At 68.8% G+C, this 221746-nt stretch carries 216 protein-coding genes, 2 tRNA genes and 1 pseudogene (2 of these 219 cut by a window edge); 147 read left to right on the top strand and 72 right to left on the bottom strand.

Features of this window, described 5'->3' with window-relative positions; all coding sequences use genetic code 11:
• The 7 genes in view from UC35_RS09920 to UC35_RS09890 are tightly spaced (at most 21 nt apart) and all read left to right on the top strand, a layout consistent with a single transcriptional unit that may run on beyond the window.
• A protein-coding gene (locus UC35_RS09920) for a 2-aminoethylphosphonate--pyruvate transaminase (RefSeq protein WP_061498722.1) crosses the window boundary here: on the top strand, positions 1–729 show its 3' portion. Its footprint begins 396 nt before the window's first position; only the last 729 of its 1125 coding nucleotides appear in the window; its start codon lies beyond the left edge, outside the window; its stop codon occupies positions 727–729.
• A gap of 21 nt (positions 730–750) precedes the next feature.
• Positions 751–2115, top strand: coding sequence for a glutamine synthetase family protein (locus UC35_RS09915; protein ID WP_061498719.1), 1365 nt, complete (start codon positions 751–753; stop codon positions 2113–2115).
• A 15-nt stretch (positions 2116–2130) separates the two neighbouring features.
• On the top strand, positions 2131–2637 hold the full coding sequence (locus UC35_RS09910; RefSeq protein WP_061498716.1) for a GNAT family N-acetyltransferase: 507 nt from the start codon (positions 2131–2133) through the stop codon (positions 2635–2637).
• Positions 2634–3767, top strand: a complete 1134-nt coding sequence (locus UC35_RS09905; protein ID WP_061498713.1) for an iron-containing alcohol dehydrogenase — start codon at positions 2634–2636, stop codon at positions 3765–3767. Before UC35_RS09910 ends, UC35_RS09905 begins: the two co-directional genes overlap by 4 nt.
• Position 3768: 1 nt before the next feature.
• On the top strand, positions 3769–4554 hold the full coding sequence (locus UC35_RS09900) for a gamma-glutamyl-gamma-aminobutyrate hydrolase family protein (protein ID WP_227820516.1): 786 nt from the start codon (positions 3769–3771) through the stop codon (positions 4552–4554).
• Positions 4551–5924, top strand: a complete 1374-nt coding sequence (locus UC35_RS09895) for an aldehyde dehydrogenase family protein (RefSeq protein WP_061498710.1) — start codon at positions 4551–4553, stop codon at positions 5922–5924. Before UC35_RS09900 ends, UC35_RS09895 begins: the two co-directional genes overlap by 4 nt.
• A complete protein-coding gene (locus tag UC35_RS09890; protein ID WP_061498708.1) occupies positions 5921–6589 on the top strand; it encodes an HAD family hydrolase in 669 nt (222 codons plus the stop codon). The genes UC35_RS09895 and UC35_RS09890 overlap by 4 nt, the downstream gene beginning before the upstream one ends.
• 18 nt (positions 6590–6607) lie before the next feature.
• Here the strand turns inward: UC35_RS09890 and UC35_RS09885 are convergent, their stop codons facing one another.
• Together UC35_RS09885 and UC35_RS09880 are read right to left on the bottom strand one after the other, a co-directional pair.
• Positions 6608–7165: a YbhB/YbcL family Raf kinase inhibitor-like protein gene (locus UC35_RS09885; RefSeq protein ID WP_082792991.1), complete on the bottom strand. Its 558-nt coding sequence runs from the start codon at positions 7163–7165 to the stop codon at positions 6608–6610.
• Between the two features lie 103 nt (positions 7166–7268).
• Positions 7269–10172: a DNA topoisomerase III gene (locus UC35_RS09880; RefSeq protein WP_061498706.1), complete on the bottom strand. Its 2904-nt coding sequence runs from the start codon at positions 10170–10172 to the stop codon at positions 7269–7271.
• 75 nt (positions 10173–10247) lie between these two features.
• Between UC35_RS09880 and UC35_RS09875 the strand changes: the two genes are divergently transcribed.
• The 4 genes from UC35_RS09875 to UC35_RS09860 are packed head-to-tail and all read left to right on the top strand — an operon-like array spanning position 10248 to position 12887.
• Entirely contained in the window at positions 10248–10769 is a 522-nt protein-coding gene (locus tag UC35_RS09875; protein WP_061498703.1) for an SET domain-containing protein, read from the top strand.
• Positions 10766–11533, top strand: coding sequence for a biotin--[acetyl-CoA-carboxylase] ligase (locus tag UC35_RS09870; protein WP_061498700.1), 768 nt, complete (start codon positions 10766–10768; stop codon positions 11531–11533). Before UC35_RS09875 ends, UC35_RS09870 begins: the two co-directional genes overlap by 4 nt.
• 6 nt (positions 11534–11539) lie before the next feature.
• Positions 11540–12196 (top strand): hypothetical protein, encoded by a 657-nt coding sequence (locus tag UC35_RS09865; protein ID WP_061498697.1) that lies wholly within the window; start codon positions 11540–11542, stop codon positions 12194–12196.
• A gap of 25 nt (positions 12197–12221) precedes the next feature.
• Positions 12222–12887: a glutathione S-transferase family protein gene (locus UC35_RS09860; protein WP_061498694.1), complete on the top strand. Its 666-nt coding sequence runs from the start codon at positions 12222–12224 to the stop codon at positions 12885–12887.
• A gap of 3 nt (positions 12888–12890) precedes the next feature.
• On the opposite strand, the gene UC35_RS09855 is transcribed toward UC35_RS09860, so the two are convergent.
• The 3 genes from UC35_RS09855 to UC35_RS09845 all read right to left on the bottom strand — a co-directional run bounded on the left by UC35_RS09855 (position 12891) and on the right by UC35_RS09845 (position 15722).
• Positions 12891–14366: a sensor histidine kinase gene (locus UC35_RS09855; RefSeq protein WP_061498691.1), complete on the bottom strand. Its 1476-nt coding sequence runs from the start codon at positions 14364–14366 to the stop codon at positions 12891–12893.
• A gap of 58 nt (positions 14367–14424) precedes the next feature.
• Complete coding sequence (locus tag UC35_RS09850) at positions 14425–15099, bottom strand: response regulator transcription factor (RefSeq protein ID WP_061498687.1); 675 nt, start codon at positions 15097–15099, stop codon at positions 14425–14427.
• Between the two features lie 122 nt (positions 15100–15221).
• A complete protein-coding gene (locus tag UC35_RS09845) occupies positions 15222–15722 on the bottom strand; it encodes a MarR family winged helix-turn-helix transcriptional regulator (protein WP_061498684.1) in 501 nt (166 codons plus the stop codon).
• A 144-nt stretch (positions 15723–15866) separates the two neighbouring features.
• Here UC35_RS09845 and recA point away from each other — a divergent pair, with 144 nt between their 5' ends.
• From recA to UC35_RS09830, 3 genes are all read left to right on the top strand, one after another.
• On the top strand, positions 15867–16931 hold the full coding sequence (gene recA, locus UC35_RS09840; protein ID WP_061498681.1) for a recombinase RecA: 1065 nt from the start codon (positions 15867–15869) through the stop codon (positions 16929–16931).
• A 5-nt stretch (positions 16932–16936) separates the two neighbouring features.
• A complete protein-coding gene (gene recX / locus UC35_RS09835; protein WP_061503772.1) occupies positions 16937–17389 on the top strand; it encodes a recombination regulator RecX in 453 nt (150 codons plus the stop codon).
• 76 nt (positions 17390–17465) lie between these two features.
• Positions 17466–18263, top strand: coding sequence for an alpha/beta fold hydrolase (locus tag UC35_RS09830; protein WP_227820515.1), 798 nt, complete (start codon positions 17466–17468; stop codon positions 18261–18263).
• On the opposite strand, the gene argC is transcribed toward UC35_RS09830, so the two are convergent.
• Positions 18264–19184: an N-acetyl-gamma-glutamyl-phosphate reductase gene (gene argC, locus UC35_RS09825; protein ID WP_061498676.1), complete on the bottom strand. Its 921-nt coding sequence runs from the start codon at positions 19182–19184 to the stop codon at positions 18264–18266.
• A gap of 163 nt (positions 19185–19347) precedes the next feature.
• Here argC and sucC point away from each other — a divergent pair, with 163 nt between their 5' ends.
• The 20 genes from sucC to UC35_RS09725 all read left to right on the top strand — a co-directional run bounded on the left by sucC (position 19348) and on the right by UC35_RS09725 (position 44450).
• Positions 19348–20514 carry an ADP-forming succinate--CoA ligase subunit beta gene (gene sucC, locus UC35_RS09820; protein ID WP_061498674.1) on the top strand — a complete coding sequence of 389 codons (1167 nt, stop codon included), beginning with the start codon at positions 19348–19350 and terminating at the stop codon, positions 20512–20514.
• Positions 20515–20523: 9 nt separating this feature from the next.
• On the top strand, positions 20524–21417 hold the full coding sequence (sucD, locus tag UC35_RS09815) for a succinate--CoA ligase subunit alpha (RefSeq protein WP_061498671.1): 894 nt from the start codon (positions 20524–20526) through the stop codon (positions 21415–21417).
• A gap of 128 nt (positions 21418–21545) precedes the next feature.
• Positions 21546–22232, top strand: coding sequence for a TerC family protein (locus UC35_RS09810; protein ID WP_061498668.1), 687 nt, complete (start codon positions 21546–21548; stop codon positions 22230–22232).
• A 264-nt stretch (positions 22233–22496) separates the two neighbouring features.
• Positions 22497–25184 carry a CHASE2 domain-containing serine/threonine-protein kinase gene (locus UC35_RS09805; RefSeq protein WP_227820514.1) on the top strand — a complete coding sequence of 896 codons (2688 nt, stop codon included), beginning with the start codon at positions 22497–22499 and terminating at the stop codon, positions 25182–25184.
• A gap of 11 nt (positions 25185–25195) precedes the next feature.
• Positions 25196–25981 (top strand): Stp1/IreP family PP2C-type Ser/Thr phosphatase, encoded by a 786-nt coding sequence (locus UC35_RS09800; protein ID WP_061498665.1) that lies wholly within the window; start codon positions 25196–25198, stop codon positions 25979–25981.
• A gap of 50 nt (positions 25982–26031) precedes the next feature.
• Entirely contained in the window at positions 26032–26703 is a 672-nt protein-coding gene (locus tag UC35_RS09795; protein ID WP_061498662.1) for an FHA domain-containing protein, read from the top strand.
• A 53-nt stretch (positions 26704–26756) separates the two neighbouring features.
• Positions 26757–29003, top strand: a complete 2247-nt coding sequence (locus UC35_RS09790) for a CHASE2 domain-containing protein (RefSeq protein ID WP_061498659.1) — start codon at positions 26757–26759, stop codon at positions 29001–29003.
• A gap of 28 nt (positions 29004–29031) precedes the next feature.
• Positions 29032–29823, top strand: coding sequence for an MBL fold metallo-hydrolase (locus UC35_RS09785; protein WP_061498656.1), 792 nt, complete (start codon positions 29032–29034; stop codon positions 29821–29823).
• Positions 29824–29838: 15 nt separating this feature from the next.
• Positions 29839–32250: a GspE/PulE family protein gene (locus tag UC35_RS09780; RefSeq protein WP_061498653.1), complete on the top strand. Its 2412-nt coding sequence runs from the start codon at positions 29839–29841 to the stop codon at positions 32248–32250.
• Between the two features lie 162 nt (positions 32251–32412).
• Positions 32413–32889 (top strand): pilin, encoded by a 477-nt coding sequence (locus UC35_RS09775; protein WP_061498650.1) that lies wholly within the window; start codon positions 32413–32415, stop codon positions 32887–32889.
• A gap of 93 nt (positions 32890–32982) precedes the next feature.
• Positions 32983–34170 carry a glycosyltransferase family 2 protein gene (locus UC35_RS09770; RefSeq protein WP_061498647.1) on the top strand — a complete coding sequence of 396 codons (1188 nt, stop codon included), beginning with the start codon at positions 32983–32985 and terminating at the stop codon, positions 34168–34170.
• The gene (locus tag UC35_RS09765) at positions 34167–34997 is read left to right on the top strand and encodes a hypothetical protein (RefSeq protein WP_061498644.1); all 831 of its coding nucleotides are present in this window, start codon (positions 34167–34169) and stop codon (positions 34995–34997) included. The genes UC35_RS09770 and UC35_RS09765 overlap by 4 nt, the downstream gene beginning before the upstream one ends.
• A gap of 8 nt (positions 34998–35005) precedes the next feature.
• Positions 35006–36181, top strand: a complete 1176-nt coding sequence (locus UC35_RS09760) for a hypothetical protein (RefSeq protein WP_145979392.1) — start codon at positions 35006–35008, stop codon at positions 36179–36181.
• A complete protein-coding gene (locus UC35_RS09755) occupies positions 36178–37530 on the top strand; it encodes a glycosyltransferase family 4 protein (RefSeq protein ID WP_061498637.1) in 1353 nt (450 codons plus the stop codon). The genes UC35_RS09760 and UC35_RS09755 overlap by 4 nt, the downstream gene beginning before the upstream one ends.
• Positions 37527–38678, top strand: coding sequence for a glycosyltransferase (locus tag UC35_RS09750; protein ID WP_061498634.1), 1152 nt, complete (start codon positions 37527–37529; stop codon positions 38676–38678). The genes UC35_RS09755 and UC35_RS09750 overlap by 4 nt, the downstream gene beginning before the upstream one ends.
• A 16-nt stretch (positions 38679–38694) precedes the next feature.
• Positions 38695–39372, top strand: coding sequence for a class I SAM-dependent methyltransferase (locus UC35_RS09745; protein WP_061498631.1), 678 nt, complete (start codon positions 38695–38697; stop codon positions 39370–39372).
• Positions 39369–40322, top strand: coding sequence for a glycosyltransferase family 2 protein (locus UC35_RS09740; protein ID WP_061498628.1), 954 nt, complete (start codon positions 39369–39371; stop codon positions 40320–40322). Before UC35_RS09745 ends, UC35_RS09740 begins: the two co-directional genes overlap by 4 nt.
• 17 nt (positions 40323–40339) lie before the next feature.
• Positions 40340–41914, top strand: a complete 1575-nt coding sequence (locus tag UC35_RS09735) for a lipopolysaccharide biosynthesis protein (RefSeq protein WP_082792985.1) — start codon at positions 40340–40342, stop codon at positions 41912–41914.
• A 95-nt stretch (positions 41915–42009) separates the two neighbouring features.
• On the top strand, positions 42010–42582 hold the full coding sequence (locus tag UC35_RS09730; RefSeq protein WP_158513881.1) for a class I SAM-dependent methyltransferase: 573 nt from the start codon (positions 42010–42012) through the stop codon (positions 42580–42582).
• Positions 42546–44450 carry a glycosyltransferase family 2 protein gene (locus UC35_RS09725; protein WP_158513880.1) on the top strand — a complete coding sequence of 635 codons (1905 nt, stop codon included), beginning with the start codon at positions 42546–42548 and terminating at the stop codon, positions 44448–44450. Before UC35_RS09730 ends, UC35_RS09725 begins: the two co-directional genes overlap by 37 nt.
• Here the strand turns inward: UC35_RS09725 and UC35_RS09720 are convergent.
• Positions 44423–45679, bottom strand: coding sequence for a glycosyltransferase family 4 protein (locus UC35_RS09720; protein ID WP_061498616.1), 1257 nt, complete (start codon positions 45677–45679; stop codon positions 44423–44425). The genes UC35_RS09725 and UC35_RS09720 overlap by 28 nt on opposite strands.
• Before the next feature lie 78 nt (positions 45680–45757).
• Here UC35_RS09720 and UC35_RS09715 point away from each other — a divergent pair, with 78 nt between their 5' ends.
• Together UC35_RS09715 and UC35_RS09710 are read left to right on the top strand one after the other, a co-directional pair.
• On the top strand, positions 45758–46966 hold the full coding sequence (locus tag UC35_RS09715) for a glycosyltransferase (protein WP_061498613.1): 1209 nt from the start codon (positions 45758–45760) through the stop codon (positions 46964–46966).
• 17 nt (positions 46967–46983) lie between these two features.
• Positions 46984–48624, top strand: a complete 1641-nt coding sequence (locus UC35_RS09710; protein WP_061498608.1) for a PglL family O-oligosaccharyltransferase — start codon at positions 46984–46986, stop codon at positions 48622–48624.
• On the opposite strand, the gene moaC is transcribed toward UC35_RS09710, so the two are convergent.
• Complete coding sequence (gene moaC, locus UC35_RS09705) at positions 48614–49090, bottom strand: cyclic pyranopterin monophosphate synthase MoaC (protein WP_061498606.1); 477 nt, start codon at positions 49088–49090, stop codon at positions 48614–48616. The genes UC35_RS09710 and moaC overlap by 11 nt on opposite strands.
• 70 nt (positions 49091–49160) lie before the next feature.
• Here moaC and tfpZ point away from each other — a divergent pair, with 70 nt between their 5' ends.
• Complete coding sequence (tfpZ, locus tag UC35_RS09700; protein ID WP_061498603.1) at positions 49161–49919, top strand: TfpX/TfpZ family type IV pilin accessory protein; 759 nt, start codon at positions 49161–49163, stop codon at positions 49917–49919.
• 53 nt (positions 49920–49972) lie between these two features.
• Positions 49973–51406, top strand: a complete 1434-nt coding sequence (locus UC35_RS09695; protein ID WP_082793552.1) for a M48 family metalloprotease — start codon at positions 49973–49975, stop codon at positions 51404–51406.
• On the opposite strand, the gene UC35_RS09690 is transcribed toward UC35_RS09695, so the two are convergent.
• From UC35_RS09690 to UC35_RS09680, 3 genes are read right to left on the bottom strand one after another with little or no spacing between them, the layout of a single operon-like run.
• Entirely contained in the window at positions 51374–51730 is a 357-nt protein-coding gene (locus tag UC35_RS09690) for a phage holin family protein (protein WP_061498601.1), read from the bottom strand. The two genes, UC35_RS09695 and UC35_RS09690, sit on opposite strands and share 33 nt — an antisense overlap.
• Before the next feature lie 42 nt (positions 51731–51772).
• Positions 51773–52222 (bottom strand): hypothetical protein, encoded by a 450-nt coding sequence (locus UC35_RS09685; RefSeq protein WP_061498599.1) that lies wholly within the window; start codon positions 52220–52222, stop codon positions 51773–51775.
• A gap of 35 nt (positions 52223–52257) precedes the next feature.
• Positions 52258–52971, bottom strand: coding sequence for a TerC family protein (locus UC35_RS09680; RefSeq protein WP_061498595.1), 714 nt, complete (start codon positions 52969–52971; stop codon positions 52258–52260).
• 323 nt (positions 52972–53294) lie between these two features.
• Between UC35_RS09680 and UC35_RS09675 the strand changes: the two genes are divergently transcribed.
• Positions 53295–53723 carry a DUF3717 domain-containing protein gene (locus tag UC35_RS09675; RefSeq protein ID WP_061498592.1) on the top strand — a complete coding sequence of 143 codons (429 nt, stop codon included), beginning with the start codon at positions 53295–53297 and terminating at the stop codon, positions 53721–53723.
• On the top strand, positions 53723–54028 hold the full coding sequence (locus UC35_RS09670; RefSeq protein ID WP_061498589.1) for a putative signal transducing protein: 306 nt from the start codon (positions 53723–53725) through the stop codon (positions 54026–54028). The genes UC35_RS09675 and UC35_RS09670 overlap by 1 nt, the downstream gene beginning before the upstream one ends.
• 7 nt (positions 54029–54035) lie before the next feature.
• Here UC35_RS09670 and UC35_RS09665 read toward each other — a convergent pair whose 3' ends face one another.
• Both UC35_RS09665 and purB read right to left on the bottom strand, forming a co-directional pair.
• Entirely contained in the window at positions 54036–54596 is a 561-nt protein-coding gene (locus tag UC35_RS09665; protein ID WP_061498585.1) for a YaeQ family protein, read from the bottom strand.
• 5 nt (positions 54597–54601) lie between these two features.
• The gene (gene purB / locus UC35_RS09660; protein WP_061498581.1) at positions 54602–55981 is read right to left on the bottom strand and encodes an adenylosuccinate lyase; all 1380 of its coding nucleotides are present in this window, start codon (positions 55979–55981) and stop codon (positions 54602–54604) included.
• 130 nt (positions 55982–56111) lie between these two features.
• Between purB and UC35_RS09655 the strand changes: the two genes are divergently transcribed.
• Positions 56112–56729, top strand: coding sequence for a glutathione S-transferase N-terminal domain-containing protein (locus tag UC35_RS09655; RefSeq protein ID WP_061498578.1), 618 nt, complete (start codon positions 56112–56114; stop codon positions 56727–56729).
• Positions 56730–57007: 278 nt separating this feature from the next.
• Here UC35_RS09655 and UC35_RS09650 read toward each other — a convergent pair whose 3' ends face one another.
• A complete protein-coding gene (locus UC35_RS09650) occupies positions 57008–57583 on the bottom strand; it encodes a glutathione peroxidase (protein ID WP_061498572.1) in 576 nt (191 codons plus the stop codon).
• Between the two features lie 82 nt (positions 57584–57665).
• On the opposite strand from UC35_RS09650, the gene UC35_RS09645 reads away from it, so the two are divergent.
• Positions 57666–58523 carry a hypothetical protein gene (locus tag UC35_RS09645; RefSeq protein WP_061498570.1) on the top strand — a complete coding sequence of 286 codons (858 nt, stop codon included), beginning with the start codon at positions 57666–57668 and terminating at the stop codon, positions 58521–58523.
• Positions 58520–58996: a D-glycero-beta-D-manno-heptose 1-phosphate adenylyltransferase gene (gene rfaE2, locus UC35_RS09640; protein ID WP_061498567.1), complete on the top strand. Its 477-nt coding sequence runs from the start codon at positions 58520–58522 to the stop codon at positions 58994–58996. Before UC35_RS09645 ends, rfaE2 begins: the two co-directional genes overlap by 4 nt.
• Positions 58997–59011: 15 nt before the next feature.
• On the opposite strand, the gene UC35_RS09635 is transcribed toward rfaE2, so the two are convergent.
• The 4 genes from UC35_RS09635 to glnE form a co-directional block, all read right to left on the bottom strand.
• On the bottom strand, positions 59012–62128 hold the full coding sequence (locus UC35_RS09635) for an efflux RND transporter permease subunit (RefSeq protein ID WP_061503768.1): 3117 nt from the start codon (positions 62126–62128) through the stop codon (positions 59012–59014).
• Positions 62129–62142: 14 nt separating this feature from the next.
• On the bottom strand, positions 62143–63276 hold the full coding sequence (locus tag UC35_RS09630) for an efflux RND transporter periplasmic adaptor subunit (protein WP_061498564.1): 1134 nt from the start codon (positions 63274–63276) through the stop codon (positions 62143–62145).
• A gap of 17 nt (positions 63277–63293) precedes the next feature.
• Complete coding sequence (locus UC35_RS09625; RefSeq protein WP_061498561.1) at positions 63294–64706, bottom strand: efflux transporter outer membrane subunit; 1413 nt, start codon at positions 64704–64706, stop codon at positions 63294–63296.
• Positions 64707–64839: 133 nt separating this feature from the next.
• Positions 64840–67623, bottom strand: coding sequence for a bifunctional [glutamate--ammonia ligase]-adenylyl-L-tyrosine phosphorylase/[glutamate--ammonia-ligase] adenylyltransferase (gene glnE / locus UC35_RS09620; protein WP_145979390.1), 2784 nt, complete (start codon positions 67621–67623; stop codon positions 64840–64842).
• Positions 67624–67647: 24 nt separating this feature from the next.
• On the opposite strand from glnE, the gene UC35_RS09615 reads away from it, so the two are divergent.
• The 4 genes from UC35_RS09615 to UC35_RS09600 all read left to right on the top strand — a co-directional run bounded on the left by UC35_RS09615 (position 67648) and on the right by UC35_RS09600 (position 75509).
• A complete protein-coding gene (locus UC35_RS09615; RefSeq protein ID WP_061498557.1) occupies positions 67648–71772 on the top strand; it encodes a YhdP family protein in 4125 nt (1374 codons plus the stop codon).
• A gap of 63 nt (positions 71773–71835) precedes the next feature.
• Positions 71836–72642: a carbon-nitrogen hydrolase family protein gene (locus UC35_RS09610; RefSeq protein WP_061498554.1), complete on the top strand. Its 807-nt coding sequence runs from the start codon at positions 71836–71838 to the stop codon at positions 72640–72642.
• Positions 72643–72826: 184 nt separating this feature from the next.
• Positions 72827–74881, top strand: coding sequence for a sensor histidine kinase (locus tag UC35_RS09605; protein ID WP_061498551.1), 2055 nt, complete (start codon positions 72827–72829; stop codon positions 74879–74881).
• A gap of 1 nt (position 74882) precedes the next feature.
• A complete protein-coding gene (locus tag UC35_RS09600) occupies positions 74883–75509 on the top strand; it encodes a response regulator transcription factor (protein ID WP_061498549.1) in 627 nt (208 codons plus the stop codon).
• A 177-nt stretch (positions 75510–75686) separates the two neighbouring features.
• On the opposite strand, the gene UC35_RS24395 is transcribed toward UC35_RS09600, so the two are convergent.
• On the bottom strand, positions 75687–75812 hold the full coding sequence (locus tag UC35_RS24395) for a hypothetical protein (RefSeq protein ID WP_265331338.1): 126 nt from the start codon (positions 75810–75812) through the stop codon (positions 75687–75689).
• Here UC35_RS24395 and UC35_RS09595 point away from each other — a divergent pair.
• Entirely contained in the window at positions 75760–76938 is a 1179-nt protein-coding gene (locus UC35_RS09595; protein WP_227820513.1) for a murein transglycosylase A, read from the top strand. The two genes, UC35_RS24395 and UC35_RS09595, sit on opposite strands and share 53 nt — an antisense overlap.
• Here the strand turns inward: UC35_RS09595 and UC35_RS09590 are convergent.
• Positions 76910–77410, bottom strand: coding sequence for an Lrp/AsnC family transcriptional regulator (locus UC35_RS09590; RefSeq protein ID WP_061498542.1), 501 nt, complete (start codon positions 77408–77410; stop codon positions 76910–76912). The genes UC35_RS09595 and UC35_RS09590 overlap by 29 nt on opposite strands.
• A 116-nt stretch (positions 77411–77526) precedes the next feature.
• Between UC35_RS09590 and UC35_RS09585 the strand changes: the two genes are divergently transcribed.
• The 5 genes from UC35_RS09585 (at position 77527) to UC35_RS09565 (ending at position 86908) form a co-directional block, all read left to right on the top strand.
• Positions 77527–81084, top strand: a complete 3558-nt coding sequence (locus UC35_RS09585) for an indolepyruvate ferredoxin oxidoreductase family protein (protein WP_061498537.1) — start codon at positions 77527–77529, stop codon at positions 81082–81084.
• A 147-nt stretch (positions 81085–81231) separates the two neighbouring features.
• Positions 81232–81552: a preprotein translocase subunit YajC gene (yajC, locus tag UC35_RS09580; protein WP_061498533.1), complete on the top strand. Its 321-nt coding sequence runs from the start codon at positions 81232–81234 to the stop codon at positions 81550–81552.
• A 45-nt stretch (positions 81553–81597) separates the two neighbouring features.
• Complete coding sequence (secD, locus tag UC35_RS09575) at positions 81598–83481, top strand: protein translocase subunit SecD (RefSeq protein ID WP_061498531.1); 1884 nt, start codon at positions 81598–81600, stop codon at positions 83479–83481.
• 6 nt (positions 83482–83487) lie between these two features.
• Positions 83488–84441: a protein translocase subunit SecF gene (gene secF / locus UC35_RS09570; protein ID WP_061498527.1), complete on the top strand. Its 954-nt coding sequence runs from the start codon at positions 83488–83490 to the stop codon at positions 84439–84441.
• A 7-nt stretch (positions 84442–84448) separates the two neighbouring features.
• Positions 84449–86908 (top strand): DUF1631 family protein, encoded by a 2460-nt coding sequence (locus UC35_RS09565; RefSeq protein WP_227820512.1) that lies wholly within the window; start codon positions 84449–84451, stop codon positions 86906–86908.
• 144 nt (positions 86909–87052) lie between these two features.
• Here UC35_RS09565 and UC35_RS09560 read toward each other — a convergent pair whose 3' ends face one another.
• From UC35_RS09560 to UC35_RS09550, 3 genes are all read right to left on the bottom strand, one after another.
• Positions 87053–87535 (bottom strand): DUF494 domain-containing protein, encoded by a 483-nt coding sequence (locus UC35_RS09560; protein ID WP_061498523.1) that lies wholly within the window; start codon positions 87533–87535, stop codon positions 87053–87055.
• Positions 87536–87622: 87 nt separating this feature from the next.
• Positions 87623–88744, bottom strand: coding sequence for a DNA-processing protein DprA (dprA, locus tag UC35_RS09555; protein ID WP_061498521.1), 1122 nt, complete (start codon positions 88742–88744; stop codon positions 87623–87625).
• 6 nt (positions 88745–88750) lie between these two features.
• Complete coding sequence (locus UC35_RS09550) at positions 88751–90010, bottom strand: LysM peptidoglycan-binding domain-containing protein (protein ID WP_082792975.1); 1260 nt, start codon at positions 90008–90010, stop codon at positions 88751–88753.
• Between the two features lie 165 nt (positions 90011–90175).
• Here UC35_RS09550 and def point away from each other — a divergent pair, with 165 nt between their 5' ends.
• The 10 genes from def to UC35_RS09500 all read left to right on the top strand — a co-directional run bounded on the left by def (position 90176) and on the right by UC35_RS09500 (position 100987).
• The gene (def, locus tag UC35_RS09545) at positions 90176–90688 is read left to right on the top strand and encodes a peptide deformylase (protein ID WP_061498518.1); all 513 of its coding nucleotides are present in this window, start codon (positions 90176–90178) and stop codon (positions 90686–90688) included.
• A 35-nt stretch (positions 90689–90723) separates the two neighbouring features.
• Positions 90724–91215 carry a hypothetical protein gene (locus UC35_RS09540; RefSeq protein WP_145979389.1) on the top strand — a complete coding sequence of 164 codons (492 nt, stop codon included), beginning with the start codon at positions 90724–90726 and terminating at the stop codon, positions 91213–91215.
• 18 nt (positions 91216–91233) lie between these two features.
• Positions 91234–92187, top strand: a complete 954-nt coding sequence (gene fmt, locus UC35_RS09535) for a methionyl-tRNA formyltransferase (RefSeq protein WP_061498515.1) — start codon at positions 91234–91236, stop codon at positions 92185–92187.
• Positions 92187–92921, top strand: coding sequence for an AzlC family ABC transporter permease (locus UC35_RS09530; protein WP_061498512.1), 735 nt, complete (start codon positions 92187–92189; stop codon positions 92919–92921). Before fmt ends, UC35_RS09530 begins: the two co-directional genes overlap by 1 nt.
• A 120-nt stretch (positions 92922–93041) precedes the next feature.
• Positions 93042–93383, top strand: coding sequence for an AzlD domain-containing protein (locus UC35_RS09525; protein WP_061498496.1), 342 nt, complete (start codon positions 93042–93044; stop codon positions 93381–93383).
• Positions 93384–93477: 94 nt separating this feature from the next.
• On the top strand, positions 93478–95952 hold the full coding sequence (locus UC35_RS09520) for a DUF6351 family protein (protein ID WP_061498491.1): 2475 nt from the start codon (positions 93478–93480) through the stop codon (positions 95950–95952).
• A 103-nt stretch (positions 95953–96055) separates the two neighbouring features.
• A complete protein-coding gene (locus UC35_RS09515) occupies positions 96056–97252 on the top strand; it encodes a phosphoglycerate kinase (RefSeq protein ID WP_061498489.1) in 1197 nt (398 codons plus the stop codon).
• 46 nt (positions 97253–97298) lie between these two features.
• Positions 97299–98732: a pyruvate kinase gene (gene pyk, locus UC35_RS09510; RefSeq protein ID WP_061498486.1), complete on the top strand. Its 1434-nt coding sequence runs from the start codon at positions 97299–97301 to the stop codon at positions 98730–98732.
• Between the two features lie 131 nt (positions 98733–98863).
• Positions 98864–99928, top strand: a complete 1065-nt coding sequence (gene fba / locus UC35_RS09505) for a class II fructose-bisphosphate aldolase (protein ID WP_061498484.1) — start codon at positions 98864–98866, stop codon at positions 99926–99928.
• 150 nt (positions 99929–100078) lie between these two features.
• The gene (locus UC35_RS09500) at positions 100079–100987 is read left to right on the top strand and encodes a phosphoribosylaminoimidazolesuccinocarboxamide synthase (protein ID WP_061498482.1); all 909 of its coding nucleotides are present in this window, start codon (positions 100079–100081) and stop codon (positions 100985–100987) included.
• A 23-nt stretch (positions 100988–101010) separates the two neighbouring features.
• Here the strand turns inward: UC35_RS09500 and trxA are convergent, their stop codons facing one another.
• Positions 101011–101895 (bottom strand): thioredoxin, encoded by an 885-nt coding sequence (gene trxA / locus UC35_RS09495; protein WP_061498480.1) that lies wholly within the window; start codon positions 101893–101895, stop codon positions 101011–101013.
• A 74-nt stretch (positions 101896–101969) separates the two neighbouring features.
• Between trxA and purE the strand changes: the two genes are divergently transcribed.
• From purE to UC35_RS09475, 4 genes are read left to right on the top strand one after another with little or no spacing between them, the layout of a single operon-like run.
• Complete coding sequence (purE, locus tag UC35_RS09490; protein WP_061498478.1) at positions 101970–102467, top strand: 5-(carboxyamino)imidazole ribonucleotide mutase; 498 nt, start codon at positions 101970–101972, stop codon at positions 102465–102467.
• On the top strand, positions 102464–103657 hold the full coding sequence (locus UC35_RS09485; RefSeq protein ID WP_061498476.1) for a 5-(carboxyamino)imidazole ribonucleotide synthase: 1194 nt from the start codon (positions 102464–102466) through the stop codon (positions 103655–103657). Before purE ends, UC35_RS09485 begins: the two co-directional genes overlap by 4 nt.
• A gap of 17 nt (positions 103658–103674) precedes the next feature.
• Positions 103675–104664, top strand: a complete 990-nt coding sequence (locus tag UC35_RS09480; RefSeq protein ID WP_061498473.1) for an L-threonylcarbamoyladenylate synthase — start codon at positions 103675–103677, stop codon at positions 104662–104664.
• 44 nt (positions 104665–104708) lie between these two features.
• Entirely contained in the window at positions 104709–105662 is a 954-nt protein-coding gene (locus tag UC35_RS09475; RefSeq protein WP_061503763.1) for an SGNH/GDSL hydrolase family protein, read from the top strand.
• A 69-nt stretch (positions 105663–105731) separates the two neighbouring features.
• On the opposite strand, the gene dacB is transcribed toward UC35_RS09475, so the two are convergent.
• A complete protein-coding gene (gene dacB / locus UC35_RS09470) occupies positions 105732–107132 on the bottom strand; it encodes a D-alanyl-D-alanine carboxypeptidase/D-alanyl-D-alanine-endopeptidase (RefSeq protein ID WP_227820511.1) in 1401 nt (466 codons plus the stop codon).
• A gap of 49 nt (positions 107133–107181) precedes the next feature.
• On the opposite strand from dacB, the gene tsaB reads away from it, so the two are divergent.
• The 3 genes from tsaB to UC35_RS09455 are packed head-to-tail and all read left to right on the top strand — an operon-like array spanning position 107182 to position 109111.
• Positions 107182–107877, top strand: coding sequence for a tRNA (adenosine(37)-N6)-threonylcarbamoyltransferase complex dimerization subunit type 1 TsaB (tsaB, locus tag UC35_RS09465; RefSeq protein ID WP_061498467.1), 696 nt, complete (start codon positions 107182–107184; stop codon positions 107875–107877).
• On the top strand, positions 107874–108341 hold the full coding sequence (gene rimI / locus UC35_RS09460; RefSeq protein WP_061498465.1) for a ribosomal protein S18-alanine N-acetyltransferase: 468 nt from the start codon (positions 107874–107876) through the stop codon (positions 108339–108341). The genes tsaB and rimI overlap by 4 nt, the downstream gene beginning before the upstream one ends.
• On the top strand, positions 108338–109111 hold the full coding sequence (locus tag UC35_RS09455) for a uracil-DNA glycosylase (RefSeq protein WP_061498462.1): 774 nt from the start codon (positions 108338–108340) through the stop codon (positions 109109–109111). Before rimI ends, UC35_RS09455 begins: the two co-directional genes overlap by 4 nt.
• A gap of 4 nt (positions 109112–109115) precedes the next feature.
• Here UC35_RS09455 and UC35_RS09450 read toward each other — a convergent pair whose 3' ends face one another.
• Positions 109116–110063, bottom strand: a complete 948-nt coding sequence (locus tag UC35_RS09450; protein ID WP_061498459.1) for a GlcNAc-transferase family protein — start codon at positions 110061–110063, stop codon at positions 109116–109118.
• Positions 110064–110299: 236 nt separating this feature from the next.
• On the opposite strand from UC35_RS09450, the gene UC35_RS24390 reads away from it, so the two are divergent.
• Positions 110300–116032: a beta strand repeat-containing protein gene (locus tag UC35_RS24390; RefSeq protein ID WP_145979388.1), complete on the top strand. Its 5733-nt coding sequence runs from the start codon at positions 110300–110302 to the stop codon at positions 116030–116032.
• Between the two features lie 45 nt (positions 116033–116077).
• On the opposite strand, the gene UC35_RS09440 is transcribed toward UC35_RS24390, so the two are convergent.
• From UC35_RS09440 to purU, 8 genes are all read right to left on the bottom strand, one after another.
• Complete coding sequence (locus tag UC35_RS09440; protein WP_061498450.1) at positions 116078–117571, bottom strand: FAD-linked oxidase C-terminal domain-containing protein; 1494 nt, start codon at positions 117569–117571, stop codon at positions 116078–116080.
• 17 nt (positions 117572–117588) lie between these two features.
• Positions 117589–118659, bottom strand: a complete 1071-nt coding sequence (locus UC35_RS09435; protein ID WP_061498448.1) for an enolase C-terminal domain-like protein — start codon at positions 118657–118659, stop codon at positions 117589–117591.
• 93 nt (positions 118660–118752) lie between these two features.
• A complete protein-coding gene (locus UC35_RS09430; RefSeq protein ID WP_158513879.1) occupies positions 118753–120498 on the bottom strand; it encodes a 7TM diverse intracellular signaling domain-containing protein in 1746 nt (581 codons plus the stop codon).
• Positions 120495–121865, bottom strand: a complete 1371-nt coding sequence (locus tag UC35_RS09425) for an oxygenase MpaB family protein (protein WP_061498443.1) — start codon at positions 121863–121865, stop codon at positions 120495–120497. The genes UC35_RS09430 and UC35_RS09425 overlap by 4 nt, the downstream gene beginning before the upstream one ends.
• Positions 121862–122665 carry a carotenoid biosynthesis protein gene (locus UC35_RS09420; protein WP_061498439.1) on the bottom strand — a complete coding sequence of 268 codons (804 nt, stop codon included), beginning with the start codon at positions 122663–122665 and terminating at the stop codon, positions 121862–121864. Before UC35_RS09420 ends, UC35_RS09425 begins: the two co-directional genes overlap by 4 nt.
• Positions 122666–122723: 58 nt before the next feature.
• The gene (locus UC35_RS09415; protein WP_061498436.1) at positions 122724–123593 is read right to left on the bottom strand and encodes a LysR substrate-binding domain-containing protein; all 870 of its coding nucleotides are present in this window, start codon (positions 123591–123593) and stop codon (positions 122724–122726) included.
• 10 nt (positions 123594–123603) lie between these two features.
• Positions 123604–124227 (bottom strand): glutathione S-transferase family protein, encoded by a 624-nt coding sequence (locus UC35_RS09410; protein WP_061498433.1) that lies wholly within the window; start codon positions 124225–124227, stop codon positions 123604–123606.
• A gap of 113 nt (positions 124228–124340) precedes the next feature.
• Positions 124341–125186: a formyltetrahydrofolate deformylase gene (gene purU, locus UC35_RS09405; protein WP_061498429.1), complete on the bottom strand. Its 846-nt coding sequence runs from the start codon at positions 125184–125186 to the stop codon at positions 124341–124343.
• Positions 125187–125249: 63 nt separating this feature from the next.
• Between purU and UC35_RS09400 the strand changes: the two genes are divergently transcribed.
• From UC35_RS09400 to UC35_RS09390, 3 genes are read left to right on the top strand one after another with little or no spacing between them, the layout of a single operon-like run.
• The gene (locus UC35_RS09400; RefSeq protein WP_061498426.1) at positions 125250–125939 is read left to right on the top strand and encodes a DUF4197 domain-containing protein; all 690 of its coding nucleotides are present in this window, start codon (positions 125250–125252) and stop codon (positions 125937–125939) included.
• A gap of 38 nt (positions 125940–125977) precedes the next feature.
• Positions 125978–127312 (top strand): aminotransferase class III-fold pyridoxal phosphate-dependent enzyme, encoded by a 1335-nt coding sequence (locus UC35_RS09395; RefSeq protein ID WP_061498422.1) that lies wholly within the window; start codon positions 125978–125980, stop codon positions 127310–127312.
• Positions 127305–128024, top strand: coding sequence for a hypothetical protein (locus tag UC35_RS09390; protein WP_061498420.1), 720 nt, complete (start codon positions 127305–127307; stop codon positions 128022–128024). The genes UC35_RS09395 and UC35_RS09390 overlap by 8 nt, the downstream gene beginning before the upstream one ends.
• Here the strand turns inward: UC35_RS09390 and UC35_RS09385 are convergent.
• Complete coding sequence (locus UC35_RS09385) at positions 128008–129099, bottom strand: hypothetical protein (protein ID WP_061498417.1); 1092 nt, start codon at positions 129097–129099, stop codon at positions 128008–128010. The two genes, UC35_RS09390 and UC35_RS09385, sit on opposite strands and share 17 nt — an antisense overlap.
• Positions 129100–129106: 7 nt before the next feature.
• Positions 129107–129838, bottom strand: a complete 732-nt coding sequence (locus tag UC35_RS09380; protein ID WP_061498415.1) for a ChaN family lipoprotein — start codon at positions 129836–129838, stop codon at positions 129107–129109.
• Positions 129839–129871: 33 nt separating this feature from the next.
• Here UC35_RS09380 and UC35_RS09375 point away from each other — a divergent pair, with 33 nt between their 5' ends.
• The 5 genes from UC35_RS09375 (at position 129872) to UC35_RS09355 (ending at position 133611) form a co-directional block, all read left to right on the top strand.
• On the top strand, positions 129872–130936 hold the full coding sequence (locus UC35_RS09375) for an AbrB family transcriptional regulator (RefSeq protein WP_061498413.1): 1065 nt from the start codon (positions 129872–129874) through the stop codon (positions 130934–130936).
• 67 nt (positions 130937–131003) lie between these two features.
• Positions 131004–131360 (top strand): YciI family protein, encoded by a 357-nt coding sequence (locus UC35_RS09370; RefSeq protein WP_061498410.1) that lies wholly within the window; start codon positions 131004–131006, stop codon positions 131358–131360.
• 123 nt (positions 131361–131483) lie between these two features.
• The gene (locus UC35_RS09365; protein WP_061498407.1) at positions 131484–131906 is read left to right on the top strand and encodes a YciI family protein; all 423 of its coding nucleotides are present in this window, start codon (positions 131484–131486) and stop codon (positions 131904–131906) included.
• A 13-nt stretch (positions 131907–131919) separates the two neighbouring features.
• Positions 131920–132330: a VOC family protein gene (locus UC35_RS09360; RefSeq protein ID WP_061498402.1), complete on the top strand. Its 411-nt coding sequence runs from the start codon at positions 131920–131922 to the stop codon at positions 132328–132330.
• Between the two features lie 3 nt (positions 132331–132333).
• On the top strand, positions 132334–133611 hold the full coding sequence (locus UC35_RS09355; RefSeq protein WP_061498399.1) for an RNA polymerase sigma factor: 1278 nt from the start codon (positions 132334–132336) through the stop codon (positions 133609–133611).
• 100 nt (positions 133612–133711) lie between these two features.
• Here the strand turns inward: UC35_RS09355 and UC35_RS09350 are convergent, their stop codons facing one another.
• The 3 genes from UC35_RS09350 to UC35_RS09340 form a co-directional block, all read right to left on the bottom strand.
• The gene (locus UC35_RS09350) at positions 133712–133984 is read right to left on the bottom strand and encodes a DUF3567 domain-containing protein (protein ID WP_061498396.1); all 273 of its coding nucleotides are present in this window, start codon (positions 133982–133984) and stop codon (positions 133712–133714) included.
• A gap of 90 nt (positions 133985–134074) precedes the next feature.
• On the bottom strand, positions 134075–135001 hold the full coding sequence (locus tag UC35_RS09345; protein WP_145979386.1) for a DUF3108 domain-containing protein: 927 nt from the start codon (positions 134999–135001) through the stop codon (positions 134075–134077).
• A 25-nt stretch (positions 135002–135026) separates the two neighbouring features.
• Positions 135027–135809 (bottom strand): IclR family transcriptional regulator, encoded by a 783-nt coding sequence (locus UC35_RS09340; RefSeq protein WP_061498390.1) that lies wholly within the window; start codon positions 135807–135809, stop codon positions 135027–135029.
• Between the two features lie 130 nt (positions 135810–135939).
• Here UC35_RS09340 and UC35_RS09335 point away from each other — a divergent pair, with 130 nt between their 5' ends.
• Positions 135940–136950, top strand: coding sequence for a fumarylacetoacetate hydrolase family protein (locus UC35_RS09335; RefSeq protein ID WP_061503762.1), 1011 nt, complete (start codon positions 135940–135942; stop codon positions 136948–136950).
• 10 nt (positions 136951–136960) lie between these two features.
• On the opposite strand, the gene UC35_RS09330 is transcribed toward UC35_RS09335, so the two are convergent.
• The 7 genes from UC35_RS09330 to UC35_RS09300 all read right to left on the bottom strand — a co-directional run bounded on the left by UC35_RS09330 (position 136961) and on the right by UC35_RS09300 (position 143005).
• Positions 136961–137428, bottom strand: coding sequence for a metallophosphoesterase family protein (locus UC35_RS09330; RefSeq protein ID WP_145979385.1), 468 nt, complete (start codon positions 137426–137428; stop codon positions 136961–136963).
• Positions 137429–137439: 11 nt separating this feature from the next.
• Complete coding sequence (locus UC35_RS09325) at positions 137440–137685, bottom strand: DUF1653 domain-containing protein (RefSeq protein WP_061498387.1); 246 nt, start codon at positions 137683–137685, stop codon at positions 137440–137442.
• Positions 137686–137843: 158 nt separating this feature from the next.
• Positions 137844–138281 (bottom strand): nuclear transport factor 2 family protein, encoded by a 438-nt coding sequence (locus UC35_RS09320; protein ID WP_158513878.1) that lies wholly within the window; start codon positions 138279–138281, stop codon positions 137844–137846.
• Between the two features lie 114 nt (positions 138282–138395).
• A complete protein-coding gene (gene otsA / locus UC35_RS09315; protein WP_061498381.1) occupies positions 138396–139817 on the bottom strand; it encodes an alpha,alpha-trehalose-phosphate synthase (UDP-forming) in 1422 nt (473 codons plus the stop codon).
• A 131-nt stretch (positions 139818–139948) separates the two neighbouring features.
• The gene (locus UC35_RS09310; RefSeq protein WP_082792969.1) at positions 139949–141751 is read right to left on the bottom strand and encodes a glycoside hydrolase family 15 protein; all 1803 of its coding nucleotides are present in this window, start codon (positions 141749–141751) and stop codon (positions 139949–139951) included.
• The gene (otsB, locus tag UC35_RS09305; protein ID WP_145979384.1) at positions 141748–142494 is read right to left on the bottom strand and encodes a trehalose-phosphatase; all 747 of its coding nucleotides are present in this window, start codon (positions 142492–142494) and stop codon (positions 141748–141750) included. Before otsB ends, UC35_RS09310 begins: the two co-directional genes overlap by 4 nt.
• Positions 142495–142591: 97 nt before the next feature.
• Positions 142592–143005, bottom strand: coding sequence for a VOC family protein (locus UC35_RS09300; RefSeq protein WP_061498378.1), 414 nt, complete (start codon positions 143003–143005; stop codon positions 142592–142594).
• 19 nt (positions 143006–143024) lie between these two features.
• Here UC35_RS09300 and UC35_RS09295 point away from each other — a divergent pair, with 19 nt between their 5' ends.
• The 5 genes from UC35_RS09295 (at position 143025) to UC35_RS09275 (ending at position 147619) form a co-directional block, all read left to right on the top strand.
• Complete coding sequence (locus UC35_RS09295) at positions 143025–143819, top strand: enoyl-CoA hydratase/isomerase family protein (RefSeq protein WP_061498377.1); 795 nt, start codon at positions 143025–143027, stop codon at positions 143817–143819.
• 34 nt (positions 143820–143853) lie between these two features.
• Positions 143854–144336: a copper chaperone PCu(A)C gene (locus UC35_RS09290; protein WP_061498374.1), complete on the top strand. Its 483-nt coding sequence runs from the start codon at positions 143854–143856 to the stop codon at positions 144334–144336.
• Positions 144337–144430: 94 nt separating this feature from the next.
• Positions 144431–145207, top strand: coding sequence for a PhaM family polyhydroxyalkanoate granule multifunctional regulatory protein (locus tag UC35_RS09285; RefSeq protein WP_061498371.1), 777 nt, complete (start codon positions 144431–144433; stop codon positions 145205–145207).
• Between the two features lie 10 nt (positions 145208–145217).
• Positions 145218–146483 carry an FIST C-terminal domain-containing protein gene (locus UC35_RS09280; RefSeq protein WP_061498368.1) on the top strand — a complete coding sequence of 422 codons (1266 nt, stop codon included), beginning with the start codon at positions 145218–145220 and terminating at the stop codon, positions 146481–146483.
• Entirely contained in the window at positions 146480–147619 is a 1140-nt protein-coding gene (locus tag UC35_RS09275) for a DUF535 family protein (protein ID WP_061498364.1), read from the top strand. The genes UC35_RS09280 and UC35_RS09275 overlap by 4 nt, the downstream gene beginning before the upstream one ends.
• 13 nt (positions 147620–147632) lie before the next feature.
• Here the strand turns inward: UC35_RS09275 and UC35_RS09270 are convergent, their stop codons facing one another.
• On the bottom strand, positions 147633–148364 hold the full coding sequence (locus UC35_RS09270; protein ID WP_061498361.1) for a helix-turn-helix domain-containing protein: 732 nt from the start codon (positions 148362–148364) through the stop codon (positions 147633–147635).
• Between the two features lie 127 nt (positions 148365–148491).
• Between UC35_RS09270 and UC35_RS23495 the strand changes: the two genes are divergently transcribed.
• Together UC35_RS23495 and UC35_RS09260 are read left to right on the top strand one after the other, a co-directional pair.
• Complete coding sequence (locus UC35_RS23495; protein ID WP_061498358.1) at positions 148492–149274, top strand: hypothetical protein; 783 nt, start codon at positions 148492–148494, stop codon at positions 149272–149274.
• Positions 149275–149288: 14 nt separating this feature from the next.
• Positions 149289–151214: an MFS transporter gene (locus UC35_RS09260; RefSeq protein WP_061498355.1), complete on the top strand. Its 1926-nt coding sequence runs from the start codon at positions 149289–149291 to the stop codon at positions 151212–151214.
• Between the two features lie 13 nt (positions 151215–151227).
• On the opposite strand, the gene UC35_RS09255 is transcribed toward UC35_RS09260, so the two are convergent.
• From UC35_RS09255 to queA, 4 genes are read right to left on the bottom strand one after another with little or no spacing between them, the layout of a single operon-like run.
• The gene (locus UC35_RS09255) at positions 151228–151740 is read right to left on the bottom strand and encodes a hypothetical protein (protein ID WP_061498353.1); all 513 of its coding nucleotides are present in this window, start codon (positions 151738–151740) and stop codon (positions 151228–151230) included.
• 40 nt (positions 151741–151780) lie between these two features.
• Positions 151781–152941, bottom strand: coding sequence for a tRNA guanosine(34) transglycosylase Tgt (gene tgt, locus UC35_RS09250; RefSeq protein WP_061498352.1), 1161 nt, complete (start codon positions 152939–152941; stop codon positions 151781–151783).
• Positions 152935–154017, bottom strand: a complete 1083-nt coding sequence (gene hisC / locus UC35_RS09245; protein ID WP_061498349.1) for a histidinol-phosphate transaminase — start codon at positions 154015–154017, stop codon at positions 152935–152937. The genes tgt and hisC overlap by 7 nt, the downstream gene beginning before the upstream one ends.
• Positions 154018–154027: 10 nt before the next feature.
• Complete coding sequence (queA, locus tag UC35_RS09240) at positions 154028–155053, bottom strand: tRNA preQ1(34) S-adenosylmethionine ribosyltransferase-isomerase QueA (RefSeq protein WP_061498346.1); 1026 nt, start codon at positions 155051–155053, stop codon at positions 154028–154030.
• A 51-nt stretch (positions 155054–155104) separates the two neighbouring features.
• Between queA and recG the strand changes: the two genes are divergently transcribed.
• The 4 genes from recG to ubiA all read left to right on the top strand — a co-directional run bounded on the left by recG (position 155105) and on the right by ubiA (position 160107).
• Positions 155105–157210 carry an ATP-dependent DNA helicase RecG gene (gene recG / locus UC35_RS09235; RefSeq protein ID WP_061498342.1) on the top strand — a complete coding sequence of 702 codons (2106 nt, stop codon included), beginning with the start codon at positions 155105–155107 and terminating at the stop codon, positions 157208–157210.
• A 161-nt stretch (positions 157211–157371) separates the two neighbouring features.
• Positions 157372–158325, top strand: coding sequence for a LysR substrate-binding domain-containing protein (locus tag UC35_RS09230; RefSeq protein ID WP_061498340.1), 954 nt, complete (start codon positions 157372–157374; stop codon positions 158323–158325).
• A 2-nt stretch (positions 158326–158327) separates the two neighbouring features.
• Positions 158328–159242 carry a Dyp-type peroxidase gene (locus UC35_RS09225; RefSeq protein ID WP_061498338.1) on the top strand — a complete coding sequence of 305 codons (915 nt, stop codon included), beginning with the start codon at positions 158328–158330 and terminating at the stop codon, positions 159240–159242.
• A 4-nt stretch (positions 159243–159246) separates the two neighbouring features.
• Complete coding sequence (gene ubiA, locus UC35_RS09220; RefSeq protein ID WP_061498335.1) at positions 159247–160107, top strand: 4-hydroxybenzoate octaprenyltransferase; 861 nt, start codon at positions 159247–159249, stop codon at positions 160105–160107.
• Positions 160108–160128: 21 nt separating this feature from the next.
• On the opposite strand, the gene proC is transcribed toward ubiA, so the two are convergent.
• On the bottom strand, positions 160129–160953 hold the full coding sequence (gene proC / locus UC35_RS09215; RefSeq protein ID WP_061498332.1) for a pyrroline-5-carboxylate reductase: 825 nt from the start codon (positions 160951–160953) through the stop codon (positions 160129–160131).
• A gap of 38 nt (positions 160954–160991) precedes the next feature.
• Here proC and UC35_RS09210 point away from each other — a divergent pair, with 38 nt between their 5' ends.
• The 20 genes from UC35_RS09210 to UC35_RS09115 all read left to right on the top strand — a co-directional run bounded on the left by UC35_RS09210 (position 160992) and on the right by UC35_RS09115 (position 171780).
• The gene (locus UC35_RS09210; protein WP_061498329.1) at positions 160992–162560 is read left to right on the top strand and encodes a glycerol-3-phosphate dehydrogenase/oxidase; all 1569 of its coding nucleotides are present in this window, start codon (positions 160992–160994) and stop codon (positions 162558–162560) included.
• A gap of 195 nt (positions 162561–162755) precedes the next feature.
• Positions 162756–163124 (top strand): 50S ribosomal protein L14, encoded by a 369-nt coding sequence (gene rplN, locus UC35_RS09205; RefSeq protein WP_061498327.1) that lies wholly within the window; start codon positions 162756–162758, stop codon positions 163122–163124.
• A gap of 9 nt (positions 163125–163133) precedes the next feature.
• Positions 163134–163451, top strand: a complete 318-nt coding sequence (rplX, locus tag UC35_RS09200) for a 50S ribosomal protein L24 (RefSeq protein WP_061498324.1) — start codon at positions 163134–163136, stop codon at positions 163449–163451.
• Between the two features lie 2 nt (positions 163452–163453).
• On the top strand, positions 163454–163993 hold the full coding sequence (gene rplE / locus UC35_RS09195; protein WP_061503759.1) for a 50S ribosomal protein L5: 540 nt from the start codon (positions 163454–163456) through the stop codon (positions 163991–163993).
• A gap of 9 nt (positions 163994–164002) precedes the next feature.
• Positions 164003–164308, top strand: a complete 306-nt coding sequence (rpsN, locus tag UC35_RS09190; RefSeq protein ID WP_061498320.1) for a 30S ribosomal protein S14 — start codon at positions 164003–164005, stop codon at positions 164306–164308.
• Between the two features lie 19 nt (positions 164309–164327).
• The gene (gene rpsH / locus UC35_RS09185) at positions 164328–164723 is read left to right on the top strand and encodes a 30S ribosomal protein S8 (protein WP_061498317.1); all 396 of its coding nucleotides are present in this window, start codon (positions 164328–164330) and stop codon (positions 164721–164723) included.
• 14 nt (positions 164724–164737) lie between these two features.
• The gene (rplF, locus tag UC35_RS09180) at positions 164738–165271 is read left to right on the top strand and encodes a 50S ribosomal protein L6 (RefSeq protein WP_061498313.1); all 534 of its coding nucleotides are present in this window, start codon (positions 164738–164740) and stop codon (positions 165269–165271) included.
• A gap of 11 nt (positions 165272–165282) precedes the next feature.
• A complete protein-coding gene (gene rplR, locus UC35_RS09175) occupies positions 165283–165648 on the top strand; it encodes a 50S ribosomal protein L18 (RefSeq protein WP_061498309.1) in 366 nt (121 codons plus the stop codon).
• Positions 165649–165660: 12 nt separating this feature from the next.
• The gene (gene rpsE, locus UC35_RS09170; RefSeq protein ID WP_061498308.1) at positions 165661–166182 is read left to right on the top strand and encodes a 30S ribosomal protein S5; all 522 of its coding nucleotides are present in this window, start codon (positions 165661–165663) and stop codon (positions 166180–166182) included.
• Positions 166183–166196: 14 nt separating this feature from the next.
• Positions 166197–166385: a 50S ribosomal protein L30 gene (rpmD, locus tag UC35_RS09165; RefSeq protein ID WP_061498305.1), complete on the top strand. Its 189-nt coding sequence runs from the start codon at positions 166197–166199 to the stop codon at positions 166383–166385.
• A 2-nt stretch (positions 166386–166387) separates the two neighbouring features.
• Positions 166388–166819, top strand: coding sequence for a 50S ribosomal protein L15 (rplO, locus tag UC35_RS09160; RefSeq protein WP_061498302.1), 432 nt, complete (start codon positions 166388–166390; stop codon positions 166817–166819).
• Between the two features lie 30 nt (positions 166820–166849).
• Positions 166850–168169, top strand: coding sequence for a preprotein translocase subunit SecY (secY, locus tag UC35_RS09155; RefSeq protein WP_061498300.1), 1320 nt, complete (start codon positions 166850–166852; stop codon positions 168167–168169).
• A 4-nt stretch (positions 168170–168173) separates the two neighbouring features.
• Complete coding sequence (infA, locus tag UC35_RS09150) at positions 168174–168392, top strand: translation initiation factor IF-1 (RefSeq protein ID WP_004521905.1); 219 nt, start codon at positions 168174–168176, stop codon at positions 168390–168392.
• Positions 168393–168418: 26 nt separating this feature from the next.
• A complete protein-coding gene (gene rpmJ / locus UC35_RS09145; RefSeq protein WP_011481465.1) occupies positions 168419–168532 on the top strand; it encodes a 50S ribosomal protein L36 in 114 nt (37 codons plus the stop codon).
• 25 nt (positions 168533–168557) lie between these two features.
• Positions 168558–168923 (top strand): 30S ribosomal protein S13, encoded by a 366-nt coding sequence (gene rpsM, locus UC35_RS09140; protein WP_061498297.1) that lies wholly within the window; start codon positions 168558–168560, stop codon positions 168921–168923.
• A gap of 21 nt (positions 168924–168944) precedes the next feature.
• Positions 168945–169349 (top strand): 30S ribosomal protein S11, encoded by a 405-nt coding sequence (gene rpsK / locus UC35_RS09135; protein WP_061498295.1) that lies wholly within the window; start codon positions 168945–168947, stop codon positions 169347–169349.
• Positions 169350–169472: 123 nt separating this feature from the next.
• Positions 169473–170096: a 30S ribosomal protein S4 gene (gene rpsD / locus UC35_RS09130; protein ID WP_061498293.1), complete on the top strand. Its 624-nt coding sequence runs from the start codon at positions 169473–169475 to the stop codon at positions 170094–170096.
• Between the two features lie 131 nt (positions 170097–170227).
• The gene (locus UC35_RS09125; protein ID WP_061498290.1) at positions 170228–171217 is read left to right on the top strand and encodes a DNA-directed RNA polymerase subunit alpha; all 990 of its coding nucleotides are present in this window, start codon (positions 170228–170230) and stop codon (positions 171215–171217) included.
• A gap of 61 nt (positions 171218–171278) precedes the next feature.
• On the top strand, positions 171279–171680 hold the full coding sequence (rplQ, locus tag UC35_RS09120) for a 50S ribosomal protein L17 (RefSeq protein ID WP_061498288.1): 402 nt from the start codon (positions 171279–171281) through the stop codon (positions 171678–171680).
• 23 nt (positions 171681–171703) lie between these two features.
• Positions 171704–171780: transfer RNA gene (locus UC35_RS09115), tRNA-Met, on the top strand.
• Between the two features lie 51 nt (positions 171781–171831).
• On the opposite strand, the gene UC35_RS09110 is transcribed toward UC35_RS09115, so the two are convergent.
• Complete coding sequence (locus tag UC35_RS09110) at positions 171832–172884, bottom strand: hypothetical protein (protein WP_061498285.1); 1053 nt, start codon at positions 172882–172884, stop codon at positions 171832–171834.
• 224 nt (positions 172885–173108) lie between these two features.
• On the opposite strand from UC35_RS09110, the gene UC35_RS09105 reads away from it, so the two are divergent.
• Entirely contained in the window at positions 173109–173762 is a 654-nt protein-coding gene (locus tag UC35_RS09105) for a uracil-DNA glycosylase (protein ID WP_061498281.1), read from the top strand.
• Positions 173763–173954: 192 nt separating this feature from the next.
• Here the strand turns inward: UC35_RS09105 and UC35_RS09100 are convergent, their stop codons facing one another.
• The 6 genes from UC35_RS09100 to UC35_RS09075 are packed head-to-tail and all read right to left on the bottom strand — an operon-like array spanning position 173955 to position 179577.
• On the bottom strand, positions 173955–174470 hold the full coding sequence (locus UC35_RS09100) for a hypothetical protein (protein WP_061498278.1): 516 nt from the start codon (positions 174468–174470) through the stop codon (positions 173955–173957).
• Between the two features lie 26 nt (positions 174471–174496).
• Positions 174497–174898 (bottom strand): cytochrome C oxidase subunit IV family protein, encoded by a 402-nt coding sequence (locus UC35_RS09095; protein WP_061498277.1) that lies wholly within the window; start codon positions 174896–174898, stop codon positions 174497–174499.
• A gap of 9 nt (positions 174899–174907) precedes the next feature.
• Positions 174908–175630: a heme-copper oxidase subunit III family protein gene (locus UC35_RS09090; protein WP_227820510.1), complete on the bottom strand. Its 723-nt coding sequence runs from the start codon at positions 175628–175630 to the stop codon at positions 174908–174910.
• Between the two features lie 15 nt (positions 175631–175645).
• Positions 175646–176341, bottom strand: a complete 696-nt coding sequence (locus UC35_RS09085) for a heme-copper oxidase subunit III (protein ID WP_061498276.1) — start codon at positions 176339–176341, stop codon at positions 175646–175648.
• A gap of 4 nt (positions 176342–176345) precedes the next feature.
• Complete coding sequence (locus UC35_RS09080; protein ID WP_082792967.1) at positions 176346–178202, bottom strand: cbb3-type cytochrome c oxidase subunit I; 1857 nt, start codon at positions 178200–178202, stop codon at positions 176346–176348.
• A 22-nt stretch (positions 178203–178224) separates the two neighbouring features.
• On the bottom strand, positions 178225–179577 hold the full coding sequence (locus tag UC35_RS09075) for a c-type cytochrome (RefSeq protein WP_061498275.1): 1353 nt from the start codon (positions 179575–179577) through the stop codon (positions 178225–178227).
• Positions 179578–180243: 666 nt separating this feature from the next.
• Here UC35_RS09075 and UC35_RS09070 point away from each other — a divergent pair.
• Both UC35_RS09070 and UC35_RS09065 read left to right on the top strand, forming a co-directional pair.
• A tRNA-Arg gene (locus tag UC35_RS09070) sits at positions 180244–180319 on the top strand.
• A gap of 156 nt (positions 180320–180475) precedes the next feature.
• The gene (locus UC35_RS09065) at positions 180476–181291 is read left to right on the top strand and encodes a DUF3014 domain-containing protein (RefSeq protein WP_061498274.1); all 816 of its coding nucleotides are present in this window, start codon (positions 180476–180478) and stop codon (positions 181289–181291) included.
• Positions 181292–181804: 513 nt separating this feature from the next.
• On the opposite strand, the gene UC35_RS22995 is transcribed toward UC35_RS09065, so the two are convergent.
• Positions 181805–182200, bottom strand: coding sequence for a polyhydroxyalkanoate granule-associated phasin (locus UC35_RS22995; protein ID WP_082792962.1), 396 nt, complete (start codon positions 182198–182200; stop codon positions 181805–181807).
• A 158-nt stretch (positions 182201–182358) separates the two neighbouring features.
• Here UC35_RS22995 and UC35_RS22990 point away from each other — a divergent pair, with 158 nt between their 5' ends.
• Both UC35_RS22990 and UC35_RS09060 read left to right on the top strand, forming a co-directional pair.
• On the top strand, positions 182359–182766 hold the full coding sequence (locus UC35_RS22990) for a GFA family protein (RefSeq protein WP_082792960.1): 408 nt from the start codon (positions 182359–182361) through the stop codon (positions 182764–182766).
• A 130-nt stretch (positions 182767–182896) separates the two neighbouring features.
• On the top strand, positions 182897–183793 hold the full coding sequence (locus UC35_RS09060; RefSeq protein WP_061498272.1) for a c-type cytochrome: 897 nt from the start codon (positions 182897–182899) through the stop codon (positions 183791–183793).
• Positions 183794–183845: 52 nt separating this feature from the next.
• Here the strand turns inward: UC35_RS09060 and UC35_RS09055 are convergent, their stop codons facing one another.
• Positions 183846–184388 carry a DUF2946 family protein gene (locus tag UC35_RS09055; RefSeq protein WP_061498270.1) on the bottom strand — a complete coding sequence of 181 codons (543 nt, stop codon included), beginning with the start codon at positions 184386–184388 and terminating at the stop codon, positions 183846–183848.
• Positions 184389–184423: 35 nt separating this feature from the next.
• Positions 184424–185175, bottom strand: a pseudogene (locus UC35_RS09050) (sulfite exporter TauE/SafE family protein).
• Between the two features lie 287 nt (positions 185176–185462).
• Between UC35_RS09050 and UC35_RS09045 the strand changes: the two are divergent.
• The 5 genes from UC35_RS09045 (at position 185463) to UC35_RS09025 (ending at position 189286) form a co-directional block, all read left to right on the top strand.
• Entirely contained in the window at positions 185463–186512 is a 1050-nt protein-coding gene (locus UC35_RS09045) for a hypothetical protein (RefSeq protein ID WP_145979383.1), read from the top strand.
• Positions 186513–186664: 152 nt separating this feature from the next.
• The gene (locus UC35_RS09040) at positions 186665–187705 is read left to right on the top strand and encodes a hypothetical protein (protein ID WP_061498264.1); all 1041 of its coding nucleotides are present in this window, start codon (positions 186665–186667) and stop codon (positions 187703–187705) included.
• A gap of 2 nt (positions 187706–187707) precedes the next feature.
• Entirely contained in the window at positions 187708–188523 is an 816-nt protein-coding gene (locus UC35_RS09035) for a hypothetical protein (RefSeq protein WP_061498262.1), read from the top strand.
• 35 nt (positions 188524–188558) lie between these two features.
• A complete protein-coding gene (locus UC35_RS09030) occupies positions 188559–188756 on the top strand; it encodes a hypothetical protein (RefSeq protein ID WP_061498259.1) in 198 nt (65 codons plus the stop codon).
• Between the two features lie 41 nt (positions 188757–188797).
• Positions 188798–189286, top strand: coding sequence for a hypothetical protein (locus UC35_RS09025; RefSeq protein ID WP_061498256.1), 489 nt, complete (start codon positions 188798–188800; stop codon positions 189284–189286).
• Positions 189287–189304: 18 nt separating this feature from the next.
• Here UC35_RS09025 and UC35_RS09020 read toward each other — a convergent pair whose 3' ends face one another.
• Positions 189305–190942 (bottom strand): GMC family oxidoreductase, encoded by a 1638-nt coding sequence (locus tag UC35_RS09020; RefSeq protein WP_061498253.1) that lies wholly within the window; start codon positions 190940–190942, stop codon positions 189305–189307.
• Positions 190943–191014: 72 nt separating this feature from the next.
• Positions 191015–192553 carry a CoA-acylating methylmalonate-semialdehyde dehydrogenase gene (locus UC35_RS09015; RefSeq protein ID WP_061498250.1) on the bottom strand — a complete coding sequence of 513 codons (1539 nt, stop codon included), beginning with the start codon at positions 192551–192553 and terminating at the stop codon, positions 191015–191017.
• A 99-nt stretch (positions 192554–192652) separates the two neighbouring features.
• Between UC35_RS09015 and UC35_RS09010 the strand changes: the two genes are divergently transcribed.
• The gene (locus tag UC35_RS09010) at positions 192653–193579 is read left to right on the top strand and encodes a LysR family transcriptional regulator (RefSeq protein WP_061503757.1); all 927 of its coding nucleotides are present in this window, start codon (positions 192653–192655) and stop codon (positions 193577–193579) included.
• Here UC35_RS09010 and UC35_RS09005 read toward each other — a convergent pair.
• Together UC35_RS09005 and UC35_RS09000 are read right to left on the bottom strand one after the other, a co-directional pair.
• Positions 193569–195356 (bottom strand): acyclic terpene utilization AtuA family protein, encoded by a 1788-nt coding sequence (locus tag UC35_RS09005; protein ID WP_227820509.1) that lies wholly within the window; start codon positions 195354–195356, stop codon positions 193569–193571. The two genes, UC35_RS09010 and UC35_RS09005, sit on opposite strands and share 11 nt — an antisense overlap.
• The gene (locus tag UC35_RS09000) at positions 195353–196132 is read right to left on the bottom strand and encodes an enoyl-CoA hydratase/isomerase family protein (RefSeq protein WP_061503756.1); all 780 of its coding nucleotides are present in this window, start codon (positions 196130–196132) and stop codon (positions 195353–195355) included. Before UC35_RS09000 ends, UC35_RS09005 begins: the two co-directional genes overlap by 4 nt.
• 83 nt (positions 196133–196215) lie before the next feature.
• On the opposite strand from UC35_RS09000, the gene UC35_RS08995 reads away from it, so the two are divergent.
• Genes UC35_RS08995 through UC35_RS08975 form a run of 5 tightly spaced genes read left to right on the top strand, consistent with a single transcriptional unit; the run spans position 196216 to position 200363 of the window.
• Entirely contained in the window at positions 196216–197334 is a 1119-nt protein-coding gene (locus UC35_RS08995) for an MlaE family ABC transporter permease (protein ID WP_061498245.1), read from the top strand.
• On the top strand, positions 197331–198155 hold the full coding sequence (locus UC35_RS08990) for an ABC transporter ATP-binding protein (protein ID WP_227820508.1): 825 nt from the start codon (positions 197331–197333) through the stop codon (positions 198153–198155). The genes UC35_RS08995 and UC35_RS08990 overlap by 4 nt, the downstream gene beginning before the upstream one ends.
• A gap of 12 nt (positions 198156–198167) precedes the next feature.
• Positions 198168–199109 carry an MlaD family protein gene (locus tag UC35_RS08985; protein WP_061498243.1) on the top strand — a complete coding sequence of 314 codons (942 nt, stop codon included), beginning with the start codon at positions 198168–198170 and terminating at the stop codon, positions 199107–199109.
• Positions 199106–199750, top strand: a complete 645-nt coding sequence (locus UC35_RS08980) for an ABC-type transport auxiliary lipoprotein family protein (RefSeq protein WP_061498241.1) — start codon at positions 199106–199108, stop codon at positions 199748–199750. The genes UC35_RS08985 and UC35_RS08980 overlap by 4 nt, the downstream gene beginning before the upstream one ends.
• A 25-nt stretch (positions 199751–199775) precedes the next feature.
• The gene (locus tag UC35_RS08975; RefSeq protein ID WP_061498238.1) at positions 199776–200363 is read left to right on the top strand and encodes a Crp/Fnr family transcriptional regulator; all 588 of its coding nucleotides are present in this window, start codon (positions 199776–199778) and stop codon (positions 200361–200363) included.
• A gap of 195 nt (positions 200364–200558) precedes the next feature.
• Here the strand turns inward: UC35_RS08975 and UC35_RS08970 are convergent, their stop codons facing one another.
• Complete coding sequence (locus UC35_RS08970) at positions 200559–201062, bottom strand: MaoC family dehydratase (RefSeq protein ID WP_061498236.1); 504 nt, start codon at positions 201060–201062, stop codon at positions 200559–200561.
• The gene (locus tag UC35_RS08965) at positions 201062–201805 is read right to left on the bottom strand and encodes an SDR family oxidoreductase (RefSeq protein ID WP_061498233.1); all 744 of its coding nucleotides are present in this window, start codon (positions 201803–201805) and stop codon (positions 201062–201064) included. The genes UC35_RS08970 and UC35_RS08965 overlap by 1 nt, the downstream gene beginning before the upstream one ends.
• Before the next feature lie 116 nt (positions 201806–201921).
• On the opposite strand from UC35_RS08965, the gene UC35_RS08960 reads away from it, so the two are divergent.
• From UC35_RS08960 to UC35_RS08950, 3 genes are read left to right on the top strand one after another with little or no spacing between them, the layout of a single operon-like run.
• Positions 201922–202605: a dienelactone hydrolase family protein gene (locus tag UC35_RS08960; protein WP_061498230.1), complete on the top strand. Its 684-nt coding sequence runs from the start codon at positions 201922–201924 to the stop codon at positions 202603–202605.
• Entirely contained in the window at positions 202605–203465 is an 861-nt protein-coding gene (locus UC35_RS08955) for an amidohydrolase family protein (RefSeq protein WP_061498228.1), read from the top strand. The genes UC35_RS08960 and UC35_RS08955 overlap by 1 nt, the downstream gene beginning before the upstream one ends.
• The gene (locus UC35_RS08950) at positions 203462–204115 is read left to right on the top strand and encodes a glutathione S-transferase family protein (protein WP_061498223.1); all 654 of its coding nucleotides are present in this window, start codon (positions 203462–203464) and stop codon (positions 204113–204115) included. Before UC35_RS08955 ends, UC35_RS08950 begins: the two co-directional genes overlap by 4 nt.
• On the opposite strand, the gene UC35_RS08945 is transcribed toward UC35_RS08950, so the two are convergent.
• The 3 genes from UC35_RS08945 to hemB form a co-directional block, all read right to left on the bottom strand.
• Positions 204112–204681, bottom strand: a complete 570-nt coding sequence (locus UC35_RS08945) for a DUF1003 domain-containing protein (RefSeq protein WP_061498220.1) — start codon at positions 204679–204681, stop codon at positions 204112–204114. The two genes, UC35_RS08950 and UC35_RS08945, sit on opposite strands and share 4 nt — an antisense overlap.
• Positions 204682–204773: 92 nt before the next feature.
• Positions 204774–205874: a magnesium transporter CorA family protein gene (locus UC35_RS08940; protein ID WP_061498217.1), complete on the bottom strand. Its 1101-nt coding sequence runs from the start codon at positions 205872–205874 to the stop codon at positions 204774–204776.
• Between the two features lie 12 nt (positions 205875–205886).
• Positions 205887–206888, bottom strand: a complete 1002-nt coding sequence (gene hemB, locus UC35_RS08935) for a porphobilinogen synthase (protein WP_061498214.1) — start codon at positions 206886–206888, stop codon at positions 205887–205889.
• A gap of 295 nt (positions 206889–207183) precedes the next feature.
• On the opposite strand from hemB, the gene UC35_RS08930 reads away from it, so the two are divergent.
• The 10 genes from UC35_RS08930 to rpsJ all read left to right on the top strand — a co-directional run bounded on the left by UC35_RS08930 (position 207184) and on the right by rpsJ (position 215850).
• Positions 207184–207606: a CopD family protein gene (locus UC35_RS08930; protein WP_061503754.1), complete on the top strand. Its 423-nt coding sequence runs from the start codon at positions 207184–207186 to the stop codon at positions 207604–207606.
• 10 nt (positions 207607–207616) lie between these two features.
• A complete protein-coding gene (locus tag UC35_RS08925; protein WP_061498211.1) occupies positions 207617–208756 on the top strand; it encodes a VanZ family protein in 1140 nt (379 codons plus the stop codon).
• Positions 208753–209097 (top strand): (2Fe-2S) ferredoxin domain-containing protein, encoded by a 345-nt coding sequence (locus tag UC35_RS08920; protein WP_061498208.1) that lies wholly within the window; start codon positions 208753–208755, stop codon positions 209095–209097. Before UC35_RS08925 ends, UC35_RS08920 begins: the two co-directional genes overlap by 4 nt.
• Entirely contained in the window at positions 209094–209723 is a 630-nt protein-coding gene (locus UC35_RS08915; RefSeq protein ID WP_061498205.1) for an alpha/beta hydrolase, read from the top strand. The genes UC35_RS08920 and UC35_RS08915 overlap by 4 nt, the downstream gene beginning before the upstream one ends.
• Before the next feature lie 20 nt (positions 209724–209743).
• Positions 209744–210901, top strand: coding sequence for a D-alanyl-D-alanine carboxypeptidase family protein (locus tag UC35_RS08910; RefSeq protein ID WP_061498201.1), 1158 nt, complete (start codon positions 209744–209746; stop codon positions 210899–210901).
• A gap of 119 nt (positions 210902–211020) precedes the next feature.
• A complete protein-coding gene (rpsL, locus tag UC35_RS08905) occupies positions 211021–211398 on the top strand; it encodes a 30S ribosomal protein S12 (RefSeq protein ID WP_061498198.1) in 378 nt (125 codons plus the stop codon).
• 144 nt (positions 211399–211542) lie between these two features.
• The gene (gene rpsG / locus UC35_RS08900) at positions 211543–212016 is read left to right on the top strand and encodes a 30S ribosomal protein S7 (RefSeq protein WP_061498195.1); all 474 of its coding nucleotides are present in this window, start codon (positions 211543–211545) and stop codon (positions 212014–212016) included.
• Positions 212017–212089: 73 nt separating this feature from the next.
• On the top strand, positions 212090–214192 hold the full coding sequence (gene fusA / locus UC35_RS08895; RefSeq protein ID WP_061498192.1) for an elongation factor G: 2103 nt from the start codon (positions 212090–212092) through the stop codon (positions 214190–214192).
• Positions 214193–214342: 150 nt separating this feature from the next.
• Positions 214343–215533, top strand: a complete 1191-nt coding sequence (tuf, locus tag UC35_RS08890) for an elongation factor Tu (protein WP_061498189.1) — start codon at positions 214343–214345, stop codon at positions 215531–215533.
• A 2-nt stretch (positions 215534–215535) separates the two neighbouring features.
• Positions 215536–215850, top strand: a complete 315-nt coding sequence (gene rpsJ, locus UC35_RS08885) for a 30S ribosomal protein S10 (RefSeq protein WP_027102403.1) — start codon at positions 215536–215538, stop codon at positions 215848–215850.
• Positions 215851–215912: 62 nt separating this feature from the next.
• On the opposite strand, the gene UC35_RS08880 is transcribed toward rpsJ, so the two are convergent.
• Positions 215913–217913 (bottom strand): M3 family metallopeptidase, encoded by a 2001-nt coding sequence (locus UC35_RS08880; RefSeq protein WP_227820507.1) that lies wholly within the window; start codon positions 217911–217913, stop codon positions 215913–215915.
• A gap of 235 nt (positions 217914–218148) precedes the next feature.
• Between UC35_RS08880 and rplC the strand changes: the two genes are divergently transcribed.
• The 7 genes in view from rplC to rpsC are tightly spaced (at most 15 nt apart) and all read left to right on the top strand, a layout consistent with a single transcriptional unit that may run on beyond the window.
• The gene (gene rplC, locus UC35_RS08875; RefSeq protein ID WP_061498186.1) at positions 218149–218823 is read left to right on the top strand and encodes a 50S ribosomal protein L3; all 675 of its coding nucleotides are present in this window, start codon (positions 218149–218151) and stop codon (positions 218821–218823) included.
• A complete protein-coding gene (gene rplD, locus UC35_RS08870; protein ID WP_061498184.1) occupies positions 218823–219443 on the top strand; it encodes a 50S ribosomal protein L4 in 621 nt (206 codons plus the stop codon). Before rplC ends, rplD begins: the two co-directional genes overlap by 1 nt.
• Entirely contained in the window at positions 219440–219775 is a 336-nt protein-coding gene (gene rplW / locus UC35_RS08865; RefSeq protein ID WP_061498181.1) for a 50S ribosomal protein L23, read from the top strand. Before rplD ends, rplW begins: the two co-directional genes overlap by 4 nt.
• Positions 219776–219777: 2 nt before the next feature.
• On the top strand, positions 219778–220602 hold the full coding sequence (gene rplB / locus UC35_RS08860; RefSeq protein WP_061498179.1) for a 50S ribosomal protein L2: 825 nt from the start codon (positions 219778–219780) through the stop codon (positions 220600–220602).
• A 15-nt stretch (positions 220603–220617) separates the two neighbouring features.
• Entirely contained in the window at positions 220618–220896 is a 279-nt protein-coding gene (rpsS, locus tag UC35_RS08855; RefSeq protein ID WP_013899633.1) for a 30S ribosomal protein S19, read from the top strand.
• Positions 220897–220905: 9 nt separating this feature from the next.
• Positions 220906–221235 carry a 50S ribosomal protein L22 gene (gene rplV, locus UC35_RS08850; protein ID WP_061498177.1) on the top strand — a complete coding sequence of 110 codons (330 nt, stop codon included), beginning with the start codon at positions 220906–220908 and terminating at the stop codon, positions 221233–221235.
• A gap of 13 nt (positions 221236–221248) precedes the next feature.
• Positions 221249–221746, top strand: the 5' portion of a protein-coding gene (gene rpsC / locus UC35_RS08845) for a 30S ribosomal protein S3 (protein WP_061498174.1). Its footprint extends 423 nt past the window's final position; only the first 498 of its 921 coding nucleotides appear in the window; it begins with the start codon at positions 221249–221251; its stop codon lies beyond the right edge, outside the window.

The following is a 221746-nucleotide window of genomic DNA, read 5'->3' as shown; positions in this document are numbered from 1 at the left end:
CATGTGGTGATGATCCACTGCGAAACCGGTGCCGGCGTGTGGAACCCGCTGCCGCAGGTGGCCGAGGTCTGTGCGCGGCACCGGCGTGGACTCATCATCGACGCGATGAGTTCCTTCGGCGCCCTGCCGATCGATGCCCGCGAAATCAGGTTCGACGCGCTGGTCGCCGCCAGCGGCAAGTGCCTGGAAGGCGTGCCGGGCATGGGCTTCGTGTTCATCCGCAAGAAAGTGCTGGACCGCTGCGCCGGCCAGAGCCAGTCGCTCGCCATGGACCTGCACGACCAGCATGTGTACATGGAAAAAACCGGCCAGTGGCGCTTCACCCCGCCCACGCACGTGGTGGTGGCGCTGGCCGAGGCGATCGCGCAGTTCGAGGAGGAAGGCGGTCAGCCGGCCCGGCTGGCGCGCTACACCCGCAACTACCATGCCCTCATCGACGGCATGTCGCGCCTGGGATTCATGCCTTTCCTGGATCCCGGCATCCAGGCGCCCATCATCGTTACCTTCCATGCGCCGGGCGATCCCAGCTACGAGTTCAAGGCCTTCTACCAGGCCGCGCGGAAACACGGGTTCATCCTCTACCCCGGCAAGCTGACACAGATCGAGACTTTTCGCGTAGGCTGTATCGGCGCCATCGGACCGAACGAGATCGAGCAGGCGGTGCACGCGGTGGCGCTGGCACTGGAGGAGATGGGCATCGCCTCCGGCGAGCCCGCGATCAACGGCTAACCCGAGGAGATCGAACACACGATGGCAACGAACACCCAGGTCCATCCGGCGCTCGACGCCATCCGCAAGAGCGGCGCGAGCAAGGTCAAGGTCGCCTGCAGCGACATCGACGGCATCCTGCGCGGCAAGTACCTGCACAAGGACAAGTTCGAGGGCGCGGCCGAGGGCGGCTTCGGTTTCTGCGACGTGGTGTTCGGCTGGGACTCCGGCGACCAGTGCTACGACAACGCCCAGGTGACCGGCTGGCAGCACGGCTTTCCCGATGCGCTGGCGCGGCTGGACCTGGACACGCATCGCCAGGTGCCCTGGGACGGCATGGTCGACTTCTTCCTCGGCGAGTTCGTCAACGCCGACGGCACGCCCTACCCGGTGTGTCCGCGCCAGACCTTGAAGCGCGTGCTGGCACGCGCCGGGAAGCTGGGCTTCCAGGTGATGACCGGCGTCGAGTACGAGTGGTTCAATTTCCGCGAGACGCCGCAGAGCTGGGCCGCCAAGAAGGGGGTCGGCCCCGAGACGCTCACCCCCGGCATGTTCGGCTACTCGCTGCTGCGCGCCAACCAGAACCGCGACTTCTTCAATGCGCTGCTCGACGAGATGCTGGCCTTCCGGGTGCCGATCGAGGGCCTGCACACCGAGACCGGCCCCGGCGTGTACGAGGCGGCGATCGGATTTTCCGAGGCGCTGGAACAGGCCGACCGCGCGGTGCTGTTCAAGACCGGCGCCAAGGAGATCGGCGCGCGCTTCGGCATCATGCCCAGCTTCATGGCCAAGTGGAGCCAGCAGTACCCGGGCTGCAGCGGCCACATCCACCAGAGCCTGTCGGACGGCAAGAGCAACCTGTTCTACGGTGCGGAAACGCCGACCAGGATGAGTCCGCTGTTCGAAAGCTACCTGGCCGGCCAGCTCGCCTGCCTGATGGAATTCGCGCCCATGTTCTGGCCCACCATCAACAGCTACAAGCGGCTGGTCGACGGCTTCTGGGCGCCGGTGAAGCCGACCTGGGGCCTGGACAACCGCACCGCCAGCTTCCGCGTGATCGCCGGCAGCCCCAAGGCCACGCGGCTGGAGACGCGCTGCCCGGGCGCCGACATCAACCCCTACCTGGCGATGGCGGCGGTGGTGGCGGCCGGCCTGCATGGCGTCGAGAAGGGCCTGAAGCTCACCGCCGCGCCGATCACCGGCACCAACCAGGGCGCAGAGAACATCCCGCGCGCGCCGCGCACCCTGATCGAGACCACGCGCATCTTCCGCGATTCGGCAGTCGCGCGCGACTTCCTGGGCGATACCTTCGTCGAGCATTTCGCCGCCACGCGCGAGTGGGAATGGCGCCAGTGGCTGGACGGCGTGACCGACTGGGAACTGAAACGCTACTTCGAAATCATCTAGGGACGCATTCGACACATGGAGATTCGCCGACTGGGCCTGCGCGATGCGGCGGACTACCGCACGCTGCGCCTGCGCTCGTTCATGGAGCACCCGGAAGCCTTCACCACCAGCTACGAGGAGCTGGAGCGGCAGTCGCTGCAGGACACCGAGAAGCGCCTCGCGGCATTGCACATGAAGCTGTGGGGTGCGTTCCGGGACGGCAAGCTGTGCGGCTATGTCGGGCTGGACCGCGAAACGCGCGTCAAGAGCCGCCACAAGGCGACGCTGGTGGGCATGTACGTGGAGCCCGAGTTCAGCGGCCGCGGCACCGGCCGCGCGCTGATCCAGGCGCTGCTGCGCGAGGCGCGCGCGGACGGCATCGAGCTGGTGGTGCTGACCGTCACCGAAGGCGACGGCCCGGCCGCCCGGCTGTACGAACGCTGCGGCTTCCGCTCCTTCGGCGTCGAGCCGCGCGCCATCAAGGTCGGCGGCCGCTACTACGCGAAGAAGCACATGTACATCGAACTCGGGGCCGCATCGTGAGCATCACCCAGTTTGCGTTTCCCACTCCCATCCGTTTCGGCGCCGGCGCGCGCCGGGAAGTCGCCGGGCACCTGCGCCAGCGCGGCTTGGCACGGCCGCTGATCGTCACCGACCGCGCGCTGGCGGCGCTGCCGGTGCTGGCCGAGTTCCGCTCGCACCTGCAGGACCTGGACAGCGCGGTGTACGCCGGCGTGTTCGGCAACCCGACCGCCAGCCAGGTGATGGCCGGCGCCGAGGCCTTCCGCGCCCACCGCGCCGACTGCGTGATCGGCTTCGGCGGCGGCGCGGCGCTGGACGTGGCCAAGGTGGTGGGACTGGCGGCCACGCACCCGGGCCACATCCTCGAGTACGCCTGGGACCACCCCCAGGTGCGCGCGATCGGCCAGGAGCTGCCGTACTTCGTCGCCCTGCCCACCACCTCGGGCACTGGCTCGGAAGTGGGGCGCTCCTCGGTGATCAGCGAGGACGACACCCACCTCAAGCGCATCATCTTCAGCCCCAGGGTGCTGGCCCGGACCGTGTTCGCCGACCCGGAACTGACGCTGGCCCTGCCCGCCGCCGTGACTGCCGCCACCGGCATGGACGCGCTCACCCACAACGTCGAGAGCTACCTGTCGCCCGCCTACCACCCGCTGTGCGACGGCATCGCGCTGGAAGGCACGCGGATCGCCGCCCGTTCGCTGGCGGCGGCCGTGCACGAGCCCGGCAACCTGCAGGCGCGCAGCGACATGATGATGGCCTCGATGATGGGCGCGATCGCCTTCCAGAAGGACCTGGGGGCCGTGCACTCCTGCGCCCACGCGCTGGGCGCGGTGTGCGACCTGCACCACGGCCTGGCCAACGCGCTGATGATCGACACCGTGCTCGACTGGAACCGGCAGGCGGTGCCGGAGAAATTCGACGAGCTCGCGCACGTCTGCCGCGTCGACGGTGGCGGCGAAGCTTTCGTGCCCTGGCTGCGCGCGCTCAAGGCGCGGGTGGGCATCACCGGCCGCCTTAGCGCGCACGGCGTGCGCCGCGAGCAGCTGCCGCGCCTGGTCGAGATCGCGGTGGCCGACATCTGCCACCAGACCAACCCGCGGCCGGTGAGCGTGGCCGATTTCGAGCGGCTGTTCCTCGAGGCGATGTAAGGTGGACCCGCAGCGGCTGAAGATCGGCATCTCGGCGTGCTTCATGCACGCGGACCCGACGCGGGCGCTGTTCACCGGCAAGACCCTGCAGTACGTGGAGCAGTCGATCGCCCACTGGGTGATGTCCACCGGCGCGCTGGCGGTGATGATTCCCAGCCCGAGCGGCGCCACCCGGCGCGGCGACGTCACGCTGGACCATTACGCGCAATGGCTGGACGGCCTGGTGCTGCACGGCGGCGCCGATGTCTCGCCGCTGTCCTACGGCGAGCAGCCACTGCAGGAGCGCTGGGCCGGCGACAAGATCCGCGACGAGTACGAGATCGACCTGGTCGCCGCCTTCGAGCGGCAGGGCAAGCCGGTGTTCGGCGTCTGCCGCGGACTGCAGTTGGTCAACGTCGCCTACGGCGGCACGCTCTACCAGGACATCGCGACGCAGCTGCCCGAGGCCCTGCCGCACCGCGACGCCTCGGTGTACGACCGCAACTTCCACACCGTCGACATCGTGGCCGGCACGCGGCTGGCGCAGCTGTATCCGCAGGACGCGCGCGTCAAGGTCAACAGCATCCACCACCAGGCCATCAAGCGCCTAGCCGAGGGCTTCGAGGTCGAGGCCCTCAGCCACGAAGACGGCCTGATCGAAGCCATCCGTCGCGCCGATCGCGGCAAGCCCTACCTGGCCGCGGTGCAGTGGCACCCCGAGTTCCACCAGCCCGGCGCCGACACGATCGACGATGCGGCGCTGCTGGCGGACTTCCTCGCTGCTGCTGCCGCCGCGCGAAGCCCATGACCTCACTCAGCATCCAGAACCCCGCCACCGGCGAAACGATCGCCGAGTTGCCCGCCGATGACGCCGCCTCGGTGCAGCGCAAGGCCGAGGCCGCGCGCGCCGCGCAGCCGGGCTGGGCCGCCACGCCGCTGGCCGAGCGCCAGGCCTGCATCGCCCGCTTCCGCGAAGCCGTGGTGCGCGAGCTGCCGCGGCTGGCGGAAGTGCTGACGCGCGAAACCGGCAAGCCGATCCGCATGTCGCGCAACGAGCTCAACGGCCTGCTGGGCCGGCTCGATTTCTTCGTCGGCATGGTCGAGCCAGTCACCGCGGTGGAGACGGTGTACGACCAGGACGGGATGATGGAGCGCATCGAGCACCTGCCGCTGGGCGTGGTGGCCAACATCTCGGCCTGGAACTACCCGTGGTTCGTCGGCTGCAACGTGATCGTGCCGGCGCTGCTGACCGGCAACGCGGTGCTGTACAAGCCCTCGGAGTTCGCCACGCTGACCGGCCTGGAGATCGGCCGCCTGCTGCACGAGGCGGGCGTGCCGCGCGAGGTGTTCGTGCCGCTGGTCGGCGGCGGTGCCACCGGCGCGGCACTGCTGGAGCAGCAGATCGACGGCCTGTTCTTCACCGGCTCGCACGCGACCGGCGTGCGCATCGCGCAGGCGCTCGGTGCCCGCCTGGTCAAGCTCCAGCTGGAGCTCGGCGGCAAGGACCCGACCTACGTCTGCGACGACGCCGACGCCAAGGCGGCCGCCGAATCGCTGGCCGACGGCGCCATGTACAACACCGGCCAGAGCTGCTGCTCGGTCGAGCGCATCTACGTGCACGAGAAGATTCACGACGCCTTCCTCGCCCACTTCGTGGCGGCGGTCAAGGGCTTCCGGGTCGGCGATCCGATGCGCGAGGACACTTACATCGGCGCCATCACGCGCGCGCCGCAGCTGCAGGTGCTGGATGCGCAGGTGGCCGACGCAAAGGCCAAGGGCGCGCTGCTGCACACCGGCGGCCACCGGCTGCCCGGCCCGGGCAACTGGTATGCGCCCACCGTCTTCAGCCGCGGGGACCACACGATGGCGCTGATGCGCGAGGAAAGCTTCGGTCCCATCATCGGCATCCAGAAAGTGGCCGGCGACGAGGAGGCGGTGCGGCTGATGAACGACACCCGCTACGGCCTGACGGCGGGCGTGTACACGCCCCACGCCGCGCGCGCCGAGCGGCTGCTGGCGCAGGTCCGGGCGGGCAGCGTCTACTGGAACTGCTGCGACCGCGTCAGCCCGCGGCTGCCCTGGAGCGGCTGCGGCGACTCGGGCCTGGGGCTGACGCTCTCGAGCTACGGCATCGAGACCTTCACCCGCCCGCGCGCCTGGCACCTGCGGCGGCCATGAAGCCGCGCCTGACCCTGTTCGATCTCGACGAGACCTTGCTGGCGGGCGACAGCGACGTGCTGTGGTGCGAGCTGCTGATGGCGCGCGGCCTGCTCAATGCCGCCGACTTCGGGCCACGCAATGCCGACATGGAGACGCGCTACCGCGCCAGCAGCGTGAGCGCACAGGAATTCGCCGGCTTCTACCTCAGTCTGCTCACCGGCCGCACCCCGGCGTCGCTGGAACCGCTGCGCGCGGAGTTCCTGCGCGACTGGGTGGTGCCGCGCATCCCCCCGGCCGCGCTGCGGCTGGTGCAGGCGCACCAGGCGCAGGGCGACCTGGTGGTGATGACCACCGCCACCAACCGCTTCATCACCGAGCTGACCGCGCGGCATTTCGGCATCGAGCACCTGATCGCGATCGAGCCGGAAGTCGCGCAGGGCGCCTTCACCGGCCGCAGCACGGGCACCCTCAACATGCGCGAGGGCAAGGTGGCGCGGCTGCACGACTGGCTGCGCGGGCGCGGCGCGGCGCTGGCCGACTTCCACAGCACCGCCTATAGCGACTCGATGAACGACCTGCCCCTGCTGGAGGCGGTGAACGAAGCCGTGGCGGTCGATCCGGCGCCGCGCCTGGCCGCCATCGCGGCCGCGCGCGGCTGGCGCGTGCTCGGGCTCAGGGCCTAGCGGCCCTGCGGCAGCGAATCACTTCGCCTTCGCCCGCCCGTACTTGGCGGTGAAGCTCGCCTGTCCGATCTTGTTGGCGTTGACCATGAAGCCGGCCAGCGCCGCGCTGGCGTCGGGCGGGATGTCCAGCTTGTCGGTCTTCAACGCGTACACCGTGAAGATGTAGCGGTGCGGCTTGTCGCCTTGCGGCGGGCAGGCGCCGCCCCAGGCGGCGCTGCCGAAATCGGTCTTGACCATGGCCGCGCCCTTGGGCAGCTTGGCGCCGCCGGCGGCGCCGGCATCGGCGGGCAGCTCGGTGGTGTCGGCCGGGATGTTGATCACGTACCAGTGCCACCAGCCGGAGCCGGTGGGCGCGTCGGGGTCGTACACGCTGACCGCGAAGCTCTTGGCGTCCTTGGGTGCGCCGCTCCACTTGAGCGCCGGGGACTTGTTCTCGCCCGCGCAGCCGAAGCCGTTGAACTCGAACTTCTTGTCCATCATCGCGTTCGGCTTGAGGTCCGGGCTTTCCAGCTTCATGGCGGCTTGCGCCAGCGGCGCGGCGGCGATGAGCGCGGCGGCGATCAGGGTGCGGGTCATGGGCATCTCCAACCGGTCGGGGAGAGGATGATGCGCCACGGCCGCGCTTGGGGTCAAGGGCGCGAGCCGGCCGCTTGCGGATCAGCTCGGCCGTTGCGGGCGCTCAGCTCAGATGCTTGCCGACGATGCCGGCCAGTTCGAACATCGTCACCTGGTCCTTGCCGAACACGGGTTTCAGCTTGGCGTCGGCGTTGATGGCGCGCTTGTTGGCGGCGTCCTGCAGGCCGTTCGCCTTGATGTAGTCCCACAGCTTCTTGATGACCTGGGTGCGCGCCACCGGCTCGCTGCCAATCACCGCGGCCAGCGCCGGGCTGGGGGTCAGGCCTGCGGCGGTCTTGCGCGGCGCCTTGGCGGCGGCTTTCCTGGCCGGCGCCGCCTTCTTGGCGGGCGCGGCTCTCTTCGCCGCGGCCTTGGCCGGCGCCGCAGCCGTCTTGCCTGCGGCGGTCTTGCGCGGCGGGAACTTGCTCTGCCGCGGCTCGAACTCGAAGTTCACCTTGCCGGCTTCCTTGTCCCACATCAGGAAGGCCTTGAAGGCCCGGCGCGTGCGCATGGACACGAACTTGTCGAGCAGGTCGGTCTTGCCGGTGGCCAGCAGCTTTTCCATCTGCGCGCGCTCCACCGGCTGCTGCAGGATGATCTTGCCGCTCTTGAAGTCGCAGCTGGGCGTGGCCTGCTGCGGCGTCGGCACCGATTTCTCGCACAGGTAGTTGCTGCCCCACTCGAACACGCGGGCGCCGCACTTGGGGCAGGGCCCGAGCGGCTCCTGGCCGCTGAAGTCGATCACCTCGCCGGTCTCGGCCGGGTTGTCCTCGTTGCCGAAGTCGAACTCCAGCTTCCAGTTCTTGTCCTCCTCGCTGTACTTCAGCGCGATCTCGGCGGTGAAGGGCCAGCCGGCCTTGGAGCGGAAGCCCTCCAGCGGGCCGATCTTCTTGTCCTGCAGGAACTGCTCGACCTCGGCCAGCTCGAACGCGCGCCCGGCCGGGATCTTGGTGAAGGAAAAACCGCAGGGCTCGGCCTTCGGCTTGCCGATGCAGGTGTAACGCCGGTAGTTCTCCTGCACCACGCCGCCGCAGTTGGGGCAGGGCGTGCGCAGGGTCGCGTAGTCGCCCGGCACGCTGTCGCGGTCGTACTCCTTGGCCTTGCGCACGATGTGCTTGGTCATCTCGGCGATCTCGCGCATGAAGGCTTCGCGCGACAGCCGGCCGTGCTCCATCTGGGCCAGCTTGTATTCCCACTCGCCGGTCAGCTCCGGCTTGGACAGCTCCTCGACGCCCAGGCCGCGCAGCAGCGTCATCAGCTGGAAGGCCTTGGCGGTGGGGATCAGCTCGCGGCCTTCGCGCAGCATGTACTTCTCGTTGATCAGGCCTTCGATGATGGCCGCGCGGGTGGCCGGCGTGCCCAGGCCCTTTTCCTGCATGGCCTCGCGCAGCTCGTCGTCCTCGACCATCTTGCCCGCGCCTTCCATCGCGCCGAGCAGCGTCGCTTCGCTGTACCGTGCCGGCGGCCGGGTCTTCAGGCCCTTGGCTTCCACGTGCTCGGCCCGCACCATCTCGCCGGGTTTCACCGGCACCAGCACCTTGCTGTCCTCGCCGGCCTCGCCCGTGTCCGCCTCCTTGCCCCAGATGGCCAGCCAGCCCGGCTTGACTAGCACCCGGCCCTCGGTCTTGAAGCTGTGGCCCACCGCCTGCGAGATGCGGGTGGTGACCATGTATTCGGCGCTCGGGAAGAACACCGACAGGAAACGCTTGACCACCAGGTCGTACAGGCGCTGCTCGGCGTCCGACAGGCCGCTGGGTGCCTGCAGCGTCGGGATGATGGCGAAGTGATCGCTGACCTTGGCGTTGTCGAACACCCGCTTGCTCGGCTTGACGTAGCTGTTGTCGATCGCCTGCTGCGCGAACGGCGCCAGGTGGGGCATGCCGCTGCCGGCCAGCATGCCCATGGTGTCCTTCACCACCGGCAGGTAGTCCTCCGGCAGGTGGCGCGAATCGGTTCGCGGATAGGTCAGCGCCTTGTGCCGCTCGTACAGCGACTGCGCCAGCGCCAGCGTGGTCTTGGCCGAGAAGCCGAAGCGGCCGTTGGCCTCGCGCTGCAGCGAGGTCAGGTCGAACAGGCCGGGCGAGGACTGGGTGGTCGGCTTGGATTCCTCGGTGACCGTGGCGGCCTTGCCGCGCACCGCTGCCGCGATCGCGTGCGCTTCCTTCTCGGTCCAGACGCGGTCGGCCTTCTGCTCGGCGTCCTCCGGGTTCTTTTTCCAGTTCGGGTCGAACCACTTGCCGGCGTACTCGCCCGCCTCGGCCAGGAAGGTGGCGTGGACTTCCCAGTAGTCGCGGCTGACGAACCGGCGGATCTGCTCCTCGCGCTCGACCACCACCGCCAGCGTCGGCGTCTGCACCCGGCCGACGGTGGTGAGGAAGAAGCCGCCGTCGCGCGAGTTGAAGGCGGTCATGGCGCGGGTGCCGTTGATGCCCACCAGCCAGTCGGCTTCCGAGCGCGAGCGCGCCGCGTCCGCCAGGCCTGCCATCTGGCGGTCGGTGCGCAGTTGGTCGAAGCCGTCGCGGATCGCCTGCGGCGTCATCGACTGCAGCCACAGGCGCTTGACCGGCTTGCCCAGCGCCTTGCCGCCGCCGGCGTACTGCTCGATCAGCCGGAAGATGAGTTCGCCCTCACGGCCCGCGTCGCAGGCGTTGACCAGTTCGGCCACGTCCTTGCGCTTGGCGAGCTTGACCACCGCGTTCAGGCGCGACTTGGTCTTGTCCACCGGCTTGAGGTCGAAATACGGCGGGATCACCGGCAGGTGCGCGAAGCTCCACTTGCCGCGCTTGATGTCGAACTGCTCGGGCGCCTGGATCTCCACCAGGTGGCCGACGGCGCTGGTGACGACATAGTTGCCGTTCTCGAAGTAATCGTCGTGCTTGTCGAATTTGCCGGCCACCGGGGTGAGCGCGCGCACGATGTCCTGCGCGACGGACGGCTTCTCGGCGATGATCAGTGTCTTTTGGCTCATACAATCGTCATTCCCTACGCGCGCGTACGCGCACGCGCACGTGTGTGTGTATTCAAGTTAACAGGTTTTTTGGCGATGGCAGAAAAGGCAGTCAACGGTGGGGCCTACGAAGCGGCCCAGGATTCCGACGCACGCAGCGCCGGCCGCCGCATCCAGGTGCGCCGCTCCGGCGTGCACGGCAAGGGCGTGTTCGCCGTGCAGGATCTCGCCGAGGGCGAGTCCATCATCGAATACGTGGGCGAGATCATCACCTGGAAGGAGGCGCAGCGCCGCCACCCGCATGATCCGAACGATCCCAACCACACCTTCTATTTCCACGTCGACGAAAAGCGCGTGATCGACGCCCTGCACGGCGGCAACTCCTCGCGCTGGATCAACCACTCCTGCGATCCGAACTGCGAGGCCGACGAAGAGGACGGGCGAGTATTCATCAAGGCGCTGCGCAACATCAAGGCCGGCGAGGAGCTGAGCTACGACTACGGGCTCATCATCGACGCGCCCTACACCAAGGCGCTCAAGGCCGAGTATCCCTGCTGGTGCGGCAGCGGCAACTGCCGCGGCACCCTGCTCGCGCCCAAGCGCCGATCCCGGCGATGACCTGGAACGGCGGCGCCATCGAAGCGGCGGTCACGCCGCTGCTGCCCGGCTTTGCCGCCGAGCTCGTCGCCGAAATCGACTCCACCAACGCCGAGCTGATGCGCCGCGCGCGCGCCGGCTTCATGGCGCCGACGCTGCTGGCGGCCGAGCGCCAGACGGCGGGCCGCGGGCGGCTCGGGCGCGGCTGGCACAGCGCGGCGGGCGACTCGCTCACCTTCTCGCTCGGCCTGCCGCTGGCGCCGGCCGACTGGTCCGGGCTGTCGCTGGCCGTGGGCGTCGCGCTGGCCGAGGCCCTGCACCCGCGCCTGGCGCTCAAGTGGCCCAATGACCTCTGGTTCGAGGACCGCAAGCTGGGCGGCATCCTGATCGAGACGGCCAGCCTGGCTGCGGCGCAGGCGCCGCGCTATGCCGTGATCGGGGTCGGCCTGAACCTGCGGCCGCCGCCGGGCGAGGGCTTGTCCACGCCGCCGGCCGCACTGGACGAACTGCTGCCGTCGGCCGCGCCGGGCGACATCCTGCTGCGCGTCGCGCGCCCGCTGGTCGAGGCCGTGAAGGCCTTCGAGATCCACGGCTTCGCGCCCTTCCGCAGCCGCTTCAACGCCCGCGATGCACTGCGCGGCCGCGCGGTCGTCCTGAGCGACGGACGCGAGGGCACCGCCGCCGGCGCCGGCGAGTCGGGCGCGCTGCTGGTGCATACTGCGGCCGGCATGGCCAGCGTCTCCAGCGCCGAAGTGAGCGTGCGGCCGGCCGTGAACGGGCCCTGATCCTGCATGCTGCGTCTCACCGTCCTGTTGCTGCTCCTCGCCAATGCGGCCTACTTCGCGTGGTCGCAGGGGTTGCTGTCCGAATGGGGCCTGGCGCCGGTGCAGCAGTCGGAGCCGCAGCGCCTTTTGCAGCAGATCAAGCCGGAGGCGATCCGCATCCTTCCCAGCGACGAAGCCCGGCGCCTCGAGGTGAGCAGCGCCGGCGCGGCGCGTCCGGCCGAATGCCTGCAGGCCAGCCTGCTGACCGAGGTCGAGGCCGCCGGCATCAAGCAGGTGGTCGACGCTTGGCCGGCCGGCAGCTGGAGCCTGGAGCCGGCGGTCGAGCCTGCGCGCTGGATCGTCTACATGGGCAAGTACCCCGATGGCGCGACCGTCGAGCGCAAGAAGGCGGAGCTGCGCTATCTCGGCGTGGCCTTCGAGCCCTTGGCCAACGCCACGCTGGAGCCCGGCCTGTCGCTGGGCGGCTATCCCAGCGAGACGGCGGCCAACCAGCAGTTCGAGGCGCTGGCGCAAAAGGGCGTGCGCACCGCCCGGGTGGTGCAGGAGCGCGCCGAAGCGCGCGGCCAGTCGCTCAGGCTGCCGGCGGTGGACGAGGCGCTGCGCCCGCGGCTGGAGAACCTGGTGCCCGCCCTGAACGGCAAGCCGCTGCGGGCCTGCCGCTGACTTTTGACTCGCCATTGAGCAGACGATGACCCTCAAGCTCTATTTCGGCCCCGGCGCCTGCTCGTTCGTGCCGCACACCATGCTGGAAGCCGCGGGCGCGCCCTTCGAAGCCGTGCTGGTCAAGCTGCACAAGCAGGAAAACCTGGGCCCCGAATACCGCACGCTCAACCCGCGCGGCCAGGTGCCGGTGCTGGTGGACGGCGACGAGGTGATCACGCAGATCCTGGCGATCGTCAGCTACCTGGACGACAAGTTCCCGCAGTGCAACTTCCTGCCGCGCGCAGCGCTGGCCCGCACGCGCGCGCTCGAGACGCTGGCCTGGATGAACAACACCGTGCATCCGACCTTCACGCACGTGTTCATGCCTTACCGCTTCAGCGACGACGCGGCGGCGCAGGCCGCCATCAAGCGCTACAACGCGGCGCTGTACCGGCCGATGCTGGAAGAGATCGAGGCGATGGCGCAGCAGGCGGCGCAGCAAGGCCGCGCCTTCCTGGGCGGCGCCAACTTCGGCCCCATCGACGCCTACGCGCTCACCCTGCTGCGCTGGGGCGGCTTCGCCGGCCACGACCCGGCCGGCTTTCCCGCGCTGTGGGCGCATGTGCAGCGCCTGGCCGAGCTGCCGCCGGTGGCGCGGGCGATGGCGCGCGAGCGCCTGCAGCTGAACGTCTACCAGCCGCCGGCGGCCTGACTCCTAGGACGCCGCCTGGGCCGTCGCTGCAGCGGGCGCGGCGTTGCGCTCGCTCAGGAGAAAGCGCACGGTCACGCGGGTGCCGGGCGGCAGCTGGCCCGGACGGGCGTCATCCAGCACGATCTCGGCGCCGTGCTGGCGGGCGATCTCCAGCACGATCGGCAGCCCGAGCCCGGAGCCGTCGACGTTGGTGCCCAGCGTGCGGTAGAAGGGCTGGAACACCAGTTCGCGTTCGGCCGGCGAGATGCCCGGCCCCGAATCCTCCACCTGCAGCACCAGCGCCCCGCCGAAGGGGTCGGCGAACACGCGGGCCGTGACCACGCCCGGGTTGTCGGCGCTGGAAGGCGTGTAGTTGATGGCGTTGTCCACCAGGTTGGCCACCAGCTCCTTGAGCAGGGTGGGGTTGCCCTGCAGGCGCGCGCCGCCGCCGGGCGTCGGCCCGTCGTAGCCCAGGTCGATGTGACGCGCGAGCGCGCGCTGCAGTGAGTCCTGCACGGCGTCGGTCACGATGCGCGCCAGGTCGCAGGGCTGGAACGCGATCGCCTGGCCGCTGCTTTCGGCGCGTGCCAGCGCCAGCAGTTGGTTCACGGTGTGGGTGGCGCGCATGCTGGAGCGGCCGATCTGCTTGAGCGACAGCTTGAGTTCTTCGGCGTTGGAAGCTTCGCGCTGCGCCAGGTCGGCCTGCATGCGCAGCCCGGCCAGCGGCGTCTTGAGCTGGTGCGCGGCGTCGGCCAGGAAGCGCTTTTGCGTCGCGATCGAATCCTTCAGCCGCGTCAGCAGGTCGTTCACCGAGGACACCAGCGGCGCCACTTCCAGCGGCACCGCCTTGTCGTCCAGCGGGCTGAGGTCGTCGGGCTTGCGCGCGCGGATGCGCTCTTCCAGCTGCGACAGCGGCTTGATGCCGCGCACCAGGGCCAGCCACACCAGCAGCACCGCCAGCGGCAGGATCACGAACTGCGGCAGCATCACGCCCTTGATGATCTCGGTGGCCAGCACCGAGCGCTTCTCGCGCGTTTCCGCCACCTGCACCAGCGAGGGCTGCGGCCCGGCCCCCTCGGGCTTGACCCAGATGTAGGCCACACGCACGTCCAGGCCCCGCATCTCGTCGTTGCGCAGGTGCACCTCGCCCGGCTGCGACGTCTCCTCGTCGGGCGGGCGCGGGAAGTCGCGCTCGCCCGAGAGGAATTCGCCGCGCGGCCCCAGCACCTGGTAGTACACGAGGTCGGAGTCGTCGGCGCGCAGCAGCTCGCGCGCCGGCTGTGGCAGGTTGAAGACCACGCGCTGGTTCTGCACCGTCACCAGCTGCGCCAGCGTCTGCACGTTGTACTCGAGCGCGCGGTCGAAAGGCTTGCCGGCGATGCTCTGCGCCACCAGCCAGGTCAGCGCCAGGCTCACCGGCCACAGCAGCAGCAGCGGCGTCAGCATCCAGTCGAGGATCTCGCCGAAGAGTGACCGCTGCTCGCGCTGGAAGATCTTCATGTCGAATGACTGGCTCGAGGTGTCATCCGCGCGCGGCGCCAGGGCCCCGTGGCCCCGGTCATTGCTGGATCTTCTCCAGGCAGTAGCCCAGGCCGCGCACGGTGGCGATGCGGATCGGCCCCTTCTCGATCTTCTTGCGCAGGCGGTGGATGTACACCTCGATCGCGTTGTTGCTCACTTCCTCGCCCCACTCGCACAGCCGTTCCACCAGCTGGTCCTTGCTCACCAGCCGGCCGGCCCGCTGCAGCAGCACCTCCAGCAGGCCGAGTTCGCGCGCCGACAGCTCCACCATCTTGCCGTCTATGGTGGCCACCCGGCCGGCCTGGTCGTACACCAGCGGCCCGTGCTTGATCGTGCTGCTGGCGCCGCCCATGCCGCGGCGCGTCAGCGCGCGCACCCGCGCTTCCAGTTCCTGCAGGCTGAAGGGCTTGGCCATGTAGTCGTCGGCGCCGTAGTCCAGGCCCTTGACCCGCTCCTCGACGGCGTCGGCGGCGGTGAGGATCAGCACCGGCATGGTGGCGCCGCGGCCGCGCAGCTTCTTGAGCACCTCCAGGCCGTGCATCTTGGGCAGTCCGAGGTCGAGGATCAGCAGGTCGAACTCGTTGTTGGTCATGAGCGCGGCGTCGGCTTCGGTGCCGCTGGCCACATGGTCCACGGCGGCGCCGGAGGCGCGCAGCGAGCGCAGCAGGCCGTCCGCAAGCACCTGGTCGTCTTCGGCAATCAGTATGCGCATGGCTGTTGTCTCCTCGTTGTGAATTCATTGTAGGCGTCGGCTCTGCGCATGAGCCGAACGGCCGCTCCGAAGGCTCACGGCACCGCAGCCCGCAAGGGCGGAGGTTGTCGAAATGAGCCGGCTCAGCGTGTCGCCGCACCCGCGCCCCACGCGCCGGCATAGGCCTCCAGGCCGATGGCCACCACGGTCGCCACCTCCGCGCCCACCTCCTGCCGGAACTCCGCCTCGGCCTGCGCCACCGCGTCCCTGAAGGCCTGCAGCCAGGCCAGCCCGGTGGGCGTGAAGCGCACGATGCGGCCGCGGGCATCGGCCGGGTCCTGCTCGCGCCGCACCAGGCCCCAGGCCTCGCACTGGTCGACCAGGTCGCCCATGGCCTGCTTGCTCATGCCGGCGCGCTGCGCCAGGTCGGTCAGGCGCGAGCCTTCCAGCGCCACATGGCGGGTGATGTGCACGTGCGCGGCGCTCACCTGGGCGCGTGCCGCCAGGTTGGACAGCGCCAGCGGCACTTCGACGTTGTCCGCCATCAGCGCCAGCACCCGCTCGTCGAAGCGTCGCATGGCGTGGCCGAGCAGGCGGCCCAGGTGGGTCAGCCGCCAGCTGTCGTCGGCGTTCGCAGGGGTCATCCGCAGATGGTAAGGCAAACTGACCAAAAATCTTGTTTACTTCCGGCGACCCCGGCCGTTAGAGTGCTGGTCAAGCATCCAGCCTGTAGAAAAAGCCACTGGATGAGACACCAACTTCAACCGGATCAAAAGGAGAAATCGCCGATGGATGCTCAAGTCAAGGGAAGCCGCATCGCCGCCGCCGACAGCGAAAAAGCCAAGGCCCTGCAGGCCGCGCTGGCGCAGATCGAGAAGCAGTTCGGCAAGGGCACGATCATGCGCCTGGGCGAAGGCGAGAAGATCGAGGACATCCAGGTGGTCTCCACCGGCTCGCTCGGGCTGGACATCGCCCTCGGCGTGGGCGGCCTGCCGCGCGGCCGGGTGATCGAGATCTACGGGCCGGAATCCTCGGGCAAGACCACGCTGACGCTGCAGGTCATCGCCGAGATGCAGCGCCAGGCCGGCACCTGCGCTTTTGTCGATGCCGAGCACGCGCTGGACGTGCAGTACGCGCAAAAGCTCGGCGTGAACCTGCCCGACCTGCTGATCTCGCAGCCCGACACCGGCGAGCAGGCGCTGGAGATCGTCGACAGCCTGGTGCGCTCCGGCGCGGTGGACCTGATCGTGGTCGACTCGGTCGCCGCGCTCACCCCCAAGGCCGAGATCGAAGGCGAGATGGGCGACTCGCTGCCCGGCCTGCAGGCGCGCCTGATGAGCCAGGCGCTGCGCAAGCTCACCGCCACGATCAAGAAGACCAACTGCATGGTCATCTTCATCAACCAGATCCGCATGAAGATCGGCGTGATGTTCGGCAGCCCCGAGACCACCACCGGCGGCAACGCGCTGAAGTTCTACGCTTCGGTGCGGCTGGACATCCGCCGCACCGGCACCATCAAGAAGGGCGAGGAAGCCATCGGCAACGAGACCAAGGTCAAGGTGGTGAAGAACAAGGTCTCGCCTCCCTTCAAGACCGCGGAGTTCGACATCCTGTTCGGCGAGGGCATCAGCCGCCACGGCGAAATCATCGACATGGGCGTCAACGCCCGCATCCTGGAGAAGTCCGGCGCCTGGTACGCCTACAACGGCGAGAAGATCGGCCAGGGCCGCGACAACGCCCGCGAGTTCCTGCGCGAGAACCCGGAACTGGCCAGGGAAATCGAGAACAAGGTGCGCGAGTCGCTGGGCATTCCGCTGCTGCCGGCCGACGCTGGCGAAGAAGCTGGCAAGTGAGGCTCGTGGCCCGGCAGCCGCTGTCCCTGAAGGGCCGAGCCCTGCAGCTGCTGAGCCAGCGCGAACACTCCCGGCCGGAACTGGAGCGCAAGCTCGCTGCCCACGAGCAGGAGCCCGGCCAGCTCGAGCGCACCCTGGACGAACTGCAGGCCCGGGGCTTCATCGACCACCAGCGCGTGGCCGAGTCGGTGGTGCATCGCCGCGCCGCCAAGCTCGGCGCGCTGCGCATCCGGCAGGAGCTGCTGGCCAAGGGGCTGGACGCCGACAGCGTCGCCGCCACGATGGCCGACCTGAAGGCGACCGAGCTGCAGCGCGCCCGCGAGGTCTGGCGCCGGAAGTTCGACGCGCCGGGCGCCGACGCCGCCGAACGGGCGCGCCAGGCGCGCTTCCTGGCCGCCCGCGGGTTCAGCGCCGACACCGTGCGCAAGGTGCTGGGCGGCGACCAGGACGAGGCCTGAACGGGGTCCGATCCCGGCTGGCCTGACTTCCTCTGCCGCGCTTGTCGCGCCCGCGGCGCGCACCCACAATGCGCGCGTGCAAGCCCCCATAGCCTTCTATCGCGAGCAGGGCACCGGCCCGGGGGTGGTGTGCCTGCACTCCAACGCCTCCAGTTCCAGCCAATGGCGCGGCCTGATGGAACTGCTGGCGCCGTCGTTCCGCGTGATCGCGGCCGACTCCTACGGTGCGGGCAAGAGCCCGGCCTGGCCTGTCGGTCGCACGCTGGTGCTGCGGGATGAAGTGGACCTGCTGGAGCCGGCATTCGCCGCGGCCGGCGACCCATTCGTGCTCGTCGGCCATTCGTACGGCGCCGGCATCGCGCTGCGCGCCGCGGTCACGCAGCCGCAGCGGGTGCGCGCGCTGGCGCTCTACGAGCCCACGCTGTTCGCCCTGGTGGATGCGCAGCGGCCGCCGCCGAACGACGCCGACGGCATCAAGGCGGCCGTGGCCCGCGCCGGGGAGGCGCTGGACCGCGGCGACGAGGACGCCGCCGCGCGGCACTTCATCGATTTCTGGATGGGCGAGGGCGCGTGGGCCGCCACGCCCGAGGCCCGCAAGCCGCCGATCGCGGCGGCGGTGCGCAATGTGCGCGGCTGGGCGCATGCGCTGGTGAACGAGCCGACGCCGCTGGCGCACCTTGCCGAACTGGACATCCCGGTGTTGCTCATGACCGGCTCGCGGTCGCCGGCTTCGGGGCCGGCCCCGGCGCGGCTGCTGCGCGGCGCGCTGCGCCGCTGCGAGTGGGTGGCGTTCGACGGCCTGGGCCACATGGGCCCGATCACGCATCCGGAGCCTGTCAACGGCGCGATCGCCGCCTTCCTCGCACGGCTCTGATCAGAGCCCCAGCATCAGCTGCAGGTTCTGCACCGCCGCGCCGCTGGCGCCCTTGCCCAGGTTGTCCAGCCGGGCGACCAGCACCGCCTGGCGCACGTCCTCGTTGCCGTAGACGCGCAGTTCCATCCTGTTGGTGTCGTTCAGCGTGGTGGCCTCGATGCGCCCGCCTTCGGTGGGTGCTTCCACCGTGACCCACTCGCTGCCGGCGTAGTGGCTGGCGAGCGCCTGCTGCAGGTCGGCCGCCTTCGGCCGGCCCGGCAGGTCGTCGAGGAACAGCGGCACTTCCACCAGCATGCCCTGGGCGTAGTTGCCGACCGAGGGAACGAAGATCGGCCGCCGCGTCAGCCCGGTGTACTTCAGGATCTCCGGCAGGTGCTTGTGCTTCATGCCCAGACCGTAGACCTCGAAGGGGCCGGCCTCGCCTTTTTCGTAGGCCTCGATCATGGAGCGGCCGCCACCGGTGTAGCCGCTGGTGGCCGGGATCACGAGCGGCAAGTCCTTGGGGATGAAGCCGGCGTCGACGAGCGGGCGGATCAGCGCGATCGCGCCGGTGGAATAGCAGCCCGGGTTGCTCACTCGCTTGGCCTTCGCCACCGCCTCGCGCTGGCCTGGGGCGAGCTCGGGAAAGCCGAACACCCAGCCCTCCGCGACCCGGTGCGCGGTCGACGCATCGATGATGCGCGGGGCCTTGCCGCGCTCGCGCTCGATCGCGTCGACCATGGCGGCCGACTCGCGCGCGGCGTCGTCGTGCAGGCAGAAGATCACCAGGTCGACCGCCGCCATGATGTCGAGCTTGGCGGCCGGGTCCTTGCGGCGCTCGGGCGCGATGCTCACCAGCTCGATCGCGGGCATTTTCTCCAGCCGTTCGCGTATCTGCAGGCCCGTGGTGCCGGCTTCGCCGTCGATGAAAACCCTAGGCATCGTTTGTCCTGTTGAAAACTGCTTTACCTCACTGTAAGGCAAAGATGGAAAATGCTGCGTTGCAGCATGATACATTGCTGCCTGTTTTCCGCCAACTTGGCGCCTGTAGCGCCGGCGTTTCGCGGGGGCACCCACCCTCCCAGCATTCTCGAGAGACACCTCAATGAAGATTCACGAGTACCAAGGCAAGGAAATCTTGCGGCAGTTCGGCGTGCCCGTCCCGCGCGGCATTCCGGCATTCACCGTTCAGGAGGCCGTCGAGGCGGCCCAGAAGCTCGGCGGTCCCATCTGGGTGGTGAAAGCCCAGATCCACGCGGGCGGCCGCGGCAAGGGCGGCGGCGTCAAGGTCGCCAAGAGCGTGGACGACGTCAAGCGCTTGGCCGGCGAAATCCTGGGCATGCAGCTCAAGACGCACCAGACCGGCCCCGAGGGGCAGAAGGTGCGGCGCCTGTACATCGAGGACGGCGCTGACATCCAGAAGGAATACTACGTGTCGGTGGTGACCGACCGCGCCACCCAGAAAGTGGCCTTCATCGCCTCCAGCGAAGGCGGCATGGACATCGAGGAAGTGGCGCACGCCACCCCCGAGAAGATCAAGAAGGTGTTCGTCGACCCGCTCGCCGGCCTGACCGACGCGCAGGCGAAGGAAATCGCCGACGGCATCGGCATCCCGGCCGGCTCGACGGCGCAGGCGGTGGACGTGTTCCAGAAGCTCTATCGCTGCTACATGGACACCGACGCCTCGCTGGTCGAGATCAACCCCCTGAACCGGGACGGCAAGGGCAACATCATCGCCCTGGACGCCAAGTTCAACTTCGACTCCAACGCCCTGTTCCGCCACCCCGAGGTCGTGGCGCTGCGCGACCTCGACGAGGAAGACCCGGCCGAGATCGAAGCCAGCAAGTTCGACCTGGCCTACATCAGCCTGGACGGCAACATCGGCTGCCTGGTCAATGGCGCCGGCCTGGCCATGGCCACCATGGACACCATCAAGCTGTTCGGCGCCGAGCCGGCCAACTTCCTCGACGTCGGCGGGGGCGCCACGCCCGAGAAGGTGACCGAGGCCTTCAAGATCATGCTGAAGAACAAGAAGGTCGAGGCCATCCTGGTCAACATCTTCGGCGGCATCATGAAGTGCGACACCATCGCCACCGGCGTCATCACCGCCTGCAAGGCCGTGAACCTGAACGTCCCGCTCGTCGTGCGCATGAAGGGCACGAACGAGGAACTGGGCAAGAAGATGCTGGCCGAGAGCGGCCTGCCGATCATCAGCGCGGACACGATGGCCGAGGCCGCGCAAAAAGTCGTCGCGGCGGTGAAGAAGGCTTAAGGAACGAACATGTCGATCTACATCAATAAGGACACCAAGGTCATCACCCAGGGCATCACGGGCAAGACCGGCCAGTTCCACACCGAGAAGTGCCAGGAATACGCGAACGGCAAGAACTGCTTCGTCGCCGGCGTCAACCCGAAGAAGGCTGGCGAGTCCATCTTCGACATCCCGATCTACGCGTCGGTGAAGGAAGCCGCCAAGCAGACGGGCGCCACCGTCTCCGTGATCTACGTGCCGCCGGCGGGCGCCGCGGCAGCCATCTGGGAAGCGGTGGAAGCCGACCTCGACCTGGCCATCTGCATCACCGAAGGCATCCCGGTCAAGGACATGCTCGAGGTGCGCAACAAGATGAAGCAGAAGGAGGCCAAGGGCGGCAAGAAGACCCTGCTGCTGGGCCCCAACTGCCCGGGCCTGATCACGCCCGAGGAAATCAAGATCGGCATCATGCCCGGCCACATCCACAAGAAGGGCCGCGTCGGCGTCGTGTCGCGCTCGGGCACGCTGACCTACGAAGCGGTGGCCCAGCTGAGCGAACTCGGCATCGGCCAGTCCAGCGCCGTGGGCATCGGCGGCGACCCGATCAACGGCCTGAAGCACATCGACGTGATGCAGGCCTTCAACGACGACCCGGACACCGACGCCGTCATCATGATCGGCGAGATCGGCGGTCCCGATGAGGCGGATGCCGCCCGCTGGTGCAAGGCCAACATGAAGAAGCCCATCGTCGGCTTCATCGCCGGCGTCACGGCGCCTCCGGGCAAGCGCATGGGCCACGCCGGCGCGCTGATCTCCGGCGGCGCCGACACGGCCGATGCCAAGCTGGCCATCATGGAAGAGTGCGGCTTCAAGGTCACCCGCAACCCGTCCGAGATGGGCAAGCTGCTGAAGGCGCTGCTGTAAGCACTATTACGAAGGGCGCGGAACCGCGCCTGCCGCTAAACTGCGGCCAGCACAAAAGGGAAAGCGCCCGGAACGCGAGGTTTTGGGCGCTTTTTCCATATTCATAACAGAGCTGGAGTCCACGCCGCATGGAAATGCTGCAAACGCCCGATTTTTGGATCGGGCTGCTCAAGATCATCTGGATCAACATCATCCTGTCCGGCGACAACGCCGTGGTGATCGCCATGGCGGCGCGCGCGCTGCCGCCGCACCAGCAGCGCCAGGCCATCCTCTGGGGTTCCGGCGCCGCCGTGGTGCTGCGCATCGTGCTCACGGTGGTGGCGGCCCAGCTGATGGCGCTGCCCTGGCTGCAGATCGTCGGCGGCCTGCTGCTGCTGTGGATCGGGGTGCAACTGCTGGGCGAGGAGGACGACGATGAGGAGGGCGATTCCAAGAGCTATGGTTCGCTCGGCGCCGCCGTGCGCACCATCCTGATCGCCGACCTGGTGATGAGCCTGGACAACGTGATCGCGGTGGCCGCCGCGGCGCAGGGCAGCACCACGCTGCTGATCATCGGCCTGGCGATCAGCATCCCGCTGGTGATCTTCGGCAGCACGCTGATGATCAAGCTGATGGAGCGCTTCCCCATCATCGTGGTGCTGGGCGCCGCCCTGATCGGCTGGGTCGGCGGCGAAACCATCGTCGCCGACGCCATCCTGAAGGACTATGCCGCGGCCAACGGCTGGCTGCACTATGCCGGCGCGGTGGCAGGCGCGCTGTTCGTGGTGGCGGTCGGCAAGGCGCTGCAAGCCCGCGCCCGCGCCCAGACCGCCTGAGCGCTCCGAGCCGCCCCAACAGCCCGACTCAGGCGGCTTGCCCAAGTGGCGCGCGCTGCGCGTTTGCAACGAAAGTTAGCGGTCGGTGACAAAGTCTCTTGTCCGCAACAAGCCCGTCTGTTAACTTCCACGGCCAGCCTGCGTCCCCTGACCGGTGTCGGGGCTGGCATGCGGCGGCGCCGCGACTGGGGCTGAACTGTGGGGGCGGCAGTGGGCAAATCTTCGTCGGCAAAGGGTCGCCGCTTCTGGCGGGCGGACTGGTTCGTGGGCACGATCGTCGTGGCCGCCGTCCTGACCCTCAACCAGAGCACCGACGCAATCAACACCCTCGAGCGCCGCTTTTACGACTTCGGCGTCACCAGCTCGGCGCGACAGCCCTCCGACAAGGTCGCCGTCATCACCATCGACGAGCAGAGCATTGCGAACATCGGCCGCTGGCCGTGGTCACGCGATGTCCATGCCCAGATGATCGACAAGCTGGTGCAGGGCAAGGCCAAGACGGTGGTGGAAACCGTCCTGTTCTTCGAGCCGCAGGTCGATCGCGGCCTCGTTTTCGTGCGCAAGCTGAAGGAGGCGCTCGGCCCTGCAGCCGACCCCGCGCAGAACGAAGGCGTGGCGAGGCTGTTGGAGGAAGCCGAGCAGACCCTCGATGCCGATGCCAAGCTCGCCGCCAGCATCTCGAAAGCAGGCAATGTGCTGCTGCCGGCGCTGTTCGACCTCAGCGAGCCGCAGGGCCGGCCTGACCAGCCGCTCCCCGCTGCCGTCGCCAGGAATGCCCTGCCGGACACAGGCAACTTCTCGGTCGCCGCCAGCCAAGGCCAATACCCGATCGAGCCCTTGGCCAAGGCTGCGGCGGGGGTGGGCCACCTGAACCAGCGCTACGACGGTGACGGCACCGTGCGCCGTGACCCGTTGCTGGTCAACTACTTTGGGCAGGCAGTGCCTTCGCTATCGCTGTTGGCTGTCGCGCACAGCCTGAACCTGCGGCCCACCGACATCAAGCTGAACCCGGGCGAGTCTGTGCAGCTGGGCAAGCTCAAGGTGCGCGCCGACGAGTCGAGCCTGATGCAGGCGCAGTTCTACGCGCTCAAGGACGGCAAGCTGCCCTATGCGCGTGATTCTTTCTATGACGTCCTGTCGGGCAAGATACCGCCGGAAAAGTACGCGGGAAAGATCGTGATCGTCGGCGCCACGGCCAATGGCCTCGGCCAGCTATTCCCGACTCCGGGCTACGCCGGCCTGTCCGCTGCCGACTACATCGCGCACGTGACCTCCAGCGTCCTGAGCGAGCACTTCATCGTCGAGCCCTCCTGGGCCGGCCTGGCCCGCGCGCTCGTGGTGGTCCTGATCGCCGCCTACCTGATCGCAGCCTTGCCGCGGCTCTCCGCAGCCTTGGGCGCGGGTTTGACGGCAACGGTATTCATCTTGCTGCTGGGCACCGAATACGGGATGCTGTCTTCCGCGGCGACCTCGCTGCCGTTGGTCATGCCTGCCACCCTGCTGGTCATCGGCCACCTGGCCCTGACCACCAAGCGCTTCCTCGTGACCGAGGCCGGCAAGCTCAAGTCCGACGAGGAGTCGGCCGAGACCAACCGCATGATGGGCCTGGCGCTGCAAGGCCAGGGCCAGCTGGACATGGCTTTCGACCGCTTTCGCCGGGTGCCCCTGGGCGACGAGCTGATGGCCAACCTGTACAACCTGGCGCTCGACTTCGAGCGCAAGCGCCAGTTCAACAAGGCGCAGGCCGTGTACGAGCACATGGCCGCCTACAACAAGGACTACAAGGACCTGCAGTCCAAGCTCAACCGGGCCAGGAACCTGTCCGAGACGGTGATCCTGGGCGGCGGTGGCGCCCATCCCGGCGGCACCCTGCTGCTGGACGGCGGCGCCGTCGAGAAACCCATGCTCGGGCGCTACCAGGTCGAGAAGGAGCTCGGCAAGGGCGCCATGGGCGTGGTCTACCTCGGCAAGGACCCGAAGATCGGCCGGGTGGTCGCCATCAAGACCATGGCCCTGTCGCAGGAGTTCGAGGGCGAGGAGCTGAACGATGCCCGCGAGCGTTTCTTCCGCGAGGCGGAAACCGCGGGCCGCCTGCAGCATCAGAACATCGTGACCATCTTCGACGCCGGCGAAGAGCACGACCTGGCGTACATCGCGATGGAGTTTCTCAAGGGCCGGGACCTGGTGGAGTACTGCAAGGACGGCCACCTGCTGCCCATCCCCAGGGTGGTGTCCATCGTCGCCCGCGTGGCCGAGGCGCTGGCCTATGCCCACCGGCAGAACGTGGTGCACCGCGACATCAAGCCGGCCAACATCATGTACGAGTTCGACTCCGACACGGTGAAGGTGACCGACTTCGGCATCGCGCGCATCACCGATTCGAGCAAGACCAAGACCGGCCTGGTGCTGGGCACGCCCAGCTTCATGTCGCCGGAGCAGATCGCCGGCAAGAAGGTGGATGGCCGCTCCGACCTGTATTCGCTGGGCGTGATGCTGTTCCAGATGCTGGCGGGTGTGCTGCCGTTCCGCGGCGACTCGATGGCCGAGCTGATGTACAAGATCGCCAACGAGGAGGCCCCGGACATCCGCGTCATCCGCCCGGAAGTCCCGCAGCGGCTGGCCGGCATCGTGGCGGCCGCGCTGGCCAAGCGGCCGGAGGCCCGCTTCCAGAGCGGCGACCAGTTGGCCGCCGACCTGCGCTCGGTGCTGGCGGAGCCGGCCGGCTCGCCGCTGGCGACCGCGGCGGCTCCGGTGCGCGGGGCCGCCACGCCGGCCGAGGCTGACCGGACGGTGCTGATGCCGCGGCCGACCGAGTTGCCGGCCCACGAGCCCACCGTGGTCGGCGCCCGCTATGATGCGATCGCGCCCATGGATGAGGTGGCCGGCGGCTTCGAGAAGACGGCCGTGGTCCGCAATCCGGGCGCAGACGAGAAAAACGACGCGCCGCGCTGACGCGCCTTTCCATGAATTACGAGTTCTGCATTCGCACCGACCCGGGGCTCTCGCGAGAGAACAACGAAGACTCGGTGACGCTCGACGAGCCGGTCCGGCTCGGCATCCTGGCCGACGGCATGGGCGGCTACAACGCCGGCGAGATCGCCAGCGGGATGGCGACCACCTTCATCAAGTCCGAGCTCGGGCGCTGGCTGGCGCAGGCCGGACGCAGCGCCAATTCCCGCGAAGTCCGCCGGGCGATGGAGATCTGCGTCGACAACGCCAACCGGTCGATCTTCAACGCCGCCAATTCCAACCCCCAGTACAGCGGCATGGGAACCACGCTGGTGCTGGGCGTGTTCCAGGACGACCGGCTGATGCTCGGCCACATCGGCGATTCGCGCTGCTACCGGCTGCGCGGCGCGCAGTTCACGCAGATCACCAAGGACCACTCGCTCCTGCAGGAGCAGATCGACGCCGGCCTGATCACGCTGGAGCAGGCGGCCACCTCCGCCAACAAGAATCTGGTGACGCGGGCGCTCGGGGTCGAGGACGCGGTGTTGCTGGAAGTCAACGAACACGTGGTGGAACCCGGGGATATCTACATCATGTGCTCGGATGGGCTGTCGGACATGGTGGATGATGGTGGCATTGCTGCCATCCTGGGCCAGGATGCGCCCCTGGAGCAGAAAGCGGCACTGCTGATCGACGCGGCCAATGCGAACGGGGGCCGGGACAACATCTCGGTGCTGCTGGCGCGGGTCAGCGAGGGGCCCAGGAGGCGCGGGCTGCTGTCGCGCCTGCTGGGGAAGTGAGTTGCCGGTAGTTTGCCGATAATGATGAGTTACACGAACAGGAGCTGGGCATGCCGAAAATGATCGTTTCGATCGACGGTGTTGTCATCAAGGAAGTGCAGTTGACCAAGGACCGGACCACGCTGGGCCGCCGTCCTTACAACGACATCGTCATCGACAACCTGGCGGTAAGCGGCGAGCACGCGGTCCTGCAGATGAGCGGCCAGGAGGTCTACCTCGAGGACCTCAACAGCACCAACGGGACCTACGTCAACGGCAAGGCGGTCAAGAAGCAGTTGCTGCAGAACAACGACACGGTCGAGATCGGCAAGTACAAGATCAAGTTCATCAGCGAGGCGGCCGGGCCCACCTTCGAGAAGACCATGATCCTCAAGGCCGGCGCGGTTCCGCCGCCGGTCGCCAAGCCCGCGACGGCCCCGGCGCCGGCCGGCGCCCCGACCCAGGCCGGCGAACTCGCCGCCCAGACCGCCAGCATCAAGGTGCTGTCCGGCGCCGCCGCCGGCCGCCAGGTGCCGCTGGTCAAGGTCGTCACCACCATCGGCAAGCCCGGCGTGGCCGTGGCGGCGATCACCAAGCGGCCGCACGGATTCGTCGTCGCGCACGTGGAAGGCAGCAACAAGCCCACGCTCAACGGCGCGGCGATCAGCGCCGATCCCGTCACCTTGAAGAACGGCGACATGCTGGAGCTGGCGGGCACGCAGATGCAGTTCGTGCAGGCCTGATCAGGCGCGCGCGGCGCGGGAGACGCCGCTTCACAACGAGGGGGTCGGGGCCGATGGGCTCGCTGTCCAGACACTGGCCGCGCATCGCGGTGACCTTGATTCCGCTGGTGTTCGCCCTGCTGCACGCGACCGGGGCGCTGCACCTGGGCGTGCTGCAGCGCCTGGACGACATCATCTACGACGCCCGGCTGCGCGCCACCATGCCGCGCACGCTCGATGAGCGGATCGTCATCGTCGACATCGACGAAAAAAGCCTGGACGAAATCGGCCACTGGCCCTGGGGGCGCAACCGGGTCGCCGAGATGGTCGACGAGCTGTTCGACCGGCAGCAGGCCTCGGTGCTGGGGTTCGACGTGGTCTTCGCCGAAGCCGACGAGAGCTCGGGCCTCAAGCGCCTGCGCCAGCTCGCGCAGGCCGAGCTGAAGGACCAGCCCGGCTTCGTCGAGCGCCTCAACCAGATGCAGGCCTCGCTCGACTACGACGCGCTGCTCGCCAAGTCGCTGCAGAAGCGGCCGGTGGTCCTGGGCTACTACTTCACCGGCGAGACCCAGGCCAAGGGCGTGCTGCCCGCCCCGGTGATGCGAAGGAGTGAGCTGCAGGGACGCCCGATCCGCTTCATCGGCTGGAGCGGCTACGGCGCCAACATCGAGCAGCTCGCGACACAGGCGCCCATGGCGGGCTTCTTCAACCCGGTGGTCGACAGCGACGGCGTGCTGCGGGCGATCCCGCTGCTTTCCGAATACAAGGGCGAGTACTACGAGGCGCTCTCGCTGGCCATGTACCGCCTGCTGGTCGGGCTGCCCGAGGTCGCGCCGGGCTTTCCGCGCGAGAAGTTCTTCGGCTCGCGCAGCTACGGCGGGCTGGAGAGCGTGCTGCTGCGGCATCCCAAGGGCACCGTCGCCATTCCGGTGGATGACAAGGTGAGCAGCCTGGTGCCGTTCCGCGGCGCCGGCGGCGTGAGCGGCGGCAGCTACCGCTACGTCTCGGCCGCCGACGTGATCGGCCGGCGCCTGCCGCCCGGCAGCCTGAAGGACAAGATCATCCTGGTGGGCACCACTGCCCAGGGCCTGCTCGACCTGCGGGCCACCCCGGTGGGCGAGGCCTACCCTGGCGTCGAAGCGCATGCCAACGTGATTTCCGGCCTGCTGGATGGCAAGGTGCTGTTCCGGCCCGACTACGCGGTGGGCTATGACGCGGTGGTGCTGCTGCTGGCCGGGCTCACGCTCGCCTTCACGCTGCCCCTGCTGTCGGCCACGCGGGCGGTGCTGGCGAGCGCAGCGGTGATCGCGGCGCTGGTCAGCCTGAACGTCTACCTGTACTCGGCCGAGGGACTGGTGCTGCCGCTGGCCGCGGCGCTGGTCATGTGCATCACCGCCTTCGCCCTCAATATGAGCTACGGCTATTTCGTCGAAAGCCGCAGCAAGCGCGAGCTCGCCAACCTGTTCGGCACCTACGTCCCGCCCGAGCTGGTCGACGAGATGGTGAAGGACCCGGAGGCGTACTCGATGAAGGCCGCCAACAAGGAACTCACGGTGATGTTCTGCGACATGCGCGGCTTCACCAAGATGTCCGAGAGGATGGAGCCGACCCAGCTGCAGGAGCTGCTCAACGCCGTCTTCAACCGCCTCACCGACATCATCAGTTCCAACCGCGGCACCATCGACAAGTACATGGGCGACTGCGTGATGGCATTCTGGGGCGCCCCGGTGGACATCCCCCACCACGCGCCACTGGCGGTGAAGGCCGCGATCGAGATGGCCGGCGCGGTGCGCCAGATCAACGAGGAGCACCGGGCCAAGGGCATCCCCGAGATCGGCATCGGCATCGGGCTGAACACCGGCACCATGTGCGTGGGCGACATGGGCTCGGAAAACCGGCGCGCCTATACGGTGATCGGCGATGCGGTCAATCTGGGCTCGCGGCTGGAGGGCCTGTCCAAGGCCTACGGCGTGGAGATCGTGGCCAGCGAGACCACGCGCAAGCAGGCGCCCGACTTCGCCTGGCAGGAGCTGGACCGGGTGCGGGTCAAGGGCAAGGAGCAGGCGGTGGCGATCTACCGGCCGCTGGCGCCGGCCGCCGGCCTCGAGCGGCCGCTGCTGGACGAACTCAAGGCCTGGGGCGCTTTCCTGCGGGCCTACCGCGCCCAGGACTGGGAGCAGAGCGACGTCCTGATGTTGAACCTGCAGCGCATGAACGCCAAAAAATACCTTTACGAGCTGTATTCGGAGCGTGTAGCCTCCATGCGCCTATTGCCATTCGACCCGGAATGGGATGGCGCCACGAACTTCGAAACAAAATGAGGACGGGGATGAGGATGAGGGTGAGCCGATGAAGGTGCGGGTGCTGGGCTGCTCCGGGGCTATTGCCAGGGACTGCCGGACGACGTCTTTCATGATCGACGGCGACCTGCTGGTGGATGCGGGCACGGGCGTGGGCGACCTTTCGTTGGAGGAGATGCGGGGCATCGGCCACGTGCTGCTGACGCATTCGCACCTGGACCACGTGGCGGCGCTGCCGCTGATGGTCGACGCGATCGCCTCCACGCTGACCCGGCCGATCCAGGTCCATGCGCTGGCCGGCACGATCGCGGCGCTCAAGGCCCACGTCTTCAACAACGTGATCTGGCCCGATTTCAGCCGCATCCCCACGCCGCAGGCGCCTTTCATCAGTTTCCACGAAGTCCGCCCGGGCGAGACGCTGGAGATCGCGGGCAAGCGCATCGAGGTGCTGCCGGCGGTGCACACGGTGCCGGCCTGCGGCTACGCCGTCAGCGCCGGCAAGGGCCACTGGATCTTCACCGGCGACACCGAGCGCAACCCGGCGTTCTGGCGCCGCGTCAATCGCATGGACGTGGCGGCCCTGGTGATCGAGACCGCCTTCTCCAACCGCGAGCGCGAGCTGGCGCGGCGCAGCCTGCACCTGTCGCCCAACGTGCTGGCCGAGGAACTCGACTGCATCGACAAGACCAAGCGCTTCCCCATCTACATCATGCACACCAAGCCGGCCGAGACCGAGCTGATCATGGCGGAGATCCAGAAGTTCGACCAGACGCAGCCCTTCGGCCCGAATGTCACGCACGACATCCGCTGGCTGCGGGCCGGCCAGGAGTTCGACCTATGAACGGAGGCTGACCCGATGAGTGCCGTGCTCAAGCCTGCGGACCGCGATTCGCAGGCTTTTTTCGATTCGCAGCAACTGCCGCCCGACAAGCGCGGCGTCACCTTCGAGGCGCTGTTCTTCCGCCAGCTGCAGGTGGTCACCACGCGCATCCACGAGACCGAGAACGTCGAGCAGATCATGCTCGAGTCCAGCCAGGACATCTGCCGGCTGTTCAACGCCGACCGGCTCACGCTGTACACCGTCAACGAGGACCGCAGCGCCATCGTGTCCAAGGTCAAGACCGGCCTGAACGCCAGCAAGGACCTGAAGCTGCCGATCAGCCCGCAAAGCCTGGCCGGCTACGCCGCCTTTTCCCGCCAGATGATCAACTTCGCCGATGTCTACGACGACGAGGCGCTGAAGAAGATCCACCCCAACCTGGCCTTCCTGAAGGAAGTCGACAAGCGCTCGGGCTACCGCACCAAGCAGATGATGGTGGTGCCGATCCTGGACGGCGACACGCTGCACGGCGTGCTGCAGGTGATCAACAACAAGAGCGACCAGCCCTTCGGCGATCTCGAGATCGAAGGCGCGACGCAGGTCTGCCACACGCTGGCGACCGCCATCCGCCAGCGCCTGCGGCGGGCCGAGGACAACCAGCGCCGGCGCGCCACCAAGTACGACGGCCTGGTGGCCGCGGGCGTGATCACGGCCGACGAACTGCAGCAGGCGATCCAGAAGGCGCGCGAGGAAGCGCAGCCGGTCGAGCACGTGCTGATGTCGGCGTATTCGATCCGGCCGGCCCAGATCGGGCCTTCGCTCGCCAAGTACTTCGGCGTGCCCTACGAGCCGTTCAATTCCGGGCGCCTGCGCGCCGACGCGCTGCACGGGCCGCTCAAGCGCGAGTTCATCACCGAGCAGGGCTGGATCCCGCTGGAGGAGTCGCCCGAGGGCCTGGTGATCATGTGCATGGACCCGGAAGCGGTGCGCGGCTCGCGCGTCGTGCCGCAGGTGTTTCCGCGCTTCTCGCGCTTCGCCTACCGGGTGACGACGCAGACCGAGTTCGAGGAAACGCTGGCGCAGATCTGGGGCGCCGAGGAGGCCGGCGCCTCGATCGACGAGTTGCTCGCCGACCTGAGCGTGCCGGCGGACGAGGACGGCAGCGATGACGGCGACGCCGTTTCCGCCGCGGCCGACAACGAGCTGGTCAAGTTCGTCAACAAGGTCATCGTCGACGCCTACGCCCAAAAGGCCTCGGACATCCACATCGAGCCGCTGCCGGGCAAGGCCAAGACCGGCATCCGCTTCCGCATCGACGGCAGCCTGCAGCCTTATATCGAGGTCCCCGCGCATTTCCGCCAGGCGCTGGTCACGCGCCTGAAGATCATGTGCGACTTGGACATCTCGGAAAAGCGCAAGCCCCAGGACGGCAAGATCAAGTTCAAGAAGTTCGGGCCGCTGGACATCGAGCTGCGGGTGGCCACCATCCCCTCGGCCGGCGGCGTCGAGGACGTGGTGATGCGTATCCTCGCCGCCGGTGAGCCGATCCCGCTCGAGAAGCTGGGACTGACGTCGGTGAACAAGGAGCGGCTGGAAAAGACGGTGAGCAAGCCGTACGGCCTGTTCTACGTGTGCGGGCCGACCGGCTCGGGCAAGACGACCACGCTGCACTCGGTGCTGAAGTTCCTCAACACGCCGGAAACCAAGATCTGGACCGCCGAGGATCCGGTGGAAATCACCCAGAAGGGGCTGCGCCAGGTCCAGATCAACAAGAAAGCGGGCATTGACTTCGCGCTGGTGATGCGGGCCTTCCTGCGGGCCGACCCCGACGTCATCATGGTGGGTGAGTCGCGCGACAAGGAAACCGTGTCCATGGGCGTGGAGGCCTCGCTCACCGGCCACCTGGTGTTTTCCACCCTGCACACCAATTCCGCGCCGGAGTCGATCACCCGCCTGCTGGACATGGGCATGGACCCGTTCAACTTTGCCGACGCCCTGCTCGGCATCCTGGCGCAGCGCCTGGCCAAGCGGCTGTGCGACTGCAAGGAGCACTACTTCCCCGAGCAGGACGAGATCAAGACCTTCATTGCCGAGTATGTGGAGGACCTGCGCCAGACTGCGGCCTGGAAGTCCGACTACGCCGGCGAAGCCAAGAAGCTGTATGAGGGCTGGGTCAAGGCCTACGGCGAGGGCGGGCGGCTGCGCCTGTATCGCGCCGTGGGTTGCGAGAAGTGCAGCAAGTCCGGCTACAAGGGCCGCCTGGGCCTGCACGAACTGCTGGTGGCCGACGACGACATCAAGAAATTGATCCAGGAGCGCGCCCGCGTGGCCGAAATCTTCGTGGCGGCGGTGGCCGGCGGCATGCGCACCCTCAAGATGGACGGCATGGAAAAGATCTTGATGGGCCTGACGGACCTGAAACAGGTTCGCTCGGTCTGTATCAAGTAAGACCGGCAAAACGACAAAAATGTCCGGTTTTGGCTCAGCAGTCGCCGTTTTTGACCGGTACACTCATCAGCAAGGTCCAAAAAAGAGCGTTTTGCGTGCCATCGGGGCTGGCACAGGGTTTGCACAACTGCCTCGCTTCTCTCAACAACCTCTGGAGGATTCATGAAGCGTCAACTGCAAAAGGGTTTCACCCTGATCGAACTGATGATCGTGGTCGCGATCATCGGTATTCTGGCCGCGGTGGCCCTGCCGGCTTACCAGGACTACACGGTCCGCGCCAAGAACTCGGAAGTGATCCTGGCCGCCTCCGGTTGCCGCACGTCCATCACCGAAGTGGTCCAGTCGGCCAGCACGCTGCCGACCGCGAACAACTGGGGCTGCGAATCGGCCGCCGCCACGTCGAAGTATGTGGCCAAGATCGAGACCGACGGCACCGGCAAGATCACGGTGACCAGCCAGGGCATCAAGAACAAGGCCGACGGTACGACCGGCGGCGCCGTGACCCTGAAGCCCTTCGCCGACGCGGCCGCCAGCGTTGCTCCGACCGCCGGCGGCACGATTTTCCTGTGGCGCTGCGGCAATACCGGCGACCTCACCACCATCGCTGCGAAGTTCCTGCCCGGCTCCTGCCGCGGCTAATCGCACGGCTTAGCGTATAGGCTACAAAAACGAGCGGCTTGGCCGCTCGTTTTTTCTTGATTCGACCCTTTCTCGGCTCGGGATCCCGCTCCCATGTCACACAGCCCCAACTACCCGGTCGAACTCTCGATCCTCATGCCCTGCCTGAACGAGGCGAGGACCCTGGCGCGCTGCATCGAGGCGGCGCAGCGCTTCATGGCCGAAGCCGGGGTACAGGGCGAAGTCGTCGTCGCGGACAACGGTTCCAGCGACGGGTCGCAGCAGATTGCCGAAGATGCCGGCGCCCGCCTGGTCCATGTGGCCGAGCGCGGCTACGGGGCGGCACTCATCGCCGGGATCGCGCAGGCGCGCGGCCGCTTCGTGGTGATGGGCGACTCCGACGACAGTTACGATTTTTCCAGGCTGTCGGGATTCCTCGAACAGCTTCGCGCCGGCGCCGACCTGGTGATGGGCAACCGGTTCCGCGGCGGCATCGCACCCGGCGCCATGCCGCACCTGCACCGCTACCTGGGCAACCCGGTGCTCAGTTTCGTCGGCCGGCTTTTCTTCCGCACCTCCATCGGCGACTTCCACTGCGGCCTGCGCGGCTTCTCGCGCGAGGCGATCCTGCGCCTGGGGCTGGTGGCGCCCGGCATGGAGTTCGCCAGCGAGATGGTCGCCAAGGCGGCGTTGGCGGGCCTGCGCATCGCGGAAGTGCCGACCACGCTGCGCCCGGACGGGCGCGATCGCCTGCCGCACCTGCGCACCTGGCGCGACGGCTGGCGCCACCTGCGCTTCCTGCTGCTGTTTTGCCCGCGCTGGCTGTTCCTGTATCCGGGGATCGGCCTGCTGATGTCAGGTTTGCTGGGCTTCGGCCTGCTGCTGCACGGGCCGGTCCACCTGGTGTCGCTCGGACTGGACATCCACTCGCTGCTTTACATGGCCGCCGCCACCGTGCTGGGTGCCCAGATGGTGCAGCTGGCGCTGATGACCAAGTGGATGGGCGTGCTGTCGGGCGTGGTGCCGCCGCAGCGCTGGCTGGAGCGGCTGGCGCCCGTCCTGAAGATGGAAATCGGCTTGATCGTCGGCGTGCTGCTGGTGGCCGCCGGCCTGGGCTGGTCGGTGGCGCTGGTGCTGAACTGGAGCGCCGGCGGCTTCGGAGCGCTGGACCCGACCCAGACCATGCGCCGGGCGATCCCGGCGGTCACCCTGATGATCCTCGGCGTGCAAGGGGCGTGCGGCGCCCTCTTCGCCGGCGCATTGCATTCATGTTGGCGATCGCCTAACCGGAACCTGGCATGAGTTCGTTGGAGCGCCGGCTGCCGCGCGAGGCGCTGCGCTGGGAACTGCCGGTGGTGTGCCTCCTGGCCTGGCTCGGCTTCATCGGGATTCCCCTGGCCGAAGGCGCCATCGGCCTGAGCTGGGACGCGCTGAACCACCACATCTACCTGGGTTGGGTCGCGCAGGAGCCGCGCTTCGACCGCGACCTGTTCGCCGCCGGCGGGCAGGCCTACCAGTACCCCTATCTCTACTGGCCGGTCTACAAGATGGCCGTCATGGGGTGGTCGGGCGTCTGGGCCGGCGTGGCACTGGCGAGCCTGCACCTGGTCACCGTGCCGCCGGTCTGGATGCTGGCGCGCCTTTGCATGCCCGGGGCGACCGTTTTCGACGCCCTGATGCGCGCCATGGCGGTGGCGATGGCCTTCATGACGGGGGTCGTGTTGTCGCAGTTCGATTCGACTTCCAACGACCTGATGGCGGCCGCCCCCCTGGTCTGGTGCTTGGCCCTGGCGCTTGTGCCGCTGGATGCGAACCGCCCGTCCTGGTTCACGCCGGCGCGCAGCGTCGCCTTGTCCGGCCTCCTGGCGGGCGCCTCGATCGCCTTCAAGCTGAGTAACGGGCCTTTGGTCCTGGTCGCCATGCCCTTGGCCTGGCTGCTGGCGAGCCCGGGCGCGATCGGCAAGCGGATCCTGCTCGTGGCGCTCGGCTGCGCGATGACCATGCTGGGCTTGTGCCTGGTCTATGCCTCATGGGGGCTCGCGCTCTGGCAGGAGTTCGGCAACCCCATCTATCCCTTTTATGACGGCCACTTCGCTCCCATTCGCGAAGCCGCGGGCTGGAAGAGATGATTCGGTTCGTGCCGGACACCTGGCGTGACGCCTTGCTGCGCCCGCTCGCCATGGCAGCCCCCGACGGCGGGGTCTACATCGAGACCATGGCGCCGGATTTCCGCTTCATGTTCGTGTTGTCGCTGTTGGCGATCTTGCCGGCGCTGCTGCTCCTGAAACGACACCGACCCGAGCTGCCGTTGAGGCCGGTGACCCTGCTCCTGGCCATCACCGCACTGGCCTTCGTCCCCTGGCTGATGACGACGGGCAATGGCCGCTACTTCATGGTCTTTCTGCTGGCGGTCGGTCCGCTGTGCTTGGCGCTGGTCCACCTGATGCCGGCAACGCGGGGCTTTCGCCTAGCGGCGGGCGCCTGCCTGATCGCGGTGCAGGCATTCGCCGTCTACCAGAGCGACTCCATCCGCCAGTGGGGCCTGCTGCCGTGGAAGGAGGCCCCTTACTTCAAGGTCGAACTCCCCGAGGACATGAGGACGCGTCCCGGGACCTACGTCACGATGTCGAGCATCTCCTACGCCCTGATCGCACCGCAGCTTCACCCGGATTCCAGCTGGCTCAGCGTCACCACACTGACGACCGACCGGCACAAGACGGCCGTGGGCCGTCGCGCGCACGTCCTGCTGTCCAAGGCAATGCCCCAGTTGATCGTGCCTGTGATTCCAGAGCATGCCACGGCAGAAAGCTTGCCCGATGGCGAGGCCATTCGCGGGATCAACCTGTTGCTGGAACCGCACGCCCTGGCCGTGGACCAGCCCCCCAATTGCCGGCTGCTGCCTTCGGAAAGCCTGGCATCCTCGCCGGCCTTTCAGCAGGCCAGGGCGACCGGCAATGCGACGGTGGCCGGGTTCTGGGCTTGTCCGCTGCGCTACCCTGTCGCGGTGTCCAGGCCGAAGATATCCCAGACCCGGTTCGACGCCGTATTCCGCAAGGTCGAAACGATTTGCCCGCGATTCTTCCGTCCGGGCGAAGCATCCACCCAAGCAATTCATGGCGGTGAGATGCGCGAATACTTCGAGGCGGACATGAAGGTGTACGTCATGGACGACGAGGTCGTGCTGTACAGGTACAAGCGATCGATCAGCCCGTCGCGAATCGGAACCGTTGCGGAAGTGATGGGCGGAAAAGCCCGCGTCGACTGCAGCAACATTCGCGGGCGATCCGGCCTGCCCTGGGAACGCGAGCTGTGAACCTGCCGTTCCAACGTCTGCTCGTGGACGTCAGCTACACCCGCACCCAACGTGGAAGCACCGGGGTCACCCGGGTCGTTCGGCGCCTCTTGGGGGAGTTCCAGAACGCGGCCATGCACGCAGGATGGACCTGCCAGCCGGTAGCGACGCACAGCAAAGGATTCAGGCTCGCGCAGTCCGGAGGACAGGAGAACCCGAACGCCGGTGTGCAAGAAAGTGTGGCCTCGCAGGTGCTGAGCAGGGTGACGGGTGGCCGGGCGCGCGAACTGGCCACACGCTCGATCCCGCTGCCGCTGCTCGAGACGGCATGGCAGGCCTATAGCCGCTGGACCTTCGACCAATTGAGCGCGAGCGCGGAGCCCGCAGTGCACGCGCCCGGCGACGTGCTGCTTCTGGCCGATGCAGCCTGGTACTACCCCTCCTGGCGTGCGGCGCAGCTCGCGCGGGCCCAGGGCGCCAGGCCGGTCCTCATGGTCCACGACCTGATTCCGCTGACGCATCCCGAGCACTGTGTGCCGCTGGTGTCGCGCCTGTTCGAGCAATGGCTGGTCCAGATGCTGGCGTGCTGCGACGCAGTGGTCTGCAACTCCCGGGCCACCGAGCGCGAGCTGCGGGTGTACACGGCGCATCGCAATCTCAGCCTGCCGCCGACGGGCAGTTTCCGCCTGGGCTGCGATCCCGCTTCGTCTCACCCGGGCGCGACCGGCCAGGTGCGGGCGAGCATCCAGACCTTCCTGAGCAACACGCCCACGTTCACCGCAGTCGGTTCGCTCGAGCCGAGAAAGAATCATGCGTGGCTGCTTGGGGTGTTCGAACAACTCTGGCTTGCCGGCCACGACCTGCGGCTTCTGATCATCGGGCGCCCGACCGCCGACGGACGAGTTTTTCTCGAACGCGCCAAACGTCACCCTGAGAACGGTCGCAGGCTGCGTGTCGTCACCGATGCCAGCGACGACGAGCTCACCCATGCCTACGAGCACTCGCGGGCATTGGTCTTCCCGTCCCTCGCGGAGGGTTTCGGATTGCCCTTGGTCGAAGCAAGGACACGCGGCTGCCCTGTGATCGCCAGCGACTTGCCGGCCTTCCGGGAGCTTGCGGACGAGGGGGTTTGGCTGCACGCGGCCAATTCGGTCGAGGAACTGACGTCGCTCTTGATCAAGCACTCGCAGCAGGACCGGCGCGCACTCGCAGCGCCGATGGCCGCGTTTTTTTGGCGCGACAGTGCCCTCCAATGTTTGCACGTCATCAGCGACCTCCTGGGGGCGACGAATCTTCGCGTACCCGATTGCGACGCTGCGGGTCCGGTGCCAAGTCGCACGCCCCCTGCGCGCACGTCCGTCCGGACATGAAACGCGTTGCCATCTTCCGCGCCGATCTGCTGCCGATCTCGGAGACCTTCGTACGTGACCAGGCTGACTCGCTTGCACGTTGGCAGCCCGTTCTGGTGGGGCGACGGCGAGTCGAAGGCGGCCTGCCGACGCCAGGCATCCCCCACGAAATCGTGCCCGACACACCTCATCGGGTCGTCAGCGCGTTGCGGTTCTGGCTGTCACTGCCCGATCCCCGACTGGTGGCGCAGCTGAAAGCGCTGCACGTGGACCTAGTGCACACCCACTTCGGCACCGACGCCACCGAGGTCTGGCCCAGCGTGAAGGCAGCGGGCTTGCCGATGGTCGTGACGCTTCATGGCTACGATATCAACATCCATCGCGAGTGGTGGGAGGCAGGGCACGGCGGCCTTCGCAAGCGTGTCTACCCGCGACGCCTGCTGCAAATGGCCCGGGAGCCAAAGGTCAGCTTCATTGCCGTATCGCGGGCCGTCAAGCGCCGTGCCATCGATTACGGGATTCCCGAAGACAAGATTTCGACGGCCTATATCGGCGTCGATATCCGGCGCTTCCAGCCGGGTGGGCTTGCGCTGGCCAAACGGGCCAAGCGCATCCTTTTCGTCGGCAGGATGGTCGAAAAAAAGGCGCCTTTGCTCATGATCCGGGCTTTCGCTAAGGTTCGCAGCGAAGTGCCCGACGCCGAGCTGGTCATGGTCGGGGATGGGCCCCTCCTGGCCGAGGCCCAACAGCTGGCAGGTGAACTCGCCGTTCCCGTTTCCTTTTTGGGCGCACGGTCGTGGGACCAGGTGCTCATGCAAATGCACGAGGCGCGAGTGTTCTGCTTGCCCAGCGTCACCGCCGGCAACGGCGATGCGGAGGGCTTGCCGATCTCGTTGCTCGAGGCCCAGGCGACGGGCGTGCCCGTTGTCACCTCGGCGCGGGGGGGCGTCGACGAAGGACTGCAGGACGGCAAGACCGGGATCGCGTTCAAGGAAGGCGCGATGGACGATCTTGTGGTCGCGTTGCGAAGATTGCTGTGCGACAGCGCTGCCGCGGCGCGCGCCTCGGTCGAGGCCGTGCAATTTGCGGCCAGTGCATTCGATCTTCGGAATCATTCGAGGGAACTCGAGTCCGTCTACGAGCGGCTGGCCCACGCGGGGCAGCACTGAACTCAACGAAGTCACGATGTACGCCGAAAACAGGCTCACCCACAACTGGCTGATGAAAAAGGCCATCAACGATAAGGTCCGGGAACGCCTGCCCCACTTGGCGGGGCTGGTTCTCGATCTGGGCTGTGGCACGCGCCCTTTCGAGGCGGACATCCTGGCGCACGCCTCCCGGTACCTTGGCGTCGACTGGGGCAATACCTTACACGGTAGCCACGCAGACATTGTCGCCGACCTGAACCAGTCGCTCCCGCTGGATGACGAGTCTGCCGACCATGTCGTCAGTTTCGAGGTGATGGAGCACTTGGCGGAGCCGCGCATGATGCTGGCCGAGGCGTTTCGCATTCTGCGCCGGGGCGGACAGCTGACGCTTTCCGTGCCGTTCCAATGGTGGGTCCACGAAGAACCCTGGGACTACTACCGGTACACGCGACACGGGCTCGAGTACCTCTTGAAGCGAGCGGGATTCACGGACATTCGAGTGGCCCCCAGCACCGGCTTCTGGTCCATGTGGTTCCTCAAACTCAACTACCAGACCACGCGACTGGTCCGCGGGCCGCATCACGTCAAACTGCTGGTCCGCGCCGCGCTGATTCCGTTCTGGTGGATCAACCAGAGCCTGGCGCCTGTCATGGATCGCTGGTGGCCGGAGGATCGGGAAACCGCCGGCTATTTCGTGACGGCGGCCAAACCATGAACCCGCAGGTCTCCGTCGTCATCGCGGCATACAACGTGCAGGCCTGCCTGGCCCGGACGGTCGAGTCCGTACTGACGCAGGACCTTCAAAACTTCGAGATTGTGATCGTCGATGACGGCTCAAGCGACAGCACCGTGGCCGTCGCACAGAAGATGGCTTTACGCGATTCGCGCATCCGCGTGTTCGCGCTGCCTCGCAATCAGGGGCCATCGGCCGCACGCAACCGCGGCCTCGCCGAAGCGCGGGGAGACTGGATCGCCATCCTGGATGCGGACGATGTCTTCCTGCCCAATAGGCTGGGCCATCTTCTGGAGTTGGCGGCACGCCGGGGTGCCGACATGGTGGCGGACGATCTCGTTCTCTACGACCTGGGGGCCGACCAGCATTTGCCTCCCGCCTTCGGCTGGACGCAGGAGCAGGCGCTGACCCTGGACATGCTGCTCTCCAGCGATGCGTCCCTGGAGACCTATCCCTTGGGATGGGTTCAGCCGATATGGCGACGGGACTTCCTGCGCAGGAACGGCCTGCAGTACCCCGTGCAGTACCGCTACATGGAGGATTTCTTCCTGCTTGCATCCGCCTTGTTGTGCGGCGCCACCGTCTGGTTGTCGCCTCGCGCGCAGTACGTCTATACGATGCGTTTCGGCCCGATCTCGAAGCAGGCATCCAGGTTTTCCGCGACGCAGCCAAGCCTGCACGACTCCTCCGCCTCGGTGCAGGAGCTGGTCAGTCGCTACAGAAGCGCACTGCTGCCCCATCAGGTCCGAGTCCTCAGGTCGCTGCAGCGACGCCTCTCAACCTGCAAGGCCATGCATGACGCCATCCACGTTAGACGCGAACGCGGTCTCTTCCATGCGCTGATGATGCTGCGGCGCCATCCCGCGGCGGCCTGGCGGCTCGCCGTCGAAAAAGTGAAGGGCGTCGCGGCGGCCTCTTGGCGGCAACGATAGCCCGGCATCCCTACGCCATGACATCGACACGCTCGTTGGAAACCGTGCCATCGACACCAGGGTTGCAGCGCCAGGCTGCGAACGGGGTGATGTGGTCGATCGTCGCCTCCGGCTCACAGCAAGTCCTGTCGCTATTGATCTTCGCGATTCTGGCCAGGCAACTGACCCCGTTGGAGTTCGGGATCATGGGCATGGCCGCGATCTTCCTGGAAATCGTGAACCTGATCGGTCGAGCGGGCCTGATCGAGGTGCTCGTCCAGCGCAAGGATCTCAGCGAAGACGAAACGAGCACCGCCTTCTGGAGCAGCCTCGCCCTTGGGCTGCTGGGAACCTTGCTGCTCTGGGGGGGCGCCGGCCTGATCAGCGCCTTTTTCCAGGTACCGGAGGTGGCGCGCGTGGTGCAGTGGCTCGCGCTCGTCCCGACGATCAATGCCATGGCGACCGTGCATGAGGCCCTGCTGCGGCGTGTCATGGGTTTTCGGATCCTGGCGCTGAGGGGAATGGCGGGAACGCTGGTCAGCGGGGGAGTCGCCGTGCTCATGGCCACGACCGGCTTCGGGGTCATGAGCCTGGTGGCACAGAGCCTGGTGGCGGCTGTTTTGACCACTGGTGTGATGTGGTACTGCACGCGCTGGACACCTTCGCTGGCATTCGTCGTACCCGAGTTCAAGCGCCAGATGCGCATGGGAACCACCCTGTGCGTCTCGACCCTGTTGGGGATGGGCAACCAACGGATCGTCGATCTCGTGGTCGGCCACGTGTTGGGCGCTGTATCGCTGGGCTACATGCGGGTCGCCTGGCGAGGGTTCGACACGCTGCTGGACCTGGGCATGCGCCCGGTGGTCCAGGTGACCTTTCCGGTCTTTTCCCGCTTGCAGCAGGATTTGATCGCACTGAGCTCAGCGTACATCCGCCTGGCTCGCTTGACCGCGCTGATCATCTATCCCATCTTCATCGGTTCGATTCTGGTCGCGCCGGAGATCATTCGCCTGGCATTCGGAGATCAATGGGAGTCCAGCATCGTGCCGATGCAGGTATTGGCCCTGAGCGTTCTTTCCATGCCCATGATCTATTTCAAGAGCAACGCGTTGGTAGCTGTCGGCCACGCCAGGCCGGTGCTGTGGCTGAACGTGCTGGAGTTCGGAGTGAGTTTCGGGATCGTGTTCGTGCTCTGCCGATACGGGATCGAGGGCGCGGCATGGGGCAATGTGCTGCGGGTGATCGTGGTGGCGCCGCCGATCATGTGGGCGTTGCAACACTACGTGGGCATACACTGGAAGCAGTTGCTGGGTTCGATGATCCCGGCGACCGTATGTACGGGCCTGATGGTTGCGGCAGCCTTGGCCGTGCGACTGGCTCTAGCCCCCTACTTTTCTGCGGCAGGTTTGCTGGTAGCCATCGTGACAGCCGGGGCGATCTGCTATGGCCTTGTCTTGGTGCTCCTGTACCGCGGTTTGTTTGATGAACTTGTCACCATGCTGCCCGGTCGCATTGGCCGTCTGGCGGGCGTCTTGAACGTATGGAAAGCGAGAGGGGAGGCTGGGGGCGCCGCATCTAAAGATCGCCAGGCGGAGGTATTCCAAAAAAAATGAACATTGCCCGATTCTTCCGAACCAGCCTTCTCCCGCCGCTTCAATCCGCGTGCTCGATGTCGCTCTCGTTTCTTGCGAAAGCAAGGATGGTTGTCGTGAGCGACAGCGGCACCGAAATCGGCGTTCGCGCGAAGTTGTTTCGGGAGATCATCCCGAAACATGGCGTTGGGGTGGAGTTGGGCGTCTACAAGGGAACCCTATCCCAGTTCATACTCGCGGCGAACCAGCCCAAGCTACTGCACTTGGTTGACCCTTGGTGGAAATACGAGGCGCGGTGGCATTGGGCGGTCGGTGACAAGTCCAGCGTCCGATCGCTCGGCGCACTGGTGATTGCCCTGGAGGACGAGATCGCGCGCGGCAGGGTTGAGTTGCATATACAGGACTCCGTGACCGCGCTGGGTGCGCTCGATGACGAGTATCTGGACTGGGCCTATGTCGATTCGACGCATGCATATGAAGACACGAAAGCTGAGATTTCCCTGCTGAAGAGAAAGGTCAAGGCCGATGGAATCATTGCAGGAGATGATTGGCGCGAAGATCCAACACACCGGCATCACGGAGTCTGCCGGGCCGTTCGGGAGTTCCTTGCGGCGGAGCCCTCGTACAGTTTGATATTTCAGGAGGGCACTCAGTGGGCGATCTCGAGGAAATCCGCCGACCATCGGTGAGTGCCAGCGTCGGGGATCAGCAACTCGGCGCCTTGACAAGCGCACAGCGCGACGGTGGCGTCAGCGTTGTTATTCCCTTCTACAACCGTTCCGGGTTCGCAGAGCGACTGTTTCGTTCCATCATCGCCCAGACACTCAAGCCGGTCGCTATTCACGTCGTGGACAACGGCTCATCGCCAGAAGAGCTGGCGGCGTGCCGCCGCACAGCGATGTCCCTGGACTGGAAGGGAATTCGGCCGAATTTTCTGTTCACACAGAGACAGGGCAACGCGAACTACGCCAGGAATCTGGGCATGAGGGCGTCGCACACACGCTACGTCGCATTTGTGGATTCCGACGATTGGTGGGACGCCCAGCATTTGGAGCGCAGCCTAGAATGCCTCAGAAGAACCGATCGCGCAGCGGTCTATGCCGGCGCGGTAATCCACCGCGACGGCACTCGGGTCAACCGCTCCCGCGATGTCAACACCTGCACCAGTCCCTTCGACTTGCTGTTTTCAGACGACATCGCGCAGACTTCCTCCTATGTCGTGGACATGGAAAAGCTGGGGGGCAAGGTCCAGTGGGACGAAAGCCTCAGGAGGCACCAGGACCTCGATTTCTTCCTGCGTGTCCATTTCGAGACTAGCGGCTGGGCGTTCCTGGACAGCCCATTGACGCATGTCGACTGGGACCAGGGAGGGGCAAAAAGAGCTATCGACTTCCGGTCGATGGTCCGATTCAAGAGGAAGTGGGACCACAAGATGCCTGCGGAAGCTTTGCGGCGATATTCGTACGCCCAGATACTGAAGTGCCGTGAAGTAGGCTGCGCTGGTCGCTACCTCGACTACTACAAGGGCATGCATGTGGCCGCCTCCAACGGCAGCCTTGCTGCGCGGATCCGCTGTCTCGAGCCCTATATTGCTTTCAAGGACTTTCTGCACCGGGCCCGGGGCAAGCGCCTGGACGACGCGAAGCACAGGTCGAGGGGCGAAACAACGCTAGAGCACCGACCCAAGATCTCGGTGGTCATGCCGGTCTACAACAGCGCGCCGTTCCTGCACGATGCGGTCGTGTCCATCCTCGATCAGACCGAGCGCAACTTCGAACTCCTACTGATCAACGACGGCTCCAACGATGCCACGCACGAAATCGCGCAGGATCTTTGCAAGGCCGACGACCGCATCCGGTATTTGAGACAGGAGAACCGCGGCGTCGTTGCCACGCTGAACCGGGGTCTTGAGCTCTGCCGGGGCGAGTTCATAGCCCGAATGGATTCGGATGACGTGGCGCAGCCCGATCGTCTCGAAAAGCAACTGAAGTTGCTGCAGGCAAACCCCGAGGTGATCATCTGCGGCTCGGACGCGTTCCACTTCGGGCAATCTCAGGGCCGCATCCGCAAGCCGCGCTCCGACCGTGAGTGCCGCGCCTGGTTGCTGATCGGACCCTGCTTTGTGCACCCGAGCGTCATGTTTCGACGCAGCGTGATCGATCGCGGCCTGCGTTACCGGACGACCTGCCGGCACGCTGAGGACTACGACTTCTGGTTCCAGGTGGGCACCCTCGGCCGGATGCAAAACATCAAGGAACCGCTGCTCTGGTATCGAATTCACGCCGACCAAGTCACGAGCACCAGGCAAGAGGCGCAAAGATGGATGCACGCGGACATCGCCACTTCCCGCCTCGCCGAGTTGGGGGTCAAGATCGACAGGACGGAATTCCATTCCATCTTGTGGCCCGATCAGAGCGATCGAGCAAGGCTGCGCATCCTGCTCTCGGCTTTCAGCTTGTTCGTGCGAATGACCGTACGGGGAAAAGTCACACCGTATCTGATGCTCGCCACCACCTGGGATATCTTGCGCTACAGGCGCTTGCCGTCGGGCGGTTGACCGCTGACTTGGCTCCGGGTTGGGGTGCCCGGTGCGTCTTCTATGACCTGTCGACACAGCGACTCCCAACGTGTGATCCAGTCCTCCCGATCGCAGTACCGCGGCGCCGACAGCGCCTTGATGGCAGCCTGGCGCGATCGCCATCCGCGGATATCTGCCGCAAAGCGAACCAAGGCGCCTTCCAGCCCCTCTGTGTCATCGGGCTCGTAGAGTATCCCGGAGAGCCCATCCTCCACAATTTCGGGGATGCCGCCCCTGCGGGCGCCGATGACGGGCCTTCCGTGGATCAGCGACTCGAAAACCACACTGGGAAACGTGTCGTTCCACAGCGAAGGGACGACGGTGGCGTCGAGCCCCAGGTAGAAGCTGGCCGGGTCCTGCCGCCCCAGGAACTCAATGCGCGAGTCCGCATGGTCGGCACGTAAGCGCTCGACGAATCCGGGAGGTCCCGTGCCCGCCACGCGAAGTCGCCAGTGCGGCCGGGCCACGGAATGGAAGGCCGACAGCAAAGGCTCGATGCCCTTGTTGGCAGTGAGCGTGCCGATGAACCCGTATACGATATCAGGGACGTCGAGCGGCGGAGTCGGACGCGAGCGCGTATCCAAGTGGCTCGCGTTGTGGATGTGCGTGCGCACGGGCACGCTCTGGAAGAAGCCATCCTCGATGTGGCTGTCGATCACATAGCGGCTGACGCCGACCACGGCGTCCGGCAAGCGTGACAGGCCACGATGCGGCAGCCGCACGAGCCGGCACGACGCGCAGGGCGTCACGCATCTTTGGTCCTTGAACATGTTGGACCGAACGCAGCGCAGGTACTGGTCATGCAGCACTTGCACGATCGGCAGCCCCTGCGACTTGATCGCCCGCCAAATCGCTGCACTCCAGCCGTACACGTTGTGGCAGACCACGATGTCCGGGCGCAATTCGGCGAGCTGCGCGCATGCGAGTTGTGCCGCGGGGGCGTTGTAGATATCGCGCGTGTGCCAGGCCACCCGTGTCCACGCGCTGGGATGGGATGTGAACGGAAGGTACAGATTGCGAATGCCGATCCGTATCACATGGACGCCGTTGAGCGTCGTGTGCTGCGTTCCGCTCCCGGGTTCGCCGAGTGTCAGCACATGCACCGTGTGACCACGGGCGGCAAAGCCTTCCGCCTGGTTCTGCGCGACCAGTTCGGCGCCGCCGCCGCCGTGAGGCGCATACAAGGACGCGACAATGACGATATTCACGCTAGTTCACGCACCTCGATGCACCCCGATCTTCCTCTGGGCGAGCACTATACCGCTGGTCGGGTAGCATCGCGACCGATGCCTTCCGCCGCCCACCCTCTGCCAGCGCAGCAAATTGCCTATGTCCACGAGTGGCTGACCGAATGGGGAGGCTCGGAAGATGTGGTGCGCGCCATGCTCGGCGCCGTGCCCGGCCAGACCCTGTTCGCGACCATCGACTTCCTGAAGGACGCCGACCGCCGCAAGTTCGGCGGCATCCCGATCCGCACCACCTTCCTGCAGAAGGCGCCCGGGGCGCGCAGCCGCTTCTGGAACTACCTGCCGGTCACGCCACTGGCGGTCGAGACGCACGACCTGCGCGGCGCCGACCTGATCGTGTCCAGCTCGCATGCCTTCGCCAAGGGCGTGCTCACCACCGGCGAGCAGCTGCACATCAGCTACGTGCACTCGCCCATGCGCTACGCCTGGGACCTGCACCACCAGTACCTGGCCGACTACGGCCTGCAGCGCGGGTTGAAGGGCTCGCTGGCGCGCTACATCTTCCACCGGCTGCGCGTCTGGGACCGCCAGACCAGCCACAACGTCGACCTGTTCCTGGCCAACTCGCGCCATGTGCAGCGCCGCATCTGGCGCGCCTACCGCCGGCCGGCCAAGGTGCTGTACCCGCCGGTGGCCACGCACCGCTTCGGCTTTTCCGCGCAGAAGGCCGACCACTACGTCACCGTCTCGCGGCTGGTGAACTACAAGCGGATCGACCTCATGCTGGAAGCCTTCCGCAGCCTGCCTTCGCGCAAGCTGGTGGTGATCGGCGACGGCCCCGAGATGCCCCGGCTGCGCGCGATGTGCCCGCCCAACGTGGAGCTGATGGGCTGGCAGCCGGCCGAGGCGGTCGAGCGGCACCTGCAGGCGGCGCGCGCTTTCCTGTTCGCCGCCTACGAGGATTTCGGCATCTCGCCGATCGAGGCCCAGGCCTGCGGCACGCCGGTGATTGCCTATGGCGCCGGCGGCTCGCTGGAAACGGTGCGCGCCGGCGGCGCGCCCCAGCCCACCGGCCTGTATTTCAATGAACAGAGCGCCGCCGCGCTGGCGCAGGCGGTGCAGGACTTCGAGGCGATGGGATCGGCCTTCGACCCGCACGCCTGCCGCGAATGGGCCGAGCGCTTCGGCGAAGAGCGCTTCCAGCGCAAATTCGCGCAGGTGGTGGACCAGAGCTGGCAGGCGTGGCGGCACGACCCGGCCAGCGTCGAAACCCGGCTGATCGGGCCCATGGAGCCGGCGCCGACGTGAACCCCATGGCATCGGGCATGAGCCCGCCGCGAGCCGTCTCCCTCGTCTGGCTGCTCTGCGTCTTCTATCCCTGGATCAATCCGGTGGCCGGAGGCCCGTCCGTGTCGGTGCAGCCGTGGCTGGCCACGGCGACCTGCGCGGCGTTGCTGTGCGCGATGCGCGCCTGGACCACGCCGCGCTTTCCGCCGGCCCTGTGGCTGGCGCTGGCCGCCCTGCTCACCGCGGCGCGTTCGCTGCCCGCGCTGGACACGCTGGCCTTCCTCGGCGGACTGGTGCTGGTCGTCGCCATGGCCGGTGTCGCCCATGGCGATGGCGACGCGCGCCGCGAGTTCGCGCGCGCCATCGCCGCCGCCTGGCTGCTGGCCGCGCTGGTGAGCAGCGTGATCGCGCTGCTGCAGTACTTCGGCGCCGGCCAGGCCTTCTCGCCCTGGGTCAGCCAGGCGCCGCTCGGCGAGGCCTACGGCAACCTGCGCCAGCGCAACCAGCTCGCGTCCCTGATGGCGATCGGTCTGGCCGCGCTGCTGTGGTTCGTGCGCAGCGGCTGGGACTGGCGCCGCGCCATGCTGCCCATGGTCCTGCTCGCCGCCGGCAGCGCCGCTTCCGCCTCGCGCACCGGCGCCCTGGAGTGGGTCGCCGTGCTGGCGCTCGCCGCGCTGTGGCGCGGACCCGCCCGCCGGCAGGTGCTGGGCCTGGCCGGCCTGGGCCTGGCCGTCTATGCGGTGGCCGCGGTGGCGCTGCCCTGGCTGCTGGCCAACTACTGGGGCGTCAGCGGCCCCAGCGTGTTCGCGCGTTTCGGCGGCAATGACGGCTGCGCGGGCCGCCGCGTGCTGTGGTCCAACGTGATGCACCTGATCGGCCAGCATCCCTGGGCCGGCTGGGGCTGGGGCGAACTCGACTACGCGCACTACATCACCCTGTACCAGGGCGCGCGCTTTTGCGACATCCTGGACAACGGCCACAGCCTGCCCCTGCACCTGGCGGTGGAGCTGGGACTGCCGGTTGCCGTGATCGCGTGCGGCGCGCTGGTCTGGGCGCTGCTGCGCCTGGCCCCCTGGCGCGAGACCGATCCGTCGCGCCAGTTGGCACTGTCGGTGGTTTTTGCCATCCTGCTGCACAGCCTGCTCGAGTACCCGCTCTGGTATGGCCCCTTCCAGCTGGCCTTCGGGCTGGCGCTGGGCCTGCTGTGGCCCGGGCGCGAACCGGCGCGCCAGCCGGGCGCGCGCGGCGCCATTGCCAGCGCGGTGGGCGCCGGCTGCGCGCTGGCGGCGCTGGCCTACGCCGCCTGGGACTACCACCGCATCAGCCAGATCTACCTGGCGCCCGAGGCGCGCGCACCGCAATACCGCGCCGATCCGCTGGCGGAAGCCCGCGCATCACGCCTGTTCAGCGGCCATGTGCGCTTTGCCGAACTCACCCTCACGCCCCTGACCCGGGCCAATGCGCAGTGGACCTACGACACGGCGCTGGAACTGCTGCACTACTCGCCCGAAGCGCGCGTGGTCGAGAAGGTGATCGAAAGCGCCACGCTGCTGAAGAAGGACGAGGTCGCGCTCGCCCATTTGATCCGCTTCCGCGCCGCCTTCCCGAAAGAGCACGCCGAATGGGCGCGCGAGCGCGGGCTGCGGCCTGCCGCGGCGCCGTCTGCACTCAAGGATTGACGAAGCTGCCCGACTTGCCGCCGTGCTTTTCGCGCACACGCACGTCGCCGATCACCATGCCGCGGTCCACCGCCTTGCACATGTCGTAGACGGTGAGCAGCGCCACCTGCACGGCAGTGAGGGCTTCCATCTCGACGCCGGTGGGGCCGACGGTTTCCACCGTGGCGGTGCAGCCCACGCGGCTGGCGGCGCGGTCGATGCTGAAATCGAGCGCCACCCGCGTCAGCGCCAGCGGATGGCACAGCGGAATCAGCTCGCTGGTCTTCTTGCACGCCTGGATGCCGGCGATGCGGGCCACCCCCAGCACGTCACCCTTCTTCGCGGTGCCCGACTCGATCAGCGCCAGCGTTTCGGGCCGCATCTGGATATGGCCGCTGGCGATGGCGACGCGGTGCGTCGCCGGCTTGGCGCCGACGTCGACCATGTGCGCCTGTCCCTGGGCGTCGAAGTGAGTAAGTGAACTCATAAGTTCCTGAATGTCCGCGCCGGGGTCGACTATTTACGAGACCTTCACCCGGCTCGGGCATCATACGGTCATGCTTCAGTGGAAGGAACGTGCGCGGGCCAGCGGCCTGCACCTGGCCATCAGTTTGTGCATCGCGGCGGCGGCGGCGCTGCTGGTGTTTGCGGTCTGGTATCCCTACCCGTACCGGGAGGTCTCCGGCGGGCGCGAGCTGTTCCTGCTGGTCACGACCGTCGACGTGATCCTCGGGCCCCTGATCACGCTGGCCATCTTCAACCGGGCCAAGCCCAGGCGCCTGCTCCTGCTCGATTTTTCCGTGGTCGCCTGCATCCAGCTCGCCGCCCTGGCCTACGGCCTGTGGACGGTGGCCGCGGCGCGGCCGGTTCACCTGGTGTTCGAGTTCGACCGCGTGCGCGTGGTCCACGCCATCGACATTCCCGATGAACTGCGGCCGCAGACACCCGCCGGCATCCAGGCCGACCCCTGGTCGGGACCGACACTGCTGGCGGTGCGCCCCTTCCGTGACGCCAAGGAAGGCTTCGAGGCCACGGTCCAGGCACTGGATGGCACGCCTCTGGGCGCGCGGCCCGATCTGTGGCAACCTTACGAAGCGGCGCGGCAGCGGGTGACCGCTGCCGCCCGGCCCGTGGAGCAGTTGCGCAAGCTGAAACCGGCGCAGGCCGGCCTCATCGACGTGGCGCTGCGCAAAGCGGGTCGGGACGCCGCCAACACGCTGTACCTGCCGATGGTCTCGCGCGCCTTTTTCTGGACCGCCCTGCTCGACCCGCGCAGCGCCGAGATCGTCGGCTTCGTCCCGCTGGACCCGTATTGATCGCCGCAACCACCCTCCGCTGCAAGGTCTTGCCGCTGGTGCTGGCCGCGGTGATGGCGTGCCTGCCGGCACGCGCCCAGTTGCCGAGCCTGGGTGAGGGCGCCGACATGACCGTCAGCGCCGAGCGCAAGCTGGGCGAGCGGATCGCGCGCGAGCTCTATCGCGACCCCGACTTCATCGAAGACCCGGTGCTGGACGAGTACGTGCTGAGCCTCTGGACGCGGCTGCTGGCCGGCGCCCGTGCGCGCGGCGAGCTGGCACCCGAGCTCGACGAGCGTTTCGCCTGGGAAGTGCTGCTGGGCAAGGACCGCACCATCAACGCCTTCGCCCTGCCGGGCGGCTGGATGGGCCTGCACCTCGGCCTGATAAGCGCGACCGTCACGCGCGACGAGCTGGCCTCGGTGCTGGCGCACGAACTGAGCCACGTGACGCAGCGGCACATCGCGCGCATGATGGCCCAGCAGAACAAGCAGTGGCCCCTGTTGCTGGGCGCCATGATCCTGGGCGCCGCCGCCGCCAGCCGCAGCCCGGATGCGGCGCAGGCAGCGATCGTCGGCGGCCAGGCGCTGGCCATGCAGAACCAGCTGAATTTCTCGCGCGACATGGAGCGTGAGGCCGACCGCGTGGGCTTCTCCGTGGCCGGCCAGGCGGGCTTCGATCCGCAGGGCTTCGTGGGCATGTTCGACAAGCTGCAGCAGGCTTCGCGCCTGAACGACACCGGTTCGTTCCCCTACCTGCGCACCCACCCGATGACCGTCGAGCGCATCGCCGACATGCAGTCGCGCATCTCGCTGCAGCGCAGCGCGACGCCGCCCCAGCCGGACATGGTGCATGCGCTGATGGCCGGGCGCGCGAAAGTGCTGTCGAACCCGGGCGTGGATGTGCTGCGCAGCTTCCTCGCCGAGGACGCGCTGCAGCAGGGCAATCCGGCGCGGCAGGCGGGCGCGCTGTACGCGGCGGCGCTGGCCAGCGCGAAATTGCGCGACAACGCCGGCGCGGCCGCCCTGCTGCGCCGGCTGGCCCAGGCCACCGCGGGCGATCCCGAGGCCTCGCGCCAGGCCACGCTGCTGGCCGCCGAGCTCACCCTGCAGGCGGGTGACCCGACCCGTGCCGCGGCGCTCGATGGCGGGGACCGCCGCCCCGAGTTGATCCTGTCTTCGCAGGCGCGCATCAGCAACGGCCGGGCCGCCGACGCCGGGCAACGCCTGCAGACCTGGGTGGCGCTGCATCCCAAGGATGCCCCGGCGTGGGAATTGCTGGCGCAGGCCTACAACGCCCAGGGCCAGACGCTGCGGGCGATCCGCGCGGAAGCCGAGGCGAATGTGGCGCGCCTGGACTACCAGGCGGCGATGGACCGCTTCCGGGCGGCGCAGGAACTGGCGCGCAAGGCGCCCCCGGGCGCGCGCGACCACATCGAGGCGTCGATCATCGACGCCCGCGCCCGCCAGGTGGCCTCACTCCTTAGAGAACAGACGCTCGAGCGCTGACTCGATCACCACGCCCAGCACCGAATAGATGAGCGAGCCGACCAGCGCCGCGGCAAAGTCGCGCACGCCGAAGCCGTCGAGCACCTGGGCAGCCGCCCAGAACATGAACGCGTTGATGATGAAAAGAAACAGGCCCACCGTGACCAGCGTGACCGGCAGCGTCAGGAGCACCAGGATCGGCCGCACCACGGTGTTGAGCAGCCCGATCACGAAGGCGGCGCCCATGGCCGCGCCGAAGCTGCTGACTTCCACGCCCTTGTAGACGTAGGCGACGAACAGCAGCGCCGAGGCCAGCAACAGCCACTTGACGATGAGCTTGAGCATGGGAGCGCAGCATAGCACCGCGCTCCCAGCAGGGCTGTCAGCCTAGTCCGCCAGCACCAGCATCGCCCCCATGCCGATGATCGCGCCGGGCACCTGCCAGCGGCCTTCCTGCGAAGCCGGCTGGTCGGCGACGACCGGCGGCATGTCGTAGCCGAACTTCGGCCGGCGCGCGTCCAGCACGTGCGTGGCCTGGTGCATGCGCGTGAGCTGCTGCGTCAGGGCCGGCAACGGCCCTTTGGCGATCACCTTGCTGATCTCGTGCCCGCGCTGGCGCAGCGGCGCTTCCACCTGCTCGAACAGCTTGGCCGACCACTTCTCCCGCCACTGCTCGCGCGCCGCGTGGTTGACCCATTTGCTGATGCGCCGGGTCATGCGCGGCGGGCAGGCCACCAGCACCCAGTGGGTGCGCGCGGCGCCCGCGCCCGTTGCCATGGGCGCGAGTTGTTGCAGGGCCCAGTGGGCGTCATCCAGGTAGACGATGATGTTGTCCATGGTTTTTTTCTCCGGATCAAGCGTTGAGGGAAGGGTCAGGCGTTGATGGAACGGGCATGCTCGCGCGTCGCATGCTCGCGGGTCGCGCTTTCGCGCGTCGCGGCCCACTGGCCTGCGGCCAGTACACCGGCGATCGTGACCGCGTAGGTGATCCAGCGGATCACCGGCTCGGCGAAGAACTCGTCGAGCAGCGGCTCATGGATGATCATGTTGGCGGCCGTGTAGGCCAGCACCGCGGCGCCGGCGTGCACGATCAGGGGGAAGCGTTCGACCAGCTTGAGCACCATGGTGCTGCCGAACACGACGATGGGCACGCTCACCAGCAAGCCGATGACGACCAGGTCGAACGAGCCGTGCGCTGCGCCGGCGACGCCCAGCACGTTGTCGACGCCCATCAGCGCATCGGCGACCACGATGGTCTTCATCGCGCCCCAGAAGGTCGAGGCGACCGCGCCGTGTTCTCCGCTGTCGCCCTTGTCGACCAGCAGCTTGTAGGCGATCCACACCAGTCCCAGGCCGCCCACGGCCATGAGCCCTGGAATTTTCAGCAGCCAGACCACGCCCAGGGTCATCAGCGAGCGCACGACGATCGCGCCCACCGTGCCCCAGACGATGGCTTTGCGTTGCAGGTGGGAGGGCAGGTTGCGGGCCGCCAGCGCGATCACGATCGCGTTGTCGCCCGCCAATACGAGGTCAATGAGAATGATGGCCAGCAGGGCCGAAAACCATGAGGCGGAGAGAAACTCCATGTCGATGCTCCGTTTTGTGCCGAGTTCTTTCCCGACCGGAGGCGATCGCAGACGATGAATGTGGCCGTGAACCACAAGCACGCTTCGACCGAACCCGGGCGGGTCCAGAGTCGAAGGTCTTGCTCGGCAAGGTGTGATTTGGCATGTGCCCAGCGCTGCCGGAGGCCTTTCGGCCACGTATTGACGACAGCACTGTTGCCTGCGGCCTCCACGTTCCCCTCATGTGGCCGCTGACGGGAGCTACTCCCCTTCGTGCGGTCATTAGAACACAAGCGCGCGCGTTTTGTGTGGCGCGACGGCGCTATGATCGCTGCCCCATCCATATGGTCACCATCCACATCACCGACATCGAGGCCGCGATCAACCACTGGCGCGAGCGCGAGCCCTCGCCCGACGGCGTGACGCTCGGGCCCGAGCTGCGCGCGCTGGCCGAGGTGTACGCCCTGCTCATCTATCACCGCGAGGAAGAAGCCGACGAGCGCGGCTTTCCCGCCCGCGCCTACGCCGCCTGGAAGGCCTGGTACGACACCACGCCGGACACCCCCTGCATCGCGATCTGCTCCACCAGCCAGGGCGACGAGCAGTGCAAGGGGTGCGGGCGCACCTTCGAGGAGGTGCAGCGCTGGCCGGAGATGACGCCGGCGCAGAAGCGCCAGACCTGGCGGCGCATCACGCTGCTCGGCGAGGCGCTGCGCTTCAACCGCTACGCCGAGCGCGCCGTGCAGGGCGCGGGCATCCAGCGGGCCCGGTGATGCTGCGGCTGGTCCAGGCGCCGAACATCGCGATCGCCGCGCTCTGGGTCGACGCGCTGCGCCACGCCGGGATCGAAGCGTCGATGCAGCGCTATTACCTGGGCGCCGCTGCGGGCGAACTGCCGCCCGACCAGTGCCTGCCGGAGATCTGGCTGATGCACGAGGAGCAGGAGTCGCAGGCGCGCGCGCTGCTCGGTGAACTGGCGCGCGTGCCGCAGCGGCGCTGGGTGTGCAGCGCCTGCGGCGAACTGGTGGAAGGCGGCTTCGAGCAGTGCTGGAACTGCGGCGCGTTGATGCCGCACTGACTGCGGCCTACTTCCAGCGCAGGGGCTCGATGTCGAGGGCGCGCTCGCCGTCGCCGACCATCAGCACGCCCTCTTGCACCGTCGCCTGCAGCTGCATGCTGCGCCGCGCCAGCAAGGCCAGTTCCTGCGACGCGGCCGCCGGGATGCGCCACACCGACAGGTTCGACAGGCGCGCCAGCTTGCCCTCGATGCCGCGCCACCACACCTCGGCCGCGTGCGCGAAGGCGTAGACGATCACCTCGTCCGATTGGCTGCAGGCCTTGGCCAGCGGCTTGTCCTCGGGCTGGCCGACTTCGATCCACATGCGCGGCCGGCCGGTGAAGTCGCGCAGCAGCACGTCGGGCTCCTCGGGGTTCGACAGGCCCGCGCCGAAGCCCAGGGTGCCGTCGCCGGCGCACACATCCTGCAGCTGGTGCGCATTGAGCGCGAGCGCGGCCAGCCGGATCATCATGCGCTCGTCGGTCTCGCTCGGATGGCGCGCCAGCGTGAGCGCATGGTCGGCGTAGTAGCCGTGGTCGATGTCGGCCACGGCGAGCTGCGCCTTGAAGATCGTGGATTTGAGGGCCAACTGGATTAGGCGCGGCGCGCGAGTTCGGCGGCTTTGCCCACGTAGCTGGCGGGAGTCATGGCCAGCAGGCGCTCCTTTTCCTCCGGCGGGATGTCCAGGCCGCGGATCAGGGCATGCAGGTCCTCGGCCTGAACCGTGCGGCCGCGCGTGACTTCCTTGAGCTTTTCGTAGGCGCCCTCCACGTGGAAGCGCCGCATCACGGTCTGGATCGGCTCGGCCAGCACTTCCCAGGCCTGGTCGAGGTCCTGATCTATGCCTTCGCGGTTGAGCTCGAGCTTGCCCAGGCCGATGCCCATGGAGTGGTAGGCCAGCACCGAGTAGCCCAGCGCCACGCCCATGTTGCGCAGCACCGTCGAGTCGGTGAGGTCGCGCTGCCAGCGTGACACCGGCAGCTTCTCCGACAGGTGCTTGAGCAGCGCATTGGCCAGCCCGAAGTTGCCTTCGGCGTTCTCGAAATCGATCGGGTTGACCTTGTGCGGCATGGTGGACGAGCCGATCTCGCCCTCGCGCAGCTTCTGCTTGAAGTAGCCCAGGCTGATGTAGCCCCAGACATCGCGCGCCCAGTCCACCAGGATGGTGTTGGTGCGCGCCACCGCGTCGAACAGCTCGGCCATGTAGTCGTGCGGCTCGATCTGGATGCTGTAGGGCTGGAAGCTCACGCCCAGGCCCAGCGGCTCGGGCGTCTCCACCACCTTGCGGCTGAAGGCCTCCCAGTCGAAGTCGGGCCAGGCCGCCAGGTGGGCGTTGTAGTTGCCTACCGCGCCGTTCATCTTCGCCAGCAGCTTGACGCCGGCGATCTTCTCGCGCGCGGCGGCCAGCCGCACCACGACGTTGGCGATCTCCTTGCCGACGGTCGTCGGGCTGGCCGTCTGCCCGTGCGTGCGGCTCAGCATGGCCACGTCGGCGTAGGCATGCGCCATCTGGCGCAGCTTGTCGATCAGGGCGTCGAGCGCCGGCAGGATCACCTGCTCGCGCGCCGCCTTCAGCTGCAGGGCGTGGCTGGTGTTGTTGATGTCCTCGCTGGTGCAGGCGAAGTGCACGAACTCGCTGGCCGCCTTCAGTTCCGGCCGGGCCTCGAACTTCGACTTGATCCAGTACTCGACCGCCTTCACGTCGTGGTTGGTGGTCTTCTCGATCTCCTTGATCGCCAGCGCGTCGGCGACCGAGAAGTTCTTGACCAGCCCGAGCAGATAGGTGCGCGCGCCGGGCGTGAGCGGGCGGAACTCGGCGAAGCCGGCATCGGACAAGGCGATGAACCAGCAGATTTCGACCTGCACACGCTTGTGCATGAAGCCGTGCTCGCTCATCAGGGGGCGCAACGCGGCCAGGCGCCCCGCGTAGCGGCCGTCCAGCGGCGACAGCGCAGTGATGGTGGAAGGATTCATGCCGTAATTTTAGGCGGGCCCGCGCGCCGGGCCGGGACCCGCGCCCTGGCCGGCGCCACCCGGACGCACGAGCTTGGCTCGCTAGAATGGGCGTCCGTACGGTCACGCGAACATCCAGGAAAGCCCTCCCATGAAATTGATCGGAGCCACCTCCAGCCCCTACGTGCGCAAAGTGCGCATCGTGATGGCGGAAAAAAGGCTGGACTACGAGTTCGTGCTGGAGGACGTGTGGGCGGCCGACACCACCATCGCCCAGTCCAATCCGCTGGGCAAGGTCCCGTGCCTGGTGATGGAGGGCGGCGAGGCCCTGTTCGACTCGCGCGTCATCGTCGAGTACCTGGACACCCTGTCGCCGGTGGGCAAGCTCATTCCCGCGATGGGACGCGAGCGCGCCGAGGTCAAGACCTGGGAGGCGCTGGCCGACGGCGTGCTCGACGCGTCCATCCTGGCGCGGCTGGAAGCGAACTGGGCGGGCCGGCAGAAGGCCCAGCGCAGCCAGGCCTGGATCGACCGGCAGCTGTCCAAAGTCGACGCCAGCCTGAAGGCCATGAGCCAAGGCCTGGGCGAGAAGACCTTCTGCGCCGCCGGCAAGCAGTTGAGCCTGGCGGACATCGCGGTCGGCTGCGCGCTGGGCTACCTGGACTTCCGCTTCCCCGATATCGACTGGCGCCATGACTATCCCAACCTGGGCCGGCTGCAGGAACGGCTGATGCAGCGCCCGAGCTTCGCCGACACCAGGCCCGCCTGAGCCGCCGGCGGCCCCAATGAAAAACGCCCCGTTCCGGGGCGTTTTCTTTTGCACAAAGGGCTGCGAAGCGCCCTGAAACGAAGGAGGGAGGGAGGGAGGAGGAGAAGAGTCGTTTCAGGATTGCAGCCGGCACGCGTGGCGCCGGGAGGCTTCGCAGCGATAACTGGGGATGGGCTCCTTCCTCTCTGGTCCATAGAGTAGGGACGCCACGCGGCGGTTCCAAGTGCGGCAGCAACTTTACGAGGTAAATCTTTGTGAACCGCGCCCGCTGCGCGGAGTCACCGCGCCAGCTGCTTTTCGATCTCGCGCAACAGGGCCGCGTCTTCCGGCGTGGTCTTGCTGTTGTAGCCGGCCACGATGCTGCCGTCACGGCCGATCAGGTACTTGTAGAAATTCCACTTCACCGACGTGCCGGTTTGCGTCTCCAGCTGACGGAACAGCGGATTGGCGTCGCTGCCGCGCACGTGCGAGGCGGCGAACATGGGGAACTTCACACCAAAGGTGTTCTCGCAGAACTCGGCGATCTCGCGGTTGCTGCTTTTTTCCTGCAGGAAGTCGTTCGAGGGAAAGCCGAGCACCACCAGCCCGCGGCCCTTGTACTTGTCGTACAGCGCCTCCAGTCCCTTGTACTGAGGTGTGAAGCCGCAATAGCTGGCCGTGTTGACCACCAGCAGCACGCGGCCGGCGTACTGGCACAGCGACTGCGGCTTCTCGTCCTGCAGCCGGGCGAAGGTGTGGTTCAGGGTGGCCGGGCAGGCGCCGGGCGGGGCATCGGCGGCGCGGGCCGGCAGGCCGGCGCCAGAGGCCAGAAGCAGGGCGGCAAGCAAGGCGAGGCAGCGGTTGGCAAGTGTCATACGGAAGGCTCCTTGGGGCAGGGCCCCGTGCGGGCGACCTGGACCGACGCCTAAAATCCGGGCAGTTCGTCCAGGCACACCCATGCTCTATCCCGAATTATTCAAGCAACTCGAATCCGTCCGCTGGGACATGGACAAGGACATCCCCTGGTCGGCATTCGACGGCGCGAAACTGACGGATGAGCAGGCGCAGACCATCAAGATGAACGCGATCACCGAGTGGGCGGCGCTGCCGGCCACCGAGATGTTCCTGCGCGACAACCGCGACGACTCGGATTTCTCGGCCTTCATGTCGATCTGGTTCTTCGAGGAGCAGAAGCATTCGCTGGTGCTCATGGAGTACCTCAAGCGCTTCCGCCCCGAACTGGCCCCGAGCGAGCAGGAACTGCACGAGATCCGCTTCGAGTTCGAGCCGGCGCCGGCGCTGGAGACGCTGATGCTGCATTTCTGCGGCGAGATCCGCCTGAACCACTGGTACCGCCGCGCCGCCGAGTGGCACAGCGAGCCGGTGATCAAGCACATCTACACCACGCTGTCGCAGGACGAGGCGCGGCACGGCGGCGCCTACCTGCGCTACATGAAGCGCGCGATCAACAACTTCGGCGCCGAAGCCAAGTCGGCCTTTGCCAAGGTCGGCGTACTGATGGCCAGCGCCCGCCGCACGGCGCAGGCGCTGCACCCGACCAACCTGCACGTGAACAGGCAACTGTTCCCGCGCGACACCATCCAGTCGCGCCTGCCCAACCCCGAGTGGCTGGAGCACTGGCTGGACAAGCAGATCAACTTCGACGCCGCCTGGGAAAACAAGGTGGTCGATCGCATCCTGCACAACATGAGCCTGCTGATGGACCGCAGCTTCAGGACCGTGCAGGAACTCAACCGCTACCGCAGGGAGCTGGCCGCGAGCCTCTCCGGCGGGCCCACGGCGCAGCCGGCGTGAGCGCCTTCCTCTCCAAGATCGTTGCGCGCGCCGCCGCGCCGTCGCGCATCGCGCAGCTGCCGCAACCGGTGGTGTTCACCAACGGCGTGTTCGACGTGCTGCATCGCGGGCATGTGACCTACCTGGCGCAGGCGCGCGAGCTCGGCGCCAGCCTGGTGGTGGCGCTCAACACCGATGCTTCGGCCCGCCGCCTGGGCAAGGGCGCGGACCGGCCCCTGAACCGGGAGCAGGACCGCGCGGTGGTGATGGCGGCGCTGGAGTCGGTGTCGCTGGTGACCTGGTTCGACGAGGACACCCCGCTGGAGTTGATCCAGGAACTGCGGCCCGCGGTGCTGGTCAAGGGCGGCGACTACGACATGGACAAGCTCGCCGAGGCGCAGGTCGTGCGCGGCTACGGCGGGCGGGCGCTGGCGATACCCTTCGTGCAGGGCTACTCGACCACCGCCCTCGTCAATCGCATTCGTTCGGCCTAGGGCCGTCAGGCCTGGTCATTCGGCTGCCTGCGCCTGTGCGCCGCGCTTGCGCCGCAGGGCGTCGCGCAACCGGGTGCTGCTGCGCCGGATGAAGTGCTCCACGTCGTCCATGTAGGTGAACACCACCGGAATCACCAGCAGGCTCAGCACCGTGGAGGTGATCAGCCCGCCGATCACCGCGATCGACATCGGCGAGCGGAAGCTCGGGTCGGCGGTGCCGAAGCCGATGGCGATCGGCAGCATGCCCGCGCCCATGGCGATGGTGGTCATGATGATGGGGCGCGCGCGCTTGTGGCAGGCGTCCAGCAGCGCATCGAAGCGCGACAGGCCGTGGTCGCGCCGCGCCACGATGGCGTACTCCACCAGCAGGATCGAGTTCTTGGTCGCGATCCCCATCAGCATGATCAGGCCGATCAGCGAGGGCATCGAAAAACTCTTCTGCGCGATCAGCAGGCCGACGAAGGCGCCGCCCAGCGACAGCGGCAAGGCGGCCAGGATGGTGACCGGGTGCAGGAAGTCCTTGAACAGCAGCACCAGCACGATGTAGATGCACAGCACGCCGGTCAGCATGGCCAGGCCGAAGCTGGCGAACAGTTCGCCCATCACCTCGGCATCGCCCACCTCGACGACGCGCACGCCGGCCGGCAGGTGCTTGATCGCCGGCAGTTCCTGCACCGCGTTCTTGACGTCGCCCAGCGGCAGGCCCGACAGCTCGATCTCGAAGTTGACGTTGCGCGAGCGGTCGTAGCGGTCGATCACCGCCGGGCCGCCGGCCATCTGCAGGCTGGCCACCTGCCCCAGCATCACCGGCCCGCGCGCGCCGGGCACGGCCAGCCGCTCCAGCAAGGCGAGGTCGCGCCGCGCGTGCTCTTCGAGCTTGACCACGATGGGCACCTGGCGCTGCGACAGGTTCAGCTTGGGCAGCGCGACGTCGTAGTCGCCGGCCGTCGCCACGCGCAGCGTCTCGGCGATCGCGTTGCTGGTCACGCCCAGGTCGGCGGCGCGCGCGAAGTCCGGCCGCACCGCGATCTCCGGCCGGATCAGGCTGGCGGTGGAGGCCACGCTGCCCAGGCCGGGGATGGTGCGCAGGTCCTTCTCCACCGCGAGCGCCGCGCCGGTCAGCGCCTGCGGGTCCTCACTGGTCAGCACCAGGATGTATTTCTCGCCCGAGCCGCCCAGCCCGACCTTGGTGCGCACACCCGGCAGCGGCTCGAGCGCGGCGCGGATCGCGTTCTCGATGCCCTGCTTGCGCGGCCGCTGGGTGCGCTCCTCGAGCTGGATGGTCAGCGTCGCCTTGCGCGGCTCGGCGGCGCCGCTCATCGCGAACGGGTCGCCGCCGGCGCTGCCGCCGCCGATGGTGGTGTAGACGCTCTTGACGTGCGCCACCTTCATGATCATCGAGCGCGCCCGCTCGGCGGTGGCCTGGGTCTGGGCCAGGGTGGAGCCGGGCGCCAGTTCCAGGTAGACCTGGGTCTGCGAGTTGTCGTCGGCCGGGATGAAGCCGGTGGGCAGCAGCGGGATCAGCGCGATCGAGCCGAAGAAGAACAGCCCGGACAGCACGAAGGTGGCCAGCCGGTGCCGCATGCTCCAGTTCACTGCGCGCAGGTAGATCTGCATCCACTTCGGGTCGCCGTGGCCGCCGGCCGCCGGCTTGAGCAGGTAGGCCGCCATCATCGGCGTCAGCACGCGCGCCACCACCAGCGAGGCGAACACCGCCAGCGAGGCGGTCCAGCCGAACTGCTTGAAGAACTTGCCGGCGACGCCGCTCATGAAGGCGGTCGGCAGGAACACCGCGATCAGGGTGAAGGTGGTGGCGATCACCGCCAGCCCGATCTCGTCGGCCGCCTCCATCGCCGCCTGGTAGGGCGTCTTGCCCATGCGCAGGTGGCGCACGATGTTCTCGACCTCGACGATGGCGTCATCCACCAGGATGCCGACCACCAGCGACAGCGCCAGCAACGTCACCACGTTGACCGAGAACCCGAGCCAGTACATGCCGACGAAGGCCGGAATCACCGACATCGGCAGCGCCACCGCCGACACGAAGGTGGCGCGCCAGTCGCGCAGGAACAGCCAGACCACCAGCACGGCCAGGGCGGCGCCCTCGTACAGCAGGTGCAGCGAGCCCTCGTATTCCTCCTCGACCGGCGTCACGAAGTCGAAGGCCTGCACCAGCTCGATGTCGGGACGCTGCTGCTTGAGTTCGGCCAGCGCCTTGTGCACCGCCGCGCCGACGGCCACCTCGCTTTCGCCGCGGCTGCGCGCCACTTCGAAGCCGACTACCGGCTTGCCGTCGAGCAGGGCCGCCGCGCGCGGCTCGGCGATGGTGTCGCTGACGGCGGCGACGTCGGACAGGCGGATGCGGCGCGACGGCCCCTGGCCGGCCGGCGGCAGGGAGATCTCCATGTCGGCGATCTGCCGCGCGGTCTGCACCGTGGCGATGGTGCGCACCGGCTGCTCGGCGCCGCCCAGGTCGGTGCGCCCGCCCGCGCTTTCGGTCTGCACCTGGCGCAGCTGGCGCGAGATGTCGGCGGCGGTGACGCCCAGCGCCTCCAGCCGCAGCGGGTCGAGCGCGACGCGGATCTCGCGGCTGACGCCGCCGACGCGGTTGACCGCGCCCACCCCGCGCACCGCCAGCAGCTTGCGCGAGACGTCGTTGTCGACGAACCAGGACAGCGCTTCCTCGTCCATGCGCGGCGAGGAGATGGTGAACGCCAGCACCGGCTGGCTGGCCAGGTCCATCTTGGTGATGATGGGATCGCGCAGGTCGGCCGGCAGGTCGGCGCGCACCCGCGAGACCGCCGATCGCACGTCGTCCACCGCCTCCTGCACCGGCTTTTCCAGCCGGAACTCGGCGGTGATGGTGACGGTGCCGTCCTGCACCTTGGTGTAGACGTGCTTGAGGCCCTGCAGCGTGGCGACCGAGTTTTCGATCTTGCGCGCGACATCGGTCTCCAGCTGCCCCGGCGCGGCACCGGGCAGCGAGGCGGTGACCAGCACGGTGGGCAGGTCGATGTCCGGGAAGTTCTGCACCTTCATGGCGTTGAACGCCATGAAGCCGCCGAAGGTGAGCAGCACGAACAGCATCACCGCCGGGATCGGGTTGCGGATCGACCAGGAAGAAACGTTCATCATGGCGGCGCTTCCTAACGTGCCGCCGCGGCGCTGGCCTGCGCTTCGGTCACGCGCACCAGGTCACCGTCGTTGAGGAAGCCGGCGCCGGTGGCGACGATGCGCGCCTCGGCCGCCAGCCCGCCCTGGATCTCGACCAGGTCGCCGGCGCTGCGCCCGGTCTGCACCTTGGCCAGGGCGACGCGGTTGTCCGGCCCCAGCACGAACACGTAGCTGAAGCCCTCGCGCATCACGATCGCCGCCTGCGGCACGGTGAGCGCGGGGGCCGAGCCGAGTTCGAACTCGCCGCGCGCGAACATGCCGGCGCGCGCCGTGGCGGGCGCGCCCGGCACCGGCGTGAGGTCCACGTACACCAGCGCTGCGCGGGTCTGCGGGTCCACCGTCGGGGCGATCATGCGCACCTTGCCCGCCAGCCGCGCGCCGCTGGCCGCCGTGACCAGCACGCTGGTGCCGGCGTTGATGTGGCCGAGTTCGCTGGAGGTGACTTCGGCGCGCCACTCGAGCCGGCCCTGCCGGATCAGTCGGAACAGCTCTGTGCCGGGGCCCAGCACCGCGCCCACGGTGGCGGTGCGCGCCGAGATCACGCCGCTGTCGGGCGCCAGCACCTCGGTCTGCGACAGGCGCGCCTGCTGCGCCTGCACCAGCGCCCGCGCCGCCTCGACCTTGGCCTGCGCCGTCTTCTCCGCCGTCAGGTACTGGTTGATCTGCGCGGCGCTGAGCGCGCCGGTGTCCTGCAGTGTGCGGGCGCGCGCCGCATTGTTGGCCGCGTCGGCCGCGGCCGCCTCGGCTTCGGCCAGCGTGGCGCGCGACTGCGCGGCCTCGGCGCGCGCGGTGTCGGCGGCGAGCGTGGCCAGCACCTGGCCCTTCTGCACCCGGTCGCCGACGTTGACCAGCACCTGCGTCAGCCGCAGGCCGCCGGCCTCGGCGCCGATGCTGGCTTCCTGCCACGCCGCGATGTTGCCGTTGGCCGCCAGCTTCAGGGGCAGGTTCACCTTGCGCGGCGTCACGGCCGTCACGGTGAGCGCCGGCTTGACCACCTTGGCCGGCTCCTGCGGCGCCTTGCCGCCCTGGGTGAAGAACACGGCGGCCAGCGCGACCACGGCCAGCGCGATCACGCCGGCGGCCAGTTGGAATCTTGTCGGTTTCATTGCTTTGCTTTGTTCTTTCAAGGTTGCGCCAGCGCGGTTTCCGCCGCCGGCCGCGCCCAGCCGCCGCCCACCGCGCGGTACAGCGCGATCCAGGCTGCGCTGCGATCGCGTTGCAGGCCGACCAGCGTGAGCTCGGCCACCAGCAGCGTGCGGCGCACTTCCTCCAGTTCCACCAGGCTGGCCAGCCCGCCCTGCCAGCGTGCCTGCGTGGCGGCGAAGGAGACGCGGTAGCCGTCCACCGCGCGCTGCACGTCTTCCTCGCGCGCGCGGGTGCTCTCCAGCGTCACCAGCGACTCTTCGACCTCGCGCACCGCGTTGCGCACGCGCGCCCGGTACAGGGCCGCCGCTTCCTCGTAGCGCGCCTGCGCCGCGTCGACGTCGGCGGCGCGGCGGCCGCCATCGAACACCGGCAGGCTCAGGGCCAGCGGGCCGACCGACCAGGTCTGCGCATCGGTGTTGACGCCGCCGGTGCGCACCACGCCGGCGGCGATCGAGCCGGACAGCGACAAACGCGGGAAGCGCTGCGCCCGCGCGCTGCCGACGTCGGCGCTGGCGGCGGCGACTTCGAGTTCGGCCTGGTAGATGTCCGGCCGTTGCGCCAGCACCTGCGCCGGCACCGAGGCCACGTTCATCAGCACGGCGGTGCGCGCCGGGCCGGGGCCGGGGGCGGTGAGCCGCGAGCGCAGCTGCGGCTCCGGCAGGGCGGTCAGCGCCACCAGCGCCTTCACCTCGATCTCGCACTGCGCGCGTTGCTGGCGCGCCCGCGCCGCGCCTTCGGAGGCGCTGGCGCGCGCCAGGGCGGCGGTGGCCGGCGCGGTGAAGCCGGCGCGCTCGCTGAGGTCGGCCAGGCGCGCCGTCTCGGCGCGCGACTGGGCGTCGTTGTCGGCGATGGCCAGCTGCAGCTGGCAGGTGCGCAGGCCGATGTAGCTGAGGGCTGTTTCGGCCGCGACCGACACGCGCGCCTCATGCCAGCCGGCGTGGGCGCCGATCAATCGCGCCTGTGCCGCATCGGCGGCGGCGCGGTTGCCGCCGAACAGGTCGATCTCCCAGGAGGCCTGCAGGCCGGCCTGCGTGACGGTCAGCAGCGGCAGTGGCGGCTGGCTGTTGCCGCGCTCGGCGCTGGCGAAGGCGTCCACCGCGGGCAGCAGCGCCGCGCCGGCGGCCACGCGGGCGGCGCGCACCTGCTCGATGCGCGAGCGCGCGCTGGCCACCGTCGGGCTCACCGCCTGGGCGGCATCCACCAGGTCGACCAGCAGGGGATCGTCGAACTGCCGCCACCACTGGCTCAATTCGGGGACCGCGCCGTTGTGCGGCAGCGGCGCCTGCCACTCGCCGGGCACCGCGGCCGGTGCCTGCGCCGGCGGGCGGGATACGGCGCAGCCGGACAGGGCGGCCGCGACCAGCGCGGCCATGCAAAGCGTACGTTTCATGAATCCTTCCCGGGTCGGGATGCGAAGCCCGCCGCGCACAGCCGTCCTCGTGCGGCGGCGGCGCGGGCGCGCAAGGCGCAAGCCTAACACCGTGTCGCGAGGGATCCTGACGCCGGAATGAGGCCGCGGCCGCTCAATCGAAGACCGCGCGCCACAGCGCCAGCACCGCTTCGCGCTGCGGCGCCAGCGCATCTTCGGGCAGTTGCGTCGGCTCTTCGTTCAGGCGCGCCTGGTGCTGCACGCGCCGCAGTTCGCGATAGGCCTGGGCGGCGTTCTCGCCGACGCCCGCCGGCAGCAGGCCGGCGGCCTCGGCGCGGCCCAGCAGCGCGATGTTGCCGACGTTGGGGATCAGCTCGCGGTGCCGTCCGGACTGCGACAGCACCAGGTACTGCACCGCGAACTCGGCGTCGACCATGCCGCCGGGGCTGTGCTTGACGTCGAAGCGGCCGGGCTTGACCGGGCGCGCGGCGGCCACCTTCTCGCGCATCGCCACGATTTCCTTGCGCAGCGCGGCGTGGTCGCGCGGCGCGGTGATCACGGCCTCGCGCACCGCATCGAAGCGCGGCGCCAGCGATTCCATGCCGAGCACGAAGCGCGCGCGCGTCATGGCCTGGTGCTCCCAGGTCCAGGCGGTGTTGCTGCCGCGCTGCTGCTGGTAGTTGGCGTAGGCCTGGAAGGTGGTGATCAGCAGGCCCGAGCTGCCGTTGGGCCGCAGGGCGGTGTCGATCTCGAACAGGTCGCCTTCGGCGGTCTTGGTCGACAGCCAGTTGATCAGCTTGCGCACCAGGGCGCCATAGGCCTCGGGCGCCCGCTCGTCCTCATCCTCGTAGACGAACACGATGTCGAGGTCGCTGCCGTAGCCCAGTTCCTTGCCGCCCAGCTTGCCGTAGCCGATGATGCCGAACTGCGGCGTCTCGCGATGGCGCTGCTTCAGGCGTTGCCAGCACCAGCGCGCCGTCACGCGCAGCACGCTGTCGGCCAGCGCGCTCAGGTCGTCGGCGACCTGCTCCACCGTGAGCCGGCCCTCGACGTCGCGCGCCAGCGTGCGGAACACCTCGGCATGGTGGGCGCGCCGCAGGAGGTTCAGCAGGGCTTCGTCGTCGTCCTCGCCGGTGATCTGCAGCGCGCGGCGGCGGTCCTCCAGGTCCTTTTCGAAGTCGCGCGCGCTGAAGCGCTCGGACAGCAGCTGCTCGCTCGCCAGTTCATCGATCACCCCCGGGTGCTGCAGCAGGTAGCGCGCGGGCCAGCGTGCCGCGCCCAGCAGGCGCAGCAGGCGCTCGTGCACGCTCGGCCGCTCCCACAGCAGCGCGAGGTAGCTGGCGCGCCGCAGCAGCGGCTCGATCCAGTCGGCCATGCGCACGGCGGCCAGCTCGCCGACGCGGCCCTCTTCCAGCCACTGCGCGGTGCGCGCCACCAGCCGCGCCAGCCGCGCCCGCGCGTCCTCGCGCAGGGCCAACACGCGCGGGTGCCGGGCCCATTGCGCGACCCGCTCGCGCAGCTGCGGCGGCAGTTGCTCCAGCAGGGTCTCGAGATCCGGCGCGGCGGCCGCCTTGCCGCCGCCGTTGCAACGCTTGCACTCGGTCGCGCCGCCCAGCAGGGTGTCGAACTCCTGGGCGACGAACTCGCGCTGGCGATCGAGTTCGTGCAGGAAGGCGCAGCAATCGGCGAAGCCCATGGCCTCGGCGATCCAGGCGAGGTCCCCGTCATCGCTGGCCCGGCCCATGGGCAGCACGTGCGTCTGCTGGTCGTCCAGGTACTGGATGCGGTGCTCGACCCGGCGCAGGAAGGTGTAGGCGCTGGCCAGCGCGTCGGCCGTGGCCTGCGGCATCAAGCCCGCTGCGGCCACCCGCTGCAGCGCCTGCAGCGTCGGCCGGGTGCGCAGTTCCGGGAATTGGCCGCCGCGCACCACCTGCAGCAACTGCACGGTGAATTCGATCTCGCGGATGCCGCCGCGCGAGAGCTTGACGTCGTTGGCCCGTTCCGGGCGGCCGGCGCTGCGCTTGGCGGCGTGGTCGCGGATCTGCTTGTGCAGCACGCGCAGCGAATCGAAGACGTTGTAGTCCAGGTAACGGCGGAACACGAAGGGCAGCACCGTGCCGCGCAGCCCCTGCGCCGAGCCGCCGTCGACCGCGGCGCGCGGCGCCACCACCCGGCTCTTGAGCCAGGCGAAGCGCTCCCACTCGCGCCCCTGCACCATGAAGTATTCCTCCAGCGCGCCGAGCGAGACCACCGGCGGGCCCGAGTTGCCGTTGGGCCGCAGCGCGGTGTCCACCCGGAACACGAAGCCGTGCTCGGTCGGCTCGCCCACCAGCATGTAGATGATCTTGACCGCCTTGGCGAAGTACTCGTGGTTGGTGATGCGGCCGCGCCCGTCCGGCGCGCCGTCGGTCTCGCCGTCCTGGTCGTAGACGTAGATCAGGTCGATGTCGCTGGAGACATTGAGCTCGCGGGCACCGAGCTTGCCCATGCCCACGATCCACAGCTGCGCCCGCTCGCCCTCGGGCGTGCGCGGCGCGCCGTGCTGGACATCGAGCTCGCGCTCGGCATCGCGGCAGGCCAGGTCGAGCGCGAAGCCGGCCAACTCGCTCTTGCAGCCGGTGACCGCGGCGAGCGAGGCGCCGCCGTCGCAGTCGAGCACGATGAGCCGTTCCATCACCAGCTGGCGCAGGATGCGCAGGGCGGCGCCCAGGTCGTGGCCGCGCGCGCGTAGGCTGTCGTACGCCTGCGTCAGGGCCTCGCGCCCCGGCATGCCCGGCGGCAGCAGCGCCAGCTCGCCGGCATAGCGCCGCCGCAGGCGCTGGGCGAAGCGCGAATAAGCGGACAGGGGCGGGTGCTCGCCGCTGCCATCTCCGGATGTGGTGTTTTCCTGCGCCGACGCGGCCGGATGCGACGAACCCATGCAGGGGCGGGGGGTCATAATTCCTGCCACACCGAAGCTTTCATGAACGACCGCCCGCCGACACCCTCACGCCGCCTGAAGGCGTACGCAGCTGTCGCGAAAGGCGCCCTGTGGCTGCTGATGGCAGCCTGGCTGGTGCTGGCACTGGCATGGGGTGCGCTTCATGCGTGGATTGTGCCGCGAATCGGCGAGCTTCGCCCCGCGCTGGAAACCGAGGCCAGCCAGGTGCTGGGCGTGCCGGTGCGCATCGGCCGCATCGAGGCCAGGAGCGAAGGCCTGGTCCCGTCCTTCGAGCTCAACGATGTGTTGCTGCTGGATCCGGCCGGCCGGGCCGCACTGCGGCTGCCGCGGGTGCTGGCCACCATGTCGCCGCGCTCCCTTTTGAGATTCGGCTTCCAGCAGCTGTACATCGACCGGCCCGAGCTGGATATCCGGCGCGACGCCACCGGGCGCATCTTCGTGGCCGGGCTGGACTTCTCGCGCGGCGGCGACACCGAGGGCCGCGGCATCGACTGGCTGTTCTCGCAGACCGAGTTCGTCATCCGCAACGGCCGGCTGCGCTGGACCGACGAGGCGCGCGCCGCGCCGCCGCTGACGCTCGATGGCGTGGATGTCGTCATGCGCAATGGCACGCGCCGCCACGCGCTGCGCATCGATGCGACGCCGCCGCCGGAATGGGGCGACCGTTTCAGCGTGCGCGGCATCTTCCGCCAGCCGCTGCTGTCGCAGCGCCCGGGCCGCTGGCAGGACTGGGAGGGGCAGTTGTACGGCGAGCTCGCCCGCGTGGATGTGTCGCAGCTGCGCCGCTACACCGACCTCGGCTTCGAGGTGAGCGAAGGCCACGGCGCCGTTCGCGCCTGGGCCGACATCTCGCATGGGCAGATCGCCGGCGGCGTCGTCGACCTGGCGCTGGGCGGCGTCAATGCGCGACTGGCGCCCCGGCTGGCGCCACTGGCGCTGCAGTCGATCTCCGGGCGGGTCGGCGGGCAATTGCTGGCCGGCGGCTTCGAGGTGGAAACGCGCGACCTCCAGTTCGAGACGCAGGAAGGCGTGCGCTGGCCGGGCGGCAACGTGTTCCTGCGCTGGACCGATGCGCACGGCCTGGTGCCGGTGCGCGGCGAAATCCGGGCCGACAAGCTCGACCTGTTCGCGCTCGGCCAGATCGCCTCGCGGCTGCCGCTGGATCCGGACACGCACGCGGCGCTGGCGGCCTATGCGCCGCGCGGCCTGGTGGAGACGCTCAGCGCCAAGTGGGAGGGTCCGCGCGAGCAGCCGCTGCGCTACGAGGCGCGCGGCCGCGCCTCGCGGCTGGAGATCGCCAGCCGGCCGCTGCCGGCGGCCAGCGCCGCCCACGGGGCGCACCCCGGCACGCCCGGCATCCGCGGCGCGAGCGTGGATTTCGAGCTCACCCAGGCCGGCGGCCGGGGCAAGCTGCAGGTGCGCAAGGGCGCGGTCGACGTGCCGGGGGTGTTCGAGGAGCCGGTGATCCCGCTCGACGAGCTGTCGGCGGACGTGCAGTGGAAGATCGACGGCCAGGACATCTCGGTGGCGGTGAACAACCTGAAGCTCGCCAACGCCGACACGCAGGGCGAAGCGCAGATCCGCTGGCACACCGGCAGCGGCGCCCGCCGCCTGCCCGGGGTGCTGGACCTGCAGGCCAGCGTGAGCCGCGCCGACGGTTCGCGCGTCTGGCGCTATTTGCCGCTGGATGTGCCCAAGAGCGCGCGGGACTACGTGCGCGATTCGGTCACGGCCGGCGTGGCGACCGGCGGCAGGTTCCGGGTCAAGGGCGACCTGCACGACTTCCCGTTCAAGGATCCGCGGCAGGGCGAGTTCAGGGTCAGCGCCGAGGTGCAGGGCGTGAATTTCGCCTTCGTGCCGCGCACTCTGACGCGCGGCGCCACCGCTTGGCCCGCGCTCACCGGCCTGGGCGGCGAGCTGGTGTTCGAACGCCAGGGCATGCAGGTCAACGGCGCCAAGGGGCGGCTGGCCGGCGCGCCCGGCCTGGCGGTGCAGGCCGAGGCCCGCATCGCCGACTTCCACCACTCGGTGGTGGCGGTCAGCGCCCAGATGCGCGGCCCGCTGGCCGAGGCGCTGGCCGTGGTCAACGGTTCACCGGTGTCGCCGATGATCAACCAGGCGCTGGCCAAGGCCAGCGGCAACGGCAACGCCGAAGTCCAGCTCAAGCTGGAACTGCCGCTTGCGGCGCTGGACCGCTCCAAGGTGCAGGGCCAGGTGGCGCTGGCCGGCAACGACATCCAGATCACGCCCGACACGCCGCTGCTGGCGCGCGCGCGCGGCACGGTCTCGTTCAGCGAGCGCGGCTTCACGATCGCCGGCGGCCAGGCCCGCGCGCTCGGCGGCGAGGTGCGCATCGAGGGCGGCACCCGCACGCCGGCCACGGGCGCCAAGGGCGCGCCGGACAACGGGGTGCAGATTCGCGCGCAGGGCACGGCCACCGCCGAGGGCCTGCGGCAGGCCCGCGAGCTCGGGCTGGTGGCGCGGCTGGCGCGCGATGCGAGCGGCAGCGCCGCCTACGCCGTGAACCTCAATTTCCGCCGCGGCCTGCCCGAAGTGGCCGTCACCAGCAACCTGCAGGGACTGGCGCTGAACCTGCCCGCCCCGATGGGCAAGAGCGCCGAGGCCGCGCTGCCGCTGCGCTTCGAGAACGCGCTGACGCGCGAATCGCTGGCGCCGGGCGCGTCAACTTTGGTGGATCAGCTCACCGTGGAGGTCGGTCGCGTGGCTTCGGTGGTGTTCGTGCGCGACGTCACCGGCGCCGACACGCGCGTGCTGCGCGGCGCCATCGCCGTGGGCCTGGCGCCGGGCGAGACCGTGACGCTGCCGGAACAGGGCGTGATGGCCAACATCAACCTGGCGCACGTCAACATCGACCAGTGGGAGCGCGTGCTCGGGGCGGCCCCGGCACCGGCTGCGCCCGGCACCTCCGGCGCACCGGCCGCCCCGTCCCGCAGCGCCGCGGGCAGCGGCGCCGCCGCCGGCTACCTGCCCACCCAGCTGGCGGTGCGGGCCCAGGAGTTGGTGGCGCAGGGGCGGACCCTGCACAACGTGGTGGTCGGCGGCGCGCGCGACGGCGGCCTCTGGCGCGCCAACGTCGATGCCGCCGAGCTCAACGGCTATGTCGAGTATCGGCAGCCCGGCGCCGGCGCGGCCGGGCGCCTGTACGCGCGGCTGGCGCGGGCGTCGATCGCCGCCGGGTCGGCGCAGCAGGTCGAATCCTTCCTCGCGGACGAGCAGCCGGCCGCGTTGCCGGGGCTCGACATCGTCGTGGATGACTTCGAACTGCGCGGCAAGAAGCTTGGCAAGCTGGAGATCGACGCCGTCAACCGCGGCGGCCCGGGGCGCGAGTGGCGCCTGAACAAGCTGAACCTGACCATGCCCGAGGCGGCCTTCAGCGCCACCGGCAACTGGGCCGTGGCGAACGCCATGACGGCGCGCGCCATCGCCACGCCCGAGCGCATGCGCACGGTGCTGCGCTTCCGCCTCGACGTCGCCGATTCGGGACAGCTGCTGACGCGCATGGGCACCAAGGGCGTGCTGCGCGGCGGCAAGGGCCGGATGGATGGCCAGATCGGCTGGCTGGGCTCGCCGCTGTCGCTGAACTACGCCACCATGGACGGCGCCTTCAACGTCAACATGGAGTCCGGGCAGTTCCTCAAGGCCGACCCCGGCCTGGCCAAGCTGCTGGGCGTGCTCAGCCTGCAGTCGCTGCCGCGGCGCCTCACGCTGGATTTCCGCGACGTCTTCAGCGACGGCTTCGCCTTCGACTTCGTGCGCGGCGACGTCACCATCCAGGACGGCATCGCCGCCACCAACAACCTGCAGATGAAGGGCGTGAACGCCGCCGTGCTGATGGAGGGCAAGGCCGACATCGGGCGGGAAACGCAGGACCTGCGGGTGCTGGTGGTGCCCGAGATCAACGCCGGCACCGCCTCGCTGGCGCTCACGGCCATCAACCCGGCCATCGGGCTGGGCACCTTCCTCGCGCAGATGTTCCTGCGCGAGCCGCTGGCGCGCGCTGCCACGCAGGAGTTCCACATCGACGGCACCTGGGCCGATCCGCGCATCGCGCGGGTGAACCACCGCAGCAACGGCACCGGCACGGTGGAGGCGCAGGCCGACAAGGCGAAATCCGGCAGCAACTGAGGGGCGCCCGGCTTCGGGCCCGGCCGGCGGCACGGTGCAAGGAAGTGGCACTAAAGTAGGGGCATGAAGGTCGCTGCCATCCAGATGGTTTCCGGCGCGTCGGTGCAGGCCAACCTGGACAGTGCCCGCCGCCTCCTCGGGGAAGCGGCGGCTGCCGGGGCCGAGCTGGCGGTGCTGCCCGAGTATTTCTGCCTCATGGCGCAGGGCGACCGCGACAAGCTCGCGGCCCGCGAGGCGTTCGGCCAGGGGCCGATCCAGGAGTTCCTGGCCGGCGCGGCGCGCGAGCTCGGGCTGTGCGTGGTCGGCGGCACGCTGCCGCTGGCGGCCGGCGACGACCGGCGCGTGCGCAATGCGAGCCTGGTGTTTTCGGCGCAGGGCGAGCGGCTGGCGCGCTACGACAAGATCCACCTGTTCAAGTTCGACAACGGCCGTGAGCACTACGACGAATCGCGCGTGATCGAGGGCGGCGGCGAGCCGGTGGCCTTCGAACTGCGGGCGCGCAGCGGCGCGCTGTGGCGGGTGGGCCTGAGCGTTTGCTATGACCTGCGCTTCCCGGAGCTGTACCGCCGCCTGGGCGCCGACCTGCTGCTGGTGCCCAGCGCCTTCACCGCCGTGACCGGTGAGGCGCATTGGGACACCCTGCTGCGCGCGCGCGCGATCGAGAACCTGGCCTACGTGGCGGCGCCGGCTCAGGGCGGCACGCACGACAACGGCCGCCGCACCTGGGGCCACACGATGGTGGTCGACCCCTGGGGCCAGGTGCTGGCGCAGCGCGACACCGGCGAGGGCGTGGTGCTGGCGCAGCTGGATGCGCAGCGGCTCGCCGGCGTGCGCCGCCAGCTGCCGGCGCTGGAGCACCGGGTCCTGTGAGCCGCACGGCCGCTCCGAAGGCTCATAGCACCGCAGCCCGCAAGGGCGGAGGTTGTCGAATGAGCCGCACGGCCGCTCCGAAGGCTCACAGCACCGCAGCCCGCAAGGGCGGAGGTTATCGAATGCTCCGCACGGCCGCTCCGAAGGCTCATGGCACCGCAGCCCGCAGGACGGAGGTTGTCGTATGAGCGGCCTGGCCGGCGGCGCGGTCGCCGCCTGGCGCCGCTGGCGCTCCGCCCATGAGCGCTGGTCGCTGTGGGCGCTGCTGGTCGTGCTGGTGGCCGGCATGCTCACCACGCTGGTCTGGCTGGCCGGGCGCTACGAAACCAGCGAGGTGCAAAGCCGGCTCGAGCGCGACACCGCCGAGGCGGTGGCCGACATCCGCGCCGCCCTGACGCGCAACGTGCAGAGCCTGCAGGCGCTGGAGTCGGGCAACCCGAGCCGCGGCGCCTGGCTGCTGGAGGCGCAGGCCCTGCTGCGCGAGCATCGCGAGCTGGTGCGCATCGAATGGCGCAGCAGCAAGCTGGCGACCCTGATGTCCGCCGACACGCCGTACCGCGCGCCGGTGTTCGAGCGGCTGGGACGCGCCAGCGTGCACTCCGACGTGTCGCTGGCCTGCGCGGCCGCGCTGCGCGCGAGCGGTCCGGCGTACTCCAGCAGCTTTTTCGTGCCGCAGGCCGACGGCATGGGGATCGAGGTCATGGAGCTGTGCCTGCCGCTGGTGACCGCCGGCGAACTCACCGGCTACGTGGTCGCCACCTATTCGCTCGGCGAGATCCTGGCCAGCATGCTCGGCCCGCAACTCACCCGCAGCCAGGACGTGTCCTTCACCGAACCCGACGGCACCCGGCTGGCGCTGCACGGTTCGATGCGCCCGGGCAGCCGCGTGTTCACCGCGCAGCAGCTGCTGGACCTGCCGGGCAACACCATCGTGCTGCGCATGGACAGCTGGCGCGGGGCGCCGCAGCTGTTCCCGAACGTGCTGACGGCGCTGGTGACGGCGATGTCGATCGCGCTGCTCGGGGTGCTGTTCCTGCTGGGCAAGGACACGCGGCGGCGCCAGCGCGCCGAGCAGGACCTGGCCGACGCGCTGGCCTTTCGCAAGGCGATGGAGGATTCGCTGGTGACCGGCCTGCGGGCGCGCGACCTGCGGGGCCACCTGACCTACGTGAACCCGGCGTTCTGCGCCATGGTGGGCTTCACGCCGCAGGAGCTGCTGGGCCGCGGCGCGCCGGCGCCCTACTGGCCGCCCGAGTTGGCCGACGAATACCAGAAGCGCCAGGAGATCCGGCTGGCGGGCCACCACCAGCCGCCGCGCGACGGCTACGAGTCGGTGTTCATGCGCAAGGACGGCTCGCGCTTCCCGGTGCTGATTTTCGAGGCGCCGCTGATCAACCACGAGGGCTTGCAGACCGGCTGGATGAGCGCCTTCCTCGACATCAGCGAGCAGCGCCGCGTCGAGGAGCTGTCGCGCGCGAGCCAGGAGCGCCTGCAGGCGACCGCCAGGCTGGCCACGGTGGGCGAGATGGCCTCGCTGCTGTCGCACGAGCTGAACCAGCCACTGGCCGCGATTTCCAGCTACGCCACCGGCTCCATCAACCTGCTGAAGGCCTCGGCGCTGGCCGGCACCGGCGAGTCCGAGCCGCTGGCCGACATCGAGACCGCGATGCGCCGCATTGCGCAGCAGGCCGAGCGCGCCGGCAAGGTGATCAAGAGCGTGCACGACTTCGTGCGCCGGCGCGACAAGGAGCGCGAGGCGGTGTCGCCGCAGCTGCTGATCGACGCCATCATGCCGCTGGTGGCGCTGCAGGCGCGCAAGCTCGGGGTGCGCGTGGACGTGCGGCTGGGATTCGGCCTGCCGCCGGTGCTGTGCGACCGCACCATGGTCGAACAGGTGCTGCTGAACCTGGCGCGCAATGCGATGCAGGCGATGGACCAGGCCGGCGTGGCCCACCCTTCGCTGACCATCGAGGTCAGGCGGGCCGACGGCTCCGCGTCCTGGCTGGAGTTCTCGGTGGCCGACGTCGGGCCGGGCATCTCGGAGGAGGTCAAGCGGCAGCTGTTCACGCCTTTCTTCACCACCAAGAGCGAGGGCATGGGCCTGGGCCTGTCGCTGTGCCGCACGGTGGTGGAGCAGCATGGGGGATTCCTCGTGTTCGAGCCCAACCAGGGGCGCGGTACGATCTTCCGGTTCACCTTGCCGGCCGGCTCGCACGGGCCGGCGGCCGCCCCCCCCTGACATGCAGCCGACTCCGCAAGCCATCGTGTTCATCGTCGACGACGATGACAGCGTCCGCGAGGCCCTCGCCTGGCTGCTTCGTTCGCGCCGCCTGCTCAGCGAAGCCTATGCGGCGGCCGAGGAATTCGAGGCCATGCTCGATGCCGGCTACGCGCTGTCGCAGCCCTGCTGCCTGCTGCTGGACGTGCGCATGCCGGGCATGAGCGGGCTGGCCCTGTTCGAGAAGATTGCGGCCCGCGGCCTGGCCGATGCCATGCCGGTGATCTTCCTGACCGGACATGCCGACGTGCCCACCGCGGTCGACATGGTCAAGCGCGGCGCCTTCGATTTCTGCGAGAAGCCGTTCTCGGACAACGCGCTGGTGGACCGGATCGAGCAGGCCCTGCAGCGCTCGCGCGAGGTGCTGGACGCCCGGCGCGGCCAGGAGCGCCTGAGGGCGCGGCTGGCGGAGTTGACCGAGCGCGAGCGCGACGTGATGCGCCTGGTGATCGAGGGCCTGCCCAACAAGCTGATCGCCGACCAGCTCGACATTAGCGTGCGCACCGTGGAAGTCCACCGGGCCCGCGTGTTCGACAAGATGGAAGTGAAATCGGCGGTGGAACTCGCCAACCTGCTGCGTGCCGCCTAGGAGTTTGGGCGGCAGAACGACTTCGGCCAAAACCGCCGAGAAACCGGTATCGTTTGCCGCTCCGGCCTGCGCCAATAGCTACGGCTATTGGCTTGTCCGTATCACCAAACGCTCCTCGGTTTTCGGCAGTTTTGGCTCGAAGCCTTCTACCGCCCAGACTCCTAGTGCGGCGCCGCGCTACTTGTCCTGCTCTTCGTCCTCGCGCGCCGGTTCGCCCTTGGGGCGGCCCGCGAACATGGTCCACCAGACGATGAACACGAGCACGGCAAGCGCGAGCAGGGCTTCGAGCAGAATCAGCAGCATGAGAAGGTTTCCGGTGTTGGCTGCGATTCTAGGAATGCTGGCCGCGTGCGCCACGGCGCCGCTGCCGCCGCCCGATGAGGCCGCGCCGCCCGCGCCGCTGAACCCCGCGCCCGCCGGTGCGCCCTGGCCACCGCCGCTCCAGCAGGCCAAGAGCCGCTGGCAGCCGGTGCCCTGGTCGGAGCTGCCCGGCTTCGGCGAGGACGCGATGCACGAAGCCTGGAATGCCTGGGTCAAGAGCTGCGAGCGGCCGCCGGCCGCCTTCGCCGCGCTGTGCCCGCAGGTGCGGCAGCTGTCGATCGCCACCCCCGAGGAGCAGCGCGCCTGGATGACGCAGCGGCTGCAGCCCTACCGCGTCGAGCCGCTGCAGGCGGGCGCCGAGGGGCTGCTGACCGGCTACTACGAGCCGCTGCTGGAAGCGTCGCGCCAGCCGACGGCGCGCCACACCGTCGCCCTGTACCGGCCGCCCGCGGGCCTGGCCTCGCGCCGCCCCTGGTACACGCGGCAGGAGATCGACACGCCGGGGCCGGCGCGCGAGGCCCTGCGCGGGCGCGAGATCGCCTGGCTGGCCGACCCGCTCGATGCTCTGGTGGTGCAGATCCAGGGGTCGGGCCGCGTGCGCATCACGGAAGCCGACGGCAGCCAGCGGATGGTGCGCCTGGCCTTCGCCGGCAGCAACGAGCAGCCCTATCGCAGCATCGGCGCCTGGCTGCTGCAGCAGGGCGCGATCCGCGACGCCTCCTGGCCCGGCATCAAGGCCTGGGCGGCGCAGAACCCGCAGCGGGTGAACGAGATGCTGTGGAGCAATCCGCGCGTGGTGTTCTTCCGCGAGGAGCCGCTGTCCGAGCTCGACGCCGGCTTCGGCCCACGCGGCGCCCAGGGCGTGGCGCTCACCCCGGGCCGCTCGATCGCCGTCGACAAGGACAGCATCCCCTACGGCACCCCGGTGTGGCTGGCCTCGCCCGGGCCGCTGGCGAAACTGCAAAGGCTGGTGCTGGCGCAGGACACCGGCAGCGCGATCGTGGGCGCGCTGCGCGCCGACTACTTCACCGGCTGGGGCGCCGAGGCCGGCGAACTGGCCGGCCGGCTGAAGCAGCCGCTCAGGCTCTGGGTGCTTTGGCCGAAGTAGTCTTCAGGTGTCCGAGCGGCAGCGAACTGCTCGCCTTGACCTGTCCGAGCGAGAAGCTGGTGTGCAGCTCCTTCACGTTGGGCAGGTTGAGCAGCACCTTGCGCGCGAACTGCGAGAACGTTTCCAGGTCCTGCGCCACGACCTGCAGCTCGAAGGTGCCGGTGCCGCTGATGTAGTGGCAGGACACGATCTCGGGCACCTTGCGGATCGCGTCTTCCATCTCGCGCGTGCGCTCGCCGCTGACGCGCTCGGCATCCACCCGCACGAAAGCCAGCACGCCCAGGCCGATCCGGTGGCGGTCGATCTCGGCGTGGTAGCCCTTGATGAAGCCGGCCTCCTCCAGCGCCCGCACGCGCCGCCAGCAGGGCGCAGCCGACAGGCCCACGCGCTGCGCCAGCTCGGCGTTGGTGAGGCGCGCGTCGGCCTGCAGCTCCTTGAGGATCGCCACGTCGAACTTATCGAGTGTTTCCATGAATGCCAGTTTAGAGAAAGGATCTTTCTCATCCTAGCCTGTTTGCGGCAAAGAACGCAAAGACATATCTCACGCCCCGGCCTACACTGTGCCGACCGCAGGAGACAAATCAGGACATGAACGCACCGCTCCCCGAACACATCCGCAAGGCGCTCGAAACGGTCACGCTGGACGACAAGTATTCGCTCGACCAGGGGCGCGCCTTCATGAGCGGCGTGCAGGCGCTGGTGAAGCTGCCGATGCTGCAGCGCCAGCGCGACGCCCTGCAGGGCAGGAACACGGCCGGTTTCATCAGCGGCTACCGCGGCTCGCCGCTGGGCGGCTACGACCAGGCGCTGTGGAAGGCGCAGAAGTTCCTGAAGGCGCAGAACATCGTGTTCCAGCCGGGCGTCAACGAGGAACTGGCCGCCACCGCGATCTGGGGCACGCAGCAGCTCGGCTTCACGCCGGCCGCCAGCCACAAGTTCGACGGCGTGTTCGGCATCTGGTATGGCAAGGGGCCCGGCGTGGACCGGACCTCGGACGTCTTCAAGCACGCCAACCTGGCGGGCACCACGCCCTGGGGCGGCGTGATCGCGGTGGCCGGCGACGACCACGTGGCCAAGAGCTCCACCGCCGCCCACCAGAGCGACCACATCTTCAAGGCCTGCGGGCTGCCGGTGTTCTTCCCGGCCAGCGTGCAGGAGATCCTCGACCTGGGCCTGCACGCCTTCGCGATGAGCCGCTATGCCGGCCTGTGGGCGAGCATGAAGACGATCCAGGAGATCGTCGAGTCCGGCGCCACCGCGGTGATCGACCCCGAGCGGGTGCAGGTGCGCATCCCCGAGGACTTCGTCATGCCGCCCGGCGGCCTGCACATCCGCTGGCCCGACACCGCGCTGGAGCAGGAAGCCCGTTTGTACGACCACAAGTGGTATGCGGCGCTGGCGTACGTGCGCGCCAACCGCCTGAACTACAACGTGATCGAAGGCCCGCAGGACCGCTTCGGCATCATCGCCAGCGGCAAGGCCTACAACGACACGCGCCAGGCGCTGCTGGACCTCGGCCTGGACGAGGCCGACTGCCGGCGTCTGGGCATCCGCCTGCACAAGGTCGGCGTCGTGTGGCCGCTGGAGGCGCAGGGCACGCGCGAATTCGCCACTGGCCTCCGCGAGATCCTGGTGGTCGAGGAAAAGCGCCAGGTGATCGAGTACCAGCTGAAGGAAGAGCTCTACAACTGGCGGCCCGACGTGCGCCCCAACGTGGTGGGCAAGTTCAACGAAGCGCCGGGCGACGTGTCGGGCGGCGAGTGGTCGCAGCCGAACCCCAGCGCCAACACGCTGCTGCGCGCCAATGCCGACCTGTCGCCGGCGCTGATCGCCCGCGCGATCGCCCAGCGCCTGAAGAAGCTGGGCGTGGACAGCGATACCGCGGCGCGCATGGACGCGCAGCTGGCGATCCTGCAGGCCAAGGAGCGCGCCATGCAGACGCTGGAGGTCAAGGCCGACCGCATGCCCTGGTTCTGCTCGGGCTGCCCGCACAACACGTCCACGGTGGTGCCGGAAGGCTCGCGCGCCATGGCCGGCATCGGCTGCCACTTCATGGCCACCTGGATGGACCGCGCCACCATCGGCTTCACCCAGATGGGCGGCGAAGGCGTGCCCTGGGTCGGCCAGCAGCCCTTCACCACCGAAAAGCATGTGTTCGCCAACCTCGGCGACGGCACCTACTTCCACAGCGGCCTGCTGGCGATCCGCCAGTCGATCGCCGCCGGGGTGAACATCACCTACAAGATCCTGTACAACGACGCGGTGGCGATGACCGGCGGCCAGCAGGTCGGCGAGCGCCCCGAGGGCCACTCGGTGCTGCAGATCGCGCACAGCCTGGCCGCCGAGGGCGCGGCCCGCATCGTGGTCGTGACCGACCAGCCGGAGAAGTACGCGGGCGCGGCGCTGCCGCCGGGGGTGCCGGTGCACCCCCGCGACGAGCTCGATCGCATCCAGCGCGAGTTCCGCGAGATCGAAGGCACCACCGCCATCATCTACGACCAGACCTGCGCCACCGAAAAGCGCCGCCGGCGCAAGCGCGGTACCCTGGTGGACCCCGCTGTGCGGGTGGTGATCAACGAGCTGGTGTGCGAAGGCTGCGGCGACTGCGGCGTGCAGAGCAACTGCCTGTCGGTGGAGCCGCTGGAAACCGAGTTCGGCCGCAAGCGCACCATCAACCAGAGCAGCTGCAACAAGGACGTGAGCTGCCTCAAGGGCTTCTGTCCGAGCTTCGTCACGGTCGAGGGCGGGCAGCTGCGGAAGTCACAGGCGCAGGCGCCGGTGTCTTCCGAGGAGTTCGGCACGCTGCCCGAGCCGCGGATTCCTGAAATGCAAGGCGCCTACGGCATCGTCGTGGCGGGCGTGGGCGGCACCGGCGTGATCACGATCGGCCAGCTGCTCGGCATGGCCGCGCACATCGAGGGCAAGGGCGTGGTCACGCAGGATGCGGCGGGGCTGGCGCAAAAGGGCGGAGCCACCTGGAGCCATGTGCTGATCGCCGATCGCGCCGAAGACATCGTCACCACCCGCGTGGGCATGGCCGGGGCCGACCTGGTGATCGGCTGCGACCCGATCGTCACCGCCGGCAAGGAAACCGTGCTGCGCATGCGCCCGGGCCGCACCCGCGTGGCGCTGAACGGGCACAACACGCCGACGGCGGCGTTTGTGAAGAACGCCAACTGGGCCGACCCGGGCGAGGCCTGTGCCGGCGAGCTGGCCAAGGCGGTCGGCGGCGAAGCGCTGGCGGCTTTCGACGCCGACCGCACCGCCACCCGGCTGATGGGCGACAGCATCTACACCAACCCGATGATGCTGGGCTTTGCCTGGCAGAAGGGCTGGATCCCCCTGGGCCATGAATCGCTGATGCGCGCCATCGAGCTCAATGGCGTGGCCGTGGACCGCAACAAGGCCGCGTTCGAGTGGGGCCGCCGCGCCGCCCACGACTGGCCCGCGCTGCAGCGGCGGATCGCGCCGGCCCAGGTGATCGAGCTGCAGCGGCGCGAGGCGCTGCCGGCGCTGGTCGAGCGCCGCGCCGAATTCCTCACCGGCTACCAGGATGCGGCCTATGCCGGCGCCTACCGCGAGTTCGTCGAGAAAGTGCGCCAGGCCGAGGCGCCGCTGGGCCGCACGGCGCTGGCCGAGTCGGTGGCGCGCTACCTGTTCAAGCTGATGGCCTACAAGGACGAGTACGAGGTGGCCCGCCTGTACACGCAGGCCGGTTTCGAGGACAAGGTCGCCAGCCAGTTCGAAGGCGACTACAAGATCCACTTCCACCTCGCGCCGCCGCTGCTGGCCCGCCGCAACGACAAGGGCGAACTGGTCAAGCGCAAGTTCGGCCCGGCCACGCTGGGCGCCATGCGGCTGCTGGCCCGGCTGAAGGGACTGCGCGGGACGGCGCTGGACGTCTTCGGGCGCACGCATGAGCGCCGCACCGAGCGCGCGCTGATCGGCGAGTACCGCGCCAGCATCGAGCAGCTGCTGGCCGGGCTGACGCCGGCCAACCACGAGCTCGCGCTGGAGATCGCCCGGATTCCCGAGCAGATCAAGGGCTTCGGCCACGTCAAGGAGCGCAACTTGGCGGCCGCGCGCACGCGCTGGGCCTCGCTCATGCAGCGCTGGCCCGGCGGCGCCGAGCGCCTGGCCGCCTAGGGGCGCCTAGGGAATTACCCCCCGGCCCGAGGGCCGGGTTACACGTGTTTACGCGGTTTGGCGCGGCATACAATCGATGGCTTTCGCCATCGCCGGCGCGCCTTTGCGCGGCCGCGCCGGCCAACGATTCCTGTTGCTGGAGACAACGTGTTCATTTCCAACGCTTACGCCCAAACCGCCGCCGGCGGCGACATGTCCTCTTCGCTCATGGGCATGCTGCCACTGGTGCTCATGTTCGTGGTGCTTTATTTCGTCATGATCCGCCCCCAGATGAAGCGCCAGAAGGAGCACCGGGCGATGATCGACGCGCTCGCCAAGGGCGATGAGGTGGCCACCGCCGGTGGCCTGCTGGGCAAGGTGACCCGCCTGGGCGAGGCCTACGTGGCCGTCGAGATCGCCAACGGCGTGGAAGTCCAGGTGCAGCGCACGGCCGTGGTCCAGGTCCTGCCCAAGGGCACCATCAAGTAAGAAAGCAAGGAGCCAGGCGCGGCGCCCCGGCGCCGCGTCCCTCGGATGAACCGTTATCCCATCTGGAAGTACGCGATCATCGTGATCGCGTTGATCATCGGGGCGCTCTATACGCTCCCCAACTTCTTCGGCGAAGCGCCCGCGGTGCAGGTGTCCTCGGGCAAGGCCACCGTCAAGGTCGACACCGGCACCCGCGCGCGCGTGCAGGACGCGCTGGCCAAGGCCGGCATCCAGCCCGAAGCCGTGATGCTCGACGCCAGCTCGGTGAAGGTGCGCGTCCCCGACACCGACACCCAGCTCAAGGCCAAGGATGCCCTGCAGAAGGCGCTGAACCCGGACCCGGCCGATCCCACCTACGTGGTCGCCCTCAACCTGCTGTCGGGCTCGCCGCAATGGCTCAGCGCCTTGCGCGCGGCGCCCATGTACCTGGGCCTGGACCTGCGCGGCGGCGTGCATTTCATGCTGCAGGTGGACATGCAGGCGGCGCTGGCGAAGAAGGCCGAGTCGCTGGCGGGCGACCTGCGCACCGCGCTGCGCGAGAAGAACGTGCGCCACAGCGGCATCAACCGCAACGGGCAGGCCATTGAACTGCGGCTGCGCGATCCCCAGACGCTGAAGTCCGCCAAGGACCTGATCGCCGACCAGTTCACCGACCTGCAGACGGTCGAGGCGCCCGACGGCGGCGAATTCAAGCTCACCGCCTCGATCAAGCCGGAAGCGGCGCGGCGCGTGCAGGAGCAGGCGCTCAAGCAGAACATGGTCACGCTGCACAACCGGATCAACGAGCTCGGCGTGGCCGAGCCGGTGATCCAGCAGCAGGGACTGGACCGGATCGTGGTCCAGCTGCCCGGCGTGCAGGACACCGCCAAGGCCAAGGAGATCCTGGGCCGCACCGCGACGCTGGAAGTGCGGATGGTGGATGAGAGCAGCGAAGCGCGCTCCGCCGAACTCGGCGGCGGCCCGGTGCCTTTCGGCGCCGAGAAATACCTCGAGCGCACGGGCCAGGCGGTGGTGGTGAAGAAGCAGGTGATCTTCACCGGCGACAACCTGACCGACGCCCAGGCCGGCTTCGACAACCAGACGCAGGAGGCCGCGGTGCACCTGACGCTGGACGCCAAGGGCGCGCGCATCTTCAAGGAAGTCACGCGCGAGAACGTCGGCAAGCGCATGGCGATCCTGCTGTTCGAGAAGGGCAAGGGCGAAGTCGTCACGGCGCCGGTCATCCGCAGCGAGATCGGCGGCGGGCGGGTGCAGATTTCCGGCCGCATGACCACCACCGAGGCCAACGACGTCGCGCTGCTGCTGCGCGCCGGCTCGCTGGCCGCGCCGATGGAGATCATCGAGGAATACACGATCGGCCCGACCCTGGGCGCCGAGAACATCACCAAGGGCTTCAAGAGCGTGGCCTGGGGCTTTGCCGCCATCTGCGCCTTCATGGCGGTCTACTACATGCTGTTCGGGCTGTTCTCGGGCCTGGCGCTGGCCGTCAACCTGCTGCTGCTGGTGGCCGTGCTGTCCATGCTGCAGGCCACCCTGACGCTGCCCGGCATGGCCGCCATGGCGCTGGCGCTGGGCATGGCGATCGACTCGAACGTGCTGATCAACGAGCGGGTGCGCGAGGAACTGCGCAACGGCGCCTCGGCCCAGGCCGCGATCAACGCGGGCTACGAGCGGGCCTGGGGCACGATCTTCGACTCCAACATCACGACCCTGATCGCGGGCATGGCGCTGCTGGCGTTCGGCTCGGGCCCGGTGCGCGGCTTCGCCGTGGTGCACTGCATCGGCATCCTCACCTCCATGTTCTCGGCGGTGTTCTTCTCGCGTGGCCTGGTGAACCTGTGGTACGGCCGCAAGAAGAAGCTCAAGACCGTGTCCATCGGCACGGTCTGGCGGCCCGCGGCGGATGGGGTTATAACCAAGGCTGAGTAAGGGACCATGGAGTTTTTCAAGATCCGACGGGACATCCCGTTCATGGAAAACGCGTTGATCTTCAACGTGATTTCCTTCCTGACCTTCGCCGCGGCGGTGTTCTTCCTGGTCACCCGCGGGCTGCACCTGTCGGTGGAGTTCACCGGCGGCACGGTGATGGAAGTGGGCTATTCGCAGCCTGCCGACGTCGAGCGGGTCCGCCGCACCGTCGCCGGCCTGGGTTTCGCCGACGTGCAGGTGCAGAACTTCGGCACCTCGCGCGACGTGCTGATCCGCCTGCCGGCGCAAAAGGGCGTGAGCTCGGCCCAGCAAAGCGAGAAGGTGCTTTCGGCGCTGAAGGCCGAGGACCCCGGCGTCACCCTGCGGCGCACCGAGTTCGTCGGCCCGCAGGTCGGCGAGGAGTTGGCGACCGACGGCCTGAAGGCGCTGGCCATGGTGGTGATCGGCATCATGGTCTACCTGGCGTTCCGCTTCGAGTGGAAGTTCGCGGTGGCGGCCATCGTCGCCAACCTGCACGACGTGGTGATCATCCTGGGCTTCTTCGCCTACTTCCAGTGGGAGTTCTCGCTGGCGGTGCTGGCCGCGGTGCTGGCCGTGCTGGGCTACTCGGTCAACGAGTCGGTGGTGATCTTCGACCGGATCCGCGAGAACTTCCGGCGCTACCGGAAGATGAACACGGTCCAGATCATCGACAACGCGATCACCTCCACGATCAGCCGCACCATCATCACCCATGGCTCGACGCAGATCATGGTGCTGTCCATGCTGCTGTTCGGCGGCCCGACGCTGCACTACTTCGCGCTGGCGCTGACCATCGGCATCCTGTTCGGCATCTATTCCTCCGTCTTCGTGGCCGCGGCGATCGCCATGTGGCTGGGCATCAAGCGCGAAGACCTGGTCAAGTCCTCCGGCCGCAAGGAAGAGGATCCGAACGACCCGAACGCGGGCGCGGCCGTCTAGGAATCCCGTGAGCGCAGACCGGCTGCAACCCGCCAACGGCGCCGTCCTCGGTCGCAAGGCACGGGAGCAGTTCGTCGCGAAGGCGCGGGCCTGCCTCGCGCCCATGGGCGAGGCCATCCGCAACCGCCTGTCCGAAATCCCGCAGTCCGGCGTCGGTGCGCGCGAGATGCAGGACCGGCGCGAGGCGCTGATGGACTTCGACCAGAAAGGGGCGGCTTTCCTGCAGGGCACGGCCGCCGCCTGGCTCAAGGCAGTGGACCCGCCGACCGCGACGGCGCGCGTGCGCCTGGACGCCCTGAGCCTGGAGCTGGTGGACGAGGAAGTCGTCGACCGCAAGATCCTGGCCTCGCGCCTCGCGCTGACCCTGGGCGAGAAGGCGGCGTGGGAGCTCAAGGACCTGAAGGTGCGCATGCAGTACCTGGACGGCGAGGAGCAGGCCAGCACCGACGTGCTGCGGCCCGAGGCCCTGTGCCAGTTGCTGGTCGAGCAGTGGTTCGCGGCCGGGCTGACCCGGCCCGGCTGGGACGTGTCCCAGGCTGCCATCAGCAAGACCTTGCAGGAGCACCTCGCCAAGGCCTTCGGCTCGGTCAACGAATACCTGGTCGCGAACAATGTGATGCGCGACATCGACCTCAGTGTGCGCGTGCGCCGCGGCAGCGCGTCCACTGCACGCGGCGGCGCAGCGGAGCCGCCCGACACGGGCACCGGCGCGCCGGACAGCGGGCTGGGCCCCCCGGGGGGCCCACAGGGGCCCAGGGCAGGGGCGCCGCTGCGCTCGGGTGGCGCCGCCGGCGCGCCGGGCGGCATCGGCGGCGCAATGCCCGGTGGGGTGTCCGGCGGCATGGCGGCGGCCGGTGCGGGCGTGCACACCGGTGTCGGCGGCTATCCGGCCACCGGCATCGGCGGCGCGCGGCCGACCGGCGTGGCGGACGAAACACGCATGATGACCTCGAGTCCGCCGCTGGCGCGCGCGCGTGCGCGCGCCGCCGGCGTGCTCGGCCAGCTCAAACGCCTGCTCGGCGACCGGGTGGCGGGCTACGACGCGGCGCCGCCCACCCGGCCGTCGCCGGCGCTGGCCCAGGCCCTGGCCTACCACTCCACCCATGTCGAGCACGTACAGGCCGGGCTGCGGCGGGGCGAGGGCCCCGCCAGCTTCATCTATGACGATGCCGCCGTGCAGCACGTGGCCGGCGACCTGCGGCGCCGCAGCGGCGAGCTGAAGAAGCAGGCCGCGACTTCCAGCGAGAAGGCCACGATCGAGATCGTGGCCCTGATGTTCCAGAGCATCCTGTCCGAGGACCGCATCCCGCCCGGCATCCGCGTGTGGTTCGCCCGCCTGCAGATGCCGGTGCTGCGGGTGGCTATCGCCGAGCCCGAGTTCTTCGGCTCGCTCGACCATCCGGCCCGCCTGCTGATCGACCGCATGGGTTCCTGCGTCCTGGGCTTCAATGCGGCCGCGGTCGGCGGCGGCGCGCTGGAGGCCGAAGTCAAGCGGGTGGTGCAGGTGATCGAGCAGTACCCCGAGACCGGCCGGCGCGTGTTCCAGCTCGTGTACGAGGAGTTCCAGAAGTTCCTGTCGAAGTTCCTGACCGAGAAGGACCAGACGCAGCGCGTGGTGAGCGTGGCGCAGCAGGTGGAGCAGAAGGAAACGCTGGCGATCCAGTACACCATCGAGCTGCGCAACATGCTGGCGGACATCCCCGTGCGCGAGGAGATCCGCGAGTTCCTGTTCAAGGTCTGGGCCGAGGTGCTGGCGGTGGGCGCCATCAAGCACGGGCCGCGGCACCAGGAAACGCTGGCGCTGAAGTCCGCGGCGTCCGAGCTCGTGTGGGCCGCCAGCGCCAAACCGAACCGCGCCGAACGCGCGCGCGTGATCCAGGACCTGCCCCCGCTGCTGACGCGCCTGCGCCAGGGCATGGCTCTGATCGGCATCACCGGCAACGCCCAGGAAGCGCACATCAAGATCATCGGCGACACCCTGGCCGATGCGTTTCAGTCGAAGACCGAGTCGATCGCGCCGGCGAGCATCGAGGCGATGGCCAAGCGCCTCGCCCACCTGGAAGATTTCGTGGCCCAAGATCCGGCCACCGACCTGCCGCTGGACCGCGAGAGCGTCGAAATGATGCTCGGCATCGACGCCTCGACGATCGAGGTGATCGCCGACGGCGGCTCGCGCCCGAGCGCCGGCATGCTGTCCTGGGCCCAGGAGCTGCAGCTGGGCACCTGGTTCTCGCTGGACCACAACGGCGCGACCGTGCAGGTGCAGTACGTCTGGAGCAGCGAACGCCGGCAGCTGCACCTGTTCGCGGCGCCCGAGGGCCGCAGCTACCTGGTCCAGGTCAAGCGTCTGGCCGCCTACCTGCAGGCCGGCTTGATGCTGCCGGCGGAAGAGGAAGCGCTGACGGTGCGCGCCACGCGCGACGCCCTGGCCAAGCTGGACGCCAATCCCGAGCGCCTGCTGCAATAGCTTGCGGAATCAGCGCTCTCCGCGCAGCGGCATGGACCGGACGGAACAACGTGCAGGCCGGTCGCCCTTGCGAAGGAGAGCCGGCTTTGCCGGGCTCCTTCGCACCATTCAAACCCACTGACGAAATTCGCGCAGCGAATTTCGTCAGTGAGCCAGCCGCCCCTCGGGCGACTCGCACAGCTCGTCGAGCACGAGCGCATCGGGCTCGTGGCCGAAACTCCAGTACACCATCAGCACGATGATCTTGAGGTCGTCCAGCGACACCGGATCGCCGGGCGCCGCCATGGCGCGATCGAGCACGATCTCGCGCATGGCCGCGGGCAGCACGCCGGCAGTCGCCAGGAAGGAGATGAAGCCCAGGCAGCGCGCGCCCAGGTGTTCCTGCTCGGCCACCGAGTACACCCGCATGCTCACGTTGGACGCCGGTAGCTCGGCGAGAGCGGTGGACTGGATCGATGCGCAGGCGCTTTGCGCCGCGAAGTTCAGGCCATCGAGCCAGGTCAGCGCTTCGGTGATCTCGTCGGGGTCGAAGCCATGGGCCGCCAGCTTGCGTTCAAGTTGCTCAAGCTCGGGGCAGGCATCGCCACGCCAGTAGTTTTCGTAAACGAAAACGAGTACTTCGAACATTGAGCCCCAATATAGCTGAGAAAGCGCGAAGGCAACACGCGGCAAGCCGCAATGTTGCGTTTGTGTCCTGTGGGACAGGACACCAGTTTAGGCCAGCGCGATGCGCTGGAACAGGCCGCCGGGCAGGCGCGCGACCTCGCCGCGCAGCTCGAGTTCGAGCAGCTTCGCCTGCAGCGCCGGCGCGGGCGTGCCGGTGCGCGCGACCAGGGCGTCCAGGCTCACCGGATCGAAGCCCAGCGCTTGCAGCAGTGGATCCGGCTCGCCATGCACCGCGGGCGCCGCGCGCTCCTCGGCGACCCGGGGAACGCCGAGCGCCGGCAGTTCCTCCAGCACGTCCTGCGCCGTTTCCACCAGCTTGGCGCCTTGCTTGAGGAGCGCATGGCAGCCGCGCGATTGCGGCGAATGGATCGAGCCGGGAATCGCGAACACCTCCTTGCCCTGCTCCACCGCCTGCCGCGCGGTGATCAGCGAGCCGGACTGCAGGGCCGCCTCGACCACCACCGTGCCCTGGCTGAGGGCCGCGATGATGCGGTTGCGCCGCGGGAAGTTGGCCGCCAGCGGCGGCGTGCCGATCGGGTACTCGCTGACCACCAGGCCCTGCTGCGCGACGCGGTGGGCCAGCGCGAGGTTCTGCTTCGGGTACACCCGATCCAGGCCGGTGCCCACCACGGCGATGGTGGCCAGGGTGCCGGCGGCCGCGCCCTCGAGCGCGCCCTCGTGGGCGGCGGCATCGATGCCCAGCGCCAGGCCGGAGACCACCGTCCAGCCCGAGCGGGCGAAGGCCGCGGCGAATTGGCGGGCGTTGCCGATGCCTTGCGGGGTCGGGTTGCGGCTGCCGACCATCGCGAGGCCGGCCGGCCAGGGCTGCGCCAGCGGCCCGGTAACGTAGAGGATCAGGGGCGGATCGGCGATCTGCAGCAGGGCGGCGGGATAGCGGGCGTCGGCCAGGGTGAGCGCGTGCCGCGGCTGGCGTGCGTCGGCGGCGGTCAGCCACTGCCAGGTGGCCTCGACCAGGCCCGGCAGCTCGGCCGGTTCGCTGCGCAGGGCTTCCGCCTGCGCCGGCGTCACCACCTGCTCGAGCGCCGCCCGGCCTTGCCGGAAGATCGCTTCGGGCAGGCCGAAAGCGCCCAGCAGCTTGCGCGCGGCGCTGTTGCCGATGCCCGGCGCGAGCGCGAGGCGCAGCCAGCCGGCCAGCTCCTCGCGTTCCACCGCGCTTTACTTGGGATTGATGACGCGGTCGCCGACCTGGACCGCGTCGTTGATCTCGAGGATCAGGGCGTACGACAGCTTGTCGAAGGGCCGGAACACCATCAGCAGGCCGTTGCGCTCGTCCGGCAGCTGCATGTTGGCGTGCTCGCCCGGCTGCGTGCGGTCCACACCGGCGCGTCCGCTCTTGAGGATCGCCATCACGGTGCCGTTGTCGACGCCGTCGGCCAGGCCCTTGTCGATCACCACCACCTGGTTCTGGCCGGCGATCGACACCGCGTCGCCGTAGACCGAGACGATGCTGCCGGCCAGGGCGGCGGCCGGCGCGTGCGGCACGTAGTTCGTGAACTGGCGCGGCGGCTCGGGCAGCAGCCGGTCGCCGACGCGGATTTCTTCCTTGGCCGAGACGATGTCGATGGTCGCGGGCACCACGGTGTTCGGGTTGCCGGTCCAGTTGAACCAGCCGACCGGCTGCGCCCCCGCCTGCACGCTCTCGCCGCGCACCAGCGATGCCTTGCCCACGTACTGGGCCTCCCAGCCCAGCACCCCGCGGGTGACCGGATCCAGCAGCGGCTTGGCGTTGCGGAACACGCGATAGGCATCGTTGCGGCTGGTGGTGGTCGGCATCAGCGGCGCCGCGGACGGGCCGCGGGCATAGGCGCGGTCGCCCCGCGTGATCAGCACCTTGTTTTCCGGCACGGCGACGATGCGCGGCGCCAGGTTCAGCACGGACTCTTCCACGATCAGCGGCTCAGCCAGGAAGGCCTCGATCAGGTGCGACTTCAGCGTCGGCACCGAGGCGTCGCCGATCGGCTCGACGCGGGTGCGCGGCGACACGCGCACGGTGCCCGGGTCGCTGTCACCCCCGGCCACCCGCAGGCGAGCGCGGCCGTCGATCTTTTCCAGCACCAGCATCTGGCCGGGGTAGATCAGGTGCGGATTGCTGATTTCCTGCAGGTTCATGCCCCACAGTTCCGGCCAGCGCCAGGGGCTCTTGAGAAACACGCCCGAAATGCCCCACAGGGTGTCGCCACGCTTGACCGTGTACTGGTCGGGTGCGTTGGGCGCCAGTTCGGACAGCGGCACGCCGGCCTGCGCCACCTGCTGCGCGGTCGAGCGCTGCTGCGGCGTCACCGGATAATTCTGTGCGTAGGCGGCATTGGCCAGCAGGGCGGCGGCCACCGCCGCGGCGAGGGTCCAGGCCTTTCCGGCGCGGTGGCCTTGGGGGGCAAGCTCTGAGTCCGTGATCTTCTGGCTGTGTTCTTGCATTGGCGGGCTACGAGCGCCGGCGCTTGCGCGCCAGGCAGTCGAAAGTCTTGACAAAGTACTGACGATTCTGCGCTCAAGCCCTTGATTGGGCAACGTTTATGCCGCCTGCAATCTGCGGGCAAACCCAAAAGTAGCGAAAATAGCGACACCTTAGTCCGGTCCATCATGTCCCTGCTCGCCATCCTCCAGTACCCCGACCCCCGCCTGCACACCGTCGCCAAGCCGGTGCAGGCGGTAGATGCGCGCATCCAGCAGTTGATTGGCGACATGCTCGAAACCATGCACGACGCCAAGGGCATCGGGCTGGCGGCGACCCAGGTGGACGTTCACGAACGCCTGATCGTGATCGACGTTTCCGAGGACCACAACCAGCCGCTGGTCCTGATCAACCCGCGCATCACCTGGGCGAGCGAGGAGAAGCAGGTGAACGAGGAAGGCTGCCTGTCGGTGCCGGGCATCTACGACGGCGTGGAGCGCTCGACCGCCATCAAGGTCGAAGCCCTGGACGAAAACGGCAAGCTGCGCACGATCGAGGCCGAGGGCATCCTGGCCGTGTGCATCCAGCACGAGATGGACCATTTGCTCGGCAAGGTGTTCGTCGAATACCTGTCGCCGCTCAAACGCAACCGGATCAAGACCAAGATGCTGAAGGCGCGCCGGGACACCGTGCGCGCCTGACCGACAGACGGACAGGTTCCGAAAGGAGGTTCGACATGCGCTCCTTGACGTATACGCTGTGCGCGGTGGCCGCTGCAACCCTCACCGCCTGCGCCGCCCCTTATGCCTTCGCGCCCGGCACCACGCGCGATGCCGTGATCCAGCAGGCGGGCGCGCCGACGCAGGTGGTGCGCACGCCCCGGGGCGAGCGGCTGCAGTACTCGCGCCAGCCCATGGGCTTCGAGGCCTGGATGGTGGACCTCGATAGCTCTGGCCACGTGATCGGCGCCTACCAGGCGCTCACCGAGCAGAACTTCCAGCGCATCGGCCCGGGCTGGACGCGCGATGACGTGACGCGCGAGTTCGGGCCGCCGGCCCAGGTGGACCGGGTGGCCAGCTGGCACGGGCCGGTGTGGACCTACCGCTGGCGCGACGTCGCCAACAGCCGCATGTTCTACTGGGTGTATCTGGACGAGGGCGGCGTGGTCGCGCGCGCGCACCCGGGCATGGAACTCATGGGCGGACCCAACGACAACCGGGCCAGGTAGGGAGCGGTCGTCAACCCCTTGCGCGTCATCTTCGCCGGCACGCCGGAGTTCGCCCGGGTGGCGCTCGAGCGCCTGCACGCCGCCGGCCTGGCCATCCCCCTGGTGCTGACCCAGCCGGACCGGCCGGCCGGCCGCGGCATGAAGCTGCAGGCCTCGCCGGTGAAGGCCTTCGCGCTGCAGCACGGGATCGCGGTGGCGCAGCCGCGCAGCCTGCGCCTGGACGGCAAATACCCCGAGGACGCCGCCGCCGCGAAATCGGCGATCGAAGCCGCCCGTGCCGACGTGATGGTGGTGGCCGCCTATGGCCTGATCCTGCCCCCGTGGGTGCTGGCCGCACCGCGCCTGGGCTGCCTGAACATCCACGCCTCGCTGCTGCCGCGCTGGCGCGGGGCGGCGCCGATCCATCGGGCGATCGAGGCCGGCGATGCGCAGACCGGCGTGACCATCATGCAGATGGACGCCGGGCTGGACACCGGCGACATGCTGCTGGCCGCGGGCGTGGCCATTTCCGAGGCCGACACCACCGGCCGGCTGCACGACCGGCTGGCCGAGCTGGGCGGGCGGCTGATCGTCGAGGCGCTGCAGCAGGCCGCCGGCGGCCGCCTGCAGGCGCAGGCCCAGCCGGCCGAAGGCGTCAGCTACGCGCACAAGATCGACAAGGCCGAAGCGGCGATCGACTGGGCGCAGCCGGCCGCGGCGATCGCGCGGCGCATCCGGGCTTTCGATCCGGCGCCCGGCGCCAGCGCGACGCTGGCGGGCGAGACCATCAAGCTGTGGGCGGCGCAGGCGCTGCCGGACGCCGGCGGCGCGCCCCCCGGCGCCATCGTCGCCGCCGGCCCGGCCGGCATCGACGTGGGCTGCACCCCGGGCCTGCTGCGCGTCACCGAACTGCAGCGCCCGGGCGGCAAGCGGCTGCCGGCGGCGGACTTCCTGCGCGGCTTCGAGCTCCCGCCCGGCAGGCGCTTCGACTGATGTTCTTCCTGCGTGCCAACTACAGCCATCCCGTGTTCCGCCAGGCGGCGCGGGAGATGCTGCCGGCGGCCACCGGCATCGCCGCCTGGGGCCTGATGACGGGCGTGGCCATGGTCAAGTCGGGCATGAGCGTGGTCGAGGCGCTGGCCATGACCTTCCTGGTCTATGCCGGCAGCTCCCAGCTGGCGGCCATCCCGCTGATCGTCGCCGGCGCGCCGTTCTGGGTGATCCTGGCCACCGGCTTCTGCGTGAACCTCCGCTTCGTGGTGTTCAGCCTGCACCTGCGGCCCTACCTGATGCACCTGCCGCGCTGGCGCCGGCTGGTCAATGGCTTCCTCACCGCCGACATGAGCTACGCGATGTTCACCCGCCGCTATCCGCAGCCCGGCCGGACCGTGGCGGAGCGGCAGGAACAGGAGGCCTTTCTCGCGGGCAACTACTTCGTGACCTGGGCCAGCTGGATGGCCACCAGCGTGGTCGGCATCCTGCTCGGCAACCTGATCCCGAGCTCCTGGGGGCTGGGCTTCGCCGGCGTGCTGTGCCTGGTCGGCATCCTGTGCTCGCTGGCCAACACGCCGCTGCGCCGCCTCGCGGCCGTGGTCGCCGGCGCCGCCGCCGTGGCCGCCTATGCGCTGCCGCTCAAGCTCAACATCGTGGCAGCGATCGCCGTGGCGGTGGCCGTGAGCTTCTGGCTCGAGAAGAAGGCGCCGCCCGCCTGGAGGCAGGTGGCATGAGCCGCACGGCCGCTCCGAAGGCTCATAGCACCGCAGCCCGCAGGGCGGAGGTTAGCCAATGAGCCGCACGGCCGCTCCGAAGGCTCATGGCACCGCAGCCCGCAGGGCGGAGGTTAATCAATGAGCGCGGCCCGCACCGACCTCTGGACCCTGCTGGTGATCGGCGGCCTGGCGGGGGTGACGGTGCTCACGCGCTGCTTCTTCTTCATCCTCGACCGCCCGTGGACGCTGCCGGCGTGGGCCGACCGTGCCCTGCAGTACGCACCGGTGGCGGCGCTGGCCGGCGTGGTCGTGCCCGAGGTGGTGATGCAGGCCGGGCACCTGGTCCCCAACTGGCAGGACGCGCGCCTGTTCGCCGCGCCGGTGGGCGCCCTGCTCTACTTCTGGCGCCGCAGCGTACTGCTGACCATCACAGGCGGCATGGCTGTGTACCTGCCTCTGCATCTGGCGCTCGGCTGGTAAGGGTAAACCTCAGCCCGGGGCGACGCCTGGGCGACTCCTGCGCGCCTGAGTTTGCTCCTAGACTGGCTCTGCCAGAACAAAGGAGACAAGCAGCATGCGCACTTCTTTCCTGTCCGGGCGACGCAGCCTGGCCCTGTTCCTCAGTGCCGCCACAGCGGCGATCCTGACCGCCTGCGGCGGCGGTAGCAGCAGCAACATCGGCAGCTTCAACGGCACCGTGGTGACCGGCGCGCCGGAAATACGCACCCTCAGCAATCGGGCCGATCTCGTGAGTGGCGGCGACGTGTTGGTCGCCATCGTGCCGCCCAGCGGGGCGGCGGGTTTCTCGGGGCTCAAGGTCGACGTCGACGGACGTGACGTCACCAACGCCTTCGTCGTCGGCGCCGACGGCTCGGCGACCGGCGTGGTCACGGGCCTGAGCAACGGGCAGAACGTGCTGAGCGCGCGCGCCGACAACTTCAGCCAGGTCGGCAGCCTCACCATCACCAACGCGTCGCGCAGCGGCCCGGTGCTCTCCGGCACGCAGGTGACGCCTTACTACTGCGCACAGCCGGCGCCAGTGGCCGTCAGCGGCAACACGCCGGCGCTGGTGGCCAGCGGCCTGGCCGGGCAGCCGGACGCGAGCTGCGGCATCGCCAGCGAGTTCAAGCTGTATTACAAGACGACGACCGCGAACTGCACGCTCGGCCTGCCCGACCCGGTGTGGTCGCTGGGCGCCACCGCGACCACGGTGCCCGGCCAGCCGCAGCCTGCGGCCAGCGCCTGCTTCAAGCCCTACAACCCGGCGGCGGCGCGTCCCGCCGACATGGCCCAGACCACCACCGACGCGGGCCGGACCGTGGACTACATCGTGCGCGTGGAGCGCGGCACGATGAACCGCGGCATCTACGACATCGTCTCGCTGTTCGATCCCACCCTGGGCTGGTCGGCCAACTCGCCGCAGGCGGCCTGGAACGGCAAGCTGTACTTCTCCTTCGGTGCCAGCACCGGCCAGCCGCGGCGCCAGGTGCGCCCCGCCACCGCCTGGCCCTCGCTCGACGACCAGCTGCGGCGCGGCTACATCGTGGCGATGAACAGCATGACGGACTCGTCGCGCAACTCCAACCGCGTGCTGATGTCCGAGACGGTGATGATGATGAAGGAGCACATCACCGACAACTACGGCCCGGTCAAGTTCACCATCGGCAGCGGCTGCTCGGGCGGCTCGATCAACTCCAACATGGCTGCGTCCATCATGCCCGGCCTGCTGGACGGCGTGATCACCAGCTGCACCTACCCGGATTCGGATTCCACCGCGCTCGAGGTCGGCGACTGCACCTTGCTGGTCGAGGCCTACCAGAAGCCGGACCTGCTGTCGCTGTGGACCACCCTGGGGCTGACGCAGGCGCAGGTCAACGCGCGCAAGGCGGCGATCAATGGCCACGGCGACCAGACCGCGTGCCATGGCTGGTACAACCTGTTCGGCAGCAACGGCAAGGCCGGCCTGTACTTCCAGCGCACCGTGCCGGCGGCCAACCACGACAGCGGCGTGATCGCCCAGGCGGTCACCGCGACCAACAACTGCGAGCTGCCGAACACCGCCGTCTACGACCCGGCGAACCCGGTGGGCACCGCCAGCCTGCCGCGCTGCAACGCCTGGAGCTGGGCCGAGAACATCTGGGGCAAGGTGCCGGGCAGTCCCCAGGCGCGCGACACCCGCGACAACGTCGGCGTGCAGTACGGGCTGAAGGCGCTGAAGGACGGCGTGATTGGCGCCGAAGAATTCGTCATGCTCAACGAGCTGATCGGCGGCACCGACCGCGACTCCACGCCGCGGGCGGCGCGCACCACGGCCGATCCCGAGGCGCTGGACATCGCCTACCGCGCCGGCATCGTGATGAGCGGCAAGCAACTCGCCAAGACGGCGATCATCGACCTGCGCGGCTGGGACGATTCGGTGCTGGCCGCCAACGTGCCGCCCGGCTACGTGGGCGCCCTGGGCATCCACCATATCTGGTACAGCTTCGCCATCCGCGACCGGCTGGCCGCCGAGTCCGATTCGAAGGACGCGCGCAACCAGGCGATGTGGCGCTTCTCGCGGCCCTCGCTGGTCGGCCCGGCGGCCCTGTCGGTGGAGGCGATGAGCACCATGGACGCGTGGCTGACTGCGCTCAAGGCCGACGGCGGCAGCGCCTCGCTGGAGCAGAGGGTGCGCAGCGCGCGGCCGGCCGCGGCGGCGGACTTCTGCTACCTGAACTCCGACAGCAGCTTCTCGACCAAGGTGACCAACATGGCCACCTGCGACGCCGACCCGTACCTCAAGCCGACGCTGTCGCCGCGCCAGGTGGCCGGTGGGCCGCGGGCCGAGAACATCCTCAAGTGCCAGCTCAAGCCGCTCGCGCAGTCCGACTACGCCGCCAGCACCTTCACGGCGCTCCAGTGGGCGCGCCTGCAGGCCGTGTTCGCCGGCGGCGTGTGCGACTGGAGCAAGCCGGGCGTAGGCCAGCAGGCGGCCGTCAGCCCGCTGAGCTTCAAGGCGGGGCCCGGCGGCGCGGCGCTGCCGGCGGCGCCGGTGTCGAGCGCGCGCTGAGCGGTCCGGCTCAGCCTTGCCAGGGGCCCTGCGGGGCCCCTTGCTTTTGCGGTTTCCTAAAATGTTCGCCCTGCGCCCGCTTCTACCGGGGCACGAGAACTCCATGAATCCCATCCTCCGCTTTTCCGACCTCTGCGCCCAGGGCCGCGTCCAGGGCCAACGCGTGTTCATACGCGCCGACCTCAACGTGCCGCAGGATGACGCCGGCCACATCACCGAAGACACCCGCATCCGCGCCTCGGTGCCCTGCATCCGCCTGGCGCTGGACGCCGGCGCGGCGGTGATGGTGACCTCGCACCTGGGGCGCCCGACCGAGGGCGAATTCAAGCCGGAAGATTCGCTGGCCCCGGTGGCCGCGCGGCTGTCCGAACTGCTGGGCCGTGAGGTGCCGCTGGTGCGCGACTGGGTCGATGGCGTCGACGTCCGGCCGGGCCAGGCGGTGCTGCTGGAGAACTGCCGCCTGAACAAGGGCGAGAAGAAGAACGACCCGGCGCTGGCGCAGAAGATGGCCAGGCTGTGCGACATCTTCGTGCACGACGCCTTCGGTACCGCGCACCGGGCCGAAGCCTCGACCTACGGCATCGCCCAGTACGCCAAGGCCGCCTGCGCCGGCCCGCTGCTGGCGGCCGAGATCGACGCCATCACCCGGGCGCTGGCCCAGCCCAAGCGCCCGCTGGTGGCGATCGTGGCCGGCTCCAAGGTGTCCACCAAGCTCACCATCCTGCGCTCGCTGGCCGAGAAGGTCGACCAGCTGATCGTCGGCGGCGGCATCGCCAACACCTTCATGCTGGCCGCCGGGCTGCCGATCGGCAAGTCGCTGGCCGAGGCCGACCTGGTGGGCGAGGCGCGCGCGGTGATCGAGGCGATGAAGGCGCGCGGCGCCGAGGTGCCGATCCCCGGCGACGTGGTCACCGCGAAGGCCTTCGCCGCCGACGCGCCCGCCACGGTGAAGGCGGCGGCCGACGTCGCCGCCGACGACCTGATCCTGGACATCGGCCCGCAAACCGCGGCGCAGCTGGCCGGCAAGCTCAAGGCGGCCGGTACCATCGTCTGGAACGGCCCGGTGGGCGTGTTCGAGTTCGACGCCTTCGCGCACGGCACCGAGACCATCGCCCGCGCGATCGCGGCTTCGCCCGCCTTCAGCATCGCCGGCGGCGGCGACACCCTGGCGGCGATCGCCAAGTACGGCATCGAGAAGGACATCAGCTACATCTCCACCGGCGGCGGCGCCTTCCTCGAAGTGCTGGAAGGCAAGCAGCTGCCGGCATTCGAGATCCTGCAAAAGCGCGCCAACGGTTGACTGTCACGGGCTTCGGCGAGAATCGGGCATTCACGGAGGTTCACGCATGGCCCGTCGCGCCACCAAGATCGTCGCCACCCTCGGCCCCGCCTCGAGCGATCCTGCCCTGCTCGAGCAGATGATCCGCGCGGGGGTCAACGTCATCCGCCTGAATTTCAGCCACGGCAAGGCGCAGGATCACATCGACCGCGCCGCCCTGGTGCGCGATGCGGCGCAGCGTGCCGGCCGCGAGGTGGCCATCATGGCCGACCTGCAGGGCCCGAAGATCCGCGTCGGCAAGTTCGCCGAGGGCAAGGTGACGCTGGAGCCCGGTGCCAAGTTCGTGCTCGATGCCTCGCGCACCGAGCCCGGCGACCTCCAGGGCGTGGGCCTGGACTACAAGGAGCTGCCGCGCGACGTGCGCGCCGGCGACCTGCTGCTGCTCAACGACGGCCTGATCGTGCTGACGGTGGATGGCGTGCGCGGCGAGCAGGTGCTCACCACCGTCAAGCTCGGCGGCGTGCTGTCGAACAACAAGGGCATCAACAAGATGGGCGGCGGCCTGACGGCGCCGGCCCTGACGGCCAAGGACATGGAGGACATCCGCACGGCGATGAGCTTCCAGGCCGACTATGTGGCGGTCAGCTTTCCCAAGAGCGCGACCGACATGGAGATGGCGCGCCAGCTGTGCAACGTGGCGGGCGCCGAGCACCGCCACAAGCCCGGCCTGATCGCCAAGATCGAGCGCGCCGAGGCCATCCCCAACCTCGAGGGGATCCTGCAGGCCAGCGACGGCATCATGGTGGCGCGCGGCGACCTCGCGGTGGAAGTGGGCAACGCCGCGGTGCCGGCGCTGCAGAAGCGCATGATCCGCATGGCCCGCGCCGCCGACAAGGTGGTGATCACCGCCACGCAGATGATGGAGTCGATGATCACCAACCCGGTGCCCACGCGCGCCGAGGTGAGCGACGTGGCCAACGCGGTGCTCGACGGCACCGACGCGGTGATGCTCAGCGCCGAAACCGCGGCCGGCAAGTTCCCGCTGGAGACCATCATCGAGATGGCCAACATCTGCTCGGAAGCGGAGAAGGCCGAGGACGTCAAGCTCGATGCCGACTTCACCGGCATGACTTTCGGCCGCATCGACCAGTCGATCGCCATGGGCGCGCTTTTCACCGCGCACCACCTCGGATGCAAGGCCATCGTCGCCCTGACCGACTCCGGCTCCACCCCGCTGTGGATGAGCCGGCACCGCATCCACATCCCGATCTATGCGCTCACGCCCAAGCTGGTGACGCAGCGCCGCATGGCGCTGTACCGCAACGTGCGGCCCTTGCTGATGGACCAGAGCGCCGAGCGCGACCAGGCGCTGCGCGAGGCCGAGGCGCACCTGAAGAAGCGCGGCATCGTCGCCGACGGCGACATCTACGCGATCACCTGCGGCGAGCCCATGGGCGCGCCGGGCGGCACCAACATGCTCAAGGTCTGCCGGGTGGGCTGACCCGGCGCGACAGCGCTACCTTGGGCCGGGCCTCCTGTGCCCCAGGTGCGGAAGCTAAAATTCCTGAAGCAGCCGCCGACTCCGTCGCGCCGGCTTCCTGACCCATTTGTCTCATCCAGGGGAAAACATCCATGCCTCTCGTTTCCATGCGCGAACTGCTCGACCATGCCGCTGAAAACGGCTACGGCATTCCGGCTTTCAACGTCAACAACCTCGAGCAGGTACAGGCCGTGATGGAAGCGGCCAAGGAGACCGGCGCGCCCGTGATCCTGCAGGCCAGCGCCGGTGCGCGCAAGTACGCGGGCGAGCCCTTCATCAAGCACCTCATCCTGGCGGCGCTCGAAGCCTATCCGCAGATCCCGCTGGTGATGCACCAGGACCACGGGCAGAGCCCCGACGTCTGCGCCGGCGCCATCGGGCTGGGCTTTTCCTCGGTGATGATGGACGGCTCGCTGGAGTCCGACGGCAAGACCATTGCCAGCTACGACTACAACGTGGACGTGACGCGCAAGGTCGTCGACATGGCGCACAAGGTCGGCGTCACGGTGGAAGGCGAGCTGGGCTGCCTGGGCTCGCTGGAGACCATGCGCGGCGACAAGGAAGACGGCCACGGCACCGAAGCGACCATGACGCGCGAGCAGCTGCTCACCGATCCCGAGCAGGCCGCCGACTTCGTCAAGAAGACGCAGCTCGACGCCCTGGCCATCGCCATCGGCACCAGCCACGGCGCCTACAAGTTCACCCGCAAGCCCACCGGCGACATCCTGGCGATCGAGCGCATCAAGGAAATCCACCGCCGCATCCCCAACACCCACCTGGTGATGCACGGCTCCTCTTCGGTGCCGCAGGACCTGCTGGAAATCATCCGCCAGCACGGCGGCAAGATGAAGGAAACCTACGGCGTGCCGGTCAGCGAGATCCAGGAAGCGATCAAGTTCGGCGTGCGCAAGATCAACATCGACACCGACATCCGCCTCGCGATGACCGGCGCGGTGCGCAAGTTCCTGGCCGAGAACCCCGAGAAGTTCGACGCCCGCGAGTGGCTCAAGCCGGCGCGCGAGGCCGCCAAGCAGATCTGCAAGCAGCGCTACCTCGAGTTCGGCTGCGAGGGCCAGGCTTCCAAGATCAAGTCGCACAGCCTGCAGGCGGTGGCGCAGCAGTACGCCAAGGGCGATCTGGCCCAAGTGGTGCATTAACTCGGAAATCGCTTCGCGATTTCCGAGTTGTTCTGATCGGTGTGAAGAGGACCGGCAAAGCCGGATCCTCTTCACAAGGGGGACCGCGCTGCGTGTTACTTCGCTCGGTCCTTGTGCCGCTGCGCGGAGCCCCAACTCAAAGTCCTTGAAATGACCACAGCCCTTCACACCTCCAACATCAGCTCGCTCCCCCTGCTCGCGCGCGGCAAGGTGCGTGACAACTACGCGGTGGGCGAGGACCGCATCCTGATGGTGGCGAGCGACCGGCTGTCGGCGTTCGACGTGATCATGGGCGAGCCGATCCCGGGCAAGGGTGAGCTGCTCACGCAGATGGCGCTGTTCTGGTTCGCGCGGCTGGGCCACATCTGCCCGAATCACCTGACGGGGCAGGCGCCCGAGTCGGTGGTGACGCCGGCCGAAGTGGCACAGGTGCAGGGGCGCGCCATGCTGGTCAAGCGCCTCAAGCCGATCCCGGTGGAGGCGGTGGTGCGCGGCTACCTCGCGGGCAGCGGCTGGAAGGAGTACCAGGATTCGCAGTCGGTGTGCGGCGTGCCGCTGCCGGCCGGCTTGAAGAACGCCAGCAAGCTGCCCGAGCCGATCTTCACGCCGGCGGCCAAGGCCGAAATGGGACAGCACGACGAGAACATCCCGTTCTCGCGCGTGGTGGAGATCTGCGGCGCCGACCTCGCCGCTCGGATCCGCGACATCAGCATCGCGATCTACAAGGAAGCGGCCGACTTTGCGCTGACCAAGGGCATGATCATTGCCGACACCAAGTTCGAGTTCGGCCTCGACGAGGCCGGCCGGCTGGTGCTGATGGACGAAGTGCTCACGCCCGACTCCTCGCGCTACTGGCCGGTGGAAGGCTACGAGGAGGCGCTGCGCAGCGGTGCCAATCCGCCGAGCTACGACAAGCAGTTCGTGCGCGACTGGCTGGAAGCGCTGCGCATCAACGGCAAGCCCTGGGACAAGACGCCGCCGGCGCCGCGCCTGCCGCAGGACGTGATCCAGAAGACCGCGGCCAAGTACCGCGAAGCGCTGACGCGCCTGACCGCCTGAGCGGTTCGGGCGCTCAGCTCAAATCAGCTCAGCACGACGCTGGACAGCCGGCGCCGGTAGGTGGCGACGGTCGGATCGTCCGGCGGGATCTGCCCGTCGGCGACCTTGGGCCGGGGCGGCTCGATGATCTCCAGGATGGCGATGTAGGTCTTGCGCGCCAGTTCCTCGCTCCAGCCCTTGTCGCGCATCAGGATCTCGAGCAGCTCGTCCATGGCGTCGGTCCAGCGCTGCCCGGCCATCAGCGACTGCGCCCGGGCGAAGCGCGCGTCGAAGTCGCGCTTGTTGGCCGCGATGCGGGCGTCGAAGTCGCGCGCCCCGGCGCCGCCGGCCTGCTCGATGGCCTCGAGCCAGCGCTGCAGCGCCTCGATCCGGCGCACGCCCGCGGCCCTCGGGGCCATGGGCGCGAAGGCGTCCCGGGCGTCCCCGGTGCGGCCGGCCAGCAGCAGGGCCTTGACGTAGTCGAAGCGCGCGTTGTCGTCGGCCGGGTCGGTGGCCACCGCATGTTGGAGCTTTTCGAGCTGGGAGGCGGCATCGGCGGGCGCTTCCTCCACCGGCGTTGCTTCCTCGGGCGCGGCGTCCTCGGCCGGCGGCAGGTGCTTGTCGAGGAACTGGCGGACCTGGCCCTCGGGCAGCGCGCCCATGAAGCCGTCCACCGGCTGCCCGTTCATCAGCAGGACCACCGTGGGGATGCTGCGGATGCCGAAGGCAGCGGCGAGCTGCTGCTCCTGGTCGGAATCGATCTTCACCAGCTTGAAGCGGCCCGCGTAGTCGATCTCGAGCTTCTCGAGGATCGGGCCGATCACCTTGCACGGTCCGCACCAGGGGGCCCAGAAGTCCACCAGCACGGGTTGTTCCATCGAGGCCGCAATGACCTCGCTTTCGAAGTTTTCTAGGGTGACGTCGATCATCTGGCAGCAGGGGTGGGCAGCACGTTCAGGGTAGCTCAGGCCGGGACCTTAAAATTCAACCTTTGGGAGCATCAATGGCGAGCTCGGTACAGGTCGGCGTGGTGATGGGGTCCAGCAGTGACTGGGACACCATGCAGCACGCAGTGGCGATTCTCCAGGAATTCGGCATCGCGCATGAGGCGCGCGTGGTTTCGGCACACCGCATGCCCGACGATATGTTCGCCTACGCGGAGGAAGCGGCGGGGCGGGGGCTGAAGGCCATCATTGCCGGCGCGGGCGGCGCCGCGCACCTGCCGGGCATGCTGGCGGCCAAGACCACGGTGCCGGTGCTGGGCGTGCCGGTGGCCAGCCGCCACCTGCAGGGCGTGGACTCCCTGCACAGCATCGTCCAGATGCCCAAGGGCATCCCGGTGGCCACTTTCGCCATCGGCGCCGCCGGCGCCGCCAACGCGGCGCTGTTTGCCGTCGCGCTGCTGGCCAGCGAGGACGCCGCCCTGCGCAGCCAGCTCGAGGCCTTCCGGCAGCGCCAGACCGAGGCGGCGCGCGGCATGAGCCTGCCGCCGGCGGCATGAGCCGTCCGGCCGCCGCAGGGCTTCCGATGCGCCCGCCCGTGATCCTGCCCGGCGCGACGCTGGGCGTGATGGGCGGCGGCCAGCTCGGCCGCATGTTCGTGCACGAGGCGCAGCGCCTGGGCTATTTCACCGCCGTGCTGGACCCGGACGAGAACAGTCCGGCCGGCCTGGTGAGCCATCACCATATCCGCGCGGCCTACCTCGACGCGCACGGGCTGGACCAGCTGGCCCGGCTGTCCGCGGCCATCACCACCGAGTTCGAGAACGTCCCGGCCGAAGCGCTGGCCGCGTTGGCCCGGCGGCGGCCGGTGGCGCCGGGCGCCGAGGCGGTGGCGATCGCGCAGGACCGCGCCCGCGAGAAGGCGCACTTCACAGCATGCGGCGTGCCCTGCGCGCCGCATGCCGTGATCGAGACGCCGCAGCAGCTGCAGGCGGTGGCCGGCGAGCTGCTGCCGGGGGTGCTCAAGACCGCGCGCCTGGGCTACGACGGCAAGGGCCAGGTGCGCGTGGCCTCGCGCGAGCAGCTGGCGGCCGCCTGGGACGAGCTCAAGCGCGTGCCCTGCGTGCTGGAAAAGCTACTGCCGCTGGCGGCCGAGTGCTCGGTGATCGTCGCGCGCGGCGCCGACGGCCAGATGGTCAACCTGCCCGCGCAGCTCAACCTGCACCGCGGCGGCATCCTGGCCGTGACCGAGGTGTTCGAGGGCGCGGTCGCGCCGGCGCAGGCGCGCCAGGCGGTCGAGGCCGCGCGCGCCGTCGCCGACGGCCTGCAGTACACCGGCGTGCTGTGCATCGAATTCTTCATCCTCGACGACGGGTCGCTGGTGGTCAACGAGATGGCGCCGCGCCCCCACAACAGCGGGCACTACAGCGTGGACGCCTGCGACGTCTCGCAGTTCGAGCTGCAGGTGCGCGCGCTGGCCGGGTTGCCGCTGCCGGCGCCGCGCCAGCACAGCCCGGCGATCATGCTCAACCTGCTGGGCGACCTGTGGTTCCGTCATGGCGAGGCCGAAGTCACGCCGCCCTGGGCCGAGGTGCTGGCCCTGCCGGGCGCGCACCTGCACCTGTACGGCAAGCTGAGCGCGCGGCCGGGCCGCAAGATGGGCCACTTGACCTTCACCGGCGCCAGTTCGGCGCAGGTGCGCGAGCTTGCGCTGCGCGCGGCCGCCCTGCTGGGCATCGCGCCGTTCTAGGCGGCAGGACGTTCCGGATGATCCTCGACGGCGCATCGCCTGCATCGGTGGCCCAGGCCGCGGCCGCGATCGCGCGCGGCGAGCTGGTGGCCTTTCCGACCGAGACCGTGTATGGCCTGGGCGCCGACGCCACGGCCGACGCCGCGGTGGCCGGGATCTTCGCCGCCAAGGGCCGGCCGAGCGACCATCCCCTGATCGTGCACCTGCCCGAAGCGGGCGCGGCCGGCGCCTTCGCTGCCGCCGTTCCTGCCTTCGCCGCGGCCCTGATGCAGGCCTTCTGGCCCGGCCCGCTCACGCTGATCCTGCCGCGCCGCGCCGGCGTGGCCGGCGGCGCCGCCGGCGGCCAGACCTCGATCGGCCTGCGCTGCCCGGCGCACCCGGTCGCGCATGCCTTCCTGCTGGCCTGCCAGGCCGCCGGCGTGCCCGGCGTCGCCGGGCCCAGCGCCAACCGCTTCGGCCGGGTCAGCCCGACCACCGCGGCGCACGTGCAGTCGGAATTCGGCGACGGCCTGCTGGTGCTCGACGGCGGACCGTGCCGGGTCGGCATCGAATCGACCATCATCGATTGCACGCGCGCGCAGCCGGTGCTGCTGCGCCCGGGCATGCTCACGGCCGCGCAAATCGAGCAGGCCTGCGGCCAGCGCGTGCTGCTGCCGGCCGAGCTGGACAGCGCCGCGCCGCGTGCCGCCGGCACCCTCGAGTCGCACTACGCGCCGAACGCGAAAGTGCGGCTGATGGACGCCCGCGCCCTGCAGACAGCGCTCGACGTGCTGGGCGAGGACGCCACCGGCATCGCGACCTGGTCGCGCGCCATCCTGCGCACCCGATCGTCCCGGGTGCTGCGCCGGCGCATGCCCGACGACGCGTCCGAGACCGCGCGCCAGCTGTTCGCGGTGCTGCGCGAGTTCGACGCGCAGGGCGTGAAGCTGATCTGGGTGGAGACGCCGCCGGCCGAGGCCGAATGGGACGGCGTGCGCGACCGGTTGCAGCGGGCGGCGGCCAGCTGAGGCTGAGCCATTTACACTACCCGCCGGCTATGTTGGAGAACTTCATGGGATTTCAGTGGATACGCCGTGCCCTGTTCGGGCTGGCGTCGGCTTCGTTGCTGCTGCTTGGCGCCTGCGGCTCGGGAACGATCGAATCGCAGCTGAAGCCGACGCGCGTGATCGCGTTCGGCGACGCGTTCAGCGACGCCGGCCAGACCGGCGCCAAGTACATGGTGAACGACGGCTCGCTCACCTGGGGCCAGATCGTGGCCTTCAACTACGGCATCGACCTGAAGCCGGCCGCTCAGGGCGGCCTGGCCTATGCGGTCGGCAACGCCCGCGTGCTGCTCACGCCCGATGCCGCCGGCAACAGCGCGACGCCCACCATCAAGCAGCAGATCGACACCTTCCTGTCGACCCACAGCACGCTGAACGAGAACGACCTGGTGATGATCGGCGGCGGCTTCAGCGACATCATCGCCGAGTCGGCCGCGGTTCGCTCCGGCGCGCAAACCACCAACCAGATGCTGGCCAACCTGCAGAAGGCCGGCCAGGACCTGGCAGCGCAGGCCAAGCGGCTGCGCGCCGCGGGCGCCACGCACATCGTGGTGACCGGCGTCTACGACCTCGGCCGGACGCCCTGGGCGGGCGGCGTCAACCAGCGCAGCCTGCTGACCAGCGCCAGCAGCGCCTTCAACGACGCCCTGCTCGTGGCCCTGGTCCAGGAGGGTGCCAACATGCTGTACGTGGACCAGGCCCTGCTGTTCAACCTGATGTTCAATTCGCCGGCGTCCTACTCCTTCAGCAACGTGGTCGATCCGATCTGCACCTCGGTGGACGCGGGGCCGGGCATCGGCATCGGCACCGGCCAGCTGAACTCCGCCCTGTGCACCACCGCCACCCTGGTGCCCGGCGTCGCCATCGGCTCGTACCTGTTCTCGGATGCGGTCTACCCGACGCCGGCCGGCCATGCGCGCTTCGGCGACTACGCCTTTTCGCGGGTCACCAGCCGCTGGTAGGGGCGGCAGCGCGCCATCCCAAAAAAAGGGCGCCCGCGGGGCGCCCTTTTTTCATGGCCGGGCCGACGCTCACTCGTCGCGTGCGGTCCACTCGACCAGGGCGTCGATCGCCGCCCGGGCCGCGGCGGCCTGCGGATGGTTGACGATGGCCACCAGCACGTAGCGCCGGCCGCTGGCGCCATCCACGTAGCCGGCGACGCCCGCCGAGTCGCGCAGGCTGCCGGTCTTCAGGTGCGCCACGCCCAGCCCCGCCTTGACCCGGCCGCGGCGCAGCGTGCCGTCCACGCCGGCCAGCGGCAGCGAGGCCACCAGCTCCGGCATCAGCGGCGAGGACCAGGCCAGCTGCAGCAGGCGCGCCAGCTGCAGCGCGCTGATGCGCTCCTGGCGCGACAGGCCGGAGCCGCTGTCGAACACCGGGACGTCGTCCGGCCCGATGCGCTCGCGCCACCACCGCTGCATCACCTGGCGCGCCGCGTCCGGGGTGGCGGGCGAGGTGCCTTGCGCCAGCGCCAGGGTGAGGAAGACCTGCTGCGCCATCACGTTGTTGCTGAACTTGTTGATGTCGCGCACGACGTCCGCCAGCGGCGGCGACTGCAGTTCGAAGGCGGGCGCCAGCCCGGCCGGCACCGGCCCGTCGCGCACCTGCCCCTTGAGCGCACCGCCGACGTGCTGCCACATGCCGGCGATGGCGCGCGGCCCGTACGAGCGCGGATCGGCGTAGGCCAGCGGCCAGAAGCGCTCGCCGCAAGCCGCCGGGTAGCTCCCGGCGAAGCGCACCCGCGCCGGATCGGAAAAGTCCGGTTGCAGCGCGGCGCGCCAGTCGCCGCAGGGCGCGCGACTCAGGGGCACGCTGGCCGGGAACTGCACCGCGGCCAGCGGCGGCTCGACCTGCACCTGGGCGTTCGCCCCGAGCGGGGTGAAGGTCATCACCACCGACTTGAAGTTCAGCAGCAGCGCGTCGGGCGAGGCGTTGTACGGCCGCAGCGGCTCGCCGTCGAACGCGCCCGGGTCCTGCGGCGGCACCTCGAAGGCGCTGTGGTCCAGCACGATGTCGCCGGCGATGCTGCGGATGCCCAGCCCCTGGACGCGGCGCAGCAGCAGCCACAGGCGCTCGGCGACCAGCTTGGGGTCGCCCTGGCCCTTGATGTAGAGGTTGCCCTGCAGGACGCCGTCCTGGATCGGCCCGTCCACGTAGACCGGCGTGCTCCAGGTGTAGGCCGGTCCCAGCATCTCCAGCGCGGCGAAGGTGGTCGCGAGCTTGGCGATCGAGGCGGGATTGATCGCCACCTGCGCCCGATGGCTGACCCGCGGCGTCGACTTGGCGTCGGCCGCCACCACCATCGCCACCAGCGCGTCGCGCGGCAGCTTGGCGCGCGCCAGGGCCGCATCGACTTCCGGCGGCAGCGGCTGCGCCGCGCAGGCGGCTGCGGCCAGGCAGATGCACACGGCGATCGGGCGGCGCAGGAACATGCGTCCCATTATGTCGTTCGATAATGGCAGACTGAGCCGAGAGCCCCGCGTGAACCTCCTTGCCTTCGACACCAGCACCGAAATATTGCGCGTGGCCGTGCAGGCCGCGCACGGCGTGCGCGCGGAGCACGAGGCCGCGGGCGGCGCGCACGCGTCGGCCAGCCTGATTCCGGTGATCCAGTCGCTGCTGGCGCGCTGCGGCCTGCGCCTGGCGCAACTCGATGCGATCGTGTTCGGCCGCGGCCCGGGCTCCTTCACCGGCCTGCGCACCGCGTGCTCGGTCGCCCAGGGACTGGCTTTCGGTGCCGGCGTGCCGGTGCTGGGGGTGGAAACGCTGCTGGCCGTGGCCGAGGATGCGCGGCAGCGCAGCGGCGCCGAGCGCGTGCTGGCGATGCTCGATGCGCGAATGCACGAGGTCTATGCCGCCCGCTACATCCACGAGGCGAACGGCTGGCGGCGCGAAGGGCCGATCACGCTGGGCGCGCCCGGCCAGCTGCAGGTGCCGCCGGATTGGGCGCTGGCGGGCAACGTCTTCGGCGAGTATGGTGAGCGCATCGCGCCGGCGGCGGCGCGGATCGAGGCGGCGCCGACGGCCCAGGCGCTGCTGCGGCTCGCGCCGGCCCTGATCGCCGACGGCCAGGCGCAGCCGGCCGACCGCGCCACGCCGCTCTATATTCGGGATAAAGTGGCCCAAACGACCGAAGAGCGCGCCGCCTTGCGCGCCGCCGCGCGCCCGTCGCCATGAATGCCGTTGTCAAGACCGTCGAAGCGCAATTCGAGCCGATGACCGAGGCGTGGCTGGATGCCATCGCGGAGGTCGAAGGGCGCGCCTACGAACATCCCTGGACCCGCGGCAACTTCGCCGATTCGCTGCAGGCGGGCTACCAGGCCCAGGTGCTGATCGCCGAGCGCGAGCTGCTGGGCTATTTCGTGGCGATGAAGGGCGTCGATGAAGTGCACCTGCTCAATCTCACGGTGGCGCCGCAGCACCAGGGCGCCGGCTGGGGCCGCGTCATCCTCGATGCGCTGGAGCTGTGGGCGCGCGGCACCGAGGCGCAATGGCTCTGGCTGGAGGTGCGGGTGAGCAACGCCCGCGCGCAGCGCATCTACGAGCGCCACGGCTACCTGCCCGTCGGCCGGCGCAAGGCCTACTACCCGGCCGCCGGCGGCCAGCGCGAGGATGCGGTCGTGATGAGCATGAAACTATGACCCTGCTGCTCGACGAGCGGCGCCGGGCGATGCTGGCCGAATTCGGCATCGCGCTGCCGCCCGCCCTCGCGCCGGAGCCGCCGGCTGGCGAGCTGACGCCCGCGCCGGCGGCCGAGGCCGTGGTGAGCGCGCGCGTCACCGTCCCGGCCCCCGCGTCCCGGCCGCTGCCGCAGCCCGTGGCGGGCGTGCCCGGCGAGCGGCCGGCCGGCGTCCAGCACATGGACTGGGAGGCGCTTGCCAAGGCGGTGGCCGGGTGCCGCGCCTGCAAGCTGTGCGAGGGCCGGCGCAACACCGTGTTCGGCGTGGGCGACCGGCACGCCGACTGGCTGGTCGTGGGCGAGGCGCCGGGCGAGAACGAGGACCTCCAGGGCGAGCCCTTCGTCGGGGCCGCCGGCCAATTGCTGGACAACATGCTGCGCGCGGTCGGGCTGGCGCGCGGCCACAAGGTCTACATCGCCAACGTGCTGAAGTGCCGCCCGCCCGGCAACCGCAATCCCGAGCCGGACGAAGTGGCGCAGTGCGAGCCCTTCCTGCGCCGGCAGGTGGAATTGCTGCAGCCGCGGGTGATCCTGGCGATGGGCCGCTTCGCCGTGCAGTCGCTGCTGGGCAGCACCGAGGCGATCGGCCGGCTGCGCGGGCAGCGCCACGAGTACCGCGGCGTGCCGGTGGTGGTCACCTACCACCCGGCCTACCTGCTGCGCAACCTGCCCGACAAGGCCAAGGCGTGGGCCGATCTGTGCCTGGCCGCCGAAGTCGCCGGCCAACGGTGAGTGGCTAGCGCGCCAGCACGTCGTAGGCGCGCGCCGCCAGCGTGCGCGCGCTGAAGTCGATCCCGCTGAAGTCGGCGTAGTCGGCCATGGAGCGCGCGCGCCCCAGGCCGTAGGCGCCCATGGGCGCGCCGCCGATCAGCGCGGCCAGCCGATGGCGCGAGCGCTGTTCGAGCTCCCACCAGCTGCGCTGGCGCTCGCGCTCGTGCGCCTCGTCCCAATGCATGGGCCGCGGCGGCGCGCCGGAATCGGGCGTGTTGTACAGGTGGTAGACCGGCAGCCCGGGCACATGCAGGATGTCCCAGCCGTGCGTGAACAGCCGCAGCGCATAGGCCTGCTCCTCGCCGTGGAAGTAGAACCAGGGGTCGTAGGGAAACTGCTGCACCAGCTCGCCCGAGGCGAACAGGCAGCCGGCCGCCAGGTGAAACCCGGCCAGCGCCTCGTCGCGCTCGACCGGATGCGCCTCGAAGGGCAGTACCGGGTGATCCGGCTCGAACGAGGCGCCCGGCTTGACCACGTGCGCGAGCACCTTCTCCGTGGTGGGCTTGCGCACGGCGCGGTCGCCCTCGAAGACGAAGGGATTGGGATAGGCGCTCAACACCACGCCGCGGCGGCCCGGCATCAGCGCGCAGGCCTGCTCGATCAGGCGCTGGTCCCAGTGCAGGTCGAACTCCATGTGCGAGTCGATCTGGAAGAACCAGTCCTCGCCGCCGTAGAGCGACATCGCGATGGCGCGCGCCCAGCAGGGGCCGCGCGCGTACACCGGTTCGATGCGCACGTAGCTGACCTGCGCGGGCGCGAAGGCCTGCGGGTTCAGCGGCGGGCTCGCCGCCGGGCTCTGGTCCACCACGGCGAAATGCAGGGCGCCGGGCCAGCGCGCGGTCGCGATGGCCCGGGACAGGGTGAAGCTGAGGACGGGATCGCAGTAGGAGGCGATGCTGATGAAGACGCTCATGTGGAATAGGTCACGGAACGGCGTCCATGCTAGCGGCAAAGCGCGGGAGCGAGGGCGCACGAAGCGGTGCGCCGTGCGCCGGGCTCCGGCGGCACCTTGGAGCGGTGTTTTTTCACGGTACTTTTATTGCACCTGAAGTAACGCTGTGCTACCTTCGAAAGAATCTGTAGACGAGTTCCGGCTTCCGGCCGGGCGAGGGCGGACGGACCAGGAGGGGCCCGCCGGAGAGAGCATCCGTGAAGAAGCCAGCCAAACCAAGCATCACGGGTTCGTTTCCTGCAAGGGGCCGGGCCAATACTTCCGTCGCTCGCGCCAGGAGCGGCCCGCAGGCCAGCCCGGCGCGCGCCGGCTTTCGTCCCGCCGGGCTGGCGCTGGCCCTGGCCGCCGCCTGCATGGGCGCGAGCAATGCCTTCGGCCAGCCTGCCGGCGCGCAGGTGATCCAGGGCCAGGCCCTGCTGCAGCAGCAGGGCAACTCGCTGGTCGTCACCACCCAGAACGCCGCAGGCACCAACCGCTCGGTCATCAACTGGCAGAGCTTTTCGGTGCCGGCCGGCAGCACCACGCGCTTCGACCAGCCCAACGCCCAGAGCCTGTCGATCAACCGGGTGACGGGCAATGACCCGTCGGCGATCTTCGGCACCCTGAGTTCCAACGGCCGGCTGGTGCTGGTCAATCCCTCGGGCATCGCGGTCGGCGCCGGTGCCGTGGTCGACACGGCCGGCTTCACCGCTTCGACACTGCGCATGAGCGAAGCCGACGCCCTGGCCGGGCGGCTCCTGTTCGGCGGCGACGGGCTGGGCGGCGGCCCGCTCAACGTGGAGGGGCGCATCCTCGCGCGCTCGGGCGACGTCGTGCTGATCGCGCCGAACGTCAACCTGGGGCCCCAGGCGCTGCTGCAGGCGCCCGGCGGCGCCACGGTGCTCGCGGCCGGCCAGAAGGTGGAGCTCACCGGGCGCGGGCTGGAAGGCATCGTGATGCAGCTGCAGGCGCCGAGCGACAGCGCGGTGAACCTGGGCACCTTGCAGGGCGACGCGGTGGGGATCTTCGCCGGCACGCTCAAGCACAGCGGCATGGTGCAGGCAACGGCGGTGAGCGCCGAGGGCGGCAAGGTGGTGCTGCGCGCACAGGGCGACGCCCTGGTCGACGGCCGGATCGCCGCGACGGCCGGCGACAGGGGCGGATCGATCGACGTGCTGGGCCGGCAGGTGGGCCTGTCCGGCAGCGCGGCCATCGATGCCTCCGGCGCCAGCGGCGGCGGCGTGGTCCGCATCGGCGGCGACTTCCAGGGCCGCAACCCCGACGTGCCGAACGCCAGCAGCGCGTTCGTCGGCGCCGACGTCAGCATCAAGGCCGACGCCACGCATGGCGGCGACGGCGGCAAGGTCGTGGTCTGGAGCGACGAGGCCACCCGCTTCTACGGCAACATCTCCGCCCGCGGCGGCGCGCAGGGCGGCAACGGCGGCGCGGCCGAGGTCTCCGGCAAGGCCTACCTGGACTACGCGGGCCGCACCGACCTGCGAGCGCCCCGGGGCCAGCAGGGCGAACTCCTGCTGGACCCGAACGACCTGTCCATTGTCCTGACCGGCAGCACCACCACGTCGCAGGCCAGCGGTTCCGGCGGCGTCACCTTCGGCGCCGGCCCGGGCTTCAGCACGATCACCAAGGCGACGCTGGAAGGGCAGCTGGCGACCTCCGATGTGAGGATCACCACCTCGCTGGGCACGGGCGGCGCCGGCAACATCAACGTCAACGCGGCCGTCAACTGGAACTCCGGCTCGGCGCTGGCGCTCGACGCCGACCACGACATCGTGCTGAACGCCGGCTTGACGGCCGGCAGCGGCTCGCTGGGCATCGGCATCGTCTCGCTGACCACCCGCAACACCACCAGTCTCGGCCCGGGCAGCATCACCCAGGCCGCGAGCGCCGGCATCCAGGCGGGCGGGTTGATGGTCAAGTCGGCCGGCAACACCTTGCTCGACGCCGGCAACAACCGGGTCAACACGCTGGCCGCCAGTTCCGGCGGCCTGTTCTACTTCCGCAACGACGACCAGGCGGCGCCCACGACCCTCACGATCGGCACGCTCTCCAAGGGTGTGGCCGGCGGCAGCCTGAGCGGCGTCACGGCGGCGGGCGAAGTGCGCATCTCCAGCACCGCCGGCAACATCGCCGCCAACGCCGGGGTGTCCGGCACCTCAGTCGGCATCGCCGCGGCCGGCGCGCTGGACCTGAACGCCAGCCTGACGGCCACCGGCGGCGGCGTCATGCTGCTGGCCGGCACGCAGAGCATCGGCCAGGGCGCGGGCTCGGTCATCACGGCCGGCAGCCTGGGCGCCTTCAGCGGCGGCCACATCGTGCTGGCCGGCGCCAACAAGGTCGGCACCTTCGGTGCCAGCACCGGCGCGCTCGGCGGCGGCGTGAGCTTCAACAATGCCCAGAGCCTGAGCATCGGCGCGGTCGGCGGCGGCGGCTTCGGCTTCGCCGACGGCGTGCAGGGCCAGGGCAACGTGAGCATCACGACCACCGGCAACACGTCCAACATCGTCGTCGGCAACAACGTCTACAGCGGCGCCGGCAACCTCACCGTCAATGCCGCGGGCGCGCTCTCGGTGATCCCCGCGCGCTCCGTCAGCTTCCAGACCAATGGCGGCAGCATCCTGCTGCGCGCCGGCAACGGCAACCTCGACTTCGGCAACGACTTCAGCTGGGTCGGCAGTGCCGGTGGCACCATCAGCTTGCAGGCCCCGGCGGGCAGCATCCTCGGCAAGGCCGAGCTGAGCTCGTCCACCTGGGGCGTGAGTGGCGGCGACATCACCGTCAGCGCATCCGGGTCGGTGTCGCTGCAAAACGTCCAGACCTCCAACGACGGCGGCGACGTGGGAGCGAGCGGTTTCAACGGCGGCCACGTCAGCATCAGTGCGGGCGCGGGCGGCGTGACCATCGACGACCGCATCCACACGCACGGCGGCGACAACGGCGACGGCAGCGGCGGCACCGGCGGCAACGTCACCATCACGACCACCGGCGGCGTCACCATCGGCGGCCCGAGCTGGGGCTCGGGCATTCAGACCTGGGGCGGCTGGGGCGCCACCGGCGGCAATGCCGGCAACATCTCGATCACCGCCAACGGGCCGGTCAAGATCGGCACCTCCGGCTTCGACAGCGGCATCGAAGCCCGGGGCGGCGATGGCTGGCAGGGCAACGGCGGCAAGGGCGGCAAGGGCGGCAACGTCACCATCAGCGCCGGCTCCGGCAGCATCACCGGGACGCGCATCGCCGCCTGGGGCGGCTTCGGCTCGCTGGGCGCCGGCGGCGCCGGGGGCAGCGTCACGCTGTCGACCTCGAGCTCGATCAGCATCGGCGACAGCTACTACTACGACTCCGGCATCGTCACCAACGGCGGCTGGGGCGAGAGCGGCAACGGTGGCGCCGGCGGCAACGTTTCCATCACGGCGAACGGCCCGGTCGTCCTCGGCGACACCTCGCTGGGCGGTGGCGTCAACACCTGGGGCGGCAGCAGCTACAGCCTGGGTGCCGGCGGCAAGGGCGGCAACATCACCATCGGCACGGGCGCCGGCAGCCTGACCGTGCTGGGCGAACTGGCCGCGCAGGGCGGCAGCAGCTCATCGAACTCGGGCGCGGGCGGCGCGGGCGGCGCCATCGTCGTCAACGCCGGCGCCGGCGTCACGATCGGCGGTCCCAGCTACAGCGGCGGCATCAATGCCTGGGGCGGCGACGGCAGCGTCGGCGGCGCCGGCGGCAACGTCACCATCGCTTCCAACGGGCCGGTCAAGATCGGCGACACGTCCTACTACTCGGGCATCGACACCTGGGGCGGCGACGGCTGGCAGGGCACCGGCGGCAAGGGCGGCAACGTCACCCTCAACACCGGCGGCAACGTCGACCTCAGTTTCATTGGCGCCGGCGGCGGTGATTCCGAACTGGGCAACGGCGGCAACGGCGGGGCCATCTCCGTGCAGACCAGCGGCACCCTGGCCATCGGGTCCGACGTCGGTTCGTCCGGCGGCAATTCGTACTCGCTGGGCATCGGCGGCAATGGCGGCAACATTTCCCTGCGCGGCGGCACGCTGGCCGGCAACTTCAGCGTTTACAACGACGGCGGCTGGGGGGGCTACTCGTCAGCGGGCATCGGCGGCAAGGGCGGCAACGGCGCCACCGTGCTGATCCATCAATCCAACGGCGCCCTGAACATCAGCCCCTCGATCCAGAGCGGCGGTGGCTCGGGCGGCGACGGCTTCCAGGGCGGCGGGGCCGGCGGGGCCGGCGGCAACATCAGCATCGTCTCGGCCGGCGGCGACCTCAACCTGACGGGCGGCGACCTGTCCGCGGGCGGCGGCAGCGGCGGCTACGGCTGGGTCACCGAGAGCTACGGACCGACCGGCGGGCAGGGCTTCGTGGCGGCCATGGCGACGGGCCGCGCCGTCAACATCCTCGGCTACGTCTGGTTCGGCGGCAACTGGGTGAACTCCGGCACGCTCAACGTGGGCAGCAGCTTCGGCCTGTATGGCGGCAAGCTGTTCGCCAACAGCGGCACCGTCAACCTGTCGGGCGATGCCTACCTGGATGCCGACAACGGCGTGATCAACAACCCCGGCGCCTCGATATTCGTGAGCGGCGGCGGCGTGTGGGCCAACCTCACGGAGAACAACGGCTTCCTGAACATCGCGCCAGGGGGCCTGCTCTCCGCGCCGAATTTCTCGCTCAACAACGGAACCATCTGGCTGTCCGGCCAGCTGAATGCGGGCAGCTTCTCGTGCACCGCGAGCTGCGACGTCGCCGGCCCGAACCAGGTCAGCGTCGCCGGTTCAGGCCTCTTCACCAACAGCGCCACCGGCGAGATCCGCGGCAACGGCACGTTCATGGTGCAGGGCGGCCAGGGCACGCTGTACAACCTGGGCCGCATCGCCCCCGGCCAGCCCGACGTGGCGGGCTCCGTGGGCACGCTGAACGTCATTGGCCACCTCGCCAGCGGCCCGGGCTCGGTGCTGGCCATCGACGTCGCTTCGCCGACCAGCTATGACGTGGTCAACGTCACCGGCGCGGCGCGCTTCGTGAGCAGCGCGCCGGGATCGGAGGAGGCAGGCCCTGCCGCCTTGGTGGTCGCCGCGCCGCCGGCGGTGATCGAACTGACCGTGGCCAATGGCGCGAGCCTCGGCCCAGGCACGCAACTGAACGTGCTCAATGCCACCGAACTGGACGTGCAGGTCGCCCCGGTCGTGTCCGCTCCCGCCAGCTACCAGGCCAGCGCTGCGCCCGCGCCCGCCGGTGCGACGCTGCAGGTGGTGGTGCAGCCGACGCCGGCACCCACACCGGCACCGACGCCAGCGCCGACACCTGCACCCACGCCTGCGCCGACTCCGGCACCGACGCCCGAGCCGACACCTGCACCTACGCCTGCGCCGACTCCGGCACCGACGCCCGAGCCGACACCTGCACCTACGCCTGCGCCGACGCCCGCACCGACGCCCGCACCGACGCCCGCACCGACGCCTGCACCGACGCCCGCGCCGACGCCCGAGCCGACGCCCGCGCCGACGCCTGCACCGACGCCTGCACCGACACCTGCACCGACGCCCGCGCCGACGCCCGCGCCGACGCCCGCGCCGACGCCTGCACCGACGCCTGCGCCGACGCCGGCACCGACACCCGCGCCGACGCCGGCACCGACACCCGCGCCGACACCTGCGCCGACGCCTGCACCGACGCCTGCACCGACACCCGCACCGACACCCGCACCGACGCCTGCGCCCACTTCGGCACCGACCCCCGCCCCGCTCACGCAGACCGACACCATCGTGCTGTTGCTCGGCGGCGATCACGCCACGGCGCAACAGGTCATCGCGGAAATGGATACGAACCCGCTGACGGTGTTCACCGAGCTCGCCCTGAAGGAAGAAAAGAAGCAGAAGGGCCCGGGCAACGAAGGGCTGACCGACGCGACCTGCCGCTGACGCCGGCGGCCGTCGGCTCGCCAGGCGCGGCGGCAGCGCCTGGCCCTAGTACCGCGGCAAGTCCGGGTGCGCGAGCCGCCCGCCGCGCACCAGCATCTTGCCGTACTCGGCGCAGCGGTTCAGCGTCGGGATGGCCTTGCCGGGGTTGAGCAGGCCCTGGGGGTCGAAGGCGCGCTTGAGCGCGAACATCTGCTCGCACTCCTCGCGGCTGAACTGCACGCACATCGAGTTGAGCTTCTCGACGCCCACGCCGTGCTCTCCGGTGACCGTGCCGCCCATGGCGACGCTGGTTTCCAGGATTTCGGCGCCGAACAGTTCGCAGCGCCGCAGCTGGTCGGGGTCGTTGGCGTCGAACAGGATCAGCGGATGCAGGTTGCCGTCGCCGGCATGGAACACATTGGCGCAGCGCAGGCCGTACTTGCGTTCCATCTGCTGGATGGCCAGCAGGATGTCCGCCAGGCGCTTGCGCGGGATGGTCGAATCCATGCACATGTAGTCGGGGCTGATGCGCCCCGAGGCGGGAAAGGCGTTCTTGCGGCCGCTCCAGAACTTCAGGCGCTCGGCCTCGTCGCGGCTGACCGCGATCGCGGTGGCGCCGGCGCTGCGCAGCACCTCGCTCATGCGGCCGATCTCTTCCTCCACCTCCTCGGGCGTGCCGTCGCTCTCGCACAGCAGGATGGCTTCGGCGTCGAGGTCATAGCCCGCGTGCACGAAGTCCTCGACCGCTGCGGTCATGGGCTTGTCCATCATCTCCAGCCCGGCCGGGATGATGCCGGCGGCGATCACCGCGGCGACGGCGTCGCCGGCTTTCCGCACATCGTCGAAGCTGGCCATGATGCAGCGCGCCAGTTGCGGCCTGGGCACCAGCTTCACCGTGACCTCCATCGCGACGGCCAGCATGCCTTCGCTGCCGATCACCACGCTCAGCAGGTCATAGCCCGCGGCGTCCAGGGCCGCGGACCCGAACTCGACCGGCTCGCCCTCCACCGTGAAGCCGCGCACTTTCAGCACGTTGTGCAGCGTCAGGCCGTACTTCAGGCAATGCACGCCGCCGGAGTTCTCGGCGACGTTGCCGCCGATGGTGCAGGCAATCTGGCTGGACGGGTCGGGCGCGTAGTACAGCCCATGCGGCGCCGCCGCCTCGCTGATGACGAGATTGCGCACACCGCATTGCACCCGCGCCGTGCGCGACAGCGGATCGATCGCCAGGATCCGGTTGAACCGGGCCAGCGACAGCGTCACGCCGTCCGCATGCGGCATCGCGCCGCCCGACAGCCCGGTGCCGGCGCCGCGCGCCACCACCGGCACCTGCAGGGCGTGGCAGGCCTTCAGCACGGCCTGCACCTGGGCCTCGGTCTCCGGCAGCGCCACCACCAGCGGGCGCTGGCGGTAGGCCGTCAGGCCGTCGCACTCGTAGGGCGTGGTTTCCTCCGCGCTCCACAGCAGGGCCTCCGGCGGCAACAGCGCGCGCAGGGCGGCGACGACCTGCGCCTGGCGCACGGCGCGCTGCAGGGGCTGGGGATCGGCAGGTGCGTTCATGGGGCGGAGCGGTTCGGTCAGGTGAGATATCTTTGCACAGCCGCGTCGTCGAACTCCACCCCGGAACCGGGACCGGTCGACGGATAGGCCAGGCCTTCGCGAATTTCCAGCGGCGCCTTGAGCACGATGTTCCACCAGTCGACGTATTCCAGCCAGTGCGCGGTGGGCGTGGCGCACAGCAGTTGCGCGCTGACTTCCGGCCACAGGTGGCTCGACAGCGACAGGCCCTGCGCCTGGCCCAGCGCGGCGATGCGCTGCCAGCCGGTGACACCGCCGCACTTCATCGCGTCCGGCATGGCCAGTGGCCCGGCGCCGGCGCGCAGCGCATTCTCGAAGTCCTGCGGCCCCCACCAGTTCTCGCCCGCCTGCAGCGGCGTGCGGACCCGGCGCGCCAGCGCCGCCAGTCCATGGAAATCGTGCGCCAGCACCGGCTCTTCCACCCAGGCCAGGCCTTCACCGTCCAGCGCCTGCAGCCGCCCCAGCGCTTCGGCCGGCGGCAGCGACTGGTTGTAGTCGACCATGATGGCGACGCCAGGACCGGCCGCCGCGCGCATGGCGCGCACCACCGCCAGGTCTTCTTCCAGCGTCGGGTAGCCGATCTTGGCCTTCACCGCCTTGAAGCCCTGGCGCGCCAAAGCTTCCGCAGCGCTCGCGCTGGCCTGCGCGCCGTCGTAGCCGATGCCGCCGTACGCGGGCACCGGCCGCGGCGCGGCACCGAGCAGCGCGCACAGGGGCTGGCCGAGCGCGCGCGCCTGCGCATCCCACAGCGCCATGTCGATGCCGGCCAGCGCCATGCCGACCAGCCCGTGGGTGCCGAGCAGCCGGAAACGCGCGTGCAGCCGGTCGCTGAGGGCCGCCGGCGCCAGTACCTGCCCGGCCACCAGCGGCTCCATGTTCTTCATCAGTTCGCCCAGCGGCTTGAGCGCCGCCGGCGAGTAGCTGAAGACGATGCTGTGGCCGCTGACGCCGGCGTCGGTGGCCAGCGTCAGCAACACCAGCGGCGACACCGACACGGTGCCCGAGGCGGTGCGGTGCGGCTGCGGCATCGGGGCCTGGACGCAGCGGACCTGGAGGGCGGCGATCTTCATCGCGCAACTCTAGGCGCGTGCCGGCTGCAATGCCAATGAAGAGATTTCAGCGGCGGCGTGAAAAGCGCGCCAGCCGCCGCCGGCGCGCCGCCCTCAGGCCGGTGCCGCCGCCGTGCCTTCGACGGCGCCGCGCGACGGCTCGAGGTGGTGCACCACCTTGCGGGGATCCTCCAGCAGCTGATCCAGCCCGAAGTTCAGCCGAGCCATCAGCAGGGATTCCTGCGCGTTGGCGTCGGCGCGGCTGCCCTCGTCGGGCGCCCAGGCCGACACGGCGCGAAAGCGCAGCGCGAGATCGGGCGCGAGCTGGGTCACGGGTTCGAGCCCGCGCGCGACGATGTGCTGCGCCAGCTTGCGCCGCGTCTCCTCGGCTTGCGGGCCTTCCAGCAGCAGCGCGAAGCGCGCGTCGGCGATGCGGCAGACGGTGTCGACCTCGCGCACCAGCGACGACAGCCGCGAGGCCGCGACCACCAGGGCGCGGTCGCCGGCCTCGCGGCCGAGCGCCGAGACGATCTCGCCGTGGTTGGCCAGCTCCACCATGAGCGCGGTGCAGCGCGTGCCCGAGCGCGCGCCGCGGCGCAACGCATCGCGCAGGCGCAGGCGCAGCACGGGCGTGCTGGTGAGGCCAGTGAGCGGGTCGGTCGAGTCCAGCACGCGCATGCGCGCCCGGTTCTCGCTGAAGTCCTTGGCGCGGCGGTGCAGGATGTACAGCAGCAGCGGGATCTCCAGGGCCGTGCCCATCATCACGGCGTATTGCGTCGCCCAGCTGTCCGGCAGCACGCCGGCGGCGCGCAAGGCCGGGAAGGGATAGGCCAGGTGCACCGGCAGGAAGCCGAGGAACAGCCAGCCCGAATGCGTTTCGCCCTTGTGCCAGGTCCAAAGGCACACGGACATGCTCAGCAGCACCGACAGCAGGCCGTAGAGGTTGAGGACGCGGTAGGCCGCCGGGCTCGGATGGAAGACGTAGACGCAGGCGAAGGCCGCGCCGAACAGCGAGAAGCCCAGCACCGCGCGGTCGACGATCCGGCTGTGCCGCTTGACGGCCGTCGCTTCGCGGATGAACCAGATGCCGGTGGCCACCATGAGGAACAGGAACAGGCCGGGCGCGGCGTCGTTGAAGCCCGCCGATCCCGGCCACAGGAACAGGCCGCCGAAGCCGGTGAACGACAGCTGAAAAAGCAGCATGCAGGCGACGTACAGGCAGTAGGTGTCGAAAGCGATGTCGGCGTACATGCGCGCATGCATGAGGCCGACCACGAACACCAGCAGGCAAAAGCCGACGTAGCCGCCCACCAGCAGGTAGGTCCAGCTGTTGTTGCGCTCCACGCTGCTTTCCGACAGCAGCTGCACAAAGGGGCTGGCGGGCGCCGGCCGGTTTTCCAGCCGCAGCCAGACCGGGCCCGGCGCCTGCGGCAGCGTGAACAGCGGCGAGAAATGCGGCCGGTGCCACTGGGACACCGGCGTGTGGTCGCCCGCGCGCTGCTCCTGCCACCGGCCGTCCGGACCGCGCACGAACAGGCTCGCGCGGTTGAGGAAGGCGGCGCCCGAGAGCAGCAGGTGCCAGCGCTGCTGCGCGTCCAGCGCCGGGATGTCGTAGCGCAGCCAGAGCGCGCCGTCGCCGAGCGGATAGGCGCGGTGGCGTTCGACCGGCTGGAGCCTGGCCGCGCCGCCGGCGACCTCCTCGATACCGAGCTTGCCGGAGTCGTCCACCCAGAATTCGCCCTGGAGCGTGATGTCGCCCTCGGGCGGGGCCGCGTGCGCGAGTCCCGCGAACAGGAACAAGGCCAGGCACGCCATCGCCTGCCAGAGCCGCAGGGTGGCGGTGTGAAGTACTGCTTTCAAGAAAGGGGCCTCCATTCCCCCTTGGTGGTGATGCGCTTTTCGAGCCGGTTGACCCAGCCGGGCGCGTGGTGGTCGTGGTGCCACTGCGCCACGGTGCGGTGCATCGGCTCCAACAGCGAGTCGGGCAGCGCGAGCGGCCGCGTCTGGTCGAGCAGGAAGCGCGTGAGCAGGTGGTAGCCGACGACGCGCGTGACCAGGCGGGTGAGCGAGAAGCGCGGCAGCGCCAGGCGCGCCACGCCGTCGATCGCCAGCACGGCCAGGCGCGCCGCGTCGAACAGCAGCAGCGTGAGCAGGCCCGCGCGCTGCGTGATGCCGATGAGGCGGGCCGTCTGGCGTCCGATCAGCCAGCGCGTCATCGGCACCGGCAGGTGCCGGATCACCGGCACGGCGATCGTGCGTTCCATCGCCGCGACGAGCGCGCGGCCGAGGCCGGGGCGGACGTCGCGCGCGAGGGGTTGGGAGTGGGCCTGGGACTGCATGGCGCGGAACATCGACGCGGCCTGGTCCAGGTCGCGGGGCATCAGCTCGGGACGAATGCCCAGCACGAAGCCCACCACGTTCCAGGCATGCAGGTAGGCTTCCTGCTCCGCGCGCGAAAGCGGGATGCGCAGCGTTCGCATGCCGGCGAGGAACACATAGCTGAAGGTGAGGAGCGTGTAGGCCAGTTCGAGCTGGTTGCAGGGCAGGCCGTCGCGCTCCACGTCCCAGCCCAGCGCCAGCAGGGCCTGGAGCATGGAGGCCGGGCGGGTGCCGGCCGGCGCGGAGGCGACGCGCGCCCCGGCGGTCTCGGGCGGGCCATGCAGGATCAGGTGGCGGATGGTGGCATGGATCAGGCGCACCTTGAGCACCTGCGCGATGCCGCCGCCCTCGCCCTGCGTGAGGCCGCCCTTCATCATCACGGGGAAGATCATGGCGGCCGTCTGCCGGATGCGGTGCTCGGTGTGCGCTTCCAGCTGCCCCGCCGCGTGGAGCACGTCGGCCAGCTGCGGCATCACGTAGCACTCGGGCAGGCTGGCGCAGAACAGCAGGGTGCAGGACAGCGGGCCGTAGTCCATGAACACCTGTTCGGCGAGCTCGACGTCCCGCGGCCGGATCCATTCGGGCAGGCGCCGGCCCTGCTCCAGGTAGGCCCGCAAGGCGTCGACCACCACCGGGTCGGCGCCCGCCGCGGGCGACCAGGCCGTGAGGCTGGCGTTGGTGGTCCAGCCCGCCATCAGCCGGCTGGCCTGCGCCAGCCGGGCCAGCGCCGCCTCGCCCGGGCTGGCGGCGTCGGCGGGCCAGGGGCCGACGATGGCGGCAATGGTGCGGTCGGCCAGCGGATCGGCCGCCCGCGCCATGGCCTGCCAATGGTCCGGGGGCAGCTTCATGCCGCGGCCTCGGCGGGCCGGCGCGCCCAGTGCTGCCAGGCCACGGCCGCGGCCAGCGCCGGGATGCCCATGGCGAAGAACGCGGTCACGCGCAGCGCGATGGGCTGCACGGCCACCATCTGGAACAGCATCAGGCCGGCGTAGAGCAGGACCGGGGCCAGCGCCGCGCGGCGGGCCGCGGCCGAAGCGGGCACGACGCCCGGCGGCCGGGCCGCCAGGAAGGCCGCGACGATCGCGAAGCTGACGACCATCCAGCCCTCGAAGCCTCGCACCGTCTCACCGAACCAGCCGCCGTCCTTCTTCGCCATGACCCAGGCCTTGAGCTGGTAGACGAAGTACGGATCGGCCCCGAGGTCGAAGGCGGTCACCAGCATCGCCGCCAGCAGCGCGGCGAGCAGCGCCACGCGCCAGCCGCGCCACGGCCCCACCGGGGCGCGCCAAAGCAGCAGGTTCGCCATCAGCAGCCCGGTGTGGCACAGCCCGAACCACATGACGGGGATCACCAGCGGGACGTTGCCGAGCCGCGGCCCGAGCACGTCGGTGTAGCTGTAGTGGCCGAAGAACCAGCCCAGCGCCGAGCCGGTCTGTTCCGCGAACCACCCCAGGCTCGCCCCGAGGGCCAGGAAGGTCGCGGCCGCGCGCGGGCCGTACAGCACCGAGGCCGACCACAGGCTCACCGCCCCGAGCGCGAGCGAGGCGGCGACCAGTGCGACGGTGAGCCAAGGGTAGGCCTGCGCCGTCCAGGCCAGTAGCAGGATCGCAAAGACGCCAAAGACGCTGGCCACGCGCGGGAGACTCATCCACGCCGTTGTAACAGCTTTTGACGAAGGCGCGAGGGCAGAGGCGACTCGCCTCGAATCAAATGAGGCTCTTGCGCAACCACTCCGTGAAAGCGGCGCATTCCCAGCGGTCCATGGTGCCGGTGCGCCAGCACAGGTAGTGTGCGTGCGGGCTGGGCACATGGCGCTGCGAGATGCGCTCCAGCGTGCCCTTTTCCAGCCAGGGCGCCCCGAGTTTCAGCCGCACCAGCGCGATGCCCAAGCCCTGGGCCGCGGCCTCGCACATCAGGCCGATGTCGTTGAAGCTCGATCCCTCGGCCGGCTCCGGCGCATCCACCCCGTGCGCCAGGAACCAGGTGCGCCACGGCTCCAGCGGGCTCTTGATCAGTTTGGCCGCCAGCAGGTCTTCGACCGTGTCGAAGGGGCCGTGCTGGCGGATGAAGGCGGGCGACGCCAGCGGCGTGACGTCGTCGGTCATGAGGCAGACATGCTCGACGTCGGCATAGCGCCCGGTGCCGAAGCGGATCATCAGGTCGGCGTCCTCGGCCACCACGTCCAGCAGCGGGATCGACACCTGCAGGGTCAGGTCGATTTCCGGATAGGCCTCGGAGAAACCGGGCAGGCGCGGCATCAGGATGGAGCGCGCGAAGGTGGGCGTGACGGCCACCCGCAGCTTGCGCTTGCCCTGGGCGCTGTCGCGGCCCGGAAAGCGCCCCAGCACCGCCAGGCCCTCGCGCACCTGCGCGAGGTACTCGCTGCCGTCGGTGGTGAGGGAGAAATCGGCGCGCCCGAACAGCTTGGTGCCGATGATCTGCTCCAGCTGGCGCACGCGGTGGCTCACGGCGCTGGGCGTCACGCACAGTTCGTCGGCCGCCTGCGTGACGGAGCGCAGCCGCGCCAGGGCCTCGAAGGTGACCAAGCACTGGATCGGCGGGATGCGCGCGCTCATCGCAGCGGCTTCAGCGCGCGCGCTGCCGCGCGGGCCGGCTGCTGCAGCGCGCCACCCAGGCCGCGGTGCGTGGCGAGCCGTCGAGCGGCAGGCCGCACATGACCCCGAACGCCAGAGTGCCGCCGGCCGCGAGGTCCGCCAGCGAGAACTCTGCGCCCAGCAGCCAGTCCCGGTCCGCCAGCCGGGCTTCCAGCGCCGCGACGCAGCGCGCGAGTTGCGCGCGATGGTAGGCCGCGGCCGCGGCGCTGCGGTCCTGTGCTTGAAAAGAGACCGGCGTGTCCATGCCGTGGTACATCGTCTCCAGCATGTGCGTGCCCAGTTCGGCGCCCGACCACACCGTCCAGCTCACCGCATCGGCGCGCGCCGGGCCGCCGCCCGGCGGCCAGAGGCCCTTGTCGACGCCGTACTTGGTGCCCAGGTGCAGCAGGATCGCAACCGACTCGAAGAACTTCTGCTCGCCATCGACCAGCGCCGGCACCTTGCCCTGCGGATGGATCGCGAGGTAGGCCGGCGCGAGGTGCTCCTGCTTCTTCGGATCGAGCTCCACGTAGCGGTAAGGGATCCCCAGCTCCTCGAGCGCCCAGCTGATGCGCGTTCCCGAGCTGCGGGGCCAGGAATAGAGTTCGACGGCCATGCGAACCTCTTCTATGTGGAGACTGGCACGTTACACCCAAGCGATGCGCCGGGCAATGATCCGGCCCGCCATCGCGCCCCGGACCGCGGCCGGCAGGGCGGGCGGCCCGCTGGCTACTTGAAGATCACGGTCTTGTGCCCGTCGAGCAGCACCCGGTGCTCGCTGTGCCACTTGACGGCGCGCGCCAGCACCAGGCTCTCGGTGTCGCGGCCGAGGGCAGTCAGGTCTTCCACCGTGCAGTTGTGGTCCACCCGGGCCACGTCCTGTTCGATGATCGGGCCCTCGTCGAGGTCGGCCGTCACGTAGTGCGCCGTTGCGCCGATGAGCTTCACGCCGCGGTCATGCGCCTGGTAGTAGGGCTTGGCGCCCTTGAAGCTGGGCAGGAAGCTGTGGTGGATGTTGATCGCGCGACCCGCCAGCCGCTGGCACAGGCCGTTCGACAGGATCTGCATGTAGCGCGCCAGCACCACCAGTTCGGCGCCTTCGGCTTCGACGATCTCGAGCTGCCTGGCTTCGGCCTGCGCCTTGGTCGACCCGGCCACCGGGATGTGATGGAAGGGCACGTTGTAGCTGGCGGCCAGCTGATAGAAGTCGCGGTGGTTGGAGATCACGGCGCGCACTTCCACCGGCAGCAGGCCGCTCTTCCAGCGGAACAGCAGGTCGTTCAGGCAGTGGCCCTCGCGGCTCACCATGATCACGGTGCGCATCGGCTGGTTCGCGGCGTGCAGCTTCCAGTCCATCTGGAAGGGCTCGGCAAAGGCCTTCAGCTGGGCCCGCAGGTCCTCGAAGGTGAGCTGGTCGCACGCGAACTGCACGCGCATGAAGAACAGGCCGGTGCCATGGTCGTTGTACTGGGCCGCCTCCTCGATGTTGCCACCGCGCTCGAACAGGAAACCGGACACGGCGTGCACGATGCCCGGCCGGTCCGGGCAGGAGAGGGTCAGGATGTACGCGTTCATTTCAGGATTGTCGCAGGCTGGGCAGCAAGGCATGATCGACGCCCATCACACGATGAGGGGTCGATGAATCGCCGCAGTTTCGTACTGTCCGCCGCCGCGGGCCTGTTGTTTCCCATGGCCGGCCGCGCGCAAGCCCTGGTGGGTATCTCCGAACTGGACGCCAGCCGGGGTCTGCGCAGTGCGCTGGAAACCGGCGCTGTGGCGGCCGTGCAGCTGCTGGGCCGGCCCGACGGATTCCTGGGCAACCCGCAGGTGCGCATCCCGTTGCCGAAGGCGCTGCAGGATGCCTCCCGGCTGCTGTCCGCCCTCGGCATGCGCAAGCAGCTGGAGGAACTGGAGCTCGCGTTGAACCGCGCGGCCGAGGCCGCGGTGCCCATGGCCCGGACCCTGCTGGTGGATGCCGTCAGGCACATCACCGTGGCCGATGCCAAGAAGATCCTGGCCGGCGGCGACACCTCGGTGACCGCCTTCTTCGCGGAAAAGACCCGGCAGCCGCTGTCCGGCACCTTCCTGCCGGTGGTGCACCAGGCGACTTCCAAGGTGGGCGTGGTGGAGAAGTACGAGCGCGTCTCACAGAAGGCCCAGGGCATGGGCCTGTACCAGCCCGAAGACCCGACCATCGACCACTATGTCACCCGCAAGGCGCTGGACGGCCTGTACTTCATGGTCGGCGAAGAGGAAAAGAAGATCCGGCGCGACCCGGTGGGCACCGGCAGCGCGCTTCTCAGCAAGGTGTTCGGCGCGCTGCGGTGATCCGCGCCAAAATAGATCGATCTTTCAGGAGTTCCTTGATGGCCTACAACGATTTCACGATGGACAACCAGTGGTTGCCGTTCACGCCGAACCGCTCCTTCCGCAAGGATCCGCGGATCTTCGTCGGCGCGTCCGGCATGCACTTCACCACCCACGACGGCCGCCAGGTCATCGACGGCATCTCCAGCCTGTGGTGCGTGGGCGCCGGCCATGCACGCGCGCCGATCAACGAGGCGATCAAGAAGCAGCTGGACACGCTGGACTACGCCACCGCCTTCCAGGTCTCCAACGACAAGGCCTTCCGGGCGGCCGACATGATCGCGGCGATGGCCCCGGGCGACCTCAACAAGGTGCTGTTCTGCAATTCCGGGTCGGAAGCCGCCGACACCTCGCTGAAGGTCGCGCTGGCCTACCACCGCGCGCGCGGCGAAGGCCACCGCACCGTCTTCATCGGCCGCGAGCGCGGCTACCACGGGGTGGGCTTCGGCGGCATGAGCGTGGGCGGCATTCCGGCCAACCGCAAGGCCTTCGGCGCGGCGATGCTGCCGCGCGTGGACCACATGCGCTTCATCCACGACCCGGTGAACAACGCCTACATCCACAACCAGGAGCCGGTGTGGCAGGAAGACCCGCTGCTGGAGCTGGAGAACCGCATCCTGCCGCTGCACGACCCCAGCAACGTGGCGGCGATCATCGTCGAGCCGGTGGCCGGCAGCGCCGGCTGGTATCTGGCGCCCAAGGGCTACCTGAAGCGCCTGCGCGAGATCTGCGACAAGCACGGCATCCTGCTGATCTTCGACGAGGTGATCACCGGCTTCGGCCGCATGGGCACCAACTTCGGCGCCGACTTCTACGGCGTGGTGCCGGACATGCTCAACTTCGCCAAGTGCGTCACCAATGGCGTGATCCCGCTGGGCGGCGTGATCTGCCGCGACAAGCTGTACGACGCCATGATGAAGACCGACGCGCCCGAGCACGTGGTCGAGTTCTTCCACGGCTACACCTACTCGGGCCATCCGGTGGCCTGCGCCGCCGCCATCGCCACGCTGGACCTGTACAAGCAGGAGAACCTGTTCGCGCGCGCCGGCGAGATGGGCAAGGTGCTGGGCGACGCCTTCCACAGCACGCTCAAGGGCCTGCCCAACGTGATCGGCATCCGCAGCCTGGGGTTGGCCGCCGCGGTGGAACTGGCGCCCATCGCCGGCTCCCCCGGCAAGCGCGCCTACGACGTCTTCCTCGACTGCTTCCACAAGGGCTCGCTGGTGCGTCCCGCCGGCGATGTGCTGGTGATCGCGCCGCCCTACATCGTGGAGAAGTCGCACATCGACACGCTGGTCAACACGCTGGCCGACTCGATCAAGAAGAATGCCTGAGGGGCCGCAGGCGCAGGACTTCGATTCGCTCCAGCCGGCGCGCACGCCGGTCAAGGTGGGCGTCATGGTGCCGACCTTCAACCGGCCGGACCTGGCGCGCGCCTGCGTGCTGCAGTTCACCGCGCAGTCGCTCACGCCGGACATCATCTGCGTCCACCAGAACGGCGTCTCCGACTCCTACCACTGGGCGGTCGCCGATGTGCGCACCCCGGCCCGTATCGCCTGGATGCACACGGCGAAGGAGCTGCCGCAGCACCAGTGGTATGCGATTCCGCTGAAGTACCTGATCGAACAGGACTGCACCCACTTTTTCTGGGCCGACCACGACGACCTCTACCTGCGCGAGCATGTCGAGCAAGGCCTGGCGGATCTGCAGGTGCACGACTTCTCGGTCTCGCCGCGCTGCGGCCTGCTGTTCACGCAAGCCTCCGAGTACCGCTACAACCCGGAGGTGCAGTTCGGCTCGCACGCGCCGGGCGGCATGAGCTCGACCATGTGCTTCAACCGCCGCTTCGCGCAGCAGCTGCTGGCGGACATCGGCGAAGACCCCGGCTACCAGTACACCGACAACGTGGTCGCGAAAGTCACCATGCCCAGGTTCCGCTGCCTGGTGTCGCAGAGGCAGACCACGATCTACCACTCGCACCAGGGCTCGCTGACCTCGCGCGACTGGCTGCCGAAGGTGTTCGGCCCGCCTAGCGATACGCGTTGATCGCCCCCAGCACCAGGAAGGCGACCAGCAGCCAGGCGATCCAGCGCCCGTAGGCGCCCTGGCCCGGCTCGCGCCGCACCACCGCCAGCTGCGGCGCCGGCTGGTCGGCCTCGGGCGGGGTCGAGCCCTCGGCCGCCAGGATCGCCTCGATCTCGGCGTGGGTCAGCGGGCGCTCCTCGCCCTCCTCGTGCAGGTGCTCGCCGCGTTCGCGGGCCTGCAGCGCCTGCACCACGGACACGAAAGGCGTGGCGAAGTCGATCTGCTGCGCGAACGCCCGCGCCGCCGCGGCCCGGCGCGCCGCCTCGCCGGGCATGCGCAGCAGCAGGGCGCAGGTGGCGGCCAGCTCCTCGTAGGGCGCGAAGAAGATGCCGGTGTCCGACCAGTCGTTCAGCTCGGAAAACACCGAGCGCTCGCACACGATGGGCACGCCCTGCATCACCGGCTGCAGCACGCGTGCCACCGGGAACAGCCCGCTCTCGTAGTAGTGGATGTGCAGCACCAGGCGCGCGCGGCGCACGGCCGGCGCCAGCTCGTTGCCGTAGGCGCCGGCCACCAGTTCCACCGTCAGCCCCAGGTCCCGGAGCTGCGCGAGCACGGCCTGCCGGCGTTCACTGAGGCTGCCGTAGAACAACACGTCCACGGTCTTCGGCTCGCCGGTGGCCGGCGACAGGCTCTCGCTCGGCTTGATCGGCAGCTCCAGCGCCTGCTGGCCGGCGCCGTGGTGGCGCTTGAGGAATTCGATGTTGCTGCCGTGATAGTCCAGCACCAGCCAGCCGCGCAGCCACTGCCAGTAGTCGGGGCCGGCCAGGTTCGAGGTGCTGCCCAACTGCTCGAAGTTGAAGATGGCGCAGCGCCGCGGGTCCAGCTGCAGCTCCTGCGCCAGCGCGGGCGAGCCGCCCAGCACGATGGAGAAGGCCTGCGGATCGACGCGGTTGACCAGGTGCTCGGACGGATGGCCGGCGGCGCGGATCGCGTCGCGCAGGCAGACCGCGACCTCGGTCAGCACGAAAGGCTGCGGCAGGTAGGGGTTCTTCTCGACGACGTTGATCGCCGGGCGCGGGCTGGCGGAGTTCATCGGCAACTCACGATTGTGGCCGCTCGCCGCCCAGCTGTTGCCGCAGCCCCTCGCAGTAGTCGCGCTGCGGCGGACCGGCCGGCCAGGTGCGCGCGTCCGCGCGCAGGCCGCCACCCAGGTGCTGCGGCACGCCCAGCGCGGAATCGACATGGCCGGCCCCGGCGAGCAGCACCACCGCCTGCCCGGGGCGAATGGCGCTGCCCAGCACCTGGGCCATGCTGCGGTCGCGCGCGATCTGCACGCGCGCCATCGGCAGCCATTGCGAGGCCGGCAGCAGGTCGCAGTGGCCGGCGCGCACCGCCTGCTGCTGCGCCTGGAACACCGCGGCCGTCACGGCGCCGTCCAGCTGCGTATCGGCCATCGCATCGCGCAGCCTGGCGCGCGGCAGGTTGGCGCCCAGCACCGGCACGCCGGCGCGCACGGCCGTCATCACGGCCGGCCCGTAGGCCGCCCAAGGCCAACCGCGCTCGTCCCAGCCGAGCGCCGCCTTCACCTCGGCTTCGGAGGCGCCGGCCGGCAGGCCCGCGGTGGATAGCCCCCGCTCCGCCATCTCGAGCGCCAGCGCCGCCAGCTGCCCGCGCCCGGCCAGCTCCTGGACCACGCGCTGGTGCCACTGCTGGTGCTGCGGATCGTCGTGCTGCTCGCCCAGCAGGATCACATCGGGCAGCGGCGAGGGCAGCCGGTACGGCGCGCAGGCGGCGAGCACCGCCAGCCACAGGAGGAGAAACAGCCGCGCCATGCGGACATACTACGCGCTCGCCTGCGTCGCCTGATGACCTCCACCCTGCCCGTCCGCGCCACCCTCACGCTGCTGCTGGCGCTCGCCGCGGCGCTGCTGTGCGAGCGGCTGCACACGCCCATCCCCTGGATGATCGGCCCGCTGCTGGCGACCGCGGCCGCGTCCATCCTGGGATGGCCCACGCGCAGCCTGGTGCCGCTGCGCAACGCCGGCCAGTGGGCCATCGGCACGGCGCTCGGCCTGTACTTCACGCCGCAGGTAACGGCGCTGGTCCTGAGCCTGTGGTGGGCGATCCTGCTGGCAATCGCCTGGGCGCTGGGACTCGGATGGCTGTTCGGCTGGTGGCTGGAGCGCGCCAACCGGGAGGGCCTGGGCACGGACCCGCGGCAGCGGCACGCCACCAGCTACTTCGCCGGTGCCATCGGCGGCGCCTCGGAGATGACGTTGCTGGCCGAGCGCGCCGGCGCCCGGACCGAGCTGGTGGCCGCCGCGCACAGCCTGCGCCTGCTCATCGTGACGATCACGGTCCCGTTCGCACTCACCTTCGGCGGCTGGCACGGCGTGGATGCGACGCTTCCGGGCGCCCGCTACGTGAACTGGGCCGGCCTGGCGCTGCTGCTGCCGGCCACCGCCCTCGGCGCTTTCCTGCTCTCGCGCACGCGCCGCGCGAACCCGTGGTTCATGGGCGCGCTGCTGGCCGCGATGTGCATCACCATGACCGGCACCGAACTCTCGGCGCTGCCGCCCTGGCTCACCAACGCCGCCCAGCTGCTGATCGGCGTCAGCCTGGGCGTGCGCTTTTCGGCCGGGTTCGTGCGCACCGCGCCGCGCTGGCTGGCCTCGGTGGCCGCCGGCACGGTGCTGATGATCGGGCTGTGCGCCGCTTTCGCGCTGTTGCTGGCCTGGGCCTGCGGCCTGCTTTGGGCCACCATGATCCTGGGCACCTCGCCCGGCGGCATCGCCGAGATGGCGATCACCGCCAAGGTGCTCCAGCTCGGCGTGCCGGTGGTCACGGCCTTCCAGGTCTGCCGCCTGGTGGCCGTGCTGGTGCTGGTGGAGCCGGTGTATGCACGCGGATGGCTGCGACGGCCCGGGTGATCTCCACCGCGCGCCAGGGCCGCTTCGCGGCGGGGCCTGCGCTCAGGGTCGCGCTTATCATGGGCCGATGGCTTTCATGCTGCTGATCCATGAACCCGTCGGCCAGCGCGCCGCCCGCACCCGCGCGGAGGGCGAGGCCGTCTATGCCCGCATGCTGCGCTTCGCCGAGTACCTGAAGGCGAGAGAGATGCTGCTCGCGGTGGAGTCGCTCGCCGCGCAGGACCAGGGTGCCGCACGCGTCGAGCGTCGCGGGGGCCACGCCCAGGTCCTGGACGGTCCGTTTGCCGAGGCCAAGGAAATGGTCGGCGGCTTCTTCCTCCTGAACTGCAAGACGCGCGCGGAAGCCGTGGAGATCGCGCGCGCCTGTCCCGCCGCCGAGTGGGCGACGGTCGAGGTTCGCGAGACCGCGCCCTGCTACCTCTAGTAGGCCTACTAGGCATCAGGGTTTGCACCAAGGGGTGGCCTGTCGATTTCGCCTGGCCTCGTTCGTCGTGACTGTAGAAGCCGCCGATTCCGCGGCGCTTCCCAACCATCGAAGGAGTCCGTCATGCGTTTCATGATCCTGGTCAAGGCCACGCCCGATAGCGAGGCCGGCCGCTTCCCCGACAACCCCGAGCCGCTGTTCGCCGCCATGGCGGCCTACCACGAGGAACTGGCCAGGGCCGGTGCGCTGCTCGATGCCTCGGGCCTGCAGCCCAGCAGCAAGGGCTGGCGCGTCGAATACGAGGGCAGCAAGCGCGTCGTGGTCGACGGTCCGTTCACCGAGAGCAAGGAGCTCATCGCCGGCTACACGCTGATCCAGGTGCGATCGCGCGAGGAAGCGATCGAATGGTCGCGCCGCTTCCCGAATCCGATCGGCGAAGGCGTACGCTGCCACATCGAGGTGCGGCAGCTGTACGAGATGGAAGACTTCGACGGGATGGTGTCGGACCAGACCGCCGAGCGTTTCCGCGACATCGGCATGCAGTGAGAGGAAGTCCCACATGGCACGCAAGATCTTCGTCAACCTCCCCATCAAGAGCATGGAGCGCTCGCAGGCCTTCTTCCGCGCGCTCGGTTTCACGTTCAACCCGCAGTTCACCAACGAGCAGGGCGCCTGCATGGTGATCTCCGAGGACATCTTCGCCATGCTGCTGGTGGAGCCCTTCTTCCAGACCTTCACCAGCAAGCCGGTGGCGGATGCGAACAAGTCGACCGAGGTGCTGATCGCGCTGTCCTGCGAGAGCCGGGCCGAGGTGGACGAGCTGGTGAAAAAGGCGCTGGCGGCCGGCGGCCGCGCGCCCCAGCCGCCGCAGGACCACGGCTTCATGTACTACCACCAGTTCGAGGACCTCGACGGGCACATCTGGGAAGTGATGTGGATGGATCCCAACGCGGCCCCGCCGCAGGCCTGAGCGATGCACTCGGCCACCCACCAGGCGATCGCCGCGGTGTGGCGCATCGAGTCGGCGCGCATCGTCGCCGCCGTCGCGCGCATGACCCGCGACCTGGGAGTGGCAGAGGAGCTCGCGCAGGATGCGCTGGTCGCGGCGCTGGAGCACTGGCCGCGCGAGGGCATTCCCGACAAGCCCGGCGCCTGGTTGATGACCGCGGCCAAGCGGCGTGCGCTGGACCACCTGCGCCACGGCAAGCTGCAGGATGAGAAGTTGCGGGAACTGGGCCTGGACCTGGAAGCACAGGAGGCGCTGATCGTGCCCGACTTCGTGGATGCGCTGGACGCAGCTCGGCAGGATGACATCGGCGATGACATGCTGCGGCTGGTGTTCACCGCCTGCCACCCCGTCCTCCCGGCCGAGGCGCGCGTGGCGCTCACGCTCAAGCTGCTGGCCGGCCTGACCACGCATGAGATCGCCCGCGCCTACCTGGTGCCGGAGCCCACCATCGCCCAGCGCATCGTGCGCGCCAAGCGCAGCCTGGGCGAAGCCCGGGTCCCTTACGAGGTGCCGCGCGGCGAGGAACTGGCGCCGCGCCTGGCATCGGTGCTGGAGGTGATCTACCTGGTGTTCAACGAAGGCTACACCGCGACCGCAGGCACCGACTGGATGCGGCCGGCGCTGGCGCAGGAAGCGCTGCGGCTGGCGCGCATGCTGGCCGAACTGGCGCCACGCGAGCCGGAGGTGCATGGGCTGGTAGCGCTGCTTGAGCTGCAATCCTCGCGCATGGCGGCCCGCACCGACCGCGAGGGCCGGCCCATCCTGCTGGCCGACCAGGACCGGGCGCGCTGGGACCACTTGCTGATTCGCCGTGGCCTGGCGGCGCTGGAGCGGGCGCAGAAACTCGGTGGCCAGCACGGCTTCTATGCCCTGCAGGCCGCCATTGCGGCCTGTCACGCGAACGCGCCGACAGCACAGCAGACGGACTGGCCGCGCATCGCCGCGCTTTATGGAGAACTGGCGCAGCTCGCGCCCTCGCCGGTGGTGGAACTGAACCGCGCGGTGGCGGTGGCCATGGCCCACGGGCCGGCGGCGGGGCTGGAGATCATCGACCGGCTGCAGGGCGAGAAAAGCATGCGCAACTACCAGTGGCTGCCGAGCGTGCGCGGCGACCTGCTGGCCAAGCTGGAACGCTACGAAGAAGCGCGGGCGGAGTTCCTGCGGGCGGCGGCGATGGCGGGAAATGCCCGGGAGAAGGAACTGCTGCTCGCGCGGGCGCACGACTCACGCCCGCCAGGATGAACCGCCGCTGGCGGGCTGAGGTGCTGGTGTGGGCTGGTGGGTGGCTGCTGGCGCGGCGTCGGTCTTGTGGCTGTTCAATAGTTGATGTCGCTGGCGTGCCTCAGTGCATCACCAGCGGGTTTTGCGCCAGTTCGGCGTAGCCGTCGAGCGTCTCCTCGACTTCCTCCTGCGTTGGCGTATTCAGCTGCCAGGCGTTGATCTGGCGCTGGAAAGCCTCGGCCCAGGAGCCGTCGAGGTAGACCTCCTTGTTGGTTCGCTTGTCGACGATCTCGAAGCCGTGCCGAGCCACGCGAGGCGGCGGTTCACCTTCGGCGGGTTCGTTGGCCTGCAGGTGCACGACAACGAACGAGTCGGAGTCATAGAGCATTTGCATTTGGGATTCCTTGCCGATCTACATAGCAACGCTTGCGCTGCTTTCAAGGTGGACCGGGCACACCCTTAGCTTTTAGCCTAGGCGGTGGGCCTATTGCGCACTGTCGGTGGACGACCACAGCTGATCGACCCAATCCCCGCTCGGCTGTGTCAGACGCAGGCGCACCGGGGCGTAAGCAGCCCCGGGAGCGAGCCACAGCTCCAGCCGCGCGTCATAGGGCCCGACCGGCGCCCGTGTGAGCTTCAATGCCGGCATGGCGCCGCCGGGGAGCTCGAGTGGCTCGGAGGCCTCGACCACGAACAGCCAGGGCAAGGCCTCGCGCGCCGTCGCCGTCTGCAGCGCGATCCGCGTGCCCGGCGGGAATTCTTGCGGGTCGGCGGCGATCATGGCGCCGAGCTGCAGGATCACGCTGAGGCGATCCTGCGCGCCCGCTTCCAGTGCGGCCTCGGGCCGGTTGCTGCTGAAGCTGAGCTTGCCGGCCTCGCGCTCGAAATGCACGGCTTCCTCACTGCGCGACTTGTCCGCAAAGCGCAGCGGCGCCAGGCCCTGCGGCGTGACCCAGCCGGCGCTGTGCAGCAGCCGGCGGCGCAGGCCGGGCGCGTTCAGCTCGAGCTGGGCTTCGTAGCGGCTGCCGTCGTGCTGCCATCGCAAGGTCGCTTCGCCTTGCGTGACGACGCCGCGGACTTGCGCGTTGACCTGGTAGTGCCAACGCGCCGGCCCGGGCACCGCGAAGCGCGTCAACGGCAGCGGCGCCGCTGCCGGCAGCGCCGCCGGCCCGGTTGGGTCCGCCGCTGTCGACCGGCCCGTACCCGCTGCGCCCCGAGGCGGCAGCCGGGCGCGCTCCGGCTTCCGTTCCGCCGAGACCGATGCCGCCTCGGGCGCGGCCCGCGCCGCGGCCGGCGCCGGTGGCGCGACGCTGCGCGCGTGCCAAGTGGCCGGACGGTTCGGTTGCAGCACCCGCGGCGTGCCGGACAGCAGCCACAGGTGCAGGCCCAGGACCGCGGCTGCGAGGAGCATGAGGCGCCCCCACAGCCGGCGGACTTCAGGCATCGCGATGGCCCAGGTCGCCGGAGAGCTGCCGCGCCGCCGCGCGCAGGGGCTTTTCCACCGCGCCGCCCCATGCGGCGTCGAAGCTGCCGACGGCGCCGAGCGCGACCATGCCGAGCGCGATGTGGCCGTTGGCATCGAACACCGGTGCGCAGAAGCCGGCCACGCCGGGCAGCAGGGTGTCGACCACGCGGGCGACGCCGCGCTGCCGCACCTCGTCGAACAGCGCGCGCGCCTCGGCCAGGCTGGTGGGAATGTCCTGGCGGCGCTGGCGCTGCGCCCGCGCGATCTCGTCCTTGAGCATGGGCGTGATCGCCTCGGGGGCCGCATAGGCGGCAAAGCAGCGGCCGGTGGCCGAGGACAGCAGCGGCATCACGTCGCCCAGCCGCAGGTTCACCGTCACGGCCTGCGGCGACTCCTCCCAGTGCACGATGGTCGGGCCATGGTTGCCCCACACGGCCAGCGCCAGCGTGTGGCCGATCTCCTGGGCCAGCGCCGACACGCGGGGGCGCGCGAGCTTCACCGCATCGAGCCGCGACAGCGACGCCAACCCGAGCTTGAGCGCGGCCGGCCCGAGGTCATAGTGCGCGCTGGCGCCGTCCTGCGCCACCAGCTGCAAGCGCTGGAAGCTGACCAGGTAGCGGTGCGCCTTGGCCGCGCTCATCCCGGCCGCCGCCGCGAGGTCGCGCAGCATCAGCGGCCGGCGCGCCTGTGCCAGCACGTCCAGCAACGCGAAGCCCACCTCGACGGATTGGATGCCGGCGCGCTCCTTGCTCACCGAAGCTGGCCCATGAGGCAACCGGGGGAGTTGTCCCGCGCCGCCTTAGAATTTCGATAAGGTGAACTCATTCAACAATGCGTAAGAGTTTCGACGACTCTAGCGCATGCCGGACAAGGCGGCAAAGCCAATGAAACTCGCAAGCTACAAGGATGGATCGCGCGACGGCCAGCTGGTGGTGGTCTCGCGCGACCTGAGCACGGCCCACTACGCGACCGGCATCGCCGATCGCCTGCAGCAGGTGCTGGACGACTGGGGTTTCCTGTCGCCGCAACTGCAGGACCTGTACGAGACGCTGAACCAGGGCAAGGCGCGCCACGCGTTCCCGTTCGATCCGGCGCAGTGCATGTCCCCGCTGCCACGCGCCTACCAGTGGGCGGACGGCTCGGCCTACATCAACCACGTGGAGCTGGTGCGCCTGGCGCGCAACGCCAAGGTGCCGGAGAACTACTACACCGAGCCGCTCATGTACCAGGGCGGCAGCGACGATTTTCTCGGGCCGCGCGATGACGCGCAGTTCGCGAGCGAGGACTGGGGCATCGACTTCGAGGCCGAGGTCGCCGTGGTGACCGGTGACGTGCCCATGACCAGCACGCCCGAGCAGGCGCTGGAAGGCATCCGCCTGCTGATGCTGGCCAACGACTGGAGCCTGCGCCACCTGATCCCCGACGAACTCGCCAAGAGCTTCGGCTTCTTCCAGAGCAAGCCCGCCACGGCCTTCAGCCCGGTGGCCGTGACGCCCGACGAATTCGGCGACGCCTGGCAGGGCGGCAAGCTGCACCTGACGCTGCAGACGCAGTGGAACGGCCGTACTGTCGGCATGTGCGACGCCGGCCAGGAAATGACCTTCCATTTCGGCCAGCTGATCGCCCACATCTGCAAGACGCGCAACGTGCGCGCCGGCTCCATCGTCGGCAGCGGCACGGTGAGCAACCGCGCGGTGGAGAAGGACGACAACAAGGAATGGGTCAAGGGCTACTCCTGCATCGCCGAGAAGCGCGCGATCGAAACCATCCTCGATGGCAAGCCCTCCACCGAGTTCATGAAGTTCGGCGACACCGTGCGCATCGAGATGAAGGGCAAGGACGGCCAGAGCGTGTTCGGCGCGATCGAGCAGAAGGTGGCGAAGCTGGCGGGGTGAGCCGCCGCGTTCACTGAAGCGGCACGATGCGCGGGCTGACCGACGGCCCCGCGATGGCCAGTTCGCCCACGGCGACCGGCAGCTTGAAGCGCCGCGGGCCGGCGCTGCCCGGGTTGACGTAGAGCACGCCGTCCCGCTGCGCGATGCCCGGCTGGTGCGAGTGCCCCGACACCACCACCCGCACGCCGGCCACCCGGGGGTCGATGGCCAGTTGCGCGAGGTCATGCAGCAGGTACAGCCGGATCTCGCCCAGTTGCAGCAGATCAGTCTCCGGCAGCGCCTGCGCCCACGGTCCCGTGTCGTTGTTGCCGCGCACCGCCGTCACCGGCGCGAGCGCGGCGAGATCCTGCAACACGGCCGGGTGGCCGACGTCGCCCGCATGCAGGATGCGGTCGCAGCCGCGCAAGGCCTCCAGCGCCTGCGGCCGGAGCAGGCCGTGGGTGTCGGAGATCAGGCCGATGCGCAGCACGGCGCCCATGGCTGCGCGGGTTACCCTGCGGTCCTGGGTTCCACCAGCATGAAGCGCGGTTGTTCCCGGCCGTTCACTTGAACCCTCTCCAGGAACATCGCGAACGGCCGCACCCACAGGCCGGAGGCGTTGTACAGCGGCCGGTACAGCACCAGGGGCTCCAGGCTCTCGCTGTGGCGCACCACACCCAGCACCTCGTACTCGCCGCCCTTGTAGTGGCGGTAGCGGCCGGGCTCAATCGTCGGAAGCGGCGTCAGCTCAGTCATGGCGCCGAAGATACTGCAACACGTCTTGCGAAAAGACTTCAGCGAGCCAGTGCGGCCGGTTCTCGTCCTTCGCGTGAAAGTAGTCGCGAAGGACGGATCGGGGGCCGCGCGGCGTGGGCGTTGCAGCACGAGCTCTCCTGGCACCGGCGGTGAGGGGCCTAGCGTTCGCCGCCCCGGACGTCCTGGCTGGAGACGGGAGCGATCCACACGTCGTGCGCATGCTGCGTGTCGAGATACTCTCGCACCGCGCAGATCTGGCCATCCCTGAAGGCCAGCAGGAAGTGGTACTCCTGCCGGTACAGGCGACCGTTCTTCAGGTCCCCGGAAGAGGTCACTTCCATCGCAACACGATCGCCCTCGGCCACCGAGGAGAGCACCGTCATGCGCAGGCCGCCGGTCAGTGCCTCGAGCATGCGGCGGAACAGGCGCGCGATTCGCTCCTTGGTGTAGAGGCCGGCCGTCGGCATCAGCTCCTTCTTGCCGGGGATCTGCCAGGTCGCATCTTCGCTCATCAGCGCCAGCGCGCCATCGATGTCGCTGGCGGAGAACAGCTCGAAGAAGCGCTGTGCGACAGCGCGGTTGTGGTCTGCGTTCACGGCGCTCATGTGTTGCCCCGACCCGTCAGCCACCGGCCAGGAGACAGCCGCTGCCTCTGCGGGTTGATCCGGGATTTATATCAACAACGGCCGGCACGCGCCGAGCTTTCGGCCCTACAGGCGCAGCCACGGCGTCCCCGTCACCTCCGCCTCGGCTTTCGCCAGCGTGTCCAGGAACGACTGGCACCACCAGTGGACGTCGTACTTCTTGATCACCGCCATCTGCGACTGGTGCCGCACGCGCCGTTCTTCCACCGGCATGGTCAGCGCGAGGTGGATGGCGTTGGCCGTGCCTTCGATGTCGTAGGGATTGACCAGCAGCGCGTCCGGCAGTTGCTCGGCCACGCCGGCAAAGCGCGACAGCACCAGCACGCCGGGATCCGCCGGGTCCTGGGCGGCGATGAATTCCTTGGCCACCAGGTTCATGCCGTCGCGCAGCGGCGTGACCACGCCGACGCGGCTGGCGCGGTACAGGCCGGGCAGGCGCGGTCGCGCGACGGTGCGGTGGATGTAGCGCACCGGCATCCAGTCGAGCTCGCCGAAGTTGCCGTTGATCGAGCCGCACAGGCTTTCCAGTTCGTGCAGGATGTCGGTGTAGGCGGTCACGTCCTCGCGGCTGGGCGAGGCGATCTGGATCAGGGTGGCGCTGTCGCGGTGCTCGGGGTAGCTTTTCAGCAGCTCGCGGAAGGCCTTCAGCCGCTGCGGCAGGCCCTTGGAGTAGTCGAGCCGGTCCACCCCCACCAGCAGTTTGCGGCGCGAATACTCCTTGCGCATGCGCTCGAACATCTCCCGGGCCTCGGGCGCGTCCGTCAGCGCCTGGAATTCCTCCACATCGATGCCGATCGGGAAGGCGCAGGCCTGCACCGTGCGGTTGAAGGCGCGCCAGCGGCCGTCGTCGCCCAGGCGCTGCGCGCCCGCCTCCGCCTCCACGTAGCGGTCGAAGTGCCGCAGGTCGCCCCGGCTCTGGAAGCCCACCAGGTCATAGGCGAACAGTGCGCGGATCAGCCAGTCGTGGCCCGGGATCGCCGCCATGATCAACGAAGGCGGCAGCGGGATGTGCAGGAAGTAGCCGATGCGGTGGCCGCAGCCCAGCGCGCGCAATTCGGCCGCCAGCGGGATCAGGTGGTAGTCGTGCACCCAGACCACGTCGTCTGGCTGCAGCAGCGGCTTGAGCTTGCGGGCGAACAGCTGGTTGACGCGCCGGTAGCCGGCGACGTAGCCGGCGTCAAAGTCCGCCAGGTCCAGCCGGTAGTGGAACACCGGCCACAGCACGCCGTTGGAATAGCCCACGTAGAACGCGTCGTGGTCCTCCCGGCTCAGGTCCAGCGTGACCAGCTTGACCGGCCCGGCCTGCTGCGTGTGCTGACGGGCTTCACCGGGCTTGCCGCCATCGGCGGCTTCGATCACCTTGCCGCTCCAGCCGAACCACATCCCGCCGGTGCTGTTCAGCACGTCGGCCAGCGCGACCGCCAGCCCGCCGGCGGCCGTCTTGCGCGGATCCGCCACCCGGTTGGAGACGACGACCAGCCGCGACATCTAAACCCCTTGTACGCTGTTCTGGGCAGTCTGAATGTGATCAAGACCGCGCCAATCTAGACGCGCGACGACGCTAAGGCTGAACGCCTTCGCTAGGAGCGCAACGACGAGTGGTGCGGTTTTGATCACATTCAGATCACGCTGTCCCACGGCGCCGACAACCGCACCGCCGCGTTGATCAGGCCGACCATCGAGTAGGTCTGCGGGAAGTTGCCCCACATCTCGCCGGTGACCGGGTGCGTGTCCTCCGACAGCAGGCCGAGCGGGTTGCGATTCTTCAGCATCACCTCGAAGATCTCGCGCGCCTCGGCCTTGCGCCCGATGCGGCTCAGCGCGTCGATGCGCCAGAAGGTGCAGATGTTGAACGAGGTCTCGGGCTTGCCGAAGTCGTCGGCCGCCTCGTAGCGCCGCATGTAGGGGCCGTCGCACAGGGCGTCCTCGAGCGCGTGCACCGTGGAGATGAAGCGCGCGTCGTTCGGGTCGATGAAGTTGACTTCGGCCATCAGCAGCACGCTGGCGTCCAGGTCGCGGCCGCCGAAACTCTCGGCGAACGCCTGCCGCGAGTCGCACCACGCTTCGCGCAGGATGCGTTCGCGCACGACGTCGGCGCGCTCGCGCCAATAGCGGATGCGGTCCGGCAGCCGGAGCACCGCGGCGATCTTGGCCAGCCGGTCGCAGGCCACCCAGTTCATCAGCGCCGACGAGGTGTGGATGCGCGCGCGCGTGCGCAGCTCCCACATGCCGGCGTCGGGCTTGTCGTAGATGCGGAAGGCCTGTTCGCCGACCGCCTCGAGGTAGCCGAACTCGGCCTTGCCGGCGCGGCGGAACAGCCGGTGGTCGTGGAAGGACTGCGCCGCCGCCAGCACGATGTTGCCGTAGACGTCGTGCTGGAAGTGCTCGGCCGCCTGGTTGCCCACCCGCACCGGGCCTTGGCCGCGGTAGCCCGGCAGGTGTTCCATGATGGCCTCGGGCAAATGGCCCTCCTGGCCGACGCCGTACAGCGGCTGGATGTGGCCGCCGCCCGAGCGCACCACGATGTTGTTCACCCAGCGCAGGTACTCCTCCATGGTCGCCACCTCGGACAGGCTGTTGAGCGCGCGCACCACGAAGAAGGCATCGCGCAGCCAGCAGAAGCGGTAGTCCCAGTTGCGCCCGCTGTTGGGCGCCTCGGGGATGCTGGTGGTCATGGCCGCCACGATCGCGCCGGTGTCCTCGTACAGCGACAGCTTGAGCGTGATGGCGGCGCGGATCGCCGCGTCCTGCCACTCCAGCGGCAGCGACAGCGCGCGGGTCCAGGCGCGCCAGTAGGCGATGGTTTCCTGCTCGAAGCCGCGCGCCGTGTCCTCGATGCCGCTGAGCAGCGTCTCGTCCGGCCCCAGCACGAAGTTCATCGGCCGGTCGACCACGAAGCAGGTCTCGGCCAGCACGTAGTTGATCGGCGCATCGGTGTTCAGCCGCAGCACTCGATCGGGCCCGATATAGCGGATGTGCGTGCTGCCCTGCGTCACCATCGGCTGCGCGCGGCCCCAGTCGAAGCGCGGGCGCATGATCACGCGCATGCGCGGCGAGCCGGCCAGCACCTTGATGCGGCGGATCAGCGTCAGCGGCCGGAAGGTGCGCCCCCGGTTCCAGAAGCGCGGCGCCAGGTCGGTGATCTCGATGCCCTGTCCCTGCGAGTCGTGCAGGCGCGTGCGCAGCACGGCGGTGTTGGGCTCGTACTCCTGCTCGGCGCGGGCGAAGTCCTCCAGCTCGAAGGACCAGAGGCTGCCCGCCTCCGACGGGTCGAGCAGCGCATTGAACACGGGGTCGCCGTCGAAACGCGGCAGGCAGCACCACATGATGCCGCCGCGCTCGTTGACCAGGGCGCTGAAGGCGCAGTTGCCGATCAGGCCGAGCCGGAGCGAGGGCTCGGGCGGGTGCAGGGGCGGGTTCATGCATCGGCCTTTCTGGATTTCGCGGCCGCGGCGGCCTGGAGTTGTTTCCTGAAGTGTTCCGGCGAGGCGATGCGTTCCCAGGCCACCGTGGTGCCCTCGCCCACCTTCACGCCGATGCCCTGCAGGCGCTGCACCGTGGCGAACCCCACTTCATCGGTGATGTCGTCGCCCACGAACACCGGGCGGCGGCCGACGAAGGGCGGCTCGTGCATGAAGGCCTCGATCGCATGGCCCTTGCTGGCGCCGCCCGGCTTGGCCTCGAACACCATCTTGCCGGCCAGCAGCGTCACGCCGGGCGACTCGCGCACCGCGGCCTCCATGGCATCCCGGCAGGTCGTCTCGAGATCGGGCGCCTGCCGGAAATGCAGCGCGATGGAGCCGCGCTTGACTTCCACCCGCAGGCGCGGATCGTCCGCGGCCAGCGTCACCGCCACCGCCTGCACATGGTCCAGCGGATGGGTCATCACCAGCGTGAGCCGACCGGCCGCGGAGCGCCGCTCGGCGCCGTGCACGCCCGCGGCCGGCAGGCACAGGGGCTGCAGGAAGGCGTCGATCTGCTCGATCGGCCGGCCCGAAATCAGCGCCAGCGCGCCGCCCAGGTAGTGGCCCAGCGCCTCCAGCGAGGCGACCAGGCCCGCCGGCACGACCACCGCTTCCGGCTCAGGCGCGATGTCCACCAGCGTGCCATCGAAATCCAGGAACAGCGCGCTGGAGGGGACCAGCAGGTCCGAGAGGGTCATCATGGTCAAAGACCCTAGCAGAGGCCCTGCGAGAATGTCAGCTCACGCCGACGCCTGACCGGGTAGGAACCGGCCTACGCCGGTACGGGAAGCCGACGACTCAGGATGCGTACAGCTGCGAGATCGAGCGGAAGCCCTTGAGCTCGATCGGGTTGCCGAAGGGGTCGGTGAAGAACATGGTCCACTGCTCGCCGGGCTGGTCCGCGAAGCGCTGCTGGGGTTCAAGGATGAACCGGGTGCCGGCGCGGCGCAGCCGCTCGGCCATGGCCTGCCAGTCGGCCAGCTCCAGCACCAGCCCGAAATGCGGCATGGGCACCAGCTGGTCGTCGACATGCCCGGTGGGCTGGGTGCGCAGCGGCTCGCCCAGGTGCAGCGAGAGCTGGTGCCCCGCGAAGTCGAAGTCCACCCAGGTCGGCGCGCTGCGCCCTTCGATGCAACCGAGCACGCCGCCGTAGAAGCGCCGTGCCTCATCCAGGTCGGTCACGTTGATGGCGAGGTGGAATAAGCTTCTCATTTTTCGAGCTTAGCTCACCATGGACTACTCGCGTTACCAGACCCTGTCGATCACCCGCCGCGGCGCCGGTGGCGCCGTGCTGGACATCCAGATGCGTGCCAAGAACGGCAAGCTGCCGACGGCGGCGCACGAGGGGCACCGCGAACTGGCCGACATCTGGCGCGACGTGGACGCCGACGACAGCGTCCGGTGCGCGGTGCTGCGCGGCGAGGGCCAGGGCTTTTCCGGCGGCGGCGACCTGTCGCTGGTGGAGGACATGGCGCGCGACTTCGAGGTGCGCTCGCGCGTGTGGAAGGAGGCGCGCGACCTGGTCTACAACGTGATCAACTGCGACAAGCCCATCGTCAGCGCGATGCACGGGCCGGCGGTCGGCGCGGGGCTGGTGGCCGGCCTGCTGGCCGACATCCCGATCGCCGCCAAGACCGCGCGCATCGTCGACGGCCACACGCGGCTGGGCGTGGCGGCGGGCGACCATGCGGCCATCGTCTGGCCGCTGCTGTGCGGCATGGCCAAGGCCAAGTACTACCTGATGCTGTGCGAGCCGGTCACGGGCGAGGAGGCCGAGCGCATCGGCCTGGTGTCGCTCGCGGTCGACGACGACCGGCTGCTGCCCAAGGCCTACGAGATCGCCGACCGGCTGGCCGCCGGCTCGCAGTCGGCGATCCGCTGGACCAAGTATTCGCTGAACAACTGGCTGCGCCAGGCCGGCCCGAGCTTCGATACCTCGCTCGCCCTCGAATTCATGGGCTTCGCCGGCCCCGACGTGCGCGAAGGCGTGGCCTCGCTGCGCGAGCGCCGCGCCCCCAAGTACTGATCCCCAACCACTGACACCGACGGAACACGCTCCCATGCTGAAGATCCTGCTTCCCGCCCTCGCCTCGTTCGCGCTCGCCTGCGCGGCGCCCGTGCAGGCCCAGCCCGCCGCCAAGCCGGCCACGGCCCCGCTGCCGACCGTCGAGGCCGGCTGGGTGCGCGCCACCTTGCCGGGGCAGAAGGGCACCGGCGCCTTCATGCGCATCACCGCCCGCGAGCCCATGCAGCTGGTGGGCGTCTCCACGCCGGTGGCCGGTGTCGCCGAGGTGCACGAGATGAAGATGGAAGGCGACACCATGGTGATGCGCGCCGTCGACAAGCTGGAGCTGCCGGCGGGCAAGCCGATCGAGCTCAAGCCCGGTGGCTACCACCTGATGCTGCAGGACCTGAAGAAGCCGCTGGCGGCGGGCGCCACGGTGCCGGTCACGCTGGTGCTGCGCGATGCCCAGGGTGTGCAGAGCCGGATGCAGCTGGAGCTGCCGGTGCAGGCGGCAACCCCCGCGCAGAAGAAACACTGACGGCGACTCGCAACGTCGCTGCCACCCAAGGTGAACAGTTCGCGTCGCATGGAGTAAGCTGCTCCCCTAACCACTCTTTCCCCGGAGCGCGGCCATGAGCGACCCCCAGAATCTCGGCTTCGGCAAGTTCGTTCCCGGGTTCGACTTCCTGCAGAACCTGGCCAAGGGCGCATCGCACCCGGTGCCGCAAATGCCCAACCTGTCCAGCTGGGTCGCGCCCACGCTCAGCGTGGAAGAACTGGAAAAGCGCATCTCTGAACTGAAGGCGGTGCATTTCTGGCTCGACCAGAACTCCAAGGCGCTGGGCGCCACCATCCAGGCGCTGGAAGTGCAGAAGATGACCCTGGCCACGCTCAAGGGCATGAACGTGAACATGGCCGAAATGGCCAATGCGATGACGCTGAAGGCGGCCGACATGTTCGGCGGCATGCAGAAGATGGGCGAAAAGGCCACTGATGCGGCCGCCGCGGCGGCCGCACAGGCGCCGGCGAAGTCGGCCCCGGCCAAACCGGCGCGCAAGCCGGCGGCCAAGGCCTCGTCCCCGTCCTCCACCTCCACTTCCGCATCCGCCGGCAAGGGCGACGGAGCCGCCGCGGCGGGCGTCATCGATCCGCTGCAATGGTGGGGCTCGCTCACGCAGCAGTTCCAGCAGATCGCCTCCACCGCCTTGAAGGACGTGGCGGCCCAGAGTGCCTTCGATTCGGCCCGCAAGATGGCCACCGGCGCAGCGGCCCAGATGGCCACCGAGGCGGTCCAGGAGGCCGCCAAGTCCACCGGCGCCACGGCCAAGGCCACCAAGGCCACGACCGGCCACACCAGCGCGCGCAAGACGGCCGCGCGACGAACCGGGGCCAAGACCACCAGGCGCTAAGCGCGAATCCATGAAGCAGTTGTTCCCCTTCGGCCACGCCACCCACCCGCAGTGGCAGATGGCCGCTGGTCTGGTGCTGGCGCAGGTGCGGGCGCAGATGGCGCTGCACGGCTACGCCAGCTCGCCCACGCTCGGCCTGTTGTACATCACCGACCACTACGCGCCGTTCGCGCAGGACATCCTCGATCACCTGGGCGCCGAACTGCCCGAGATCACCGACTGGGCGGGCACCGTGGGCGTGGGCATCGCATCTTCGAACGTCGAGTATTTCGACGAACCGGCGCTGGCGGTGATGCTGTGCGAGTTGCCGAGCGACCAGTACCGCGTGTTCTCCGGGGTGGCGCCGCTGGGCACCGGGCAGGGCATGGGCTTCGAGCCCTTCACCGCGCTGGTCCATGCCGACGCCCACACGCCGGAGGTCACCGAGCTGATCGCGGAAATGGCGGGCCGTACCGCCACCGGCTACCTGTTCGGCGGGCTGGCGTCCAGCCGGACGCAGGCGGTGCAGTTCGCCATCGGCGGCAACGGCAACATGCGCGGCCAGGGCGCGGCGCGCGGCGTGTTCAGCGGGGGCCTGTCGGGCGTGGCCTTCGGCGAAGGCGTGGCGCTGGTCTCGCGCGTCACCCAGGGCTGCCAGCCGGTGTCGGCGCAGCGCGTGATCACCGGCGCCGACGGCAACGTCATCACGCACATCGACGGCGAAAGTGCGCTCGACGTGCTGCTGGCGGACGCGGACATCTCGCTGGACGACCCGGAGGAGGCCATGGGGCGGCTGCGTGCCACGCTGGTGGGCCTCACGGCAGCGCAGGGCGACGCCGTCGGCCGCACCGGCAGCTTCGGCGCCGACGTGGTGGTGCGCCACATCATCGGGCTCGACCTGGGGCGGCGCGCGGTGGCGGTGGCCGACCGCGTGAGTGAAGGCATGCGCATGGCCTTCTGCCGGCGCAACGCGCAGGCCGCGCGCGCCGACCTGATGCGCATCTGCGCCGAGATCCGCGAGGAGCTCGAACCCGAGGAGATGAGCCTGCCGGTGGCGGCGGCGCTGCGCGAGCACGTCGCCGAGGGCGCGCCGAATCCTCATTCGCACATTGCCGGCGCGATCTACGTCAGTTGCGCCGGCCGCGGGGGCCCGCATTTCGGCGGCCCCAGCGCGGAACTGCAGATCGTGCGCCGCGCGCTGGGCGACGTGCCGCTGGTGGGCTTCTTCGCCGGCGGTGAGATCGCCAGGCACCACCTGTACGGCTACACTGGGGTGCTTACCGTATTTCGCTCATGACGCGCCGGACTTCGCAACGCGTGCCCGACATCTGGCAGGGTGTGCGCTGGGCCATGCAGCCTGGGTTGCAGGGCGGCGGGACCTCGCGGGCGCGCCTGGTCTGGCGGGCGATCCAGGCCAACCTGCGGCACGGCAAGGCCATGCGCCGCTGGATGGCCGTGGCCTTCGAGCTCCATTCGCGTGAAGTCATCCGCGACCTCGAGGGGGAGTTCCTGCGCGCGGTGCGGCCGTCGGTGCATCGCGGGGTCGGCTATGCCGAACGCGTCGTGCAGCTGGTCGACCACATGGATTGGCTGGAGACCGCGTTCCTTCCCCCGGCCTTCGCGCAGATCGCTGCCGGCGAGCCGCTGGTGCTGATGGAACTGGCGGCGCCGCCCGGCTACGACTTCATGCGGCTGCAGCTGCAGCAGGCGCCGGTGCAAAGCCCCGAGGGCGAGCTGCTGCTCACGCTCACCCTGCAGCGATCGGCCGAACTGCAGCACAAGCCGCAGCCGCTCGATGCCGGGGTGCTCGCCTTCAGCCGCTTCCGCATCGAAGGCACGCCCTGCCTGGCCATCGGCGGCGTGCGCGGCCAGCGCCATCCGGTGCAGCGGGTCAGCTCCGCCGAGATCGCGCAGGTGCTGCAAGGCTGGAAGCCCGCGGTGCTGCTGGTGCGGGTGGCGCAGGAGCTGGCGCGCCACTGGAGCCTGAAGCTGGTCGGACTCGACCCGGCGGCGCACCGCCTGCAGGGCTGGTCGTACCGCTGGAACCGCCGCAACCGCCAGGCCGGCGAGCGCATCTTCGACAGCTATCGCGCGCTGTGGGACCACTTCAATGCCGACAACGGGCCCCCGGGCTGGGTGATCGTGCCACTGGAGGCCGACGACAAGCTCGCCGCCACCGCGCTGTCGCCGGAAAAGCGCGCCCGCCAGACCCGCCGCGCCGACTTCTGGATCCGCACGCGCAACCAGCTGCGCGCCGAACTGCGCAAGCTGCTGCAGCGGCCCGGACGCGAGGCGCGCCTGTCCCGCGTGACGCAAGCGCTCGGGCCGGCCACGGTCACGCCGGACCAGGACAGCAGCTTCGATTTCGAAGGCAGCAGCGAGGAGCTGCTGCCTTCGCGCGTGCTGGAAACCGGCTCGGCCCGCCTGCCCTGATCAGGGCACCGACTTAGCGCCGCAAGGCGGTGAACGCCTCGAACTCCCAGCTGCGCATCGCCAGCAGCAGCGTGTAGCCCTCGCGCTCCTTTTCCGGCAGGCGCTGGTCCGCCTGGTGCTGGTGCGCGAAATCCTGGGCCACGCGCTGCATGCGCTCCACGAACGAAGGCGCCAGCGCGCGGCTGACGGAGCCGTGCACCAGCAGCAGGCCCTCGCCCGCGGCGTCGAAGCCGCCGGCGAAGTAGTCCAGCAGCGCGTGTTCGCGGAAGTAGTTCATCACCGCCCCGTGCGGGCGCCAGCGAAAGGTCTTGGCGAGCTTGAGGCGGTAGCGGTTGAGCGGCCGCAGCTCGATGATGCCGAGGCGATCGAGCTGGGCCAGGCAGCGGATGCACTCCGCGGCCGTCAGGCGGTAGTGCGCGGTGATCTGCTCCAGCGTCCACTGGCTGAGCACGCAGATCGCGCACAGCAGCAGCTTCTTGTCCGCCACCACCGCGCGCTCCTGCTCCGGCGAGAGCTCCCTGAGCAGCGGCTGGTCGTCGGCGACGCGACGCGCGAGTTCGGCGAAGTCCAGTTTCAGCGCGCGGCAGATCGCGTCGATGCGCGACAGCGACATGTCGCCCTTGGCCAGCATGCGTTTGACGCTGGATTCGGCCATGCCCATGGCCTTCGCCAGGTCTGCGTAGGTCATCTGCGCCTGCTTCAGTTCTTTCTTGAGGGCGATGACCAGATCGGCGGTGGTGCTCATGTCTTCGAGTACTGGATTGCGATACCAAAAGATGACTGATGTGGCAATGTAGCCGAATTCGGCTACTTTTTTCCGAAAGCCCAGCCGAGACTGCAAGCCTCATCCCTTTCAGGAGAAGCCCTTGCGAATGGACCTCACCCGCAACGAAGCCATCCTGCTGGCGGCCGGCGGCGCGCTGGGCGCGCTCGCCGTGTTCGGCCCGGCAATCGCCCAGGCGCCGCAGGCGCATGCCTTTGCCGACCAGCGCCTGCTGTGGGGCATCCCGCATGCGCTGGATGTGCTGTCGAACCTGCCCTTCGCCCTCGCCGGTGGCTGGGGGCTGGCGGCCTTGCAGCGGGCACCGGGCACGCCGGGATTGCGTTGGCAGCGAGCCTGCGTGCAGCTGTTCTTCATCGGCCTGCTGCTCACCGCCGTCGGCTCCAGCCTGTACCACCTCGCGCCGAACGATCTCGGGCTGGCCTTCGACCGCGGCGCCATGGGCGTGGCCTTCGCCGGCCTGCTGGGCATGCTGGCGGCCGCCCGCGTGAGCGAGCGTGCCGGCGCCTGCCTGGCCGCGGCCCTGCTGGCGCTGGCGCCGGCCAGCGTGGCCGTGTGGCTGGCCAGCGGCAACGTGCTGCCGTGGGCGGTGGTCCAGTTCGGCGGCATCGCCTTGCTGCTGCTGATGCTGGCCCTCGGCCCCGGACGCAGCGGGTCGCTGCCCGTGCGCTGGAGCCTGGTGCTGCTCGCATATGCGGTGGCGAAACTGCTGGAGGCGAACGACCATGCGGTGCTCGAGGTGACCGGCCAGCTGCTGTCCGGCCACACGCTCAAGCACCTGGCTGCGTCCTGCGCCGCTTGGCCGGTGATCGCCGCGCTGGCATCCTTGCGGCAGCGGCAGAATGCGCGGGACACGGCGGCGCTGACCGCCTGAAGGAGTGCAAGACAATGAGCGAGACGGCAGTTGCCGGCGCTGCCCCCGTGGCGGCGCAGTCCGGGCACCCGAACCAGTTCGCGCTATTGCGCCAGCGCCGCTTCGGGCCTTTTTTCTGGACCCAGTTTTCCGGCGCCGCGAACGACAACCTGTTCAAGTTCGCCTTCACCGTGATGGTGACCTACCAATTGCAGGTCAGCTGGATGCCGCCGGCGATGGCCGGCCTGGTGATCGGCGCGCTGTTCATCCTGCCGTTCCTGCTGTTCTCGGCCACCAGCGGTCAGCTCACCGACAAGTTCGACAAGACCGTCATGATCCGGCTGGTCAAGAACCTGGAGATCGGGATCATGGCGCTGGCCGCGTTCGGCTTCTGGGCCGCCAACGTGCCGGTGCTGCTGGCCTGCACCTTCCTCATGGGGGTGCACTCCACCTTGTTCGGGCCGGTGAAATTCGCCTTGCTGCCGCAGGTGCTCGATGAACGCGAGCTCACCGGCGGCAACGGCATGGTGGAGATGGGCACCTTCGTCGCGATCCTGCTGGGCAACGTGGCGGGCGGCCTGCTGGTGGCCATCCCGGAGACGGGCCGGCGCGACGTGGCGGTGGCATGCCTGCTGCTGGCGCTGGCGGGCCGCGCCGTGGCGCAATTCATCCCGTCTGCCCCGGCGACCGACCCGGGCCTGAAGATCAACTGGAACCCGGTCAGCGAGACCTGGCGCAATCTCAAGCTCGCGCACGGCAACGCGGTGGTGTTCCGCTCGCTGCTGGGCATCAGCTGGATGTGGTTCTTCGGCGCGGTGTTCCTGTCGCAGTTCCCCAGCTTCGCCAAGGAGGTGCTGCACGGCAGCGAGCAGGTCGCTTCCCTGCTGCTGGTGGTGTTTTCCATCGGCATCGGCATCGGCTCGCTGCTGTGCGAGATGCTCTCGCGCCGGCACGTGGAGATCGGCCTGGTGCCGCTGGGGGCGATCGGCATGAGCGTGTTCGCGATCGACCTGTACTTCGCCTCGCGCGGCCTGCCGCCATCCGTCGAGCTCACCCTGGCGCAGTTCCTGGCGGCGCCGGCGCACTGGCGCGCGATGGCCGACCTGGCGCTCCTCAGCCTGTTCGCGGGGCTGTGCAGCGTGCCGATGTACGCGCTGATCCAGCTGCGCAGCCAGCCGACGCACCGCGCGCGCATCATCGCCGCCAACAACATCCTGAACGCGCTGTTCATGATCGCCAGCTCGCTCATCGCCGGGGCGCTGCTGGCCGCCGGTTTTTCGATCCCGCAGATCTTCCTGCTGGTGGGCATCGCCAACGCGCTGGTCGCCGGCTACATCTTCATGCTGGTGCCCGAGTACTTCCTGCGCTTCGTCGCCTGGGTGATGTCGCACCTCATGTACCGCTTCAGGCTGCGCGGCGACGACCACATCCCGGTCGCGGGCGCGGCCGTGCTGGTGTGCAACCACGTGAGCTTCGTCGACGCGGTGCTGCTGATGGGGGCCAGCCCGCGGCCGATCCGCTTCGTCATGGACCACCAGATATTCAAGGTGCCGGTGCTGGGCTGGCTGTTCCGCCTGGCCAAGGCCATCCCGATCGCGCCGCGCAGCGAGGATCCCGCCGCCTACGAGGCCGCCTTCGAGGCGGCGGCCCAGGTGTTGCGCGAGGGCGACCTGCTGGCCATCTTTCCCGAAGGCTCGATCACGCGCGACGGCCAGTTGCAGGAGTTCAAGGGCGGGATCATGAAGATCCTGGCGCTGCAGCCGGCGCCGGTGGTCCCGATGGCGCTGACCAACCTGTGGGGCTCGTTCTTCAGCCGCATCGAAGAGGGCGGCGCCATGGTGCGGCCCTTCCGCCGCGGCCTGTTCAACCGCGTGGGGCTCAACGTCGGCGAACCGGTGCCCGCGCCCCAGGTCGAACCGGCGGCCTTGCAGGCGCGCGTGGCGCAGCTGTTGGCGGCCTGAGCGGCTTCAGGCTTCAGCCTTGGCGCCAGAACAGGCGCCAGCGCCGCTGCCACTGGCGCTTCATGGCGCGGCCCCAGCGCCACGGCCAGGAGGCGCGGACATGCGCCAGCAGGGCGTTCTTCCAGGCGGTCCAGCGCAGGTAGAGCGAGGCGAACCAGTCCAGCCGCAGCAAGGCCGGCTGCGTGAGGCTGAACAGGCGAGCCACGACCGCCGTGCCGGCGACCTTGGCCGTGACGATGACCGCGCCGCCGAGCAGCGCGTGCTGATGGCCGATCAGCCACAGGGCCAGCAGCTTGACCGGCAGCAGCAGCAGCGTGGGCAGCAGGAACAGCGCCAGCGCCGCATAGGGCGGCAGCGCGCGGATGCGCGGCTCGATCCATTCGAGCCGGAGCGCCTGCGCCAGCCGCAGCAGGGCGCGCTGCAGCGGCTCCCAGCCCCATTCCTCGAACAGGATCAGCAGTGCCAGCGGCCAGGCCAGCAGGCGGCCCAGGGCCTGCAGCAAGGTTCGCTCGATCCGGTGGCGCATGGTGTGGCGATGGTAGCCGCCGGCCGCGTGGCGCCGAAGGCTAGATGCCGCGCTGGCGCTCGCTGCGGAAGCGCTGTGCGAAGGCGGCGAAGCCGCCCGCCTCCAGCGCCTGGCGGATCTCCCGCATCAGGTTCAGGTAGTAGTGCAGGTTGTGGATGGTGGCCAGCATGGGCGCCAGCATCTCGCCGCAGCGCTCCAGGTGGTGCAGGTAGGCGCGCGAGAAACCGCCCGAGACCGAACCGCCCGCCCGGGTGTAGCCCTGGCAGGTGTAGCAGGTGCAGGATTCGTCCAGCGGCCGCTCGTCGCTGCGATGCCGCGAGTTGCGGATCTTCAGGTCGCCGTAGCGGGTGAACAGGTGGCCGTTGCGGGCGTTGCGCGTGGGCATGACGCAGTCGAACATGTCCACCCCCTGGGCCACGCCGGCGACCAGGTCTTCGGGCGTGCCCACGCCCATCAGGTAGCGCGGCTTGTGGGCAGGCAGGCGCTGCGGCGTGTGCGCCATGATGCGCAGCATGTCCTCCTTGGGCTCGCCCACGCTGACGCCGCCGACGGCGTAGCCGGGGAAGTCCATCTCCACCAGCGCGGCCAGCGACTCCTCGCGCAGGTGCTCGAACATCCCGCCCTGCACGATGCCGAACAGCGCGTTCGGGTTCTCCAGCCGCGCAAACTCCGCCTGGCAGCGCTGCGCCCAGCGGCGCGAGAGCTCCATCGAGAAGCGCGCCTCGGCTTCGGTGGTGCGGTGGCCCTTGGTCTCGTAGGGCGTGCATTCGTCGAACTGCATGACGATGTCGCTGTTCAGCACGGTCTGGATCTGCATCGAGATCTCGGGTGTGAGGAACAAGCGGTCGCCGTTGACCGGCGAGGCGAACTTCACGCCCTCCTCGCTGATCTTGCGCATCTCGCCCAGGCTCCAGACCTGGAAACCACCGGAGTCGGTGAGGATGGGCTTGTCCCACTGCTCGAAGCGGTGCAGGCCGCCGAACTGCTTGACCACGTCCAGCCCCGGGCGCATCCACAGGTGGAAGGTGTTGCCCAGGATGATCTGCGCGTCCATCTCGTCGAGCGAGCGCGGCGTGATGCCCTTGACGGTGCCGTAGGTGCCCACCGGCATGAAGATCGGCGTTTGCACCACGCCGTGGTTGAGGGTCAGGCGGCCGCGGCGGGCCAGGCCTTCCGTGTGGGTGACTTCGAAATTCAGCATGATGGTTGTTGTTCGATGGCAAGCAGATCGCGCAGCGCGTCGACGAGCTGGACGCACTGCTCGCGGGTGCCCACGGTGATGCGCAGGTACTGCTCGATGCGCGGGGCGTTGAAATGCCGCACCAGGATCTTGCGCTCGCGCAGCGCACGCAGCAGCGCGCCGCCGCCATGCGCCGGGTGCCGCACGAACAGGAAGTTGGCCAGCGAGGGCAGCACCGCGAAGCCCAGGCGGGCCAGCTCGGCGGCCAGCCATTCGCGGTTGTCCATCACCTGCCGGCGGGTGCGCTCGAAGTGCTCCTGGTCCAGCAGGGCAGCCGTGCCGCCGGCGATCGCCAGGCGGTCCAGCGGGTAGGAGTTGAAGCTGCCCTTGACCGCTTCGAGCGCCTGCACGAGGCCAGGCTGCCCGGCTGCGAAGCCCACGCGCAAGCCGGCCAGGCTGCGCGACTTCGACAGCGTCTGGGTCACCAGCAGGTTGGGGAATTCGCCGATCAGCGCGATCGCCGATTGCGCGCCGAAATCGACATAGGCCTCGTCGATCAGCACCACCGAGTCGCGGTTGGCCTGCAGCAGCGCCCGCACGTCGTCCAGGCCCAGGGCCCGGCCGGTGGGCGCGTTCGGGTTGGCCAGCACCACGCCGCCGTTCGGGCGCGCATAGTCGCTCACCCGGATGCGGAAATCGCCGTCCAGCGGCACCGTCTCGCAGGCGATGCCGTACAGGCGGCAGTAGACCGGGTAGAAACTGTAGGAGATGTCGGGAAACAGGATGGGCCTGGCATGCCGGAGCAAGCCGAGGAAGGCATGCGCCAGCACCTCGTCCGAGCTGTTGCCGGCGAACACGCATTCCGGCGCAATGCCGTTGATGCGGGCAAAGGCGTCCTTCAGCCGCCGGCTGTCCGGATCGGGATAGAGCCGCAGGTCGGCGTTGGCGGCCTGCCGGATCGCCTCCAGCGCGGCCGGCGAGGGCGGGAACGGGTTCTCGTTGGTGTTGAGCTTGACCAGCCCCGGGGTGGCGGGCTGCTCGCCAGGCACATAGGGCTGGATGCCGCGCAGGGCCTCGCTCCAGTAGCGGTTTTCCATGCTTCTCCTCCTAGGTTCGCGCCAGCAGCATCGCGTCGCCGTAGCTGAAAAAGCGGTAGCGCTGGGCGATCGCGTGGCGGTACAGCGCCATCACGTGCTCATAACCGGCAAAGGCGCTCACCAGCATCATCAGCGTCGAGCGGGGCAGGTGGAAATTGGTGACCAGCAGGTCGACCTCGCGGAACGCGAAGCCCGGCGTGATGAAGATGCTGGTGTCGCCGCTGGCCTGCCCCGTGCGGGACCAGGACTCGAGCGTGCGCACGGTGGTGGTGCCCACGGCGACCAGCCGGCCGCCGCGGTGGCGCAGGCGCGCGATGGCGTCCTGGGTGGCCTGCGGCACCTCGTACCACTCGCTGTGCATGCGGTGCTCGGCCAGGTTCTCGGCCTTGACCGGCTGGAAGGTGCCGGCGCCCACGTGCAGGGTGACGCTGGCGCACGCGATGCCGCGCTGGGCCAGTTCGCCCAGCAGGGGTTCGTCGAAGTGCAGCGCCGCGGTCGGGGCCGCCACCGCGCCCGGGCGCTTGGCGAACACGGTCTGGTAGCGCCGTTCGTCGTCGGCCGTGTCCGCGTGCTCGATGTAGGGCGGCAGCGGCACATGGCCGTGGCGCTCCATCAGCGCGTAGGGATCGTCGTCCAGCGCGAAGCGGAACAGCGCGCCGTCCTCGTCCGGCCAGCGTCCCAGCAGAGTGGCGGTGAAGCCGCCGTCCATGCGCAGCACGGTGCCGGGCTGCGGCTTCTTGCTTACCTTCATGTGGGCGACCACTTCGCGCGCGCCGGTGACGCGTTCGATCAGCAGCTCGAGCCGGCCGCCGGTCGGCTTTTCGCCGAACAGGCGCGCCTTGACCACGCGGGTGTCGTTGAAGACCAGCAGGTCGCCTTCGCGCAGCTGCGCGGGCAGCTCGCGGAACACCCGGTCCATGGGCGTGGCGCCGAGGCCATCGAGCAGGCGCGAGGCGCTGCGCTCCGCGGCCGGGTGCTGGGCGATCAGTTCGGGGGGCAGGGCGAAGTCGAAATCGCCCACGGAGAAAGTGCGCATGCTTGAGGGCCGGACGGACCCGTTCCAAGTTGGTGAAGGCAGAATTGTCCCATGCCCGTCGCCCAGGCCAGTTCCGCGCCACAGAAAGCCCTCGAGAAACTGGGCCTCACACGCGACATCGACCTGGCGCTGCACCTGCCGCTTCGCTACGAGGACGAGACGCGGCTCGTGAAGCTGTGCGACGCGCGCGAAGGCGAGCCGGCGCAGATCGAGGCCGTGGTCACCGCCTGCGAGGTCGTGTACCGGCCGCGGCGCCAGCTGATGGTGACGGTGGACGACGGCAGCGACACCTGCGTGCTGCGCTTTTTCAGCTTCTACCCCTCGCAGCAGAAGGCGCTGGCGGTCGGCCAGCGGCTGCGCATCCGCGGCGACCTCAAGGGCGGCTTCCTCGGCTGGCAGATGGTGCATCCCACGTACAAGCCGGCGGGCGGCGAGCTGCCCACGGCGCTGACGCCGGTCTACCCCACGGTGGCCGGGCTGCCGCAGGCCTACCTGCGCAAGGCGGTGCTGGGCGGGCTGGCGCGGGCCGACGTCTCGGACACCTTTCCGCCCGGCGTGACCGACACGCTGCAGCCGCTGGTGTGGGCGCTGCGCGAGGCCCTGACCTTCCTGCACCACCCCACGCCCGCCGTGTCGCTGGCCACGCTGGAGGACCACAGCCATCCGGCCTGGCAGCGCCTCAAGGCCGAAGAGCTGCTCGCGCAGCAGCTGTCGCAGCTGCAAAGCAAGCGTGAGCACGATGTGCTGCGCGCGCCGCAGCTGGCCGCGCGCGCCGGCGGGCTGCACGAGCAGTTGCTGGCGGCGCTGCCGTTTTCGCTCACCGCGGCGCAGCGGCGGGTGGGCGAGGAGATCGCGCGCGACCTGGCGCGGGCCGTGCCCATGCACCGCCTGCTGCAGGGTGACGTCGGCTCGGGCAAGACCATCGTCGCCGCGCTGGCCGCGGCGATCGCCATCGACGCCGGCTGGCAATGCGCGCTGATGGCGCCCACCGAGATCCTGGCCGAACAGCATTTCCGCAAGCTGATCGGATGGCTGGAACCGCTGCTGGCGCCGCGCGGCCTGCGCGTGGCGTGGCTCACGGGCAGCCAGCGTAAGAAGGAGCGCGGCGAGATGCTGGCGCTGATCGAGAGCGGCGAGGCCGCGCTGGTGGTGGGCACCCACGCGGTGATCCAGGAGCAGGTGCGCTTCAAGCGCCTGGCGCTGGCCATCATCGACGAGCAGCACCGCTTCGGCGTGGCGCAGCGGCTGGCGCTGCGCGCCAAGATGAACGAGGAAGGGCAGACTCCCGCCATTGGCTCACAAAGTGAGGTTTGCGCGCAGCGCGAACCTCACCTGTTGATGATGTCGGCCACGCCGATCCCCCGCACGCTGGCGATGAGCTACTACGCGGACCTCGATGTCTCCATCATCGACGAACTGCCGCCCGGGCGCACGCCGGTGGTCACCAAGCTGATCGCCGACGACCGGCGCGACGAAGTGATCGAACGCATCCGCGCCCAGGTGGCACTGGGGCGGCAGGTGTACTGGGTCTGCCCGCTGATCGAGGAGAGCGAGGCGCTGGACCTCACCAACGCCACCGCCACGCACGAGGCCCTGAGCGCCGCCCTGCCTGGCGTGGTGGTCGGCCTGCTGCACTCGCGCATGCCGGTGCCGGAGAAGAAGGCCGTGATGCAGCTGTTCACCGGCGGGCACATGGGGGTGCTGGTCTCGACCACGGTGATCGAGGTCGGGGTGGACGTGCCCAACGCCTCGCTGATGGTGATCGAACACGCGGAGCGCTTCGGCCTGTCGCAGCTGCACCAGCTGCGCGGGCGCGTCGGCCGCGGCGCAGCGGCCTCGGCCTGCGTGCTGCTCTATGCCCGCGGCGACTCCGGCAAGCTCGGCGAAACGGCGCGCGCGCGCCTGAAGGCCATGGCGGAGACCGCCGACGGCTTCGAGATCGCCCGGCGCGACCTGGAGATCCGCGGGCCCGGCGAGTTCCTGGGCGCGCGCCAGTCCGGCGCGCCCCTGTTGCGCTTCGCCGACCTGGCGCTCGACGTGCAGCTGCTGGACTGGGCGCGCCAGCTGGCGCCGCTGATGCTGGACCGCCATCCGCAACTGGCCGAGCGTCACCTGGCGCGCTGGTTGGGTGGAAAATCCGAGTACCTCAAAGCCTGAGCTCTCCCCGCGTCAAAGCCCGGTATGACCCTGACCGAACTCAAATACATCGTTGCCGTGATCCCGGGAGGGAAGGGAGAGGGGCCCCGCTTGCGGGGATCGACCCCCGGACGGGATCGGCGCAACGGCGCCGGCGAGTCGCGAAGGGCTGGGGGCCAAGCATGACCCTGACCGAACTCAAGTACATCGTCGCCGTTGCCAGGGAAAAGCATTTCGGCAAGGCGGCCGAAGCCTGTTTCGTGTCGCAGCCGACCCTGTCGGTGGCGATCAAGAAGCTGGAGGATGAGCTCGAGGTCAAGTTGTTCGAGCGCAGCGCCAACGAAGTCACGGTCACGCCGCTCGGCGAGGAGATCGTGCGGCAGGCGCAAAGCGTGCTCGAGCAGGCCGCCAACATCAAGGAGATCGCCAAGCGCGGCAAGGACCCGCTGGCCGGCCCGCTGCGCCTGGGTGTGATCTACACCATCGGGCCTTACCTGCTGCCGGACCTGGTGCGCCAGGCGATCGCCCGCACCCCGCAGATGCCGCTGATGCTGCAGGAGAACTTCACCGTCAAGCTGCTGGAGATGCTGCGCACCGGCGAGATCGACTGCGCCATCATGGCCGAGCCCTTTCCCGACACCGGGCTGGCGATCGCCCAGCTCTACGACGAGCCCTTCCTGGCCGCGGTGCCGAGCAACCATCCGCTGGCCTCGCGCGAGACGGTCACCGCGCAGGAGCTCAAGAGCGAGACCATGCTGCTGCTGGGTACCGGCCACTGCTTTCGCGACCACGTGCTGGAGGTCTGTCCGGAGTTCGCGCGCTTTTCCAGCGATGCCGAAGGCATCCGCAAGAGCTTCGAGGGCTCCTCGCTGGAGACGATCAAGCACATGGTCGCGGCCGGCATGGGCGTGACCCTGGTGCCGCGCCTGTCGGTGCCCAAGGAGGCCATGGAGGCCAAGCCCAAGCGGCGCAAGGACGACCAGGCCTACGTGCACTACATTCCCTTCGACGGCGACCCGCCCTCGCGGCGCGTGGTGCTGGCCTGGCGCCGCAGCTTCACCCGCTACGAGGCCATCGCCGCCCTGCGCAACGCGATCTACGCCTGCGAATTGCCCGGCGTCAAGAGACTGTCCTGATCATGAACGTCAATCCGCTGTACCAACCAGGCATCCTCGAGCCCGTGCCGGCCGTGGCGCGCTACGTCAATTTCGTCCTACCGGAACGCGGCACCGGCGTGGAGGAAGTGAAGGAGGCGCTGGCGCGCCTGTCGCCGCTGGTCGATGGCAGCGACGTGGTGCTGGGCATCGGCCCGGCGCTGGTGGCGGCGCTGGACGCGCAGGTGCCGGGGCTGCACGAGTTCCCCGATTTCTCGGGCCACGGCGTGAAGGTGCCGTCCACGCCCGGCACCCTGTGGTGCTGGGTGCGCGGCGACGACCTGGGCGACCTGCTGCACCACACGCGCAAGGTGCAGAAGGCGCTGGCGCCGGCCTTCGTGGTGCGCCACGTGGTCGATTCGTTCCGGCATTCGTGGAGCGGCACGCACGGGCGCGACCTCACCGGCTACGAGGACGGCACCGAGAACCCGGAGGGCGAGGCGGCCGAGGAGGCGGCGTTCGCGCACGGCATGGGACCGGGCATCGACGGCTCGAGCTACGTCGCAGTGCAGCAGTGGCTGCACGACCTGGATGCCTTCGAGGCGCTGACCGATGAAATCGCCAACCAGCACATCGGCCGCGACCGCGTGACCAACGAGGAACTGGAGGACTCGCCGCAGTCCTCGCACGTCAAGCGCACTGCGCAGGAGAGTTTCGACCCCGAGGCCTTCCTGCTGCGCCGCTCCATGCCGTGGATGATGAGCATGCAGGCCGGCCTGATGTTCGTCGCCTTCGGCAAGTCGCTCTACGCCTTCGAGGCGCAGATGCGCCGGATGGCGGGGCAGGAGGACGGCGTCACGGACGCGATCTTCCGCATCTCCAAGCCGGTGAACGGCGCCTACTACTGGTGCCCGCCGATGCGCGAGGGCAAACTGGACCTGCGCCAACTGGGCTTGTGACACCTTGCTGCGCGAAAGACTTTCCCTCTATCTCGACCTGATCCGCTGGGACCGCCCGGCCGGCTGGCTGCTGCTGCTGTGGCCGACGCTGTCGGCGCTGTGGATCGCCGCCGAAGGCTTTCCCGGCTGGCACCTGCTGGCCGTCTTCACGCTCGGCACCATCCTGATGCGCAGCGCCGGCTGCTGCGTCAACGACGTGGCCGACCGCGAGTTCGACCGCCACGTCAAGCGCACCGCGCAGCGCCCGGTGACGCGCGGTGCAGTGTCGGTGAAGGAAGCGCTGGGGCTGGGCGCGGTGCTGGCGCTGCTGGCATTCGCGCTGGTGCTCACGACCAACACCGTGACCATCGCCTGGTCGTTCGCGGCCCTGGCGATCTCGCTGGCCTACCCATACGCCAAGCGCTTCGTGTCGATGCCGCAGGCGGTGCTGGGCGTGGCCTTCAGCTTCGGCATCCCGATGGCCTTCGCCGCGGTGCAGTCGCGCGTGCCGCTGCTGGCCTGGGTGCTGCTGCTGGGCAACCTGTTCTGGGTGCTCGCCTACGACACCGAATACGCGATGGTCGACCGCGATGACGACCTGAAGATCGGCATGAAGACCTCGGCCATCACGCTGGGACGCGCCGACGTGGCGGTGATCATGCTGTGCTACGCGAGCTACCTGGCGATTTGGGGCGCCGTGCTGGCCGGGCGCGTTCCGGCGTGGATCCTGGCCGTGTCGCTGGCGGCGGCAGGCGCGCAGGCGGCCTGGCACTACGGCCTGATCCGCACCCGCGAGCGCGCCGGCTGCTTCAAGGCTTTCCGGCTGAACCACTGGCTCGGGTTCGCGGTGTTCGCCGGCGTGGCCGTCGGCTACACGCTGCGCTGATCGAGGGCGGCTGGGGGCGGCCTAGCCGCCAAACTCGTCGCCCAGTTCCTTGGCACGCTCACGTGCGGCATGCAATGCGCGGATGAAAAGCTCCTTCACCTGCGCCTGTTCCATCGACGTGATCGCTGCGTAGGTGGTGCCGCCCTTGGAGGTCACGCGCTGGCGCAGCACCTCCGGCGGGTCCTGCGAGGCGCGCGCCAGCTCGGACGCGCCGGCGAAGGTGCCGGTGGCGAGCCGGTAGGCCTGCTCGCGCGAGAGCCCCATCTCGATGCCGGCCTGGGTCATCGCCTCCAGGAAGAAGAACACGTAGGCCGGCCCGGAGCCGGAGAGCGCGGTCACGGCGTCGAGATCGGTTTCGGCGTCGACCCACAGCGATTCGCCGGTGGTGGCGATGACCTGCTCCACCCAGGCCTTGTCTTCGTCGGAGACACCCGGCCGCGCGAACAGGGCGGTCATGCCCTTGCCGACCAGGGCGGGGGTGTTGGGCATGGACCGCACGATGCGCTGCGTGCCCAGCCAGGCGGCGATGCTGTCGGAGCGGATGCCGGCCGCCACGCTCAGGTGCAGGGCCTGCCCGGTGTGGCCCGCCACCTGCGCCGCGGCGTCCTTGAAGGTCTGGGGTTTGACCGCCCAAACCACCAGGCCGGCGCGCTGCAGTCCGGCGCCGGCGCGCTCGTGCGCTGCGACGCCGAACTGCGCTTTCAGCTTGTCGCGCGCTTCGGCGAAGGGCTCGACCACCTCGATCTGCGCCGCCGGCAGGCCCTGACGCAGCAGGCCGCCGATGACGGCGCTGGCCATGTTGCCGCCGCCGATGAAGGCGATCGCCTGATGTGCACTGGTTTTCATGGAAGTAGTCTAGTCCCGTTGTGGCTGAGAATGAGGGCATGAACCGAGAGCAGCTGCTCGAGCGACTGGCCCGGCCGGCCACCTATGACATCGCGATCATCGGTGGCGGCGCGACGGGCCTGGGCGTGGCGCTGGACGCCGCCGCGCGCGGCTACTCGGTGGTGCTGGTGGAGTCGCATGATTTCGCCAAGGGCACTTCATCGCGCGCCACCAAGCTGGTTCATGGCGGCGTGCGCTACCTTGCGCAGGGCAACATCGCCCTGGTTCGCGAAGCGCTGCAGGAGCGCACGACCCTGCTGCGCAACGCGCCGCACCTGGCGCAGCCCCTGCCGTTCGTGGTGCCCGCGTACCGTTTCTGGGAGACGGCGTTCTACGGGACCGGGCTGAAGATGTACGACGCCCTGGCCGGTGCCGCGGGGCTCGGCGGCACCGAGTTCCTGGCGCGCGCCCAGGTGCTGGACTGCCTGCCGACGGCGCGTCCGCAGGGCCTCAGGGGCGGCATCAAGTACTGGGATGGGCAGTTCGACGACGCGCGGCTGGCGCTGGCGCTCGCCCGCACCGCGGCCGCGCGCGGCGCCCTGCTGGTCAACTACTGCGCGGCGACCGCACTGCGGCACGAGGGTGGCCAGGTCACGGGGCTGGTCTGCCGCGACCAGGAGAGCGGCGCCGTCTTCGAACTCAAGGCCCGCTGCGTGATCAACGCCGCCGGCGTCTGGGTCGACGAATTCCGGCAAAAGGACGGCGAAGCCACCGGCCGGCCGGTGCACGCCATGGTGGCGCCCAGCCAGGGCGTGCATGTGGTGGTCGATCGCGATTTCCTGCCGGGCCGACACGCCTTGATGGTGCCGAAAACGGCGGATGGCCGGGTGCTGTTCGGCGTGCCCTGGCTGGGCAAGGTGATCCTGGGGACCACCGACACCCCGCGCCAGGACCTGCCGCGCGAGCCGCGCCCCCTTCGCCAGGAGCTGGACTTCATTCTTCATGAGGCGGCGCGCTACCTCGCCCGCGCGCCGCGGCCGCAGGACGTGCGCAGCGTCTGGGTCGGCCTGCGCCCGCTGGTCAGGCCGCACGGCGACAACGGTGAAGACACCAAGGCGCTGAGCCGCGAACACACCGTGCTGGCCAGCCGCAGCGGCCTGGTCACCGTCACGGGCGGCAAATGGACCACCTACCGCGCCATGGCCGAGGACGTGCTGGAGACCTGCATGGGCCGCGGCCTGATCGAAAGGACGCGGGCCGGGGTGACGACCCACCTCAAGCTCGTCGGCGCGCCGGCGGCGGGCGGCCCGCTGACCCCCATGAGCGAGGCGCAGGGGTTGCATTCCTACGGCAGCGAGGCCGCCGCAGTCCTCGCGCTGCCCGGCGCGGACCGCGAACTGGCGCCCGGCCTGACGGAAGCCATGGTGCGCTTTGCCGCCCGCCATGAATATGCGCGCACGGTGGAGGACATGCTGGGGCGCCGCTGGCGCCTGTTGTTCCTGGACGCCCGGCTGGCCGATTCGCTGGCGCAGCCGGTGGCCGATATCCTGGCCCAGGAAACCGGCGCCGATCCCCAGCTGACGGCCTTCCGGGAGCTGGCGAGCCTGTACCTGCAGTTGCCGGCCTGACTCCCCCGCCCGCGTCCTGGCTGGTCGGTTGACGCCCCAGCCGCCATCTGCCATAATCGCGGGCTGCGCCTTGAAAAGGGTGCATATCTGCCCCATTCGAAATCGCCGCAAGTGGTTTGCGGCGAGGACGGCGGGCCCAAGACTGACCTGGTCGCCGGATTTCCGGAGCCCGGGTGCAAGTTGGGAATATTTGAAATGATCCAGACAGAATCTCGGCTCGAAGTCGCCGACAACACCGGTGCGAAGTCCGTTCTTTGCATCAAGGTGCTCGGCGGTTCCAAGCGTCGCTACGCCAGCGTGGGCGACATCATCAAGGTCAGCGTCAAGGAAGCCGCACCGCGGGGCCGCGTCAAGAAGGGCGAGGTCTACAGCGCCGTCGTGGTTCGAACCGCCAAGGGCATCCGCCGTGGCGACGGCTCGCTGGTCAAGTTCGACGGCAATGCCGCCGTGCTGCTCAACAACAAGCTGGAGCCCATCGGCACCCGCATCTTCGGCCCGGTGACGCGCGAGCTGCGCACCGAGCGCTTCATGAAGATCGTGTCGCTGGCCCCGGAAGTTCTGTAAGGGAACGCCATGAACAAGATTCGCAAGGGCGATGAAGTCATCGTGATCGCCGGCCGCGACAAGGGCAAGCGCGGCAAGGTGCAGCTTCGCAAGGATGCCGACCACGTCGTGGTCGAGGGCATCAACCTGGTCAAGAAGCACACCAAGCCCAACCCGATGAAGGGCACCACCGGCGGCGTCGTGGAGAAGTCCATGCCGATCCACCAGTCCAACGTGGCGATCTACAACCCCGCCACCGGCAAGGCTGACCGCGTGGGCATCAAGGTTCAGGGCGACAAGCGCGTGCGCGTCTTCAAGTCCAGCGGCGAAGAAATCAAGGTGGCATGACCATGGCACGACTGCAACAACACTACCGCGAGAAAGTGGTTGGCGAGCTGACCGAGAAGTTCGGCTACAAGTCGCCGATGCAAGTGCCGCGCCTGAGCAAGATCACGCTGAACATGGGCGTGAGCGAGGCGGTGGCCGACAAGAAGGTCATGGACAACGCCGTCGGCGACCTGACCAAGATCGCCGGCCAGAAGCCCGTCGTGACCAAGGCCAAGAAGGCCATCGCCGGCTTCAAGATCCGCGAAGGCCAGGCCATCGGTGCGATGGTGACGCTGCGCGGTGAGCGCATGTGGGAATTCCTGGATCGTTTCGTCACCGTGGCGCTGCCGCGCGTGCGCGACTTCCGCGGCATCTCCGGTCGCGCGTTCGACGGCCGTGGCAACTACAACATCGGCGTCAAGGAACAGATCATTTTCCCGGAGATCGAATACGACAAGGTCGACGCCATCCGCGGCCTGAACATCTCGATCACCACCACGGCCAAGACCGACGAAGAGTGCAAGGCGCTGCTCGCGGGCTTCCGTTTCCCGTTCAAGAACTGAAGGTACAACGTGGCTAAAGCAGCTTTGATCCAACGCGAGCTCAAGCGAGACAAACTCGTTGCCAAGTACGCGAAGAAGTACGAGGAACTGAAGTCGATCGCCGGCGATGCCAAGAAGAGCGAGGAAGAGCGCGCCGCCGCTCGCCTGGCCCTGCAAAAACTCCCCCGCAACGCGAACCCGACCCGCCAGCGCAACCGCTGCGAGATCACGGGTCGTCCGCGCGGCACCTTCCGCCAGTTCGGCCTGGGCCGCAGCAAGATCCGCGAGATGGCCTTCACCGGCGACATCCCGGGCGTGATCAAGGCCAGCTGGTAATCGGCAGGAGAGAACAGACATGAGCATGAGTGATCCCATTGCCGACCTGCTGACCCGCATCCGCAACGCGCAGATGGTGGCGAAGGCGACCGTGTCGGTGCCCGCTTCGAACATCAAGGTGGCCATCGCCCAGGTGCTGAAGGACGAGGGCTACATCGATGGCTTCCAGGTCAAGAAGGACGGCAACAAGAGCGAACTCGAAATCGCCCTGAAGTACTACGCCGGCCGCCCGGTGATCGAGCGCATCGAGCGCGTCAGCCGCCCCGGCCTGCGCGTGTACAAGGGCCGTGACGCCATTCCGCAGGTCCAGAACGGCCTGGGCGTGGCGATCGTGACCACCCCCCGCGGCGTAATGACCGACCGCAAGGCGCGCGCTGACGGCGTCGGCGGCGAAGTCCTCTGCTACGTCGCCTAAGGGAAGGAAAAGAAATGTCCCGAGTCGGAAAAATGCCGGTCGCCGTCCCGCAAGGCGTGGACGTGCAGATCAAGGAAGACCAGATCAGCGTCAAGGGCGCGGGCGGCGCGCTGTCGCTGGCCCAGAACGCGCTGGTCAAGGTCGCGAGCAAGGATGGCAAGCTCTCCTTCGAGCCGGCCAACGAATCGCGTGAAGCCAACGCCATGAGCGGCACCATGCGCCAGCTGGTGAACAACATGGTGGTGGGCGTGACCAAGGGCTTCGAGCGCAAGCTCACGCTCGTCGGCGTGGGCTACAAGGCCCAGGCCCAGGGCGCCAAGCTGAACCTCACCGTGGGCTATTCGCACCCGGTGAACATCGACATGCCCGCGGGGATCACGGTGGCGACGCCAGCCCCCACGGAAATCGTGATCAAGGGCGCCGACCGCCAGCGCGTCGGCCAGATCGCCGCGGAAATCCGCGCCGTTCGCCCGCCCGAGCCCTACAAGGGGAAGGGCATCCGCTACGCGGACGAGAAGATCACGATCAAGGAAACGAAGAAGAAATAAGGAGCTGCATCATGTTGACCAAGAAAGAGCAGCGTCTTCGCCGGGCCCGCCAGACCCGCATCCGCATCGCCACCCAGGGCGTTGCGCGGCTGACGGTGAACCGCACCAATCTTCACATCTACGCGGCGGTGATCTCCGAGGACGGCAGCAAGGTGCTGGCTTCGGCGTCGACCGCACAGGCCGACCTGCGCAAGTCGCTGGGCGGCGCCGGCAAGGGCGGCAACAAGGCTGCCGCCGAGCAAGTCGGCAAGCTGATCGCCGAGAAGGCCAAGGCCGCTGGCGTCGAGAAGGTCGCTTTCGACCGCGCCGGCTTCGCCTACCACGGCCGCGTCAAGGCGCTGGCCGATGCCGCGCGCGCCGCGGGCCTCCAGTTCTAAAGGATTCGCAACATGGCACGAGTTCAAGCGAAGACGCAAGGTGACGGTCCCGAAGACGGCCTGCGCGAGAAAATGATCGCGGTCAACCGCGTGACCAAGGTGGTGAAGGGCGGCCGTATCCTCGGCTTCGCCGCGCTCACCGTGGTCGGCGACGGCGACGGCCGCGTCGGCATGGGCAAGGGCAAGTCCAAGGAAGTGCCCGCCGCCGTGCAGAAGGCGATGGAAGAAGCCCGCCGCAACATGACCAAGGTGTCGCTGAAGAACGGCACCATCCACCACAACGTGGTCGGCCACCACGGCGCGGCGCGCGTGATGATGGCCCCGGCCCCCAAGGGCACGGGCATCATCGCCGGCGGCCCGATGCGCGCGGTGTTCGAAGTCATGGGCATCACCGACATCGTGGCCAAGAGCCATGGTTCGACGAACCCCTACAACATGGTCCGCGCCACCTTCGACGCGCTGAAGAACTCCACGACCCCGGCGGAAGTGGCGGCCAAGCGCGGCAAGTCGGTCGAAGAGATCTTCGCCGCCTGACCGGAGTCACTGACATGGCAAACCAGCAAACCAAGACCGTCAAGGTCCAGCTCGTGCGCAGCCCGATCGGCACCAAGGCCGACCACCGCGCCACGGTGCGCGGCCTGGGCCTGCGCAAGCTCAACAGCGTGAGCGAGCTGCAGGACACCCCCGCCGTGCGCGGAATGATCAACAAGATCGATTACCTGGTGAAGGTGCTCTGATCATGCAACTGAACAACATCAAGCCCGCTGAGGGCGCCAAGCATGCCAAGCGCCGCGTCGGCCGCGGCATCGGCTCCGGCCTGGGCAAGACCGCGGGTCGCGGCCACAAGGGCCAGAAGTCCCGCGCCGGCGGCTACCACAAGGTCGGTTTCGAAGGCGGCCAGATGCCGCTGCAGCGCCGCCTGCCCAAGCGCGGCTTCAAGTCGCAGACGGCCAAGTTCAACGGCGAGATCTCGCTGGCGGCGCTAGAGCGCCTGGGTGCGGCCGAAGTGGACCTGCTCACGCTCAAGCAAGCTGGCCTGGTCGGCGAGCTGATCAAGAACGTGAAGGTAATCAAGTCGGGCGAGCTGAAGAAGGCCGTCAAGCTGACCGGCATCGCCGCGACGGCTGGTGCCAAGGCTGCCATTGAAGCTGCCGGCGGCAGCCTCAACTGAGCCGGATGGCTTTGACAGAGAAGGACCCTGGTGGCAACTAGCGCTGCACAAATCGCGAAGACCGGCAAGTACGGCGACCTGCGTCGCCGGCTGGTGTTCCTGCTGCTCGCGCTGATCGTCTACCGCATCGGCGCGCACATTCCCGTGCCCGGCATCAACCCGGACCAGCTCGCGCAGCTGTTCAAGGGCCAGCAGGGCGGGATCCTGAGCCTGTTCAACATGTTCTCGGGCGGCGCGCTGTCGCGGTTCACCGTGTTCGCGCTGGGCATCATGCCCTACATCTCGGCCTCGATCATCATGCAGCTGCTGACCTACGTCGTGCCGACGTTCGAGCAGCTGAAGAAAGAAGGCGAGGCCGGCCGCCGCAAGATCACGCAGTACACGCGCTACGGCACGCTGGGCCTGGCGATCTTCCAGTCGCTGGGCATCGCCATGGCGCTGGAAGGCACCGCCGGCCTGGTGATCAACCCCGGCTTCGGTTTCCGCATGACCGCGGTGGTCAGCCTGACGGCCGGCACCATGTTCCTGATGTGGCTGGGTGAGCAGATCACCGAGCGGGGTCTCGGCAACGGCATCTCGATCCTGATCTTCGCCGGCATCGCCGCGGGCTTGCCCGGCGCGATCGGCGGACTGCTCGAGCTGGTGCGCACCGGCGCGATGGGCATCCCGGTGTCCATCCTGATCGTGGCGCTGGTGGTGCTGGTGACCTGGTTCGTCGTGTTCGTCGAGCGCGGCCAGCGCAAGATCCTGGTGAACTACGCGCGCCGTCAGGTGGGCAACAAGGTGTACGGCGGCCAGTCCTCGCACCTGCCGCTCAAGCTGAACATGGCCGGCGTGATCCCGCCGATCTTCGCCTCGTCGATCATCCTGCTGCCCACCACGGTGGTGAGCTGGTTCGCCACCGGCGACAGCCTGCGCTGGCTCAAGGACATCGCCGGTTCGCTGACCCCCGGGCAGCCGATCTACGTGATGCTGTACGCCAGCATGATCGTGTTCTTCTGCTTCTTCTACACGGCGCTCGTGTTCAACAGCCGCGAGACCGCCGACAACCTGAAGAAGAGCGGCGCCTTCATCCCGGGCATCCGTCCGGGTGAGCAGACCGCGCGCCACATCGACAAGATCCTGGTTCGCCTGACGCTGGCCGGCGCGGTGTACATCACCTTCGTTTGCCTGCTGCCGGAGTTCCTGATCCTGAAGTACAACGTGCCGTTCTATTTCGGCGGGACTTCGCTGCTGATCATCGTGGTGGTCACGATGGACTTCATGGCCCAGGTGCAGAACTACCTGATGAGCCAGCAGTACGAGTCGCTGTTGAAGAAGGCCAACTTCAAGACGTCCCTGGGCGGCTGAGCAGATGGCCAAGGACGATGTCATCCAGATGCAGGGCGAGGTGATCGAAAACCTCCCCAATGCCACCTTCCGGGTCAAGCTGGAAAACGGCCATGTGGTGCTCGGCCATATTTCGGGAAAGATGCGGATGCACTACATCCGCATCCTCCCGGGTGACAAGGTCACCGTTGAATTGACGCCCTACGACTTGTCGCGGGCACGGATTGTGTTCCGCGCAAAGTAAGCGGACAAGGATTTAGGAGAAAGCAAATGAGAGTTTCGGCTTCCGTCAAGAAGATCTGCCGCAACTGCAAGATCATCCGCCGCAAGGGTGTGGTCCGCGTGATCTGCACCGATCCGCGCCACAAGCAGCGCCAGGGCTGATAGACAGAGTTAAGGAAAGACGCACATGGCACGTATCGCTGGCATCAACATTCCGCCGCACCAGCACGCCGAAATCGGCCTGACGGCGATCTTCGGCATCGGCCGCACGCGCGCTCGCAAGATTTGCGAGGCCTGCGGCATTGCCTACTCGAAGAAGGTCAAGGACCTCACCGACGCCGACCTCGAGAAGATCCGCGACCAGATCGCCCAGATCACGATCGAGGGCGACCTGCGCCGCGAAACGACGATGAACATCAAGCGCCTGATGGACATCGGCTGCTACCGCGGCTTCCGCCATCGCCGCGGCCTGCCCATGCGCGGCCAGCGCACCCGCACCAACGCCCGTACCCGCAAGGGTCCGCGCAAGGCGGCGCAGGCGCTCAAGAAATAATCCGGGAAAGAGTGAACAGAAATGGCTAAGGCTCCCGTCAGCAACGCCGCGCAGCGCGTGCGCAAGAAGGTCCGCAAGAACGTGTCCGACGGCGTCGCGCACGTGCACGCGTCCTTCAACAACACGATCATCACGATCACCGACCGCCAGGGCAACGCCCTGTCCTGGGCCTCCTCCGGCGGCCAGGGCTTCAAGGGCTCGCGCAAGTCCACGCCGTTCGCCGCCCAGGTGGCCTCGGAAGTGGCCGGCCGCGCCGCGATCGAGCAGGGCATCAAGAACCTGGACGTCGAGATCAAGGGCCCCGGCCCGGGTCGCGAGTCGTCCGTGCGCGCGCTGGCCGCGCTGGGCATCCGCATCACCTCGATCTCCGACGTGACGCCGGTCCCGCACAACGGCTGCCGCCCGCAAAAGCGTCGTAGAATCTAAGGACCAAACACGGCGTGTCCTGCGGGCACGCCGTGTCCTTTTTTGTTGAAGCCCACTGCCGCCCCAAACTGGAGCGGCTCCCCCGGCAAGAAGGCCGGGGCAGATTAAGTAAAGGAAAGTCAAGTGGCACGTTATCTCGGCCCCAAGGCCAAGCTCTCCCGCCGTGAAGGCACCGACCTGTTCCTGAAGAGCGCCCGCCGCTCGATCAGCGACAAGGCGAAGTTTGATTCCAAGCCCGGCCAGCACGGCCGCACCTCCGGCCAGCGCACCTCCGATTTCGGCCTGCAACTGCGCGAGAAGCAGAAGGTCAAGCGCATGTATGGCGTGCTGGAGCGCCAGTTCCGCCGCTACTTCGAAGAAGCCTCGCGCCGCAAGGGCAACTCCGGCGCCAACCTGCTGTTCCTGCTGGAATCGCGCCTGGACAACGTCGTCTACCGCATGGGCTTCGGCTCCACCCGCGCCGAAGCGCGCCAGCTGGTGTCCCACAAGGCCATCACCGTCAATGGCCAGCCGGTGAACATTCCCTCCTACCTGGTGAAGACCGGCGACGTCATCGCCGTTCGCGAGAAGTCCAAGAAGCAAACCCGCGTGCTCGAGGCGCTGCAGCTTGCGCAACAGGTTGGCATTCCGGCGTGGGTCGAAGTGAACGCCGACAAGGGCGAAGGCACGTTCAAGAAGGTTCCGGACCGCGACGAGTTCGGCGCCGACATCAACGAATCGCTGATCGTCGAACTGTATTCTCGTTAATCGAGGAACAACGAGGCTGCCGACGCAGCCTCGTCCTTGAAGTTTTCGTTCCCTGCCGGGAGGCATCCCGGCCGGGCACTTCACCAGCCTTACCGGTGTAACGAGCCGGGGGTATTGAGAGGAAGTCCTGCATGCAAACCAACCTGCTGAAACCCAAAGCCATCAACGTTGAGCAGCTCGGCACCAACCGGGCCAAGGTGACGCTCGAGCCGTTCGAGCGCGGCTATGGCCACACGCTGGGCAACGCCCTGCGCCGCGTGCTGCTTTCGTCGATGCTGGGGTATGCGGCAACCGAGGTCACCATTGCCGGTGTCCTGCACGAGTACTCGTCGATCGACGGCGTCCAGGAAGACGTGGTCAGCATCCTGCTGAACCTCAAGGGCGTGGTCTTCAAGCTCCACAACCGCGATGAAGTCACCCTGTCGCTGCGCAAGGACGGCGAAGGCGTGGTCACCGCGGCCGACATCCAGACGCCGCACGACGTCGAGATCATCAACCCCGACCATGTGATCGCGCACCTGTCGCAAGGCGGCAAGATCGACATGCAGATCAAGGTCGAGAAGGGCCGTGGCTACGTGCCGGGCACCATGCGCCGCTACGCCGACGAGCCCACCAAGTCGATCGGCCGCATCGTGCTGGACGCCTCCTTCTCGCCGGTCAAGCGCGTGAGCTACACGGTCGAAAGCGCCCGCGTCGAGCAGCGCACCGACCTGGACAAGCTGGTGGTCGAGATCGAGACCAACGGCGCCATCACCGCCGAGGACGCGGTGCGTGCCTCCGCCAAGATCCTGGTCGAACAGCTCGCGGTGTTCGCGCAGCTGGAAGGCAGCGAACTCGCAGCCTTCGACCAGCCGGTGCAGCGCAGCTCGCAGCAGTTCGACCCGATCCTGCTGCGTCCTGTCGACGAGCTCGAGCTCACGGTGCGTTCGGCCAACTGCCTGAAGGCCGAGAACATCTACTACATCGGCGACCTGATCCAGCGTACCGAGAACGAGCTGCTCAAGACCCCGAACCTGGGCCGCAAGTCGCTCAACGAAATCAAGGAAGTTCTGGCTTCGCGCGGCCTCACGCTGGGCATGAAGCTGGAGTCCTGGCCGCCCGCCGGCCTGGACAAACGTTAACCCAATGGTGAACTGGCAGTACCTGACACGGCTGCCTTTGAGATAAGGAAAGGAACACACCATGCGCCACGGACACGGACTCCGTAAACTGAACCGCACCAGCGAGCACCGCCTCGCGATGCTGCGCAACATGATGAATTCGCTGCTCGAGCACGAGGTGATCAAGACCACGGTGCCGAAGGCGAAGGAACTGCGCCGCGTGGTCGAGCCCATGATCACCCTGGCCAAGGAGCCGACGGTTGCCAACAAGCGCCTGGCGTTCGACCGCCTGCGCAACCGCGACATCGTCACCAAGCTGTTCGCCGAACTGGGTCCTCGCTACAAGGCGCGCCCGGGCGGCTACACCCGCATTCTGAAGATGGGTTTCCGCGTCGGCGACAACGCGCCGATGGCGCTGGTCGAGCTCGTGGATCGGCCCGAGCCCACTGAAAATGCAACGGCCGGCGAGCAAACGCAGGCCTGATCGCATATAATCGTTACCTCTGACGCGCGGTGGAGCAGCCTGGTAGCTCGTTGGGCTCATAACCCAAAGGTCGCAAGTTCAAATCTTGCCCGCGCAACCAAATTCAACGCCCACTTTCCAGTGGGCGTTTTTGTTTCTGGACACGGCCCAATCAACCGCTCACCGCGCCGGTGCCGGGTGACGGCCAGGATCCGCGCAGGCCGAACACCGGCGGGGCATGCGTCTTGTCGCGCAGGAGGTTGGTGGCGTCGGCGGGGTAGGCCAGCGACGGCGCGCCCACCAGGTCTTCGAGCACCCGCAGCCGGATCGGCGCAGCGGGGTCGTCCGGAAACTTGCGCGCGAAGTAGGCGCCGCAATCGCGCAGCATGTCGATGTCGCCGTCCTCGAAGCAGCCCGTGTGCGCGTCGACGTACCGCTTGACGACATGGTTCATCGGCCCCCGGTTCTCTACGAGCTGCATCAGCATCGTCGGAAACAGGAATTCCTCGGCGATGCGCAGCCGGCTGAAGTAGTCGCGCACCCCCGGCTGCTCGAACAGGCGCACCATGCCGCCGATGATGTCCCTGCGCGCGCCGAACCACGGCGTGCCGTAGTAGGGATGGAACGCCTCGCCGAAGATGTGCCGCCCGATTGCCGGGCGACTCAAGGCTTGAATGAGCAGCCCGGCCATCCGGGCAGGCAGGCCCGCGCCACCGCCCGTGCGCAGCCAGATGCCGGCCTCGTCCCGGCGTCCGGGGGACGTGCCGAAATAGACGTTGGTCGCGCGGCGGGCCACCAGGTGGCGCAAGGAGAGTTCGGGCGTGAAGGCCCGGTAGCCCACGCTCATCAGGGCATCGCGATCGTTGAGCAGATTGACGCAATCGAAGTGGGCGTCGGCTCCGCTGGTCACGCGCGCCTCGAACTGCGCGATCGGCTTGATCGGCAGGCAAGTCGGGCTCAGGAGCTGCAGGTAGTCGAACTGCAGGTTCGACAACGCATGCCGCAGCGAATGGAAGATGCCATCCACGAATCCGAAGTAGGCCCAGCCTGTGCGCCGGGGGTCAGGAACGAACTGGACGTTCGTTGCCGTGAGTGAAAAGTCGGGCGTCTGCGAGAAGTCGTGATGCACCAGCACGGTGTGCGGCGCCAAGGCATTGGCAAGCTGGTCGACCGTGCCGGGCTTGCTCACGGCCGACATCACGAGAAACAAGATTCGCGGCTGCATCAGACGTTCCACTCCCCAATGATTCGACGCTGACCTCGAACAAACTATAGAGCGAAACAAGGCTCGGCGATTCAGCCGCAGTCCTACATGTCCGAGCTGACGCGTCCGACAACTTCTGGGGCCCACGCCCTGCGACAGGCGCGATCCTCCTCGTGTTGTGGGCCGCGCACTGTGAGTGCGTTGAAATAGATGTGTGCGGCCAGACGACAAGCGGCCGCGCGCCGATGTCCGACCTCACTGACAAGCTATTGGCCACGCTGCCGCCTGGACGCGCCGGCCTGTTCAATCCGTGGGCCGACAGCTGCCCGCATCAGGCGCCCGGCAGCGACGCTGCGCAACGCATGCAGCGCCTGCGGCAACACCTCGATGGCGAGGTCAGGCTGATCCTCGTCGGTGAGGCGCCCGGTTACCAGGGTTGCCGCTACAGCGGCGTGGCCTTCACCAGCGAGCGCTTGCTGCTCGAGGGCGCGATTCCGCGAATACCCGCGCCGGCGGGCCGCCTGTCGAGCCGACGTCTGCCGTTTTCCGAGCCCTCGGCAACGACCGTGTGGCGCGCGCTGAAGACATTGGGGATCGAGGACTGCGCCATCTTGTGGAATGCCGTGCCGCTTCACCCGCATCACCCCGGTGTTCCCTGGTCCAACCGCAGACCCACGCTCGAGGAACTGAGGCTTGGCACGCCGGCGCTCAGGATTCTGCGGGCGGCTTGGCCGCGGGCCACCTTCGTGCCGGTCGGCAGGACGGCGCAGGCGGCGCTACAGCACGCCCGGATCGCGGCGGCGTCGTGCGTGCGCCATCCCGCCCATGGCGGCGCGCTGAAGTTCTGTCAGGACCTAAATGCCCGTTGTCTGATGCCGTCGGACGCGAATATGCGATAAATGAAACAAATGTGACGTCGCTGCGCGTGCGGCTAGGCTGCTCACTGCGATCGCCAATCACGACAACAACGGTACGGTTGTTGGAAGCAGCGCAGGCGGTTTCGCGTCCTGCCGTGAGTTGTGGACCGGGCGCTGCGAGCTGCTTGCTCTGTTGCCCACGGTGCCTGTCACCGCGGCCGCGAGGCGCCTTGCTCAGGAAAACGCAGGCCTGTCCCGCCCGACGCCATCGACCTCCCCCTCCGACCGCAGCGCCCTCAACCGTCCCTCAACCTGCTCGACCCGCCACACCGGCACATCCACGATCAGCAGCACCTGCCCCTGCTCGATCTGTGGTGCGAAGCGCTTGAGGCGCTCGCTCGGCGCGGAGACACCGATCATGCTCGACGCCCAGGGGCCGAAGATGGCGCCGGCGATGGCCAGGCCCAGGGCGATGTCCCATTGCGGGTCGTCGCCGACGATGGGGTAGAGCGCCGCGACCAGGGCACCTGTCAGGCCGCCGACGCAGGCGCCGACGACCAGGCCCAGTTCGGCTGAGCGGACCAGGTCCGAGGTCTGCAGCAGGTTGGCCTCGTGCAGGCCCGACAGGTTCGCGCCCTCGCAGCCGACGAAGTGCATGTGGCGGTAGTCGACGCCGGTCCGCAGCAACTCGTCCATCGCGGCGCGCGCGCTTTCGCAGTCGGGGAGCAGCCAGTGGATTCGTCTGCGCATGTCGCCTCCCTTGTCGGCACCAGGGACTACTTGTGCGGAGCCGTGTGCGGCGCCGCCGGCTTCACCGCCGCCGGCGCGAAGAAAGTGTCGCGCGTGATGTGGGTATGGCCGGCCTCGAGCGCGCCTATTCCCAGCAGCACCATCAGCAGCAAGGGCGGCACCACGATGGCGTATACCAGCGCCAGGCGCTCCCAGACCATGTGCATGAAAACGGCGACGATCAGGCCTGCCTTCAGCAGCATGAAGACAATGATCAGCGACCAGCGCAGCAGGCCCTGGAAATGGAAGTAGTCGACTGCGTAGGAGGCTGCGCTCAACACGAACAGCAGGCCCCAGATCTTGAAATAGATGCCCAGCGGGTGCTGCTGGCCGTGCGACGACGCGACCGGTTGGTCCGCGCCGTGCTCTGCATGCTGTGCGTGGTCCATGTGCGGCTCCTACCAAAGATAGAAGAAGGCGAAGATGAAGACCCAGACCAGGTCCACGAAGTGCCAGTACAGGCCCATGATCTCGACGATCTCGTAGTTGCCGCGGCGGCCGGTGAGGAAGCCGTGCGCCTGGCGGTCGAGGTCGCCGCGCCGCACCTTGGTCGCCACGATGATCAGGAAGATCACGCCGATGGTCACGTGGGTGCCGTGGAAGCCGGTGATCATGAAGAAAGACGATCCGAACTGCGCGGCGCCCCACGGGTTGCCCCAGGGCCGAACGCCTTCCATGATCAGCTTGGTCCACTCGAAGGCCTGCATGCCGACGAAGGTGGCGCCCAGCGCCGCGGTCGCCAGCAGCAGCCAGAAGGTGGTCTTGCGGTCGCGCCGGTAGCCGTAGTTCACCGCCAGCGCCATCGTCCCGCTGCTGCTGATCAGGATGAAGGTCATGATCGCGATCAGCAGCAGCGGCACGTTCTGGCCGAACATCATCAGCGAGAACACCTCGCTCGGATTGGGCCACGGCACGGTGGTGGAGCCACGCACCGTCATGTACGAGATCAGGAAGCTGCCGAAAATGAAGGTGTCGCTGAGCAGGAAGATCCACATCATCGGCTTGCCCCAGGGCACGTCCTTGAAGGCGCGCTGGTCCGAGGACACGTCCGAAACGATGCTCTGCCAGCCTTTCTCCTTCGGCAGGGCGGATGCCGTGTCGATTGCTTCGTGCATCTTCATGTGTTCGGCTCCCGGTCAGAAGGACGTCGTGCAGATGGCCAGCCCGAAGTCGCTCGAGGTCAGCAGCGCGTACAGCACGATCCAGACGGCAAGCAGGAAGTGCCAGTACGTCGCGCACAGTTCGACGACGAGCCGCACGCGTCCGACCTCCGACACGCGCCGCGCGCGAATCGACGCGAGCCCCCATGCGACCAGTCCGCCCAGGACGTGCAGGCCATGGGCCGCCGTCAGCAGGTAGAAGAAAGACGTGGCGGCGCTGGTGGTGAGGTAGAAGCCGGCGTCGCTGAACTGCTTCCACACGACCAGCTGGCCGGCCAGGAAGCCGAAGGTGAACAAGCCGCTGACCCACAGGCCCTGCCGCACACTGCGCGGCTGGCCGCGCCGCGCGGCGCGCACCGTCCACTCCATCGCCAGGCTGGCGCCGACCAGAATGGCGGTGTTCAGCATCAGCAGGCGGGGCTGCGGCAGCGGCGTCCAGTCGTTGAAGCTCAGGCGCATTGCATAGGCGCTGATGAACAGCGCGAACAGCGAGGTCGCGACGCCCAGGAACACCCACAACGCCACCTTCGCCATGGGACGGTGCCCCGAGACGCGCGCAGGTGCTGCCGGCACGGCCTGGGCCTCCCAGGGTTGCACATTGAGGGTCTGACGGAACAGCCACCCCACGATGACCACCATCAGGAGCGAGAGAGACACGAGGCCGATGGTCATGGCGCTACTCCGCGGCCGGTGCGTGATCGGGTTCGCGGGCTCGGGCCGCCTGCGGCGCCGGCGCGGCCGGGCCGGGTGGCTCGGGCTCGACCCAGCCCTCGGCCGCCACCATGGACGGCGGGACGTTCTGTGGAATGTAGTCGCTTGTCACGCCCGGCACGCTGTAGTCATAGGCCCAGCGATAGACGGCCGGCAGTTCCTTGCCGAAGTTCCCGTGCGTCGGCGGCGTCTGCGGGGTCTGCCATTCCAGCGTGGTGGCATGCCACGGGTTGCCGCCGGCCGGCCGGCCCCGGAAATAGCTGACCGCCAGGTTGTACAGGAAGACCATCTGCGCGGCGCCCACGATGAAGGCCGCGATCGACATCGCCGCGCTCAAATGCTGCGCCGATTCGGGAATGAAGGTGGTGCCGGTGATGGCGTAGTAGCGGCGCGGGATCCCCAGGAAGCCCAGGTAGTGCATGGGGTAGAAGATCGCGTAGGTGCCGACGAAGGTGACCCAGAAATGAAGCTTGCCCAGCCCGTCGTCCAGCATGCGCCCGGTGATCTTCGGGTACCAGTGGTAGATGGCGCCGAACACCACCAGGATCGGCGCGATGCCCATGACCATGTGGAAATGAGCGACCACGAACATGGTGTCCGACAGCGGCAGGTCGACCACCACGTTGCCAAGGAACAGGCCGGTCAGCCCGCCATTGACGAAGGTGAAGATGAACGCGATGGCGAACAGCATGGGCACCGTCAGGTGGATGTTGCCGCGCCATAGCGTGAGCACCCAGTTGTAGACCTTGATGGCCGTGGGGATCGCGATCAGCAGCGTGGTCGTGGCGAAGAAGAAACCGAAGTACGGGTTCATGCCGCTCACGTACATGTGGTGCGCCCAGACGATGAAGCTCAGGCCGCCGATCACCAGGATGGCCCAGACCATCATGCGGTAGCCGAAGATGTTCTTGCGTGCGTGGGTGCTGATCAGGTCGGAGACGATGCCGAAGGCGGGCAGGGCGACGATGTAGACCTCAGGGTGGCCGAAGAACCAGAACAGGTGCTGGAACAGCAGCGGCGTGCCGCCCGAGTAATCCAGCTGCTGGCCCTTGGAAACCAGTGCCGGCATGAAGAAGCTGGTGCCTAGCGTCAGGTCCAGCAGCATCATGATGCAGCTGACGAACAGCGCCGGGAAGGCCAGCAGCGCCAGGATGGTGGCCATGAAGATGCCCCACACCGTCAGCGGCAGCCGCATCATCGTCATGCCGCGCGTGCGCGCCTGCAGCACCGTCACCACGTAGTTCAGGCCGCCCATGGTGAAGCCGACGATGAAGACGCACAGCGAGAGCAGCATCAGGATGATCCCCGCGTGCGACCCCGGCGTGCCGTCGAGGATGGCCTGCGGCGGGTACAGGGTCCAGCCGGCGCCGGTCGGCCCCCCGGGCACGAAGAAGCTTGCCACCAGCAACAGCACCGCCGCCAGGTAGACCCAGTAGCTGAGCATGTTGACGTAGGGGAACACCATGTCGCGTGCCCCCACCATCAGCGGGATCAGGTAGTTGCCGAAGCCGCCCAGGAACAGCGCCGTCAGCAGGTAGATCACCATGATCATCCCGTGCATGCTGACGAACTGCAGGTAGTTGTGCGGGTCGATGAAGGAGAAGCGGTCAGGAAAGCCGAGCTGCAGCCGCATCAGCCACGACAGCACCAGCGCCACCAGGCCGATGCCGATGGCGGTCAGCGCGTACTGGACCGCGATCACCTTCGCGTCCTGGCTCCAGATGTATTTGCCGATGAAGGTTTTTGGGTGGTAGAGCTCGACCTCGCCCACCTCCGCAGGCGGGGCGAACTCCGACTCGTCGTGCGCAACATAGGCCGTCATGGGCTCTCCCTGGTTTCCTGCGTCAACGTGAATTGATATAGGCCAGCACGTCGGCGATCGCGGCGTCGTCGCCCAGCATCCCGGCGAATAGCGCCATTTGCCCGCCGTAGATGTCCTGTGGGTCGTGTCCGCGAACGCCGGTCCGGAAATTCTTCAGCTGCGTGGCGAGGTACCAATCGCTCATTCCCTTGAGCCGGGGGGCGTTGGTCGCCGCATTCCCCTGGGCGTTCGCGCCGTGGCAGGCGGCGCAGGTCTGGAATCGCTGCCGGCCGTTGTCGGCGTTGCCCTTGAGGGTGCCCGCTGCCGGCGTGTCCGGCAGGCTGGCGATGTAGGCCACGACATCGGCCATGGCCTTGTCGTCGGCCAGCGTGGCGGCCATGGGCGCCATCATCTTGCCGAACGCATCCTTCTCGTTGGTGCCGCGCGCGCCCTGCTTGAAATGTCGCAGTTGCCGCTCCAGGTACCAGCCACCCTGGCCGCTCAACTTGGGCGCGTTCACCGCGACATTGCCTTCGCCGTTGGCGCCGTGGCAGGCGGCGCAGGCGGCATACAGGGCCTTGCCGGCGGCGACATCGCCGGCCGGCCGTGCGCTGGCCTGTGCATAAGTGGCCTGGCGCTGCAGCCAGGCCTGGTAGGCCGCGGGTTCGTCCACCACGATGCGGCCGCGCATGGCGAAGTGGCCGATGCCGCAGAGCTCCTGGCACAGGAGGTCGAAGGAACCCGTGCGCGTCGGCGTGAACCAGGCGTAGGTCACCATGCCGGGCACCAGATCCATCTTGACGCGGATTTCGGCGATGGCGAAGTTGTGCAGCACGTCCTTGGAGCGCAGCAGCAGCTTGACTGGCTTGCCCAAGGGCAGGTGCAGTTCGGGGCTGGCCACCAGCACGTCGTCGCGCCCGCGCTCGTCGTTGGCGTTCATGCCGAAGGGGTTCTCGGTCGAGACGAAGCGCGAATCGATCGTCCCGAGCTTGCCGTCCTGGCCCGGCAGGCGGTAACTCCAGTGCCATTGCTGGGCCACGACCTCGACGACCGCGGCGTCCTCCGGCACGGTGACGAACTTGGCCCACACCAGCAGCCCGGGCGCCAGCATCGCGGCGACGCCGACCGCGGTCACGATCAGCAGGCGCCATTCTAGTTTCTTGTTCTCGGGCTCATACGCGGCGCGGGCGTGCTTGCGGTACCGGTAACGGATCACCGCCCAGGCCATGAATCCGCTGACCGCGACGAACACGATCCCAGTCACCCAGAAGGTGATGGCGATGGTGCCGTCGATCGTGTCCCAGTTGGAGGCGATCGGTGTGAAGTACCAGGGGCTCAGGAAGTGGAACAGCACCGAGCCCAAGGCCAGCAGGATCAACGCGATGGCGATCGGCATGGCTAGGACTCCCTTCTCTCTAGCCTCAAACAGAGCGGGCCCGTTGCTTCACGGGGTATGGGGAAGAAAGGCGCTGAACGAAACGAGCCGGCAGCGACACCGGAAAACGCAGCCGCGCTCCAGCTCGTTGCAAGCAACATCCGACCACGCAAGCCTAGGAAAGTGTCCATGGCGACCCCCGTGTCAGCGACAGCGCAGAACGAAGACTGCGCACGCTGCCCCGGATTCGCCGAGCCAGCTGTGGTTTTTGTTTTACACCTGATGGCGGGACGGCGCAAGGGAGCCACGGACCTATGTCCGCACTGTCACGCTCTTGTTGGGCACTAAGGATCAGGAGATCCATCGACGCTTCACGACACTGCGCACAGGAAGAGCAGTCGGACGCAGCCGCCTCTGCTCGTTGAACGCGAGCTCAACTCATCCAGCCGAGGTTCTCTTTGCAGCAGTCGCCGCTCCGACTTGCGTGGCCTGAGTACGCCGCATTCACCGGCGGCGGGCCCACCCAAGCCGCCGCTTTGGAGCGCGATTCGTCAGCGGACCGGCATCGCCTCGAATCTCCCAAATGGAAAAGCGATGATGCTCCTGGCGATTACCATCGCGGGAGATGAGGCAACCCGCAGCGTCCCGGATGGGCCAAGGATGTGTGCGGCTACAATCCCCGCCTGTGCGGCTGTAGCTCAGTGGATAGAGTATCGGCCTCCGAAGCCGAGGGTCGTGGGTTCGATCCCCGCCAGCCGCGCCAGCTTGTTCACACAAGTCAATATGCTTGCCTCCGCAAGGATCGTCCCTTGCCAGGTCGCACCGCGCTCGCCCCGACACGCCGATCGTGCGTGCGTCGTGGAACCTGCAGGCGCTGCTCTCCAGCCTGCAGCGCGCACACCGGTGTAGATTGCACAAAATGAAAGCCAAGCATGTGCTGATGTTGGCAGCCGTCGTTGTTGCCTTCGCGCTGGCGGCGATTTGGTGGCGAAGCCAACAGCAGGGTGCAGTTGCGCCGACACAGATTGCTTCCGGATCCGTCCCGCCCGCCTCGGCGCCCGCTGCAGTACCGTCGCCGCCGGTCACCCATGTGATCGAGCCGCCGACCACTGCTGCGCCGATGACCACGGCTGACATCGAGCCGGCGCTCGTCGAGCTGCTCGGCCGCAAGGCAGTGAGCTTGTTTCTGCAGACGGACAGCTTCGTGCAGGGCTTCGTCGCCACCGTGGACAACCTTGGGCGCCAGCACGCGCCCGCTTCCAAGTGGCCGGTGCAGCCGACGACCGGCCGTTTCACGGTCCAGATTCAGGACAGCGAGACCGCCATCGCCGCGGACAACAGCCGGCGCTACACACCCTTCGTGCAGCTGGTGGAGTCCGTAGACACCGGCCGCGCGGTCGATCTGTATGTGCGCCTGTATCCGCTGCTGCAGCAGGCCTACGAGGAGCTCGGCTATCCGAAACGCAACTTCAACGACCGTCTGATCGAAGTGATCGACCAGCTGCTCGCCACGCCCGACGCCGCGGAGCCCGTGGCGGTGGTGCTGACCGAAGTCAAAGGTCCGATCCCGTCGACGCGGCCCTGGGTGCGATACCAGTACGCGGACCCCGCGTTGGAATCGCTTTCCGCCGGACAAAAGATCCTGTTGCGAATGGGCGCAGTCAACGAACGCCGCCTGAAGGCCAAACTCGCCGACGTCCGGCGGGGGCTGATGAGGCGCTCAACGACGCGCTGATCCAGCCGGCCAAGCAGTCGCACTTCGTCGCAGCGATGGCGATGGAATTCAAACGTCGAGTGGTTCCACCGCCGGGAGCATCATTTCCTTTCCCACCATGGCCCGCGCGTATAAGTAGTTGTTGCGCGCGGGCTCGCTGAGCGCGTCGAGTTCGACCCGTCCCCGCGCGTCGCACGGAAATGCGAAACCACGGCCGTGATGGAATAGTGATCGGTAGCGAAGCTGGAACTGGGGGGATCTTGAGCGGTTCATCTCAGCCTCCGGCGCTGGTGCTCGTACGCTTTCACTATGGCCGTTGACCGGCACCGGAGGTATCGGAAGCCACTGATCGCTGGACCCGGCGAGATCCGATTTCCGGTCTCAGACTGAAGCCTGCCCGACCGAGGATTACTCCGACGCGGTCGACGCGAATGAGCAAACGGCGATCAGGAATTCGCCTGACGGAGCGACTCGTTCGCCGCCGACAGGTGGCGCCGGTCGCGAGAGTGAACGGACTTGCGCTCGCCCCCGCGCTCACTGCAGGCGCAAGCGGCGCGCATTCGCCACGGCAGTTTGATGCACGGGTGCGAGCGCTGAGCCAGCGATGCCCCATCCCTGGCGAACCCACGCACGCCAGAGTGGATCGAGGGTCATGGCGCCGCCTCGGCCAAGACCACCTCCGATGCGCAGAACCTGCATGGCTACCTGCCATGGCGCCCAGTACATCGCTGCCCAGCTTGCGAACCACGCTTGTGAGAACGCGCTCGTCTTTTCGGTGAACATGCGCGTGAACTCGGCAGCGTCGCGCGTGTTGGGCTTGGCACCTGCTGCCAATAGGCGTGCGGCGCGGTGAGCGATCACCTGTGGCGCGGCCCAAGCGAGCTCGATGTGCTGACGCGCGACCGACCTGGAAGAATGTTTTCTCGGCATCGCCGTATCATGCCTGCCAGTGATGCGGGCGGAATGGCGTGCGCCTGAACTCGGCTTCTCGTCCTACGTCTCCGGCGCCAGCGCACGGTGTTCTCCGACGTGCCTTGAGACGCGAACCGAATGAACAGTTGCAGGCACCCTTTTCAAGGAGACGCGAAATGGCGATGAGAGGTAGCTGTTTGTGCGGGGCCGTGAGCTACGAGATCACCGGCTCGTTCAAGTTCATGGGCAACTGCCATTGTTCGATGTGCAGGAAGTCTCACGGGGCCGCATTCGCGACTTGGGGGATCATCAGCCCCGACCAGTTCCGGTGGCTATCGGGGGAGGACCTTGTCCAGGGGTATGAATCTTCTCCCGGAAAACAGAGGTGCTTTTGCAGGAAGTGCGGATCACCCGTCGTCTGTACCCATTCCGGCACGGTCGGCGAAGTGGTGGTGGGAACACTCGACGGAGATTCGGGGACGCGGCCACGCGAGCATATCTTCGTAGGGTCCAAGGCACCCTGGTACGAGATAGCGGATGCGCTTCCGCAGTTCAAGGAATGGCCGCCTGGGTTTGAACCGTGACCTGGACCGCGCCCGAATTGCGTGAGGGCAAGCACGAGCCTGCGGGCATGCCGGCCGCCGCTGTTCAGGCTTTTACAGGCCCCCCACTATAATCAAAGGTTGTTTCACGCCTTGCCTAAACGAACAAGCCATGAGCGATAGCACGCACGACGACGAGCACCACGACCACGGCCACACCGGTCCGATCAAGACCTCCAGGCAGCTGCTGCTGACGGTGATCTTCGCATTCGTGCTGCCAGTGTTCATCATCATCGGCCTCGTCAACTATGTGACCTCGGACCACAAGCCCTCGGGCAGTACGGCGGCGGAAAGCCAGGCGCTCGGCGGCGTGTCGGCGCAAGACCAGGAGCGCGGCGTGGCCGAGCGCATCCGCAAGGTCGGCATGGTGGAAATCCGCGACGCCAATCGCCCGCTCAAGACCGGCGAAGAAGTGTTCAAGGCGCAGTGCACGGGCTGCCATACCCCGGGCGCGGCCGGAGCCCCGAAGGTGGGCGACGCGGCGGCCTGGGCCCCGCGCATCAAGGCGGGATTCGACGCGCTCGTGCAGGCGGCGCTCAAGGGCAAGGGCAACATGCCGGGCCAGGGCGGCGGCGACATGAACGACATCGAGATCGCGCGTGGCGTGGCCTTCATGGCCAACGCAGCAGGCGCCAAATTCGCCGAGCCCCAGCCCGCCGCGGCCGCAGGTGGCCAGGCGCCGGCCGGCGCTGCGCCGGCGGCGACGACGACGGCCGCTGCTTCCGGTGCCGCGCCGGCGGCTGCCCCGGCGCCGGCGGCTGCCGCCGCGGCCGGCGGTGGCGAGGCGCTTTTCAAGCAGGCCTGCGCGGTCTGCCACGGCGCGGGCATCGCAGGCGCGCCCAAAGTCGGCGACAAGGCCGCCTGGGCCCCGCGCATCCAGCAGGGCATGCCGGCGCTGGTCGAGAACGCCATCAAGGGCAAGGGCGGCATGCCGCCCAAGGGTGGTTCCACCGCCTCGGACGCCGAAATCAAGGCCGCCGTGGAGTACATGGCGAACGCCAGCAAGTAAGCGGCGCAGCCTCCAACAAAAAGCCGGTCGACAGACCGGCTTTTTTGTTGCCTCAACCCGCGGCGGGCTCTTTCTCGCGGGCCCCGGCGGGGCTGCGCACGTAGGCGAACCTGTCCGGCAGCTGCGCCAGGCCGAGCTCCTCGGTGCGCCACACGCGGCGCTCGATGGCGTCCGCCGCCGCTTCCATGTCCAGCGTGTGCACGATGCCGAAGCCGATGTCGGTGTCGAGGTAGAGGTGGCCCTGCTCGTCGACCACCGCGCCACGGACCGATGCGGTGCGGCCGGTGTGCGAGGCGACCTGGTGGCTCGCATCCACCCGCCAGACGTAGGGGGTGCTCTCGAGTTCCACATACACCCGCTGCGGGCCGTTCTGGAAGTACCACTGGCCCTGCGCGTCGTGCTCGTAGTTGCGCTGGATGAACTCGATCAGCTTGTCGTGCCGCAGCAGCGAGCCCTTGCTTTGCGGAAACGGCCCGGCGGCCTGCGCGCGGTCGTCGCGCATGTACCAGTTGCCGCGCCCGTCCAGCCCCAGCCAGCCGTAGCAGTGGGGCACGTTGGGCCACTTGGCCATGGCCTGGCGCACGATGTCGTCCATGGGCGCATTATCGGACGCGGGCGCGGCGCCCGGGGTTAGCGGCCGAAAGCGTCGTAGCCGGTCTTGATGATCAGCGCGCCGACCACGGCGATGAAGGCGCCACGCACGAAGCCCGCTCCGTGCTTGAGCGCCAGGCGCGTGCCGAGCAGGCTGCCGATCACGTTGGCCAGCGCGAGCGCGAGCGCGTAGTGCCACCAGACATGGCCCTTGAGCGAGAACAGGATGAGGGCCGACAGGTTGGTGGCGGTGTTGACCAGCTTGGCGCTGGCCGAGGCATGCATGAAGTCGTAGCCGAGCCAGCGCACGAAGATGAAGACCAGGAAGCTGCCCGTGCCCGGACCGAAAAAGCCGTCGTAGAAGCCGATCACCAGCCCGGCGCTGCCGGCGGCGGCGGTTTCGCGGGCGCCGGTAAAGCGCGGCTGGTGATCGCGTCCGAGGTGCTTCTTGGCCAGCGTGTAGGCGAGCACGGCCAGCAGCACCAGGGGCAACAGCTTGCGCAGGAACTCCGGCGAGATCACCGTCACGGCCCATGCCCCGGCCAGCGCGCCGGCAAACCCCGCGCCGGCAGCAGGGCATGCCAGGGCAGGCGCACGCGCCGGCTGTACTGCACCGCGGCGATCCCGGTGCCCCAGATCGCCGCGGCCTTGTTGGTGCCGAACAGGGTCGCCGGGTGCGTGCCGGGGAACGCGGCGAACAGCGCGGGCACCAGCACCAGTCCGCCGCCACCGACGATCGCGTCCACGAAACCAGCCAACAGCGACGCGAGCGAGACCAGCAGCAGATCCATCGCCCGGCATTGTCCCAAAACAAAAAAGGCGCCACGAATGGCGCCTTGTCCAGGGGCGTCTCGCGGGACGCCTTTGCATTAATTCTGATTCTGAGCTTGTCTCCTCGGTCCCTCGCGCTTGCGGCCTGCGAGGCGCGCCTACGAGTGCGGCAACTCTACCTCGCCGCCCCGCGGCGGTGCATCGGGATTTTCCCGCGGCCTGCGCCGCCGCCGGCCCCACGGGCGCGGACGGGTGGTCTATATTGGCTCAATCTCAGGCATTCACCTGCGAAACGAAGGGAGTATCGATGAGCTTTCGTCTTACGGCGGCTTCATTCGTTTGTGCGCTTCTCGCCGCATCCTGCGGCGGCGGGGGCGGCAGCGGCGGCACCAATGGCACGGGCGGCGGGCAGGTGAGCGCGGCGACCCCGCTGGTGGCGATCACCGAGTCGAGTGCCAAGCCGGTCGCCGCGAATGCACTGGACAACGTCATGAAGGCCGCGGCCACGCGGGCGACCGGACTGCCGCTGGGCGTCCAGGTCGATCTGGCGGCGCTGGGCGGCACCGGGGCCTTGCAGGCCCTGACCACCGCGGCGCGGCTGGGGGCGGCATCGATCGCCGGAGCGCAACTGCCCGTGGGGGTGGCGATCGACCGGACGACGGCCTGTCCCGCCGGCGGCAGCCTCACGGTGACCGGCAACGTGGCGAGCACTGCGGCGGTGGTCGCCGGCGACACGCTGACCGTCACCCACCACAATTGCCGGATCAACCAGGCCGGCGTCGTGCTGACGTTCAACGGCCAGGTCGCGATCGAGATCATCAACGGAACGCTGACCGATACGCTGCCTTTCCATGTGGTGATGCAGAGCACGGTCACCAACCTGTCGGTGCAGGCCGGCAGCAGCCTGGCCGTCTCGAACGGCGACGCCCGCATCGACTGGAGCGCCACGTCGGTGAGCTCGCAGACGCTGCTGGCCACGGGCCAGTCGCTGGCCACGCGGGAAACGATCTCGGGCGGCGCCACTCGCAACACCGTCCTGCGCGACTACGCGCAGGGCCTGGCCATCAGCGGCACGGTGGCCACCGCAACGCTGTCAGGCACGATCGAAACCAACAGCCCGCAACTGGGAACGACGGCCAGCACCTACATGGTCAGCACGCCGGCCGCGGTCGTTTGGGATCCCCTCGCCGGCGTGGTCGCCGCAGGCACCTTGAGGGTGGTGGGCGCCCGGGGCGCGCAGTTCACTCTCACCTTCACCGTCAACAACGTCGCCCAGATCCTGCTGGACGAGAACGGTGACGGCAGCGCCGACAGGACCATCACGACCAACCTGACCGAACTCTCGGGCCTGCTCTAGGCGCCCGCGGCCCCGCGCTCGCGCCTGTTGTTGCGCGGACGCTCGCTCCCTGTGACTCCCGTCAAGGCTGCATGCGCCCGCCGGGGCGCGGCCTGCCTGCCTGCCCTTTTGCTGGGGTAAGCTCATCGGTTCCGTTTTGCAAGGGAGTGAACATGTCCAAGATTCCGATGTCGGTGGTGCCGGCCCTTTTCGCCCTGACCCTGGCCGGTTGCGGCGGCGGCGGTGGCGGGTCCAACCCGGCGCCGGCGCCCGCGCCCGCGCCTGCGGCGCTCACGATGACCAGCGCCAACTCGAAGGCCGTCGCGGCCGATGCGCTGGAGAACGCCGCCGGCAACCCGGCGGCCGAAGCCGGCGCCTCGCTGGCGACCGGGGTGCAGGTCGAAGGCGCCGGCGCGCCGTCGGCTACGCTGCAACTGGCCGCCGCGGCCCGCAAGCTCGCATCGCTGGTGCCGGCCCAGACGCCGCTGGCCACCGGCGTGGCGATCAATGAATCCATCCCCTGCTCCGGCGGCGGCACGCTGACCATCAGTGGCAATGTCTCGGGCGGCGATGCGCTGGTGGCGGGCGACAACGTGACGCTGGGCGCCACGAACTGCCGGGAGACGGTCGACGGCGTGCTGCAGACGATGTCGGGCAGCATGACGCTGCAGATCACCAGCGGCTCGATGGCCAACGCCAACGTGTATCCCTTCCACATCGTGATGTCGATGACGATGAACGCGTTCAGCATCGCGGGCGGCGGCGTCACCAACCGCGCGGACGGCGACCTGCAGCTGGACGTGACCGCCAGCAGCGCCACCGCGGACGTGACCGTGCTGAGCGGCACGTCGCTCAGCAGCACCACCACCAATTCGCTCGGCACCCGCAAGGGCACGCTGAAGAACTACCGCCAGTCCATGACCCGGCAGGGCACGATCGTGAGCACGGACGTCACCGCCACCATCGAGTCGACCAACAGCCGCCTCGGCACGGGCACGGTGCGCTATGACCTGAGCACCCCGGCCCCGCTGGTGAGCAATGCCTCGACCGGCGCCTACACCGCCGGCAGCATGAAGATCGTCGGCAGCAACTCCGCGCTGCTGGTGACCGTGAGCGCGAGCAACACCTTCTCGGTGCAGGTCGACGGCAACGGCGACGGCACCTACGAGTCGTCGAGCAGCGCGACCCTGAGCGAACTGCAGGCGCTGCTGTAAGCGTGGCGCGGGCAGTTTGGGCGTCGCGCACGGCCTGCGCGGCGCTGGCCGCGCTCGGCGCGCTGGCGGCAGCAGGCCCGGCGCGATCCGGCGAGGCCGGCGCGCTGCAGTTGGAACTGGGCGCGGCGCTCGGACAGCGCACGCTGACCGAGCACGATGCCGCCGGCGCGCGCCTGCTGCGCGAGAGCGGGCCGCTGGCGCGCCTGCGGGCGGCGGCGCGGCCGGCCGCCCCGTGGAGCGGGCTGGATGTCAATGCGGCCCTGACGCTGGCGCCGCTCGACTACCAGGGCCAGACCCAGTCAGGCGCTGCGCTGTCGACGGACTCGCGGCACCGCGACCTGGAACTCGGCGTGGGCTGGCGGCCGTTGCCCGCATCGGCCTGGGGCGAACCCGCGCTGACCCTTTCCTGGCTCGATAGCCGGCGCGCCATCGCGGGCACCTCGCAGGTGGGCGGCCTCACCGAAACATCGTCGCTGTGGCTGCCGGGGCTGGCCTGGCGCAGCCCGGTGCTGGCGCTGGCCTTCGGCCGGGCCAGCATGCAGCTCTCCTGGCGCGCCAGCATCGCGCAACGCTTGCAGGTTGACTACGGCGGCGCCTTCGACGCGTCCTCATTCACCGGCGGCCGGCGCGAGGAGGTGCTGCTGCGGCTTGGCCTGGCCAGCTCCGATGCGTGGCGCTGGGCGCTCGAATGGAGCCGCACGCGGCAGGCGGCCAGCGCGCCCGCGACCTTGTATCGCAACGCCGTCGCGGTGGGCACCGTGCGCCAGCCGCAACTGCGAATCGATGACCTGTCGCTGTCGCTGACCCGCATCTTCTGAAGGCGCCGGGCACCGGCCCGGGGCGCCCGGTCCGCGTGCAGGGAGCGCCTGGCCCGCTGCTGAAGGACCGGCATGCGGCGCCGCACGGCGATGCGCCGCTGGTGCCCGAACCTGCGGATGGCTTGGGCAGCTCGACCTTGCCGGACACGGGCTTGGGCGACTCGGGCTTCGATCCGGACAAGCGCAAGCCCAGGGACCTCGACGCGCCGCGCTATGTTGGCGGCATTCGCTAGAGCCTTGTAAAGTAAGCGCTGGCCCATCCGAGGGAGGTGTCATGACTTTTGATCTGCCCACGTTCACCTTGATCCATGTCGTGATCAGCGTCCTCGGCATCGTCGCCGGTCTCGTTGTCGTCGGCGGGCTCATGGGCGGCGCACGCCTGAACGGCTGGACCGCCTTCTTTCTCGCGACGACGATCCTCACCAGCGTGACCGGGTTCGGCTTCCCGTTCACGAAGCTTGCGCCGCCGCACGTCGTGGGGGCGGTCTCCCTCGTCGTGCTTGCCGTCTGTCTTGCGGCTCGGTACTGGAAGCAAATGGAGGGCGGATGGCGGGCGGCCTACGTGACCACCGCCGTGGCGGCGCTCTATCTCAACGTCTTCGTGCTGGTCGTGCAACTCTTCACCAAGACGCCGCCGCTCGCGCAATTGGCCCCGACGCAAAAGGAGGCCCCGTTCGCCGTGACGCAGGCGCTCATGCTTGCCGTCTTTGTCTGGCTGGGATGGGCGGCGTTGCGAGGCTTCCGGTCGGCAAGGACCCGATAAGACTTTTTCCAGAGGCGCTCAGGCCGCCGTGGACGCATCCCGCACGATCCACTCGGCGGCGCGCTCGGCCATCATCAGCACCGGCGAATTGGTGTTGCCGCTGGTGATGGTGGGCATGGCGCCCGCGTCCACCACCCGCAGGCCCACGGTGCCGCGCACGCGCAGGCGCGAGTCCAGCACGGCCATCGGGTCGTCGGCGCGGCCCATCTTGGTGGTGCCCACCGGATGGAAGATGGTGGTGGCGATGTCGCCGGCCAGCCGCGCCAGCTCCTCGTCGCTCTGGTACTGCGTGCCCGGCCGCCATTCGACCGGCTCGTAGCGCGACAGCGCCGGCTGCGCCGCGATGCGGCGCGTCACGCGCAGCGAGTCGGCCGCGACCTTGCGGTCTTCCGGCGTGCTCAGGTAGTTGGGGGCGATCAGCGGCGCGTCTTCGAACTTGTTGCTGCGGATGCGCACCGAGCCGCGGCTGGTGGGATTGAGGTTGCAGACGCTGGCGGTGAAGGCGTTGAAGGCATGCAGCGGCTCGCCGAAGGCATCGAGCGACAGCGGCTGCACGTGGTACTCGATGTTGGGGTAGGGCATGTCCGGTGAGCTGCGCGTGAAGGCGCCCAGCTGTGACGGCGCCATGCTCATCGGGCCGGAGCGCTTGAGGGCGTATTCCATGCCGATCTTGGCCTTGCCCCACCAGCTGCTGGCCAGCGTGTTGAGCGTGCTGACGCCCTTGACCTTGAAGACGGCGCGGATCTGCAGGTGGTCCTGGAGGTTGGCGCCCACGCCCGGCAGGTCCCGGACCACCGGCAGGCCGAAGCGCGCCAGCAGGTCCGCCGGTCCGAATCCCGACAGCTGCAGCAGCTGCGGCGAGCCGATGCTGCCGGCGCACAGCAGCACCTCGCGCCCGGCGTTCACCGTCACCAGTTGCTGACCGTCCCAGACCTGCGCGCCGGTGCAGCGCTGGGTGCCGTCATCCAGCCGGTCGAACAGCAGCCGCACCACGTGCGCCGAGGTCCACATTTCGAAGTTCGGCCGGCCGTAGCAGGTCGGACGCAGGAAGGCTTTGGCGGTGTTCCAGCGCCAGCCGTTCTTCTGGTTGACCTGGAAGTAGCCCACGCCTTCGTTGTCGCCGCGGTTGAAGTCCTCGCTGTGGGGGATGCCGGCCTGCTGGGCGGCCTGGGCGAAGGCGTCCAGGATGTCCCAGCGCAGCCGCTGGCGCTCCACCCGCCACTCGCCACCGGCGCCGTGCACCGCGTCGGCGCCCTTGTAGTAGTCCTCGTGCTTCTTGAAAAAGGGCAGGATGTTGTCCCAGGTCCAGCTCGCGTCCCCGGTGGACTGCGCCCACTGGTCGTAGTCACGCGATTGGCCGCGCATGTAGATCATGCCGTTGATGCTGGAGCAGCCGCCCAGCGCCTTGCCGCGCGGATAGCGCAGCGAGCGTCCGTTCAGGCCGGCGTCGGCCTCGGTGCTGTAGAGCCAGTCGGTGCGCGGGTTGCCGATGCAGTAGAGGTAGCCCACCGGGATATGGATCCAGTGGTAGTCGTCCCGGCGGCCCGCCTCGAGCAGGAGCACGCGGCGCTGGGGATCGGCCGACAGCCGGTTGGCCAGCAGGCAGCCGGCGGTGCCGGCGCCGATGATCACGTAGTCGAAATCGGTGTCGCTCATTGTCCTTCTGGTCTCCTCCGCGGCATTGTGCCCCTCACCCCCGCCCTCTCCCCGTGAGGGATCGGGCGCTCACTACTTCGCAGTAGGCATCACGAACTCGGCGCCCTTGGCGATGCTTTCCGGCCAGCGCTGCATGATGGACTTCTGCTTGGTGTAGAAGCGCACACCTTCCTCGCCATAGGCGTGCATGTCGCCGAACAGGCTGCGCTTCCAGCCGCCGAAGCCGTGCCAGGCCATGGGCACCGGGATCGGCACGTTGATGCCCACCATCCCGACCTGAACGCGGCGCGAGAACTCGCGCGCCACGTTGCCGTCGCGCGTGAAGCAGGACACGCCGTTGCCGTACTCGTGCGTGTTGATCAGGTGCACCGCTTCGGCCAGGTCCTTCACCCGCACGCACCCCAGCACCGGGCCGAAAATCTCTTCCTGGTAGATCTTCATCTCGGGCGTAACGTTGTCGAACAGCGTGCCGCCGATCCAGAAGCCGTTGTCGCAGCCGGCGCCGGCCTTGGCGGCGGCGAACTGGCGGCCGTCCACCACCAGCTTCGCGCCTTCGTTCTGGCCCTGCGCGATGTAGCCGGTGATGCGCTGGTGCGCCGCGCTGCTGACGATGGGGCCCATCTCGGCGTCCAGTTCGGTGCCGTTCTTCACCTTCAGCGACCGGGTGCGCTCGGCCAGCTTGTCCATGACCTTGTCGGCCGCTTCCCCGACCAGGATGCCCAGCGAGATCGCCATGCAGCGCTCGCCGGCGGAGCCGAAGGCCGAGCCGATCAGCGCATCCACTGCCTGGTCCATGTCGGCGTCGGGCATCACCACCATGTGGTTCTTGGCGCCGCCCAGCGCCTGCACGCGCTTGCCGTGCCTGGCGCCGGTCTCGTAGATCTTCTGCGCAATCGGGGTGGAGCCGACGAAGGAGAGCGCCTTCACATCGGGGTGCTCCAGCAGCGCGTCCACCGCGTCCTTGTCGCCCTGCACCACGTTGAACACGCCGTCCGGCAGGCCGGCCTGCTTGAGCAGCTCGGCCATCATGATCGAAGGCGTGGGGTCGAGCGGGCTGGGCTTGAGCACGAAGCAGTTGCCGGCGGCGATCGCCAGCGGGTACATCCACATCGGCACCATCACCGGGAAGTTGAAGGGCGTGATGCCCGCCACCACGCCCAGCGGCTGGCGCATGGTCCAGTTGTCGATGCCGGTGGACACCTGGTCGGTGTAGTCGCCCTTGAGCAACTGCGGGATGCCGCAGGCGAACTCGACGATGTCGATGCCGCGCGTGACCTCGCCCTGGGCGTCGGTGAACACCTTGCCGTGCTCGGCGGTGATCGCCCGTGCCAGGTCGTCGCGATGGCGGTTGAGCAGTTCCAGGAACTTGAACATGACGCGCGCGCGCCGGATCGGCGGCGTGTCCGCCCAGTCGGGGAAGGCGTCGCGGGCGCTGGCGACCGCGGCCGCGACTTCGGCGGCGTTGGCCAGCGCCACCTGGCCGCTGACGGCGCCGGTGGCCGGGTTGAAGACCTCGGCGCGGCGGCCGCTCTGGCCGGGCACGCGCCGCCCGCCGATCCAGTGCTCGATCGAAGCCAGTCCGGTGGCGGTGTTTCTGTCGGGTGCGTTCATGAGGTGGGTCCTTCGGATTCGCAGGCCAGTCTAGGCGCGTGCCCCCGCTTTGGAAAGACCGCGTTGGTGATTACATTGTTCGAAAGATTGAACAACGCCATGGCCGAACCCACCCCCGCCTTTGCCGACCTGCACCTGCTGACCGTGCTGGCGCAGACCCGCAGCTACACCCAGGCCGCGCGCCGGCTGGGCATCTCGAAGGCCTCGGTGAGCGGGCGCATTGCCGAGCTGGAGCGAAGCGCCGGCTTGCCGCTGGTGCGGCGCACCACCCGCTCGGTCGGGCTCACGCCGGCGGGCCAGCAACTGGTGGACGACACGCACGCGGCCTTCGAGGGCATCGCGCAGAGCTTCGCCAGCATCCGCGACCTGGCCGGGTCACCGCGCGGCCTGGTGCGCCTGACCGCGCCGGTGGCGCTGGGGCGGCAATGGATTGTGCCCACGCTGCCGCCCTTTCTGCGCCAGTTCCCCGAGATCCGGCTGGAGCTGGACCTGACGGACCGCTTCGTCAACCTGCAGCAGGAAGGCTTCGACCTCGCGATCCGCCACACGCAATCGCCGCCCGACACCCACGTGGCCTGGGCGCTGTGCCCCTCGCGGTCGCTGCTGGTGGCCAGCGCGGACTACCTCCGGCGGCGCGGCAGGCCGGCGCATCCGCACGAGCTCGCGCAGCAGGATTGCCTGGTCTACTTGCGCGAAGGCGGCAGCAGCTGGTCGTTCGAGCGCGAGGGCGCGCGCAAGCCCGAGCGGGTGGTGGTCGGCGTGCGCGGGCCGCTGCGTGCCAACAACAGCGAAGCGCTGCGCGACGCGGTGCTGGGCGGCCTGGGCATCGCGCTGCTGCCGGACTTCAGCGCGGCGGCGCACCTCGGCCCGCGCCAGCTGGTGCGCGTGCTGCCCGGGTGGCGCCCCTTGGGCTTTTTCGGCGAGAGCATCTATGCGATCCGGCCCTGGTCGCCGCAGGTGCCGCGGGCGGTGCAATGCCTGGTGGACCACCTGCGCCAGGCGCTGGCGCCCGGGTTCACGGTGTAAGCCCGTCGCGTGGCACCCGCACCGGCATGGCCAGCAGGACCTGCGCCATGCCCTTGCCCAGCGGGTCGTTGCGCAGCGAGGCCATGCCGCCGCCGCCCAGCGCCTCGGTGCAGAGGAAGTTCAGGGCGTGGATGCCGGGCAGCTCGTAGCGGGTGACGCTGCCGCGCACCAGGTGCGACAGCCATTCGCGCACCCGCGCTTCGGTCAGTTGCGCGCGCAGCAGCGGCAGCCAGTCGGGGCGGCGCGCGATGATGCCGATGTTCGAGCTGTCGCCCTTGTCACCGCTGCGGCCCCAGGCCAGCCGCAGCAGCGGCACTTCCACCCAGTCCGGCCCGGGTTCGAGGATGTCTCCACTGCTTGCCTCCCGGGGCGGCGGTACCGCGACCTGTCCGTGCGGGACCGCGACCGTCATCACCTGGCCGTCCAGCAGCACGCGCGGCTGCAGCTGCGCCTTGTCCAGCAGGAAGGCGTACTGCTTGATCGCCGGCACCGCCTTGGGCCGGCCGTCGGCGCCGGTGGTGCCGGGTGACCAGGAGGTGCCGGCCGGGGCGATTTCGCGCGCGAACAGTTCGAGCGCGGCCTTCTGCGGATGCGTCACCGCCAGGCGCAGCACGGCCTCGCGCACCGCGCCCGTGCGCGCCTGCGGGCCGAAATTCGCTTCCTCCGAGCCGAGCACCTCGATCAGGCTGCGGCTGTAGTCGGCCAGGCCCTGCGCCCGGAACAGTTCGCGCGTGCGCTCGAGGATGGCCTCGCCGGTGCGCCTCGCCTTGCGCGCCGCGTCCAGGCCGACGATGGTGAGCTGCGCGCTGCAGCGAAAGCCGTCCATGTAGGTGGCGCTGACCTTGTACTGCGGGCCGGGCGCGAGCCCGCGCGCGCCCGTCACGCGCACCCGCAGCGGGCCGTCCTGCGCCAGCGTGATCTGGCTGAAGTCGCAGCTGACGTCGGGCAGCAGGTAGCGCCGCGGATCGCCGATCTCGTAGAGCATCTGCTCGGCGATCACCGCGGTGTTGACCAGCCCGCCGGTGTCCGGCGGCTTGGTGACGATGAAGCTGCCGTCCGCGCGGCATTCGATCACCGGGTAGCCGATGTGCGGCCAGTCCGGCACCTGCTCCCAGTCGGTGTGCAGCCCGCCGGTGGCCTGGCAGCCGCATTCGATGATGTGGCCGGCCAGGCTGCCTTGCGCCAGCCGGTCGAAGTCATCGGCGTCCCAGCCGAACTCGTGCATCAGCGCCCCCAGCGTCACCGCGCTGTCGACACAGCGGCCGGTGACCACGATCTGGGCGCCGGCATCCAGCGCCTGCCTGATCGGCAGGGCCCCGAGGTAGGCGTTGGCGGTGAGCACCCGCGCCGGCAGCGGCGCGCCGCTTTGCATTTCGCGGATGCCCTCGCGCAGGCCGGGCAGCAGCGGCATGACGTCGTCGCCCTCGACCACCGCCACGCGCAGCGGCAGGCCCTGCTCGGCGGCCAGTGCCGCGATCGCCTGCGCGCAGGCCTGCGGGTTCACGCCGCCGGCGTTGCTGACCACGCGGATGCCCTGGGCCACGACATCCTTCAGGATCGCCTTCAGGGTCACCGTCACGAAATCCGTGGCGTAGCCCAGGGCCGGGTCCTTGCCGCGCGCGGCCGCCAGGATCGACATGGTCAGCTCGGCCAGGTAGTCGAACACCAGGTAGTCGACCTGGCCGCGCGCCACCAGCTGCGGCGCGCCCACGCTGCTGTCGCCCCAGAAGCCCGAGGCGCCGCCGATGCGCACGACCTTTGGTGTCACGTCGCTCATCGGCCGGTCCATTGCGGCTTGCGCTTCTGCTGGAAAGCCTGCTGGCCCTCCTTGGCGTCCTCGGTCAGCGTGAAGAGGGCGATCTGGCTTTCGGTGAAGGACATCGATTCCTCGAAGGCCATGCTCTCGATCTTCTTCATCGTGTAGAGCCCGCGCCGCACCGCCGCCGGCGACTTGTCCAGCATCCGCGCCAGCAGCCAGTCCAGCCGCGCGTCGACGTCGTCGTCCACGTAGTTGACCAGGCCCCACTCCAGCGCCTGCGCGGCGGTGACCGGCTCGCCCGTGAGGCACATCTCGGCCAGCCGGCGGCGCGGCACCAGGTGCTGCAGCACCGTGAGCACCTGCGCCGGAAACACGCCCACCTTCACCTCCGGCAGGCCGAACACCGCGTGGCTGGCGGCCACCGCCAGGTCGCACATGGCCAGCAGCCCCATGCCGCCGGCCATGCAGGCGCCGTTGACGCGGGCGATCAGCGGGATGTGGCCGGCCTTGGCCCGGCGCAGCAGCTGCGCCAGGTGGCCGTAGGGCTCGGAGTAGTCGGTGGTGAAGGCCTGGGCGGCCTGCAGGTCGGCGCCGGCGCAGAAGGCCTTGCTGCCGGCGCCGGTGATCACGATCGCGCGCAGCTCGCGCCGTGCCTGCGCGTCCTCGATGGCCCGCGCCATGCCGGCCAGCACCGCATGGCTGAGTGCGTTGCGGCGCTCCTCGCGCCGGATCGTCAGCCACAGCACCGAGCCGCGGGTTTCGACGCCAAGTTCCGGGGTGCTGGTTTCGCTCATGCGCGCCTCCATCGACCGTGCCTTTATAACCGCGGCGCCTTGAATTGAAACAAAGGGCGGCCTGTACCGTTACGATTCGGCTGATGGAAGGGAGCGTGCCCCGCATCGAGCCGCAACCCGCGCCCGAGGGACCGCGGGTGCGCGTGCTGGGCCAATGGACCGCCGACCGGCTGGCCGAGCCGAAGTTGTTGCAGCAGCTGCGGGCCAGCCTGCCGCGGGCCGAGGTGCAGGCCTGGGACCTCCGAGAGCTCCAGCAGCTCGACCATGTGGGCGCCCAGGTGCTGTGGGACCACTGGGACCGGCGCTGGCCGGAGCGGGTCGAACTCTCGCCCCCGCAGCGCGCGGTGCTGGAGCGCGTCGCCCGCTTCACCACGCCGCTGCGGCCACGCCGCCGCGTGAGCCTTCGCGCGGCCCTCATCGGCTTCGGCGGGGCCGTGCTGCGCGGGGCCAACCATGTGCAGTCCTTCGTGCAGCTGATGGGCCAGCTCACCCTCAACATCGGCCAGCTGCTGCGGGCGCCGCACCGCGGGCCCTGGCGCGATTTTTCCGGCCACCTGTTCCGGATCGGCGCCACGGCGCTGCCCATCACCGCGCTGGTCGGCTTCCTGATCGGGGTGGTGCTGGCCTACCTGACCGCGGTGCAGCTGCGGCAGTTCGGCGCCGACGCCTACATCGTCAACATCATGGGCATCGGGCTGATCCGCGAGCTGGGGCCGATGCTGGCCGCGATCCTGATCGCCGGCCGCTCCGGCTCGGCGATCACCGCGCAGATCGGCGTCATGCGGGTGACCGACGAACTCGACGCCATGAGCGTGATGGGCATCTCGCACAGTTTCCGGCTGGTGATGCCGCGCGTGCTGGCGCTGGCGATCGCGATGCCGCTGATCAGCGCCTGGACCACGATCTGCGCGCTGGGTGGCGGCATGATCGCCGCCAACGTGTCGCTGGGCATCACGCCCACCTTCTTCATCAATGCGCTGCCCCAGGCGGTGGACATCGGCAACCTGATCATCGCCACCGGCAAGTCGGTGGTGTTCGGCGTGCTGATCGCGCTGGTGGGCTGCCACTTCGGGCTGCGCGTCAAGCCGAACACGCAAAGCCTGGGCGAAGGCACGACCGCTTCGGTGGTCACCGCGATCACCGCGGTGATCCTGGTGGACGCGCTGTTCGCCGTGCTGTTCAAGGGCGTGGGATTCCGATGACGCAGGACGACGCCGCCGCCCCGATGCCGGCCGAGGGCCAGGCGATGGTGGAGATCCGCCAGCTGTGGAGCGTGTTCCAGACGCCGGAGCGGCGCTTCGTGGTGCACCAGGACCTGAACCTCACGGTGCGCCGCGGCGAGATCCTGTCCATCGTCGGCGGATCGGGCAGCGGCAAGACTGTGCTGCTGCGGCAGATCCTGGGCCTGGAAACGCCGGCGCGCGGCGAGATCCGGGTGCTGGGCCAGCCGGTGGAGCAGATCGGCCGCCACGGCGCGTCGAGCCGCATCGGCATGCTGTTCCAGCACGGCGCGCTGTTCTCGGCGTTCACCGTGCTGGAGAACATCGCCTTTCCGCTGCGCGAGCTCAAGACGCTGCCCTCGTCGCTGGTGCGCGAAGCCGCGATGGTCAAGCTGCAGATGGTGGGACTCAAGCCCGAGGACGCCTACAAGATGCCCGCCGACCTGTCCGGCGGCATGATCAAGCGTGCGGCGCTGGCGCGCGCGCTGATCATGGACCCGCCGCTGCTGCTGCTGGACGAGCCCACCGCCGGGCTCGACCCGGACAGCTCCGACGGCTTCGTGGCGCTGCTGCGCTCGCTGCACCGCGACATGGAGCTGACGGTGGTGATGGTGAGCCACGACCTGGACACCCTGTTCGAGGTGTCCACCCGCATCGCGGTGCTGGCCGACAAGCGGGTGATCATCGCCGCGTCGCCGAAGGACGTGATCGCCTTCCAGCACCCCTTCATCCACGATTTCTTCCTCGGCGAACGGGGCCAGCGCGCCATGGAACTGCTGCGCGAATACCCGTTCGCAGTGTAAAAAGGACCCCTTATGGAAAACAAGGCGCACGCAATGGCGGCCGGCATTTTCGTGGTGGTGGTCGCCGCCCTGCTGGTGATGCTGGCGGCCTGGCTCACGCGCGACACCGGCGAGCGCGACACTTACGAGATCTCCACGCGCGAGCCGGTCACCGGCCTGCAGTCGCAGGCGGCGGTGCGTTACCGCGGTGTCGAGGTCGGCAAGGTAGGGGCCATCGGCTTCGACCCGAAGGCCACGGGCAACGTGCTGATCCGGATCGAGGTCGATCGCGAGGCGCCGGTGACCACCGACACCTTCGCCACCCTCAGCTACCAGGGCGTGACCGGCCTGGCCTTCGTGCAGCTGGATGACCACGGCCGGCCGGGGTCGCGCCTGGCCGTGCAGGGCGGCCAGCCCCCGCGCATCCCGCTGGAGCCGGGGCTGGTCGCCAAGCTGACGGCCCGGGGCGAGGTGGTGCTGGACCAGGTGCAGCAGTTCGTCACGCGCGCCAACCTGCTGCTGGGCGAAACGAACCAGCGCCGCTTCGCCACCAGCCTGGACAACCTCGGGCAGGCGGCGGCCGATGCCAGCCAGCTCGCCCGCAAGCTGCAGGCCACGGTGGACCAGAGGCTGGACCCGGCCCTGGCCGAAACCACGCAGTCGATGCGCTCGGTGCGCAACGTGGCCGACGAGTTCGGCCGCACCGCCAAGCGCCTCAACGAGCCGGACGGCCCGATCGACCGGCTGGCGCAGGGCTCGCAGTCCCTGTCGCACGCGGCCGACGCCTTCAATGCGGCGACCCTGCCGCGCATCAACCGCGTCACCGACGACGCCTCGCGCGCGATGCGACAGCTCGGACGCACCGCCAACTCCATCGGCGAGAACCCGCAATCGCTGCTCTACGGCACCGGGCACGTGGCGCCGGGACCGGGCGAGCCGGGCTTCACGCCGCCCAAAGCGGCCCCGCAACAATGAACAAGACCAAAAAGACCGCATTCCTGCCGGGCCTGCTGCTGGCCGCCGCCGTGGCGCTGGCGGGCTGCGCCACGCCCGAGCGGCCGCAGCGCGCCACGCTCTACGACTTCGGCCCGGGGCCGGTCGCGCCGGCGGCCGCGGCGACCCAGCCGGCGCAGCCGACGATCGTGCTGGCCGATCTCGAGGCGTCGATCAACCTGGACAGCTCGGCCCTGCTGTACCGCCTCGCCTACGCCGACGCGCACCAGCTGCATCCCTATGCCCTGTCGCGCTGGAGCGCGCCGCCGCTGGTGCTGATCCGGCAGCGCCTGCGCGAGCAGTTGGCACGCGACCGCGCGGTGCTCGATCCGGGCGAAGCTGCGGCCCTGGCCCGTGGCGGCACCATGCCGCGCGTGCTGCGCATCGACGTGGAGGAGTTCTGCCATCAGTTCGACTCGCCGTCGCAGAGTTCGGGCGTGCTGCGCTTGCGCGCCTCGCTGTTCGAGGCCACTCTGGCGGGCGAGCGCCTGCTGGCGCAGCGCAGTTTCGCCGCGCGCCAGCCGGCGCGCACCGGGGACGCGTCCGGCGGCGTGCGGGCGCTGGCCGCCGCCACCGATGCCACCGGCGAGGAGCTGCGCCAGTGGCTGGCAGCCACGCGCTAGGCACCGTGTGAACCGGCCCTGACCCATGGACACGAAGGCCGTCGAACAGCAGTTGCGCGAGCGCGGGCTGGAGATCCTCGGCCCCTGCGTGAGCCTGTCGCAGGAAGGCGAGCTGCTGGCGGTCTCGCCCTTGCTGGCGGACTTCACGCCGGCCGAAGCTGACCTGCTGGGCGCGAGCATGCTGCGCGTGAGCGCGCAGCCCGGGCAGTTGCTGATCGCCGAGGGCGAGGCGAGCGACTGGATGATGCTGCTGCTGTCAGGCACCGTGGATGTGGGCAAGCGCAAGGGCGGCACCGGCAGCGACGGCCAGGAAGCGAGCGAGGTGACGCGCCTGGCGGTGATCAAGGAAGGCGCGGTGATCGGCGAGATGTCGATGCTCGACGGCGAACCGCGTTACGCGAGCTGCCGGGCGCTCGGCCCGGTGCAAGCGGCGGTGCTCACGCGCGCGGCGGTCGGCCGCCTGATCGCCGCCCATCCGGCGGTGGGCGCGAAGCTGCTGGTCAAGCTGACGCAGTTGCTGGCGCAGCGGCTGCGCAACACCAGCAACCAGCTGATCAAGGTGCTGCAGGCCCTGGGCCAGGCGGCCGCCGGAGGCCCCGGTCCCGGGGCCTGACTAGTGTCCTGAGTCAGAAATATCTGGCATTTCGCTGCGCCCCAATACGGCACAGCCCGAAGGGTTCGGCGCCTGCGGGGCCCTCGGCGTGCGTCCAGAGGGAGTCAAGACGCCCAGTCTTGACCCCCTCTGGCCACCCACCGATCATCCCCGCGGGCATCCGAACGAAACGCCAGTTATTTCTGACTCGGGACACTAGGACCTGGGCGCGCCGGCCTCGAGCCGCTCGATTTCCTCGAGGGTGGCGGGATGGCGGCGGCGGAACATGCCGTAGCCTTCCATCTGCATCACCATTTCGCCGCGCTGGTTGTACATGTCCCACGACGAGCGGACCATGCCGATGTCGGTGCGCTTGCGCAGCGCCCGCGACTCCAGGATCCGGTGCTTGAGGCTCAGGGTGTCGCCCGGGAACACCGGCTTGAGCCAGCGCAGGCTCTCCAGGCCGGGCGAGCCCATGCTGGCGGCGTCCTTCAGGAAGTTGTCGACGGTCAGGCGCATGGCCAGCGAACAGGTGTGCCAGCCGCTGGCGCACAGGCTGCCGAAGATGGATTTGCGTCCCGCCTCTTCGTCCAAGTGGAACGGCTGCGGATCGAACTGGGCCGCGAAGGCCTTGATCTCCGTCGCGGACATGGTGACCTGCCCCAGGTCGCGCACCGACCCCAGTTGCAGGTCTTCCCAGTAGTACTTGAATTCACTCATCAGCGGCCACCCGAAACTTCGAGAAGCGACATTGTCGTGTAGCTGGCCGCAGGCGAGAGCAGCCAGAGGATCGCCTCGGCGACTTCGTCGGCGCTGCCGCCGCGCTGCATCGGAACTTGGTGCGCGAGTTGCTGCACCCGATCGGGGATGCCGCCCGAGGCGTGGATCTCGGTGTCGATCAGCCCGGGACGCACCGCATTGACGCGGATGCCGTCGGCGGCGACTTCCTTGGCCAGCCCCAGGGTGAAGGCGTCCACCGCGCCCTTGGCTGCCGCGTAGTCCACGTACTGCCCGGGCGAGCCCAGGCGCGAGGCGGCGCTGGACACGTTGACGATGGCGCCGCCGGCGCCGCCGCGCCGCGTGCTCATGCGCCTGATCGCCTCGCGCGCGCACAGCATGGTGCCCAGCACGTTGATGGCCAGCATGCGCTGCAGGCGCGCCAGCGGCATGTCCTCCAGCCGGGCGCTGACGTCCACCACGCCGGCGTTGTTGACCAGGGCGGCGAGCCGCCCCTGCCGGTCCACCGCCTCGAACATGGCCAGCACCTGGTCCTCATGGGCGACGTCGGCCTGGACCGCGAAGGCGCGGCCACCGGCGTCCTCGATGGACCGCACGACCTCATCGGCGGCGTGGCGGTTGACCGCGTAGTTCACGGCCACGGCATAGCCGCGGCGGGCGGCGAGTCGCGCGGTCGCGGCCCCGATGCCGCGGCTCGCGCCGGTCACAAGCAACAACTGCTCCACGTGCTGTCTCCTTCTGCCCATCATTACAGCAAAAGGCGCGGCTTGACGCACGGCACACGCCTGCGCCAAGCTAGCCGCTTCGGCGCCGCGGCGCCGCCAACAACAAAGGAGACCCCATGGGCCAGTTCACCGACCTCACGTCCGCCGACGGTTTCGTCTTCCCCGCTTACGTGGCGCAGCCCGCCGGCAAGGCCAAGGCCGCAGTGGTGGTGCTGCAGGAAATCTTCGGCGTCAACGCCCACATCCGCGACGTGGCCGACAGCTATGCGGCCGAAGGCTACCTGGCCGTCGCGCCTTCGACCTTCCACCGGGTCAAGCCGGGCGTGGACATCGGCTACACCGAGGACGACATGAAGGCGGGCTTCGCGCTGAAGACGGCGGTGGAGGCGCTGCCGGCGCCGGGCGTGCTGGCCGACATCCAGGCCGCCGTGAAGCACGCGGCGCAGGCGGGCAAGGTCGGCATCGTGGGCTATTGCTGGGGCGGCCTGCTGACCTGGCGCTCGGCCTGCCTGGTGGACGGCCTGTCGGCCGCCGTGCCCTATTACGGCGGCGGCATGACCACGCCGGAAGAGATCGCACGCCAGCCGAAGGTGCCGGTGCTGGCGCACTTTGGCGACCAGGACCACTGGATCTCGCTGGAGAGCGTGGAAGCCTTCAAGAAGGCGCACCCTGAGGTCGAGGTGCACCTCTACCATGCCAACCACGGCTTCAACTGCGACCGGCGCGCGGCCTACAACGAGGACGCGAAGAAGCTGGCCCGCGAGCGCACGCTGGCGTTCTTCGCCAAACACCTCGCGTGATGCGGCTGCTCCTGACGCTCGTCGCCGCTGCGCTTGCGGCGTCGGTGCAGGCGGCCGACTACGCCGGCCCCTTGTTCGACGCGCACCTGCACTACAACGTGGAGGCGCAGGCGCCGCACCCGCCCGCGGACGTGCTGGGCCGCATGCGCCGCAGCGGCGTCAAGGCCATCATCGCCAACTCGCGGCCGAACGACGGCACCCATGCGCTGGCGGCCTCGCCGCTGGCCCGCGAGGCGGGCGTGACCGTGGTGCCCTTCGTGCGCCTGTACCGCAACCGTGCCGACTACGACAACTGGTTTCGCGACGACAGCATCTACCGCATGGTCGAGTCCGAACTCGCCCGCGGCACGGCGTCCGGGCCGTTCCGCGGGCTGGGCGAGTTCCACCTGTACGACAGCGGCAATGCCAACGGTCCGGTGGCGAAAAAGCTCATGGTCCTGGCCGAGGAGAAGAACCTGGCGGTGCTGGCGCACGTCGATGACACGGCGGTGGACCTGTTGATGGCCAGCACGCCGTCCAAGGGGCAGAAGCTGCGGCTGATCTGGGCGCACACCGGCATCGGCGGCCCGTCGCCGGCGCGTGTCGAGGAATTGCTGAAGAAGTATCCGCTGCTCATGGGCGAACTGTCGTACCGGCCAGGGTTGACCTGCGAGGGCGGCAAGCTGTGCGCACCCTGGCGCGAGCTGATGCTGAAATTTCCCGATCGCTTCGTGATCGGCTCGGACACCTGGATCAACCAGCGCTGGGAGTCCTACGAGGACCTGATGAAGGGCTACCGCACGTGGCTGGGCGAGCTGCCGCCCGAGGTGGCGCGCCGGATCGCCTGGGACAATGGCGCCAAGCTCTTCCAGCTTCCATGATCAAGCTCCACTACTACCCCAGCACCGCGGCCATGGTGCCGCACATCCTTCTTGAAGAACTCGGCGTCTCCTACGAGCGCGTGCTTGTCGACCGCAGCGTCGATGCCCATCGGCGACCCGACTACCTCAAGCTCAACCCCAATGGCCTGATCCCGGTGCTGGAGGACGGCGAACTGGTGCTTTACGAGACGGCCGCCATCGTGCTGCACCTGTGCGACACGCATCCGCAGGCCGGGCTGGCCCCGGCGCCGGGCAGCACCGAACGCGCGCACTTCTACAAGTGGCTGATGTGGCTGACGAACACGCTGCAGACCGCGCTGATCGCCTACTTCTACCCGCAGCGCTGGGTGGACAAAGGTAACGAGGCCGGGGCGGCGCAGGTCAAGCGCCATGCCGAGCGCAAGGTCGCCGGACTGCTCGAGCAACTGGATGCGGAACTGGCGCGCCACGCCGGGCCCTGGTTCGCGGGCGAACGCTTCTCGGCGCTCGATCCCTACGTGTTCACGCTGTGCCGCTGGACGCGCCACTTCCAGAACGAGCCGCCGGCGCGCGCGCACGACCACCTGGGCCCCTACCTGCAGCGCATGCTGGCGCGCGACGCCGTGCAGCGCGTGATCGCCAACGAGAAGCTCGCGCCGCCCCTGGTCTAAGACGGCTCGCGGCGATGCCCGACGGCGGGCCGCCGCTGCGGCCGATCCCCGTAGGCTTCTTCGATCTGCCTGGCCAGCGCCTCCGGCCGGGTCGCCTCTTCGAGCGCGCGAATCTGCGGGTCGTCGCTCACATGCGCGCCCACCTTCTGGGCGATGCGCTCGAGGATCTGCAGGATCTTGGTGTTCTCCTGTTCCGACAGCAGGTTGATCTGCAGGTCGAGCTGGTTGCGCCGCTCGCTCACGCGCATGTCGTAGTTCTGGCTGATCAGGATGAAGGTGGACAGGAAGATGGCCTCCAGCGACACCACCAGGGTGAGGAAAGTGAAGGGGTAGGGGTCGAAGTGCGCGAACGACGGCAGCGTGTTCCAGGCGATCCAGGCCGCGAAGGCCGCCACGTGGAGCCAGACGAAGGACATGCTGCCGCAAAAGCGCGCGATCGCTGCTGCCATGCGGTCGGCCATCCCGCTGTGCCGGGCCATGGCCGCTTCCAGCCTGCGCATGGCCCTCACGTTCTCGCGCGTCACATCATCTTCGGTGGTGGACGAACGGTATTGGTGTGCGGCCATGCGAACTCCCTTCGGCGCCTGCTGGGCTCGGGATCATTATCAGTGGCTGCGCCTGCCGGCAGCGTCGGAAAGCGACGCCCGCGCGGGGAAGGCTAGCGCCCCGTCCGTGCCAGGTAGCGCTTGCGCCAGAACACCGCCACGACGACCACCGAGACCGTGGCCATTACGCCCAGCATCACCCACATCGCGGTCGCCGAATGGATCAGCGGCAGGAACTCGAAGTTCATGCCGAAGAAGCCGGTGATGAAGTTCAGCGGCAGGAAGACGGCCGTCAGGGCGGTGAGCACGCGCATGATCTCGTTGGTGCGGTGGCTCAGGGCGGAGAAATGGATCTGCACCGCCATCTCGGCGCCTTGCTCCATGCGGCGCACGTGGTGCACCACGCGCTGGATGTGCTCCACCACGTCGCGGGCACGGGCCAGCAGGGAGTCCCGCTCGGCCAGGGACAGGCCGGCGGCGGGCTGCTCGCGCTGCGTGTCCAGCCACTCCTGCATGGCGTCGTTCTGCCCTTCGCACAAGTCCTCGAGGGTGTGGAGCGCCCCACGTGCCGTCATGAACGCATGCCAGTCGGCGCGCCGGGTCTTGGGCGAGAGCAGCAGCTGCTGCCAGGCGTCGAGTTCGGCGCCCAGTTCCTTGCGCAGCGCCAGGTAGCTGTCGACCATCACATTCAACATGCGCAGCATCAGGTCGGCCGGGCCGGCGGGCAGCCGGCTGCGCGCCGCGGCGCTCAGGCCCTCGGCCTGCACGGCGTCGGCGAGGAAGCGCTTGATGAAGGTCTCGGCCGCGTAGCAGCCGGCCGGGTGCACCGAGATCAGCAGCCGGTCGAACACCACGAAACCCACCGACCGGGTGCGGATGCGCGTGAAGGCGGACAGCGCGCCGACGGCGGGGCGGGCCGCCGCCCCGGTCTCGGCACGCACCTCGGCATCGCTGGCCAGGCGGCGGAACACCACCAGGTCGTACACCGAGGTGTAGTCGTAGTCGGAGGGGTGCTCCCGGTTGCCCAGGTCCTGCAGGTGCAGGTCGAGCACCGCGGAGCCGCCCAGCACCTGCGCCGCCTGCTGCAGCGCGGCCGTCTCCTGCCCGAGCGACTCGCGCTCGAGGTAGATCCAGATGAATCCGCCGTCGGGGGCGCGCGGCGGCAGATGATCGAGGAACCTGAGCGTGCCCGGGGTGAACTCGACGATCTGCATCGGCGGCCGTTTCTAGCGGCGCAGCTGGCGGGCCGCTTCCAGCGCGAAGTAGGTGAGCACGCCGTCGGCGCCGGCGCGCTTGAAGCCCAGCAGGCTTTCCATCATCACCGCGTCGTGGTCGAGCCAGCCGTTCTGGGCGGCGGCCTTGAGCATCGCGTACTCGCCACTGACTTGGTAGGCGAAGGTGGGCACCAGGAACTCGTCCTTCACGCGGCGCACCACGTCCAGGTACGGCATGCCCGGTTTGACCATCACCATATCGGCGCCCTCGGCGATGTCCATGGCCACCTCGCGCAGCGCCTCGTCGCTGTTGCCCGGATCCATCTGGTAGACCTTCTTGTTGCTCTTGCCCAGGTTGGCCGCCGAGCCGACCGCGTCGCGGAACGGCCCGTAGAAGGCGCTCGCGTACTTGGCGCTGTAGGCCATGATGCGGGTGTGGATATGGCCCTGCCGTTCCAGCTCGCGGCGGATCGCGCCGATGCGCCCGTCCATCATGTCCGACGGCGCCACGATATCCACACCCGCTTCGGCCTGGGTCAGCGCCTGGCGCACCAGGACTTCGACCGTCGGGTCGTTCAGGATGTAGCCGGTTTCGTCCAGCAGGCCGTCCTGGCCGTGGCTGGTGAAGGGGTCCAGCGCCACGTCGGTCATGATCCCCAGCTCCGGAAAGTGCGACTTGAGCTCGCGCACCGCGCGCGGCACCAGCCCCTTGGCGTTCCAGGCCTCCCGCCCGTCGGGCGTCTTGAGTTCGGCGGCGATCACCGGGAACAGCGCCATCACCGGGATGCCCAGGGCCACGCACTGTTCGGCCACCGGCAGCAGCAGGTCCACGCTGACGCGTTCGACGCCCGGCATGGAGGCGACTTCCTCCCGGCGCCCGCTGCCATCCAGCACGAACACCGGGTAGATCAGGTCGTGCGCCGTGACTTTGTGCTCGCGCACCAGGTTCCGGGTGAACTCGTCGCGCCGCAGCCGGCGCGGCCGGCCTTGGGGGAATGGGGCATGCAGGCTCATGTCCCAAATTGTGCGCGATCCCCGCAGGGCCGACCCGCGCCGGACCCTTGTATGGGCATCCAGACCCCCCGGCGCGAGATGTAAATGGAGCCCGCCCGGCCTTGAAAGCCAATCCCCGCTTTGCTAAATTACGGATGGGCGGCTTGCCGTCCCCCGCTTTTCCTCCCTGAGCGGGTGCCTTAATGTGTGACAGCAAAAAGGCTTCTGAGCCCCGGCATGGCCGGGGCTTTTTTTTGGGGCGGGGCGTCGCGTGCTGCGGGTCGGCGAGCTGAGCGGGCCCGCCTACACTCGGGCCATGCTCTGGGTCAAATCCTTGCACATCGTCTTCGTGGCGAGCTGGTTCGCGGGCCTCTTTTACCTGCCGCGCATCTACGTCAACCTCGCTCTGGTCGCCCCGGACTCGCAGGCCGAGCGCGACCGGCTGCTGCTGATGGCCCGCAAGCTCCTGCGCTTCACCACCATCCTGGCGGTGCCGGCGCTGGCGCTCGGCCTGTGGCTCTGGCTCGGCTGGGGGATCGGGCGCGGCAGCGGCTGGCTGCACGCCAAGCTGTTCGTGGTCCTGCTGGTGATCGGCTACCACCATGCCTGCGCCCGGCTGCTGCGCCAGTTCGAGCGGGGCCAGGCGCGGCGCAGCCACACCTGGTACCGCTGGTTCAACGAGGCGCCGGTGCTGCTGCTGCTGGCGGCCGTCGTGCTGGTCGTGGTCAAGCCCTTCTAGCGGCGCCGAGATGCCCACGCGCAAGTCTGCCGCCTGGCCGCTGTCGCAGGCCTATGTCGCGCTGGTCATCTACGCCAGCCTGTACCCGTTCAGCGGCTGGCGCGACCAGGGCATCGCGCCCTGGGCGTTCCTGTGGAGTCCCTGGCCCAAGTACTGGACCGGGTTCGACATCGCCGCCAACGTGGCAGGGTACGTGCCCCTGGGTTTCCTGTTGGCGTTGAGTTTCCTGAGGCGCGGCGATGCCCGCGTCGCCACGGCGGGCAAACTGGCCGCGGTGACCGTGGCCACCCTGTCGGCGGCGCTGCTGGCGCTGTTGATGGAGGCGGTGCAAAGCTACCTGCCGGCGCGCGTGGCCTCCAACGTCGACTTCGCGCTCAACGTCGCCGGCGCGCTCGGCGGGGCACTGGTGGCGGCCGCGCTGGAGATGGGCGGCGTGATCGACCGCTGGAGCCGGGTGCGCGGCCGCTGGTTCCTGGAGGACGCCCGCGGGGCGCTGGTGCTGCTGGCGCTGTGGCCGTTCGCGCTGCTGTTTCCCGCGGCCGTCCCGTTCGGCCTGGGGCAGGTGCTCGAGCGCCTCGAGGCCGGGCTGGCCGAGTGGCTGTCGGACACGCCCTTCCTCGAGTGGCTGCCGGTGCGCGACATCGAGCTGCAGCCGATGGTGCCGGGCATGGAGCTGATCTGCGTCGTCCTGGGCCTGCTGGTGCCCTGCCTGCTGGGTTACAGCGTGATCCGCTCGTCCGGGCGCCGCGCCGCCTTCGGGCTGGGCGCCATCGCGCTGGGCGTGGCGGTGACGGCGCTGTCGGCGGCCCTGAGCTGGGGCCCGTCCCATGCCTGGGCCTGGCTCAGCGTGCCGGTCGAGCGGGGGCTCGTGTTCGCGCTGCTGCTGGTGCTGGTGCTGGCGCTGCTGCCGGTGCCGCCGCGCGGCTGCGCCGCGCTGGTCCTGCTCGCGCTGGCGGTGCACCTGTCCCTGTTGAACCAGGCGCCGGCCAGCGCCTACTTCAGCGACACCCTGCAGGCCTGGGAGCAGGGCCGCTTCATCCGCTTCCACGGCCTGGCGCAGTGGCTCGGCTGGCTCTGGCCCTACGTGACGCTGGCCTATGTGCTGGTTCGCCTGTCCAGCGCCGGCCGGGAAAATAAAATCGGCGCATGAGCGATCCGGGTTCCAACTCCTACTACAAGCGCCACATCTTCTTCTGCCTGAACGAGCGCGCCAACGGCGAGGCGTGCTGCGCGCAGCACAACGCGCAACAGGCCTTCGAGCGTTGCAAGGCGCAGGTCAAGGCGCAGGGCCTCGCGGGCCCCGGCCAGGTGCGCGTCAACAAGTCCGGCTGTCTGGACCGCTGCGCGGCCGGGCCGGTGGCGGTGGTCTACCCCGAGGCCGTCTGGTACAGCTATGTGGACGAGCACGACATCGACGAAATCGTCGAGTCGCACCTGAAGAACGGGCGCGTCGTCGAGCGCTTGCTGACGCCGCCGCATCTCGGGCGATGAATCTTCGGACGCGTCGCTACCAGCTCGCCGGGCCAGCGGGCGCCCTGGAGCTGCTGCGCGACGAGCCGGGCGAGGGCGCTGCCGTTCGGGGCACGGCCGTCATCGCGCACCCGCACCCGCTTTTTGGCGGCACCATGGAAAACAAGGTGGTGCAGACGCTGGCGCGCGCCTTCGTGCAATCGGGCTGGCGCTCGCTGCGCTTCAATTTCCGCGGCGTCGGGGCCTCGCAGGGCGAGCACGACGAGGGGCGTGGCGAGCTCGAGGACATGCTGCGCATCATCGAATCGGAGGCGCCCCAGGGCGCGCTGGCACTGGCCGGCTTTTCCTTCGGGGCGTTTGTCGCGGCCGCCTGCGTCGCCCGCCTGTGGCCGCAGCGGCCGGCGGACCAGATCGTCCTGGTCGGCACGGCCGCCTCGCGTTTCGGCGTTCCCGCGCTGCCGGCCGAAGCGCTGGAGCGTACCCTGGTCGTACATGGCGAGCAGGACGACACGGTGCCGCTGGCGGCCGTGATGGACTGGGCGCGGCCGCAGCAACTCCCGGTTACGGTTGTGCCGGGAGGCGGCCATTTCTTTCACGGACAATTGCCGCTGCTGAAGAGCCTCGTGGCTCGCCATCTCCGCTCCTGAATTTCCCCTAGCCCCCCCGCATGAAAAGACTGTTGCAGGTGCTTGCCGCGCCGCTGCTCGCCTTCTTTTGCCTGATCGCATCCGCCCAGGTGCCGCAGCCGCCGGAAGTCGCTGCGCGCAGCTTCATGGTGGTGGACGTCACCGCCAACCAGGTCCTGGCCGGACGCGACATCGACGCCCCGGTCGAGCCCGCCTCGCTGACCAAGCTGATGACGGCCTACGTCGTGTTCGACGCGCTGCGCGCCAAGAAGATCGACCTGAAACAGACGCTGCCGGTGAGCGTGCGCGCCTGGAAGATGCCCGGCTCGCGCATGTTCATCGACCCGAGCATGCAGGTGCCGGTGGAGGACCTGATCAAGGGCATGATCGTGCAGTCCGGCAACGACGCCACCATGGCCCTGGCCGAGGGCGTGGGCGGCACCGCCGAACGTTTCGTCGAGCTGATGAACCAGCAGGCCAAGTCCATGGGCCTGAAGGCCACCAGCTTCAAGAACCCCGAGGGGCTGACGGCCCCCGGCCACACCACGACCGCGCGCGACCTGAGCGTGATCGCCACGCGCCTGATGCAGGACTTCCCCGACTACGTGGACTTCTACCAGATCAAGAAGTACCGCTACCAGGGCACGCCGACGGCCAATGACACCAACCGGAACATGCTGCTGTTCCGCGATCCGACGGTTGACGGGCTCAAGACCGGCCACACCGAGGCGGCCGGCTATTGCCTGGTTGCCACCGCCAAGCGCGATTTCCCGAACCTGGGAAGCCGCCGCCTGCTGGCGGTCGTGCTCGGTGCGTCCAGCGAAACCGCGCGCGCCAACGAGGCGCAGAAGCTCCTGAACTGGGGCTACACCGCCTACGAGGGCATCAAGCTGTTCGACGCCAACCAGGCGGTGGCGACCCCGGAAGTCTGGAAGGGCGCGCAGAAGACCGCCAAGCTCGGCCGGACCCTGCCGGTGGTGGTGGCCGTGCCGGCCGGCACCGCCTCGCGCGTCAAGACCCAGGTTGCACGCCCCGATCCGCTGATCGCCCCGCTGACCAAGGGCCAGCAGGTGGGCACGCTCAAGGTCACTGCGGGCGAGCAACAACTGCTCGAACTGCCGCTGGTGGCGCTGGACGGCGTGGAGCAGGCCAGCATCTTCGGCCGCGCCTGGGACGCCGTGCGCCTCTGGATCAAGTAAGCCGCGGGCCGGCCGCGCGCATCTGGCAGATTCTTGCCGGCCGGGATATACTAGAGGGCTTTCCCGCGTTTTGGGGCGGGAGTGCTTTTCTTTTTTAAAAGACGTTTAGGGACGTTTCAATGCCAACCATCAACCAACTCGTGCGTCAAGGGCGGGAGGTCGAAAAGACCAAATCCAAGTCCCCCGCGATGCAGAACAGCCCGCAGCGCCGCGGCGTGTGCACGCGCGTGTACACCACGACGCCGAAGAAGCCGAACTCGGCCCTGCGTAAGGTCGCCAAGGTGCGCCTGACCAACGGTTTCGAGGTCATTTCCTACATCGGCGGCGAAGGCCACAACCTGCAGGAGCACTCGGTGGTGCTCGTGCGCGGCGGCCGTGTCAAGGACCTGCCCGGTGTGCGTTACCACATCGTGCGCGGTTCGCTGGACCTGCAAGGCGTGAAGGATCGCAAGCAGTCCCGCTCCAAGTACGGCGCCAAGCGCCCGAAGAAGACCTAAGGTTCGTTTGAGTTTTCGGTGCTGGTTCGGCCCTGGCAGGCTGAGTCGGCGTAGTGACCCGAGGTGGGTCGAGTAAGCGGGAAGCCGGATGGCTCCCACGGCGCCCGAGAGGGCAGCCAGCTGAAGCAATTGAAGAGGTGAAAAATGCCACGTCGTCGCGAAGTCCCTAAGCGTGAAATTCTGCCGGATCCCAAGTACGGCAATGTCGAGCTCGCCAAGTTCATGAACGTCATCATGCAAGGCGGCAAGAAGGCGATCGCCGAGCGCATCGTGTATGGCGCGCTCGAGCAGATCGAGAAGAAGAACCCGGGCAAGGACCCGCTGGAAGCCTTCACCATCGCCATCAACAACGTCAAGCCGATGGTCGAAGTGAAGTCCCGCCGCGTCGGCGGCGCGAACTACCAGGTGCCCGTGGAAGTGCGCCCGGTTCGTCGCCTGGCGCTGTCCATGCGCTGGCTCAAGGAAGCCGCCAAGAAGCGCGGCGAGAAGTCGATGGCCATGCGCCTGGCCAACGAACTGATGGAAGCCACGGAAGGCCGTGGCGGCGCGATGAAGAAGCGGGACGAAGTGCACCGCATGGCCGAGGCGAACAAGGCCTTCTCGCACTTCCGCTTCTAAGCACCAGTCCGTAACGCAAGCAGGTTCGGGCCCGCCACGAGCGGGCCTGTGCCCATTCAAGGAAAAGATCATCATGGCCCGCAAAACGCCCATCGAGCGCTACCGCAACATCGGTATCTCGGCCCACATCGACGCTGGCAAGACCACGACCACCGAGCGCATCCTGTTCTACACCGGTGTGAACCACAAGATCGGCGAAGTGCACGACGGCGCCGCCACGATGGACTGGATGGAGCAGGAGCAAGAGCGCGGCATCACCATCACGTCGGCCGCGACGACCTGCTTCTGGAAGGGCATGGACATGTCCTATCCGGAGCACCGCTTCAACATCATCGACACCCCCGGCCACGTGGACTTCACCATCGAGGTGGAGCGTTCCATGCGCGTGCTGGACGGCGCCTGCATGGTGTACTGCGCCGTGGGCGGCGTGCAGCCCCAGTCGGAAACCGTCTGGCGCCAGGCCAACAAGTACAAGGTGCCGCGTCTCGCGTTCGTCAACAAGATGGACCGCACCGGCGCCAACTTCTTCAAGGTGTACGAGCAGATGCGCGCCCGCCTGAAGGCCAACCCGATCCCGATCGTGATCCCGATCGGTGCCGAGGACGGCTTCAAGGGCGTGGTCGACCTGCTCAAGATGAAGGCCATCATCTGGGACGAAGCCTCCCAGGGCATGAAGTTCGAGTTCAAGGACATCCCGGCCGACCTGGCGGACACCGCCCAGGAATGGCGCGAGAAGATGGTCGAGGCCGCTGCCGAGGCCAGCGAAGAGCTGATGAACAAGTACCTGGAAGAAGGTGACCTGGCGGAAGCCGAGATCAAGCTGGGCCTGCGCACCCGCACGATCGCCACCGAAATCCAGCCGATGCTGTGCGGCACCGCCTTCAAGAACAAGGGCGTGCAGCGCATGCTCGACGCCGTGATCGACTTCCTGCCCTCGCCGGTGGACATCCCCCCGGTGGCCGGCACGGACGAAGACGAGCAGACCGTCACCCGCAAGGCCGACGACAACGAGAAGTTCTCGGCGCTCGCGTTCAAGCTGATGACCGACCCCTTCGTCGGCCAGCTGACCTTCGTGCGTGTGTACTCGGGCGTGCTGTCCAAGGGTGACAGCGTCTACAACCCGGTGCGCGGCAAGAAGGAACGCATCGGCCGTATCGTCCAGATGCACGCCAACAACCGCCAGGAGATCGAAGAGATCCGCGCCGGCGACATCGCCGCCTGCGTCGGCTTGAAGGACGTCACCACCGGCGAGACGCTGTGCGATCCCGACTCCATCGTGACGCTCGAGCGCATGGTGTTCCCCGAGCCCGTGATCGCGCAGGCCGTGGAGCCCAAGACCAAGGCCGACCAGGAAAAGATGGGCATCGCGCTGTCGCGCCTGGCCGCCGAAGACCCGTCGTTCCGCGTCAAGACGGACGAAGAGTCGGGCCAGACCATCATCGCCGGCATGGGCGAGCTGCACCTGGAAATCATCGTCGACCGCATGAAGCGCGAGTTCGGCGTGGAAGCCAACGTGGGCAAGCCGCAGGTGGCGTACCGCGAGACCGTGCGCAAGCAGGTCACCGACGTCGAGGGCAAGTTCGTCCGCCAGTCGGGCGGCAAGGGCCAGTACGGCCACGTGGTGTTCTCGCTGGAGCCGCAGGAAGCCGGCAAGGGCTTCGAGTTCGTCGACGCCATCAAGGGCGGCGTGGTGCCGCGCGAGTACATCCCGGCGGTGGAGAAGGGCGTCGTCGAGGCGCTGAACACCGGCGTGCTGGCCGGCTACCCCGTGGTCGACGTGAAGGTCACGCTGACCTTCGGTTCGTACCACGACGTGGACTCGTCCGAACAGGCCTTCAAGATGGCCGCCATCTTCGGCTTCAAGGAAGCCGCCAGGAAGGCCAGCCCCGTCATCCTCGAGCCGATGATGGCCGTGGAAGTGGAGACGCCCGAGGACTACGCCGGCAACGTGATGGGCGACCTGTCGTCCCGCCGCGGCATGGTGCAGGGCATGGACGACATGCCCGGTGGCGGCAAGATCATCAAGGCGGAAGTGCCGCTGTCCGAGATGTTCGGCTACTCCACCACGCTGCGTTCGATGTCGCAAGGCCGCGCCACGTACACGATGGAGTTCAAGCACTACGCCGAGGCCCCGCGCAACGTGGCCGAAGCGATCGTCGCTGCCCGCACGAAGTAAACAACAAGGTGAGAACGGGGCCGCTTCCGCGGCCTCGTCCTTGATGTCTGTGGTCACACACCCCGCGCTGCCCGTGGCGAGGGAACGAGTGATGCGATGCAGACGTAAAACCAACACACGGGCATTGCTCTTTAATTTTGGAGATTTCTCATGGCAAAGGGTAAGTTCGAGCGGACCAAGCCGCACGTCAACGTCGGCACGATCGGCCACGTGGACCATGGCAAGACCACGCTGACGGCGGCCATCACCACGGTGCTGTCGACCAAGTTCGGCGGCGAAGCCAAGGCCTATGACCAGATCGACGCGGCTCCCGAAGAAAAGGCGCGCGGCATCACCATCAACACCGCCCACGTCGAGTACGAGACGGCCAACCGCCACTACGCGCACGTGGACTGCCCCGGCCACGCCGACTACGTCAAGAACATGATCACCGGCGCCGCCCAGATGGACGGCGCAGTGCTGGTGGTGTCGGCCGCCGACGGCCCGATGCCGCAAACGCGCGAGCACATCCTGCTGGCCCGCCAGGTGGGCGTGCCCTACATCATCGTGTTCCTGAACAAGTGCGACATGGTCGATGACGCCGAGCTGCTCGAGCTCGTCGAGATGGAAGTGCGCGAGCTGCTGTCCAAGTACGAGTTCCCCGGCGACGACACCCCGATCATCCACGGCTCGGCCAAGCTGGCCATGGAAGGCGACAAGGGCGAGCTGGGCGAGCAGGCCATCATGAAGCTGGCCGACGCGCTGGACAGCTACATCCCCACGCCCGAGCGCGCCATCGACGGCGCCTTCCTGATGCCGGTGGAAGACGTGTTCTCCATCTCCGGCCGCGGCACCGTGGTGACGGGTCGCGTGGAGCGCGGCGTGGTCAAGGTCGGCGAGGAAATCGAGATCGTGGGCATCAAGCCCACCGTCAAGACCACCTGCACCGGCGTGGAAATGTTCCGCAAGCTGCTGGACCAGGGCCAGGCCGGCGACAACGTCGGCATCCTGCTGCGCGGCACCAAGCGCGAAGAAGTCGAGCGCGGCCAGGTGCTGGCCAAGCCCGGCTCGATCAAGCCGCACACGCACTTCACCGCCGAGGTGTACGTGCTGAGCAAGGACGAGGGCGGCCGCCACACGCCGTTCTTCAACAACTATCGTCCGCAGTTCTACTTCCGCACCACCGACGTGACCGGTGCGATCGAGCTGCCCAAGGACAAGGAAATGGTCATGCCCGGCGACAACGTGACGATCACCGTGAAGCTGATCGCCCCGATCGCCATGGAAGAAGGCCTGCGCTTCGCCATCCGTGAAGGCGGCAAGACCGTCGGCGCCGGCGTCGTGGCCAAGATCATGGAGTAAACATGGCCACGCAACAGAAAATCCGCATCCGCCTCAAAGCGTTCGACTACAAGCTGATCGACCAGTCGGCGGCCGAGATCGTCGACACCGCCAAGCGCACCGGCGCCATCGTCAAGGGTCCCGTGCCCCTGCCGACGCGCATGAAGCGCTTCGACATCCTGCGCTCGCCGCACGTGAACAAGTCCTCGCGCGACCAGTTCGAGATCCGCACGCACCAGCGCCTGATGGACATCGTCGATCCCACCGACAAGACCGTGGACGCGCTGATGAAGCTCGACCTGCCGGCCGGCGTCGACGTGGAAATCAAGCTGCAGTAAACGGGCAGCCCGCCCAAGCAAAAAGCGCCGCATCCGCGGCGCTTTTTTTTGGTCCGGCGGGCTCAGTCCGCGTTCAGCCAGCGCTCGTACGCTTGGAAGCCATAGGGGCGGCCCAGGAAGTCCTGCACCAGCTGCGCCGCCGGCTTCGACCCGCCGGGCTCGAGCACGGTGCGACGGTAGCGCGCGGCGACTTCGGGATTCATGATGTCGCCCTGGGCACTGAAGGCGCTGAACATGTCCTTGGCGATCACCAGCGACCACATGTAGGTGTAGTAGATCGCCGAATAGCCGTCCAGGTGACCGAACGCCTCGTGGAAGTAGGTGCCCGGCACGTGCCGGTACGGCGTGTATTTCTCCTGGGTCTGGGCGACGAAGGCGGTCGTGTCCAGCCCTTTCGGGTCGCGGTTGTGCAGGCCCAGGCTGACGGCCGCCAGCGACATCTGGCCGCGCACCTGCAGGCCCTTGCCGAACTCGTCGGCCTTGCGCAGCCGCTCGACCAGCTCCGTCGGAATCGCTTGCTTCGTCTGGTAGTGGACGGCGAAGGACTGCAGCGTCCTGGGGTCGCGCATCCACTCCTCCAGCATCTGCGAGGGCGCCTCGACGAAGTCGCGCTCGGTTGCCACGCCGGAGATGCCGGCCCAGCGCGTCTGGCCGCCCAGCACCGCATGCACGAGGTGGCCGAACTCGTGGAAGAAGGTGCGCACCTCGCCGTATTCCAGCAGGCCCGGGTCATTCGCGCCGGGCCGGCGGAAGTTGCAGACCAGCACGCTTTCGGGCAGCGACACGCCACGCTGGCCGGTGGCCAGGCGGAAATGCGCGAAGTGCTTGTACTTGTTGGCCCGCGGGAACATGTCCAGGTAGATGCGGCCCAGGCGCTTGTCGCCTTCGTACACGTCGTAGGCCTCGACATCTGGGTGCCACAGCTTCGCGCCGGCGAGCCGCTCATAGCGGATGCTGAACAGGCGGCCGGTGATGTCCAGCACCGCCGCCTTGACCTTGTCGTACTGGAAGTAAGGACGCACCTGCCGCGATTCGACGCCGTAGCTCTCGGCCTTGATGCGGTCGGCCAGGTAGCCGGCGTCCCAGGGCAGGACCTGGGTGGCGCCGGCCTCGTCCTTGCGCTTGCGCGCCAGCAGGGCAGCGTAGTCGCGGTCGGCGCGGCGGGCGGCCGCCGCGGCGATCCGGTCGATGAAGCCGGCGGCTTGGCTGGCGCTGCCGATCATCTTGTCGGCCGTCACGTAGTCGGCCCAATGCGCATGGCCGAGCACGGTGGCCAGCTCGTGGCGCCTGGCCAGCAGGGCATCGAGCGTGGCCAGGTTGGCCGGATGCGCCCGCTGCCGGTAGAGCTTCCAGAAGGCTTCCCGCGCCTCGGCGCTCTTCGCATACGACATGAACGGCCCGTAGTCGGGAGGGTCCGTGGTGAGCTGCACCTTGCCGTTCGACTTCGGCGGGTGGGCACCGACGAAATCGGCGGGCAAGCCCTCGAGCTCGGCCGGATCGAGCTCCAGCGTGAGCACGCTGTCGCGGATGTTGCGATTGAAGGTCTGGCTGATCCTGACCAGCTCGTCGTTGAGCTGCCTGACCCGGGACCGCGTCGCCTCGTCGCGGTCCACGCCCGCGAGGCGGAAGCGTTGCAAGGTACGCTCCAGGTAATAGCGCGATGCCGAGTCCAGCCCCGAGGGGTCGATCGCGGCCAGCATATCGAAGGTGCTGCGATCCAGCGACTGCTCGGTCGACGCCGAGGACACCTCCTGGATGCAGGTTTCGCCGGCTTCGCGCATGGCCTTGTCCGGATGGACTTCCCTGGCCAGGGAGGCGGCCGCGCCGGCACCACCCAGGGTTTTCTGTGCGCTGTCGTAGGCCTGCAGGGCGGCATCGCCGCGCGGCGCCGCGGCCTGCAGGGCGGCGACCTGGGCCCGGGCGGCCGCGATGCTGGCGCGGCAGTTGGACAGGAACTCGGCCGGGGTCACCGCCAGCCGGGAGGACGCGCCCACGGGCTGGGCGGCCGCGGCGCCATGGACCCCGGCAGCGGCCAGGGCGAGCAAAAGGGTGGAAAGGCGCAAGGGGTCTCCGGGACGTTCTTCTGGGCCGCGCCGGCCGCATGTGCACGTTGGGCCGGCGCGGGTTATAATCACTAGCTTCGCCCGAAATGGGCGGAGAGAGCAGCGCCCGCAGGATTTGCAGTCATCTGCAGTCGGCGGGTCGAATTTATCAACCTTCTTTCGCCGTTTTCCCTAGGGGAAACGTCAAACGCAGAAGCCAATTGCAGCGGCTGCGGCGGAAGCAACGGAGTAAAAAATGAGTCTGAGCACCTCAATGGGGTTGCTGGGCCGCAAGGTGGGCATGATGCGCCTTTTCACCGATGACGGGGACGCCGTTCCTGTCACGGTGCTGGACGTGTCGGGCAACCGCGTCACCCAGGTCAAGACCCAGGAGAACGACGGCTACGTGTCCCTGCAGGTCACGTTCGGCGCACGCAGGGCATCGCGCGTGACCAAGCCGCAAGCCGGCCACCTCGCCAAGGCGGGCGTCGAGTCCGGTGAAATCATCAAGGAATTCCGCGTGACGGCCGATACGGCTGCGAAGTACGCCGCCGGCGCCACCGTGCCCGCGGGCGAGATCTTCGCCGTCGGCCAGAAGGTGGACGTGCAGGGCACCTCGATCGGCAAGGGCTACGCCGGCACGATCAAGCGTCACAACATGGCTTCGCAGCGCGCCTCGCACGGTAACAGCCGTTCGCACAACGTGCCCGGCTCGATCGGCATGGCGCAGGACCCGGGCCGCGTGTTCCCGGGCAAGCGCATGACCGGCCACATGGGCGACGAGACCGTCACCACCCAGAACCTGGACGTGATCCGCATCGACGAAGCCCGCCAGCTGCTGCTGGTCAAGGGCGCGGTGCCCGGCGCCAAGGGTGGCTTCGTGACCGTGCGTCCGGCCATCAAGACCCCGGTCAAGAAGGGAGCGAAGTAATGCAACTCGAACTCCTGAACGAACAGGGCCAGGCCGCGTCCAAGATCGACGCGCCCGAGACCGTGTTCGGCCGTGAATACAACGAAGACCTGGTGCACCAGATCGTCGTCGCCTTCCAGGCCAATGCCCGTCAAGGCACCCGCGCCCAGAAGGACCGCGAGCAGGTCAAGCACTCGACCAAGAAGCCGTTCAAGCAGAAGGGCACGGGCCGCGCCCGCGCCGGTATGACCTCCTCGCCGCTGTGGCGCGGGGGCGGCCGCATCTTCCCGAACAGCCCGGACGAGAACTTCACCCAGAAGATCAACAAGAAGATGTACCGCGCCGGCATGGCGTCCATCTTCTCCCAGCTCGCCCGCGAAGGCCGCCTGGCCGTGGTCGACTCGATCAAGGTCGACTCGCCCAAGACCAAGCAGCTGGCCGCCCGGTTCAAGGCCATGAACCTGGACTCGGTGCTCGTGATCGCCGACAAGGTCGACGAGAACCTGTACCTCGCCTCGCGCAACCTGGTAAACGTGCTCGTGGTCGAGCCGCGTTACGCCGACCCGCTGTCGCTGGTGCACTACAAGAAGGTGCTGGTCACCAAGGCCGCCATCGACCAGCTCAAGGAGATGTTCGCATGAGCCGCATCAACCCGACTCCCGCGCAGCGCCAGTTCGAAGAAGGCCGGCTGATGCAGGTCCTGGTCGCGCCGATCGTGTCCGAGAAGGCCACGCACGTCGCCGACAAGACCAATGCCGTCACCTTCAAGGTGCTGCAAGATGCCACCAAGCCCGAGATCAAGGCGGCCGTCGAACTGATGTTCAAGGTCGAAGTGACCGGCGTTTCCGTCGTCAACACCAAGGGCAAGACCAAGCGCTTCGGCCGCTCGGTGGGCCGCCGCGACAACGTTCGCAAGGCCTACGTGACGCTGAAGGAAGGTCAAGAGCTGAACCTGTCCGGGGAGGCTGCGTAATCATGGCTGTCATCAAGATGAAACCGACTTCGCCAGGCCAGCGCGGCATGGTGAAGATCTCGCGTGACCACCTGCACAAGGGCGAAGGCTACGCACCCCTGCTGGAGCCGCAGTTCCAGAAGTCCGGCCGCAACAACAACGGCCATGTGACCACCCGCCACAAGGGCGGCGGCCACAAGCACCACTACCGCGTGGTGGACTTCCGCCGTAACAAGGATGGCATCGCGGCCAAGGTCGAGCGCATCGAGTACGACCCGAACCGCACGGCGCACATCGCCCTGGTGTGCTACGCCGACGGCGAGCGCCGCTACATCATCGCCCCGCGCGGCCTGGAAGTCGGCGCTTCGCTGATGTCCGGCGCCGAGGCGCCGATCCGCGCCGGCAATACCCTGCCGGTGCGCAACATCCCGGTCGGCTCCACGATCCACTGCATCGAGCTCAAGCCCGGCAAGGGCGCGCAGATCGCGCGTTCGGCAGGCACCTCCGCGACGCTGCTGGCGCGCGAAGGCACCTACGCCCAGGTCCGCATGCGCTCGGGCGAAGTGCGCAAGATCCACATCGAGTGCCGCGCCACCATCGGTGAAGTCGCCAACGAAGAGCACAGCCTGCGCCAGCTCGGCAAGGCCGGCGTCAAGCGCTGGATGGGCATTCGCCCGACGGTGCGCGGCGTGGTGATGAACCCCGTCGACCACCCGCACGGTGGCGGCGAGGGCAAGACCGGCGAAGGCCGTCATCCGGTGGACCCGTGGGGCAACCTGACCAAGGGCTACCGTACCCGCAACAACAAGCGCACGCAGACCTTCATCGTCTCGCGCCGCAAGAAGTAAGAAGGGATTTAAGAGATGACTCGCTCCCTCAAGAAAGGTCCCTTCGTCGACCACCACCTGGTGGCCAAGGCCGACAAGGCCGTGACGACCAAGGACAAGAAGCCGATCAAGACCTGGTCGCGCCGCTCCATGATCCTGCCCGAGTTCATCGGGCTGACGATCGCCGTGCACAACGGCAAGCAGCACGTGCCGGTCTACATCACCGACCAGATGGTGGGCCACAAGCTGGGCGAATTCGCCCTGACGCGCACCTTCAAGGGCCACCCCGCGGACAAGAAAGTCCAGAAGAAGTAAGGATCAGACATGGAAACACGTGCAGTCCTCCGCGGTGTGCGCCTTTCGGTCGACAAGGGCCGTCTGGTCGCCGACCTCATCCGCGGCAAGAAAGTGGATCAGGCGCTGAACATCCTCGAGTTCACGCAGAAGAAGGCCGCCCTGATCGTCAAGAAGGTGCTGGAGTCCGCCATTGCGAACGCCGAGCACAACGACGGCGCCGACATCGACGAACTGAAGGTCAAGACCATCTACGTCGAGCAGGGCGCCACGCTCAAGCGCTTCACCGCGCGCGCCAAGGGCCGCGGCAACCGTATCAGCAAGCCCACGTGCCATGTGTACGTGACGGTCGGCAACTGAGGCAAGGAAAGACATGGGACAGAAAATCCATCCGACCGGTTTTCGCCTCGCGGTCAGCCGCAACTGGGCGAGCCGTTGGTATGCCAACAACCGTGATTTCGCCGGCATGCTCGCCGAGGACATCAAGGTTCGCGACTACCTCAAGACCAAGCTGAAGAACGCCGCCGTCAGCCGCGTGCTGATCGAGCGCCCCGCCAAGAACGCCCGCATCACCATCTTCTCGGCCCGTCCGGGCGTGGTGATCGGCAAGAAGGGCGAGGACATCGAGAACCTGAAGAAGGAACTCGCCAAGCGCCTGGGCGTGCCGGTCGCGGTCAACATCGAGGAAGTGCGCAAGCCCGAAGTCGATGCCCAGCTGATCGCCGACTCGATCACCCAGCAGCTTGAAAAGCGCATCATGTTCCGCCGCGCGATGAAGCGCGCCATGCAGAACGCGATGCGCCTGGGCGCCCAGGGCATCAAGATCATGTCCGCCGGCCGCCTGAACGGCATCGAAATCGCGCGCACCGAG

The organism is Ramlibacter tataouinensis (assembly GCF_001580455.1).
In the GTDB taxonomy this organism is placed as follows: Bacteria; Pseudomonadota; Gammaproteobacteria; order Burkholderiales; family Burkholderiaceae_C; genus Ramlibacter; species Ramlibacter tataouinensis_B.
Note: the sequence above shows the minus strand (reverse complement) of the source record. Positions and strands in the feature narration are given on the sequence as shown.

Excerpts from the sequence above, each read along its gene's own strand:
- UC35_RS09915 (WP_061498719.1), top strand. The coding sequence starts at position 751 with ATGGCAACGAACACCCAGGTCCATCCGGCGCTCGACGCCATCCGCAAG.
- UC35_RS09910 (WP_061498716.1), top strand. The coding sequence starts at position 2,131 with ATGGAGATTCGCCGACTGGGCCTGCGCGATGCGGCGGACTACCGCACG.
- UC35_RS09895 (WP_061498710.1), top strand. The coding sequence starts at position 4,551 with ATGACCTCACTCAGCATCCAGAACCCCGCCACCGGCGAAACGATCGCC.
- UC35_RS09890 (WP_061498708.1), top strand. The coding sequence starts at position 5,921 with ATGAAGCCGCGCCTGACCCTGTTCGATCTCGACGAGACCTTGCTGGCG.
- UC35_RS09885 (WP_082792991.1), bottom strand. The coding sequence starts at position 7,165 with ATGACCCGCACCCTGATCGCCGCCGCGCTCATCGCCGCCGCGCCGCTG.
- UC35_RS09880 (WP_061498706.1), bottom strand. The coding sequence starts at position 10,172 with ATGAGCCAAAAGACACTGATCATCGCCGAGAAGCCGTCCGTCGCGCAG.
- UC35_RS09875 (WP_061498703.1), top strand. The coding sequence starts at position 10,248 with ATGGCAGAAAAGGCAGTCAACGGTGGGGCCTACGAAGCGGCCCAGGAT.
- UC35_RS09870 (WP_061498700.1), top strand. The coding sequence starts at position 10,766 with ATGACCTGGAACGGCGGCGCCATCGAAGCGGCGGTCACGCCGCTGCTG.
- UC35_RS09865 (WP_061498697.1), top strand. The coding sequence starts at position 11,540 with ATGCTGCGTCTCACCGTCCTGTTGCTGCTCCTCGCCAATGCGGCCTAC.
- UC35_RS09860 (WP_061498694.1), top strand. The coding sequence starts at position 12,222 with ATGACCCTCAAGCTCTATTTCGGCCCCGGCGCCTGCTCGTTCGTGCCG.
- UC35_RS09855 (WP_061498691.1), bottom strand. The coding sequence starts at position 14,366 with ATGAAGATCTTCCAGCGCGAGCAGCGGTCACTCTTCGGCGAGATCCTC.
- UC35_RS09850 (WP_061498687.1), bottom strand. The coding sequence starts at position 15,099 with ATGCGCATACTGATTGCCGAAGACGACCAGGTGCTTGCGGACGGCCTG.
- UC35_RS09845 (WP_061498684.1), bottom strand. The coding sequence starts at position 15,722 with ATGACCCCTGCGAACGCCGACGACAGCTGGCGGCTGACCCACCTGGGC.
- recA (WP_061498681.1), top strand. The coding sequence starts at position 15,867 with ATGGATGCTCAAGTCAAGGGAAGCCGCATCGCCGCCGCCGACAGCGAA.
- argC (WP_061498676.1), bottom strand. The coding sequence starts at position 19,184 with ATGCCTAGGGTTTTCATCGACGGCGAAGCCGGCACCACGGGCCTGCAG.
- sucC (WP_061498674.1), top strand. The coding sequence starts at position 19,348 with ATGAAGATTCACGAGTACCAAGGCAAGGAAATCTTGCGGCAGTTCGGC.
- sucD (WP_061498671.1), top strand. The coding sequence starts at position 20,524 with ATGTCGATCTACATCAATAAGGACACCAAGGTCATCACCCAGGGCATC.
- UC35_RS09810 (WP_061498668.1), top strand. The coding sequence starts at position 21,546 with ATGGAAATGCTGCAAACGCCCGATTTTTGGATCGGGCTGCTCAAGATC.
- UC35_RS09800 (WP_061498665.1), top strand. The coding sequence starts at position 25,196 with ATGAATTACGAGTTCTGCATTCGCACCGACCCGGGGCTCTCGCGAGAG.
- UC35_RS09795 (WP_061498662.1), top strand. The coding sequence starts at position 26,032 with ATGCCGAAAATGATCGTTTCGATCGACGGTGTTGTCATCAAGGAAGTG.
- UC35_RS09790 (WP_061498659.1), top strand. The coding sequence starts at position 26,757 with ATGGGCTCGCTGTCCAGACACTGGCCGCGCATCGCGGTGACCTTGATT.
- UC35_RS09785 (WP_061498656.1), top strand. The coding sequence starts at position 29,032 with ATGAAGGTGCGGGTGCTGGGCTGCTCCGGGGCTATTGCCAGGGACTGC.
- UC35_RS09780 (WP_061498653.1), top strand. The coding sequence starts at position 29,839 with ATGAGTGCCGTGCTCAAGCCTGCGGACCGCGATTCGCAGGCTTTTTTC.
- UC35_RS09775 (WP_061498650.1), top strand. The coding sequence starts at position 32,413 with ATGAAGCGTCAACTGCAAAAGGGTTTCACCCTGATCGAACTGATGATC.
- UC35_RS09770 (WP_061498647.1), top strand. The coding sequence starts at position 32,983 with ATGTCACACAGCCCCAACTACCCGGTCGAACTCTCGATCCTCATGCCC.
- UC35_RS09765 (WP_061498644.1), top strand. The coding sequence starts at position 34,167 with ATGAGTTCGTTGGAGCGCCGGCTGCCGCGCGAGGCGCTGCGCTGGGAA.
- UC35_RS09750 (WP_061498634.1), top strand. The coding sequence starts at position 37,527 with ATGAAACGCGTTGCCATCTTCCGCGCCGATCTGCTGCCGATCTCGGAG.
- UC35_RS09745 (WP_061498631.1), top strand. The coding sequence starts at position 38,695 with ATGTACGCCGAAAACAGGCTCACCCACAACTGGCTGATGAAAAAGGCC.
- UC35_RS09740 (WP_061498628.1), top strand. The coding sequence starts at position 39,369 with ATGAACCCGCAGGTCTCCGTCGTCATCGCGGCATACAACGTGCAGGCC.
- UC35_RS09735 (WP_082792985.1), top strand. The coding sequence starts at position 40,340 with ATGACATCGACACGCTCGTTGGAAACCGTGCCATCGACACCAGGGTTG.
- UC35_RS09715 (WP_061498613.1), top strand. The coding sequence starts at position 45,758 with ATGCCTTCCGCCGCCCACCCTCTGCCAGCGCAGCAAATTGCCTATGTC.
- UC35_RS09710 (WP_061498608.1), top strand. The coding sequence starts at position 46,984 with ATGAGCCCGCCGCGAGCCGTCTCCCTCGTCTGGCTGCTCTGCGTCTTC.
- moaC (WP_061498606.1), bottom strand. The coding sequence starts at position 49,090 with ATGAGTTCACTTACTCACTTCGACGCCCAGGGACAGGCGCACATGGTC.
- tfpZ (WP_061498603.1), top strand. The coding sequence starts at position 49,161 with ATGCTTCAGTGGAAGGAACGTGCGCGGGCCAGCGGCCTGCACCTGGCC.
- UC35_RS09695 (WP_082793552.1), top strand. The coding sequence starts at position 49,973 with ATGGCGTGCCTGCCGGCACGCGCCCAGTTGCCGAGCCTGGGTGAGGGC.
- UC35_RS09690 (WP_061498601.1), bottom strand. The coding sequence starts at position 51,730 with ATGCTCAAGCTCATCGTCAAGTGGCTGTTGCTGGCCTCGGCGCTGCTG.
- UC35_RS09685 (WP_061498599.1), bottom strand. The coding sequence starts at position 52,222 with ATGGACAACATCATCGTCTACCTGGATGACGCCCACTGGGCCCTGCAA.
- UC35_RS09680 (WP_061498595.1), bottom strand. The coding sequence starts at position 52,971 with ATGGAGTTTCTCTCCGCCTCATGGTTTTCGGCCCTGCTGGCCATCATT.
- UC35_RS09675 (WP_061498592.1), top strand. The coding sequence starts at position 53,295 with ATGGTCACCATCCACATCACCGACATCGAGGCCGCGATCAACCACTGG.
- UC35_RS09670 (WP_061498589.1), top strand. The coding sequence starts at position 53,723 with ATGCTGCGGCTGGTCCAGGCGCCGAACATCGCGATCGCCGCGCTCTGG.
- purB (WP_061498581.1), bottom strand. The coding sequence starts at position 55,981 with ATGAATCCTTCCACCATCACTGCGCTGTCGCCGCTGGACGGCCGCTAC.
- UC35_RS09655 (WP_061498578.1), top strand. The coding sequence starts at position 56,112 with ATGAAATTGATCGGAGCCACCTCCAGCCCCTACGTGCGCAAAGTGCGC.
- UC35_RS09650 (WP_061498572.1), bottom strand. The coding sequence starts at position 57,583 with ATGACACTTGCCAACCGCTGCCTCGCCTTGCTTGCCGCCCTGCTTCTG.
- UC35_RS09645 (WP_061498570.1), top strand. The coding sequence starts at position 57,666 with ATGCTCTATCCCGAATTATTCAAGCAACTCGAATCCGTCCGCTGGGAC.
- UC35_RS09635 (WP_061503768.1), bottom strand. The coding sequence starts at position 62,128 with ATGAACGTTTCTTCCTGGTCGATCCGCAACCCGATCCCGGCGGTGATG.
- UC35_RS09630 (WP_061498564.1), bottom strand. The coding sequence starts at position 63,276 with ATGAAACCGACAAGATTCCAACTGGCCGCCGGCGTGATCGCGCTGGCC.
- UC35_RS09625 (WP_061498561.1), bottom strand. The coding sequence starts at position 64,706 with ATGAAACGTACGCTTTGCATGGCCGCGCTGGTCGCGGCCGCCCTGTCC.
- glnE (WP_145979390.1), bottom strand. The coding sequence starts at position 67,623 with ATGACCCCCCGCCCCTGCATGGGTTCGTCGCATCCGGCCGCGTCGGCG.
- UC35_RS09615 (WP_061498557.1), top strand. The coding sequence starts at position 67,648 with ATGAACGACCGCCCGCCGACACCCTCACGCCGCCTGAAGGCGTACGCA.
- UC35_RS09610 (WP_061498554.1), top strand. The coding sequence starts at position 71,836 with ATGAAGGTCGCTGCCATCCAGATGGTTTCCGGCGCGTCGGTGCAGGCC.
- UC35_RS09605 (WP_061498551.1), top strand. The coding sequence starts at position 72,827 with ATGAGCGGCCTGGCCGGCGGCGCGGTCGCCGCCTGGCGCCGCTGGCGC.
- UC35_RS09600 (WP_061498549.1), top strand. The coding sequence starts at position 74,883 with ATGCAGCCGACTCCGCAAGCCATCGTGTTCATCGTCGACGACGATGAC.
- UC35_RS09595 (WP_227820513.1), top strand. The coding sequence starts at position 75,760 with ATGAACACGAGCACGGCAAGCGCGAGCAGGGCTTCGAGCAGAATCAGC.
- UC35_RS24395 (WP_265331338.1), bottom strand. The coding sequence starts at position 75,812 with ATGCTGCTGATTCTGCTCGAAGCCCTGCTCGCGCTTGCCGTGCTCGTG.
- UC35_RS09590 (WP_061498542.1), bottom strand. The coding sequence starts at position 77,410 with ATGGAAACACTCGATAAGTTCGACGTGGCGATCCTCAAGGAGCTGCAG.
- UC35_RS09585 (WP_061498537.1), top strand. The coding sequence starts at position 77,527 with ATGAACGCACCGCTCCCCGAACACATCCGCAAGGCGCTCGAAACGGTC.
- secD (WP_061498531.1), top strand. The coding sequence starts at position 81,598 with ATGAACCGTTATCCCATCTGGAAGTACGCGATCATCGTGATCGCGTTG.
- secF (WP_061498527.1), top strand. The coding sequence starts at position 83,488 with ATGGAGTTTTTCAAGATCCGACGGGACATCCCGTTCATGGAAAACGCG.
- UC35_RS09560 (WP_061498523.1), bottom strand. The coding sequence starts at position 87,535 with ATGTTCGAAGTACTCGTTTTCGTTTACGAAAACTACTGGCGTGGCGAT.
- UC35_RS09550 (WP_082792975.1), bottom strand. The coding sequence starts at position 90,010 with ATGCAAGAACACAGCCAGAAGATCACGGACTCAGAGCTTGCCCCCCAA.
- def (WP_061498518.1), top strand. The coding sequence starts at position 90,176 with ATGTCCCTGCTCGCCATCCTCCAGTACCCCGACCCCCGCCTGCACACC.
- UC35_RS09540 (WP_145979389.1), top strand. The coding sequence starts at position 90,724 with ATGCGCTCCTTGACGTATACGCTGTGCGCGGTGGCCGCTGCAACCCTC.
- UC35_RS09530 (WP_061498512.1), top strand. The coding sequence starts at position 92,187 with ATGTTCTTCCTGCGTGCCAACTACAGCCATCCCGTGTTCCGCCAGGCG.
- UC35_RS09525 (WP_061498496.1), top strand. The coding sequence starts at position 93,042 with ATGAGCGCGGCCCGCACCGACCTCTGGACCCTGCTGGTGATCGGCGGC.
- UC35_RS09520 (WP_061498491.1), top strand. The coding sequence starts at position 93,478 with ATGCGCACTTCTTTCCTGTCCGGGCGACGCAGCCTGGCCCTGTTCCTC.
- UC35_RS09515 (WP_061498489.1), top strand. The coding sequence starts at position 96,056 with ATGAATCCCATCCTCCGCTTTTCCGACCTCTGCGCCCAGGGCCGCGTC.
- pyk (WP_061498486.1), top strand. The coding sequence starts at position 97,299 with ATGGCCCGTCGCGCCACCAAGATCGTCGCCACCCTCGGCCCCGCCTCG.
- fba (WP_061498484.1), top strand. The coding sequence starts at position 98,864 with ATGCCTCTCGTTTCCATGCGCGAACTGCTCGACCATGCCGCTGAAAAC.
- UC35_RS09500 (WP_061498482.1), top strand. The coding sequence starts at position 100,079 with ATGACCACAGCCCTTCACACCTCCAACATCAGCTCGCTCCCCCTGCTC.
- trxA (WP_061498480.1), bottom strand. The coding sequence starts at position 101,895 with ATGATCGACGTCACCCTAGAAAACTTCGAAAGCGAGGTCATTGCGGCC.
- purE (WP_061498478.1), top strand. The coding sequence starts at position 101,970 with ATGGCGAGCTCGGTACAGGTCGGCGTGGTGATGGGGTCCAGCAGTGAC.
- UC35_RS09485 (WP_061498476.1), top strand. The coding sequence starts at position 102,464 with ATGAGCCGTCCGGCCGCCGCAGGGCTTCCGATGCGCCCGCCCGTGATC.
- UC35_RS09480 (WP_061498473.1), top strand. The coding sequence starts at position 103,675 with ATGATCCTCGACGGCGCATCGCCTGCATCGGTGGCCCAGGCCGCGGCC.
- UC35_RS09475 (WP_061503763.1), top strand. The coding sequence starts at position 104,709 with ATGGGATTTCAGTGGATACGCCGTGCCCTGTTCGGGCTGGCGTCGGCT.
- dacB (WP_227820511.1), bottom strand. The coding sequence starts at position 107,132 with ATGTTCCTGCGCCGCCCGATCGCCGTGTGCATCTGCCTGGCCGCAGCC.
- rimI (WP_061498465.1), top strand. The coding sequence starts at position 107,874 with ATGAATGCCGTTGTCAAGACCGTCGAAGCGCAATTCGAGCCGATGACC.
- UC35_RS09455 (WP_061498462.1), top strand. The coding sequence starts at position 108,338 with ATGACCCTGCTGCTCGACGAGCGGCGCCGGGCGATGCTGGCCGAATTC.
- UC35_RS09450 (WP_061498459.1), bottom strand. The coding sequence starts at position 110,063 with ATGAGCGTCTTCATCAGCATCGCCTCCTACTGCGATCCCGTCCTCAGC.
- UC35_RS09440 (WP_061498450.1), bottom strand. The coding sequence starts at position 117,571 with ATGAACGCACCTGCCGATCCCCAGCCCCTGCAGCGCGCCGTGCGCCAG.
- UC35_RS09435 (WP_061498448.1), bottom strand. The coding sequence starts at position 118,659 with ATGAAGATCGCCGCCCTCCAGGTCCGCTGCGTCCAGGCCCCGATGCCG.
- UC35_RS09425 (WP_061498443.1), bottom strand. The coding sequence starts at position 121,865 with ATGAAGCTGCCCCCGGACCATTGGCAGGCCATGGCGCGGGCGGCCGAT.
- UC35_RS09420 (WP_061498439.1), bottom strand. The coding sequence starts at position 122,665 with ATGAGTCTCCCGCGCGTGGCCAGCGTCTTTGGCGTCTTTGCGATCCTG.
- UC35_RS09415 (WP_061498436.1), bottom strand. The coding sequence starts at position 123,593 with ATGAGCGCGCGCATCCCGCCGATCCAGTGCTTGGTCACCTTCGAGGCC.
- UC35_RS09410 (WP_061498433.1), bottom strand. The coding sequence starts at position 124,227 with ATGGCCGTCGAACTCTATTCCTGGCCCCGCAGCTCGGGAACGCGCATC.
- purU (WP_061498429.1), bottom strand. The coding sequence starts at position 125,186 with ATGAACGCGTACATCCTGACCCTCTCCTGCCCGGACCGGCCGGGCATC.
- UC35_RS09400 (WP_061498426.1), top strand. The coding sequence starts at position 125,250 with ATGAATCGCCGCAGTTTCGTACTGTCCGCCGCCGCGGGCCTGTTGTTT.
- UC35_RS09395 (WP_061498422.1), top strand. The coding sequence starts at position 125,978 with ATGGCCTACAACGATTTCACGATGGACAACCAGTGGTTGCCGTTCACG.
- UC35_RS09390 (WP_061498420.1), top strand. The coding sequence starts at position 127,305 with ATGCCTGAGGGGCCGCAGGCGCAGGACTTCGATTCGCTCCAGCCGGCG.
- UC35_RS09385 (WP_061498417.1), bottom strand. The coding sequence starts at position 129,099 with ATGAACTCCGCCAGCCCGCGCCCGGCGATCAACGTCGTCGAGAAGAAC.
- UC35_RS09380 (WP_061498415.1), bottom strand. The coding sequence starts at position 129,838 with ATGGCGCGGCTGTTTCTCCTCCTGTGGCTGGCGGTGCTCGCCGCCTGC.
- UC35_RS09375 (WP_061498413.1), top strand. The coding sequence starts at position 129,872 with ATGACCTCCACCCTGCCCGTCCGCGCCACCCTCACGCTGCTGCTGGCG.
- UC35_RS09370 (WP_061498410.1), top strand. The coding sequence starts at position 131,004 with ATGGCTTTCATGCTGCTGATCCATGAACCCGTCGGCCAGCGCGCCGCC.
- UC35_RS09365 (WP_061498407.1), top strand. The coding sequence starts at position 131,484 with ATGCGTTTCATGATCCTGGTCAAGGCCACGCCCGATAGCGAGGCCGGC.
- UC35_RS09360 (WP_061498402.1), top strand. The coding sequence starts at position 131,920 with ATGGCACGCAAGATCTTCGTCAACCTCCCCATCAAGAGCATGGAGCGC.
- UC35_RS09355 (WP_061498399.1), top strand. The coding sequence starts at position 132,334 with ATGCACTCGGCCACCCACCAGGCGATCGCCGCGGTGTGGCGCATCGAG.
- UC35_RS09350 (WP_061498396.1), bottom strand. The coding sequence starts at position 133,984 with ATGCAAATGCTCTATGACTCCGACTCGTTCGTTGTCGTGCACCTGCAG.
- UC35_RS09345 (WP_145979386.1), bottom strand. The coding sequence starts at position 135,001 with ATGCTCCTCGCAGCCGCGGTCCTGGGCCTGCACCTGTGGCTGCTGTCC.
- UC35_RS09335 (WP_061503762.1), top strand. The coding sequence starts at position 135,940 with ATGAAACTCGCAAGCTACAAGGATGGATCGCGCGACGGCCAGCTGGTG.
- UC35_RS09330 (WP_145979385.1), bottom strand. The coding sequence starts at position 137,428 with ATGGGCGCCGTGCTGCGCATCGGCCTGATCTCCGACACCCACGGCCTG.
- UC35_RS09325 (WP_061498387.1), bottom strand. The coding sequence starts at position 137,685 with ATGACTGAGCTGACGCCGCTTCCGACGATTGAGCCCGGCCGCTACCGC.
- otsA (WP_061498381.1), bottom strand. The coding sequence starts at position 139,817 with ATGTCGCGGCTGGTCGTCGTCTCCAACCGGGTGGCGGATCCGCGCAAG.
- UC35_RS09310 (WP_082792969.1), bottom strand. The coding sequence starts at position 141,751 with ATGAACCCGCCCCTGCACCCGCCCGAGCCCTCGCTCCGGCTCGGCCTG.
- otsB (WP_145979384.1), bottom strand. The coding sequence starts at position 142,494 with ATGATGACCCTCTCGGACCTGCTGGTCCCCTCCAGCGCGCTGTTCCTG.
- UC35_RS09300 (WP_061498378.1), bottom strand. The coding sequence starts at position 143,005 with ATGAGAAGCTTATTCCACCTCGCCATCAACGTGACCGACCTGGATGAG.
- UC35_RS09295 (WP_061498377.1), top strand. The coding sequence starts at position 143,025 with ATGGACTACTCGCGTTACCAGACCCTGTCGATCACCCGCCGCGGCGCC.
- UC35_RS09290 (WP_061498374.1), top strand. The coding sequence starts at position 143,854 with ATGCTGAAGATCCTGCTTCCCGCCCTCGCCTCGTTCGCGCTCGCCTGC.
- UC35_RS09285 (WP_061498371.1), top strand. The coding sequence starts at position 144,431 with ATGAGCGACCCCCAGAATCTCGGCTTCGGCAAGTTCGTTCCCGGGTTC.
- UC35_RS09280 (WP_061498368.1), top strand. The coding sequence starts at position 145,218 with ATGAAGCAGTTGTTCCCCTTCGGCCACGCCACCCACCCGCAGTGGCAG.
- UC35_RS09275 (WP_061498364.1), top strand. The coding sequence starts at position 146,480 with ATGACGCGCCGGACTTCGCAACGCGTGCCCGACATCTGGCAGGGTGTG.
- UC35_RS09270 (WP_061498361.1), bottom strand. The coding sequence starts at position 148,364 with ATGAGCACCACCGCCGATCTGGTCATCGCCCTCAAGAAAGAACTGAAG.
- UC35_RS23495 (WP_061498358.1), top strand. The coding sequence starts at position 148,492 with ATGGACCTCACCCGCAACGAAGCCATCCTGCTGGCGGCCGGCGGCGCG.
- UC35_RS09260 (WP_061498355.1), top strand. The coding sequence starts at position 149,289 with ATGAGCGAGACGGCAGTTGCCGGCGCTGCCCCCGTGGCGGCGCAGTCC.
- UC35_RS09255 (WP_061498353.1), bottom strand. The coding sequence starts at position 151,740 with ATGCGCCACCGGATCGAGCGAACCTTGCTGCAGGCCCTGGGCCGCCTG.
- tgt (WP_061498352.1), bottom strand. The coding sequence starts at position 152,941 with ATGCTGAATTTCGAAGTCACCCACACGGAAGGCCTGGCCCGCCGCGGC.
- hisC (WP_061498349.1), bottom strand. The coding sequence starts at position 154,017 with ATGGAAAACCGCTACTGGAGCGAGGCCCTGCGCGGCATCCAGCCCTAT.
- queA (WP_061498346.1), bottom strand. The coding sequence starts at position 155,053 with ATGCGCACTTTCTCCGTGGGCGATTTCGACTTCGCCCTGCCCCCCGAA.
- recG (WP_061498342.1), top strand. The coding sequence starts at position 155,105 with ATGCCCGTCGCCCAGGCCAGTTCCGCGCCACAGAAAGCCCTCGAGAAA.
- UC35_RS09230 (WP_061498340.1), top strand. The coding sequence starts at position 157,372 with ATGACCCTGACCGAACTCAAGTACATCGTCGCCGTTGCCAGGGAAAAG.
- UC35_RS09225 (WP_061498338.1), top strand. The coding sequence starts at position 158,328 with ATGAACGTCAATCCGCTGTACCAACCAGGCATCCTCGAGCCCGTGCCG.
- proC (WP_061498332.1), bottom strand. The coding sequence starts at position 160,953 with ATGAAAACCAGTGCACATCAGGCGATCGCCTTCATCGGCGGCGGCAAC.
- UC35_RS09210 (WP_061498329.1), top strand. The coding sequence starts at position 160,992 with ATGAACCGAGAGCAGCTGCTCGAGCGACTGGCCCGGCCGGCCACCTAT.
- rplN (WP_061498327.1), top strand. The coding sequence starts at position 162,756 with ATGATCCAGACAGAATCTCGGCTCGAAGTCGCCGACAACACCGGTGCG.
- rplX (WP_061498324.1), top strand. The coding sequence starts at position 163,134 with ATGAACAAGATTCGCAAGGGCGATGAAGTCATCGTGATCGCCGGCCGC.
- rplE (WP_061503759.1), top strand. The coding sequence starts at position 163,454 with ATGGCACGACTGCAACAACACTACCGCGAGAAAGTGGTTGGCGAGCTG.
- rpsH (WP_061498317.1), top strand. The coding sequence starts at position 164,328 with ATGAGCATGAGTGATCCCATTGCCGACCTGCTGACCCGCATCCGCAAC.
- rplF (WP_061498313.1), top strand. The coding sequence starts at position 164,738 with ATGTCCCGAGTCGGAAAAATGCCGGTCGCCGTCCCGCAAGGCGTGGAC.
- rplR (WP_061498309.1), top strand. The coding sequence starts at position 165,283 with ATGTTGACCAAGAAAGAGCAGCGTCTTCGCCGGGCCCGCCAGACCCGC.
- rpsE (WP_061498308.1), top strand. The coding sequence starts at position 165,661 with ATGGCACGAGTTCAAGCGAAGACGCAAGGTGACGGTCCCGAAGACGGC.
- rpmD (WP_061498305.1), top strand. The coding sequence starts at position 166,197 with ATGGCAAACCAGCAAACCAAGACCGTCAAGGTCCAGCTCGTGCGCAGC.
- rplO (WP_061498302.1), top strand. The coding sequence starts at position 166,388 with ATGCAACTGAACAACATCAAGCCCGCTGAGGGCGCCAAGCATGCCAAG.
- infA (WP_004521905.1), top strand. The coding sequence starts at position 168,174 with ATGGCCAAGGACGATGTCATCCAGATGCAGGGCGAGGTGATCGAAAAC.
- rpmJ (WP_011481465.1), top strand. The coding sequence starts at position 168,419 with ATGAGAGTTTCGGCTTCCGTCAAGAAGATCTGCCGCAACTGCAAGATC.
- rpsM (WP_061498297.1), top strand. The coding sequence starts at position 168,558 with ATGGCACGTATCGCTGGCATCAACATTCCGCCGCACCAGCACGCCGAA.
- rpsK (WP_061498295.1), top strand. The coding sequence starts at position 168,945 with ATGGCTAAGGCTCCCGTCAGCAACGCCGCGCAGCGCGTGCGCAAGAAG.
- UC35_RS09125 (WP_061498290.1), top strand. The coding sequence starts at position 170,228 with ATGCAAACCAACCTGCTGAAACCCAAAGCCATCAACGTTGAGCAGCTC.
- rplQ (WP_061498288.1), top strand. The coding sequence starts at position 171,279 with ATGCGCCACGGACACGGACTCCGTAAACTGAACCGCACCAGCGAGCAC.
- UC35_RS09110 (WP_061498285.1), bottom strand. The coding sequence starts at position 172,884 with ATGCAGCCGCGAATCTTGTTTCTCGTGATGTCGGCCGTGAGCAAGCCC.
- UC35_RS09105 (WP_061498281.1), top strand. The coding sequence starts at position 173,109 with ATGTCCGACCTCACTGACAAGCTATTGGCCACGCTGCCGCCTGGACGC.
- UC35_RS09100 (WP_061498278.1), bottom strand. The coding sequence starts at position 174,470 with ATGCGCAGACGAATCCACTGGCTGCTCCCCGACTGCGAAAGCGCGCGC.
- UC35_RS09095 (WP_061498277.1), bottom strand. The coding sequence starts at position 174,898 with ATGGACCACGCACAGCATGCAGAGCACGGCGCGGACCAACCGGTCGCG.
- UC35_RS09090 (WP_227820510.1), bottom strand. The coding sequence starts at position 175,630 with ATGAAGATGCACGAAGCAATCGACACGGCATCCGCCCTGCCGAAGGAG.
- UC35_RS09085 (WP_061498276.1), bottom strand. The coding sequence starts at position 176,341 with ATGACCATCGGCCTCGTGTCTCTCTCGCTCCTGATGGTGGTCATCGTG.
- UC35_RS09080 (WP_082792967.1), bottom strand. The coding sequence starts at position 178,202 with ATGACGGCCTATGTTGCGCACGACGAGTCGGAGTTCGCCCCGCCTGCG.
- UC35_RS09075 (WP_061498275.1), bottom strand. The coding sequence starts at position 179,577 with ATGCCGATCGCCATCGCGTTGATCCTGCTGGCCTTGGGCTCGGTGCTG.
- UC35_RS09065 (WP_061498274.1), top strand. The coding sequence starts at position 180,476 with ATGAAAGCCAAGCATGTGCTGATGTTGGCAGCCGTCGTTGTTGCCTTC.
- UC35_RS22995 (WP_082792962.1), bottom strand. The coding sequence starts at position 182,200 with ATGCCGAGAAAACATTCTTCCAGGTCGGTCGCGCGTCAGCACATCGAG.
- UC35_RS22990 (WP_082792960.1), top strand. The coding sequence starts at position 182,359 with ATGGCGATGAGAGGTAGCTGTTTGTGCGGGGCCGTGAGCTACGAGATC.
- UC35_RS09060 (WP_061498272.1), top strand. The coding sequence starts at position 182,897 with ATGAGCGATAGCACGCACGACGACGAGCACCACGACCACGGCCACACC.
- UC35_RS09055 (WP_061498270.1), bottom strand. The coding sequence starts at position 184,388 with ATGGACGACATCGTGCGCCAGGCCATGGCCAAGTGGCCCAACGTGCCC.
- UC35_RS09045 (WP_145979383.1), top strand. The coding sequence starts at position 185,463 with ATGAGCTTTCGTCTTACGGCGGCTTCATTCGTTTGTGCGCTTCTCGCC.
- UC35_RS09040 (WP_061498264.1), top strand. The coding sequence starts at position 186,665 with ATGTCCAAGATTCCGATGTCGGTGGTGCCGGCCCTTTTCGCCCTGACC.
- UC35_RS09025 (WP_061498256.1), top strand. The coding sequence starts at position 188,798 with ATGACTTTTGATCTGCCCACGTTCACCTTGATCCATGTCGTGATCAGC.
- UC35_RS09020 (WP_061498253.1), bottom strand. The coding sequence starts at position 190,942 with ATGAGCGACACCGATTTCGACTACGTGATCATCGGCGCCGGCACCGCC.
- UC35_RS09015 (WP_061498250.1), bottom strand. The coding sequence starts at position 192,553 with ATGAACGCACCCGACAGAAACACCGCCACCGGACTGGCTTCGATCGAG.
- UC35_RS09010 (WP_061503757.1), top strand. The coding sequence starts at position 192,653 with ATGGCCGAACCCACCCCCGCCTTTGCCGACCTGCACCTGCTGACCGTG.
- UC35_RS09005 (WP_227820509.1), bottom strand. The coding sequence starts at position 195,356 with ATGAGCGACGTGACACCAAAGGTCGTGCGCATCGGCGGCGCCTCGGGC.
- UC35_RS09000 (WP_061503756.1), bottom strand. The coding sequence starts at position 196,132 with ATGAGCGAAACCAGCACCCCGGAACTTGGCGTCGAAACCCGCGGCTCG.
- UC35_RS08995 (WP_061498245.1), top strand. The coding sequence starts at position 196,216 with ATGGAAGGGAGCGTGCCCCGCATCGAGCCGCAACCCGCGCCCGAGGGA.
- UC35_RS08990 (WP_227820508.1), top strand. The coding sequence starts at position 197,331 with ATGACGCAGGACGACGCCGCCGCCCCGATGCCGGCCGAGGGCCAGGCG.
- UC35_RS08985 (WP_061498243.1), top strand. The coding sequence starts at position 198,168 with ATGGAAAACAAGGCGCACGCAATGGCGGCCGGCATTTTCGTGGTGGTG.
- UC35_RS08980 (WP_061498241.1), top strand. The coding sequence starts at position 199,106 with ATGAACAAGACCAAAAAGACCGCATTCCTGCCGGGCCTGCTGCTGGCC.
- UC35_RS08975 (WP_061498238.1), top strand. The coding sequence starts at position 199,776 with ATGGACACGAAGGCCGTCGAACAGCAGTTGCGCGAGCGCGGGCTGGAG.
- UC35_RS08970 (WP_061498236.1), bottom strand. The coding sequence starts at position 201,062 with ATGAGTGAATTCAAGTACTACTGGGAAGACCTGCAACTGGGGTCGGTG.
- UC35_RS08960 (WP_061498230.1), top strand. The coding sequence starts at position 201,922 with ATGGGCCAGTTCACCGACCTCACGTCCGCCGACGGTTTCGTCTTCCCC.
- UC35_RS08955 (WP_061498228.1), top strand. The coding sequence starts at position 202,605 with ATGCGGCTGCTCCTGACGCTCGTCGCCGCTGCGCTTGCGGCGTCGGTG.
- UC35_RS08950 (WP_061498223.1), top strand. The coding sequence starts at position 203,462 with ATGATCAAGCTCCACTACTACCCCAGCACCGCGGCCATGGTGCCGCAC.
- UC35_RS08945 (WP_061498220.1), bottom strand. The coding sequence starts at position 204,681 with ATGGCCGCACACCAATACCGTTCGTCCACCACCGAAGATGATGTGACG.
- UC35_RS08940 (WP_061498217.1), bottom strand. The coding sequence starts at position 205,874 with ATGCAGATCGTCGAGTTCACCCCGGGCACGCTCAGGTTCCTCGATCAT.
- hemB (WP_061498214.1), bottom strand. The coding sequence starts at position 206,888 with ATGAGCCTGCATGCCCCATTCCCCCAAGGCCGGCCGCGCCGGCTGCGG.
- UC35_RS08930 (WP_061503754.1), top strand. The coding sequence starts at position 207,184 with ATGCTCTGGGTCAAATCCTTGCACATCGTCTTCGTGGCGAGCTGGTTC.
- UC35_RS08925 (WP_061498211.1), top strand. The coding sequence starts at position 207,617 with ATGCCCACGCGCAAGTCTGCCGCCTGGCCGCTGTCGCAGGCCTATGTC.
- UC35_RS08920 (WP_061498208.1), top strand. The coding sequence starts at position 208,753 with ATGAGCGATCCGGGTTCCAACTCCTACTACAAGCGCCACATCTTCTTC.
- UC35_RS08915 (WP_061498205.1), top strand. The coding sequence starts at position 209,094 with ATGAATCTTCGGACGCGTCGCTACCAGCTCGCCGGGCCAGCGGGCGCC.
- UC35_RS08910 (WP_061498201.1), top strand. The coding sequence starts at position 209,744 with ATGAAAAGACTGTTGCAGGTGCTTGCCGCGCCGCTGCTCGCCTTCTTT.
- rpsL (WP_061498198.1), top strand. The coding sequence starts at position 211,021 with ATGCCAACCATCAACCAACTCGTGCGTCAAGGGCGGGAGGTCGAAAAG.
- rpsG (WP_061498195.1), top strand. The coding sequence starts at position 211,543 with ATGCCACGTCGTCGCGAAGTCCCTAAGCGTGAAATTCTGCCGGATCCC.
- fusA (WP_061498192.1), top strand. The coding sequence starts at position 212,090 with ATGGCCCGCAAAACGCCCATCGAGCGCTACCGCAACATCGGTATCTCG.
- tuf (WP_061498189.1), top strand. The coding sequence starts at position 214,343 with ATGGCAAAGGGTAAGTTCGAGCGGACCAAGCCGCACGTCAACGTCGGC.
- rpsJ (WP_027102403.1), top strand. The coding sequence starts at position 215,536 with ATGGCCACGCAACAGAAAATCCGCATCCGCCTCAAAGCGTTCGACTAC.
- rplC (WP_061498186.1), top strand. The coding sequence starts at position 218,149 with ATGAGTCTGAGCACCTCAATGGGGTTGCTGGGCCGCAAGGTGGGCATG.
- rplD (WP_061498184.1), top strand. The coding sequence starts at position 218,823 with ATGCAACTCGAACTCCTGAACGAACAGGGCCAGGCCGCGTCCAAGATC.
- rplW (WP_061498181.1), top strand. The coding sequence starts at position 219,440 with ATGAGCCGCATCAACCCGACTCCCGCGCAGCGCCAGTTCGAAGAAGGC.
- rplB (WP_061498179.1), top strand. The coding sequence starts at position 219,778 with ATGGCTGTCATCAAGATGAAACCGACTTCGCCAGGCCAGCGCGGCATG.
- rpsS (WP_013899633.1), top strand. The coding sequence starts at position 220,618 with ATGACTCGCTCCCTCAAGAAAGGTCCCTTCGTCGACCACCACCTGGTG.
- rplV (WP_061498177.1), top strand. The coding sequence starts at position 220,906 with ATGGAAACACGTGCAGTCCTCCGCGGTGTGCGCCTTTCGGTCGACAAG.